General features: G+C 66.4%; 207 protein-coding genes, 1 pseudogene and 2 riboswitches (1 of these 210 cut by a window edge). Of the genes and pseudogenes, 90 read left to right on the top strand and 118 right to left on the bottom strand.

Annotated features, from left to right (window positions below; genetic code table 11):
* From LU699_RS14170 to LU699_RS14155, 4 genes are all read right to left on the bottom strand, one after another.
* Positions 1–291 carry the 5' portion of a DUF2314 domain-containing protein gene (locus LU699_RS14170; RefSeq protein WP_232580218.1) on the bottom strand. It extends 144 nt beyond the left edge of the window, so the window shows 291 of its 435 coding nt (coding positions 1–291); it begins with the start codon at positions 289–291; its stop codon lies beyond the left edge, outside the window.
* Positions 292–350: 59 nt separating this feature from the next.
* Positions 351–1184: a 3-deoxy-8-phosphooctulonate synthase gene (gene kdsA / locus LU699_RS14165; protein ID WP_232136974.1), complete on the bottom strand. Its 834-nt coding sequence runs from the start codon at positions 1182–1184 to the stop codon at positions 351–353.
* The gene (pyrG, locus tag LU699_RS14160) at positions 1181–2845 is read right to left on the bottom strand and encodes a CTP synthase (RefSeq protein WP_232137358.1); all 1665 of its coding nucleotides are present in this window, start codon (positions 2843–2845) and stop codon (positions 1181–1183) included. The genes kdsA and pyrG overlap by 4 nt, the downstream gene beginning before the upstream one ends.
* A gap of 172 nt (positions 2846–3017) precedes the next feature.
* Positions 3018–3317: a hypothetical protein gene (locus tag LU699_RS14155; RefSeq protein ID WP_232136976.1), complete on the bottom strand. Its 300-nt coding sequence runs from the start codon at positions 3315–3317 to the stop codon at positions 3018–3020.
* 300 nt (positions 3318–3617) lie between these two features.
* On the opposite strand from LU699_RS14155, the gene parE reads away from it, so the two are divergent.
* The 3 genes from parE to LU699_RS14140 all read left to right on the top strand — a co-directional run bounded on the left by parE (position 3618) and on the right by LU699_RS14140 (position 7206).
* Positions 3618–5507, top strand: a complete 1890-nt coding sequence (gene parE / locus LU699_RS14150; protein WP_232136977.1) for a DNA topoisomerase IV subunit B — start codon at positions 3618–3620, stop codon at positions 5505–5507.
* A gap of 59 nt (positions 5508–5566) precedes the next feature.
* Positions 5567–6484: an AEC family transporter gene (locus LU699_RS14145; RefSeq protein WP_232136978.1), complete on the top strand. Its 918-nt coding sequence runs from the start codon at positions 5567–5569 to the stop codon at positions 6482–6484.
* Positions 6485–6558: 74 nt separating this feature from the next.
* Complete coding sequence (locus LU699_RS14140; RefSeq protein ID WP_232580217.1) at positions 6559–7206, top strand: class I SAM-dependent methyltransferase; 648 nt, start codon at positions 6559–6561, stop codon at positions 7204–7206.
* Here LU699_RS14140 and mdtD read toward each other — a convergent pair.
* The 6 genes from mdtD to LU699_RS14110 all read right to left on the bottom strand — a co-directional run bounded on the left by mdtD (position 7197) and on the right by LU699_RS14110 (position 14029).
* Positions 7197–8624: a multidrug transporter subunit MdtD gene (gene mdtD / locus LU699_RS14135; protein ID WP_232136980.1), complete on the bottom strand. Its 1428-nt coding sequence runs from the start codon at positions 8622–8624 to the stop codon at positions 7197–7199. The two genes, LU699_RS14140 and mdtD, sit on opposite strands and share 10 nt — an antisense overlap.
* Positions 8621–9430, bottom strand: a complete 810-nt coding sequence (gene hutG, locus LU699_RS14130; RefSeq protein ID WP_232136981.1) for an N-formylglutamate deformylase — start codon at positions 9428–9430, stop codon at positions 8621–8623. The genes mdtD and hutG overlap by 4 nt, the downstream gene beginning before the upstream one ends.
* 36 nt (positions 9431–9466) lie before the next feature.
* Positions 9467–10855 carry a glutathione-disulfide reductase gene (gene gorA / locus LU699_RS14125; RefSeq protein ID WP_232136982.1) on the bottom strand — a complete coding sequence of 463 codons (1389 nt, stop codon included), beginning with the start codon at positions 10853–10855 and terminating at the stop codon, positions 9467–9469.
* Positions 10852–12099, bottom strand: coding sequence for an NAD(P)/FAD-dependent oxidoreductase (locus tag LU699_RS14120; protein WP_232580216.1), 1248 nt, complete (start codon positions 12097–12099; stop codon positions 10852–10854). Before LU699_RS14120 ends, gorA begins: the two co-directional genes overlap by 4 nt.
* A 154-nt stretch (positions 12100–12253) precedes the next feature.
* Positions 12254–13489, bottom strand: a complete 1236-nt coding sequence (locus LU699_RS14115) for a DUF418 domain-containing protein (RefSeq protein ID WP_232136985.1) — start codon at positions 13487–13489, stop codon at positions 12254–12256.
* A gap of 60 nt (positions 13490–13549) precedes the next feature.
* Complete coding sequence (locus LU699_RS14110) at positions 13550–14029, bottom strand: FKBP-type peptidyl-prolyl cis-trans isomerase (RefSeq protein WP_232136986.1); 480 nt, start codon at positions 14027–14029, stop codon at positions 13550–13552.
* An 89-nt stretch (positions 14030–14118) separates the two neighbouring features.
* On the opposite strand from LU699_RS14110, the gene LU699_RS14105 reads away from it, so the two are divergent.
* Both LU699_RS14105 and LU699_RS14100 read left to right on the top strand, forming a co-directional pair.
* Complete coding sequence (locus tag LU699_RS14105) at positions 14119–14688, top strand: C40 family peptidase (RefSeq protein WP_232136987.1); 570 nt, start codon at positions 14119–14121, stop codon at positions 14686–14688.
* Positions 14689–15051: 363 nt separating this feature from the next.
* Positions 15052–15699 (top strand): C40 family peptidase, encoded by a 648-nt coding sequence (locus LU699_RS14100; protein ID WP_232137359.1) that lies wholly within the window; start codon positions 15052–15054, stop codon positions 15697–15699.
* 244 nt (positions 15700–15943) lie between these two features.
* Here LU699_RS14100 and LU699_RS14095 read toward each other — a convergent pair.
* Positions 15944–17343: pseudogene (locus tag LU699_RS14095) on the bottom strand (DEAD/DEAH box helicase).
* A gap of 439 nt (positions 17344–17782) precedes the next feature.
* Between LU699_RS14095 and LU699_RS14090 the strand changes: the two are divergent.
* Positions 17783–18145: a hypothetical protein gene (locus LU699_RS14090; protein ID WP_232136988.1), complete on the top strand. Its 363-nt coding sequence runs from the start codon at positions 17783–17785 to the stop codon at positions 18143–18145.
* Positions 18146–18148: 3 nt separating this feature from the next.
* On the top strand, positions 18149–20005 hold the full coding sequence (locus LU699_RS14085) for a monovalent cation:proton antiporter-2 (CPA2) family protein (protein ID WP_232136989.1): 1857 nt from the start codon (positions 18149–18151) through the stop codon (positions 20003–20005).
* Positions 20006–20053: 48 nt separating this feature from the next.
* Here the strand turns inward: LU699_RS14085 and LU699_RS14080 are convergent, their stop codons facing one another.
* Both LU699_RS14080 and LU699_RS14075 read right to left on the bottom strand, forming a co-directional pair.
* Complete coding sequence (locus tag LU699_RS14080; RefSeq protein WP_232136990.1) at positions 20054–23635, bottom strand: ABC transporter permease/M1 family aminopeptidase; 3582 nt, start codon at positions 23633–23635, stop codon at positions 20054–20056.
* Positions 23636–23647: 12 nt separating this feature from the next.
* On the bottom strand, positions 23648–24559 hold the full coding sequence (locus tag LU699_RS14075; protein ID WP_232136991.1) for an ABC transporter ATP-binding protein: 912 nt from the start codon (positions 24557–24559) through the stop codon (positions 23648–23650).
* A gap of 277 nt (positions 24560–24836) precedes the next feature.
* Here LU699_RS14075 and LU699_RS14070 point away from each other — a divergent pair, with 277 nt between their 5' ends.
* Together LU699_RS14070 and LU699_RS14065 are read left to right on the top strand one after the other, a co-directional pair.
* Positions 24837–26924: a M13 family metallopeptidase gene (locus LU699_RS14070; protein WP_232137360.1), complete on the top strand. Its 2088-nt coding sequence runs from the start codon at positions 24837–24839 to the stop codon at positions 26922–26924.
* 358 nt (positions 26925–27282) lie between these two features.
* Positions 27283–29307, top strand: a complete 2025-nt coding sequence (locus LU699_RS14065; protein ID WP_232136992.1) for a M13 family metallopeptidase — start codon at positions 27283–27285, stop codon at positions 29305–29307.
* Between the two features lie 179 nt (positions 29308–29486).
* Here the strand turns inward: LU699_RS14065 and LU699_RS14060 are convergent, their stop codons facing one another.
* From LU699_RS14060 to LU699_RS14040, 5 genes are all read right to left on the bottom strand, one after another.
* Positions 29487–30140: a rhomboid family intramembrane serine protease gene (locus LU699_RS14060; RefSeq protein WP_232136993.1), complete on the bottom strand. Its 654-nt coding sequence runs from the start codon at positions 30138–30140 to the stop codon at positions 29487–29489.
* A 63-nt stretch (positions 30141–30203) separates the two neighbouring features.
* The gene (locus tag LU699_RS14055) at positions 30204–30569 is read right to left on the bottom strand and encodes an MGMT family protein (protein WP_232136995.1); all 366 of its coding nucleotides are present in this window, start codon (positions 30567–30569) and stop codon (positions 30204–30206) included.
* A 13-nt stretch (positions 30570–30582) separates the two neighbouring features.
* Positions 30583–30804, bottom strand: coding sequence for a hypothetical protein (locus LU699_RS14050; protein WP_232580215.1), 222 nt, complete (start codon positions 30802–30804; stop codon positions 30583–30585).
* A gap of 67 nt (positions 30805–30871) precedes the next feature.
* Positions 30872–31999, bottom strand: a complete 1128-nt coding sequence (locus tag LU699_RS14045) for an inorganic phosphate transporter (RefSeq protein WP_232136998.1) — start codon at positions 31997–31999, stop codon at positions 30872–30874.
* Between the two features lie 13 nt (positions 32000–32012).
* The gene (locus LU699_RS14040; RefSeq protein ID WP_232136999.1) at positions 32013–32639 is read right to left on the bottom strand and encodes a DUF47 domain-containing protein; all 627 of its coding nucleotides are present in this window, start codon (positions 32637–32639) and stop codon (positions 32013–32015) included.
* Between the two features lie 267 nt (positions 32640–32906).
* Here LU699_RS14040 and LU699_RS14035 point away from each other — a divergent pair, with 267 nt between their 5' ends.
* Both LU699_RS14035 and LU699_RS14030 read left to right on the top strand, forming a co-directional pair.
* Positions 32907–34220 carry a hemolysin family protein gene (locus tag LU699_RS14035; RefSeq protein WP_232137000.1) on the top strand — a complete coding sequence of 438 codons (1314 nt, stop codon included), beginning with the start codon at positions 32907–32909 and terminating at the stop codon, positions 34218–34220.
* Positions 34210–34839 carry an exopolysaccharide biosynthesis protein gene (locus tag LU699_RS14030; RefSeq protein ID WP_232137001.1) on the top strand — a complete coding sequence of 210 codons (630 nt, stop codon included), beginning with the start codon at positions 34210–34212 and terminating at the stop codon, positions 34837–34839. Before LU699_RS14035 ends, LU699_RS14030 begins: the two co-directional genes overlap by 11 nt.
* A gap of 22 nt (positions 34840–34861) precedes the next feature.
* Here LU699_RS14030 and LU699_RS14025 read toward each other — a convergent pair whose 3' ends face one another.
* The 4 genes from LU699_RS14025 to LU699_RS14010 all read right to left on the bottom strand — a co-directional run bounded on the left by LU699_RS14025 (position 34862) and on the right by LU699_RS14010 (position 39900).
* Positions 34862–35134, bottom strand: a complete 273-nt coding sequence (locus tag LU699_RS14025; RefSeq protein WP_232137002.1) for a hypothetical protein — start codon at positions 35132–35134, stop codon at positions 34862–34864.
* Between the two features lie 823 nt (positions 35135–35957).
* Complete coding sequence (locus LU699_RS14020) at positions 35958–38090, bottom strand: putative bifunctional diguanylate cyclase/phosphodiesterase (protein WP_232137003.1); 2133 nt, start codon at positions 38088–38090, stop codon at positions 35958–35960.
* Positions 38087–39016 (bottom strand): phosphate/phosphite/phosphonate ABC transporter substrate-binding protein, encoded by a 930-nt coding sequence (locus LU699_RS14015; RefSeq protein WP_425491073.1) that lies wholly within the window; start codon positions 39014–39016, stop codon positions 38087–38089. Before LU699_RS14015 ends, LU699_RS14020 begins: the two co-directional genes overlap by 4 nt.
* Positions 39017–39087: 71 nt before the next feature.
* Positions 39088–39900 (bottom strand): RNA methyltransferase, encoded by an 813-nt coding sequence (locus LU699_RS14010; RefSeq protein WP_232580214.1) that lies wholly within the window; start codon positions 39898–39900, stop codon positions 39088–39090.
* Between the two features lie 86 nt (positions 39901–39986).
* Between LU699_RS14010 and LU699_RS14005 the strand changes: the two genes are divergently transcribed.
* A complete protein-coding gene (locus LU699_RS14005; protein WP_232137004.1) occupies positions 39987–40817 on the top strand; it encodes an inositol monophosphatase family protein in 831 nt (276 codons plus the stop codon).
* 318 nt (positions 40818–41135) lie between these two features.
* Here LU699_RS14005 and secF read toward each other — a convergent pair whose 3' ends face one another.
* The 6 genes from secF to LU699_RS13975 form a co-directional block, all read right to left on the bottom strand.
* The gene (gene secF, locus LU699_RS14000; protein WP_232137005.1) at positions 41136–42101 is read right to left on the bottom strand and encodes a protein translocase subunit SecF; all 966 of its coding nucleotides are present in this window, start codon (positions 42099–42101) and stop codon (positions 41136–41138) included.
* 14 nt (positions 42102–42115) lie between these two features.
* Positions 42116–43999 carry a protein translocase subunit SecD gene (gene secD / locus LU699_RS13995; protein WP_232137006.1) on the bottom strand — a complete coding sequence of 628 codons (1884 nt, stop codon included), beginning with the start codon at positions 43997–43999 and terminating at the stop codon, positions 42116–42118.
* Between the two features lie 77 nt (positions 44000–44076).
* On the bottom strand, positions 44077–44418 hold the full coding sequence (gene yajC, locus LU699_RS13990; RefSeq protein ID WP_232116452.1) for a preprotein translocase subunit YajC: 342 nt from the start codon (positions 44416–44418) through the stop codon (positions 44077–44079).
* A gap of 117 nt (positions 44419–44535) precedes the next feature.
* Positions 44536–45672, bottom strand: coding sequence for a tRNA guanosine(34) transglycosylase Tgt (tgt, locus tag LU699_RS13985; protein WP_232137007.1), 1137 nt, complete (start codon positions 45670–45672; stop codon positions 44536–44538).
* A gap of 25 nt (positions 45673–45697) precedes the next feature.
* Positions 45698–46738, bottom strand: coding sequence for a tRNA preQ1(34) S-adenosylmethionine ribosyltransferase-isomerase QueA (queA, locus tag LU699_RS13980; RefSeq protein WP_232137008.1), 1041 nt, complete (start codon positions 46736–46738; stop codon positions 45698–45700).
* Positions 46739–47149: 411 nt separating this feature from the next.
* Positions 47150–47581 (bottom strand): Lrp/AsnC family transcriptional regulator, encoded by a 432-nt coding sequence (locus LU699_RS13975; protein ID WP_232137009.1) that lies wholly within the window; start codon positions 47579–47581, stop codon positions 47150–47152.
* Between the two features lie 161 nt (positions 47582–47742).
* Between LU699_RS13975 and LU699_RS13970 the strand changes: the two genes are divergently transcribed.
* Together LU699_RS13970 and LU699_RS13965 are read left to right on the top strand one after the other, a co-directional pair.
* Positions 47743–49239 carry an aminotransferase class III-fold pyridoxal phosphate-dependent enzyme gene (locus LU699_RS13970; protein ID WP_232137010.1) on the top strand — a complete coding sequence of 499 codons (1497 nt, stop codon included), beginning with the start codon at positions 47743–47745 and terminating at the stop codon, positions 49237–49239.
* A gap of 104 nt (positions 49240–49343) precedes the next feature.
* A complete protein-coding gene (locus tag LU699_RS13965) occupies positions 49344–49997 on the top strand; it encodes a hypothetical protein (protein WP_232137011.1) in 654 nt (217 codons plus the stop codon).
* 19 nt (positions 49998–50016) lie between these two features.
* On the opposite strand, the gene LU699_RS13960 is transcribed toward LU699_RS13965, so the two are convergent.
* Both LU699_RS13960 and LU699_RS13955 read right to left on the bottom strand, forming a co-directional pair.
* Positions 50017–50607, bottom strand: a complete 591-nt coding sequence (locus tag LU699_RS13960; protein ID WP_232137012.1) for an inorganic diphosphatase — start codon at positions 50605–50607, stop codon at positions 50017–50019.
* A gap of 17 nt (positions 50608–50624) precedes the next feature.
* Positions 50625–52010, bottom strand: coding sequence for a purple acid phosphatase family protein (locus tag LU699_RS13955; RefSeq protein ID WP_425491226.1), 1386 nt, complete (start codon positions 52008–52010; stop codon positions 50625–50627).
* Between the two features lie 402 nt (positions 52011–52412).
* On the opposite strand from LU699_RS13955, the gene LU699_RS13950 reads away from it, so the two are divergent.
* Both LU699_RS13950 and upp read left to right on the top strand, forming a co-directional pair.
* Positions 52413–55229, top strand: a complete 2817-nt coding sequence (locus LU699_RS13950; RefSeq protein WP_232137013.1) for a TonB-dependent receptor — start codon at positions 52413–52415, stop codon at positions 55227–55229.
* A 124-nt stretch (positions 55230–55353) separates the two neighbouring features.
* Positions 55354–55986 carry a uracil phosphoribosyltransferase gene (upp, locus tag LU699_RS13945; protein ID WP_232137014.1) on the top strand — a complete coding sequence of 211 codons (633 nt, stop codon included), beginning with the start codon at positions 55354–55356 and terminating at the stop codon, positions 55984–55986.
* Between the two features lie 45 nt (positions 55987–56031).
* Here the strand turns inward: upp and LU699_RS13940 are convergent, their stop codons facing one another.
* The 7 genes from LU699_RS13940 to rsmD form a co-directional block, all read right to left on the bottom strand.
* The gene (locus LU699_RS13940; protein WP_232137015.1) at positions 56032–56439 is read right to left on the bottom strand and encodes an MAPEG family protein; all 408 of its coding nucleotides are present in this window, start codon (positions 56437–56439) and stop codon (positions 56032–56034) included.
* Positions 56436–57344: an MBL fold metallo-hydrolase gene (locus LU699_RS13935; protein WP_232137016.1), complete on the bottom strand. Its 909-nt coding sequence runs from the start codon at positions 57342–57344 to the stop codon at positions 56436–56438. The genes LU699_RS13940 and LU699_RS13935 overlap by 4 nt, the downstream gene beginning before the upstream one ends.
* Before the next feature lie 46 nt (positions 57345–57390).
* A complete protein-coding gene (ggt, locus tag LU699_RS13930) occupies positions 57391–59175 on the bottom strand; it encodes a gamma-glutamyltransferase (RefSeq protein ID WP_232137017.1) in 1785 nt (594 codons plus the stop codon).
* Positions 59172–59426, bottom strand: coding sequence for a YfhL family 4Fe-4S dicluster ferredoxin (locus LU699_RS13925; protein WP_232115790.1), 255 nt, complete (start codon positions 59424–59426; stop codon positions 59172–59174). The genes ggt and LU699_RS13925 overlap by 4 nt, the downstream gene beginning before the upstream one ends.
* A 158-nt stretch (positions 59427–59584) precedes the next feature.
* Positions 59585–60136, bottom strand: coding sequence for a hypothetical protein (locus tag LU699_RS13920; RefSeq protein WP_232137018.1), 552 nt, complete (start codon positions 60134–60136; stop codon positions 59585–59587).
* Positions 60137–60176: 40 nt separating this feature from the next.
* On the bottom strand, positions 60177–60671 hold the full coding sequence (coaD, locus tag LU699_RS13915) for a pantetheine-phosphate adenylyltransferase (RefSeq protein WP_232137019.1): 495 nt from the start codon (positions 60669–60671) through the stop codon (positions 60177–60179).
* 75 nt (positions 60672–60746) lie between these two features.
* Complete coding sequence (rsmD, locus tag LU699_RS13910; protein WP_232137020.1) at positions 60747–61358, bottom strand: 16S rRNA (guanine(966)-N(2))-methyltransferase RsmD; 612 nt, start codon at positions 61356–61358, stop codon at positions 60747–60749.
* 81 nt (positions 61359–61439) lie between these two features.
* On the opposite strand from rsmD, the gene ftsY reads away from it, so the two are divergent.
* From ftsY to LU699_RS13890, 4 genes are read left to right on the top strand one after another with little or no spacing between them, the layout of a single operon-like run.
* Positions 61440–62744: a signal recognition particle-docking protein FtsY gene (gene ftsY, locus LU699_RS13905; protein WP_232137367.1), complete on the top strand. Its 1305-nt coding sequence runs from the start codon at positions 61440–61442 to the stop codon at positions 62742–62744.
* The gene (locus tag LU699_RS13900; RefSeq protein WP_232580213.1) at positions 62741–64060 is read left to right on the top strand and encodes an AsmA family protein; all 1320 of its coding nucleotides are present in this window, start codon (positions 62741–62743) and stop codon (positions 64058–64060) included. The genes ftsY and LU699_RS13900 overlap by 4 nt, the downstream gene beginning before the upstream one ends.
* The gene (gene mutY, locus LU699_RS13895; RefSeq protein WP_232137022.1) at positions 64057–65136 is read left to right on the top strand and encodes an A/G-specific adenine glycosylase; all 1080 of its coding nucleotides are present in this window, start codon (positions 64057–64059) and stop codon (positions 65134–65136) included. Before LU699_RS13900 ends, mutY begins: the two co-directional genes overlap by 4 nt.
* Positions 65137–65138: 2 nt before the next feature.
* The gene (locus LU699_RS13890; protein ID WP_232137023.1) at positions 65139–65414 is read left to right on the top strand and encodes an oxidative damage protection protein; all 276 of its coding nucleotides are present in this window, start codon (positions 65139–65141) and stop codon (positions 65412–65414) included.
* On the opposite strand, the gene LU699_RS13885 is transcribed toward LU699_RS13890, so the two are convergent.
* On the bottom strand, positions 65390–65863 hold the full coding sequence (locus LU699_RS13885) for a DUF6491 family protein (RefSeq protein WP_232137024.1): 474 nt from the start codon (positions 65861–65863) through the stop codon (positions 65390–65392). The genes LU699_RS13890 and LU699_RS13885 overlap by 25 nt on opposite strands.
* A 159-nt stretch (positions 65864–66022) precedes the next feature.
* Between LU699_RS13885 and murU the strand changes: the two genes are divergently transcribed.
* Positions 66023–66748 carry an N-acetylmuramate alpha-1-phosphate uridylyltransferase MurU gene (gene murU, locus LU699_RS13880; RefSeq protein WP_269781277.1) on the top strand — a complete coding sequence of 242 codons (726 nt, stop codon included), beginning with the start codon at positions 66023–66025 and terminating at the stop codon, positions 66746–66748.
* Between the two features lie 46 nt (positions 66749–66794).
* Here the strand turns inward: murU and hda are convergent, their stop codons facing one another.
* The 3 genes from hda to LU699_RS13865 are packed head-to-tail and all read right to left on the bottom strand — an operon-like array spanning position 66795 to position 69817.
* A complete protein-coding gene (gene hda, locus LU699_RS13875) occupies positions 66795–67496 on the bottom strand; it encodes a DnaA regulatory inactivator Hda (protein ID WP_232137025.1) in 702 nt (233 codons plus the stop codon).
* A gap of 7 nt (positions 67497–67503) precedes the next feature.
* On the bottom strand, positions 67504–68688 hold the full coding sequence (locus tag LU699_RS13870) for an AI-2E family transporter (RefSeq protein ID WP_232137026.1): 1185 nt from the start codon (positions 68686–68688) through the stop codon (positions 67504–67506).
* Positions 68689–68722: 34 nt separating this feature from the next.
* Positions 68723–69817: a DUF2066 domain-containing protein gene (locus LU699_RS13865; RefSeq protein WP_232137027.1), complete on the bottom strand. Its 1095-nt coding sequence runs from the start codon at positions 69815–69817 to the stop codon at positions 68723–68725.
* Positions 69818–69963: 146 nt separating this feature from the next.
* Here LU699_RS13865 and purM point away from each other — a divergent pair, with 146 nt between their 5' ends.
* Genes purM through LU699_RS13840 form a run of 5 tightly spaced genes read left to right on the top strand, consistent with a single transcriptional unit; the run spans position 69964 to position 73584 of the window.
* Positions 69964–71007 (top strand): phosphoribosylformylglycinamidine cyclo-ligase, encoded by a 1044-nt coding sequence (gene purM, locus LU699_RS13860; protein WP_232137029.1) that lies wholly within the window; start codon positions 69964–69966, stop codon positions 71005–71007.
* A 10-nt stretch (positions 71008–71017) separates the two neighbouring features.
* Complete coding sequence (locus LU699_RS13855) at positions 71018–71482, top strand: hypothetical protein (RefSeq protein ID WP_232137031.1); 465 nt, start codon at positions 71018–71020, stop codon at positions 71480–71482.
* Positions 71479–72135: a phosphoribosylglycinamide formyltransferase gene (gene purN / locus LU699_RS13850; protein WP_232137033.1), complete on the top strand. Its 657-nt coding sequence runs from the start codon at positions 71479–71481 to the stop codon at positions 72133–72135. Before LU699_RS13855 ends, purN begins: the two co-directional genes overlap by 4 nt.
* Entirely contained in the window at positions 72059–72871 is an 813-nt protein-coding gene (locus LU699_RS13845) for a DUF3108 domain-containing protein (RefSeq protein ID WP_425491221.1), read from the top strand. The genes purN and LU699_RS13845 overlap by 77 nt, the downstream gene beginning before the upstream one ends.
* A gap of 14 nt (positions 72872–72885) precedes the next feature.
* Positions 72886–73584, top strand: coding sequence for a DUF3108 domain-containing protein (locus LU699_RS13840; protein ID WP_232137037.1), 699 nt, complete (start codon positions 72886–72888; stop codon positions 73582–73584).
* A 69-nt stretch (positions 73585–73653) separates the two neighbouring features.
* Here the strand turns inward: LU699_RS13840 and LU699_RS13835 are convergent, their stop codons facing one another.
* Genes LU699_RS13835 through LU699_RS13825 form a run of 3 tightly spaced genes read right to left on the bottom strand, consistent with a single transcriptional unit; the run spans position 73654 to position 75464 of the window.
* Entirely contained in the window at positions 73654–73950 is a 297-nt protein-coding gene (locus tag LU699_RS13835) for a hypothetical protein (protein WP_232137039.1), read from the bottom strand.
* A 3-nt stretch (positions 73951–73953) separates the two neighbouring features.
* Positions 73954–75213, bottom strand: coding sequence for a UDP-N-acetylglucosamine 1-carboxyvinyltransferase (gene murA / locus LU699_RS13830; RefSeq protein WP_232137041.1), 1260 nt, complete (start codon positions 75211–75213; stop codon positions 73954–73956).
* Positions 75213–75464, bottom strand: a complete 252-nt coding sequence (locus LU699_RS13825; RefSeq protein WP_232137043.1) for a BolA family protein — start codon at positions 75462–75464, stop codon at positions 75213–75215. Before LU699_RS13825 ends, murA begins: the two co-directional genes overlap by 1 nt.
* A gap of 163 nt (positions 75465–75627) precedes the next feature.
* On the opposite strand from LU699_RS13825, the gene LU699_RS13820 reads away from it, so the two are divergent.
* The 16 genes from LU699_RS13820 (at position 75628) to LU699_RS13745 (ending at position 88923) form a co-directional block, all read left to right on the top strand.
* Positions 75628–76629: a KpsF/GutQ family sugar-phosphate isomerase gene (locus tag LU699_RS13820; protein WP_232137045.1), complete on the top strand. Its 1002-nt coding sequence runs from the start codon at positions 75628–75630 to the stop codon at positions 76627–76629.
* 40 nt (positions 76630–76669) lie between these two features.
* Positions 76670–77227, top strand: coding sequence for a KdsC family phosphatase (locus LU699_RS13815; RefSeq protein WP_232137371.1), 558 nt, complete (start codon positions 76670–76672; stop codon positions 77225–77227).
* On the top strand, positions 77224–77790 hold the full coding sequence (gene lptC / locus LU699_RS13810; RefSeq protein ID WP_232137047.1) for an LPS export ABC transporter periplasmic protein LptC: 567 nt from the start codon (positions 77224–77226) through the stop codon (positions 77788–77790). The genes LU699_RS13815 and lptC overlap by 4 nt, the downstream gene beginning before the upstream one ends.
* Positions 77768–78307: a lipopolysaccharide transport periplasmic protein LptA gene (lptA, locus tag LU699_RS13805; RefSeq protein ID WP_232137048.1), complete on the top strand. Its 540-nt coding sequence runs from the start codon at positions 77768–77770 to the stop codon at positions 78305–78307. Before lptC ends, lptA begins: the two co-directional genes overlap by 23 nt.
* Complete coding sequence (lptB, locus tag LU699_RS13800) at positions 78307–79026, top strand: LPS export ABC transporter ATP-binding protein (protein ID WP_232137050.1); 720 nt, start codon at positions 78307–78309, stop codon at positions 79024–79026. Before lptA ends, lptB begins: the two co-directional genes overlap by 1 nt.
* A 36-nt stretch (positions 79027–79062) precedes the next feature.
* Positions 79063–80520 (top strand): RNA polymerase factor sigma-54, encoded by a 1458-nt coding sequence (locus tag LU699_RS13795; RefSeq protein WP_232137052.1) that lies wholly within the window; start codon positions 79063–79065, stop codon positions 80518–80520.
* 135 nt (positions 80521–80655) lie between these two features.
* Positions 80656–80982 carry a ribosome hibernation-promoting factor, HPF/YfiA family gene (gene hpf, locus LU699_RS13790; RefSeq protein WP_232137053.1) on the top strand — a complete coding sequence of 109 codons (327 nt, stop codon included), beginning with the start codon at positions 80656–80658 and terminating at the stop codon, positions 80980–80982.
* 39 nt (positions 80983–81021) lie between these two features.
* A complete protein-coding gene (locus LU699_RS13785) occupies positions 81022–81495 on the top strand; it encodes a PTS sugar transporter subunit IIA (RefSeq protein WP_232137054.1) in 474 nt (157 codons plus the stop codon).
* The gene (gene hprK, locus LU699_RS13780; RefSeq protein ID WP_232137055.1) at positions 81492–82451 is read left to right on the top strand and encodes an HPr(Ser) kinase/phosphatase; all 960 of its coding nucleotides are present in this window, start codon (positions 81492–81494) and stop codon (positions 82449–82451) included. The genes LU699_RS13785 and hprK overlap by 4 nt, the downstream gene beginning before the upstream one ends.
* Positions 82448–83323 carry an RNase adapter RapZ gene (gene rapZ, locus LU699_RS13775; RefSeq protein ID WP_232137056.1) on the top strand — a complete coding sequence of 292 codons (876 nt, stop codon included), beginning with the start codon at positions 82448–82450 and terminating at the stop codon, positions 83321–83323. The genes hprK and rapZ overlap by 4 nt, the downstream gene beginning before the upstream one ends.
* Before the next feature lie 91 nt (positions 83324–83414).
* Positions 83415–83807 (top strand): PTS sugar transporter subunit IIA, encoded by a 393-nt coding sequence (locus LU699_RS13770; RefSeq protein ID WP_232137057.1) that lies wholly within the window; start codon positions 83415–83417, stop codon positions 83805–83807.
* Positions 83808–83858: 51 nt separating this feature from the next.
* Complete coding sequence (locus tag LU699_RS13765; protein ID WP_159679726.1) at positions 83859–84128, top strand: HPr family phosphocarrier protein; 270 nt, start codon at positions 83859–83861, stop codon at positions 84126–84128.
* Positions 84128–85861: a phosphoenolpyruvate--protein phosphotransferase gene (ptsP, locus tag LU699_RS13760; protein WP_232137058.1), complete on the top strand. Its 1734-nt coding sequence runs from the start codon at positions 84128–84130 to the stop codon at positions 85859–85861. Before LU699_RS13765 ends, ptsP begins: the two co-directional genes overlap by 1 nt.
* 198 nt (positions 85862–86059) lie before the next feature.
* Positions 86060–87421: a magnesium transporter gene (mgtE, locus tag LU699_RS13755; RefSeq protein ID WP_232137060.1), complete on the top strand. Its 1362-nt coding sequence runs from the start codon at positions 86060–86062 to the stop codon at positions 87419–87421.
* A 10-nt stretch (positions 87422–87431) separates the two neighbouring features.
* Complete coding sequence (locus tag LU699_RS13750; RefSeq protein ID WP_232137062.1) at positions 87432–88073, top strand: DUF1294 domain-containing protein; 642 nt, start codon at positions 87432–87434, stop codon at positions 88071–88073.
* 19 nt (positions 88074–88092) lie between these two features.
* Positions 88093–88923, top strand: coding sequence for a carboxylesterase family protein (locus LU699_RS13745; protein WP_232137063.1), 831 nt, complete (start codon positions 88093–88095; stop codon positions 88921–88923).
* 37 nt (positions 88924–88960) lie between these two features.
* Here LU699_RS13745 and LU699_RS13740 read toward each other — a convergent pair whose 3' ends face one another.
* From LU699_RS13740 to LU699_RS13720, 5 genes are all read right to left on the bottom strand, one after another.
* The gene (locus LU699_RS13740; RefSeq protein ID WP_232137064.1) at positions 88961–90355 is read right to left on the bottom strand and encodes an amino acid permease; all 1395 of its coding nucleotides are present in this window, start codon (positions 90353–90355) and stop codon (positions 88961–88963) included.
* Positions 90356–90589: 234 nt separating this feature from the next.
* Positions 90590–91534 carry an aspartate carbamoyltransferase catalytic subunit gene (locus LU699_RS13735; RefSeq protein WP_232137065.1) on the bottom strand — a complete coding sequence of 315 codons (945 nt, stop codon included), beginning with the start codon at positions 91532–91534 and terminating at the stop codon, positions 90590–90592.
* 116 nt (positions 91535–91650) lie between these two features.
* The gene (ruvX, locus tag LU699_RS13730; RefSeq protein WP_232137066.1) at positions 91651–92121 is read right to left on the bottom strand and encodes a Holliday junction resolvase RuvX; all 471 of its coding nucleotides are present in this window, start codon (positions 92119–92121) and stop codon (positions 91651–91653) included.
* Positions 92118–92672, bottom strand: a complete 555-nt coding sequence (locus LU699_RS13725) for a YqgE/AlgH family protein (RefSeq protein WP_232137067.1) — start codon at positions 92670–92672, stop codon at positions 92118–92120. Before LU699_RS13725 ends, ruvX begins: the two co-directional genes overlap by 4 nt.
* A 106-nt stretch (positions 92673–92778) precedes the next feature.
* On the bottom strand, positions 92779–93234 hold the full coding sequence (locus LU699_RS13720; RefSeq protein WP_232137068.1) for an FKBP-type peptidyl-prolyl cis-trans isomerase: 456 nt from the start codon (positions 93232–93234) through the stop codon (positions 92779–92781).
* Between the two features lie 108 nt (positions 93235–93342).
* Between LU699_RS13720 and LU699_RS13715 the strand changes: the two genes are divergently transcribed.
* Positions 93343–93909 carry a DNA-3-methyladenine glycosylase I gene (locus tag LU699_RS13715; RefSeq protein ID WP_232137373.1) on the top strand — a complete coding sequence of 189 codons (567 nt, stop codon included), beginning with the start codon at positions 93343–93345 and terminating at the stop codon, positions 93907–93909.
* A gap of 218 nt (positions 93910–94127) precedes the next feature.
* Here LU699_RS13715 and LU699_RS13710 read toward each other — a convergent pair whose 3' ends face one another.
* From LU699_RS13710 to LU699_RS13700, 3 genes are all read right to left on the bottom strand, one after another.
* Entirely contained in the window at positions 94128–94754 is a 627-nt protein-coding gene (locus tag LU699_RS13710; protein WP_232580212.1) for a superoxide dismutase, read from the bottom strand.
* A gap of 190 nt (positions 94755–94944) precedes the next feature.
* The gene (locus LU699_RS13705; protein WP_159679746.1) at positions 94945–96075 is read right to left on the bottom strand and encodes a PilT/PilU family type 4a pilus ATPase; all 1131 of its coding nucleotides are present in this window, start codon (positions 96073–96075) and stop codon (positions 94945–94947) included.
* A gap of 103 nt (positions 96076–96178) precedes the next feature.
* The gene (locus LU699_RS13700; protein ID WP_232137070.1) at positions 96179–97216 is read right to left on the bottom strand and encodes a type IV pilus twitching motility protein PilT; all 1038 of its coding nucleotides are present in this window, start codon (positions 97214–97216) and stop codon (positions 96179–96181) included.
* A gap of 180 nt (positions 97217–97396) precedes the next feature.
* On the opposite strand from LU699_RS13700, the gene LU699_RS13695 reads away from it, so the two are divergent.
* Genes LU699_RS13695 through LU699_RS13685 form a run of 3 tightly spaced genes read left to right on the top strand, consistent with a single transcriptional unit; the run spans position 97397 to position 99412 of the window.
* Positions 97397–98050, top strand: coding sequence for a YggS family pyridoxal phosphate-dependent enzyme (locus LU699_RS13695; protein ID WP_232137374.1), 654 nt, complete (start codon positions 97397–97399; stop codon positions 98048–98050).
* A gap of 56 nt (positions 98051–98106) precedes the next feature.
* The gene (gene proC / locus LU699_RS13690; protein WP_232137071.1) at positions 98107–98946 is read left to right on the top strand and encodes a pyrroline-5-carboxylate reductase; all 840 of its coding nucleotides are present in this window, start codon (positions 98107–98109) and stop codon (positions 98944–98946) included.
* Positions 98939–99412 (top strand): DUF4426 domain-containing protein, encoded by a 474-nt coding sequence (locus LU699_RS13685; protein WP_232137072.1) that lies wholly within the window; start codon positions 98939–98941, stop codon positions 99410–99412. Before proC ends, LU699_RS13685 begins: the two co-directional genes overlap by 8 nt.
* 10 nt (positions 99413–99422) lie before the next feature.
* Here LU699_RS13685 and LU699_RS13680 read toward each other — a convergent pair whose 3' ends face one another.
* From LU699_RS13680 to pdxH, 5 genes are all read right to left on the bottom strand, one after another.
* Positions 99423–99743 (bottom strand): DMT family transporter, encoded by a 321-nt coding sequence (locus LU699_RS13680; RefSeq protein ID WP_232137073.1) that lies wholly within the window; start codon positions 99741–99743, stop codon positions 99423–99425.
* Positions 99740–100108: a DMT family transporter gene (locus LU699_RS13675; RefSeq protein WP_232137074.1), complete on the bottom strand. Its 369-nt coding sequence runs from the start codon at positions 100106–100108 to the stop codon at positions 99740–99742. Before LU699_RS13675 ends, LU699_RS13680 begins: the two co-directional genes overlap by 4 nt.
* On the bottom strand, positions 100108–100725 hold the full coding sequence (locus tag LU699_RS13670) for an NAD(P)-dependent oxidoreductase (protein WP_232137075.1): 618 nt from the start codon (positions 100723–100725) through the stop codon (positions 100108–100110). Before LU699_RS13670 ends, LU699_RS13675 begins: the two co-directional genes overlap by 1 nt.
* Before the next feature lie 100 nt (positions 100726–100825).
* On the bottom strand, positions 100826–101626 hold the full coding sequence (locus LU699_RS13665; protein WP_232137076.1) for a cobalamin-binding protein: 801 nt from the start codon (positions 101624–101626) through the stop codon (positions 100826–100828).
* Positions 101623–102231 (bottom strand): pyridoxamine 5'-phosphate oxidase, encoded by a 609-nt coding sequence (pdxH, locus tag LU699_RS13660; protein WP_232137077.1) that lies wholly within the window; start codon positions 102229–102231, stop codon positions 101623–101625. Before pdxH ends, LU699_RS13665 begins: the two co-directional genes overlap by 4 nt.
* A 76-nt stretch (positions 102232–102307) precedes the next feature.
* Here pdxH and LU699_RS13655 point away from each other — a divergent pair, with 76 nt between their 5' ends.
* The 6 genes from LU699_RS13655 to hemE all read left to right on the top strand — a co-directional run bounded on the left by LU699_RS13655 (position 102308) and on the right by hemE (position 106837).
* Positions 102308–103117: a kinase gene (locus LU699_RS13655; protein WP_232580211.1), complete on the top strand. Its 810-nt coding sequence runs from the start codon at positions 102308–102310 to the stop codon at positions 103115–103117.
* Positions 103118–103186: 69 nt separating this feature from the next.
* Complete coding sequence (locus LU699_RS13650; protein WP_232580210.1) at positions 103187–103504, top strand: hypothetical protein; 318 nt, start codon at positions 103187–103189, stop codon at positions 103502–103504.
* 198 nt (positions 103505–103702) lie between these two features.
* Complete coding sequence (locus LU699_RS13645; RefSeq protein WP_232137081.1) at positions 103703–104296, top strand: shikimate kinase; 594 nt, start codon at positions 103703–103705, stop codon at positions 104294–104296.
* A 52-nt stretch (positions 104297–104348) separates the two neighbouring features.
* Positions 104349–105443: a 3-dehydroquinate synthase gene (gene aroB / locus LU699_RS13640; protein ID WP_232137082.1), complete on the top strand. Its 1095-nt coding sequence runs from the start codon at positions 104349–104351 to the stop codon at positions 105441–105443.
* Between the two features lie 26 nt (positions 105444–105469).
* Positions 105470–105724 carry a WGR domain-containing protein gene (locus tag LU699_RS13635; protein ID WP_232137083.1) on the top strand — a complete coding sequence of 85 codons (255 nt, stop codon included), beginning with the start codon at positions 105470–105472 and terminating at the stop codon, positions 105722–105724.
* Between the two features lie 39 nt (positions 105725–105763).
* Complete coding sequence (gene hemE, locus LU699_RS13630) at positions 105764–106837, top strand: uroporphyrinogen decarboxylase (RefSeq protein ID WP_232137084.1); 1074 nt, start codon at positions 105764–105766, stop codon at positions 106835–106837.
* Between the two features lie 206 nt (positions 106838–107043).
* On the opposite strand, the gene LU699_RS13625 is transcribed toward hemE, so the two are convergent.
* The 11 genes from LU699_RS13625 to LU699_RS13575 form a co-directional block, all read right to left on the bottom strand.
* On the bottom strand, positions 107044–108147 hold the full coding sequence (locus LU699_RS13625) for a toxic anion resistance protein (protein WP_232137085.1): 1104 nt from the start codon (positions 108145–108147) through the stop codon (positions 107044–107046).
* Positions 108144–108887 carry a hypothetical protein gene (locus tag LU699_RS13620; protein WP_232137086.1) on the bottom strand — a complete coding sequence of 248 codons (744 nt, stop codon included), beginning with the start codon at positions 108885–108887 and terminating at the stop codon, positions 108144–108146. Before LU699_RS13620 ends, LU699_RS13625 begins: the two co-directional genes overlap by 4 nt.
* Complete coding sequence (locus tag LU699_RS13615; protein WP_232137087.1) at positions 108887–114220, bottom strand: DNA repair ATPase; 5334 nt, start codon at positions 114218–114220, stop codon at positions 108887–108889. Before LU699_RS13615 ends, LU699_RS13620 begins: the two co-directional genes overlap by 1 nt.
* An 81-nt stretch (positions 114221–114301) precedes the next feature.
* A complete protein-coding gene (locus LU699_RS13610) occupies positions 114302–116305 on the bottom strand; it encodes a flotillin family protein (protein WP_232137088.1) in 2004 nt (667 codons plus the stop codon).
* 43 nt (positions 116306–116348) lie between these two features.
* Positions 116349–116975, bottom strand: a complete 627-nt coding sequence (locus LU699_RS13605) for a hypothetical protein (protein WP_232137090.1) — start codon at positions 116973–116975, stop codon at positions 116349–116351.
* A gap of 97 nt (positions 116976–117072) precedes the next feature.
* The gene (locus tag LU699_RS13600; RefSeq protein WP_232580209.1) at positions 117073–118026 is read right to left on the bottom strand and encodes a hypothetical protein; all 954 of its coding nucleotides are present in this window, start codon (positions 118024–118026) and stop codon (positions 117073–117075) included.
* 99 nt (positions 118027–118125) lie between these two features.
* Positions 118126–118800, bottom strand: a complete 675-nt coding sequence (pdeM, locus tag LU699_RS13595) for a ligase-associated DNA damage response endonuclease PdeM (RefSeq protein ID WP_232137092.1) — start codon at positions 118798–118800, stop codon at positions 118126–118128.
* On the bottom strand, positions 118793–121246 hold the full coding sequence (locus LU699_RS13590; protein WP_232137375.1) for a ligase-associated DNA damage response DEXH box helicase: 2454 nt from the start codon (positions 121244–121246) through the stop codon (positions 118793–118795). Before LU699_RS13590 ends, pdeM begins: the two co-directional genes overlap by 8 nt.
* A 101-nt stretch (positions 121247–121347) precedes the next feature.
* A complete protein-coding gene (locus LU699_RS13585) occupies positions 121348–123054 on the bottom strand; it encodes a cisplatin damage response ATP-dependent DNA ligase (protein ID WP_232137093.1) in 1707 nt (568 codons plus the stop codon).
* Between the two features lie 40 nt (positions 123055–123094).
* Positions 123095–124096 carry a ligase-associated DNA damage response exonuclease gene (locus LU699_RS13580; RefSeq protein WP_232137094.1) on the bottom strand — a complete coding sequence of 334 codons (1002 nt, stop codon included), beginning with the start codon at positions 124094–124096 and terminating at the stop codon, positions 123095–123097.
* A gap of 106 nt (positions 124097–124202) precedes the next feature.
* Positions 124203–127781, bottom strand: a complete 3579-nt coding sequence (locus tag LU699_RS13575) for a hybrid sensor histidine kinase/response regulator (protein ID WP_232580208.1) — start codon at positions 127779–127781, stop codon at positions 124203–124205.
* A 168-nt stretch (positions 127782–127949) separates the two neighbouring features.
* Here LU699_RS13575 and LU699_RS13570 point away from each other — a divergent pair, with 168 nt between their 5' ends.
* From LU699_RS13570 to LU699_RS13560, 3 genes are read left to right on the top strand one after another with little or no spacing between them, the layout of a single operon-like run.
* Entirely contained in the window at positions 127950–128654 is a 705-nt protein-coding gene (locus tag LU699_RS13570; protein ID WP_232137096.1) for a YceI family protein, read from the top strand.
* Complete coding sequence (locus tag LU699_RS13565; RefSeq protein ID WP_232137097.1) at positions 128651–129235, top strand: cytochrome b; 585 nt, start codon at positions 128651–128653, stop codon at positions 129233–129235. The genes LU699_RS13570 and LU699_RS13565 overlap by 4 nt, the downstream gene beginning before the upstream one ends.
* A gap of 4 nt (positions 129236–129239) precedes the next feature.
* The gene (locus LU699_RS13560; RefSeq protein WP_425491070.1) at positions 129240–129797 is read left to right on the top strand and encodes a YceI family protein; all 558 of its coding nucleotides are present in this window, start codon (positions 129240–129242) and stop codon (positions 129795–129797) included.
* Positions 129798–129810: 13 nt separating this feature from the next.
* Here LU699_RS13560 and LU699_RS13555 read toward each other — a convergent pair whose 3' ends face one another.
* On the bottom strand, positions 129811–130047 hold the full coding sequence (locus tag LU699_RS13555) for a glutaredoxin family protein (RefSeq protein ID WP_232137098.1): 237 nt from the start codon (positions 130045–130047) through the stop codon (positions 129811–129813).
* Between the two features lie 49 nt (positions 130048–130096).
* Between LU699_RS13555 and LU699_RS13550 the strand changes: the two genes are divergently transcribed.
* Positions 130097–131479, top strand: a complete 1383-nt coding sequence (locus LU699_RS13550) for an L-serine ammonia-lyase (protein ID WP_232137099.1) — start codon at positions 130097–130099, stop codon at positions 131477–131479.
* A gap of 117 nt (positions 131480–131596) precedes the next feature.
* Here the strand turns inward: LU699_RS13550 and LU699_RS13545 are convergent, their stop codons facing one another.
* The 4 genes from LU699_RS13545 to metX all read right to left on the bottom strand — a co-directional run bounded on the left by LU699_RS13545 (position 131597) and on the right by metX (position 135853).
* The gene (locus tag LU699_RS13545) at positions 131597–132352 is read right to left on the bottom strand and encodes a DUF1521 domain-containing protein (RefSeq protein WP_232137100.1); all 756 of its coding nucleotides are present in this window, start codon (positions 132350–132352) and stop codon (positions 131597–131599) included.
* Positions 132353–132477: 125 nt separating this feature from the next.
* Positions 132478–133566, bottom strand: coding sequence for a homoserine dehydrogenase family protein (locus LU699_RS13540; RefSeq protein ID WP_232137101.1), 1089 nt, complete (start codon positions 133564–133566; stop codon positions 132478–132480).
* Positions 133563–134804 (bottom strand): O-succinylhomoserine (thiol)-lyase, encoded by a 1242-nt coding sequence (locus LU699_RS13535; RefSeq protein WP_232137102.1) that lies wholly within the window; start codon positions 134802–134804, stop codon positions 133563–133565. Before LU699_RS13535 ends, LU699_RS13540 begins: the two co-directional genes overlap by 4 nt.
* Positions 134801–135853: a homoserine O-succinyltransferase MetX gene (gene metX, locus LU699_RS13530; RefSeq protein ID WP_232137103.1), complete on the bottom strand. Its 1053-nt coding sequence runs from the start codon at positions 135851–135853 to the stop codon at positions 134801–134803. Before metX ends, LU699_RS13535 begins: the two co-directional genes overlap by 4 nt.
* Before the next feature lie 100 nt (positions 135854–135953).
* A riboswitch (SAM riboswitch) is annotated at positions 135954–136082 on the bottom strand.
* A 114-nt stretch (positions 136083–136196) separates the two neighbouring features.
* Here metX and LU699_RS13525 point away from each other — a divergent pair.
* The 6 genes from LU699_RS13525 (at position 136197) to LU699_RS13500 (ending at position 143122) form a co-directional block, all read left to right on the top strand.
* The gene (locus tag LU699_RS13525) at positions 136197–137297 is read left to right on the top strand and encodes an NHL repeat-containing protein (RefSeq protein WP_232137104.1); all 1101 of its coding nucleotides are present in this window, start codon (positions 136197–136199) and stop codon (positions 137295–137297) included.
* Positions 137298–137305: 8 nt separating this feature from the next.
* Positions 137306–138220 (top strand): M23 family metallopeptidase, encoded by a 915-nt coding sequence (locus LU699_RS13520; protein ID WP_232580207.1) that lies wholly within the window; start codon positions 137306–137308, stop codon positions 138218–138220.
* A gap of 71 nt (positions 138221–138291) precedes the next feature.
* Positions 138292–139896, top strand: coding sequence for a peptide chain release factor 3 (locus LU699_RS13515; protein ID WP_232137106.1), 1605 nt, complete (start codon positions 138292–138294; stop codon positions 139894–139896).
* A gap of 76 nt (positions 139897–139972) precedes the next feature.
* Positions 139973–140629: a PAQR family membrane homeostasis protein TrhA gene (gene trhA / locus LU699_RS13510; RefSeq protein ID WP_232137108.1), complete on the top strand. Its 657-nt coding sequence runs from the start codon at positions 139973–139975 to the stop codon at positions 140627–140629.
* Positions 140630–140685: 56 nt separating this feature from the next.
* Positions 140686–141078, top strand: a complete 393-nt coding sequence (locus LU699_RS13505; protein ID WP_232137109.1) for a hypothetical protein — start codon at positions 140686–140688, stop codon at positions 141076–141078.
* A 73-nt stretch (positions 141079–141151) separates the two neighbouring features.
* Positions 141152–143122 carry an AsmA family protein gene (locus tag LU699_RS13500; protein ID WP_232137112.1) on the top strand — a complete coding sequence of 657 codons (1971 nt, stop codon included), beginning with the start codon at positions 141152–141154 and terminating at the stop codon, positions 143120–143122.
* Positions 143123–143126: 4 nt separating this feature from the next.
* Here the strand turns inward: LU699_RS13500 and LU699_RS13495 are convergent, their stop codons facing one another.
* Positions 143127–144107, bottom strand: a complete 981-nt coding sequence (locus tag LU699_RS13495) for a glycosyltransferase family 2 protein (RefSeq protein WP_232137113.1) — start codon at positions 144105–144107, stop codon at positions 143127–143129.
* On the bottom strand, positions 144104–144862 hold the full coding sequence (gene mtgA, locus LU699_RS13490) for a monofunctional biosynthetic peptidoglycan transglycosylase (RefSeq protein WP_232137377.1): 759 nt from the start codon (positions 144860–144862) through the stop codon (positions 144104–144106). The genes LU699_RS13495 and mtgA overlap by 4 nt, the downstream gene beginning before the upstream one ends.
* Before the next feature lie 59 nt (positions 144863–144921).
* Here mtgA and hslO point away from each other — a divergent pair, with 59 nt between their 5' ends.
* The 3 genes from hslO (at position 144922) to LU699_RS13475 (ending at position 150131) form a co-directional block, all read left to right on the top strand.
* Positions 144922–145824 carry an Hsp33 family molecular chaperone HslO gene (gene hslO, locus LU699_RS13485; RefSeq protein WP_232137114.1) on the top strand — a complete coding sequence of 301 codons (903 nt, stop codon included), beginning with the start codon at positions 144922–144924 and terminating at the stop codon, positions 145822–145824.
* 105 nt (positions 145825–145929) lie between these two features.
* Positions 145930–146781 carry an XOO1806 family protein gene (locus tag LU699_RS13480; protein ID WP_232137115.1) on the top strand — a complete coding sequence of 284 codons (852 nt, stop codon included), beginning with the start codon at positions 145930–145932 and terminating at the stop codon, positions 146779–146781.
* A gap of 497 nt (positions 146782–147278) precedes the next feature.
* On the top strand, positions 147279–150131 hold the full coding sequence (locus LU699_RS13475) for a TonB-dependent receptor (protein WP_232137116.1): 2853 nt from the start codon (positions 147279–147281) through the stop codon (positions 150129–150131).
* 336 nt (positions 150132–150467) lie between these two features.
* Here LU699_RS13475 and LU699_RS13470 read toward each other — a convergent pair whose 3' ends face one another.
* Positions 150468–151088, bottom strand: a complete 621-nt coding sequence (locus LU699_RS13470) for a TetR/AcrR family transcriptional regulator (protein WP_232137117.1) — start codon at positions 151086–151088, stop codon at positions 150468–150470.
* Positions 151089–151274: 186 nt separating this feature from the next.
* On the opposite strand from LU699_RS13470, the gene LU699_RS13465 reads away from it, so the two are divergent.
* The 3 genes from LU699_RS13465 to LU699_RS13455 all read left to right on the top strand — a co-directional run bounded on the left by LU699_RS13465 (position 151275) and on the right by LU699_RS13455 (position 154719).
* Entirely contained in the window at positions 151275–153752 is a 2478-nt protein-coding gene (locus tag LU699_RS13465) for an acyl-CoA dehydrogenase (protein WP_232137118.1), read from the top strand.
* A 93-nt stretch (positions 153753–153845) separates the two neighbouring features.
* Positions 153846–154325 (top strand): hotdog fold domain-containing protein, encoded by a 480-nt coding sequence (locus LU699_RS13460; RefSeq protein ID WP_232137119.1) that lies wholly within the window; start codon positions 153846–153848, stop codon positions 154323–154325.
* A gap of 10 nt (positions 154326–154335) precedes the next feature.
* On the top strand, positions 154336–154719 hold the full coding sequence (locus LU699_RS13455; protein ID WP_232137121.1) for a hypothetical protein: 384 nt from the start codon (positions 154336–154338) through the stop codon (positions 154717–154719).
* Positions 154720–154775: 56 nt separating this feature from the next.
* Here the strand turns inward: LU699_RS13455 and LU699_RS13450 are convergent, their stop codons facing one another.
* Positions 154776–155912 (bottom strand): NAD-dependent epimerase/dehydratase family protein, encoded by a 1137-nt coding sequence (locus tag LU699_RS13450; RefSeq protein ID WP_232137123.1) that lies wholly within the window; start codon positions 155910–155912, stop codon positions 154776–154778.
* The gene (locus LU699_RS13445; RefSeq protein ID WP_232137124.1) at positions 155896–157263 is read right to left on the bottom strand and encodes an NTP/NDP exchange transporter; all 1368 of its coding nucleotides are present in this window, start codon (positions 157261–157263) and stop codon (positions 155896–155898) included. The genes LU699_RS13450 and LU699_RS13445 overlap by 17 nt, the downstream gene beginning before the upstream one ends.
* A 117-nt stretch (positions 157264–157380) precedes the next feature.
* On the opposite strand from LU699_RS13445, the gene LU699_RS13440 reads away from it, so the two are divergent.
* Positions 157381–158985, top strand: a complete 1605-nt coding sequence (locus LU699_RS13440; RefSeq protein WP_232137125.1) for a GMC family oxidoreductase — start codon at positions 157381–157383, stop codon at positions 158983–158985.
* Between the two features lie 7 nt (positions 158986–158992).
* Here the strand turns inward: LU699_RS13440 and LU699_RS13435 are convergent, their stop codons facing one another.
* Together LU699_RS13435 and LU699_RS13430 are read right to left on the bottom strand one after the other, a co-directional pair.
* Positions 158993–160885: a M48 family metallopeptidase gene (locus tag LU699_RS13435; protein WP_232580206.1), complete on the bottom strand. Its 1893-nt coding sequence runs from the start codon at positions 160883–160885 to the stop codon at positions 158993–158995.
* 34 nt (positions 160886–160919) lie between these two features.
* Entirely contained in the window at positions 160920–161525 is a 606-nt protein-coding gene (locus tag LU699_RS13430) for a LemA family protein (RefSeq protein WP_232137127.1), read from the bottom strand.
* A gap of 82 nt (positions 161526–161607) precedes the next feature.
* On the opposite strand from LU699_RS13430, the gene LU699_RS13425 reads away from it, so the two are divergent.
* Complete coding sequence (locus LU699_RS13425; protein WP_232137128.1) at positions 161608–163032, top strand: serine hydrolase domain-containing protein; 1425 nt, start codon at positions 161608–161610, stop codon at positions 163030–163032.
* Between the two features lie 310 nt (positions 163033–163342).
* Here LU699_RS13425 and LU699_RS13420 read toward each other — a convergent pair whose 3' ends face one another.
* From LU699_RS13420 to LU699_RS13370, 11 genes are all read right to left on the bottom strand, one after another.
* Positions 163343–163903 carry a hypothetical protein gene (locus LU699_RS13420; RefSeq protein WP_232137129.1) on the bottom strand — a complete coding sequence of 187 codons (561 nt, stop codon included), beginning with the start codon at positions 163901–163903 and terminating at the stop codon, positions 163343–163345.
* 336 nt (positions 163904–164239) lie between these two features.
* Positions 164240–164611, bottom strand: coding sequence for a hypothetical protein (locus tag LU699_RS13415; RefSeq protein WP_232137130.1), 372 nt, complete (start codon positions 164609–164611; stop codon positions 164240–164242).
* Positions 164612–164751: 140 nt separating this feature from the next.
* On the bottom strand, positions 164752–165147 hold the full coding sequence (gene gcvH, locus LU699_RS13410) for a glycine cleavage system protein GcvH (protein ID WP_232137132.1): 396 nt from the start codon (positions 165145–165147) through the stop codon (positions 164752–164754).
* A gap of 70 nt (positions 165148–165217) precedes the next feature.
* A complete protein-coding gene (gcvT, locus tag LU699_RS13405; protein WP_232137134.1) occupies positions 165218–166315 on the bottom strand; it encodes a glycine cleavage system aminomethyltransferase GcvT in 1098 nt (365 codons plus the stop codon).
* A gap of 154 nt (positions 166316–166469) precedes the next feature.
* On the bottom strand, positions 166470–166901 hold the full coding sequence (locus tag LU699_RS13400) for an NfeD family protein (RefSeq protein ID WP_232137378.1): 432 nt from the start codon (positions 166899–166901) through the stop codon (positions 166470–166472).
* A gap of 12 nt (positions 166902–166913) precedes the next feature.
* Positions 166914–167879: an SPFH domain-containing protein gene (locus LU699_RS13395; RefSeq protein WP_232137136.1), complete on the bottom strand. Its 966-nt coding sequence runs from the start codon at positions 167877–167879 to the stop codon at positions 166914–166916.
* Between the two features lie 126 nt (positions 167880–168005).
* Positions 168006–168953 (bottom strand): DUF6607 family protein, encoded by a 948-nt coding sequence (locus tag LU699_RS13390; protein ID WP_232137138.1) that lies wholly within the window; start codon positions 168951–168953, stop codon positions 168006–168008.
* 28 nt (positions 168954–168981) lie between these two features.
* Complete coding sequence (locus LU699_RS13385; RefSeq protein WP_232137139.1) at positions 168982–169578, bottom strand: ChuX/HutX family heme-like substrate-binding protein; 597 nt, start codon at positions 169576–169578, stop codon at positions 168982–168984.
* 2 nt (positions 169579–169580) lie between these two features.
* Positions 169581–171812, bottom strand: coding sequence for a TonB-dependent hemoglobin/transferrin/lactoferrin family receptor (locus tag LU699_RS13380; protein ID WP_232137141.1), 2232 nt, complete (start codon positions 171810–171812; stop codon positions 169581–169583).
* Between the two features lie 144 nt (positions 171813–171956).
* A complete protein-coding gene (hemP, locus tag LU699_RS13375; RefSeq protein ID WP_232137142.1) occupies positions 171957–172163 on the bottom strand; it encodes a hemin uptake protein HemP in 207 nt (68 codons plus the stop codon).
* 145 nt (positions 172164–172308) lie between these two features.
* Positions 172309–173280 (bottom strand): aldo/keto reductase, encoded by a 972-nt coding sequence (locus LU699_RS13370; protein WP_232137143.1) that lies wholly within the window; start codon positions 173278–173280, stop codon positions 172309–172311.
* Between the two features lie 97 nt (positions 173281–173377).
* Here LU699_RS13370 and LU699_RS13365 point away from each other — a divergent pair, with 97 nt between their 5' ends.
* The 4 genes from LU699_RS13365 to dusB all read left to right on the top strand — a co-directional run bounded on the left by LU699_RS13365 (position 173378) and on the right by dusB (position 177910).
* On the top strand, positions 173378–174511 hold the full coding sequence (locus tag LU699_RS13365; RefSeq protein ID WP_232137144.1) for a GGDEF domain-containing protein: 1134 nt from the start codon (positions 173378–173380) through the stop codon (positions 174509–174511).
* An 84-nt stretch (positions 174512–174595) separates the two neighbouring features.
* Entirely contained in the window at positions 174596–175897 is a 1302-nt protein-coding gene (locus tag LU699_RS13360) for a NupC/NupG family nucleoside CNT transporter (RefSeq protein WP_232137145.1), read from the top strand.
* 13 nt (positions 175898–175910) lie between these two features.
* Entirely contained in the window at positions 175911–176861 is a 951-nt protein-coding gene (locus tag LU699_RS13355; protein WP_232137146.1) for a ribokinase, read from the top strand.
* 53 nt (positions 176862–176914) lie between these two features.
* Positions 176915–177910 carry a tRNA dihydrouridine synthase DusB gene (gene dusB / locus LU699_RS13350; RefSeq protein WP_232137147.1) on the top strand — a complete coding sequence of 332 codons (996 nt, stop codon included), beginning with the start codon at positions 176915–176917 and terminating at the stop codon, positions 177908–177910.
* Between the two features lie 124 nt (positions 177911–178034).
* Here dusB and LU699_RS13345 read toward each other — a convergent pair whose 3' ends face one another.
* Genes LU699_RS13345 through olsF form a run of 3 tightly spaced genes read right to left on the bottom strand, consistent with a single transcriptional unit; the run spans position 178035 to position 181644 of the window.
* Positions 178035–179084 carry a metal-dependent hydrolase gene (locus LU699_RS13345; RefSeq protein WP_232137149.1) on the bottom strand — a complete coding sequence of 350 codons (1050 nt, stop codon included), beginning with the start codon at positions 179082–179084 and terminating at the stop codon, positions 178035–178037.
* A 38-nt stretch (positions 179085–179122) separates the two neighbouring features.
* Entirely contained in the window at positions 179123–179953 is an 831-nt protein-coding gene (locus LU699_RS13340; RefSeq protein ID WP_232137151.1) for a UDP-2,3-diacylglucosamine diphosphatase, read from the bottom strand.
* Positions 179950–181644, bottom strand: a complete 1695-nt coding sequence (gene olsF / locus LU699_RS13335) for a bifunctional ornithine lipid synthase OlsF (protein ID WP_232137153.1) — start codon at positions 181642–181644, stop codon at positions 179950–179952. The genes LU699_RS13340 and olsF overlap by 4 nt, the downstream gene beginning before the upstream one ends.
* A 205-nt stretch (positions 181645–181849) precedes the next feature.
* Here olsF and metK point away from each other — a divergent pair, with 205 nt between their 5' ends.
* From metK to LU699_RS13315, 4 genes are all read left to right on the top strand, one after another.
* Positions 181850–183061: a methionine adenosyltransferase gene (metK, locus tag LU699_RS13330; RefSeq protein WP_232137155.1), complete on the top strand. Its 1212-nt coding sequence runs from the start codon at positions 181850–181852 to the stop codon at positions 183059–183061.
* A gap of 178 nt (positions 183062–183239) precedes the next feature.
* The gene (locus tag LU699_RS13325; protein ID WP_232137157.1) at positions 183240–184652 is read left to right on the top strand and encodes a circularly permuted type 2 ATP-grasp protein; all 1413 of its coding nucleotides are present in this window, start codon (positions 183240–183242) and stop codon (positions 184650–184652) included.
* Between the two features lie 92 nt (positions 184653–184744).
* The gene (locus LU699_RS13320; protein WP_232137158.1) at positions 184745–185752 is read left to right on the top strand and encodes an alpha-E domain-containing protein; all 1008 of its coding nucleotides are present in this window, start codon (positions 184745–184747) and stop codon (positions 185750–185752) included.
* A 64-nt stretch (positions 185753–185816) separates the two neighbouring features.
* On the top strand, positions 185817–186548 hold the full coding sequence (locus LU699_RS13315) for a proteasome-type protease (RefSeq protein ID WP_232137159.1): 732 nt from the start codon (positions 185817–185819) through the stop codon (positions 186546–186548).
* A 295-nt stretch (positions 186549–186843) separates the two neighbouring features.
* Here the strand turns inward: LU699_RS13315 and LU699_RS13310 are convergent, their stop codons facing one another.
* Together LU699_RS13310 and LU699_RS13305 are read right to left on the bottom strand one after the other, a co-directional pair.
* Complete coding sequence (locus LU699_RS13310; protein WP_232137160.1) at positions 186844–189357, bottom strand: S9 family peptidase; 2514 nt, start codon at positions 189355–189357, stop codon at positions 186844–186846.
* A 472-nt stretch (positions 189358–189829) separates the two neighbouring features.
* A complete protein-coding gene (locus tag LU699_RS13305; protein WP_327058770.1) occupies positions 189830–191557 on the bottom strand; it encodes a LysM peptidoglycan-binding domain-containing protein in 1728 nt (575 codons plus the stop codon).
* Positions 191558–191764: 207 nt separating this feature from the next.
* A riboswitch (S-adenosyl-L-homocysteine riboswitch) is annotated at positions 191765–191840 on the top strand.
* Between the two features lie 36 nt (positions 191841–191876).
* On the opposite strand from LU699_RS13305, the gene ahcY reads away from it, so the two are divergent.
* Positions 191877–193325 (top strand): adenosylhomocysteinase, encoded by a 1449-nt coding sequence (ahcY, locus tag LU699_RS13300; protein ID WP_232137161.1) that lies wholly within the window; start codon positions 191877–191879, stop codon positions 193323–193325.
* A 77-nt stretch (positions 193326–193402) separates the two neighbouring features.
* On the opposite strand, the gene LU699_RS13295 is transcribed toward ahcY, so the two are convergent.
* The 3 genes from LU699_RS13295 to mqo all read right to left on the bottom strand — a co-directional run bounded on the left by LU699_RS13295 (position 193403) and on the right by mqo (position 196944).
* A complete protein-coding gene (locus tag LU699_RS13295; protein WP_232137162.1) occupies positions 193403–193960 on the bottom strand; it encodes a DUF3228 family protein in 558 nt (185 codons plus the stop codon).
* Positions 193961–193991: 31 nt separating this feature from the next.
* Positions 193992–195113 carry a GGDEF domain-containing protein gene (locus LU699_RS13290; protein ID WP_232137163.1) on the bottom strand — a complete coding sequence of 374 codons (1122 nt, stop codon included), beginning with the start codon at positions 195111–195113 and terminating at the stop codon, positions 193992–193994.
* A 127-nt stretch (positions 195114–195240) separates the two neighbouring features.
* Complete coding sequence (gene mqo, locus LU699_RS13285; protein WP_327058769.1) at positions 195241–196944, bottom strand: malate dehydrogenase (quinone); 1704 nt, start codon at positions 196942–196944, stop codon at positions 195241–195243.
* A gap of 209 nt (positions 196945–197153) precedes the next feature.
* Between mqo and metF the strand changes: the two genes are divergently transcribed.
* Together metF and LU699_RS13275 are read left to right on the top strand one after the other, a co-directional pair.
* Positions 197154–197978 (top strand): methylenetetrahydrofolate reductase [NAD(P)H], encoded by an 825-nt coding sequence (metF, locus tag LU699_RS13280; RefSeq protein ID WP_232137164.1) that lies wholly within the window; start codon positions 197154–197156, stop codon positions 197976–197978.
* Between the two features lie 55 nt (positions 197979–198033).
* A complete protein-coding gene (locus LU699_RS13275; RefSeq protein WP_232137165.1) occupies positions 198034–198615 on the top strand; it encodes a hypothetical protein in 582 nt (193 codons plus the stop codon).
* A 39-nt stretch (positions 198616–198654) separates the two neighbouring features.
* Here the strand turns inward: LU699_RS13275 and LU699_RS13270 are convergent, their stop codons facing one another.
* The 6 genes from LU699_RS13270 to LU699_RS13245 form a co-directional block, all read right to left on the bottom strand.
* Positions 198655–200022, bottom strand: a complete 1368-nt coding sequence (locus LU699_RS13270; protein WP_232137167.1) for a sensor histidine kinase — start codon at positions 200020–200022, stop codon at positions 198655–198657.
* Positions 200009–200692 (bottom strand): response regulator transcription factor, encoded by a 684-nt coding sequence (locus tag LU699_RS13265; RefSeq protein WP_232137168.1) that lies wholly within the window; start codon positions 200690–200692, stop codon positions 200009–200011. The genes LU699_RS13270 and LU699_RS13265 overlap by 14 nt, the downstream gene beginning before the upstream one ends.
* A gap of 339 nt (positions 200693–201031) precedes the next feature.
* Positions 201032–201955: a 30S ribosomal protein S6--L-glutamate ligase gene (gene rimK, locus LU699_RS13260; protein WP_232137170.1), complete on the bottom strand. Its 924-nt coding sequence runs from the start codon at positions 201953–201955 to the stop codon at positions 201032–201034.
* A gap of 185 nt (positions 201956–202140) precedes the next feature.
* Complete coding sequence (locus LU699_RS13255; RefSeq protein ID WP_232137172.1) at positions 202141–202494, bottom strand: hypothetical protein; 354 nt, start codon at positions 202492–202494, stop codon at positions 202141–202143.
* 72 nt (positions 202495–202566) lie between these two features.
* On the bottom strand, positions 202567–202914 hold the full coding sequence (locus tag LU699_RS13250) for a hypothetical protein (RefSeq protein WP_232137174.1): 348 nt from the start codon (positions 202912–202914) through the stop codon (positions 202567–202569).
* Positions 202915–203938: 1024 nt separating this feature from the next.
* Positions 203939–205612 carry a MobA/MobL family protein gene (locus LU699_RS13245; RefSeq protein ID WP_232137177.1) on the bottom strand — a complete coding sequence of 558 codons (1674 nt, stop codon included), beginning with the start codon at positions 205610–205612 and terminating at the stop codon, positions 203939–203941.
* Positions 205613–205941: 329 nt separating this feature from the next.
* Here LU699_RS13245 and LU699_RS13240 point away from each other — a divergent pair, with 329 nt between their 5' ends.
* Positions 205942–206271 carry a conjugal transfer protein TraD gene (locus tag LU699_RS13240; protein ID WP_232580205.1) on the top strand — a complete coding sequence of 110 codons (330 nt, stop codon included), beginning with the start codon at positions 205942–205944 and terminating at the stop codon, positions 206269–206271.
* 142 nt (positions 206272–206413) lie between these two features.
* Positions 206414–206836, top strand: coding sequence for a hypothetical protein (locus LU699_RS13235; RefSeq protein ID WP_232137179.1), 423 nt, complete (start codon positions 206414–206416; stop codon positions 206834–206836).
* Between the two features lie 235 nt (positions 206837–207071).
* Here LU699_RS13235 and LU699_RS18455 read toward each other — a convergent pair whose 3' ends face one another.
* A complete protein-coding gene (locus LU699_RS18455) occupies positions 207072–207512 on the bottom strand; it encodes a DUF4189 domain-containing protein (RefSeq protein ID WP_425491638.1) in 441 nt (146 codons plus the stop codon).
* Between the two features lie 502 nt (positions 207513–208014).
* Here LU699_RS18455 and LU699_RS13230 point away from each other — a divergent pair.
* Entirely contained in the window at positions 208015–211113 is a 3099-nt protein-coding gene (locus LU699_RS13230; RefSeq protein ID WP_232137180.1) for a hypothetical protein, read from the top strand.
* Positions 211114–211125: 12 nt separating this feature from the next.
* Positions 211126–212973: a pre-toxin TG domain-containing protein gene (locus LU699_RS13225; protein WP_232580204.1), complete on the top strand. Its 1848-nt coding sequence runs from the start codon at positions 211126–211128 to the stop codon at positions 212971–212973.
* 53 nt (positions 212974–213026) lie between these two features.
* On the opposite strand, the gene LU699_RS13220 is transcribed toward LU699_RS13225, so the two are convergent.
* From LU699_RS13220 to LU699_RS13210, 3 genes are read right to left on the bottom strand one after another with little or no spacing between them, the layout of a single operon-like run.
* Positions 213027–213554, bottom strand: a complete 528-nt coding sequence (locus LU699_RS13220; protein ID WP_232137182.1) for a hypothetical protein — start codon at positions 213552–213554, stop codon at positions 213027–213029.
* A 56-nt stretch (positions 213555–213610) separates the two neighbouring features.
* Complete coding sequence (locus LU699_RS13215; RefSeq protein WP_232137183.1) at positions 213611–213922, bottom strand: hypothetical protein; 312 nt, start codon at positions 213920–213922, stop codon at positions 213611–213613.
* 9 nt (positions 213923–213931) lie between these two features.
* Complete coding sequence (locus tag LU699_RS13210) at positions 213932–214393, bottom strand: hypothetical protein (protein WP_232137386.1); 462 nt, start codon at positions 214391–214393, stop codon at positions 213932–213934.
* Between LU699_RS13210 and LU699_RS13205 the strand changes: the two genes are divergently transcribed.
* Entirely contained in the window at positions 214352–214834 is a 483-nt protein-coding gene (locus tag LU699_RS13205) for a helix-turn-helix domain-containing protein (protein ID WP_336246133.1), read from the top strand. The genes LU699_RS13210 and LU699_RS13205 overlap by 42 nt on opposite strands.
* 152 nt (positions 214835–214986) lie before the next feature.
* Here LU699_RS13205 and LU699_RS13200 read toward each other — a convergent pair whose 3' ends face one another.
* The 9 genes from LU699_RS13200 to LU699_RS18450 form a co-directional block, all read right to left on the bottom strand.
* The gene (locus LU699_RS13200) at positions 214987–215292 is read right to left on the bottom strand and encodes an H-NS histone family protein (RefSeq protein ID WP_425491224.1); all 306 of its coding nucleotides are present in this window, start codon (positions 215290–215292) and stop codon (positions 214987–214989) included.
* Positions 215293–215939: 647 nt separating this feature from the next.
* The gene (locus tag LU699_RS13195) at positions 215940–216116 is read right to left on the bottom strand and encodes a DUF3606 domain-containing protein (RefSeq protein ID WP_232137185.1); all 177 of its coding nucleotides are present in this window, start codon (positions 216114–216116) and stop codon (positions 215940–215942) included.
* Between the two features lie 124 nt (positions 216117–216240).
* Complete coding sequence (locus LU699_RS13190; RefSeq protein WP_232137188.1) at positions 216241–216594, bottom strand: H-NS histone family protein; 354 nt, start codon at positions 216592–216594, stop codon at positions 216241–216243.
* Between the two features lie 1077 nt (positions 216595–217671).
* Entirely contained in the window at positions 217672–222531 is a 4860-nt protein-coding gene (locus LU699_RS13185) for an RHS repeat-associated core domain-containing protein (protein WP_232580203.1), read from the bottom strand.
* 796 nt (positions 222532–223327) lie between these two features.
* Positions 223328–223921 carry a hypothetical protein gene (locus LU699_RS13180; RefSeq protein WP_232137192.1) on the bottom strand — a complete coding sequence of 198 codons (594 nt, stop codon included), beginning with the start codon at positions 223919–223921 and terminating at the stop codon, positions 223328–223330.
* 695 nt (positions 223922–224616) lie between these two features.
* The gene (locus LU699_RS13175) at positions 224617–226014 is read right to left on the bottom strand and encodes a DUF2235 domain-containing protein (protein ID WP_232137194.1); all 1398 of its coding nucleotides are present in this window, start codon (positions 226012–226014) and stop codon (positions 224617–224619) included.
* Between the two features lie 49 nt (positions 226015–226063).
* Positions 226064–226465 carry a hypothetical protein gene (locus tag LU699_RS13170; RefSeq protein WP_232137196.1) on the bottom strand — a complete coding sequence of 134 codons (402 nt, stop codon included), beginning with the start codon at positions 226463–226465 and terminating at the stop codon, positions 226064–226066.
* A gap of 15 nt (positions 226466–226480) precedes the next feature.
* Positions 226481–227257, bottom strand: coding sequence for a hypothetical protein (locus LU699_RS13165; RefSeq protein WP_232580202.1), 777 nt, complete (start codon positions 227255–227257; stop codon positions 226481–226483).
* Between the two features lie 515 nt (positions 227258–227772).
* Positions 227773–227907, bottom strand: coding sequence for a hypothetical protein (locus LU699_RS18450; RefSeq protein WP_425491227.1), 135 nt, complete (start codon positions 227905–227907; stop codon positions 227773–227775).
* On the opposite strand from LU699_RS18450, the gene LU699_RS13160 reads away from it, so the two are divergent.
* From LU699_RS13160 to LU699_RS13145, 4 genes are all read left to right on the top strand, one after another.
* Positions 227851–228417, top strand: a complete 567-nt coding sequence (locus LU699_RS13160; RefSeq protein ID WP_232137198.1) for an aspartyl/asparaginyl beta-hydroxylase domain-containing protein — start codon at positions 227851–227853, stop codon at positions 228415–228417. The two genes, LU699_RS18450 and LU699_RS13160, sit on opposite strands and share 57 nt — an antisense overlap.
* 45 nt (positions 228418–228462) lie before the next feature.
* On the top strand, positions 228463–229335 hold the full coding sequence (locus LU699_RS13155; protein WP_336246132.1) for an ABC transporter six-transmembrane domain-containing protein: 873 nt from the start codon (positions 228463–228465) through the stop codon (positions 229333–229335).
* A gap of 89 nt (positions 229336–229424) precedes the next feature.
* Positions 229425–229856: a site-specific integrase gene (locus tag LU699_RS13150; protein WP_232137200.1), complete on the top strand. Its 432-nt coding sequence runs from the start codon at positions 229425–229427 to the stop codon at positions 229854–229856.
* A gap of 15 nt (positions 229857–229871) precedes the next feature.
* Positions 229872–230402, top strand: coding sequence for a tyrosine-type recombinase/integrase (locus LU699_RS13145; RefSeq protein WP_232137201.1), 531 nt, complete (start codon positions 229872–229874; stop codon positions 230400–230402).
* Positions 230403–230686 lie beyond the last annotated feature (284 nt).

Below are 230686 nucleotides of genomic sequence, written 5' to 3'. Positions count from 1 at the left end.
GTCGGTGACCGCGACGGTCACCGGATCGGACGGCAGGGCGCCATCGACGAAAGGCGTGACGATGCGCAGGGTCATCGATTCGGCGTCGAGCGATTGCGGCGTGCCCCAGACGTGTTCGATCTCGTCGGCCGCGTTGCGCAGCGGGATCTTCACCCCGACCTGCAGCGGCGAACCGACATGCGGACGCAGGTCATCGATCGACGCCTGGGCGCGCGCACGCGCCGCGTGCAGCAACGGCTCGTCGCGCGCGACCGGCACGGCGGACTCCGCGATCTTGCGGGCGCTGCGCACGGCCAAGGCGACCGCTGCCGCGCACGACAGCAATGCGATCAGCCAGGGCCACCAGCCGGTCAGAGGTCGGCTTCCGCGAAGCCGGCACGCTTGGTGACGGCGTCGAGTTCCAGCATCGTTTCCAGCAGCGCGCGCATGCGGCCCAGCGGCCACGCATTCGGGCCGTCGCTGAGCGCTTCTTCCGGCTTGGGGTGCGTTTCCATGAAGACACCGGCCACGCCGACGGCAATTGCCGCGCGCGCCAGCACCGGCACGAACTCGCGCTGGCCGCCGCTGGAATTGCCCTGCCCGCCCGGCAGCTGCACCGAATGGGTCGCGTCGAACACGACCGGACAATGCGTCTCGCGCATCACCGCCAGCGACCGCATGTCGCTGACCAGATTGTTGTAGCCGAAGCTCGCGCCGCGCTCGCAGACCATGATCTGGTCGTTGCCGGTGGACTTCGCCTTCTCGACGACCGGCTTCATGTCCCACGGCGACAGGAACTGGCCCTTCTTGATGTTGACCGGCTTGCCGGCCGCGCAGACCTTCTTGATGAAATCGGTCTGGCGCACGAGGAAGGCCGGCGTCTGCAGCACGTCGACGACCGAAGCAACCTCTTCCATCGGGGTGTATTCGTGCACGTCAGTCAGCACCGGCACGCCGAGCTGGCGCTTCACCTCGGCCAGCACGCGCAGGCCTTCTTCCATGCCCGGGCCACGGAAGCTGGTGCCGGAGGTGCGGTTGGCCTTGTCGAAGCTCGACTTGAAGATGAAGTTGATGCCGAGATCGGACGTGATCTCCTTCAACTGGCCGGCGACGTCGAGCTGCAGCTGCTCGGACTCGATGACGCAGGGACCGGCGATCAGGAAGAACGGCTGGTCGAGACCGACCTCGAATCCACAGAGCTTCATGCGTGTGCCTCCTTGAGCAGCGCGCCGCCGGCTTTATGTTCGCGCGCGGCGCGCACGAAGCCGACGAACAGCGGATGGCCGCCGCGCGGCGTGGACAGAAACTCGGGATGCGCCTGGCAGGCGATGAACCACGGATGCTGCGGCAGTTCCACCATCTCCACCAGCAGGTCGTCCATCGACTTGGCGGCGATCACCAGACCGGCGTCCTCGAGCTGGGTGCGATAGCGGTTGTTGAATTCGTAGCGGTGGCGATGGCGCTCGCCGACGACATCCTGGCCGTAGACCTCGCGCGACTTCGTGCCGGGCTTGAGGCGCTGTTCCTGCAGGCCCAGACGCATCGTGCCGCCCAGATCGCTCTCTTCGCTGCGGCGCTCGACATCGCCCGACTGGGTGCGCCATTCGGTGATCAGGCCGATCACCGGATGCGGCGACTGCTTGTCGTTCTCGGTGCTGTTGGCGCCTTCGAGACCGGCGACGTTGCGTGCCACATCGACGACGGCGGCCTGCATGCCGTAGCAGATGCCGAAATACGGCAGTCCGGTTTCGCGCGAGTACTGCGAGGCCAGCACCTTGCCTTCGAAACCGCGGTCGCCGAAGCCGCCCGGTACCAGCACGCCGTCGACATCACCGAGCCACGCGGCGGCGCCGTCGCGCTCGATGTCCTGCGATTCGATCCACTTCAGGCTGACGCGGGTGCGCTGACGCACGCCGCCGTGCTTGAGCGCTTCGCCGACCGACTTGTAAGCGTCCTTGTGGTCGACGTACTTGCCGACGACGCCGATCACGACCTCGTCGATCGGATGCTCGACCGCATTGACCACGTCGATCCACTCCGACAGATCGGCGGTCGGCTTGACCTTGTCGCCCAGGCGCAGGCGCTCGACGACGATCTCGTCCAGACCCTGCGCGTGCAGCCACATCGGAATCTTGTGGATGTTGTCGAGATCGACGGCCGAGATCACCGCCTTCTCCGACACGTTGGTGAACGAGGCGATCTTGCGGCGCTCGCCATCGGGCAGCGGCTGCTCGCTGCGGCACAGCAGGATGTCGGGCTGGATGCCGATCGAGCGCAGTTCCTTGACCGAATGCTGCGTGGGCTTGGTCTTCAGCTCGCCGGCGGCCGCGATGTACGGCACCAGGGTCAGATGCATGAAGACGGCCTTGTCGCTGCCGCGGTCGGTACGGATCTGGCGGATCGCTTCGAGGAACGGCAACGACTCGATGTCGCCGACTGTGCCGCCGATCTCGACCAGGGCCACGTCGTAGCCCTGCGTGGCTTCGTCGATCGCGCGCTTGATCGCGTCGGTGATGTGCGGGATGACCTGCACGGTCGCGCCGAGGTAATCACCGCGGCGTTCCTTGCGGATCACGCTCTCGTAGATCTTGCCGGTCGTGATCGAGTTCTTGCCCGACAGACGCACGTTGATGAAGCGCTCGTAGTGGCCGAGATCGAGGTCGGTTTCCGCGCCGTCGTCGGTCACGTAGACCTCGCCGTGCTGGAACGGGCTCATCGTGCCGGGGTCGACGTTGATGTAGGGATCGAGCTTCATCATCGTCACCCGCAGGCCGCGGGCTTCGAGAATGGCCGCCAGCGAGGCGGCCGCGATGCCCTTCCCGAGGGAAGAGACCACGCCGCCGGTCACGAACACGAGCGGAGTGATGGAACTGGAAGGAGGCGTCATGGGCACAGCAGGTCGCTGGAAAGCCCCATTCTACAGGCTGTGGCGGAACGGCGCCCGGTCCCGCGCAACAGATCGGTACATCGACGCATGCCCGCACAGCAGAACGCCCCGGCTGACCGGGGCGTTCCGTGGATAAAACCTGGCGCGTGGATCAGGCCGGATCTTCCTCTTCTTCCTCGACCTGCGGCACGGGCTCTTCGGCGGTCTGGACGGCGGCGTCGGCCTGCGCGTCGTAGGCCTCGTTCACCGCGTCGGTCGCGTAGTCTGCTTCCGTGGCGGCGGTTTCGGCAGCCTGCGCCGAAGCCTCGGCGGTCTGGGCCGCCTGCTCGGCCTGCTGCGCGGCGATCTGGGCGTCGCGGGCCTGCTGCTCGACCGAGGCATCCTGGGCGAACGCGGGGGCGGCGAAGGCAGTGGCGACGATAGCGGCGAACAGCACGTTGCGGGTCTTCATTGGACTCTCCGGATTTGAATTCGAAAGTGGAGCAGCGTTGCGTCTTGCAAACCATCCGCGGCGGAGCGGCGGATGAAGGGTGTCGGCTGGATCTGCTCGACGGTTCGAACCTAGCCACCGCGACCCGGCCCGCAACTGAACAACGCCCCGCTTACACCCGGTGCACAAGGCCCTAACTTCGCTGCAACCGCTTACATGCAGCGGTGAAGCGGATTGCGCGATTTCGCGCACGCCGGGGGCTGGAAATCGGCGGATCGGCAATTCCTTTAACATGCGCCGATTCCCGCTGCGCAGCATCGAATGAACACCCGTTACAACGCCGCCGACATCGAAGTCCTCTCCGGCCTGGATCCGGTCAAGCGCCGCCCCGGCATGTACACCGACACCACGCGCCCGAACCATCTGGCGCAGGAGGTCATCGACAACGCCGTCGACGAAGCGCTCGCCGGGCACGCCCGCGAGATCGCCGTCACACTGTTCAAGGACGGCAGCTGCGAGGTGTCCGACGACGGCCGCGGCATGCCGGTCGACATCCATCCGGAAGAAAAGATTCCGGGCGTAGAACTGATCCTCACGCGTCTGCACGCCGGCGGAAAGTTCAACAACAAGAACTACACCTTCAGCGGCGGCCTGCACGGCGTCGGCGTCAGCGTGGTCAATGCGCTGTCGACGCTGGTGGAAGTGCATATCAAGCGTGACGGCAGCGAGCACCGCATCACCTTCCGTGATGGCTACCGCGCGTCGCCGCTGGAAGTGGTCGGCACGGTCGGCAAGAAGAACACCGGCACCCGCGTGCGCTTCTGGGCCGACCCGAAGTATTTCGACAGTCCGAAGTTCAGCGTGCGTGCGCTGCGCCATCTGCTGCGCGCGAAGGCCGTGCTGTGCCCCGGCCTGACCGTGACGCTGCTGGACGAAGCCACTGGCGAACGCGACCAGTGGCTGTTCGAGGACGGTCTGCGCGATTACCTCAAGGGCGAACTGGCCGAGCGCGAGCTGCTGCCGCCGGAGCTGTTCGTCGGCGCGCTGAAGAAGGACACCGAGACCGTCGACTGGGCGGTCGCGTGGGTGGTCGACGGCGAGCTGGTGCAGGAGAGTTACGTCAACCTGATTCCGACCGCGCAGCACGGCACTCACGTCAACGGACTGCGCACCGGCTTCACCGATGCGCTGCGCGAGTTCTGCGACTTCCGCAATCTGTTGCCGCGCGGCGTCAAGCTGGCGCCGGAAGATGTCTGGGACCGCGTCGCCTTCGTGCTGTCGATGAAGATGACCGACCCGCAGTTCTCCGGCCAGACCAAGGAGCGGCTGTCGTCGCGACAGGCCGCGGGCTTCGTCGAAGGCGCCGCGCACGATGCCTTCAGCCTGTGGCTCAACCAGCACACGGATCTGGGCGAGAAGATCGCCCAGCTCGCGATCGACCGCGCCAGCGCGCGGCTCAAGACCGAGAAGCAGATCGTCCGCAAGAAGGTCACCCAGGGTCCGGCACTTCCGGGCAAGCTGGCCGACTGCATCAGCCAGGATCTCTCGCGCACCGAACTGTTCCTCGTCGAGGGTGATTCGGCCGGCGGCAGCGCCAAGCAGGCGCGCGACAAGGATTTCCAGGCGATCCTCCCGCTGCGCGGCAAGATCCTCAACACCTGGGAAGTCGCCAGCACCTCGGTGCTGGCATCGGAGGAAGTGCACAACCTGGCGATCGCGATCGGCTGCGATCCGGGCAAGGAAGACATCTCCGGCCTGCGCTACGGCAAGGTCGTGATCCTGGCCGATGCCGACTCCGACGGCCTGCACATCGCGACGCTGCTGTGCGCGCTGTTCCTGCGCCATTTCCCGGCGCTGGTCGCGGCCGGCAACATCTTCGTCGCGATGCCGCCGCTGTTCCGCGTCGACGTGGGCAAGCAGGTGTTCTACGCGCTGGACGAGGAAGAGAAGCGCCTACTGCTGGAGAAGATCGCGCGCGAGAAGCTCAAGGGCCAGATCAACGTCACCCGCTTCAAGGGTCTGGGCGAGATGAATCCCTCGCAGCTGCGTGAGTCGGCAATCCATCCCGACACGCGTCGCCTTGTGCAGCTGACCGACGACGACAGCCTGCAGACGCATTCGCTGGTCGACATGCTGCTGGCGAAGAAGCGCGCGTCGGACCGCAAGGCCTGGCTGGAAACCAAGGGCGATCTGGCCACACTGGAAGTCTGATGGCGCGCCGTGACGTGGCGACGGATCCCCCCGCCACGTCCGACCGCCACACCTGACCGATGCTCGACTACACCATCCCGGTTCTGCTGATCGTCCTGCTCGGCGTCTGGCTGCGGCGCAGCCGCTGGACGCCCGAGGGTTTCTTTCCGGCGATCGAGTGGTTTTCGTTCTACGTCGCGTTTCCCGCGCTGCTCTTCATCAACACCGCGCGGCTGGAATTCACCGGCGGCGCGCTGCGCGATCTCACGGCGGCGACCCTACTGCCGACGCTGGCAATGGTCGCGCTGCTGGTGATCGCATTGCGTTTCGCACCGCGCCTGCCCGACCCCAGCCGCTCGTCGATCATCCAGGGCGCCGTGCGTCCGAGCACCTACTTCGGCCTCGCGGTCGCATCCCTGCTGTTCGAGGACGCCACGGCTGCGCTGGTGATGCTGGCATTGGCGATCTGCCTGCCAGTGGTCAACGTGGTCGCGGTCGTCGCGCTGGCGTGGTGGGGCGGCACGCGCGTCAGCGCCGCGCGCATCGCCATGATGCTGGCGAAGAATCCGATCATCGTCGGGACGGTCGCCGGCGCGCTGGTGAATGTCCTTGGCCTGCAGGTGCCCGCGCCGCTCGCCAACGGGCTCGACATCGTCGGCAGCGCGTCGCTTGCGCTGGGTCTGATCTGCGTCGGCGGCGGACTCGACTTCAACTGGTCGGCGGCACGCCCGCTGTCGCTCGGTATCACCTCGACATTGAAGCTGCTGGCCCTGCCGCTGCTCGCCGTCGCGACCTGCCGCGTGCTCGGCGCCGACGAAGACGTGACCCGCGCTGCCTGCTTCTACGCCGCGCTGCCGACCGCATCCAACGCCTACATCATGGCGCGGCAGATGGGCGGCGACGCGCCGCTGATGGCGTCGCTGATCACGCTGCAGACGCTGCTCGCGATCGTCACCGTGCCGCTCGCGCTGCAGTTGCTGGTGTGGTGGCCGGCGTGATCGGAAGCGGATCGCACACGCGGGTGTAACGTTTCGATAACGCCTGAATGCGCGTCGGGCGGCAGACTGTCCCCATGCCATTCCCCGACCGCTATCTCGATCTCGGCTGCGGCGACGCCCCGCGAAACCCGTATGGCCGCGCCCGGTTGTGCGGCATCGACATCCGCGCGCCCGACGGCGACGTCGACCACGAGCACCGCACCGCAAACCTCGTCGTCGCGCCGATTCCGTATCCCGATGGCAGCTTCGGTTCCGTATCGGCCTACGATTTCATCGAGCACGTGCCGCGGATCTTTCCCGACGCGAACGGCGGCACGCGGTTTCCCTTCATCGAGCTGATGAACGAGATCTGGCGCGTGCTCGCGCACGACGGCCGGCTGTACGCGCTGACGCCTGCGTTTCCGCATACCGATGCCTTCGTCGACCCGACCCACGTCAACATCATCACCGACGCCAGCCACGCGTATTTCTGCGGGCCTGCGCCCGACGGCCGCATGTACGGCTTCCACGGGCATTTCGAGATCGTGCGGGTGATCCGCACCGAACGCGGCGCGGCCTACAGCGCCCTGCCCGGCTCGCCGCAGAATCACAGCCCGCGCAAACTCGCCGCGCGTGCGCTGCGCCGCTGGCTGCGCTGGATACGCGGTCGCGCGTTCACGCCGCGCGCGCCGTATCTGCTGTGGGAACTGCGCGCGGTCAAACAGGCGTCGCGTCAGGCCTGATCGCTGGTCTCGACGACGCGCCCCGGAATGCGATGGGTGCGACCCAGCTGCGCGAATATCGCCGCCGATGCCAGCGTCAGCGCGCCGATGCAGACGAAGGTCCAACGGAACGCCGCAAGCACCGGCGCATCGCCGACCGGCTCGCCACTGAAGGCGCCGAGCAGCCCGCCCGCGGTCGCGACACCCAGGCTCATCGCCAGCATCATCACCATCGACAGCAGGCTGTTGCCGGCGCTCGCTTCCAGGCCACCGAGACCACGCAGCGCCAGGGTGTTCATCGCGGTGAACTGCAGCGAATTGACCGCGCCGAAGATCGCGAACTGCACGATGTGCACCCACGTCGGCTGGCCCACGTCGACCAGCGCGAAGCTCGCCATCGTCAGACCGGTCAGCACGGTGTTGACCACCAGCACGTTGCGATAGCCGAAGCGCTGTACCAGCGGCACGACGATGCGTTTGGAGAACATGCCGGCGAGCGCGACCGGAATCATCATCAGCCCGGCATGGGTCGGCGGATAGCCGAGCGCGACCTGCAGCAGCAGCGGAATCATGTACGGCATGCCGCTGCTGCCGAGGCGCGCGAACAGATTGCCGAGGAGGCCGACACTGAAGGTGCGCGTACGAAACAGCGTCAGCGGAAACAGCGGCGCGACCGAACGTGCGGCGTGCAGCCAGTACGCGACCAGCGCGGCGAGGCCGGTGACCAGCAGCACGACCAGCGCCGCATGCCGCGCGGCGTTGCCCGACAACGCCTCGACCGACAACGAGATCGCGATCATGCCGAACGCGAGCATCGCGTAGCCGGGCAGATCGAACCGCGAGACCGGTGCGCGCAGATCGGGCATCCACTTCAGTGCCGCGATCGCGCCGAGTACGCCCAGCGGCAGATTGATCAGGAAGATCCAGTGCCAGGACGCGACATCGGCCAGCCAGCCACCGAGCGCGGGACCGATCAGCGGGCCGATCAGGCCGGGCACGGTGACGAAACTCATCGCCGCCAGGAACGCCGTACGCGGTACAGCGCGCAGCACCGCCAGTCGCCCGACCGGCATCATCATCGCGCCGCCGACGCCCTGCAGCACGCGCGAGGCCACCAGCGCATCGAGATTCTGCGACAGCGCGCAGGCCAGCGAACCGGCGGAGAACAGCACGATCGCCGCAACGAACAGACGCCGCGTGCCGAAGCGGTCGGCGAGCCAGCCCGACGCGGGAATCAGCATGGCCACGGTCAGCGCGTAGGCCACGACGACCGACTGCATGCGCAACGGCGACTGGCCCAGATCGACCGCCATCGACGGCAGCGCGGTGTTGACGATCGTGGTGTCCAGCATCTGCATGAACACCGCCGCGGCGACCAGCCACAGCATCGGCTTGAACGGGCGCAGCAGTTCGGCATCGCTGGCGCGTGTGGCGCTCATGCGCGGCGGGAGTCGCCGGTTGCATAGCCGATCGCGTCTTCGATCAGCGTGCGCAGCAGCGGCTGCAGCCGACCGGCGCGCGCCGCGTCCCAGGCGAACGTCTCCTCGTCCATGTAGCAGCGCTGGCTGATTTCCAGCTGCACGGCTTCGACGCCGGTCTCCGGCTGTCCGTAGTGCCGGGTGATATGGCCGCCTTTGAAGCGGCCGTTGGCGACGAAGCCGAACGTCGACTGCGCCCGGAGCTGCGCGGTCATCCGCGCTTCGAGTTCGGGACTGCAGCTCGCGCCGCTGGCGGTGCCGAGATTGAGGTCCGGCAGCGGACCTTCGAACAGGAACGGCAGCGTGCCGCGGATCGAATGCGCTTCCCACAGCACCACCCGGCCATGTGCGGCGCGCAGGCGCGCGATCTCATCCGCGAGCGCGGCATGGTACGGACGCCAATAGGTGTCGACGCGCGCGGTGACCTCGTCGGGCGTCGGCGCTGCATCCGGCAGGTACACCGGACCACCGTCGAAACGCACCACCGGGCACAGGCCCGTCGTGTTCTGGCCGGGATACAGCGAGACGTCGTCCTGGGACCGGTTGAGGTCGACGACATAGCGCGAATGCGTAGGCACCAGCATCGAGGCGCCGAGCTCGCGTGCGAACGCGTAGAGATCGGCGACATGCCAGTCGGTGTCGGGCACGCGACGTGCCTCGTCCGTCAATTGCGAGGCGATCGCATCGGGCACGTGCGTGCCGTTGTGCGGGATGCTGATCAGCAGCGGCGCGTCGCCGCGGTGGAGGTCGAAGAGGTCGGTGCGCATCGGCGCATTGTAGGCGCGGTCCGGTCGCGCCGGCGCTCAGCGCATCAGCACCACTTCCTCGGCGCTGGTGGGATGGATCGCGATCGTGTCGTGCAGATTGTCGAGGGTCGCGCCCATCTTCAATGCGACCGCGAAGCCCTGCAGGATCTCGTCGGCCGCATCGCCGAGCAGGTGGATGCCGCGCACGCGACGCTCGTCGCCGGTGCAGACCAGCTTGAACAGGCTGCGCTGGCTCGATTCGGCCAGCGCCTCGCGCATCGGACGGAAGTTGCTGCGGTAGATGTGCACGTCGTCGCCGTACTGCGCGCGCGCCTGCGCCTCGGTCAGGCCGACCATCGCCAGCGGCGGATGCGAGAACACCACCGACGGTACGTTATCGGCATCGAGCTTCGCGTCGGGTTTGCCGCCGAACAGGCGATCGCACAGACGACGCGCGGCCGCGATCGCGACCGGGGTCAGCGTCGGTCCGCAGCCACAGATATCACCGACCGCGTACACCCCCGGCGCGGGCGTCGCCTGCCACGCATCGACCGGGATGTTGCCGGCGGCGTCTGGCGTAATGCCGACGGTGTCGAGTCCGAGATCGGCGGTGTTCGGACGACGACCGGTCGCGAACATGACCTCGTCGTAGCCACCGCGCGACGTGCCGTCTTCGGCCTCGAGACGCAGGCCGTCGTCGTCGCGATGCAGGGCCTTGAGCCCGTAGCCGAACACCAGATCGATGCCCTGCTGGCAATAATTCTCCTGCAGTTGCGCGACGAGTTCGGCATCGGCCTGTCGCAGCAGCCGCTGCTCACGTACGAACACGTCGACCTGGCTACCGAGCGCCTGCAGCACGCCCGCGAGTTCGATGGCGATGTAGCCGCCACCGATGATCGCCACGCGCGACGGCGCCTCGCACCAGCGGAAGAAGTCGTCGGAAATCGCGCCCAGTGCGGCGCCCGGAATATCGGGGCGCTGCGGATGCGAGCCCGCGGCCAGCACGATGTGCGGCGCGGTCAGACAGGTGCCGTCTTCGCATTCGACGCGATCGCGCCCGGCCAGCCGTCCGCGCGCAGGCAGCACGAGGATGCCGTCGCGATCGAGCCGCGTGCGGTAGCTCTCGTGGATCATGTGGATGTAGCGCTGGCGATCGGTGATGAACGACGGCCAGTCGAACGCGACCTGCGTGTCCATCGGCAGATCGAACCCGAAGCGCGCGGCCTGCCCCATGCGCAGGCGCAGATCGGCGGCGAGCCACATCGCCTTCTTCGGCACGCAGCCGACGTTGACGCAGGTGCCGCCGAGCGGTTGGGGTTCCAGCACCGCGACGCGCTGGCCATGCTCGGCCGCGCGGAATGCCGCGGCGAGACCGCCGGAGCCGCCGCCGATGACGATGAGGTCGAAGTGCAGCAGCGCGGAATCGTCGTATGGCGCAGCGCTCATGCGAACCGCGCCGGCGCGTAGGGCGCGGGGTCGAAGCGCGGCGGGAGCCCGCAGATCAGGTCGCTCATCAGTTGTCCGGTCGCCACACTCATGCTGACCCCGAGCATGCCATGCCCGGTCGCGAGCCAGAGGTGACGATGGCCGGGTGCGCGGCCGAGAATCGGCACGTCGTCGACGCTGACCGGTCGCCAGCCGTACCACTCTTCCTCGCGCACCGGACCGACCGGTTCATGCAGGTATTCGCGCGCGGCGCGCTCCAGCGCATCGAGGCGCACGCGGTTGAGCGAGCGGTCGTAGCCGGAGAATTCCATCGTGCTGCCGAGCCGAAACCCGCTGTCCCACACGGTTACGCAGACGCTGCGTTCGTGCAGCACCATCGGCGTGCGCGGCACGATCGACGGACGCGAGTACGTGATCGAATAGCCCTTGCCCGGTTGCACCGGGACGCGCAGGCGCAGCGACTTCGCGAGCAGCGGCGACCAGGCGCCGGTCGCGAGCAGCAGATCGCGTCCTGCGAACATGCCCTGGCTGGTGTCCACGCGCACGCCATCGCCGGTCTCTTCGATCGCGCGCACCTCGCAGTGCTCGGTCAGTTCGCCGCCCAGCGCGCGGAACGCGCGTGCGAGGCCGGCAACATAGCGATCGGGACGCAGACGTGCATCGCCGGGAAAGCGGATCGCGCCAACCACGCCTTCGCGCAATGCAGGTTCCTGACGTAGATAGTCGGCGCCGTCGATGCGCTCGACCGCGACGCCCAGCGCGCGCAGCTGCGTGGCTTCGTCCTCGAACGCATCGAAATCGGCGCGGTCCCGGTAGATGTAATCGACGCCGGAGGCTTCGAATTCGCAATCGATGCCCAGCGTCTCCAGCCATTCCGGAAACGCATCCCGCGAAGCCTCGAGAATCGTCGAGCGCGCGCGCATCGCGTGCAGCCAGTCGGGCCGGTTGCAATGGCGTGCGAAGCCGATCATCCAGCGCCACAAGGCGGGGTCGATGCGCGGGCTCACCCGGAACGGCGCGTCGGGCATCAGCATCCAGCGCAGCGCCTTCGCCACCGTGCCGGGCGCGGCCAGTGGCGCAGCGTGGCTCGGCGTGATCGTGCCGCAATTGCCGTGCGAACTGCCGCAGCCCGCAGTGCCGGCCTCGAGCACACGCACCCCGCGGCCCGCCTGCAGCAGCGCGATGCCGCTGGCGAGGCCGATCACCCCACCGCCAACGATCAGCACGTCATCCCGCGCGTTCATGCCAGCGCCCTCGGAATCTGTTCAAGATCCGTCGCGAGCGCAGCCGGATGGCGCGTGGCGGAGCGCAGGAGGCGCAGCGTACGTCGGGTACGTGAGCACTCCGAGCACCGCACGCGCGCCTTCCGACAAGCGCAGCAGGATATTGGACAGATTCTCACGGCAGCGCGGGAATGCGCCGCCAACCCGGACGACGTCCGTAGGTCAGCCAGCGCCAGGTCCATTCCATCGGTCCATAGCGGTGATGCGACAGCCACGCATGGCTGATCCCGATCTGCAGCGCGAACACGCCGAGCACGATGCCGGTCTGCGCCGCGCGGCCCAGCTCGCCGAACAGGCCGAAGCCATAGCCATAGAACAGCAGCGAACAGATCAGCGACTGCGCGAGGTAGTGCGTCAGCGCCATGCGTCCGACCGGCGCGAACACGCCGAGCACGCGCGCGCCCGCACTGCTGCTCCACGCGAGCACGATCAGCGCGACATAGGCCAGCGACATCGGCAGCGCGCCGCACAGCATCAACCCCTGCGCCAGGAGTCCGCGTGGATCCATCGCGCCGAGCGGGAACGTCGTGCCGACGGTGACCGCGAGCGCGGTGAACACCAGACCCGTCGGCAACGTGATCGCCAGCAGACGCCACCAGAACCGGCGCTGCGCGGCCGGTGCCTGCAGCCAGCCACCGGACATCAGCCAGCTGCCGATGAGGAACACGCCCAGCACCATCGGCACCATCATCGTCTGGCCCATCAGGCCGATCTGCGCGTAATCGCTGACGCGCTGCACGAGCACCGCGCCGAAGCCGCCATCGGGATAGACACTCGCCGCGCGCTCGGCGCTCGCCGCGATCGGCGCGGACATCTCGGCCAATGCAGCTTCGGGCAGCACGAACATCACCGCCGCGAACAACAGATAGAAAGCCGCGATGCCGGCGTACAGCAGCAGGCCGGTCAGCAGCTGCCATTTCGGCGCGACCGCGCGCAACGCCATCAGGATCGCGCCGGCGATCGCATAGGTATGCAGGATGTCGCCCGGCCATAGCAGCACGATGTGCGCGATGCCGAACAGAAACAGCGCCGCCATCCTGCGCAGATAGACGCGTTCGACCGACAGCCCGGCGGCGGCGATGCGCCCGCTCATCAGCACGAAGCCCATGCCGAACAGCAGCGAGAACATCGTCCAGAACTTGCCGGCCACGAACACGTGCACGACCCACGCGACCGCATGGTCGAGCCCGGTCGCGTCGACCGGAATGCCGGACCCCATCTGCTGCATCGGCCGGTTGAACCATTCGATGTTCATCGCGAACACGCCGAGCAGCGCGATGCCGCGCAACACGTCCATCACTTCGAGACGCTGACCGGTGGGTACCGGTCCAAGCGCGGCCTGCGTCTGCATCCTGCGGTCCTCGCGATGTCAAAGCGCCGCCAGCGTCACTGCCGGCGGCTGCGCCCGATCTCAGTGCTGGTGACCGCCGTCGCCGTGCACATGGCCGTGCTCGACTTCTTCGGTCGAGGCTTCACGCACTTCGACGATCTCGATGTCGAACTGCAGGTCCTTGCCGGCCATCGGGTGGTTGAGGTCCACATCGACCACGCTCATGCCGATCTTCTCGATCGTCACTGCGCGCGGGCCAAAGCTGGTGTTGAGCACGACCTGCATACCCGGGGCGAGCTTCTGGTCGCCGAAGTGCTTCTTGGGCACGCGCTGGGTCATGCCGTCACGGCGCTCGCCGTAGGCATCGGCCGCGGTCACGTCGGCCTTGAAGGTCTCGCCGGCTTCACGACCGTCCATCGCCTTTTCCAGACCCGGGATGATGTTGCCGTGGCCGAACAGGATGGCCAGCGGCTGGCGGTCGCGCGAGGTTTCCACCGGCTCCTGGCCGGCTTCGGCGACGCTGTAATGGAAACGGACGACGCGGTCTTTCTCGATCTTCATTGCTGGAATATCCGGATAGCGCGGCAGCGCCGCTTGAGGAGGATGTGTGGCTGGGGCAGGATGCCGCGATGCAATCCACCGGGCGCCCCATGCAAGCAACCCCACATTATCCGGACTCCGGCACGCCGGCGCCAACCGCTGCGCGCCGCTGGCTGTTTCCGTTGCTGTTGGGGACCCTCGCGCTGGCCGCCTGCGGACGCGACGACGTGCGCCCCACCCCGTCCGCGGCGAAGCCGCAAGCCGCCACCCGCACCTGGACACCGGTCGCCCCGGCCGACCCGGCGGCGGCGAATGCGGTGCTAATGCGGGCGATCAGCCTCGTCGGCACGCCCTACCGCTACGGCGGCAACACGCCCGAGGGCGGCTTCGACTGCAGCGGACTGGTGAACTACGTCTTCCGCGACATGCTCGACCTGCGCCTGCCGCGCACCTCCCGCGAGCTGTTTGCCTACCAGGGCCCGAAGATCGAGCCCACACGCCTCGCGACCGGCGACCTGGTGTTCTTCGGCAGCGGCGGCAGTGTGACCCATGTCGGCATCTATGTCGGCGAGGGCCGCTTCGTGCACGCCCCGAGTACCGGCGGCACCGTGCGTCTGGACCATCTGGACGGCAGCTATTGGGTGCGGAACTACTCCGGGTCCAAGCGCGTCCTGCATTAGAGAGCGTAGCCGTCAGGGCGCAAGCCACGAGTGTCGCGAAGGCATCGCCCGATGCACCGCGGGCAGTCGATGCGTTCCGGATCGGATCGATGACACGCAAATTGGCTCCTCTTTGGCGCCGCCCTGCAATCTGTCGGCACCTCGTTCATCCAGGCCCGCATTCACCTTTTCACATCGTGGCTGCCACGCCGATTGCCCAAGCCTCGGGACTGAAGCGCGACACGCTTTCTCCACACGCTCTTCACCGATTTCTGTTCAAAAACGAGGACTTGTACGCATTCATTAATTTTTGTTTAACAACTTTCACATTCCCGTCCGGTAGCTTCCCCCGCTGGTCCGCGACAATGTGAAACCCACGTGACGATGACAGACGCAACGCCAGGCGCTCGCGCCAAACGCCACAGCCGCCTTCGCACTGCCTTCGTCGCAAGCGTTCTCGCCCTCTCCGCAGCACCCGTTTTCGCAGGCCCAGGCCTCGCCGGCGACTCCGCCGACCAGATCGAAGCGACCACCTCGGTCGCCCGCGCGCTCACCGCGCCGACCGCACAGCTCGCCCAGCCGGAAATGCTGCTGGCCAGCGACATCAACCAACTCATTGCGATGGACGTCGACAAGCCGGTCCAGGCTGACGGTCGCGTCGAAGGCCTGCTCAAGCGCGCCCTGAGCTTCATCGGCACCCCGTACCGCTGGGGTGGCTCCAGCCCGGACAGCGGCTTCGACTGCAGCGGCCTGGTGGGTTACGTGTTCCGCACCGCGCTGGGCATCGACCTGCCGCGCGTCTCCCGCGACATGGCGCAGAACGGCGAGCGCGTCGAGCGCACCGCCCTGACCGCCGGCGATCTGGTGTTCTTCGGCCGCCGCGGCAACCGCATCGATCACGTCGGCATCTATCTGGGCGACGGCCGCTTCGTGCACGCCCCGCGCAGCGGCAAGGACGTGATGGTCTCCGAGCTGGACTCGGGCTACTGGGCCACCCGCTTCAAGTCCGCACGCCGCGTCGCCGGCGTCTGAGGGCTGACGCCCGATGCGAGAAGGCCGCCGAAAGGCGGCCTTTTGCGTTGTGGACGCAGCTCTGGTCGCGGGCACGGCTTCTGGAAGCCCTCCCCCGCCTGCGGGGGAGGGCTTCTGTCCTCCAGCACCTGAAAAGTCAGTGGCGACACAGCCTGACATCAGGCGTTGCGTCGGCGCCGAAACAAAAAAAGGCCGCCCGAAGGCGGCCTTTTCCATCAACGAAGATCGAACACGACCCGGACCGTCAGGCCCGCGCCGCGCCCTGCATCACGCGCGGCTGTCGCGGCGTTCCTGCGGACGGCCGGCACCCGGACGGTGCTGCTTCGGGCCCGCATGCGCGTGCGCGCTGCGGTCCGCCGGCTTGCCGTGGCCGCGGTTGCCGGGCTTGCGCGGAGCGCGCTCGCCACCGGGCTTCTGCTCGCCCATGCGTGCACCCGGACGACCGGCAGACGGCTGACGACGCTGACCGCCACCGTTCTTCGGGATCGGCGTGTCGAGACGCACCGGCTGGCTCGGCTCGAAGCCGGGCACCGCCGTCAGGTCGATCTCGGCCTTGAGCATGCGCTGGATCTGGCGCAGCAGACCGCCCTCTTCCGGCGAGACCAGCGACAGCGCCTCACCCGTCGAACCGTTGCGACCGGTACGGCCGATGCGGTGCACGTAGTCCTCGGCGACCATCGGCAGATCGTGATTGATCACCAGCGGCAGGTTCGGAATATCGAGACCGCGCGCGGCGACGTCGGTGGCGACCAGAATGCGGGCGCGACCGGACTTGAACATGTCCAGTGCCTTCTGGCGCTGCGCCTGGCTCTTGTTGCCGTGGATCGCGACCGCCGGCAGGCCGGACTCGGCCAGCTGTTCGGCCAGACGGTTGCAGCCGTGCTTGGTCTTGCCGAACACCAGCACCTGATCGGTATGGCGCTTGGACAGCAGGTCGACCAGCAGATCGCGCTTGCGGCTGTTGTCGACCGGATGCGCGCGGTGCGCGATGGTCTCGGCGATCGTGCTGTTCTGCGCCACCTGCACCTGCTGCGGATCGCGCATGAACTCCAGCGCCATCGCCTTGATGCGCGGCTCGAACGTGGCCGAGAACAGCAGCGTCTGACGCTGCTTCGGCACGCGGTTCATGATGCGCTTCATCTGCGGCAGGAAGCCCATGTCGAGCATGCGGTCGGCTTCGTCGAGCACCAGCACTTCGACGGCGTCGAGCTTGGCGTGACCGCTGTCCATATGATCGAGCAGACGACCCGGGCACGCGATCAGCACGTCCACGCCGCGGCGCAGATTGTCGATCTGCGGCTGCATGCCGGCGCCACCGAAGATCGTCGTGACGTTCAGACGCAGGTGGCGGCCGTAGGTCTTGAGGTTGTCGGCGACCTGTACCGCGAGCTCGCGGGTCGGCACCAGGATCAGCGCGCGCGGCTTGCGCGGGCCCTTGGGCGGCGTTTCCTTGGCGAGACGCTGCAGCAGCGGCAGACCAAACGCGGCGGTCTTGCCGGTACCGGTCTGGGCGCCGCCCAGGACGTCGTTGCCGCCGAGGATCAGCGGAATGGCCTGCGCCTGGATCGGCGTGGGCGTGTTGTAGTCGTTTTCGGCGAGCGCGCGCAGCAGCGCGGGCGACAGCCCGAGGTCTTCAAACGTCATCTTGGAACTCCTTGCGCTTCCGCACGCCACCGCCTGCGAATCGTGCGGACGCACGACACCGGAACGGAAACGCTGGGAAGTCTTGCTCGGAGCTATCCAGAACCGCGCTGCGAGCAATGATGAAACGGCTGCCGGATGCTCCGGGCCGTGGTCTGCGCGACGAAAGACGTGCGGGATAAGTCCGCGCGGATCAGGAATCGATCAATGCGGTAGGCGTACCAGGATCGTATCTGTCGGCGCGGATCGCGTCGGACAGGGGCAGCCGTGTTGCAGAACGGGGCAGAGTCTACGCCAATTCAGCCTGCCATTCCAGCGGCCGGCCATGCGCCGCGACAGCCGGCGCTCAGGCGCCCGGTCGCGACACGATGCGTGCCACACCGCCGCTGGGCGCTCGTCCGGCGCTGTGTCACCCTTCACGCATCCTCGACAGGATCCACCCATGGCCTTCCGATCCAGCGCGCCGTCTGCTCCGATGCTGCTTGCGCGCGTCCTGATGGCCAGCCTGTTCATCGTGCTCGGCGGCTGGCGGGTCTGGGGCGCACTCAACGGTTTGGTGCTGTCGAACGCCGCGCTGGTGCTCAGCGTCGGCGAACTGCTGCTGGGCCTGCTGCTGCTCGGTGGCTGGCGCCTGCGCTGGGTCGCGCTGGCGGCCGCGGCGCTGCTGGTGGCGGACGCCTTGCTGTCGCATCCCTTCTGGTCGGCGCGCGCCACGGCGCTCGACGGCCAGCTGCTGCATTTCATGAAGAACATCGCGTTGGCCGGCGGCTTCCTGCTGCTGGCCGCGACCGCACCGAGGAAGTGATCCATGGCCACCGAGGCCCACGAAACCACCAGCCAGCTGATCCAGGTGGTCGCATTGCTCGGCGCTGCCGTCGTCGCGGTGCCGCTGTTCCGCAAGCTCCGGCTCGGCTCGGTGCTCGGCTATCTGGCCGCGGGTCTGGCGATCGGCCCGTTCGGCTTCGGCTGGTTCTCCGATCCCGAATCGATCCTCCACGTCGCCGAACTCGGCGTGGTGATGTTCCTGTTCGTCATCGGCCTGGAAATGCGGCCCTCGCATCTGTGGAGCCTGCGCCGGCAGATCTTCGGCCTCGGCGCGCTGCAGATCATCCTCAGCATCACCGCGCTGACCCTGCTCGGCGCCGCGTTCGGGTTTCCATGGCCGATCGCGTTCGTCGGTGCGTCCGGCTTTGTGATGACATCCACCGCGGTGGTGATGCAGCTGCTGTCCGAGCGCGGCGAGATCGCCCTGCCCCACGGCCAGAAGATCGTCTCGGTGCTGCTGTTCGAGGATCTGCTGATCGTGCCGCTGCTGGCGCTGATCGCGTTCCTCGCGCCGACGCCTGAAGCCGCCGTCGATGCGCCGTCGCGCTGGATGTCGATCGCGATCGGCATCGGCTCGCTGGTCGCGTTGATCGTCGCCGGCATCTATCTGCTCAATCCGATGTTCCGCATCCTCGCCGCAGCCAAGGCGCGCGAAGTCATGACCGCGGCCGCGCTGCTGGTGGTGCTGGGCGCGGCGCTGCTGATGCAGCTCGGCGGCCTGTCGATGGCGATGGGCGCGTTCCTCGCCGGCGTGCTGCTGTCGGAATCCTCGTTCCGCCACCAGATCGAAGCCGACATCGAACCCTTCCGCGGCATCCTGCTGGGCCTGTTCTTCCTCGGCGTCGGCATGGCCTTGAACCTGACGGTGGTCGCGGCGAACTGGCCGCTGATCGTCGGCGGCGTGCTGGCTGCGATGGCGACCAAGGCGCTGTGCATCTACATCGTGGCGCGCGTGACCCGCAGTTCGCATCCCGAAGCGCTGGAGCGCGCGGTGCTGATGGCCCAGGGCGGCGAGTTCGCCTTCGTGCTGTTCTCCACCGCCGCCGCGACCGGCCTGATCGATGCCGAGGTCAATGCCAATTTCACCGCGATCGTCGTGCTGTCGATGGCGCTGACACCGCTGGTCGTGCTGATGACCCAGCGCTTCATCGTCAAGGCCAAGGCCGCGCGCCCGGATGACGTGGAAGATGTCGAAGGCCAGAGCGGCAGCGTGCTGATCATCGGCTTCGGCCGCTTCGGCCAGGTCATGAGCCAGTCGCTGCTGGCGCGCGATGTCGACGTCACGATCATCGACACCGACATCGAGATGATCCAGAGCGCGGCCGAGTTCGGTTTCAAGGTCTACTACGGCGACGGCACCCGTCTCGACGTGCTGCACGCCTCGGGCGCCCGCACCGCGCGCGCGATCGCGATCTGCATCGACGACCGCGAGGCCGCCGACCGCATCGTCGAACTCGCCCAGCACGAATTCGCCCAGGCCAAGCTGATGGTGCGTGCATTCGACCGCGCCCACGCGCTCAAGCTGGTCAACGCCGGCGTCGACGTGCAGGTGCGCGAGACCTTCGAGTCGGCGGTGCATTTCGGCGCTGCGGTGTTGCGCGAACTCGATGTGTCCGAAGAAGACGCCGCCGCGATCGCGACCCAGGTCCGTCGTCTCGACGCCGAGCGCTTCGAGCTGGAGACCGCCAGCAACGACACCCGCGCCGGCATCCCGCTGATCATCAAGAACACGAATGCGCCGGGCCCGAAGCCGACGCCGCTGACGCGTCCGCGCCGCGAGAGCAAGCGGCTCAACGATGCCGCGGCGGCAGCGCCCGCACCCGACGCTCCATTGCCCTGAGCGCGGAGTCCGGGGCGATGACCCACATCGCCCCGAAAACCGGTTCCGTTACAGCGTCACCCGCCGCCGGTTGTCCGACGAGACCCGGTCGATCAGCTTGTTGTAGGGATCGAAGCCGGCCTCGAACGGCGCCTCGTCAACCGTCACCGTGATCACCGGATCGGCGGTCGTGATGTGGTGGCGCTCCAGGTACAGCACTTTCTCGTCGCGTTCCTTGCCCGACGGCCCGCGTGCGAACACGCCGACCTCGATCCAGTCGTCGAGCACGCCCGCTGTCTCGCGACCGGTGCCATCGGCGTAGCGCTTGGCCGCATGCAGGTTGAGCGTGACGTCGTAGCGGCCATCGTCGCGACGCGTCGTCGTCGCCGTCACGACCCGGTTGTCGTAGAAGCTGATCGTCTCGAACAGATCGGTGATCAGCGTCTGCTGGTCGGGTCGCGCTTCGGCCCGGATGTAGTCCAGCAGTTCGCGCGACGTGGCGTACGGCGGCTGCTGGTAGGCCTTGTCCTCGAGGAACCGCTTGAGCGCGCGATTGAGCGCGGCCTCGCCCATCTCTTCGCGCAGGCGATAGAACATCAGCGAACCCTTCTGGTAGTGGATGTACTGCTGGTTCTCCACGCGGTAGAGCGGCAGCTCCTCCAGCAGCTCACCGCCGCGACCGCCGAGGTAGCGGTCCAGTTCGTACTTCAGGAACTGGCGCATGCGCGGTCGCCCGTATTCCTGCTCCATCACCATCAGCGCCGAGTACTGCGACAGGGATTCGGACAGCATCGTCGCGCCCTGCACGTTCGCGCCGATCACCTGGTGCGCCCACCACTGGTGTGCGACCTCGTGCGCGGTGACGTAGAACACGTAGTCGAGCTTGTCGGCATCGCGCAGGTCGGCGATGAAGCCGATCGACTCCGAGTACGGCACCGTGTTCGCGAACGCCTGGGCGAAGCTGCCGTAGCCCGGGAACTCGATGATGCGCAACTGGCGATGCTGGTACGGCGTGAAGTTGGCCTCGTAGTAGGCCAGCGACTTCTGCGTCGCCTCGATCATCCGGTCGACATTGAACGGATGCTTGGGGTCGAAATACACCTCGATCGGGATGTCCTTGTACATGCCCTTGCGGACCTCCCAGCGCGCGGAGAGGAATGCGTAGAAGTGCAGCATCGGGCGATCCATCGCATAGCTGAAGCAGCGACGCCCGTCGCGCTCGAACTCGCGTTCGATGTAGCCCGGCGCCAGCGCGATCTGGTCGGGCGCAGTGCAGATCGTCGTGCTGAAATCGATCCAGTCGGCGTCGTCGGTCAGATAGGTGTTCGCGCGGGCGGCTTCGTCCTCCAGTTTCGGCATACGCCGCGGTTCGCCGAGATCGCGCTTGCGCCGTTCGTTGCGGTCGCTGATCTCGACACGCGCGCTGTAGCCGAACTGCGGAAACATCCCGCTGTTGAAGAAGCTGCCGTTCTCGACGAACTGCGTCTGCGCCTGGGTGCTGGTGATGCCGGTCGGATGGAAGTCGACCCTGAAGCGGAACTCGCGCGTCTCGCCCGGCGCCAGCGGTGTGGCGAGCCGGTAGATGCGATAGCCCAGCGGCGCGTCGTGCTTGGCGAGCGTCTGCCCACCGAGATCCACGTCGACCAGCGCACGGTCGTCGCTCATGCCGATGTGCACGTCGGTGATCGGCCCGGCATGCGGATTGCGCACGGTGTAGACCAGCGTGCCGGTCATCGATTGCGTTTCGGGGCGCAGGTCGATGTCAGAGCGGCTCGCGATGATGCGCGGCTGCGGCAACGACTCGTACTGCTTGTAGTCGCGCTCGTAGCGGGCCTGCAGATCGAGCTGGCCATCGGGCGAGACGAAATCGTTGCGGATGTTGGTGTTCCAGAACAGCACACCACCAACCGCCGCGAACGCGAGCACTGCAGCCGCGAATGCCAGGCCCAGGCCGCCCCGCAGCTGCGCACGCATGTCGGCCAGACGCTGGCGCCAGCCACCATCCACGCCGCGCACCCACAACGCCGCCGCGAGCAGCAACAGCGCTGCGACGAACAGACCCCAATAGCCCTGGAATGCCAGCTGGCCGGCGAGGAAGTGCCCGTAGCCGTTCATGTCGGAATACGGCGCGTTCGGCCACGCGCCGATCGTGTAGAGGTTGTGGGTGAAATCGAGCATGCCGAGCACGGCCTGGGCGACGAGCACCAGCACCAGCAGGCCGTAGCCGATGAACTTGTTGTTGGCGAAGACCTGCAACGCCAGCGCCAGCCCGCCCATGATCACGTAGGGAATCGAGTCGAACACCAGCGCCTGCGCGTAGACCAGCGGCTCCAGCTGCACGCTGCCCTTGAACAGCTGGATCGTCATCGCCATCGCCATGCCGATCATCTGGAACAGCGCGATCACCACCAGCAGGGTCAGGAACTTCGCCAGCAGCGGAATGCGATTGGCCACCGGCATCGCATCGACCACCTCGTTGAGCTTCGCGCTGCGTTCCTTCCACACCAGTTCGCCGGCGTAGAACATCACCACGATCATCAGCAGGAAGCTGTAGCTGCTGCGCAGCGCGTCGAGCATCTGCGACGTCACCGGATACACCGACGTGCCGTACAGCGACTGCTGGAACAGCGCCGACGGCACGAAGTTGAGGATGCCGAACAGCAGCATCACCAGGAACGGCACGCTGCGCAGCACGCCTGCGGTGTCGAACCGCACCTGTCGCCAGGTCTGCGTCCAGGCGGTCGCCGCGCCGAACACAGGCTGGACGCGGATCGGTGCGCGCGACGGCACGACCGATGCCACGGTGGCCGGAGCCGTCACGCGTCGACGCCTGAACAGTCCGCGCCCCGTCCCGCTGCGCTCGGTCCGGAAGAGCGAGAAGGCCGCCGCGAACAGCGTCAGCGATACGCCCAGCCACAACGCGCGATTGGCGAGCAGATACTCGGCGAATGCGGGCAGGCCGGCATTGCGTTCCTCGGCCGACCAGTACCGCAGCGTGCGCGACAACGCGCGCACGCCGAGCGGCTCGACCAGCGTCGCCAGCCAGATGTTGTCGATGTCCTTGATCAACGTCGCACTGACGCCGTAAACCACGAAGAACGCCAGCACGCCGATGTAGACCCAGAGGATCGAACGCGTGGTCACCGCGAGAACCGCGAGCAGCGCCGTGACGAACAGCAGGTTCGGCAGCACGAGCACGCCGAGCGACCACAGATACGGCTGCAGCGACACTGGCCCGAGGCGCGCCGGATCGATCCACGGCATGAACTGCGCGACGAACAGGCCGACACCGATGACGACGAAGACCGCCAGGCTCGCCAGCAGCGCCGCGCCGATGCGGCCGAGCAGATAGTCGCGCCGGCGTACCGGCCCCGCGAACAGCAGGTCCGCGGTGCCCTGCTCGAAATCGCGCAGCAGCGCGGTGCTGACGAAGATCGGCACGATCAGCATCGTCAACAGGGTGAAGGCGCCGAACAACTGCGCCACGACGACCGGCGCATTGCGATGCACGTTGCCGATCGCGCCACCGATCTGCACCGCATCACTCGACGCGGCGCCGAACCCGAGCAGCGCGAACAGCACCGCGAGACACCAGAGCAGCGGCGAACGGAGCTGCTGGCGCAGCTCGAAACGGAAGAATTCGAGAATCATGGCGTGCTCCGGTCAGACGACCGGCGCAGGCGTGGCCTGCTGCCGCGCCTGCAGACGCAGGCGCTGGAAGTACACGTCTTCGAGATCCGGATCGATCTGCACGAAGCCGTCCTCCGGACGATCCGCACTGTGCACGTGGATCACCGGCTGGCCGGCGACCAGCCGCGTCGACAGCACCGTGTGCGCAGCCTCGTAACCGGCGAGCGTGTCCTTGGTGACCTGCTTGCGCCAGACCTGCTGCGACAGCGCTTCGATCGCATCGCTCGGGCGCCCGGTCAGGAGCACCTGACCGCGGTTCATGATCGCCATCGTCGGGCAGAGATCGGTGACGTCTTCGACGATATGCGTCGACAGGATCACCACCACGTCTTCGCCGATCGCCGCCAGCAGATTGAGGAACCGGTTGCGCTCTTCTGGATCGAGACCGGCGGTGGGCTCGTCGACGATCACCAGACGCGGATTGCCGAGCAGCGCCTGGGCGATGCCGAAGCGCTGGCGCATGCCGCCGGAGAACGTACCGAGCTTGCGCTTGCGCGCATCCCACAGGTTCACCTGCACGAGCAGGCCGTCGACGACCTCACGCCGTTGCTTGCGATCGGTCAGGCCCTTGAGCACGGCGAAGTGTTCGAGCAGATCCAGCGCGCTCACCTTGGGATACACGCCGAAATCCTGTGGCAGATAACCCAGCTGGCGGCGCACCGCATCCTTGTCGCGCAGCACGTCGATCGGACCGTCGCTGCCATCGAGCGTGACGCTGCCGCCGTCGGCCGATTGCAGTGTCGCCAGCGTGCGCATCAGCGAGGACTTGCCCGCGCCGTTGGGACCCAGCAACCCGAACATGCCGCGCGGGATGTCGAGCGTCACGCCGTCGAGGGCGCGCACGCCATTGGCATAGGTCTTGGTCAGGTCACGGATCGCGAGCATGGGCGTCTCCCTGTGCCATCGGCACGATGGCGCGATCCTCACCTGTCCCGCGCGGCCGCGCATGGGTCGAACGTCACCCGCCGTTGAAAAGCGGATCGCCACGAACCGCAAAACCGCGCACGGCCCGACCTCGCCCGCGCCCCGGTGGCCCGCCCGCACGCATGACCTTCGACACCCCCGGCGCCTCCGGGGCAGGCGTAGAGTGCGCCCACACCGGGCGTCGCCCGGCGGTCCTTCCTTTCGGAGATTCCACGTGATTGCCTTCGTTCCCAAGCGCCTGCTGCTGACCTGTTCGGTGGTGCTGGCGCTGTCCGCCTGTTCGGGCGACCAGGACACCCCGCCGGCCACGGCCGCCGCGCCGGCGACGGATGCCGCCGCACCCAAAAAGCTGACGCTCGACGAGAGCACGCTGCCCGGCGTGAACCGCTTCGAGATCGGCGATCTCGACACCAGCAAGAACGCCTGTACCGATTTCGACGCCTACGCGAACGGCAAGTGGCTCGCGGCCAATGCGATCCCAGGTGATCGCACCTCGTGGGGCGCGTTCGAGATGCTCGACGAGCGTTCGACCGCCATCCAGCGCCAGCTTGCCGAGCAGTCGGCGGCCGATACCGCCGCGACCGGCATCGAGAAGATCGTCGGCGACTTCTGGGCCACCGGCATGGACGAGGCGAAGATCAACGCCCAGGGCGTCGAGCCGCTGAAGGACCGCCTGGCGTCGATCGAAGCGCTGGCCGATGGCCCGGCGGTTGCCGAGTACCTGCGCCAGACCTATGCGCGCGGCGAAGGCGGTCTGTTCGGCTTCGGCCCCGAGGCCGATTTCGACGTGCCAACCATGAACATCGCCTACGCGATGCAGGGCGGCCTGGGTCTGCCCGACACCAGCTACTACACCGATGCCGACAAGGCCCCGGTGCGCGCGCAGTACGTCGCCCACGTGGCGAAGATGCTCGAACTGTCCGGCGTGCCGGCCGCCGATGCGGCGACGCAGGCCAAGTCGGTGCTGGCGTTCGAAACGCGCCTGGCGTCGAAGTCCAAGTCCAGCGTCGAGATGTCGCGTGACGTGAAGCTGTTCTACAACCCGGTCACCCCGGCGGAAGCCGATGCGCTGACCCCGAACTTCCCGTGGACCACGTTCTTCGAATCGCAGGGCGTCGCCGTGCCGGAGAAGTTCTCGCTGGCGATCCCGGACTTCCACAAGGAAGTCAGCGCGATGCTCGGCGACACGCCGGTCGCCGACTGGCAGAGCTATCTGCGCTATCACCTCGTCGACGGCGCCGCGCCGTATCTGGGCGATGCCTTCGTGCAGGAGAACTTCGACTTCTACGGCAACAAGCTGCGTGGTCAGAAGGAACTCAAGGAACGTGGCAAGCGCGTGCTCGACACGCTCAATGACCAGGCCGGCGAAACGCTGGGCCAGTTGTACGTGCAGGTCGCGTTCCCGGCCGAGTCCAAGGCGCGCATGGAAACGCTGGTCAAGAACCTCAGCGAATCGCTGAAGGTGCGCATCGAGAACCTGGCCTGGATGAGCGACGAGACCAAGGCCAAGGCGATGGAGAAGTGGGCCTCGTTCACGCCGAAGATCGGTTACCCCGAGAAGTGGCGCGCATGGGACGGCCTGTCGACCTCGCGCGACAGCTACATCGGCAACGTGCTCGCCGCGACCGAGTTCAACTACAAGTGGATGCTGTCGAAGATCGGCCAGCCGGTCGACAAGACCGAATGGGGCATGACGCCGCAGACGGTCAACGCCTACTACAACCCGCTGCAGAACGAGATCGTGTTCCCGGCTGCGATCCTGCAGCCGCCGTTCTTCGATCCCAGCGCGTCGGACGAGATCAACTACGGCGGCATCGGCGCGGTGATCGGTCACGAGATGACCCACGGCTACGATGATCAGGGCAGCCGCTTCGGCCCGACCGGCAAGTTCGAGAACTGGTGGACCAAGGCCGACTCGACCGGCTTCACCGGCCGCACCGATCTGCTGACCTCGCAGTTCAACGCGTACGAAGCCGCGCCGGGCAAGCACGTCGACGGCAAGCTCACGCTGGGCGAGAACATCGCCGATCTCGGCGGTCTGGCGACGGCCTTTGATGCGATGAAGAAGGCGGCCGGCGACACGCCGGACCCGATGACCGACGGCCTGAGCCGCGACCAGCGCTTCTTCCTCAACTGGGCCACCGTGTGGCGTCGCAACTTCACCCCGCAGGAACTCGACGTGCGGCTGAAGACCGACTCGCACGCCCCGGCGAACTTCCGCGCAGTCGGCGCGCCGTCGAACCTGCCCGCGTTCGCGGCCGCGTTCTCGTGCAAGCCCGGCGATCCGATGGTCCGCACCGGTGACCAGCAGGTCGTGATCTGGTGATCCACGCGGTATCGCGGTAACCAGGAAGCCCGGCAGCGATGCCGGGCTTTTTCTTTGTCTTTTCTTCTTGTGACCTCTCCCTCCGGGAAAGCGCCTGCCCCGGACTTGATCCGGAGTAGATGCGCGCAGCGCATCGGGTGAGGGCTGAGGATCGCGCGCCGCGTTCCGGGCCAACGGCATTCCTCCGAAGGCCCACGTCTTCGAAATGAAAGTGCGAGCGCAGTGCGACCTTTGCATCCCGCAACAGTCGATCTGCCCCACGTCTTTCGCCGCACATCCCTGAACGCGAAATCCCGCACCGTCCCGCCGTCGCGCGGCTTGCTAGACTTGCGCGATTCATGCCCGCACGGACTCCGCAATGCCGATCCAGCACACGCTTGCCCGCCCCGCCCTGCTCGCCGCCTCGATCGCACTGCTGGTCGGCCTGAGTTCCGATGCCGACGCCCAGCGTCGTCGCGCCGCCGCCCCGAAGGGACCGCCGCCGGTCACCGCCTGCACCGACCTCTACAGCTTCACCAACAAGGACTGGCTGGCCGCGAACATGGTCGCCGCCGGTCAGGGCACGCGTTCGGCGCTCGGTGAACTGCAGGCGCTCGCGCTCACGCAGCAGCACGACCTGCTCAACAAGGCGATGACGTCGCCGCAGAACGACGTGCAGCGCCTGCTCGGCGACTTCTGGGCCAGTGGCCTGGACGAGGCCGCGGTCGAGGCCGATGGCGCCAAGCCGATCGCCCCGCTGATCGCCCGCATCGACGGCATCCGCCGCACGCGCGATATCGCGCCGGCACTGGCCGCGCTGCACCAGGTCGGCATTCCGGTGCTGTTCGAGTTCGGCGCCGAAGTCGATCTCGCCGATCTCAACCGCCACGTCGGTTACTTCACCCAGGGCGGCCTCGGCCTGCCCGACCCGGCGTACTACAGCCGTGGCGATGCCGAGACCCAGCAGATCGTCTCGCAGTACACGCAGTACGTGCGCAACATCCTCGCGCTGACCGGCACCGCCGAAGACCGCCTCGACGCCGAGACGGCGCTGGTGATCGATCTGGAGCGCCGCATCGCGGCCGTCTCCAAGCCGCTGGCCGACCTGCGCGATCCGCGCGCGCAGTACGCGCTCGTCGACACCGCCGGTCTCGACAAGCAGTACCGCCGTCTGCAGCTGGGCACGTTCCTGTCCGCGCAGAGCGTGCAGGCACCGCAGGTGTCGCTGGCGAATCCCGAGCTGTTCACCCAGCTCGACACGCTGGTCAATGCGCTCAAGCCGGAACAGTGGAAGGCCTACCTGCGCTTCCATATCGGCAACGCGATGGCGCCGTATCTGTCGAAGAGCTTCCGCGACGCCGAATACGATTTCCACGGCCGCATCCTGCGTGGCGAAACCGCGCAGCCGAGCCGTCAGCAGCTGACGCTGGGCGCGATCAACCGCGCCGCCGGTCCGATGATGTCGCGCGAATACGTCGCCGCGTACCTGCCCGACACCACCCGCGCCCGCGCCGAGACGATCGCAGGCCAGGTGCGCGATGCACTGGGCCGCGGCATCGAGCGCAACACCTGGATGACCTCGACCGCGAAGACCGAGGCCAAGGCCAAGCTGGCCGCGCTGAAGATCGAGATCGGCGCGCCGGTGCAGGACATCGACTACACCGTGCAGCCGATGGGCCGCGCCAGCTTCGGCAGCAACATGCTGATCGCATCCACCTGGCGTCATGCGCAGGAAATGCGCCGCATCGGCCAGGCCAATGCCGGTCGTCGCTGGGACGTGCTGCCGCAGACGCCGGCGCTGGCCTACGACCTCGCGCAGAACCGTCTGATCGTGTCCGCCGCCGTGCTGCAGGCGCCGGTGCTCGACGTCGCTGCCGAGGCCGCCACGCACTACGGCACCTACGGCGCGCTGGTCGGCCACGAGCTGAGCCGCGCGATCGACATCAAGGGCAAGCAGGTCGATTCGACCGGCACCGTGCGCACCTGGTGGAGCACCGACGACGACGCCGGCTGGCTGACCGCCACCGACAAGCTCGTCGCGCAGTACAACGCCTACGGCTACCCGGGCCTGACCGGTTCGCAGGTCAACGGCGCGCTGACGCGTGACGAGAACGCCGCCGACCTGGCCGGCGTTGAACTCGCATGGGACGCGCTGCAGCAGGCGAACCCGGAGCTCGCGCAGCCGGCCAAGGAAGCGTTCTTCCGCGGCTGGGCGCAGCTGTGGCGCCAGCAGTCGGCCATCGACACCGCGACCCGCAATGCCGCGACCAGCGTGCATGCGCCGGGCCAGTGGCGCGCGAACGGTCCGGTGGCGAACCTGCCGGTCTACACCGAGACCTTCAAGTGCGGCGCCACCGATGCGATGACCCGCAAGGCCGAAGACCAGGTGCGCATCTGGCGCTGAGCCGGGGCCAATTCGCGACGCGAAAATGCGCCGGCTTGTCCGGCGCATTTTTTTTGGGCGGCTTGTGATGCGTCAGGCGATGTGTTCGGCTGACGCTCGGCCGTGCGTCGACTGACCAGGCTTTCGCAGGATGGGTAGACCGAAGCGAAACCCATCGAAACCCAATGAAAGTGGGCGCCTCAGACCCTGCGCACGTGCCGCTTGCCGCCACCGCGGTTGAACGGCGGACGCCCGCGCCAGTGCTGCAGCAACAGCCAACCGAACAGCATGCCGCCCAGGTGCGCGAAGTGGGCCACGCCCGAGCGTGTACCGGTGATGCCGAGTACCAGCTCGACCAGGCCGTAGACGATCACCAGCGTGCGCGCACGCATCGGGATCGGCGGAAACAGCAGCACCAGCCGCTGGTTCGGGAACAGCACGCCATACGCCAGCAGCAGGCCGAACACGCCGCCCGATGCCCCGAGGGTGGGATACGGGAATGCGCCCTGCGCCAGCGACCACGTCACCACGCCGAGCTGGCACAGCCCCGCGCCGATCACGCAGACCAGGTAGTAGGTGACGAAGCGCCTGGTGCCCCAGGTGTATTCGAGCTGCGAGCCGAACATCGCCAGTGCCAGCATGTTGAATGCCAGATGCCCGATGTTGCGTGGGTCGTGCATGAAGCCGTAGGTCACCAGCTGCCACGGCTGGAAGCCGAGCCCGCCCGCCTCCGCGCCGCCCAGCGGCCACAGCATGAAATGCGCGAGCGCATTGCCGATCGCCAGCTGCAACACGAACACGACCACGTTGATGGCCAGGATCACTTTGACGGCCAGCGGCAACCTCGGAAACATCCGGACTCCTCGTTTTTTCCGGCGCCATGATACCGGCGACGCTGTGTAGACGATCGTGCCGGATCAGGCGTGTGCGTCGGGTCCCCACAGCGCGGCGTCGAGGGTGTCGTCGGCCGGCATTCGCACGCGGCCACGCGTCACCGTGACGCCCTCGGCGCGCAGCCGCTGCGCCTGTTCTCGGAAGCCCGGCGAGCATTCCGGAAATGCGATGCGGCCGTCACTGCGCACGACCCGATGCCACGGCAGGTCCGGATCGCCGTGATCGCGTAACACCCGCGCGACCAGACGTGCTCGCCCTGGCAGACCGGCGCGGCGTGCGATGTGTCCGTAACCGGCGACGCTGCCGACCGGCACCGCGTGGATCGCGGCGAGAATGCGGGCGCGGGAGATCGCGTAGGCGTCTTCGGCTTCCGGGCTTTTGACCGCCATGCGCCGGCCGAGATCAGGCCCGACGCGACTGGCGCGTGGCGTGCACGACGCGTCCGATGATGTAGAGCACGAGGCCGCTCAGGAATCCACCCTGCGCGCCCCACATCAGCAACTGGAACGACGTGCTGTTCGCCGGCGGCATCACTGCGAACAGCGTGACAGCGCAGACCAGTCCAATGACGATCAGGACCAGTCCGCATTTCAGATAGATATTAGTGAGGCCGAGTCGGGACACGGGCACATCCTCTATGCAGGTGTCCCGAGACTCTAACAAACAGCCGACAGACGCCGGCCGCTGCGGATCACACCCAGCCGAAGTGGTGGAACATCCGGAACAGGCCGTAGGCGATGCCGCCGGACATCGGGATCGTCAGGATCCACGCCCAGATCATCTTGTTGACGACCGTCCACTTGATCGCGTTGAGGCGTTTGGCCGTGCCCACGCCCATGATCGCGGCGGAAATGTTGTGCGTGGTCGACACCGGAATGCCCATCGACGACGCGGCCAGGATCACCGACGCGGCGCTGGTTTCGGCGGCGAAACCGTGGATCGGGTGCAGCTTGACCAGCTTGTGGCCCAGCGTCTTGATGATGCGCCAGCCGCCCGCGGCGGTACCGGCGGCCATGACCACGGCGCAGGTGATCTTGATCCACAGGTCGATGTCGCCTTCGGCCAGCGCGGCTTCCGACGGATGCAGGAACGCGAGCCAGGCCGGCAGGTTGTCGAGCGTGCCGACGCTCTGCGCGCTGACCAGGGTGAGCGCGACGATGCCCATCGTCTTCTGCGCATCGTTCATGCCGTGCGCGAAGCCCATGCCGGCGGCCGACACGATCTGGCTCTTGCCGAAGAACGCATTGACCCAGCGCGGCCGCGCGATGCGCGCGAGCACGCCGCCGCTGCGCGCCATCATCGAGATCGCGAAGAACAGTACGCCCATCATCAGAAAGCCTGCGGCGAATCCCAGCACCGGCGAACTGACCATCGGCACGATGACCTTCCACAGCACACCCGCGCTGTGCCAGACCGGCTGCGCCGGCTCCGACCAGATCACCACATCGAGATTATTGGACGCAGCCGCCAGCGCGGCGCCGATCAGACCACCGATCAACGCGTGCGACGACGATGACGGCAGGCCCCACCACCAGGTAATCAGGTTCCAGACGATGCCGCCCAGCAGCGCGCACAGGATCAGCTGCGAGCCGACATCGACGACGCCGGCGTCGATCAGGCCGGAGGAAATCGTCTTCGCAACCGCGGTGCCCATCAGCGCGCCGATCAGGTTCATCGACGCGGCCAGGCCCACCGCCTGCATCGGCGACAGCACCTTGGTGGCGACGACGGTCGCGATCGAATTGGCGGTGTCGTGGAACCCGTTGATGTATTCGAACACCAGCGCGGTTGCGACCACGATCAGCACGAGGGTCAGCATGATCCGGAATCCGTCAGGAGTTCTTCAGCACGATCTCGTAGGCGACCACGCCCGCCTCGCGGCAGCGGTCGATCGCCTTTTCGAGGATCTCGAAGAACTCCTTGAGCAGGAACATCTGCAGCGGTTCGAGGTTGCCCGAATAGATGTCGCGGTAGAGCTCGAGCATCAGCCGGTCGGCCTCGTTCTCCAGCGCGCGCAGCTCGTCGTTGAGCGCCTTCATCGGCTCGAGCTTCATGCTGCGCAGGCTCTTGACCATCTTCACCACGACCGCCGAAGCCTGCTCGAGCATCGCCGCGCGCGGCGCGAAGTCGATGTGTTCGAGGTGGCGCGTCGCCAGCGAATAGCGGTCGGCGAACTTCTCGACCTGCTTGGGAATCTTGTACAGCGCCGAGCCGAGCGCTTCGATGTCCTCGCGCTCGATCGGGGTGATGAAGCTGTCCACCAGCGCCTGACTGATCTTGTCCGACGCCTCGCGCTCACGCATGCGCGCCAGCTTGAACGCGTCCAGCGCCGGCTGGCGGTCCGACGCCTTGAGCATCGAATGCAGCGCGACGGTGCTGTCGTGCGCGGCCACGGCGGCCTCCTCGAGCAGCGTGTAGAACTGGTTGCCTTGGCCGAAGATCGTTTGCAGGGAGAACATGCCGGGACGCCTTGAAGTCGCGCGCCCGGGACCGGACGCTCTGCGCAAGGCGCGGATTATGACGGTTCGATGACACTCCGGGCCAGCCCGGGCCGCCCCGGGGTGTACGGCGGTCGTCACATCGCAGCCTGTTATAGTCGCCGCCGCGCCCCTTGCGCTGTTCATCTTTCACATGGACGACGACCCTAGACCGCTCCCCGCGACGCACACCGCTGACGCCTCCCCCGATGCTCCGCATCGTCTCCAATCCGGCAGGAGGCCCCGGCAATGCTCGAGCTGATCCTCATCGTCCTGGCCCTGATCGCCTGCAACGCGTTCTTCGCGTTGTCGGAAATGTCGGTGGTCACGTCCCGCAAACCGCGTCTCAAGCAGATGGCCGCCGAGCACCGCAGCGCGCGTGCCGCGCTGGAGCTCGCCGAACATCCCGAGCGCTTCCTGTCGACCGTGCAGGTCGGCATCACGACGATCGGCGTGCTGACCGGCATGCTCGGCGGCGACGCGCTGGGCAGCCTGATCGGCACGTGGCTCGCAACCAGCCTGCCGATCCTGGGCACCTACGCTTCGACCGTCGGCACCGTGCTCGCGGTCAGCCTGATCACGTTCCTGACGATCGTGTTCGGCGAACTGCTGCCCAAGCGCCTGGCATTGCTCGCACCCGAGCGGCTGGCGTCGCTGGTCGCGCTGCCGATGCACTGGCTGTCGCGCGCAGCGACGCCGGCGGTGTGGCTGCTCAGCGCCAGCGTGCGCGGGGTGCTGAAGCTGCTGCGCCTCGACAAGACCGAAGCGGCGCAGGTGTCGGAAGAAGAAATCCGCATGCTGGTGAGCGAAGGCCACGAGCAGGGCGTGATCGACGCCGACGAACGCAACATGGTCAACCGGGTGCTGACGCTCGGCGACCGTGACGCCGAAAGCCTGATGACGCCGCGCACGCGCATCGCCTGGCTCGACATCGCCGCCGGCTTCGAGGAGAACCTCGCTGAGATGCGCGAGACACCCTACTCACGCTATCCGGTGTTCCGCGGCAACGACTCGGACGTGGTGGGCGTGCTCGAGATCAAGTCGCTGATCGACAGGCTCGAGAAGAAAGAATTCGACCTGTTCAAGTATCTGCGCGAGCCGCTGTTCGTGTCGGAATCGACGCCGGCGATGAAGCTGCTGGAAATCCTGCGCGAGAACCAGCAGTCGCTGGCGCTGGTGGTCGACGAGTACGGCGACATCACCGGCATGGTCACGCTCAACGACGTGATGGAAGCGGTGATCGGTCGCACGCAGAGCAGCGGACTCGACGCGACGCCGTTGGTGGTGATGCGCGAGGACGGCTCGATGCTGGTCGACGGCACGCTGCCGACCGGCGCGCTGCGCGAACTGCTGGGCGGTGGACCGTTGCCGGGCGAGAACGAGCACATCTTCCACACCGCGGCCGGCATGACGATCGCGCGCTTCAGCCGTATTCCGAACGTGGCGGAGTATTTCGAATGGCACGGCTGGCGCATCGAGATCGTCGACCTCGACGGCCCGCGCGTCGACAAGCTGCTGTTGCAGCGTCTCCCGGATGCGGACGCGGGCGGCGATGACGCCTGAGATCCCCTCGCGCGAGGAAGCCAGCACGCGGGAACTGCTCGCCGCGATGGCGCTGGGCGATCCCGAGGACCAGCTGCGCTTCGCCGATCTGCTGATCGGCTTGGGCAAGCGCGTGTTCGGCATGATGCTGTTCGTCGCCACCTTGCCCGCCTTCATCCCGATTCCGGGCGTCGGCGGCGCGATCGGCGGCCCGCTGGTCGCACTGGTCGGCGCGCAACTGCTGATCGGCCTGCGCAAACCCTGGCTGCCCCGCTTCATCGCAGAACGCGGCCCGCACCGCAGCGCGGTGCAGCGCTTCGAAACCGTGCTCGAGCCCTGGCTGCGCCGCGTCGAGCGTTTCAGCCGCCCGCGCCTGCCCGGCGTGCTCGACCACCGCGCCGCGGCGATGTTCACCGGCCTGCAGCTGGTGCTGCTCGGCGTGCTGCTGGCGCTGCCGATTCCGTTCACCAACTACGTGTTCGGCCTGCTGCTGCTGGCTTACGCGTTGGCGCTGCTGGAACGCGACGGCGCGCTGATGGTGTGGGCGTGGGTCGGCGGGATCGTTGCGATCGGCTTCTTCGGCGTGCTCAGCGGCACGCTCGCCACCGCCGCGACCGAATGGCTGGCGCGGATCTTCTGAGCGGGCTTCGTGTGTCGTCGTCCTAACGACCGAGACCGACCGCTTCCAGCATCAGATCCCGACGCCGCGCCGCGTGTTCGGCGACACCGATCCGTCCGTTCGCCAACAGCGCATCGAGCGCGGCCAGTAGCGCATGCGTGGGCAGCGTCGGAAACGCGGCGCCGTGCTCGACGACTTCCGGCGGCCACACGCGCCGGTGCGCGAGCACCAGACGCACGCTGACGACACTGGCTACGGCCCAGACGACCAGGCCCGCCAGCAGGCAGAACATCTCGAGCGGAGACCACATACCCATGGCGACATCCGTGACGCTTTCCGGGGGCGTCAGCATACCGGGGCGGGTGATGGGTGGCGTGTAGGTGGGTGACTGTTTCTGTCTCGGCTTTTGGCCTTGGGCTCGGCTTCGGTTTGCCTTTGTTTTTGCCTGTGCTTTGACTGTGACTCTGGCTTTGGCTTTGGCTTTGGCTTTCAGCCTTTGACTTGAATCGAGCCGTAAAGCGAGCCGAGCACCGGAGGCTGGCGTGGCCGAAGAGCAGCCCATGTCTGAGCGCAGCGAGTTTGGGCTGCGTACCACGTCAGGCGAGGAGCGGAGGGGACCGATGCGGCTTCATCGCGTCGGCTCGCGTCCGGCGAAAGGACTTTTTGGTTCCTTTTGGGTCCATCCAAAAGGGACTCGCACGCGCAGCGAGCGAAAGCTCTGCACTTGCTTGCTCCTTCGCTCGTCGCTTTACGACCTTGATATTCGAAGCAAAAGATCAATCGCAGGAGCGAAGATCAAGGACAGGGCTTCCGCGCTGTCGCGCGGCTTACTTTTGTCTTGGCAAAAGTAAGCAAAACCGTCTTCGCCGGACGCGATCCGACACGGCTACGCCGCGCCGGTCCCCTGCGCTTCTCGGTCGACGGGGCACGCAGCCCAAACTCGCTGCGCTCAGACATGGGCTGCTCTCCGACCCCGCCGCCCTGCGATGCTCGGCTCGCTTTACGGCTCGATTGAAGTCAACGGCGGAAGCAAAAGCGGAGCAACGGCAAAGAGCAACAGCAACAGCAACAGCAACAGCAACGGCAACGGCAACGGCAACGCTGGAGCAGAAGCAAAAAAAGCGAAGCAGAACGAAGCCTCACCTCAACAGCGCATCGAACTCCCGCGCCGGCAGCGGGTGCCCGAGCCAGAACCCCTGCCCCAGATCGCAACCGCGATCGCGCAGGACTTCGAACTGGCCTTCCTTCTCCACGCCTTCGGCAACCAACGTGATGCCGATCGAGTGCGCCATCGAGATGATCGCCGTCGTCAACGCCAGGTCGTCGGGATCGCGGAGCACGTCGGCAACGAAGCTGCGATCGATCTTGACCCCGTCGACGGGCACACGGCGCAGGTGGCTCAGGCCGGAGAAGCCGGTGCCGAAATCGTCGAGCCAGATCTTGACGCCGAGTGCGCGCAGCGCGCTCAGCAGCTGGCCGATGCGGGCTTCGTCGCCGATGACCGCGGTCTCGGTGAGTTCGAGATGCAGATGGCGTGGCGACAGACCCGATTCGCGCAGCGCCGCTTCGACTTCCACGGCGAACGCGGCGCCACGCAGCTGGCGCGGCGACACGTTGACCGCGACGAACAGGTCGGCGGCGGACGGATAGCGCTGTTGCCAGGCACGCGCCTCGACGCAGGCGGCGTGCAGCACCTGCGGGCCGATGACGTCGATCAGGCCGCTCTGCTCGGCGACGTCGATGAACACCGGCGGCGCGACGTTGCCGAACTCGGGGTGCTGCCAGCGCAGCAGGGCTTCGACACCGACCAGCGCCTTGTCGCCCATGCGGAACACCGGCTGGTAAGCCAGGCTCAGTTCGCCGCGATCCCAGGCGCCGCGCAGTTCGTGTTCCATGTGCATGCGGCGCTCGACCGCTTGGTCCATCGCCAGGCTGTAGAAGCGGTGGCAGTTCTTGCCGGCCAGCTTGGCCTGGTACATCGCGATGTCGCCGTTCTTGAGCAGCATCGCGGCGCTGGCGGCATCGTCGGGAAACACGGTGATGCCGATCGAGATGCCGAGGAACACGCGCCGGCCTTCGACTTCGATCGGGCGCGCGACTTCTTCCACCAGACGGTTCGCCAGTTCGCCGGCGACGGTGCGCAGATCGGCGGTGCTGGCTTCCGGCAACTGCAGCAGCACGACGAACTCGTCGCCGCCGAATCGTGCCAGCAGTGCGTCGGCGACATCGAATTCGCGCACGGCGGCATCGATGCGCGCGGTGAACTGGATCAGCGCTTCGTCGCCGGCGTCGTGGCCGAGCGTGTCGTTGACGCGCTTGAAGTCGTCGACATCGGCGAACAGCAGCGCGAGGCGTCCGGCAGCGCCCTGCATTTCCAGCAGGCGCTGGTCCAGCGTTTCGCGCAATGCGAGCCGGTTGGCCAGTCCGGTCAGCGAATCCGTGTACGCCATGCGGCGGATGTCGCGATCGTGGCGCGCGATGCTGTCGCGCATGCGATCGAAGGCGCGGACCAGATCACCGATCTCGTCCTGGCGTGCGTCGGCCGGCACCACCACGTCGTAATGCCCGGCCTCGATGCGCTGCGCGGCATCGGCCAGTTCGCGCACCGGGCGCACGAGCCGTCGTTGCAGCATCGCCGCGACGAGTGCGCCGAGCGCCACCAGCACGACCAGCAGCAGGCCGACCGAGACCAGATGACGCCGCGCGATCTCATCCAGCCGCGCCTGCATCGTCGCGACCATTGCGTCCTCGTCCTGCTTCGCCGTCGCCAGCGAATAGCCGATGCGCACGCCGCCGAGACGCTGGTCGCCGATGCGGATCGGCATCGAGACGTCGAGTAGCTTGCCGTCGCTCTGCATGTGCTGGCCGGTCGCGGCGACGACTTCCAGGGCGAACGGATCGTCCATGCGCTGGCCGTAGCGTTCGATATCGCGGCTGCCGTCGTGGACGATGTTGCCGTCGGCGTCGTAGACGATCACGTAGCTGACGTCCGGCTGCCGAAGTACGTTGCCGACTGCCGCGCCGATGGCTTCGAGATCGAAGTAGTACAGCGGATTGACCAGTGCATCGGCGACCTGCGCCGAGACCGCCTCGCCGCGCAGCAGCAGACGCTGCGACGCGAGTGCGTGCATCGAGCGCTGGCTCAGCGCGAGGATCTGCTTCTGCGCCTGGTCCTGCTGCTGCAGCACCAGCGCCACCGCGACGAGGCCGGCCAGCACGGCGGCGCCGGCCAGCGCCAGAAACATGGCCTGCAGGCCTGTGCGCAGTTTCATTCGACGTCCGCCACGACGCGCAGGGCACCGGCGCGCAGGATGTCGAGTTCGGCGCGCGTGGCGGCATCCATCGGCAGGAACGCGGTGGTGCGGAAGAACTCGCGCAAGGCATCGGCGGCGGCGGGATCCTGGCTGGCCTCGATCAGCACCTCGCGCAGTCGCGCAGTCACGCGCGCGTCCAGATCGCCGCGCACGATCTCGATCGCGCGCGGGAACGGCGCGCTCTCGCGGAAGATCACGAAATCGCGCTTGAACGAGGGCGGCACGCGCCGGTCGCTGTCCCAGTCGAGGTTGCTCATCGCACCCGCATCGACAAGGTGCTTGTGCACCCACGAGGACATGTTGAGTTCCGAGCGCGCGAACAGATAGCCGACCGAGTCCGGTTCGGGCTGGTCGCGCGGCGACAGCAGGATTTCCAGTTTCATGCCGCGGGCGAGCAGCTCGGTCGCGGGCACGAAGTAGGCGCTGGTCGACTGCCGGTTCTGGAACACGATGCTGCGACCGCGCAGATCGTCGAGCGACTGGATGCCGCTGTCGCGGCGCGCGAAATAGACGGTGTGGTAGTGGCTGACGCCGTTGCGCTCGGTGAGCAGCAGCGGCGTCGCGCCGGCGCGCGCTTCGAGCAGGGTCGCGCCGCTGGCGGTCTCGGTGACCCAGTCCACGCGGCCGCGCCGCAGATAGCTCTGCATCTGCTGCACGTCGCGCGCCATCAGCACGCGGCCTTCGGTGATGCCGACATCGCCCATGCGCGCGACCACGTAGTCGAGCAGCGGCTTGAGCTGTTCGTAGTGCGCCTTGGGATCGTCGCTGATGCGCCCGAGCACCAGCACGTTGCGCGGCTCGGCCGCCTGCAGCGGCAACGCGACTGCCAGTACCGCCAGCAGCACACCCGACAGGAGCCGTCGAAGGAAGTGACGCGGGTCCAAGGCGGGTCCGGGAGGCGTGAGCGAAGCGGCAAGCCTAGCGGAAGCCATTCCCCGGCGACAGACGCCGCGGCTCAGCCGTCGCCGCGGTCGCGGGCGATCCGGGCCATGCGCTGGGCATCGGCGAGGATGCCGCGCAGCAGCCGGACTTCCTTCTGGTCCAATCCGGTGCGCACGAACAGCCGCCGCAGCTTGCGCATCGCCGACTCGGGCGCGCGGCCCTTGTGGAAATCGATGTCCTCGAGCGTGTCGCCCAGCTGGCCGAAGAAGCCTTCGAGTTCGGCGTGCGGCACCGCGTCCGGATTCACCGGCGCGATGGCCGCGGGCGTGACATCGCCGCCCTCGCCCAGCAGCGCCAGCCGCACTTCGTAGCTCAGCACCTGCACGGCCGCGGCCAGATTCAGCGAGCTGTAGTCGGGATTGGCCGGGATGTGCACGGCGGCGTGGCACAGCTGCAGTTCCTCGTTCTCCAGTCCGGTGCGCTCGCGGCCGAACACCAGCGCGACCTCGCCACCGGCCGCGGCTTCCGCATGCACGGACGCGGCGGCATCGCGCGGCCGCAGCTCGCGCAGCTGCACGCGGCGACTGCGCGCGGTGCAGCCGAGCACCAGTCGGCAGTCGGCCACCGCTTCGGCCAGCGTCGCCACTTCGACCGCGGCATTGAGCACGTCCTCGGCGCCCGCGGCCATCATGTCGGCCTCGTTGTGCGGATATTTCTGCGGCGCGACGAGCACCAGCCGGTGCAGGCCCATCGTCTTGATGGCGCGCGCGGCGGAGCCGATGTTGCCGGGGTGCTGGGTGCCGACGAGCACGATGCGGATACGGGCGGCAGGGCCGTCCGCGGCGACGATGTCCATGCCGGACTCTGGATTCAGGGGCGCTTGCATGGCGCGAATGGTAAACTGCGCGACCGGCCTCGCGCCGGCACTGCTCTTTTCCCCCTCGATCCTGCCCGCGCCCGGAGTCGTCCGCGATGCTTCAACCTGCTGTCAATGTCATGGTCAAGGCGGCGCGCGCCGGCGGTGGCGTCCTGTTGCGCAACATGCACAAGCTCGATGCGCTCAACGTCGTCGAGAAAGCGCGCCACGATTACGCGAGCGAGGTCGACGGCCTCGCCGAGGATGCGATCGTCAAGGAACTGCGTCGCGCCTATCCCGAGTACGCCGTGCTCGGCGAAGAAGGCGGCGCCAAGCCGGGCCGTGGCGGCCCGAGCCGCTACACCTGGGTCATCGATCCGCTCGACGGCACCAGCAACTATCTGCGCGGCCTGCCCCACTGGTGCGTGTCGATCGCGCTGGTCGAGGGCGGCGAGCCGCTGCATGCGGTGATCTTCGACCCGCTGCGCAACGAACTGTTCACCGCCACTCGGGGGGCCGGCGCCCAGCTCAACGAACGTCGCATCCGCGTGTCCGAACGCCGCGAACTGACCGGCGCGATGCTCAGCACCGGCTTCGCCCCGCGCGAGCGCAAGCGCGTCGGCGCCCAGCTGCGCGCGGTCGAGGCGCTGCTCGAATCGGCCGAAGACGTGCGCCGCACCGGTTCGGCCGCGCTGGATCTGGCCTATGTCGCCGCGGCGCGTACCGACGGTTACTTCGAAGCCGGCGTGCATCCCTGGGACATCGCGGCCGGTGTGCTGCTGGTCCGCGAGGCCGGCGGCCGCGTCAGCGATTTCAAGGGCGGCCCGGGTGGTCCCTTGCACGTGGCTTTCGCCGGTGGCCGTCAGGTGATCGCCGGCAACGTGCACATCGTCGCGCCGCTGCAGAAGACCCTGGTCGATTCGGGCTACGCGAAAGAATTCGCGTAAGCCGCCGGATCGGCTGGACCGGAAAGGCCGCGCGCAAGCGCGGCCTTTTTTGTTGTGCGAGAAGCGCGCCTGTCTTTGCAGGATGGGTGGAGCACAGCGAAGCCCATCGATTGCCCCGCTCGGCAACGCGATACGGAGCGCCGCGCGGCGCGACCTGCCGCTCCTCCGGATGCGAAGACACCACGACGCTGGGTGTCCGCCGCGCTCTGCCCATCCGACGATTGCGACCCGCTCCATCCGCCCACGAAAAAGCCGCGCAGTGCGCGGCTTTTTCGTGCAACCGGTCCGGCCCGCGTCGTGCGGACCAGACGTGCCGGATCAGGGACGACGCGACAGCGCCGCCTCGTCCTTGGCCTTCGGCAGCAGGTCCTGCTTGGTGACGCGCAGGACGCCGTAGGTTAGCAGCGGGCACGCGATGAAGATCGACGACAGCGTACCGACCACCGCGCCCATCATCTGCGTCAGCGCCAGGCCTTCGAGCGAACCGCCGCCGTAGAGGAACAGCGCCAGCACCGACAGGAAGAACACCAGCGAGGTGATGATCGTGCGCGACAGGGTCTGGTTGATCGAGCGGTTGAAGATCTCCAGCGGCTCGGCGCGGACGCCGCGGAAATTCTCGCGCACGCGGTCGAAGACCACGATGGTGTCGTTGATCGAGAAGCCCATCACCGACAGCAGGCCGGCCATCACGGTCAGGTCGAACTCGCGACCGGTCAGCGAGAACATCGCCGCGACCACCATGACGTCGAACAGCGTGGTGACACTGGCCACCACCGCGAACTTCCATTCGAAGCGCACGCTGATGTACAGCAGGAAGCCCACCAGCACGAAGATCGCGGCATAGATCGCGTTCTTGCGCAGGTCGCCCGAGACCTGCGCGCCGATCGACTCGGTGCTCAGGATGCGACCCGGATTGGCTTCACTCGACGCCGCGGCGAGCACGTCCTGGGCGAGCTGGGTGTTGCCGTCCACGCTCACCTGCGTCTCGTCGCCGCGCACGCGGATCAGCAGGTCGTTGCCGCTGCCGAAGGTCTGCACCTGGGCATTGGAGATGCCGGCGTTCTCGAGGCGTTCGCGGACGTCGTCCACACCGACGGGCTTGTCGAAGCGGACGTTCACCGCGGTACCGCCGGTGAAGTCGAGCGCGAAGTTGAAGCCCTTCAGACCGACGACGGCGAACGAGCCGACGAACAGCAGCAGGAACATGGCGACCCAGACGTGACGCAGCCGCATGAAGTCGATGCGGGTGCCGCTGGGAACGAGGGTCAACGGAAAAATTTTCATGGGGGTCTCTTCCGTCAGATCGCAAGGGACTTGAGCTTCTTGCGCGGTGCATAGATCAGCGTGACCAGTGCGCGCGAGACGACGATTGCGGTGAACATCGAAGCGGTGATACCGATCACCAGCGTCACCGCGAAGCCCTGCAGCGGGCCGGTGCCGAAGGCGTACAGCGCGACGCCCGCGATGATGCCGGTGAGGTTGGAGTCGAAGATGGTGTCCGACGCCTTCTCGTAGCCGGTCACGATCGCCGCCTTGGGCGGCATGCCGGCCCTGAGCTCTTCGCGTATGCGCTCGTTGATCAGCACATTGGCGTCGACCGACAGACCGATCGACAGCGCCAGACCGGCGAAGCCGGGCAACGACATCGTGGCGCCGAACAGCGACATCACCGCGACCACGATCAGCAGGTTCAGGATCAGCGCCAGACAGGTGACGATGCCGAACATGCGGTAATAGAACATGAAGAAGATCAGGGTGAAGAAGAACGCGTAGAGCACCGCGGTCAGACCGCGCTCGACGTTCTCGGCGCCCAGGCTCGGACCGACGACGCGCTCTTCGACGAAGTCCATCGGCGCGGCCAGTGCACCGGCCTTGAGCTGGCTCGCCAGATCGGTGGATTCCTCGCGGCTCAGACCGGTGGTCTGGAACTCGCGACCGAACACGCCGCGGATGGTCGAGGAGCTGATGACACGCTCGACGCTGCGCGAGGAACGCACTTCTTCGCCGTCGACCATGCGCACGGTCGGAATGCGCTCGACGTACACGATGCCGAGGCGCTGACCGACGTTCTGCAGCGTGTGGTCGAGCATGCGCTTGCCGCCGGCGCTGTTGAGCGTGATGCCCACGGCCGGCGTGCCGGTCTGCGCATCGGTCTGCGGATTCGCGTTGATCAGCTGGTCGCCCGACACCAGGATGCGGCGCGACAGCAGCAACGGCGCGCCGGCGTCGTTGTAGTAGATGCGCGAATCGGCCGGGATGTTGCCCGACGCGACCGCGGCCGCGGCCTGGTTCTCGTCGCCGGTGACGGCGCGGAACTCGAGGGTCGCGGTGGCGCCGATCAGGCGCTTGGCCTCGGCGGTGTCCTGCAAGCCGGGCAGCTGGATGACCAGACGGTCTTCGCCCTGACGCTGCAGCACCGGCTCGGCGACGCCGATCGCATTGATGCGGTTGGAGATCACGGTGCGGTTCTGCTCGACCGCGTCGCTGGCGATGCGCGAGATCTCGCCCGGCGACAGGCGCACGGTGATGCGGTTGCCTTCGGTCGTGATCTGCGGGCCGCTGCCGCCAACCGCCTGGCCGGAGGCGCTGGCGAGACTGGTCGAAATCTGCGTACGCGCGGCGTTGACGTCCGCGCCTTCGGTCAGCACCACACCGATGCTGTTGTCGTTGCGGCGCTCGACGCTGGAATAGCCGATGCGCGCATCACGCAGCACGGTGCGGATGCCGTCGGCGTAGCCCTCGACGCGCTTCTGCAGCGCCGCGGCCTGGTCGACCTGCATCACGAAGTGCACGCCGCCCTGCAGGTCGAGACCCAGCGACATCGGACGCGCGCCCATGTTCGATAGCCAGTCCGGCACGGTCGAGGCAAGATTCAGCGCGACCGAATAGTTCTCGCCCAGTTCCGGACGCAGCGTGTCGGACGCGAGCGTCTGCGCATCAGAATCGTGCAGACGCACCAGCAGGTGGTTCTCGTCGATCTCGGTGCCCACCGACGTCACGCCGGCGGCGGTGAGCAATCCTTCGACCCGCGTCTTCAGCGCCTCGTCGATGCGCGCCTCGCTGGTGCTCGGGGTGATCTGCACCGACGGGTTCTTCTGGTAGGCATTGGGCAGCGCGTACAGCGCAGCCAGCACCAGAACGACCAGGATGAGGGCATATTTCCAACGCGGGAATTCAAGCATTGCCTTGCCTCGGACGCCGCACGCGGGCGGCGCCTGGAGAGATGACGGAACGAAGGATCAACGATCGACGATCGGGATCAGGCGGACTTCAGCGTGCCCTTGGGCAGCACGTTGCCGACCGCACCCTTCTGCACGCGGATTTCCACGCGCTCGGCGATTTCGATCGTCAGGAAGCTATCGCCGATGTTGCGCACGACGCCGGCGATGCCGCCGTTGGTGATGACTTCGTCGCCGACCGACAGCTTCTCGAGCATCGCGCGGTGTTCCTTGGTGCGCTTCATCTGCGGGCGGATCATCAGGAAGTACATGATCGCGATCAGGATGATCGGGAAGGCCAGCGTCGACAGCAGGCTCGGGCCAGCGCCCGGAGCTGCAGCAGCGGCGTGGGCGGGGGCGATCACAAGGTCCAGCAGATTCATCGGGGCATCCATGGGTCGAAAACAGACAGCGGGCGATTATGACACGGCCGGGCGCGGACGCAGGCCGGGCAGCGGGTGAATGGGCGGTGATGGGGCCGAAGACGTCGCCGGGACGGCTCAGGCGCCCGGATTCCCCGCCCGGGCGCTGTAGAAGGACTCCCGGAACGCGGCAAAGGTTCCCGCGGCGATCGCGGCGCGCATGTCGGCCATGAGCTTCTGGTAGTACCAGAGGTTGTGCAGCGTGCCGAGCATCGGGCCGAGCATCTCGCCGCAGCGGTCCAGATGCCGGAGGTAGGCGCGGGTGAAGCCGCCGCTGCAGGCCTCGCAGCCGCAGCCCTCTTCGATCGGCCGCAGGTCCTTCTCGAACTTCGCATTGCGGATGCGGATCACCCCGGTCGAGGTGAAGAAATGCCCGTTGCGCGCGTTGCGGGTGGGCATCACGCAATCGAACATGTCGACGCCGCGCGCGACGGCTTCGACCAGATCTTCCGGCCGGCCCACGCCCATCAGGTAACGCGGACGATCTTCGGGCAGCTGCGGCGCCGTGTGGTCGAGCATCGCGTTGCGCTCGTCCTCGGTCTCGCCGACCGCGAGGCCGCCGATCGCGTAGCCGTCGAAACCGATGTCCTTGAGCCCCTCGGCCGAACGCGTGCGCAGGTCGTGGTGCACGCCGCCCTGCACGATGCCGAACAGTGCGGCGTCGTTGCCTTCATGGGCCCGCTTGGAACGCGCCGCCCAGCGCAGCGACAGTTCCATGGATTTCTCGACCACGCGCGGATGCACCGGCTTGCCGTCGATCTGCACCGGCGGGCACTCGTCGAAGATCATCACGATGTCCGAATCGAGCACCTTCTGGATGCGCATGCTTTCTTCGGGCCCGAGGAACACCTTGGCGCCATCGGTGGGCGCCGCGAAAGTGACGCCTTCCTCTGTGATCTTGCGCTTGTGCGCCAGCGAGAACACCTGGAAACCGCCGGAATCGGTGAGGATCGGCTTGTCCCAGCGTGCGAAGCCGTGCAGGCCGCCGTGCGCCTCGATGACCTCCAGGCCCGGGCGCAGATACAGATGGAAGGTGTTGCCGAGAATGATCTCCGCACCCAGCGCGCGCACCTGTTCGGGCAGCACGCCCTTGACCGTTCCGTAGGTGCCGACCGGCATGAAGGCCGGCGTTTCGATGGTGCCGCGCGGAAACGTCAGGCGCCCGCGACGCGCGACGCCATCGGTGGTGATCAGTTCGAACTGCAATCTGGACATGGAGACTCTTGAACGCGGACGACGGTCAGGCAGCGGGCGCGTCGGCGCCCCACAGCAGCATCGCGTCGCCGTAGGAGAAGAAACGGTATTCCGCCTGCACGGCGTGATCGTAGGCGGCGAACACGCGGTCCTTGCCGGCGAACGCCGAGACCAGCATCAGCAGCGTGGATTCGGACAGATGGAAGTTGGTCACCATCGCGTCGACGCTGCGGATGCGGTAGCCGGGGAAGATGAAGATCTGCGTTTCGCCGGCGAACGGATGCAGCTCGCCGTCGACGCTGGCGCTCTCCAGCGCACGCACGACCGTGGTGCCGACGGCGATCACGCGGCCGCCCGCCTCTCTCGTGCGGCGGATCTGCGCGACGAGTTCGGCGCCGACGTTGAGCCACTCGCTGTGCATGCGGTGCTCGCGGACATCTTCGACCCGCATCGGCAGGAACGTGCCGGCGCCCACGTGCAGGGTGACGTGCCCGAACTCGACGCCGCGCTCGCGCAGTCGCGTCAACAGCGCATCGTCGAAATGCAGACCGGCCGTCGGCGCCGCGACCGCGCCGATTTCCCGCGCGAACACGGTCTGGTAGCGCTCGGCGTCGTCCTGCCCCGGCTCGCGCCGGATATAGGGCGGCAGCGGCATGCGCCCGGCCTTCAGCAGCCAGGATTCCAGCGTGTCGTCGAGCTCGAACCGCAGTTGGTAGAAACCCTCGTCGCGCGACAGCACCTCGGCGCTGCCGCCGCCATCGAGCTGGATCCGCCCGCCCGGCTTCGGCGACTTGCTGGCGCCGATCTGCGCGCGCGCCTCGTTGCCGGGCAGCAGCCGCTCGATCAGGATTTCCACGCGCCCGCCGCTGTCCTTTTGTCCGAACAGGCGCGCCGGAATCACCCGCGTGTCGTTGAAGATCAGCAGATCGCCCGGCTGCAACAGGTCCGGCAGGTCGCGAACGTGCCGATCTTCGAACGCGCCCTGGCCTGGCGGCACGATCAGCAGCCGGCTCGCCGAGCGCTCAGCCAAGGGGGCCTGGGCGATCAGATGTTCGGGCAGGTCGAAGTGGAAGTCGGACTTCTTCAAGAGATCGGCGGGGAATGCGGGGGAGACATTGTAATGAAGGCAGGCAACGAGGTCGGCGGGGCGAAGCTTGAGCCCCTCTCCCTTCGGGGTGAAGAGAGACGTTTGCGAGCCACTGGCTCGCGTGTCGATGAACGCCCTCGCGGCGAAGCGAGGGCTGGGGCGCGGAGCGGGGGTTGGGGTGAGGGTGCTTTCCAGTCCGGGATGACAGGACGGGACGGCGGGAAAGCCCCTGCCCTCATCCGATGCGCTACGCGCATCGACCTCTCCCGGGGGGAGAGGTGTTGGGTTGATCCGCGAGCCCCGCCCTCACCCCACCATCGGCATCCGCCGATGGTCCTCCCCTCTACCCCGGCGGGCACGTAGTCCCCGAGGGCGAGGGGCCAACGCGTCTTCCGCAAGCGGAAGACAGATTCATCTCTCGAACTTCGTCGACAGGATGATCGACGAAGTCGTCCGCTCGACGCCTTCGATGTAGCCGATGCGATCGGTCAGTGCGTCCATGTCGGCTACCGTCGGCACGACGCCCAGCGCGATCAGGTCGTAGGGCCCGCTGACCGAATGCAGCGCCCGCACCGCATCGATCGCCCGCAGGGCCGTGACCACCGGCGTGGTCTGCCGCGGGCGCACGGTGATCATGATCTGCGCGCGGATGTGGCCCTGCTCGAAATCATCGCGCACGCGCACGGTGTAGCCGCTGATCACGCCTTCGCGCTCCAAACGTTCGATGCGGCTCTGCACGGTGGTGCGCGACAGACCCAGCCGGCGCGCGATTTCCGCGGTCGACAGGCGCGCGTTCTCGCGCAGCAGCATCAGCAGGCGGACATCAGCGGATTCAGTGGACATGGGCGAGGCACGGTTCGGCGATCTGACGAAATTCTACGATTCCTTCGGCGTTCCGTCGCTTCCGTTCGACGGAATCGTCCAGATAATGGAGAGAGCGCCGGCGCCGCTCGATCGAAAAGGCGCGCTGCCGGCCCTCCCCGACGTCCCAAGGAGTGATTCGCATGTCCGTGATCCAGATCCTCGCCCCGCTGCGCGCCCATGGCGGCACGCGCCGCACCACCGGTCTGCCGGACGATGTGCTCGAACGCTTCGCCGCGACGCACCCGGAGCTTCTCGAAGCTGCGCAGGCCGCCGCCGACGCGTATGCGCAGCTGAAGCAGGACTTCGCCGATCTGCTCGATCTGGACGAGGATGCGCAGGCGCGCGCCGTGCAGGCCGGCTACATCAATTTCTATCCTGGCGATGCGGTGAACCCGTACGTCGCGCTGACCGCACGCGGCCCGTGGGTCGTCACGCTCAAGGGCGCGGTGCTCCACGATTCGGGCGGCTACGGCATGCTCGGCTTCGGACACACGCCGAAGGACGTGATCGCCGCGATGGCGCAGCCGGTGCCGATGGCCAACATCATGACGCCAAGCGTGTCGCAGCTGAAACTCGACCGCGCCCTGCGTCGCGAGATCGGCCATACCCGCGGCGGTTCTCCGTACAGCCACTTCCTGTGCCTGAACTCCGGTTCCGAATCGGTCGGTCTCGCCGCGCGCATCGCCGACATCAACACGCGCACGCAGACCGATCCGGGTGGCCGCCATGCCGGTCGTACGGTCAAGCGCATCGTGGTCAAGGGCAGCTTCCACGGCCGCACCGAGCGCCCGGCGCTGTATTCCGATTCCTCGCGCGCGACCTACAAGAAGTACCTCGCGAGCTTCCGCGACGAAAACTCGCTGATCGCGATCGCGCCCTACGACGCCGACGCGCTGCGCCAGGCCTTCGCCGATGCGGACGCGAACGGCTGGTTCGTCGAAGCCGTGTTCCTGGAGCCGGTGATGGGCGAAGGCGACCCGGGCCGCGCGTTGCCGCCGGCGTTCTACGCCGCTGCGCGCGAACTTACCCGCGCCCACGGCAGCCTGCTGCTGGTCGACTCGATCCAGGCCGGCCTGCGTGCGCACGGCGTGCTGTCGGTCGTCGACTACCCGGGCTTCGAAGGGCTCGATGCGCCGGACATGGAGACGTACTCGAAGGCGCTCAACGCCGGCCAGTACCCGCTGTCGGTGCTCGCCGTGACCGAGCACGCCGCGAAGCTCTACAAGAGCGGTGTCTACGGCAACACGATGACCGCCAATCCGCGTGCGCTGGATGTGGCCTGCGCTGTGCTCGCGCAGCTCACGCCCGAAGTGCGCGCCAACATCCGCGACGCCGGCCGCAAGTCGGTCGAGGCGCTCGAAGCGTTGAAGGCCGAACTCGGTGGCCTGATCACGAAGGTCCAGGGCACCGGCCTGCTGTTCTCCTGCGAACTCGCGCCGCAGTTCAAGTGCTACGGCGCCGGCTCGACCGAGGAATGGCTGCGCGAACAGGGCCTGGGCGTGATCCACGGCGGCACGAATTCGCTGCGCTTCACTCCGCACTTCAACATCGACGACACCGAGATCGCGCTGTTCGTGTCGATGGTCGGCAAGGCATTGCGCGAAGGTCCGCGACAGTCGAGCGCAGCTGCGGCCTGACAGCCTGGAACGATCGCCTTCTTACGAGGGAGGCCGATCGGGCCCGCGTGCACGCATGCGGGCCCTTCCATTAATCTGCATCGATTCCATGGAAGGAAATCGATGTGGCATACGCCACCAGATCCCGGCGCGGACGTGGCGCGACACGACTGTTCGCGAGCGACACGTTCGCGCGCATCGCCTCTGCCGGTCTCACCGTGCTGTTCGGCATCGCAGTGCTGTACTGGCTGCCCGCGCATGACGCGCGCGTGCCCGACAAGTTTGCCGTCGCAATCGAGGTGGTGTTCCTGACACCGCCACCATTGCCGTCAGCCACCCCTGCTCCACGGCACGCACCTGCGATCGCCGATGCGCGCGCACCGACGCCGCGTCGCGCGACAGCGCCATCCCGCACGGCATCCGAGTCCTCGACGGACACGACGCACACATCACCCGAGACCGCCACGCGTCTCGACTACGGCGCACTGCTGGGTGACGCCGCGCCCGTCGCGTTCGCCGAACGTCTGCCGGGCCAACGCGATGCCTGGCGCACGCCGTTCGAGGCGCGCCCGGAACGTTTCCGGAGGCGCCGCCAGATCACGCCGGAAGACGTCGTGCGCGGCTTCGCGCAACTCGTGGGACTGTGGCCGCCCGGCTACACCGACAGCCCGTGCCCGGCGATCCGCGGGCTCATTGCGACGACACCCGACGTGGCATCACCCCGCGAACTCGCCCTGCTGCAGGACGCCGTGCTGGCGCGCGAGCAGTTCTGCAGTTGAAACGCGACGCGGTCCGCACTCACTTCGCGTCGAAGCCGTCCTTCGCGGCGCGCATCACCGCCTTTGCTTCGTCTATCCCGCCCCAGCCACGCAGTTCCACGCGCTTGCTGCCGGCCGGCAGATCCTTGTAGACGCGGAAGAACGCTTCGATGCGCTCGCGCTCCATCGCCGGCAGATCGTCGATCGAACGGATGCCGGCATACGTGGGATCCACGTCGTCGGCCGGCACGCCGATGATCTTCTCGTCAGCGTCGCCGCCGTCGATCATCCGCAGCACGCCCAGCGGGCGGAAGCGGATCAGCACGCCCGGGTGCAGCGGAGCGCGCGTCAGCACCAGTGCGTCGAGCGGGTCGCCGTCCCCGGCATGGGTGCCGGGCATCGAGCCGTAGTTCGCCGGGTAGGCCATCGGCATCGACAGGAAGCGGTCGACGAAGATCCGGCCTTCGGCATCGCTCTCGTACTTGGTGAAACCGCCCGCCGGAATCTCGACCAGCAGCACCGCCTCGTCCGGCGCGTTCGCCGGCTGGCGATCATGCGCGGGCGGTGTCGCGGCATGCGCCGCGAACGGCGTCGCGCTGGCGAGTGCGGCGGCGAGCAGCGTTGCGGACATTCGATTGCGCACGTGCATCACTCCCAGCACCGGTCGGCGCGGCCCTTGAGCGTTTCGTCGCGTGCGCAATCGCGCGGCGCGATGCGGCCCTCGGTGATCTCGTGCAGCGTGCGCGTCTCCGGCGTCGCGCCGCGGATCTCGAACGCGTCATAGAGACGGCCGGTCGCGGTACGCGATTCGTAATGCAGCGTGTCGCCATCGAGACGGATGACCTGGAACAACTGGGTGTCCTCCGCCGTCGGCGCCATGTCGCGACGTGCACCGTCCGACAGGCGGTACTGCTTCGCGCCGACCACCGACACGAGGTATTGCGGCGTCGCGCGCTTCGCGTCCTCACCGGGACGCCGCCCGTAGACGTGATCGTGGCCCTGCAGCACCAGATCGACGCGGCGTCGCTCCAGCACCGGTAGCACCTGTTCGCGCAGGGCGACGTTGTCGCGATCCTGGCGCGGAGAATACATCGGCTGGTGGATCAGCGCGATCGACCAGGGATGCGGATTGGCGGCCAGCGTGCGATCGAGCCACGCGGCCTGCGCTTCGGCCGTGCCGAGGTCGAGCGCGGACGTGCCGTCGAGCACCACCACGCGCACGCCTTGGTAGTCGAACCAGTAGCTGGTCTGCTCCGCGCCGGGCGCGCCATTGGCCGGCAGCGCGAAGGTGCGCGGCCAGTGGCCGCCGAGCACGCGACGCTCCTGCGGCGTGTCCTCGAATTCTTCCCAGTACTCGTGGTTACCGGGCGCCGGCGCGTTGACGACCATCGTCGCCAGTGGGCCGACCGCGTCGAACCACTCGCCCCACTCGTTGTCGTCTTCGCCGTCGCCGCCGCTGACCAGATCGCCGGCGAACAGCGCGAGCTTGGCGTCGGGCGCTTGCCGATGCGCTTCGCGCAACACGCGCGTGCTCAGGCTGGCGTTCTTGTTCTGGGTGTCGCCGAAATACAGCAGTGTCAGCGGCGCGTCGGCCGCGGCCGCAGTGCGCGTCTGCATCCACGGGCTCCAGGTGCCACCGCCCTGCACACGCCAGGCGTAGAGCGTATCCGGCTGCAGACCGTCGACCTCGGCGCGATGGAACTGCGCCGCGCCGTTCTCGCCTTCGAGCGATGTGCTGCGTGCGGCGATGCGGCGACGCGCGCCCATGTCCGGTGAATCGCCGGCGATCACGAGTTCCACGATCGGTGCTTCGACCGACGCGGCCGTGCGCCAGGACACACCGAAGCCCGTCGATGCGTCCTGCGCCGGCGAGGCGACGATGCGATCGGGAAACACGCTCGGCGCGTAGCGCATGACGCCTTCGGGCACGAGCGTGTTCGGCTCGACGCGTGTTTCGCCAGCCGCCATGGCATGAAGCGGCATCGCGAGCAGTGCGGCGCTCAGCAGCAGAAGACGGGGCAGGCGTGCGGGCAGCGCGTGTGTCATCGGTAATGTGTCCTTGTGTGGAGCCGCATCCGTCATCGGCAAACGCCTCGCAGACAGCGGATGTCGAAAGATTGGGCGGAGAGGGACCCGGCGATCGCCACCTCACCGTCGCATCGATGTCGCGGGACCGTCATGCGTATCGACACAGCGCGTCATGATCGACGCGCGAGGTTGCAGGCACGTTGCATGCGCGCCGCGACATCGCACTGACGCACCGCCACAACAGAACTGTCATCGAAGCGTCGCAAGATGCCGACCCCGGGGGAACGGGTCGTCGCCGACGCGCGACGCACGCCACAACGCAGACCACGCAACGCACGCCGCTTTCCGCGACGTGACGGCTGCGGCTTCGCCATGCCCCCGACACACGCATCCCTCATCGGAGTCCCCATGTCACCCAGTCGTACCGTCCTCGCCGCGGCCATCGCCGCCACGCTCGCCCTGGCCTGCCCGCAGCCCGCCACCGCACAGTCGTCGAGCGTCGACACGATCGCCGCCATGGCGAACACGATCGTCGGCAAGGTCAGCGAAGCTTCGCGCGGCGTGTCGCTAGAAGGCGCGATTGTCACGGTCGACGGCCGCCAGGTCAGCACCGACCGCGAAGGTTTCTTCCGCGTGACCGGCCTCGCGCCGGGCCGCTATCCGCTGCAGGTCGACTATCTGGGTTACACGCGTCACCAGTCCGACGTCGAGGTCGGTGACACCCGCGGGGCGCAGGTGGACGTCACGCTGCGCAGCACGGTTTCCGCGACCGACATGGGCGTGGTCGAAGTGCGCGCCAGCCGCGACGCGCAGGCCATGGCACTCAACCAGCAGCGCGCGTCGACGAACTACGTCAACGTGGTCTCGGCCGATCTGCTGGGCCAGTTCCCGGACAACAACATCGCCGAATCCACGCAGCGCATCCCGGGCGTGTCGATCGAACGCGACCAGGGCGAAGGCCGCTACGTCACCGTGCGCGGCGCGCCCAAGGAATTCACCACCGTCACCATCGACGGTGTGCAGCTGGCCAACCCCGATGCCGCGAGCCGCGGCGTCGAACTCGACACGATTCCCTCCGATGTCATCGCCGCGCTCGAAGTCACCAAGGCGATCACCCCGGACATGGACGGCGACGCGATCGCCGGCAACATCAACATCCGCACGCAGAGCGCGCTGGACCGCGAAGGCCTGACGCTGCGCGCGTCGGCCGCCGGCGGCAAGTACCAGCTCGGCGACGGCGACAACCAGCGCTACAACGCCACCATCGGCAACCGCTTCGGCGCCGAAGGCAACTTCGGTGTGCTGATCTCCGGCTCGATCAGCAAGCAAGGCCGCTTCACCGACAACGTGGAAACGCTGTACAGCCCCGTTGCCGGCGGTTTCGCGCCCAGCGAAATCCAGATCAAGGATTACGAAGGCCTGCGCACGCGCAAGGGCATCACCGGTCGTTTCGATTACCGCATCAACCCCGACAACCTGGTCTACTTCGTCGTGTCGGATTCGAACTTCGTCGACCGCGAGTTCCGCGACAACCTGACGATCACGCTCGACAACTATGCCGCCGGCTCCGACGAGACCACCGGCCGCGCACGCGCGACTTTCGACAAGGAACTGCGCGAGCGCACCTACGACAAGAGCATCCGCACGTACAACCTCGCCGGTGAGCATTTCCTCGGCGAGATGTGGAAGCTTGACTGGCAGGCCTCGCAGAGCCGGGCCACCAAGACCACCAGCCCGCGCATGCAGTACATCTTCCGCTCCAGCGTGCGACCGCAGTTCGCGTACGACTACGCGAACCCGGATTTCCCGACTTGGAACATTCTCGGCCGTCCCGACGCGCCGGCCAGCGGCGTCAATCTGCCGGAGAACTGGTACGCGTTCCGTCGCCTCAATGATCGTTACGAGTACGGCGAAGAAGAAGAGAACGCACTGCGCCTGGATCTGGGGCGCCAGCAGACCTTCCTCGGCGACAGCGGCGACATCAAGTTCGGTGTCCGCGCCCGCCAGCGCGACAAGATGTTCGACGACGAGCGTTACCGCAACGGCAGCGCTTCCGACTTCGCCGCTCTCGGGATCCGCTATTCGGACATGCTGTGCGACAGCGTGTCGAACAACTTCGATTACTTCCTGACCGGTCGGCGCTTCTGCCGCGACATCTTCGACAAGTACGCTGGCCCGCTGCTCGAAAGCGGCAACCACGCGCGTCTGATTCCCGATTCGCTGACCGGCGACTACCAGGCCGAAGAGAACGTCTATGCGGGCTATGCGCGCATCGACGCCAACTGGGACGCGCTGACGATGATCGCCGGCGTGCGCTACGAGCGCACCGAACTCGAAGGCAGCGCGCTGCAGTTCGACGAAGACACCGGCGACGTGTTGCCGCAGACCGCGAGCCGCAGCTACGGCAATGTGCTGCCGAGCCTGCACTTCCGCTACGAGGCCAACCCCGATTCCATCCTGCGCGCCTCCTACTCCACCGCGATCAACCGCCCGGACTTCATGCACACCGCACCCTACCGGGTGATCGGCGAGGCGGACGATCTCAACGTGATCGCCATCAGCGAAGGCAACCCGCTGGTCCGCGAAGCATTCGCGCACAATCTGGACCTGTCGTTCGAGCACTATCTGCGTCCGCTCGGTCTGATGTCGGCCGCGCTGTTCTACAAGCGCATCGACGATCCGCTGTTCGTGGCCTCACGCGACGAGGCCGCCGGACCCGGCCAGATCTTCCAGATCACCCGCGCCGAGAACGGCGAGAAGGGTCGCATCTACGGCGCGGAACTGTCGTGGCAGCAGACCTTCGACATGTTGCCGGGCGCCCTGTCGGGCCTGGGCGTATACGCCAACTACACCTATGCGAAGTCGAAGGCCGAACTGCCGTTCGATCTGGGCGAGACCGAACTGCCGGGCACCTCGCGGACGAACTACAACTTCGCCCTGACCTACGAGAAGTCCGGCCTCAACGCGCGTCTGGCCTACAACTACCGCTCGAAGTTCATCCAGTCCTTCGACATCACCAATCCCGAACTGAACGTCTACTGGAACGATCGCGCCAGCCTGGATTTCTCGACCAGCTATACGCTCGGCGCCGGCTGGAGTGTGTTCGGCGAGATCAACAACATCCAGGACACGAAGCAGATCCGCTTCCAGGGCCAGCGCAACCGCGTGCTGGAAATGGAAGGCTTCGGCCGCTCCTGGCTGGCCGGTGTGCGCTACCAGTTCTGATCCATCGCGACGCCATGTTGTGACGAGGGGCCGGCCTGTCCGGCCCCTCTGCGTTCCAGCACCGGAAGCACGACTGCCGATGACGCGTGCGATCCTATAGGCATCGCTTCCGCCAGGTCACGCCATGAAAACCGTCGAAGTCCGCCACCCGCTGGTGCAGCACAAGCTCGGCCTGATGCGCCGCGCCGACAACAGCACCAAGACCTTCCGGGAACTCTCGGCAGAAGTCGCGACGCTGCTGACCTACGAGGCCACGGCGGATCTGGAAACCGAGGATGCCGAGGTCGAGGGCTGGGCCGGCACCGTGCGCGTGCGGCGCATCAAGGGCCGCAAGATCACCCTGGTGCCGATCCTGCGCGCCGGCATCGGCATGCTGCCGGGCGTGCTCGATCTCATTCCCGCGGCCAAGGTCAGCGTGGTCGGCATCAAGCGCGACGAGGCTTCGCTCGAAGCGGTGCCCTATTACGAGAATCTCGTCGGGGACATGGCCGACCGCACCGCGCTGATCCTCGATCCGATGCTGGCGACTGGCGGCACTCTCATCGCGACGGTGTCGATGCTCAAGGCCGCAGGCGCGAGCCGCATCAAGGGGCTGTTCCTGGTCGCGGCACCTGAGGGCCTGCAGGCACTCGAAGCGGTGCACCCCGATGTCGAGGTCTACACCGCCTCGATCGACGAACGCCTCAACGAGAAGGGTTACATCCTGCCCGGCCTCGGCGATGCCGGCGACAAGATCTTCGGCACGCGGGTCGACTGAAGCCCGAAGACAGGCGCGCGCGAACGCGCGCCTGCGCAAACACCGTCAAGCAACGATCATCGCGCCGATGACGAAACGCCAGATGCCGAATGCGGCCATCGCGAACAGCGTGGCGAAGGTCAGCAACGCGCCGGTGCCGCGTCCGAACGAATAGCCCGCCGAGCCGCCCAGTCCGATCGCATGCAAGACGCGCGCGACCAGCAGCGCGATACCGAACGCCCACAGCAGCGTCGTGTTGACGGCCGCCAGTTCCAGCAGGGCGAGCAGCAGCAGTCCGAGCGGGACATACTCGATGAAATTCGCATGCACCCGGACCTTGCGCGACAGGGTCTCGTCGCCGCCCGTGCCGATCCCGATCTTGTGCACGTTGCGGTGCAGGACCACGCGGACGGTCAGCACGAGGTACAGCAGCACATGCAGCGATGCGATGAGAAGCGAAATGCGAGGCGTCATGGTGTGGTCTCGAAGGGATGCTGCAGGGAACGCGCGGCAAGTGCCGCCGTCGGATGGCGTGCGCTGAAACGGCCGGCATCATCGCGCACGACCTGCACCAGTGCGATGTCCGGATCATGCGTGAGAAACAGGCGCACGCCGCGCGCGGCCATGTCGGAAAGGAACGTCTGTTTCTCGTCGATGATCAGTTCTGGAAACCGGTCGTAGCCCATCGTGATCGGCACGTGCACCCATGGCAGGCCTGGCACGAGATCGGCGCAGAACACCACGCCGCCGTGATGCACGCCGTCGTGCACATCGGGGCCGAGGATCTCGGCCAGCATCATCCCGGGCGTGTGGCCGTCGCTGTAATGGAACTGCACCGCGTCGCCGAGCGAGGGTGCGTGCGCGCCTTCGATGAATTCCAGCCGGCCCGTGGCTTCGAGCAGTTCGCACAGGCCGGGAATGAAGCTCGCACGGTCGCGCGCATGCGGACGTTTCGCGCGCAGCCAGTGCGGCGTGGACAGCACGAAGGTCGCGTTCGGAAACAGCAGTTCTGGCATACCGCCTTCGGACCACGGTGCCAGCAGGCCACCGGCGTGATCGAAATGCAGATGGCTCAGCACCACGACATCGATATCGGTGTGCGCGAAACCCGCGTCGCGCAGCGAGTCGAGCAGCACGTGCCGGTCTTCCTGCACGCCGAAGCGCGCACGCAGCTTCGGTTCGAAGAAAGCGCCGATGCCGGTTTCGAACAACACGGTCTTGCCGTTGAGCGGCGTCGCGAGCAAGCCGCGCGTCGCCAGCGGAATGCGGTTGAGATCGTCGGGCGTGGCCCACTGCGTCCACATCGCGCGCGGCGCGTTGCCGAACATCGACCCGCCGTCGAGCTTCTGGGTGTTGCCCTGGATCGACCACAGCTTCATGACGCCCTCCCGCGTCAGACCGGTGGCCGATTGTAGGCGCAGTCGCTCAGCGCGCGACCGCTTCCACCTTCGCCGAGCCGACCGGATTGCGCGGATCGCTGCCGCCGGTGAGCGTGCCGTTCGCGCGGTTCCATTCGATGGTCTGCAGGTTGCCCCAGACGTGGCTGGAGCCGCGGCCGCCTGCGGCGCGATCGCCGGGCAGATCGACGATGTGGCCCATCGCGCGCAGCTTGGCTGCGGTGTCGGCGGAAAACGCATCGGACTCGGCCGAGATCGTGTCCGGCATCCATTGGTGGTGGTAGCGCGGCAGCGCGGCGACCGACTGCGCGTCGAGGCCGGCGTCGTAGCCGAGGATGCCCAGCAGCACCATCGTGATGATGCGGCTGCCACCGGGCGTGCCGAGCACGGCGACGCGATCGTCGGAGACGAGGAAGGTCGGCGTCATCGAACTCAACGGACGCTTGCCGGGCTTCGGCGCGTTCGCATCGAAGCCCATCACGCCGAACGCGTTCGGCACGCCGGGCTGCAGGGCGAAATCGTCCATCTCGTTGTTGAGCAGCACGCCCGTGCCGGGCGCGACGAGGCCGCTGCCGAACAGCAGGTTGACCGTCTGCGTGACCGCCGCGCGGTTGCCGGCGGCATCGACGATCGAGAAGTGCGTGGTCTCCTCGTCTTCCAGCGGCGTGGGATCGCCCGACAGCAGATCGCTGGGCGTCGCCTTCGCCGGATTGATCGTCGCGCGCAGGCCGGCGGCGTAGTCGCGGCTCAGCAGCGTGCGCTGCGGAATCTTCACGAAATCCGGATCGCCCAGATAGAAGGTGCGATCGCGGAACGCGCGGCGCATCGATTCGACGACCAGATGCGTGCGCGCGGCATCATCGAGTTTGGTTAGATCCCAAGGCTCGAGGATCTGCAGCATCTGCGCCATCGCGATGCCGCCCGACGACGGCGGCGGCGCGGTGACCACGTCCCAGTCGTGGTAGCGGAAACGGATCGGCTCGCGTTCGACGACCTTGTAGGCGGACAGGTCCGCAGCGGTCCATTCGCCGCCTTCTGCATTCACGCCGGCGACGAGCTTGGCGCCGGTCTCGCCACCGTAAAACCCGTCGAAGCCGCGCTCGGCGAGCAGACGCAGGGTGTTCGCGAGATCGGGCTGGCGGAAGGTGTCGCCCTCCTTCGGTGCCTGGCCATCGGCGAGGAACACCGCGCGCGTGCCGGGGTAGCGCTCCATCACCGCGCGACGCGACTGGTAGCCGCGCGCGAAGCGCGCGTAGACCGGGAAGCCTTCCTCGGCGATGCGGATCGCCGGCGCCAGCGATCTCGACAGCGGCAGCGCGCCGTAGGTCTCGGCGATGTGCACGAATGCCGCGGGCAGGCCGGGGATGCCGGCCGACCACGGGCCGTTCTCGGCGCGGTCACGGTCGAAGCTGCCGTCGGCCTTGCGATAGCGGTCCGAATGCGCGGTGGCCGGCGCGGTCTCGCGCGCGTCAACGAAGATGTCGCGGCCGGACTTCGCGTCGTGCAGCAGGAAGAAGCCGCCGCCGCCGAGGCCGGACGAAATCGGTTCGACCACCGACAGCACCGCCGAGGTCGCAATCGCCGCGTCGAATGCGTTGCCGCCCTCGCGCATGACCTGCAGGCCGGCTTCGGTGGCGAGCGTATGCGCCGAGGCGACCGCGTTGCCGGGTGGCGTCGCCGTGTTCTGCACGGCGCTCGCCGCAGGCGCGTCCGGCGCACGGACGTCGCGCGCACAGGACGGCGCGACCGCGAGCAGCAGCATCGACAGCAGCAGCGCCGGCATGCCGGCGAACGCGAAGCGGGAACGGCTCATGACGCCTCCTGCTGCAGGCGCGCCAGCTTGGCGAGCAACTGCACCTGGGTTTCGGGGATATCGGGATCGGGGTCGATGCATTCGACCGGGCAGACGACCACGCACTGCGGCTCGTCGAAGTGGCCCACGCATTCGGTGCAGCGCGCCGGATCGATGACGTAGATCGTTTCGCCCTGCGCGATCGCCTGGTTCGGGCAGGCCGGCTCGCACACGTCGCAGTTGACGCAGAGCTCGTTGATCTTCAAGGACATGTGCGCATTGTAGAGCGTGCGCCGTGGCGCCGGCGTTCCATGGGTGGAACTCGGTCCACCGCGCGCCCTTCAGATACGACAACGCCACCGGGCCTGCGCGCGGTGGCGTTGTCGGGGAGCGGCGGGCTGGACGTGCCGCCCGCCGCCGAAGCGCTGGATCAGCCTGCGTTGTCGATGAACACGTACTGCGAACCGGTCGGCTCGACGACGGCCTTGACGCGCTCGCTGTCCGCTGCGCTGCCGATGAACAGCACGCGCACGCCGTTCATGGTGCCAGCGCCGACCTTGGCGAACGAGGCAACGGTCAGATCGGCGGTGCGCGCCGAATCCAGGCCCGCGAAGATCAGCAGGTTGCCGCGGGTGATGCCGCGGGAAACGTCCTGCTCGGCCTTCTCGAGCAGACGCTCGTACGCGCCGTCGACCGGCGTCGACAGCGTCGGATCACCGTCGGCGGTCGTGGCCTCTGCGGGCGGCGCATCGGCAGCAGGCGCGGGCGCCGGCGGCACCAGATAGACGTAGGGCGAGTTGTTGACGCCTTCCATGTGACGGCCGGCCACATCGTTGAGATAGGCGTTCCACGCCGTCTTGTCCTCGGTGGTGGGCACCGCGACCGGCGCGGCTTCGACCTGCTGCGGCTCTTCCTTCTTGCCACAGGCGATGACCGGCAGGACGAGGCAGGCGATCAGCATTGCGCGGGTGATGGACTTCATGGGATTCCCTCTTCTTTTCTCTGGTGTTTGATGGGCAACGTCAGCGTTGCGAGTGTTTGCGCAATGCGCGATCGACAGCGGCGGGCACGAAGCCCGACACGTCACCGCCGAGACGCGAGATCTCGCGCACCAGCGTGGAGGAGATGAAGCCGTACTGCTCGGCCGGCGTGAGGAACAGCGTTTCGACATCCGGAATCAGATGCCGGTTCATGCTGGCGAGCTGGAATTCGTATTCGAAATCCGACACCGCGCGCAGACCGCGCAGCAGCACACCGGCGCCGACTTCGTGCACGAAATGCGCGAGCAGCGAGTCGAAGCCGATGACCTCGACATTGGTGTGGTGGGCGGTCGCGACGCGGGCCAGTTCGACGCGCTCTTCGAGCGTCATCGCCGGGCGCTTGGCCGGACTTTCGGCGATGCCGACGATCAGTTTCTCGAACAGCGGCGCGGCACGGTCGACGAGGTCGACGTGGCCGTTGGTGATCGGATCGAAGGTCCCGGGATAGACCGCGATGCGGTGGCGGCTCGCACTCATGGCTTGCGTTCGCTGTCGAAGGAATCGGATGGAACGTGGCGCGGGCGGCAAGTGTAGCAGCGGCGCGTGCGGCGATCAGCCGGCGCGCCGGTACAGCGCGCAGTGCGCTTCGCGGGTCGCCAGCTCACGGTGCAGTTGCCAGCCGGGCCCGGGTTGCGCGGGCCGTTCTGCCATCGATTCGACGTACAGCCAGGCGTCCGCCGCCAGCGCCGGTGCGAGCGCGGCGAAGGCCTGCGCCCACAGGTCGGCGGCGAACGGCGGATCGACGAACGCGATGTCGATGCTGCCGGCCGGCAATGCGCCTGCCATCGACACCGCATCGCCGCGCTGGACCGAGACCACGTCGCTGCCGGACAGGCGCGCCGCAGTTGCGGTCAGGGCTGCGGCGAGTCCGAGGTCGCGTTCGACCAGCACCGCGCTGGCCGCGCCGCGCGAGACCGCCTCCAGCCCGAGCGCACCGGTGCCGGCGAACAGATCGAGCACGCGCGCGCCGGGCAGCACCGGCAGCAGCCAGTTGAACAGGGTTTCGCGCACCCGGTCCGGGGTCGGGCGCAGGCCGGCGACGTCGGGCACCTCCAGTCGCGTGCCGCGCCAGCGGCCGCCGACGATGCGCACCCGGCCCGGTCCGGTGTTGCGGTTGACGTTCGGTGACGACCTGCCCGAGCCGCCGCTACGAGGGGTCTTCATGCGTGTTCGCCCGCGCGGGGCCGCTGAAAGTCGGGTGATACCATGCGCGCCATTCTCCCCCATCCAGGCTACGAAGGCCGCATGGTCAGCTGGTTCAAGCGCGACAAACCTTCCGACAAGCCCGAGGCCGACAGCGGCCGACGCCGCCTCAGCGCCGACGAGATCGCTGCTGCGTTCGCGCCGCCCGCTGCGCCCGCGCCGGCGCCTGCGCAGCCGCCTGTGGTTCCGCCGCCTGCGCCGACTGCTGCCCCTGATACGCAGGGCGTCGATCCGATCGCGACACCGCTGCAGACGCTCGATGCCGGGCGGCTGCCCGCCGATGCGGCGTTGCCGGCGACGGAGATCGCACCGGTCGTTCCCGAACCCGTTGCGACGCCCGCACCTGCGCCTCCTCCGCCCGCGTTCGTCGATCCCGCTGCGGCACTGGCCGACTACGTGTTCGCCAGCACCATGCCCGCCGCCGCGCCCGGCAAGTCCGGCTGGCGCGAGCGTCTGGGCGGCAGCACGTTCGCCAAGAGTTTCGGTGGCCTGTTCTCGCGTAATCCAAAGCTCGATGAAGATCTGCTCGACGAGATCGAAACTGCGCTGCTGACCGCCGACGTCGGCGTCGCCGCGAGCACCGAACTGGTCGAGTCCTTGCGCAAACGCATGAAGGCGCGCGCGTTCGTCGATGCCAACGATCTGCTCAAGGCGCTGCGCGGTGACCTCATCGCGATGCTCGAGCCGGTCGCGAAACCGCTGGTCATCGACACGAACGCGAAGCCCTTCGTGATCCTGACCGTCGGCGTCAACGGCGTCGGCAAGACCACGACGATCGGCAAGCTCGCAAAGCGCTACAAGGATGAAGGCCACGCGCTGATGCTCGCGGCCGGCGATACCTTCCGCGCCGCTGCGGTGTCGCAGCTCAAGGCCTGGGGCGAACGCAATGGCGTGCCCGTCGTCGCCCAGGGCCAGGACGCCGATCCGGCCGCGGTCGCCTTCGATGCGCTGCAGGCAGCGAAGTCGCGCGGCACCGGCATCCTGATCGCCGACACTGCCGGCCGCCTGCACACGCAGCAGGGCCTGATGGCCGAGCTCGGCAAGATCCGCCGCGTGCTCGGCAAGATCGACCCGACCGCGCCGCACGAAGTGCTGATGGTCATCGACGGCACCACCGGACAGAACGCGCTGTCGCAGCTGCGCCAGTTCAATGCCGCGGCGCAGGTCACCGGCCTGGTCGTGACCAAGCTCGACGGCACCGCCAAGGGCGGCGTGGTGTTCGCGCTGGCACGCGAGTTCGGCATTCCGATCCGCTTCGCCGGTATCGGCGAGCGCCCCGAAGATCTGCGCGTGTTCGACGCCGAATCCTTCGTCGACGCGATGCTGCCGGAGACGCTGGGGGCGTGAGCAACCCCACTCCGGCGCCCGAGCCATCGGCGCCGCGGCGCCTGCGCTGGCTGCGCCTGCTGCTGATCGCGCTGGTGCTGTCGATCGCCGCCGCGCTGCTGGTGCAGGTGCTGCTACCGCCCGAACGCGCTCTGCGCCTGGTACTGGCACGCCTCGAACCCACGCTCGGCCTGCGCATCACGTTCGAAGGCGATGTCGAGTACCGCCTGCGCGGCACGCCGCAGCTGGTGGTGCGCGATGTCAGCATCGCCGCGACCGGATCGGCCACGTCCGACGTGCCGATGCTGCATGCGGACCGCATGCTGCTGTCGCTGCCGTGGAAGACCATCCGCAGCCGCGGCGCCGATCTCGAAATCAGCCGCGTCGGACTGGATGCACCGCGCCTGCATCTGCCGTCGCTGTTGCGCTGGCTCGATGCGCGTCCGCCGGGCGACGGCAAGGTGCCGACGATCACCAACGGCGTACGCATCGTGCGCGGCCGCCTCGACGGTGATGGCTGGCGCATCGATGGACTCGCGCTGGACCTGCCGTCGCTGCATGCCGACCGGTCGCTCGACGCACTGGTCGGCGGCACCGTGCATCTCGATGCGCTGCAGGCGCCGTTCCGGCTACGCGTGCACGCGGATCGCGCAGTCGATGCACGCGAGTTACAGGCGCGCGGCACGCTCGCGGTGGTGCATACAGCCGGCCGGCTCGACACCACGCTGCAGGCCGATGCCACACGCATCGACGCCGACATGCCCGGCTTCGCGCTGTCGCCGCTGCGCATCGCCGTTGATGCGGGCTGGCAGGGCGCCGATGCCGCCGACGCGTTGCCGTTCGTACTCGGCCTGCACGGTGCGCTGCACGTGGGCGGCGACGGCAACGTGCTGGGATTTGCGCCGATGGGCATCGCCCTACGCGGCGAGGGCGTGGTGCCGGATCTTGTCGCCGGCGGACGCGTCGCACTCGGCGATCGACTCACCCTCGCGCTCGATGGCCGCATCGCACAGTGGCCGGCGGCATGGCCGGCGGCATGGCCGGCGCTGCCGCCGCCGCTGTCGGACTCGACGCAGCCGCTGCCATTCGCGCTGCGCTATGACGGTCCGGCGGATGCATCGGCGCCGATCGCACTACAGCTCGAACACGAACATGCGCGCTTCGATGGCGAGGCGCGGATCGCGGCGATGCTCGGCTGGTTCGATGCGCTCTCCGCTGGCTCACCCCTGCCGCCCCTGCGCGGACAGCTGACCGCCGATCGCGTCGAAGTCTCCGGTGCGGTGCTGGAAGGCGTCGAGATTACCTTCGACGACGGCAGCGGAGAAACGCCGCCGTGATCGCACGCACCGATTACGCGGCGCGTCTGCTGGCGTGGTTCGACGTGCATGGTCGGCACGATCTGCCGTGGCAGCACCCGCGCACGCCGTATCGCGTGTGGCTGTCGGAAATCATGCTGCAGCAGACCCAGGTGCGGGTCGTCATTCCCTACTTCGAGCGTTTCGTCGACGCGTTGTCCGACGTGCGCGCACTTGCCGACGCGCCGCAGGACACCGTCCTCGCGCTGTGGTCGGGCCTCGGCTACTACGCCCGCGCGCGCAATCTGCACGCCGCGGCGCAGCGCTGCGTCGAACTGCACGATGGCGATCTGCCACGCGATCTCGATGCCCTGCTCGCCCTGCCAGGCATCGGCCGCAGCACGGCGGGCGCGATCCTGTCGCAGGCCTGGGGAGATCCGTTTCCGATCCTCGACGGCAACGTCAAACGCGTACTCGCGCGCCGCCACGCGGTCGATGGCTGGCCTGCGCAACCGAAGATCGAAAAACAGTTGTGGGCGATTGCCGAAACGCTGCTGCCGGACACGCGGCTGGCCGACTACACCCAGGCGCAGATGGATTTCGGCGCGACGCTGTGCACGCGCCACAACCCCGCGTGTCTGCTGTGCCCGGTCAACGAAGACTGCGCCGCGTTCGCGCAGGGCCGCGTCGACGAACTGCCGACGCCGCGGCCCACCAAGGCCCTACCCGAGCGCGAAGCCAGCTTGCTGCTGCTCGAAGACGCAAAGGGCCGCGTGCTGCTGGAGAAGCGCCCGCCGACCGGCATCTGGGCGGCGCTGTGGTCGCTGCCGCAGGCTGAAGACGATGCGCGCGCGGTCGACTGGCTGCGCATGCACGCACCCGGCCTCATCGATGCTGTGGATCTCGATACGCCGCAGCGCCTGTTGCCGGTGCAGCACGGTTTCACCCATTTCAAACTGCGCCTGCGACCGCTGCACTGGTCGGGCCTCCCGGCCCGTCACCGCGTGGGCGACAATGACCGACTGCGCTGGGTGGCACGCGACGAACTCGCGACGCTCGGCATTCCCGCCCCGATCCGCACGCTGCTGCTCGCGCCGCGCATCGCCCTGGAGGATTGACCATGAGCCGACGCGTCTTCTGCGTCCACGACCAGACCGAAACCGACGGACTGGATTTCATCCCCTGGCCCGGCGAACTCGGCAAGCAGGTCTTCGCCGAGATCGGCAAGCCGGCCTGGGCGCGCTGGCTGGCGCACCAGACCATGCTGATCAACGAGAACCGACTGTCGCCGCTGGATCCCAAGCACCGCGCCTTCATCGAAGGCGAGATGCGCAAGTACCTGTTCGAACGTCAGACCGGCACCGTGGCCGGTTACGTGCCCGCGTCCGACGCCTGATCCATCGAAGGCGCGCCTTCGGGATTGCGCTTCTCTGCGGCGCGGATCGCCTTGATGTCCAGCGGACGGATCTGCTGGATGTGGCACGGCATGCTGATCGACCCGCGACTGCGCACCAGCACCTTGTCGAATCGCGCATTGACGCGATTCATGCGGCTCGTCAGCCCGATCGCCGGAGTGAACGTGAGATCCTGGCAGGTGCCCGACAGATCCAGCAGCCAGGCCTCGCTCGGCCGCGTCCACACCGCGAGCGCCGAATCGCCGAGCGGCGTCCAGCCGTTGATCGAACCGAAGTAGCGGAAATGATCGACCGCTGCGCCGGCATGCGCGTCGTAGAGCGCGTACTTCTCGGCGTCGGTGGTGCGCGGAAAGGTCCCGCAGGCGGCGAGTGCGAACGCCGCGAGCAGCGCTGCTGCGATGCGAAGACGGCGGCGGACGGTCGAGACCATGATGGGCTCCTGCGAATGCACGATTGCGAAGATGCGCTCGATGATGCGCCAGGCATGCGCCGCACACCTGGCAACGCGCCGCCGACGTTCAGCCGCGGGCCGGCTCGCCGGCACTGCGGCTGACGGTTACGCTGTCGCGCCCGCCCTGCTGGATCCGCCGTGTCGAACGCGCCTGCACCTGCCCGCCACCGCCAGGCCCTGATCTTCGCTGCGGGTCTGGGCGAACGCATGCGGCCGCTGACCGACACCACACCCAAGCCGCTGCTGGCGGCTGGCGGCAAGCCGCTGATCGTCTGGCATCTGGAAAAGCTCGCCGCGCTCTGCGTGCGCGATGTCGTGGTCAACGTGTCCTGGCTCGCCGACCGCTTCGAACCCGCGCTCGGCGACGGCAGCCGCTGGGGACTGCGGCTGCACTATTCGCACGAAGGCGCGCCACCACTCGAAACCGGCGGCGGCATGTTGCACGCGCTGCGCCTGCTGGACGACGCGCCCTTCATCGCGGTCAACGGCGACATCTGGAGCGATTACGACTTCGCGCGGCTGCCGGCCGAGCCGGAGGGCGATGCGCATCTGGTGCTGGTCGACAATCCCGCGCACAACTCCGCAGGCGATTTCGCACTGGACGGCGCGGACGTGCGCAGCGATGGCGCGTCGAAGCTGACGTTCTCGGGGATCGGCGTCTATCGCCCTGCCCTGCTGCACGACTGGCGCGACATCATTGGCAGCGTGCCTGGCGTCCATCTGGAACCGCCGCGATTCAAGCTCGCGCCGTTGCTGCGCGCGGCGATGACGAACGATCGCGTGACCGGCGCGCATCATCCGGGGCGCTGGACAGATGTCGGCACGCCCGAGCGGCTGGCGCAGCTGGATGCAACCTTGGGTTGAGTGTTTTCGCGGGAGCGTCCTGGAGAGGCTTTCGCCAGTCGCGCGCTCAGTCGAGCGCCAGTACCTGCCGCACGAACGGCACGGTCAGCCGTCGCTGTGAGGCGAGTGAGGCGTGATCGAGACGATCCAGCAGCGCGGTGAGCGCCGGGAGATCGCGATCATGGCGGCGCAGCAGCCAGTCGATCGTCGCGGCGTCGACCTGCAGGCCGCGACGTTCGGCGCGCAGACGCAGCAGGTCGTGGCGGCCGGCGTCGTCGAGCACCGGCAGCGGCACGCGGATGCACTGGCCGAGTCGCGAGCGCAGATCCGGCAGGCCGAGTGCCAGCGCGTCCGGAGACGCTGACGCGGTGTAGAACACCGCGCGTCCGGCGTCGTGCAGCCGGTTGTGCAGATCGAACAGCGCGACCTCGTCGTCGCGGTCGCCGGCGATCGCATCGACGTCGTCGATCGCGACCAGATCATGACCATCGAGTGCCTGCGCGGCGTCGCGCAGGCGACCGGCAATGCCGCGCAGCGGCAGGTACACGGCGCGCCGGCCGAGCCGGTCGGCTTCCGCGCACAGCGCGATCGCGAGGTGGGTCTTGCCGGTGCCCGAGGCGCCTTCAACGTAGAGCCCGCGGCGCACGCCGGCCAGCGCGAAGTCGCGCAGCTGCGGCAGCAACGCGGCATCGTCGGCGACGAAGGTTTCGAGCCGCTGGTCCGGCGGATACCGGAGCGCCAGCGGCAGCTGGGGCGATGGACCACTCATGCCGGACTCAACGCTCGCCGTCCAGACCCTTGGTGTCGGTCACGATGATCACCGGACGCTGCGACGTCGCCGCACCTGCGATTTCGATGTCCGGCTTGTCGCCGGCGTACAGGCGGCTGTGCGTGTAGCGCTCGTGCGCGTAGCGCAGCAGCACGTTGACGACCGCGGCCACCGGCAGCGCCAGCAGCATGCCGAGGAAGCCGAACAGCTGGCCGCCCGCGAGCACGGCGAAGATCACCGCGACCGGATGCAGGCCGATGCGATCACCGACCAGACGCGGCGTCAGCACGTAGCTCTCGACCAGCTGGCCGATCGTGAACACCACGCCGATCAGGATCAGCAGCTGCCAGTCGAAGCCCTGCGCCTGCACGATGGCCGCGATCAGCGCGAGCAGGATGCCGACGGTCGCGCCGAGATACGGAATGAAACTGATCAGGCCGGCGACCATGCCGATCAGCAGGCCCAGACGCAGGCCGACGATCGACATGCCGACCGCATAGATCGCGCCCTGTCCCAGCATCACCAGGAACTGGCCGCGCAGGAAGCCACCCAGCGATTCGCTGGTTTCGCGTGCGAGGCGGGTCGCGGTGTCGATATGGTCGCGCGGGATGAGCGCGGCCACGCGCTCGACCAGCAGATCCCAGTCGCGCATGAAGTAGAACGCTAGGATCGGCACCAGCACCAGATTGATGACCAGCGCGAGGATCGCAAAGCCCGAACGCGATGCATAGGCCAGCACCGTCGCCGCGACGCCGCCGGCCTGCTGCCAGTGGCCGCGAATCAGTTCGATCAGGCGGTCGGTGTCCAGCCACGACATCACTTCGTAGCCGGTGCGCTGCTCGATCCAAGGCAGCGCGGTGCCGAGCAGCCAGTCGCGGTACTGCGGCAGGCTGTCGATCAGGGTGACGATCTGCCGCTCGATCATCGGCACCAGGATGATCAGCACCAGCGCCAGCAGCAGCGTCATCAACAGGAACACCAGCGTCACCGCGACCGCACGCGACCGGCCGCGACGCTCGAGGCGATCGACCAGCGGATCGCCGAGCCAGCCGAGCAGCAGCGCCAGCACGAACGGCGTCAGGATCGGGCCGAGCAGCCAGATCACGTAGCCGACGGCGAACGCCACCAGACCCCATTGCAGGCGCTTGAGGAAACGCGCGATGTCGGCGTTCGCGGGGTCGGTCTGGATCATCGGTGGCGGTCCGTGCGGTACAGCGAAGAAGGGATCAACGCAGATGGAACACGGGCGTGACGCCCTCGATGTTGCCGTCGGCTTCCACGAACACGTTCTCGTCGGCCATGCGGCGGAAGCCGGTCAGGCCGGTGAGCAGATCGAGCTGCACTTCCAGCCCCAGCGGCGTCGCCCGGACCGGACGGATGCCGCGCACCACCGACATGCGCTGAAGTTGCGCGGACAGCTTCACGTAGTCGGCGCTGCTGTTGATGCCGGAGAATACGATCGCCTGCGTCGACGGCGCACCGGTCGGGCTGGTACGCGCATAACGCTTGGTCAATGCATCGGCTGCGCCGTCGGCGCCGCTGGCCAGCGTGCGACGGGCATCGGCGCCGGTCTCGCTCCAGCGCGCGAGCACGCGGCCGCTGTCGACGAAAATCCAGTCGGCCTTCCAGCCGGCGCCGTCGCGGTAGAGCTTGCCGATCAGCTGCATCGGCGGGTTGTAGCGCGACGAGATGCGCGCGACGGAAGCGGTGTCACCGCGCCAGATCGCACCCACTGCGGCCTGCTCGGCGGCGTTGCCGGTCGGCAGGCCGAGGCGGTAGCCGCGCTCGATCGCACGCTGCAGCGTCGGGCGGGCCACGTTGTTCTGCTGCAGCGCGACGAGACGCGGGCCGGAGCCGTCGTCGATCGCCAGCCACATCACCGGCTTGGGCCGCGGATCCGGCCACACCGGCAGGCCCAGCGCGCCGGCAACGGCGTCCACATCGTCCTGGCGGAAGCGCACGACCAGCGTGGTGGTGAAGGTCGGCGAGCCGCGCGAGGACACGCCCTCGTCCTGGCGGTAATCATAGCCCTCGACGTACTGGGCCGCGCGGCGGAGTTCCTGCGACACGCCCGGGCGCTGGGCCGCGTTGCGGTCGCCCGACAGCTTGCCGAGCACCTGCGCCAGCGCGCGGGTGAAGCCGGCCTCGCGCTCGGATTCGCTCTGGCTGCGCACCGGAATTTCAGCCGCATACAGGCCGACGGCCGCGGCCCGGTCGCCTTCCACGCGCTGCGCGGAAGCGGTTCCCGACACGGCGAACGTGCCCAGCAGCGCGGCCAGCAGCCACGTCATCATGTTGAACGAGCGCTTCGGGCGGTGCATCCGGCAAGTCCTGGATCGGGGCGTCATCGAGGCGCGATGGTGCCATAAACGATGCGGACGGTCCGTGGCGACGCCGATGCACAGGCCACGACTGCGAGCCGGGCGGCTGCTAAAATCCGCGGTCTTCCCGCCTTGCGACGGCTGCCGTGACTGCTCCCACTCCCCTGACCTACCGCGATGCAGGCGTCGATATCGACGCAGGCAACGCACTCGTCGAACGCATCAAGCCGCTGGTCAAGCGCAGCTTCCGGCCCGAGGTCATGGGTGGCCTGGGCGGTTTCGGCGCGCTGTTCGACCTCTCGGGCAAGTACCGCGAACCGGTGCTGGTCTCCGGCACCGACGGCGTGGGCACCAAGCTCAAGCTGGCCCAGCAGTTCGGCCGCCACGACACGATCGGCATCGATCTGGTCGCGATGTGCGTCAACGACGTGCTGGTGCAGGGCGCCGAGCCGCTGTTCTTCCTCGACTATTTCGCCACCGGCAAGCTCGACATCGACACCACCGCGTCCGTGATCGGCGGTATTGCCCGCGGCTGCGAACTGTCGGGCTGCGCGTTGATCGGCGGCGAAACGGCCGAGATGCCGGACATGTACGGCATCGGCGAGTACGACCTGGCCGGCTTCACCGTCGGCGCGGTCGAGAAATCCGAACTGCGCGACGGCAGCAAGGTGCAGGCCGGCGACGTGCTGGTCGGCATCGCGTCCAGCGGCCCGCACTCCAACGGCTATTCGCTGATCCGCCGCATCTTCGAACGCGCCGGCCGCCCGACCGACATCGAAGTCGGCGGCGTGAATCTGGTCGACGCGCTGATGGCGCCGACCACGCTGTACGTGAAGCCAGTGCTGGAACTGCTGCGCAGCGATCTTGGCCCGCAGCTGCACGCGATGGCCCACGTCACCGGCGGCGGCCTGACCGAAAACATCATCCGCGTGATTCCGGATGGCCTCGGCCTGACTATTGACGCGAAATCGTGGCCGCAGCCGCCGGTGTTCGAGTGGCTGCAGCGAGAAGGCGCGGTCGCCGATCACGAGATGTGGCGCACGTTCAACTGCGGCATCGGCTTCGTGCTGGTGGTGCCGGCAGACAGCGTGGCCGCGTTCGGCACCGCGCTCGATGGTCTGGAGCTCGCCCACTGGACGATCGGCGAAGTGATCGAAGCCCGCGACGGCGATCGCGTCCGCATCAGCTGATTCAGGCGCCGTGTCGGCCGGATCCGAACCCGCGTCTCCATACGCGCCGCCGGCGACTGCATCGCCGGCGTTGCGCGTGCCGGTGTCGCCTGCCGCAGCGTCCAGCCAGCTGCGCACGCTCGGCGTGCTGCATCACATCCTCGGCGCGCTTTCGCTCGCCGGCGCCGTGGTCTTCGGCATCATTCTGGTGTTCGGCTTCACCCAGGAAGCCGCCGAAGGCTTCACCGATCCCGTCGGCAAGGCGACGATCGCGGTCTTCGGGGTGCTGACCATCGGCTCGCTGATCGGCGGCGTGCTGTGCATCTGGTCCGGCCTGCATCTGCTGCGGCATACGCGCACCGGCCTGTGCACGACCGTCGCCGCGCTGCTCTGCCTGCATGTGCCGCTCGGCACCGCGCTGGGCATCGCCACGCTGGTGATCCTGCAGCGCCCCGACACACGTGCTCTGTTCGACGTCGCGGGCGCACGCCGATGACGATGCGACTGGCGGTGCTGGCCTCGGGCCGCGGCAGCAATCTGCAGGCGATCCTCGATGCGATCGCGGCCGGCACGCTGGACGCCGAAGTCATCGGCGCCTGGTCCGACCGCAAGGACGCACAGGCGCTGGTGCGCGCCCGCGACGCCGGCCTGCAGGCGCATGCGATCCGACCGCGCGATTTCGCCGACCGCGCCGCGCACGACGCCGCGCTGTTCGGCGCCCTCGATGCCGCAGGGCCCGACCTGATCGTCTGCGCCGGTTATATGCGTCTGATCGGCGCCGAGGTCATGACCGCGCGCGCCGGCAGGATGATCAACATCCATCCTTCGCTGCTGCCCGACTTCAAGGGCCTGCACACGCACCAGCGCGCGCTCGATGCCGGCGTGCCGGAACACGGCGCCAGCGTGCATTACGTGACCGCCGAGCTCGACGGTGGCCCGGTCATCGCGCAGGCGCGGGTGCCGGTGCTGCCCGGCGACGATGCCGGGACGCTGTCGGCACGCGTCCTGGGCCGCGAACATTCCCTGCTACGGGAGACCTTGCGCTGGATCGCCGCCGGTCGCGTGCGGCTGCATGAAGACGGCGTTCATGTCGACGGCCAACGCGCCGCCGCGCCGCTTCAGCTGGCAGCCACTGATTGCTTCGCATGATGCCCGTCCTATGCGCGCCCTCCTCTCCCTGTTCGCGACCGCCCTGCTGATCGTCGCGTGGCCCACGGCCGCGCGCGGTGCCGGGCTGGAGCCGTTCGTCGCGACCTACGACGCCTGGTACCAGGGCAAGCAGGCCGGCACGGCGACAATGCGCCTGCAACCGCAGGGCGCGCAGTGGCAGGTGGATCTGGGCATCCGTGGCAACCGCGGTTTCGCCGGCATCCTCGGTCTGAATCTGGAACAGGACACGCTGTTCGACGTGGTCGGCACCGTCTACCGCCCGCTGCGCCAGAGCACGACGCGCAAGGCTGCGGTGTTCTTCAACCGCAAGGTCGAGGGCGTCTACGACTGGGCCAACAATGTCGCACGCTGGACCGGCGATCTGAGCAAGCGTCGCCGCGATCCGGTACCGCTGCAACCCGGCGACATGAGCGCGCTGCTGATCAATCTGGCAGTGATGCGCGATGCCGCGCCGAACGCGACACTGCAGTACCGCTTCGTCGACGGCGGCCGCGTGCGCCAGTACGCCTACCAGGCGGCCGCCGAGCCGGAGCTCGTGCAGGTCGGCGACATCAGTTATTCGGCGTTGCGCGTTTCACGAACCAACGGCGGCAACGACGAGATGATCATCTGGGTCGCGGACGGCGTACCGACGCCGGTCCGGATCCTGCAACGCGAAGATGGCGAGGACGCGGTGGACCTGCGCCTGGTCGAATACCAAGGAGCACCACAATGAAGACACGAGCCCCCATGACCCGACTGCTGACCGCTACCGGCGCTGCGCTGTTGGCCTTCGCTGCGCTGCCCGCGATGGCGATCGAGCCGTTCACCGCGACCTACCAGGCCAACTACATGGGCATGCGCGCGCAGGCGAACATGAATCTCGCGCAGGAAGGCGGCAACCGCTGGAAGTACGGCCTGCAGGTCGCGGGCGCTGGCGCGCGTCTGGAGCAGACGACGACCTTCGAAGCGAACGGCGAGCAGTGGCGTCCGGTGTCGAGCAGCGACTCGCAGCGCGGCGAATCCGGCCTTGCGGCGATGCTGATGAAGAACCGCGAACTCAACACCACGTACGACTGGAACGCGGGCGAGGCCCGTTTCGCCGGCGACGTGCGTGACGGACAGGGCGGACCGGTGAAGCTGCAGACCGGCGATCTCGACGGCATGCTGATGAACCTCGTGCTGGTGCGTGACGTGCAGGCCGGCAAGTCGCCGCTGCGCTACCGCCTGGTCGAAGACGGCCGCGCGAAGCGCCAGCTGTTCGAACGCCAGGGCACCGAACAGGTGACCGTCGGCGGTCGTTCGATGGAAGCCACCAAGGTCGTGCGTACTGACGGACGCCGCGAGATCATCGCGTGGATCGTCGACGACATGCCGGTGCCGGCGCGCCTGCTGCAGCGTCGCGACGGCAAGGACCACATCGACATGCGTCTGCAATCGGTCAACTGATCCGCGCATCGCATCAAGCAAAAGGCCCCGCATCGCGGGGCCTTTTTTGTGGGTTCCGGCGACCGCGCCTCAGGGCGCGGTTTCGGTCCTGCACTCCACCCGGATCGATTCGGCCGAGCCGCGCCGGCGGTAGTCGACACAGCTGCGGCTGCCTTCCTGCGTGCGCACCGCAGTGACGGTGAAGAAGCCCTGCAGCACTTCGCCGCGGGTCAGTTCGCCGTCCTCGTTCCAGTCCATCTCCTTGAACGGCATGCCGCTGAGCGCCGCGGCATTGGTGTAGCGCATCCAGCCCAGCGCGAGCAGCACCACCGCGATCGTCGCGAACAGCGCGATGCGGCGGTTTGACAACCGGCCCCTGAACGCCATGGCCTACTTCACCCGCCGGATGCGCGCACCGAGCCCCGAGAGCTTGCGTTCGATGTGCTCGTAACCGCGATCGAGGTGATAGATGCGGTCGATCGTCGTGTCGCCGTCGGCCACCAGGCCGGCGAGGATCAGCGACGCCGATGCGCGCAGATCGGTCGCCATCACCGGCGCGCCACTGAGACGCTCGACGCCGTGCACGCTGGCGCGCGGGCCGTCGATGTCGATCTCCGCGCCCAGGCGCATCAGCTCGCTGACGTGCATGAAACGGTTCTCGAAGATCGTCTCGTCGATCGTGCCGGTGCCTTCGGCGACACAGTTCATCGCCATGAACTGCGCCTGCATGTCGGTCGGAAACCCGGGGTGCGGCGCGGTGACGATGTCGATCGCGCGCGGGCGACGGCCCTGCATGTCGACGGTGATGCGGTCGCAGTCGATCTCGACCGTCGCGCCGGCATGGCGCAGGCGTTCGATCACCGCGCCCAGCGTGTCCGGACGCGCACCCACTGCGGTCACGCGACCGCCGGTCATCGCCGCGGCCACGAGGAAGGTGCCGGTCTCGATGCGGTCGGCGACGACGGCATGCGTGGCGCCATGCAGACGCTCGACGCCGCGCACTTCGATGCGCGAGGTGCCGGCGCCGCGGATGTCGGCGCCCATCGCGATCAGACATTCGGCCAGATCGACGATCTCCGGCTCGCGCGCGGCGTTGTCGATCAGCGTCGTGCCATCGGCGAGCGTCGCCGCCATCAGCACGTTCTCGGTTGCGCCGACGCTGATCGTTTCGAACACCACGTGGCCACCGCGCAGACGCTCGGCCTGCGCGCGGATGAAACCGTGTTCGACGGTGATCGTCGCGCCCAGCGCTTCGAGCGCCTTGATGTGCAGATCCACCGGACGCGCACCGATCGCGCAGCCACCCGGCAGCGAAACTTCCGCCGCGCCGTACTTGGCCAGCAACGGGCCGAGCACGAGGATCGAGGCGCGCATCGTGCGCACGAGTTCGTACGGTGCGACATGGCTGGTCACGCTGCGCGGATCGACGGTGACGCGCCCGTTCTCGACGTCGTGCTCCACGCCCGCGCCCAGACCCGACAGGAGCTTGGTCGTCGTCAGCACGTCGTGCAGATGCGGCACGTTGGTGACTTCGACCGGTGCATCGGCGAGCAGGGTCGCGCACAGGATCGGCAGCACGGCGTTCTTGGCGCCGGAAATGCGCACTTCGCCCTGCAGCGTCGCGCCGCCGGTGACGATGATCTTGTCCATCAGCCCTGCCCTGCGCCGGCAGCCGCGTGTTCGTCGGGCGTCTTCGTGTTGAGTGCGAGCGCGTGGATCTCGCGACCCATCAGCGCGCCGAGCGTCGCATACACCATGCGGTGACGCGCCAGCGGCAGCTTGCCGGCGAATGCGGGCGAGACGACCAGCGCCTCGAAGTGCACGCCGTCGTCGCCCTGCACGTGCACCACGGCGTCGGGCAGACCCTGCTGGATGAGGTCGGTGATGGTCTGGGTGTCCAAGAATCGGGTCCTGTGGCCGCGCTGCCGGGCCGTGAACGTCGCTGCGACCGCTGCGTGAAGCGCGGATGAGCCGTCATCGCCGACGCCGCCTGTCGCGGGGCATTCACGCCGGAAAGCGCATAAAATGAACGGCTTAGCCTAACGGAAAAGCCCTGTGCCGGATATGGTCGACCACCCCCGTGAAGTTGCCGCTGCCGGGTCCGATTTCGCGGCCAGCGGACGACGCGTCTTCGCGGTCGAGGTCGAAGGTCTGCAGACGGTGGCCGCGCGGCTGGACGGCGAATTCTCCGCCGCCTGCGCGCGCATCCTCGAATGCCGCGGCCGCGTGGTCTGCATGGGCATGGGCAAGTCCGGCCATGTCGCCCGCAAGATCGCCGCAACCTTCGCATCGACCGGCACCCCGGCCTTCTACGTGCACCCGGGCGAAGCCGGCCACGGCGACTTGGGCATGATCACCGACGCCGACGTCGTGCTGGCGCTGTCGTATTCGGGCGAGTCCGACGAGATCCTGATGCTGCTGCCGGTGCTCAAGCGCCAAGGCAATGCGCTGATCGCGGTGACCGGACGCTCCACGTCGACGATGGCCATGGCCGCCGACATCCACCTCGACATCAGCGTGCCGGCCGAAGCCTGTCCGCTGGCGCTGGCACCGACCGCGAGCACGACGGCGTCTCTCGCGATGGGCGATGCGCTGGCCGTCGCGCTACTGGAGGCGCGCGGCTTCACCGCCGACGACTTCGCCCGCTCGCACCCGGCCGGCGCCCTCGGCCGCCGCCTGTTGCTGCACATCCGCGACGTCATGCATGGCGGCGGCGAGATTCCGACCGTGGCCGCCGACGCCTCGCTGGCCGACGCGCTGCTGGAAATGAGCCGCAAGCGTCTGGGCATGACCGTGGTCGTCGACGAGGCCCAGCGCCTGATCGGCCTCTACACCGACGGCGACCTGCGCCGCACGCTGACCGATCCCGCCATCGACGTCCGCGACGCGCGGATCGCCGACGTGATGACCCGCGATCCGATCGCGATCGCCGCCGATGCGCTCGCGGTCGAGGCGGCGCGCCTGATGGAAACCCGCAAGATCACCATGCTGCCGGTCGTCGATGGCGAACGCCGGGTGGTCGGGGCGCTGAACATCCAGGACCTGCTGCGCGCCCGCGTGGTCTGAGCCGGCGCCCATTCATTCAATGCCCGATACTTTCGAAACCATGCCCGACGCCCTTGCCCCCTTCGCCGACGTCTCCGACGCAATCCTCGCCCGCGCCGCCCGCGTGCGCCTGGCGTGCTTCGACGTCGACGGCACGCTGACCGACGGCAGCCTGGGCTTCGACAGCGACGGCCGCGAGATCAAGACCTTCCATGTCCATGACGGCCAGGGTCTGGTGCTGCTGCGCAAGGTCGGCATCGCGGTCGCGCTGGTGACCGCGCGCAAGGGTGGCATCGTCGAGCGCCGCGCGGCCGACCTCGGCGTGGAGGCGCATGTCCACGTCGCCGACAAGCGTGAGCGCGTCGAATCACTGTGCGCTTCGCTCGGCATCACGCTGGACGAAGTGGCGTTCATGGGCGACGACCTGGCCGATGTCGGCGTGATGCGCGCCGTGGGTTTCGCCGTGTCGCCCGCCGACGCGCACGCCTGCGCCGGCGACAGCGCGCACTGGCGCACCCGCGCCAACGGTGGCCGCGGCGCCGGACGTGAGCTGTGCGATCTGATCCTGCATGCGCAGGGCCGCCTGGCCGGCATCCACGCCGATGGGCGGGTCTCGTGAACTGGCGCCTGACCCTGACCGTCGTGCTGCTGCTCGGCGCGCTGATCTCGGGCTGGTCGGCCTGGCGGCAGAAGGACACGATCGTCTCGGAAGATCCCGCAGACGGTCGCACCGACTACCTGTTGCGCGACTTCGACATCGTCGCCCTCGACAACGAAGGCCGCGAAGCGTTCTCGCTGCAGGCCCCGCAGCTGCAGCAGACCCCTGGCGCGCGCACGCTCGAACTCGTCACCCCGCTGTTCCATGTCCCGGAAAAAGAAGGCGACGGCCGCTGGGAAATCCGCTCGAAGACCGGCTGGGTGTCCGAGGACAACCAGGAAGTCCGCCTGCGCGGCGAGGTCACCGCCGACAGCCCCGAAGGCAGTCCGCGTCCGACCCGCATGCGCACCGAGGCCATGAACGTCTTTCCGCAACGCAACCAGGCCACGTCCGACGCGCTGGTCGACGTCGAACAGCCCGGTTCTACAATGCAGGGCACCGGCATGCGTGCCGACCTCGATTCGGGACGGATCGAGCTTCTTTCCAAGGTGAAATTCCGCAATGAACCGAATTCCCGCCGCTAGTCTGTTTCTGGTCGCCGCGCTGGCCGTGCCGATGGGCGCGGTTGCGAAGTCGTCCGACCGCAACCAGCCGCTCGACGTCGACGCCGGTGGAAGTGACTGCTCGGTCAGTGACGAACGACTGCCCTGCCTGCTCACCAGCGGCGTGACGATCACCCAGGGCACGCTCGAGATCCAGGCGACGCGCGCCGACCTGCGCCGCAGCAGCGGCGAATTCCAGCGCGTGATCCTCAACGGCGGCCCGGTGAAGATGAAGCAGCAGATGGACGACGGTGGCTGGGTCGACGCGACCGCCGCCCAGGCCGACTACAACATGACGAGCGACACCGTCGTACTGACCGGCAATGCCGTCGTCAACCAGCCGGGCCAGGGCAAGATCGAAGGCCAGCGCATCGTCTACAACATGTCGACCGGCCGGGTGCAGGGCGGCGGCGAAGGCCAGGGCCGCGTGCGCATGCAGTTCCAGCCGCGCAACCAGACGCCAGCGCAGCCGGCGCCCGCAGCGCAGGGCGGCCGCTGATGCTCGTCGCCGAAGGTCTGCGCAAGAGCTACAAGCAGCGCGAGGTCGTCAAGGAATTCGGGCTGACGCTCGAATCGGGCGAGGTCGTCGGCCTGCTCGGCCCCAACGGCGCCGGCAAGACCACCTGTTTCTACATGATCGTCGGCCTGGTGCCGGCCGATGCCGGCCGGATCGTACTGGATGGTCACGACATCACCGCCGAGCCGATGTACACCCGAGCCAAGCGCGGCGTCGGCTACCTGCCGCAGGAACCGTCGGTGTTCCGCAAGCTCAGCGTCGCCGACAACATCATGTTGGTGCTGGAGCTGCGTGAGGATCTCGACAAGGCCGGCCGCCAGAAGACGCTGGCCGACCTGATGGACGAGCTGCAGATCACGCACGTCGCCGACCAGGCCGGTGCCAGCCTGTCGGGTGGCGAGCGACGCCGGGTGGAAATCGCCCGCGCACTGGCCGCGAATCCGCGCATGATGCTGCTCGACGAACCCTTCGCCGGCGTCGACCCGATTTCGGTCGGCGAGATCCAGCGGATCGTCACCCATCTCAAGGAACGCGGGATCGGCGTGCTGATCACCGACCACAACGTCCGCGAGACCTTGGGGATCTGTGACCGGGCGTATATCCTCAGTGACGGCGGCGTGCTCGCGCAGGGGGCTCCGGAAGCACTGCTGGCCAATCCCGACGTGCGTCGTGTCTACCTGGGGGAATCCTTCCGTCTGTAGTCGGCGCACGCATCCGGTCAGGGAGTTCCGGAGTCGATGAAGCCACGTCTGCAGACATCGCTGGGGCAACATCTCGTTCTGACGCCGCAATTGCGTCAGGCGCTGCATTTGCTCCAGTTGTCGACGGTGGAACTCGAAACCGAGATCACCACCGCGGTCGAGAGCAATCCGCTGCTCGACTGGGAAGAACCCGAGTCCATCTCCGCGCAGCCGCTCTCCGAACGCGGCAATACGCAGGATCAGGACAACACCCGCCAGGATCACGACGACAACGGCCGCGACGGCGATGTCGAACCCACCGCTGCGTGGGATGGCGACGACGGCTGGAACGAACGCGGCAGCGGCGGTGGTCAGGGCCATGGCGACAACGACGGCGACGGCGATGCCGCCGACCGCATGATCCAGTCGGAAAGCCTGCAGGACCACCTGTCCTGGCAGCTGCATCTGAGCACGATGTCCACGCGCGACCGCAACATCGGCATTGCGCTGATCGATGCGATCGACGACGACGGCTATCTGCGCGAATCACTCGACGACATCGTCGCGGCGCTGCTGCCGGAAACACGCGCCACCGCGGGCGAAGTCGCCGCAGTGCTGTGCCGCGTGCAGCGTTTCGACCCGGTCGGCGTGGGCGCACGCGACTTAGGCGAATGCCTGCGCCTGCAACTCGAACCGCTGCGCGTGGACACGCCCGGCCGCTCGGTGGCGCTGCTGGCCGCGCGTGATCACATCGAACGTCTGCCGAAACTCGGCGCGCCGGGACTCGCGGATGCGCTCGGCTGTCCGCCCGAGGAAGCCGCGACCGCATTGCAACTCCTGCGCAGTCTCGATCCGCGTCCCGGCGCGCAGATCGGCAACGTGCCGCACGACAATTACGTGACGCCCGATTGCGTGATCGCGCGTCAGAACGGCGTCTGGAAAGTCACGCTCGCCGGCTCGCATTTCCCGCGCGTGACCATCCATCGCGGCTACGAGCAGATGATCCAGCACGCAGGCGCCAGCGATGCCGGTTATCTCAAGGGACGCCTGCAGGAAGCGCGCTGGCTGCTGAAGAACATCGAGGCGCGCGGCGAGACCCTGCTCAAGGTCGTGCGCTGCCTGGTGCGCCAGCAGTCCGGTTTCCTCGAATTCGGCAAGCGCGCACTGCGTCCGCTGACACTGCGCGAAGTTGCAGAGGAAATCGGCATGCATGAATCCACGGTGTCGCGTGCGGTGGCGCGCAAATGGGTGCACACACCGCGCGGCACGCTGTCGCTGAAGGACTTCTTCGATTCCGGCGTCGGCACCGAAGGCGGCGGCGAGGCGTCCAGCACCGCGATCCAGCAGATGATCCGCAGCCTCATCGAGGCCGAGAACCCGCGCAAGCCGCTGTCGGATGCGCGGCTGGCCGATCTGCTCAAGGCCGCCGGTGTGCCGGTCGCACGTCGCACGGTGGCCAAATACCGCGAAGCGCTGCACATCGTCTCGTCGCACGAGCGCGTTCGCATCGCCTGAACTTCCGGTTCCCTAAGTTGGTCCCAGAGACGTGACGGGCGGCGCTTGCACCGGGCCTCCGCCGCGCTACTCTGGACCCGATCGTTCGCGTCGATCGCGGACGGGTCCTTCCCGAACCGTTGAAGGAGGTTGCTGATGCATGTCGAGACCCATGGCCACCAGCTCGAGGTGACGCCCGCACTGCGAGAGCACGTGGACACCAAGTTCCAGAAGCTCGCCAAGCACTTTGATCAGCCACTGCACGTGCGTGTCCAGCTCAGTGTCGAAAAGCTGCTCCACAAGGCCGAGGCGACCGCCATCATCGCCGGCAAGACGTTCCACGCCGATGCGAGTGCGGCCGACATGTACGCCGCGATCGACCAGCTGACCGACAAGGTCGACCGCCTGCTGGTCAAGCATCGCAAGAAGGTCGTCGACCATCACCGCGGCGAGAGCCCTGCACGCGACGGCACTTTCGGCTAGGCTGCTGCTCCCACGAATTGCCTCCGGGCCACGCGCGGCATGTCCTTCTCCGATCTGCTCTCGGCCGACCGCATCGTGATGCTGGTCGCACCCGGTTCCCGCGATGTCGTACTGGACTCCGCCGCGCGATTGCTCGCCGGCAATTCCCCGACGCTGACCCCGTTGCTCGGCCACGCACTGCGTGAGCGCGAGCAACTGGGCAGCACCGGCATCGGTCGCGGCGTCGCGATTCCGCACGCACGCAGCACCGCATTCCGCGAACCGCGCGCCGCGTTTCTGCGGCTCTCGCATCCGATCGATTTCAACGCCACCGACGGCCAGTCGGTCGATCTGGTGTTCGCGATGTGCGTGCCCGATCACCAGGTCGAGCAGCATCTGCAGACGCTGTCGGGACTGGTCGAATATTTCTCCAACGCCGACTTCCGTGACGATCTGCGCGCCGCGCCCGATCTCGCCCGATTGCGCAGTCTGCTGCTCGACGCCGCCCCGCTCGCCGACACGGTTCGCGCGTGAACGCGAGCATCCAGGCGCAGGAGCTGTTCGCGCAGTTGCACGAGCGTCTGGGCCTGCGCTGGCTTGCCGGCCAGCACGGCGGCCGCAAGGTGCTCGAGTCGATCGAAACCGTCGCGCGCCGGCCTTCGCTCGCCGGCTATCTCAACATCATCTATCCCAACAAGGTGCAGATTCTCGGGACCGAGGAGCTGTCGTGGCTCGACGGGCTGGATTCGCGCCTGCGCTGGGAAACCATCGAACGCGTGATCCAGTACCGGCCGCTCGCGCTGGTCATCAGCAAGGACCAGCCCTGCCCCGAAGACCTGCGCGAAGCAGCCGAGGAATCGCAGACGCCGCTGTGGACCTCGCCCAACCGCGGCCATGAACTGCTGAACCTGCTGCAGTACCACCTCGCGCGCCAGCTGGCGCCGCGGATCACCCTGCATGGTGTCTTCATGGAGGTGTATTCGATCGGTGTACTGATCACAGGCGAGTCGGGTTCGGGCAAGAGCGAGCTGGCGCTGGAACTGATCACCCGCGGCCATCGTCTCGTCGCCGACGACGCGCCCGAGTTCACCCAGATCGCGCCCGACGTGCTCGACGGCACCTGCCCCGAACTTCTGCAGGACCTGCTGGAGCTGCGCGGCCTGGGCGTGCTCAACATCCGCGAGATGTTCGGCGACACCGCCGTGAAGCGGAACAAGTACCTGCGCCTGATCATCCATCTCAGCCGGCCCAACGCAGACACGATGGCCGGCGATGGCGACGGCATGTTGCGCCTGACCGGTGATCTGGGCATGCGTCGCGTGCTCGATCTCGACGTGCCGCTGATCACCCTGCCGGTCATGCCCGGTCGCAACCTCGCGGTGCTCGCCGAGGCCGCCACGCGCATCCACATCCTGCGCACCAAGGGTCTCGACCCGGCTGCGGCGTTCCTCGCCCGGCATTCGCAATTCCTCGAGCGGGGTGCGCCGTGAGCGATACGACGCCGCCGCTGTTCTACGTCGTCAGCGGCCTGTCGGGCAGCGGCAAGTCGGTCGCGCTGCGCACGTTCGAGGATCTGGATTTCTACTGCGTCGACAACCTGCCCGCGGGCATGCTCGCCGACTTCGTCGCCAACCTCACCCGCGCCGACGAGCCACCGCGGCGGCTTGCTGTCGGCATCGATGTGCGCAACCGCCACACCGATCTGTCGAAGGTGCCGGGCTGGTTGTCGGATGTCGGCGCGCTGGGTCTCGACCCGCGACTGGTGTTCTTCGAGACCGGCAACGAAGTGCTGCTACGTCGTTTCGCCGACACCCGCCGACGCCATCCGCTGAGCCGGGTCGGCCTGTCGCTGGCCGACGCGATCGCGCTCGAACGCAATCTGCTGCGTCCGCTGCGCAGCCTCGCAGACACGGTCATCGACACCAGCGATCTCAACGTCCACCAGCTGCGCCGACGCATCGTCACCGAACTGGACCTCGCCCAGGACCAGTCGGTCTCGCTGCTGTTCGAATCCTTCGCCTACCGGCGCGGCGTGCCGGCCGATGCGGATTTCGTATTCGACGCACGTGCATTGCCGAACCCGCACTGGGATCCGCGGCTGCGCCCGCTGTCGGGTCGAGATGCCGACGTGCGCACCTGGTTCGAAGCCCAGGAGGACGTGGGCGAATTCATCGCCCAGGTCTCGCAGTTCCTGGGCAACTGGCTGCCGCGACTGCGCAGCGACACGCGCAGCTACGTGACCGTTGCCTTCGGCTGCAGCGGCGGTCGCCATCGCTCGGTGTATCTGGCCGAAACACTGGCGCGGCATGCGCGCGAACAGGGCTGGCGCGACGTCGCGACCTACCATCGCGAACTCGACTGACGCCTGCGGCAACGCAGCATCGACGCGCACGGATGCAGCGTCGCGCGCACGACGCTTCCGGGCGATCCCCCTGCTCTGCTAACGTCCACGGATGGCCGTCGGCGTACTTCTAATGACCCACGAGGGGATCGGTTCCGCGATGCTCGCGGTGGCGACCCGTCTGATGCAGCAGCTTCCGTTGAAGACGGACGTGTTCGAGATGCCGTTCGACGAGGATCCCGATGTCGCGTTGCCCCGCGCGAGCGCGGCGATGCGGCGTGTCGACGGGGGCGACGGCGTGCTGATCCTCACCGATCTCTACGGCGCCAGCCCGAGCAACGTCGCCGCGCAACTGGCGCGTCTGGGCACGCCGGCGCGGCGCGTGTCGGGCTTGAGCCTGCCGATGCTGCTGCGGGTCATGAACTATCCTGAGCAGGCGCTCGGCGATCTGCCGGCCACCGCTGCCGCAGGTGCCCGCAACGGTGTCCTGCTCGATGATGCCTGAGTCGCACCGCTCCACTCTCTTTCCCCCGCGCTGTACCAGGACTGCTTCCCGATGATCGAACGCGAACTGCTCGTCGCCAACAAGCTCGGCCTGCACGCCCGTGCGACCGCCAAGCTGGTGCAGGTGCTGTCGGGCTTCCGCTGCAACGCCACGCTCGTCGCCAAGGGCCGTGAGGTCAACGCCAAGAGCATCATGGGCGTGATGCTGCTGGCCGCCGGTCACGGCACCCAGGTCGTACTGCGACTCGATGGCGAGGACGAAGCCGCCGCGATGGAGGCGGCTGCCGCGTTGTTCGAGCGCAGGTTCGACGAGGAGGGCTGATGCGGCAGGGGCTCCACGGACAGGGTGCCTCCCGCGGCAGCGCGCTCGGTCGCGCACGCGTGCGCGAACCGCATGCGCTTGAAGTCGCCGAGGCGCGCGTCGCGCCCGCCGAGGCCGAAGCGGAATTGGCGCGACTGCATGCCGCGATCGAACAGGTGCGCGGCGAGATCCGCGCGATGCGCGACCAGTTGCACGGCGCGCTGGCGCACGAGGTCGGCGAATTCCTCGACCTGCACACCCTGCTGCTCGAAGACCCGGAGCTGCTGCACGGCCTCGACGAACTCGTGCGCTCGGGCCTGTACGGCGCCGACTACGCATTGCGGCTGCAACGTGACCGGCTCGCGGCCGTGTTCGAAGGCATGGACGATGCCTACTTCCGCAGCCGCATCGAAGACATCGACCACGTCATCGGTCGCGTGCACGCCGCGCTGCACGACCACGAGGCGGAGCTGCAGGGCGTCGCCGGCGAAATCCTGGTTACCGATGCGATCGCGCCGTCAGAGATCGGCCGCCTGCATGCACAAGGCGTGCTCGGCATCGTGACCTCGGGCGGCAGCATGCTGTCGCACACCGCCATCCTCGCCCGCAGCCTGCACCTGCCGCTGATCGTCAACGCGCCGCAGGCACTGGGTGCGATCAACGACGGCGACGTGCTGGTCATCGACGGCAGCACCGGCGAGATCGTCATCGAGCCGGGCCCGAGCGATCTGCGCGTCTACCGCGCACGCTTGCGCGAGGAAAAACGCGAGCGCAAGCAACTGCGCCGCCTGCGCCGCGAGCCCAGCAAGACGCTCGACGGCGTCGACATCCGTCTGTACGCGAACGCCGAATCGCGTGAGGACGTCGCCGAGGCGCATGCGCTGGGCGCGGCGGGCATCGGCCTGTACCGCACGGAATTCCTGTTCCTGCAGGGTCGCGAGGTACCAGACGAGGACGCGCAGTTCCGCGCCTATCGCGATCTCGTGCTCGGCATGACCGGTCGCACGGTCACGATCCGCACGCTCGACATCGGCGCCGACAAGGCCGACAACAGCGGCCTCGCATTGCGCAACGAACCCAACCCTGCGCTCGGCCTGCGCGGCGTGCGGCTGTCGATGGCGCGCACCGGCCTGCTGGAAACCCAGCTGCGTGCGATCGCGCGTGCCTCCGGCTATGGCCCGGTGCGGATCCTGGTGCCGATGGTCAGCGGCCGCGAGGAAGTCATTGCGGTGCGGCAGCTGCTCACGCGCGTGCTGAAGGATCTCGCGCGCGAAGGTCAGGAGACCGCCGCGCAGATCGCGCTCGGCGCGATGATCGAGGTGCCGTCCGCGGCGATCGCGTTGCCGACCTTCGCCCGCGATCTCGATTTCATTTCCATCGGCACCAACGATCTCGTGCAGTACCTGCTCGCGACCGACCGCAACAATGACGCGCTCGGCGATCTGTATTCGCCGCTGCACCCGGCGGTACTGCGACTGGTGCACAGCGTCGTGCGCGTGGCCCGTGCACGTGGGATGCCGGCGTCCATCTGCGGCGAGATCGCCGGCGATGCCCGCTTCACCCCGCTGCTGCTCGCGCTCGGTATCGAAGAACTGAGCCTGCACCCCTCGCCGCTTCTCGAAGTCCGCCGCGCGATCCGCGCCCTCGACCTCGGCCATCTGCGTGCCCGTGCCCCTGCGCTGCTGCGCGCCCGCGACCGCGCCGGCATCGAGCGCTGGCTCGATGCGGTGCAGCCGGTGCACGCCGCGGACTGAGTCCGCGCACCCGCCGCAGACGGCTGCAGCCGCTGTTTCACCGGTACGCGCGTCCGTCGCAGACACCGGCCGCGTGAAGCCCACCTGCTCTTCGACGCACGGACGATGGCGTAAGACGTGCGCTATCCCGGATAATGGCGGGATGCACATCTGACCCCTGTCGCGCCGAGACTGTCGCGACGCGCAACGGAGCTTTACATGGCCGAAGCCGTCCGCCCCGACAAGACCGCGCGCCAGCTGCGTCTGCTGTCCGATGCACTCGACAGCGGTCGACTCGGACCGGTCCGCCGGCTGGTCAATACGCTGGCGCCGGCCGAGATCGGCAACCTCCTCGAATCGCTGCCGCACGACAAGCGCATGGTCGTGTGGGGTCTGGTCGATCCCGAAGACGACGGCGAGGTGCTGGTCCACGTCGGCGACGAGGTGCGCGAAAGCCTGATCGCGGACATGGATGCCGACGAGCTGGTCGCCGCGGTCGAGGATCTCGACATCGACGATCTGGCGGACCTCGTCGAGGACCTGCCAGACGCGGTGATCGACGAAGTGCTGCGGGCGATGGACCGCGAGAACCGCGAGCGTCTGGAGCAGGTGCTCTCGTATCCCGAAGACACCGCCGGCCGACTGATGAATCCCGACGTGGTGACGGTGCGCGCCGACACGACCGTCGACGTGGTGCTGCGGTTCCTGCGCCTGCGCGGCGAACTGCCCGAGCACACCGATCACCTTTATGTCGTCAACCGCCGCCACCAGCTGGCGGGCTGGGTCGCGTTGCAGGATCTGGTGACGCGCGAGCCCGGCACGCCGATCAACAAACTGATCGACGACGAGCTCGATTCGATCCACGTCGCAGAATCCGCCGAACAGGTCGCGCGCCAGTTCTCCGACAACGACTGGGTCTCGGCGCCGGTCGTCGACGACGGCAACATCCTGCTCGGCCGCATCACGGTCGATGACGTGATCGACATCATCCGCGAGCAGGCCGAGCACCAGGCGCTGTCCGCGGCCGGTCTCGACGAGGACGAGGATCTGTTCTCGCCGATCAGGCGCGCCGTGCGTGGCCGCGTCGTGTGGCTGGGCATCAACCTGTGCACCGCGTTCCTCGCGGCGTTCGTGATCGGCCGCTTCGAAGCGACCATCGAGCAGATCGTCGCGCTCGCCGTGCTGATGCCGATCGTCGCCGGCATCGGCGGCAATGCCGCGGTGCAGGTACTCACGCTGATGGTGCGCGGCATCGCGCTGGGCCAGGTCGGCGCCAGCAATGCGCGCATCCTGCTGTGGAAGGAATTGCGCGTCGCGCTGATCAACGGCCTGCTGATCGGCAGTCTGGTCGGCCTTGTGGCGCTGGTGTGGTTCCACGACTGGGTGCTGTCGCTGGTGATCTTCGCTGCGCTGGTGATCAACTTCTGCTCGGCCGCGCTGGCGGGCACGCTGCTGCCACTGCTGCTCAAGCGCATGGGTGTCGATCCCGCCGTCGCCGGCACCGTCGTCGTGACCGCGGTGACCGACATCGTCGGCTTCTTCAGCTTCCTCGGCCTTGCCACCGCGATCATGCTGCGCTGAGGCCACGACCATGCGCGCACGTGCCGGATTCGGACGGATCGAACGCTGGGACGACGCGCGCGGCTTCGGTTTCATCACGCCCGAAGACGCTGCTGCCGATGGACCGGATCGTCTGTTCTTCCACGTTCGCGATTTCGATCGCAGCGGCGCACGCCCGGGCGCGGGAGCACGTGTGCGCTACACGCCGGAGCGGCAGGCCGACGGACGCTGGCGCGCGGTCCACGTCGCCGCAGTCGGCACCGCGCAATCACCGCGCACGGCACGCGCCACGTCGAAGCGCCGCGATGGACGTGCATCGTCCGCACCGGCGGGCGGCATGCGCGGACTGCTGATCGCGATCGCCGCCTGGTGTGCGTTGCTCGGATACGGGGTCGTGTCCGGACGCCTGCCGCACCTCGCACTCGCCGCGCTCGCCGGCCTCAATGTGCTGACTGCAGCCGCCTACGCACTCGACAAACACGCCGCACGCCAAGGACGCTGGCGCACGCCCGAGGCGCATCTGCATCTGCTCGAACTGCTCGGCGGCTGGCCCGCCGCAGGGTTCGCGCAGCAGCTGCTGCGTCACAAACGCGCCAAACCAGCCTACCGTCAGGTGTTCGTCGCGATGGTCGTCCTGCACCTGCTGGCGCTGGGTCTGTGGACCTTCGCCTGATCCATTCCGGAGTGATCGCATGTCCAACGTCTCCCATTCCAGTGCACGCCGCCGCCTGCTGCGCGGCCTCGCCCTCGCCGGCGGTGCCGCTGTGCTGTCGGGCTGCGTGAGCGCATTGCCTGCGTCTGGCCCGGCGCCGGGCCGCTTCGTGCGCCGCGAGCTCACCTCCAACGGCCGCCGCTACGCCTACCAGGTCTTCGTGCCGTCGGCGCAGCTGCCGCGTCCGCTGCCGGCGGTGCTGTTCCTGCACGGCTCGGGCGAGCGCGGCGATGACGGCGAGAAGCAGATCCACGCCGGACTCGGGCCCTACGTGCGCGCGCACGCGGCGGATTTCCCGGCGCTGGTGGTGTTCCCGCAATCACCCGAAGGCGAATCCTGGGAAGGCGACACCGCCATGATGGCGCTGGCGACGCTCGATGCGGCGACCGCGGAATTCGACGGCGACCGCAGCCGCACCTCGCTGACCGGCATGTCGCGCGGCGGCTATGGCACCTGGTCGCTGGCACTGCGCGAGCCGACACGCTTCGCTGCGCTGGTGCCGGTCTGCGGCGGCATCACCCCGCCCGGCTCGCGGCCCGATCTCGAGGATCTGTTCGTCGAATCCACGCGCGCGGCCGGCGATCCGTTCGCCGAGGCCGCGCGTCGCCTGCGCGATATTCCGGTCTGGATCTTCCACGGCGCACTCGACGACGTGGTGCTGCCGGAACAGTCGCGGCGCATGCACGTCGCGCTGCGCGATGTCGGCGCCGACGTGCGCTACACCGAGTTTCCCGACGCCAATCACAACAGCTGGGATGCGACCTACCGCACCGAGGCGCTATGGCCGTGGCTGTTCGCGCAGAAGCGCTGACACGCAGGCGCGGTCGACCTCGACCGGGTTTCGCGTGTCAGCCTGCCGACGGTGTCCGCCGTAGACGTTGCGCCAGCGCATTGAGGCCGGCGATGGCCAGCGTGAGCGCGGCCATCGACAGGAACTGCGCGCGTGTGTCCGGCGAGGCGATCAGCATCGCGAAGATCACCGCGAGCACCGACAGCGCGGCGAGCGTGGGCACCGGGAATGCGCGCATGCGGAACGGCAGCGGTGAATTCGCGCGATCGGCGCGGCGACGCAAGATGTACTGCGAGACCAGCGCCAGCGTCCACACCAGCAGGCAGGTCGCGCCGACGATATTGAGCAGCACCGGCAGTACCCGCTGCGGGAATGCGAGTTCCAGCGCGGCGGCGGCGAACCCGAAGGTCACGCTGGCGACGACGGCGGCGATCGGCACGTTGCGACGGTCGCTGCGACCGAGCACCGCCGGCGCATCGCCGCGACGACCCAGCGACCAGATCATCCGCGAGGCGCCATAGAGATTGGCGTTGAGCGCCGAGAGCAGCGCGATCACCGCAACAAGGGTGATCGCGGTCGCCGCGCCCGGAATGCGCGCGACCTGCAGCACGGCCGCGAACGGCGACGACAGCGCCGGGCTGTCCCACGGCACCACGGCGACGATCACTGCGATCGAGCCGAGATAGAACACGAGAATCCGCCATGCGACGGTACGGATCGCACGCGCGAGGCTCTTCGCCGGATCGTTGGTTTCCGCCGCCGCGATCGCGACGATCTCGGTGCCGCCAAACGCGAACACCACGACCAGCAATGCTGCGCCGATGCCAGCCCAGCCGCGCGGCGCGAAGCCATCGGGGCCCAGCAGATTCGACAGGCCCGGAGATGCCACCGCTGGCAACCAGCCGGCGATCAGGGCGATGCCGATCGCGATGAAGGCGAGGATCGCGATGACCTTGAGGATCGCGAACCAGAATTCGAACTCGCCGAAGTTGCGCACGCCCAGCAGATTGATCGCGGTGAACACCACCATGAAACACACCGCGAGACCGGGTACCGACAGCGACGTCCAGATCGAGGCGAGCAACCCCGCCGCGCCGACCGCTTCGGCGGCGATCACGATCACCACCTGCAACCACCACAGCCAGCCCACGGTCGCGCCGGCGACCGGGCCCATCGCATCGGCCGCGTACACCGAGAATGCGCCGCTGGCGGGCTTGGCCGCGGCCATCTCGCCCAGCGCATGCATCACCACGATCACCAGCGCGCCGGCGATCAGATACGACACGAGCACGGCGGGACCGGCGGTCTGGATGCCGACGCCGGAGCCGAGGAACAGGCCGGCGCCGATCGCACTGCCCAGACCCATCATCACCAGCTGACGCGGGGTCAGTGCGTGCGCGGGCGCGGCGGCGGCCTGCGCCGGCAGGGAAGCATCGGGATCGTTCGAAGACATCGTGTGGGCGCGGCCTGGGGACGCCGCACCATACCGGATTCGCGCCGGCGGAGCCCCAGAGGCTGGGAAGCAATCGAACGCCGTCGCGAGGGCGTCGCCAAGTGTCCATGGCAAGGCGCACAGTGCGAAAACCAGGGAGTCTGGTGAACCAGATGACCGCAGTTTTCGCGCTGTGCGCTGCCGTCATGGGCGTTTGGAGGCGGCCGCAGCAGGCGGGCGATGTTTTTCAGCCTCTCAGCCGAGCAGCGTTTCCAGCACTGCCATGCGTGCGGCGACGCCATTGGCGACCTGACGCAGGATCAGCGACTGCGGACCGTCGGCGACGTCGTCGTCGATTTCGACGCCACGGTTCATCGGCCCGGGATGCAGCACCACAGCGTCACCCGCGGCGCGGCGCAGGCGACGCGCGTCGAGACCGTAATCGCGGTGGTAGTCCTCGAGCGAATCGACCAGTCCCTCGGCCATGCGCTCGCGCTGCAGCCGCAGCATCATCACCGCGTCGACGCCTTCGAGCGCGGCGTCGAGATCGTGCGACACCGTGCAACCCGACAGCAGCGCGGCATCGGGCAGCAGCGAGGCCGGTCCGCAGACACGGATCTCGCCCGCACCCAGCGTACGCAGCGCATGCAGATCACTGCGCGCGACGCGCGAATGCCGCACGTCACCGACGATGACCACCTTCAGGCCCGAGAAATCGGTGCCCTTGGCCTGGCGCAGGGTGAGCATGTCGAGCAGGCCCTGGGTGGGATGCGCGCTGCGGCCGTCGCCGGCATTGATGAGCGCGGTGTCCGGCGCGGCGGCGGATGCGAGCGCGGCGACCGCGCCATCGTCGGAATGCCGCACGACGAAACCGCGCACACCCATCGCCTCGATGTTGCGGAAGGTATCGAGCGCGGTCTCGCCCTTGGTCGTCGACGAGGTCGACGCATCGAAGCCGAGCACGTTCGCGCCGAGGCGCTGGGTGGCGCGCTGGAAGCTCAGCCGCGTGCGCGTGGAGGGTTCGAAGAACAGCGTACAGACCGCGATGCCGGCCAGCCGCGCGTTGACTTCGCCGGCGTCGGCCATCGCCTGCGCCCGGTCGAGCAGCGCTTCGAGCGTCGCGCGCGGCAGGCCGTCGAGCGTCAGCAGATGGCGCAGACGGCCGGTCGCGTCGATCTGGGCATCGGGAGCAGAAGTCATCGCGGGGCACGTGCGGCGTCGGGGGTGCCATTGTCCCGCAGCGGCGCGGATGCGGCGAGTGCCGTGTGACGCTTCATGGGATGAGGTGCGGCGTCAGCAGCTTGCAGCGCGAAGCCTCAGACCGGGACGCCGTCATCCGGTGACGCCAGCCAGCGCTCGACGATTACAGCGGCCGCGACCGCATCGAGCGCCGCGGCGTCGCGACGCTTGCGTCGGCCTTCGGCGCGATCGATCGCGAAGCGTTGCGCAGCTTCGATCGAGCTGGCGCGTTCGTCTACCAACACCACAGGCAATCGATACCGCGCGACCAGTTCCCGCGCGAATGCGTGGGCACGTGCACGGGCCGGCTGATCGCCGCCTTCGAGCGTCATCGGATCGCCGACGATCATGCCGTCAGGCCGCCATTCCTTCTGCAGGCGGTCGACGCCCTGCCAGTCGATCTGCTCGCCATGCACATCGATCACCGCAAGCGCACGCGCGCCGTGACCAAAAGCACTGCCGACAGCCACACCGATACGGCGCGAGCCGACGTCGAAGCCGAGCACCGTGCCATCGCGGCGGATCGCCGGCGTGGGCGTGTCGCTCATGCGCGGCCGCTGTGGCTGGCGATGTGCATCATGTCGACGCCGATGCGGCCGGCGGCCGCCTGCCAGCGCGCGTCGAGAGGCGTCTCGAAAATCAGCTGTGCATCCGACGGCACGGTCAGCCAGCTGTGCTGGGTGAGCTCGCGTTCCAGCTGGCCCTTGCCCCAACCGGCGCAACCGAGCGCGACGGTCGCGTGTTCCGGACCGTCGCCAGCCGCCATCGCTTCGAGTACGTCGCGCGACGTGGTCACGTGCAGACCCTCGCTGATCGCCAGGCTCGAATCCCAGCCGCCCTCACCGTCATGCAGCACGAAGCCGCGTTCCGGATGCACCGGGCCACCTGCCAGCACGCGATGGTCCCGCAGGCGCTCGTCGCGCAGCAGGATATTCATCTGGTCGAGCAGGTCGCCGAAGGTGTATTCGGAGGGCCGGTTGATAACCACACCCATCGCCCCGTCGCCGTCGTGCTGACAGATCAGCGCGACGGTCCGCGAGAAATTGGGATCCTGGAGCGCGGGCAGCGCGACCAGCATCTGGTTGGCGAAGAACGACATGCGCCCATTCTAGCCAACCGGCTGTGGGGGAACCGGGCGGGCGCCTTCGCATGCCCCCACCGGGACTGAACGGCGGAACGAATGTGGCGAATGCCGCCGCCTTGGTTCAGAGCCCGAACTGGAGCTCGTCGGGCGTCGCCACCCGCACCCCGACGACTTCCACGTCCGCGCGCAGCACGCGCCCGGCCAGCGGATTGTTGCCGTCGACGGTGATCTGGCTGTCGTCGAGCGCGGTCACGACCACGTCCAGCGGCCCTTTTTCGGTCTGCGCGCGCAACTTTTCGCCGATCGCAGGCGTGGCGCTGCCGTTGAACATCGTGCGCGGCAGGGTCTGCACGAGGCTGTCGTGGCGCGGACCGAATCCGCGCTCGGGCGGGATGTCGACGGTGAAGCTTTCGCCGGCCTTCCTGCCTTCTAGGGCTTCTTCCAACCCGACGATGATCGAGCCGTTGCCGTGCATGTAGACCAGCGGATCGTGGCCGCGGGTGGTGGTGATGCGCTGGCCGCTGTCATCGGACAGGGTGAAGTGCACGGTGGCAACGCGGCGGTGGGCGATTTCCATCGACGGATCCGGCAAGGGCGACGGCGCATGGTGCCGTGCGGTGCGTGAAAGCCGCAACCGGGGTCGCACCGGATGGCGGCCCCCGTCCGTGCGCCCTATGCTGCGTGGATGAGCGGCTATTGCGACATCGCCCCGGGCCATGCGGTCCACGGCCCCTATCACGACACCGAGTACGGATTTCCGCAACGCGAGGAGGCGGTGCTGTTCGAGCGTCTGCTGCTGGAAATCAACCAGGCCGGACTGAGCTGGGAAACCATCCTGCGCAAGCGCGACGGATTCCGCGCGGCCTATGACGGCTTCGATGTCGACAAAGTCGCCGCCTACGGCGAGACGGATCGTGCGCGCCTGCTCGGCGACGCCGCGATCATCCGCAACCGGCTCAAGGTCGACGCCGCGATCCACAACGCACAGGTGATCCAAGGCCTCCGCGACAGCGACGGCGGCTTTGTCGAATGGCTGGACGCACATACGACCGAAGACGGCGCGCCGCGCGACAAGGCCTCATGGGTCAAGCTGTTCAAGAAGACCTTCCGCTTCACCGGCGGCGAGATCACCGGCGAGTTCCTGATGAGCCTGGGCTACCTGCCGGGCGCGCATCGACCGGATTGCCCGGTGATGCGGGATATCGCGAAGGCGAAGCGCGCGGCTTCGGGTGCATCGCGCCCGACAAGCTGAGCTGTCGCGATGCAGGATCACCGCCATCCCAACGGCGTTCAACAGACGGATGTCTGGTCAAGCTGGGATCCATTTCCGCGACCAGATGGAAGATCAAGATGGACCCCAGCGTTCGCTGGGGCGACGCGCGGTTTCCTGCACGTGATTCGAAACCCAGCTCCCCACAGCATTCCGGCCGCTTGCGCGGCCGGAACGGGATTGCATCAAGGCGCGAAATCTCAGCCCTTGATCGCTTCCTGGTAGCGACGCTCGACTTCGTTCCAGTCGACGACGTTGTAGAACGCGGCGATGTAGTCGGGGCGACGGTTCTGGTAGTTCAGGTAGTACGCGTGCTCCCAGACGTCGAGGCCGAGGATCGGGGTGTTGCCCGAGCCGAAGCCTTTCATCAGGGGGTTGTCCTGGTTGGCGCTGCTTTCGACCTTCAGCACGCCGGACTTGTCGACCGACAGCCAGGCCCAGCCGCTGCCGAAGCGCGTTAGGGCTGCCTTGGTGAAGGCTTCCTTGAACGCATCGAAGCCGCCGAGGTCGCTGTCGATGTGCTTGGCGACGTCGCCGACCGGGTTGCCGCCGCCCTTGGGCGACATCACCGTCCAGAACAGCGAGTGGTTGGCGTGGCCGCCGGCGTTGTTGCGCAGCGGGCCGCGTTTGTCTTCCGGCAACGCGTCGAGATCGGCGATGAGCTCTTCAGCCGATTTGTCCGCCCACTGCGTGCCTTCCAGCGCGGCGTTGGCGTTGTTGATGTAGGTCTGGTGATGCTTGGTGTGATGGATTTCCATCGTCTTGGCATCGATATACGGCTCGAGCGCGTCGTACGCGTAACCCAGCTCGGGGAGGGTGTAGGCCATCAGCGATCTCCTTCGTGAATGAATGCGCTCCATTGTCCCCCGGACGGGGTCAAGTTGGCGACAAGACAGCGTCACGATAGCGCTGCGGCGTGACGGTCTGTGGCAACACAGCGTTGCGGGCACCCGTAAAAAGCAGAACGCCCCGCGAATGCGGGGCGTCTGTCGAGGCGTTCGCGATGGATGCGGACGGTCAGCGGACCTCGGCCACCTCGACGCCATCGAGACCCTGCGACAGCGTGCGCGCGTCGCCGCCCTGGGCGAGCTTGATGCGCAGACGCACCTCGTTCGCGGAGTCGGCGTAACGCAGCGCGTCCTCGTAGGAAATCTCGCCGGCCTGGTAGAGCTCGAACAGCGCCTGGTCGAAGGTCTTCATGCCCAGGTTGGTCGATTCCTTCATGACCTCCTTGAGCTTGTGGATCTCGCCTTCGCGGATGTAGTCCTGCACCAGCGGCGTGCCGAGCATGATCTCCATCGCCACGCGCCGGCCCTTGCCATCCGGCGTCGGAATCAGCTGCTGCGCGACCACGCCCTTGAGGTTCAACGACAGATCCATCAGCAGCTGGTTGCGGCGGTCTTCGGGGAAGAAGTTGATGATGCGATCCATCGCCTGGTTGGCGTTGTTCGCATGCAGCGTGCACAGCACCAGATGGCCGGTTTCGGCGAAGGCGATCGCGTGGTCCATGCCTTCGCGCGTGCGCACCTCGCCGATCATGATCACGTCCGGCGCCTGGCGCAGCGTGTTCTTCAGCGCGGCGTCCCAGCTGTCGGTGTCGATGCCGACTTCGCGCTGGGTGATGATGCAGCCCGCATGCTTGTGCACGAATTCGATCGGGTCCTCGATCGTGATGATGTGGCCGGTCGAGTTCTGGTTGCGGTAGCCGATCATCGCCGCCAGCGACGTCGATTTACCCGTACCGGTTGCGCCGACGAAGATCACGATGCCGCGCTTGGTCATCGCCAGCGTCTTGATGATCGGCGGCAGGTTGAGCTCTTCCACGCTCGGGATGTGCGTCTCGATGCGACGCAGCACCATGCCGACCTGGTTGCGCTGGTAGAAGCACGAGATGCGGAACCGGCCGACGCCGGAGACGCCGATCGCGAAGTTGCACTCGTGGGTCTTCTCGAATTCCTCGCGCTGCGGCGGGGTCATCACGTTGAGTACCAGATCGCGCGCCTGCTGCGGCGTCAGCGGGTTCTGGGTGATCGGCGAGATTTTGCCGTGCACCTTGATCGACGGCGGCATGCCGGCAGTGATGAACAGATCCGAGGCCTTCTGATGGGCCATCAGCTTGAGGAACGAGGTGAAGTCGATGCTGCTCATGTCGAAACTCCGTAAGACGTGAGGCGTAAGGCGTGAAACGTCAGGGCGGCGCGGGGAATGCAGGAGGCGACGACTGACGTCTTACCTCCTCACTTCTCACGCCTCACTCGAACAGACGCTTGTCCTTGGCGTATTCCTTCGCGGCCGGGCGCGTGATCAGGCCGCGCTTGACCAGATCCTGCAGGTGCTGGTCGAGCGTCTGCATGCCGTACTGCTGGCCGGTCTGGATGGCCGAATACATCTGCGCGACCTTGTCCTCGCGGATCAAATTCCGGATCGCCGGGATGCCGGTCATGATTTCCCAGGCCGCAGTACGACCACCGCCGACCTTCTTCAGCAGCGACTGCGAGATCACCGCGCGCAGGGATTCCGACAGCATCGAACGCACCATCGGCTTCTCGCCAGAGGGGAACACGTCGATGATGCGGTCGATGGTCTTGGCCGCGCTGGAGGTGTGCAGGGTGCCGAACACCAGATGGCCGGTTTCCGCGGCGGTCAACGCCAGACGGATGGTTTCCAGATCGCGCAACTCGCCGACCAGGATGTAGTCGGGGTCTTCGCGCAGCGCCGAGCGCAGCGCCTCGTTGAAGCCGTGCGTGTCGCGGTGCACTTCGCGCTGGTTGATCAGGCACTTCTGCGAGGTGTGCACGAATTCGATCGGATCCTCGACCGAGAGGATGTGCGCGTATTCGTTCTTGTTGATGTGGTCGATCATCGCCGCGAGCGTGGTCGACTTGCCCGAGCCGGTCGGGCCGGTCACCAGGATCAGACCCTGCGGCTGGTCGATCAGCTGGCGGAAGATCGGCGGACAGTTCAGGTCTTCGAGGGTCAGCACTTCCGAAGGAATCGTACGGAACACCGCACCGGCGCCGCGGTTCTGGTTGAACGCGTTGACGCGGAAGCGGGCCAGGCCCGGAATCTCGAACGAGAAGTCGACCTCGAGGAATTCTTCGAAGTCGCGACGCTGCTTGTCCGACATGATGTCGTAGATCAGCGCGTGCACCTGCTTGTGCTCGAGCGCGGGGATGTTGATGCGGCGCACGTCGCCGTCGACGCGGATCATCGGCGGCAATCCCGCGGACAGATGCAGGTCCGACGCCTTGTTCTTGACCGAGAACGCCAACAGTTCGGCGATATCCATGCAACACCCCTTGATGATGATCCGCACAGGGCGCGCAACGAGCCTTCCCGGCTGGCGCCTCCCTGTCCCCGGCGGCAGTATAGACCGGTAAACCCCGCACAAAACCAGCCCGTTCACACCTGCCCGGACACCCGATTACCCGTGACTTCGTCCCCCGCCAGCGCCGCGCTCGATGCCGTGATGTCGCGTCTCCACAACGCGGCCACCGCCGCCGTGCGGCCAGTACCGCCGCGTCTGCTGGCGGTCGGCAAACTGCATCCCGCCGATGCCATCGCCACGCTCGCCGCTGCGGGCCAGCGCGCGTTCGGCGAAAACTACGTGCAGGAGGCTGCGGGCAAGATCGAAGCGCTGGCCGGACTCGGGCTGGAATGGCATCTGATCGGCCACCTGCAGTCGAACAAGGCGAAGCAGGCCGCCGAGCTGTTCGACTGGGTGCAGACCGTCGACCGGATGAAACTGGTCCAGGCCCTGGCCACGCACCGCCCGGCCGCACGCGGTGCGCTGAACGTGCTGGTGCAGGTCAACATCGACGACGAGTCGAGCAAGCACGGCTGCGTACCGTCCGAAGTGCCGGCGCTGGTCGCCGCGATCCGCGCGGCGCCGTCGCTGCGATTGCGCGGGCTGATGGCGATTCCCGCGCCGCATGCTGAACCCGAACGGCGCCGCGATGCCTTCGCGCGCATGCGCCGGCTGTTCGACACCGCGGCCGGGCAGGACCCGGGCATCGACACGCTGTCGATGGGCATGAGCGACGACCTGGAACTCGCGATCAGCGAGGGCGCGACGATGGTGCGCGTCGGCTCGGCCCTGTTCGGCGCACGCCCCGCGCACTGACCGGAGCGGCGCGGGCGGTCGGCTACCATCGACACGTTCCCGACTGCGAAGCCGCCATGACCGACCGACACGACACTCCCGCCGCGCCCATCGTCTTCATCGGCGGCGGCAACATGGCACGCAGCCTGATCGGCGGCCTGGTTGCACGCGGCGGCGATGCCGCTTCGGTCCGCGTTGTCGATCCCAATGCCGACAGCCGCGACGCGCTGGCCAGCGACTTCGGCGTGCGCACATTCGAAAACGCGGCGGACGCCGTCGACGGCGCCGCGACCTGGGTGCTGGCGACCAAGCCGCAGGTACTGCGCGGGGTCTGCGAATCACTGGCCGACGTGGCGCAGGCCACGCAGCCGCTGGTGCTGTCGATCGCCGCCGGCATCACCGCGACCCAGCTCGATCGCTGGCTCGGCGGCGATGTGCCCGTGGTGCGCACGATGCCCAATACCCCTGCCCTGCTCGGCGCCGGCGTGACCGGCCTGTTCGCGAACGCACGTGTGGACGCGGCCGGACGCGACCGCGCGCAGGCGCTGCTGGAAAGCGCGGGCGAGACCGTGTGGATCGAAGACGAGGCGCGGATGGACGCGGTGACCGCGGTGTCGGGCAGCGGCCCGGCCTATATCTTCCTGCTCGCCGAGGCGATGGAAGAGGCCGCGATCGCGCAGGGCCTGCCGGCAAAAGACGCCCGCACCTTGGTGCTGCAGACCGTGCTGGGCGCGGCGCGCATGCTGGTCGAATCCGACGAGGCGCCGGCCGAACTGCGTCGTCGCGTCACGTCGCCCGGCGGTACCACCCAGGCGGCAATCGAGACTTTCGAAGCCGGCGGCCTGCGTACGCTGGTGGCGGACGCCATCGCCAATGCCGCACGGCGCGGCGGCGAACTGTCGGCCGCCAATGACTGAGATCGCGCGCGCGCTGTGCCTCGCCGGGCTCGCGTTGCTCGCGACCGCGTGCGGGCAGGCGCCGTCCGACGATGCGGGCGCGCCGACCGGCGCGCAGAACGCCGCGATGCCTGCGCAGACACTGCTCGGCGATGCCGAAGTGATGGCCAGCGTGGTGCCGGCCGCGCACATGGGCGCTGCGGTTGCGCGGCGCTATGCGATCGAGCCGGCGCGCGATCGGGCCCTGGTGCTGGTCAGCGTGCAGCGCGGCGATGTGTCGGTGCCGGTGCAGATCACCGGCGATGCGCGCGATCTGCGCGGCGTACGTCAGACGCTGGCGTTCGATTCGGTGGATCTCGACGGGCTGGTCGAACACGTGGCCGTCGCGCGCGTCAGCGGCCCGGACACGTTGCGTCTCGATCTGCAGATCACCGCCGAGGATGGCGCGCGCACCACACTGCGCTTCAACCGCGACATCCCGCGCTGATGGCGCGGGCTCAGCCGATCAGCTTGAGCCCGACCACCGCAGCCAACACCAGCGCGACGAAGAACAGCCGCAGCGGCCGCGCCGATTCGCCGTAGCGCAGGATGCCGACGACCACCGCGCCGACCGTGCCGATGCCGACCCACACAGCGTAGGCGATCGCGATCGACATGCCGCTCTTGAGACCCAGCGACAGCAGGCCGAAGCTCACGCCGAAACACAGGGCCAGTCGTGCATAGGCGAGCGCGCTCGGCCGTTGCTTGATCGCGTTCATCGCGACCACGCCAGCCACTTCCGCCAAGCCCGCCGCGAACACGAACAGCCAGCCGCTCATGGCGTTTTCTCCACTTCGGGCGCCGGCGCCAGCGGCGTCACCAGCTTCAGGCCGGCGACGCCGACGATCAGCAAGGCGATCAGGGCGATCTTCGCCGGCTGCACCGGCTCACCGAACCACACGGTCTCGGCGATCACCGACGCCGCCGCGCCGAGGCCGCAGAACACGGCATAGACCGAGCCAACCGGCAGGAAGCGGATCGCGCGCATCAGCAACGCGAAGTTCACTGCAATCGCGCCGATCGTCAGCGCCCAGCCGAGAGGCGTGGTCGCGGCCTTGAGCCCGACCACCCAGACCGTCTCGATCAGACCGCCGGCGAATACCAGCGCCCAGTAGCGGCCGGTACCGCGTCCCGCCGTCGCCATCAGTACGCCACGCTGAAACGCTCGCGCACGTGGGCAGGATGTTCGATCTCGTCGGCGAAGGCGATGGCGTAATCCTCCATCGAGACCGCGCTGTTGCCGTCCGCGTCGACCAGCAATGCATCGCCGCCGGTTCGGAATGTGCCGGTGCGCGTGCCGGGCTCGAACACCGCGCCGGGCGAGACGAACGTCCAGTCGATGTCGTCGGCGCCGCGCAGGGTGTCGAGGAAGCTGCGGCCCGCTCCGGCTTCGGCCTCGTAGATCTCCGGGAATTCCGGCGTGTCGATCAGCGCCACGCCCGGCGCGACTTCCAGACTGCCGGCGCCGCCGACGACCAGCAGGCGACGTACACCGGCCTGGCGCACGGCATCGAGCAGCACGTCGGCGGTCGGGCCGCCATCGAAGCGCGTCGCGCTGACCACGCCATCGTGGCCTTGGAGCAGCGGCGCGATGGCATCGGCGCGCGAGGCGTCGGCCGATTGCAGGGTCAGGCCGGCCTGGGCCTGGGTGTCCGAAGTGTTGCGGGCGATGCCGGTGACGCGATGGCCGCGCGCCAGCAGTTCGCTGGCGATACGCGAGCCCGCGCGTCCGGTGATGCCGAGAAGGGCGATGCGCTGCATGGGACTGCACCTGCGGTGTGGGGAGGCGCCATGCTAGGCGCGTCGCCCGGTGCGCGGGGCGACGATGGTGCAACCCACCGTTCCGGGAACCCGGCCGAGCTCAGCGCCGCGCGTGCGCCCAGGCTTGCACGATCTGCGCGATCGCAGCCACGCCGTCGGTCAGGGCCGCGGGGCCTGGCTGCAGGATCATTGGCGACTTGATCTCGTGCAGTTCGCCATCGCGCACCGCCGGAATCGCATCCCAGCCGGGCCGCGCGGCGACGCGCTCGGGGCGGAATTTCTTGCCGCACCAGGAACCGAGAATGATGTCCGGCGCGCGTTCGATCACCGGATCGCCGTTGGCGAGGATGCGCGCCTTGGCCAGCGGCTCGATCGACAGTTCCGGGAACACGTCGTCGCCGCCGGCGATGCGCACCAGTTCGGCGACCCAGCGGATGCCGGTGATGATCGGCTCGTCCCATTCCTCGAAATAGACGCGCGGACGCTGGGACAGACGCGCGCTTTCCGCCTCGATCGCGTCGAGTCCGCGTCGCAATCCGTCGGCATAGGCGTCGGCGCGCGCCGCGCAGCCGACCAGCGCGCCCAGCCGGCGCACGTAATCGACGATGCCGTCGACGCTGCGGTGATTGCTGATCCAGACCTCGACCCCGCGGCGCACCAGCTCGGCGGCAATGTCGGCCTGGATGTCGGAGAAGCCGACGACGAAATCCGGTTCGAGCTTGAGGATCTCGTCGATCTTCGCGCTGGTAAACGCACTGACCTTGGGCTTCTCCTTGCGTGCCCGCGGCGGACGCACGGTGAAGCCGCTGATGCCGACGATGCGGTCCTGCTCACCGAGCGCGTAGAGGACTTCGGTCGGCTCCTCGGTCAGGCAGACGATGCGGCGCGGGCCGCTCGTCACGGATACAGCATCCGCTTGCGGCAATCACCGGCGCAGTCGCATTCGTAGAGCCAGCGCTCGTGCAGGCGGTACTGCGCGCCGTACCAGAACTCGACGCGATCCGGACGCACGCGCAGACCCGACCAGCGCTGCGGACGCGGCACGTCGCGGCCTTCGAACTCTCGTTCGAGATCGGCCAGGCGTTGCTCGAAGGTCCCGCGCGTATCGAGCACCTCGGACTGCTTCGACGCCCATGCGCCCAGCTGGCTGCCGCGCGGGCGCGAGGCGAAATACGCATCGGCCTCGTCGTCGGCGACGATCACCACCGGCCCTTCGATCCGCACCTGCACGCCCTTGCGCACACGCGGCCAGTGGAACAGCAGCGCGGCGTGCGGGTTCTCCTGCAACTCGCGGCCCTTGCGGCCATCGAGATGCGTGTAGAACACGAAGCCTCGTTCGTCCCATGCCTTCAGCAGCACGGTGCGCGCCGAGGGCCGGCCGTCGAGCGCGGCGGTGGCGACGGTCATCGCGGTGCGATCGGGTTCGCCCGCGGCCTGCGCCTCGTCGAACAAGGTGGCGAAGGTGTCGAGGGCTTCGGACAGCAGGGTTGTGGTGGCAGTGCTCATGCCTTGATGATCGCCGCTGGAGCACTGCGATGTCGAACCGCGGCGCAGCACGCGCGGGCCGCGCTATCGTGCCCCGATGCACGCCACATCGCCCTCGCCCTGGCCCGACAGCCTCGTCGACACCCTGCTCACCGGCCTGCAGCCATACAGCGCCCCGCGCGTGCTGGGCATCAGCGGCCTGCAGGGCACCGGCAAATCCACCCTCGCCACGCAGGTCGTCCGCGCCGCCGACGCACGTGGCCTGCGCGCCGCCGTGCTCTCGCTCGACGACCTCTATCTGGATCGCGACGCCCGCCAAGCGCTTGCCCGCGACGTGCACCCGCTGCTCGCGACCCGCGGCCCGCCCGGCACCCACGAAGTCGCGCTGGGACTTGCCGCATTCGACGCCGTGCGCGCCGGCACACCGATCCGCCTGCCGCGCTTCGACAAACTCGGCGACCGCCGCCTGCCGGAAGCCGCCTGGCCGACGGTCCACGGTCTCGACCTGCTGCTGTTTGAAGGCTGGTGCGTCGGCACCCCGGCCGAACCCGCAGCGGTGCTGGTCGAGCCGGTGAATGCTCTGGAACGCGACGAAGACCCCGCCGGCACCTGGCGCCGCTGGTGCAACGCCGCCCTCGCCCGCGACTACCCCGCGCTGTGGGCCGGCCTCGACCGCCTGCTGTTCCTGCAACCGCCCGGCTTCGACGTGGTCTTCGACTGGCGCCTGCAGCAGGAGCAGACGCTGCAGGCGGCCGAGCCGGGGCGTGGTGGCATGGACGCGGCCGGCGTTGCCCGGTTCGTGCAGCACTACGAGCGGGTGAGCCGGCAGGCGTTGCGGACGTTGCCGGACCTGGCGGATGTGGTGGTGACGCTCGATGCCGAGCGGGAAATTGTTGCGGCGGTGTGAGCCTGCGACTGGCTCGCGTTCTGGCACGGACACTGTCTCCGCAACTGCGGATGTGCCGTTGCGCCTGCTGTGGCTGTGACTGCGGCTGTTTCGGCCGTTGCCGTTGCCGATGCCGATGCCGATGCCGATGACGTTGCCGTTGCCGTTGCCGTTGCCGTTGCCGTTTCCAGTTCTAAAACGTCGTCGTGCTCTCGCAAACCCGAAGGGCGCCGCCCATGGATGGGCGGCGTTTTCCGACCGAGGCAGGATGCCGAGTCGGAAAATCCCTGTGCACGACAAGCCGCGGGCTTCGGACGTGTCGGGGAGACGTTTTTCTTTGGTTCCGTTTCTTTTGGCGTCAACCAAAAAGAAATGAACTCGGCCGCGTCAGCGGACGAAAGCAGTTGATCTTGGTCTTACGCCTGCCGCGAGAAGCAACCTCAAACGCTTCCACTCATCTTGCGGGAGCGGGTTGATTTCTTCTGCTGGCCCCACGCACGCAGTGCGAACGGCAAAGCCGGCTCCGCAGGGGCGAGCATCGATGCGTACACAACGCTTGCGCCTGCAACGTTCGGCGCCTCCCGCCCCCACTGCTAGCATGCAGCCATGCACCCCGCCCCCAACCTCGTGCTCGTCGGTCCGATGGGCGCCGGCAAGTCCTCGATCGGCCGTCGCCTCGCGGCGCGGTTCGGCGTGGTCTTCGTCGATGTCGACCACGAGATCGAAGTGCGCACGGGTGCGCGGATCGCGACGATCTTCGAGTGCGAAGGCGAAGCCGGCTTCCGCGCGCGCGAGCGGGCGACGCTGGTCGAGATCCTCGCCGGAAGTGGCCAGGTGATCGCCACCGGCGGCGGCGCGGTGCTTGATCCCCATAACCGCGCCCTGCTGAGGTCGCGCGGCTTCGTCGTGCACATGCATGCCGACGTCGACGCCCAGCTTGCACGGCTGGCGCGCGATCGGACGCGGCCACTGCTCGCGGGCGACGACCGCACGGAGGTCCTGCAGCGCCTCGCCGTCGAACGCGCGCCGCTGTACGCCGACGCCGCGCACCTGCGCTTCGACACCGGGCCGCACGCCTGCAACGAGGCCGCCGCCCAGCTCGGCCATCTGGTCGAAGCGCACTGGCGTCCACCGGCGGGCAGCATCGAAACGACCATTTCCGACGCCGCCGCCGACGTGGCGTCGACACACGCATCATGAGCCGCGTCGCACACGTCGCACCGGCTCTGGCCACCACCTGTATCCGGATCGCATGACCACCAGTGCCCGAGAGGTCGCCGTCGCCGGCGACACGCCCTACACCATCCACATCGGCCCATCCCTGCTCGACGACGGCGCGCTGCTGGCGCGCAGCGTGCGCGGACGCGACGCGATGCTGGTCAGCGATGCGCACGTCGCGCCGCTGTATGCCGATCGCGTGACCGCCGCGCTGCAGGCCGCGCGACCGGACCTGCGGATCCACCGGCACGTGCTGCCGCCGGGCGAAGCTGCAAAGACGCTCGCGCATTTCGCCGAAGTCACCACCGCACTCGCCGATGCGCGCATGCGCCGTGACGCGACGCTGTTCGCGCTCGGTGGCGGCGTGATCGGCGATCTCGCCGGTTTCGCCGCGGCCTGCTGGATGCGCGGCATCGATTGCGTGCAGCTGCCGACCACGCTGCTGGCGATGGTGGATTCGTCGGTCGGTGGCAAGACCGCGGTCGATCTGCCGCAGGGCAAGAATCTCGTTGGCGCCTTCCACCCGCCGCGCGCGGTGATCGCCGACACCGGCGCGCTGCGCACGCTGCCGGCCCGCGAACTGCGCGCCGGTCTGGCCGAGGTAGTGAAGTACGGCGCGCTCGGCGATGCGGACTTCCTCGACTGGCTCGACGACCACGCCGATGCGCTGCTCGCGATGGACGACGCGGCGCTGGCCGAAGCCATCGCACGCAGTTGCGCGCACAAGGCGGCGATCGTTGCGCGCGATCCCTTCGAACATGGCGAGCGCGCCCTGCTCAATCTGGGCCACACCTTCGGTCATGCGATCGAGACCGAGCAGGGCTATGGCGGCCTCAACCACGGCGAGGCAGTCGCGGTCGGGATGGTGCTCGCAGCGCGCTTGTCGGAAGCGCTGGGCCTGGCGCCGGCAGCGGACACGCAGCGCCTGCGCGATCTGCTGGTGCGCCTGCAGTTGCCGGTCTCCGTGCCCGCCGGACTGGATCCGGAGCGCCTGCTCGCGCACATGCGCCTGGACAAGAAGGCAGTGGCTGGCGGCCTGCGCTTCATCGTCTGGCGTGGCGCCGGGCGCGCGGAAGTATTGAGCGACGTGCCGGAATCGTCCGTTCTATCGGTCCTGCAAGAGGCCTGAACACGGCACGCCGTACAATCGGCGCCATGCGCCTGTTCCTGCAGCAGCACCCCGACGGCCACGAATCTCCACGATTCGTGCAGCTGACCCTGCAGCCCGATCTGCTGGGCGGCTGGGTGCTGTTGCGCGAGACCGGCCACGTCGGCGGCCGCAGCACCTTGCGGCGCGACCAGTTCCTCGACCAGCCCAGCGCGATCAAGGCGCTCGAAGCCGCGCGCGATGCGCAGCTCAAGCGCGGCTTCCAGTTGATGTTCGCGCGCGGCAGCGACGCGCCGGCCTGACCGCGCGACCACCGCCTCCACCAGGAAATTCCAGTCCCGATGTCTGCCGTCCTGAAGAACGACCGCTTCCTCCGCGCCCTCCGCCGTGAACCCGTCGACCGTACGCCAGTCTGGCTGATGCGCCAGGCGGGTCGCTATCTGCCGGAGTACCGCGCATCGCGCAAGGCCGCCGGCAGTTTCCTGGCGATGGCAAAGAATCCCGATCTCGCCTGCGAGGTCACGCTGCAGCCGCTGGCACGCTTCGATCTCGATGCGGCGATCCTGTTCTCCGACATTCTGACCATTCCCGATGCGATGGGGCTGGACCTGTACTTCGTCGAAGGCGAAGGCCCCAAGTTCCGCCACCCGGTGCGTGACGCGGCCAGCATCGCGAAGCTCGGCGTGCCGGACATGGAAACCGACCTGCGCTACGTCATGGACGCGGTGCGCGTGATCCGCCGCGAACTCGACGGCCGCGTGCCGCTGATCGGTTTTTCCGGCAGCCCGTGGACCCTGGCCTGCTACATGGTCGAAGGCGGCGGCAGCAAGGATTTCGCCCGCATCAAGGCGATGGCGCTCAACGATCCCAAGGCGCTGCACGCGCTGCTGTCGGTCAACACCGATGCGGTGATCGCCTATCTCGCTGCGCAGCGCGCGGCCGGCGCGCAGGCGCTGCAGGTGTTCGACACCTGGGGCGGCGTGCTGTCACCGGCGATGTACCGCGAATTCTCGCTGCCGTACCTGACCCGCATCGCGCAGGAACTGCAGCGCGGCGACGGCGCCGAGCGCACCCCGCTGATCCTGTTCGGCAAGGGCAACGCCGCGTATCTCGACGAGCTTTCTCGCTCGGGCGCCGAAGGTGTCGGCGTCGACTGGCTGATCGAACTCGGCGACGCCGCGCGTCGCACGGAAGGCCGCGTCGCCTTGCAGGGCAACCTCGACCCGACGACGCTGTACGGCGCGCCCGATGCGATCCGCGCCCAGGTCCGCCACGCACTCGACAGCTACCGCGACGGCAACAACGGCTCGCGCGACGGCCACATCTTCAACCTCGGCCACGGCATGTCGCCGGACATGAATCCCGACCACGTCGGCGTGCTGGTCGACGAAGTGCACGCGTACAGCGCGCGCTGAATATTGAAGCCCTCCCCCCTCGCGGGGGAGGGTTTCGTGGGGACAAACCTTCAGCCGCCCCAGTCTTCGAACCCAGCAGTAGTCACCGCCAAGATTCAAGGCAACCCGAGATCGGAATGCTGCCCCCATCCCGGCCTTCCCCCCGCCGAGCGGGTGAAGGTGCAGATCTCGGATGCTTCCGGTTTCCGCTTCACCCGGCCGACGCCTCAGACCCCTTCCGTCGGTGCCGCCAACCGCTTCTGCACGTCGTCGCGCAGGCGCGCGAGTTCGCCTTCGGCTTCGCGGCGCTGCTGCATGCCGTCGCGATGGATGCTGCGCACTTCCTCGACCGTCTGGATCAGCTGCTCGTGCACGTGGCGCAGCGTGCCGATGTCGATGACGGCACGCTGGTTGGCCTTCGCGGTCTCGACCGAGGTCTGACGCAGCAGGTCGGCATTGCTGCGCATCAGCTCGTTGGTCGCGTCGTCGATCGCATTCGACAGCTCCACCGCGTTCTTCTGCTCGCCCAGCGAGAGCTGGATCGCGAACTGCCGCTTCCACGACGGAATGGTGATGTTGCGGACGGTGTTGAACTTCTCGACCAGCTGGATCGCATTGGCCTGGATCAGGCGGATCATCGGCAGCGACTGGTCGGCAGCGTGCTGCATCACCAGCAGGTCGCCGACGCGCTTGTCGAGCAGACGCACAGCATTCTCGATCTCCGCACGGCGTGTGCGCGACTGCGGATCCTCCGCGCCAGCCAGCGTCGCCTGTTCGGCGGCCAGGCTCGCCAGCCGCTCGCGGCCTGCGATCACGTGCACGCCCAGCGCGCGGCGCTCGTCGAGCACCACGCCGTGCATGCGGTCGAAGTCGGTGATGCGGCGCGTCAGCAGATCCTGCTGGCGGCCGACATCGCCCATCAGCCGTTCGATCTGCTGGTTGGTGTTGCTGAATTTCTGCACCAGCTCGTCGCGGCCGGACCGCATCTTGTCGATCAGGCGTCCGAGCACCGGCACCTTGGAGCGGCCGGCGAAGCTGCCGAGATCGAGCGAGCGCGCGATCCGCACGACTTCGCCCAGCTTGTCACCGGTCGCGTCGAGATCGCTGTTGCGCACCTGGTCGAGCAGCTGACTGGAGAACGCGGCGGTCTTGCTCGCGGCGTCACGACCGAACACGTGCAGGTTGCCGGGGGTGATGTCCGCGAGGCTGCGGCCGACGACCTCGATGTCGGCGCGGTCGGCGGGCACCAGGCCCAGCGACTGCAGCGCGGCATCGTCGGTCACCGGCGTCGCCGACGGCACGTGCGTGGGATAGGCGGTGTCCTGGGTCATGCGTCGGTCTCCTTGGGCCTGTCGGCGCGATCGGGCGCGCGTCGGGCGAGTGTAGCGGTCATGGCGTCGAGTTCATGGGCGACATCGGCCTCGATGTCGGCGGCGGTCACTGCATGTGCGGCGCCCTGCGCGGTGCGTTCGCCGACGGCGCGTTGCCGCCACAGCGGCAGCAGCACATCGCGGACGTTGCGGTAGTGCGCGAGCACGGCTTCGTGCTGCTCGGCGATCAGCTGCAGTTGCTGCGCAGACAACGCATGCGTGGCGCGCACGGTGTCGAGGTGCTGCGCGCGGCGCAGCCGCAGATCCTGATGGACCTCGTCCTCGGCACTGCCGGCGCGCAGTGCAGCCGCGGCCCGGTCCAGCCGGTCGAGTGCAGGTGCAGATGCCGCGAGACGCGCGCGATGCGCCGCGATGTCGGCGCGCAGCGCGGCGGCGGCGCGATCGGCGTCGATCAGCAGCACGCCCATGCGCGCACCGAGTGCTTCCGCATCGTGTTGCTCGATGACATCGCGACCGGTCAGGCACGCGAACAGACCGGCACGCGGCCGGCCACGCGACGGAAGCGCGGCGCGCATGGCGATGTGCAGATCACGCAACCGCGCGACGAGCGCGGCTGCAGGCGCGGCGTCGAGGGTGTCCGCGACATCGATGGCGGCCAGTTCGGCAATGGCTGCATCGCCATAGGCCGTGATGCCGGGCGCATCGGCGGGCACCGCGTCGATGTCGTCGCCGGTCGCCATCAGGTCTGCGCGTCCGGGTCGGAGTCGGCCGCGCCCAGACGATCGAGCGCGGCATCGAGACGCCGCTCGGCAGGGGTGCGTTCGCGGCGGCGCGCGGGCGTGCTGCTGTCGAGCGTCGTGCCGCGTGTGCGCAGCCACTGCGCCAGTTCCGCGAGCGCGGCATTGAGCGCGGCCTGGCCGGCGACCGACTGGCCGAGCTGCGCGAGCAGCGGACCCGCCGTTTCGCGCAGCACCGTCTGCAGCTCGCCTGCAACCGCCTTGGCGGTGTCGTCGGGCTCAACCGCCGGCGCCGCCTCGACAGGCGTCGGTGCAGCCGGTGCGCGCAGCTCGTGCAGCGCGGCCAGCAACTGGTCCCACGGCGCAGGCGCGACTGGCGCCTCGCTGCCCTGCCCCATGACCTGCAGGCCTGCGGCGATGTCGGCCAGCTGCGCGACGACACGTGCGCCGGTGTCGGCATCCTCGCCGCCCATCGCCTTGTCGCGCATGAAGTCGCGCTTGATCTGGGTCCAACGCGCGGCGGCTGTCTCGTCGAGCTTGCCGCGCAACTCGGCCAGCTTGAGCAGGTTCTCTTCGGCGCCGGTGGTCAGCAGTTGCGACTCGCCCATGTAATGGTCGTCGAGCAGCTGTTCGAGCTCCGCGGCATTCATCACCGGCGAGATCTTCTCGGCCAGCTTGTTCATGTTGCGGTAGCTGCCCTGCAGCCGGAACGCCGGCTCCGTGCGGTAGCGGTCGGCCTGCGCGGCGCTGGCGATGTACTGCTGGTTGACGCGATAGACGATCTCGCTGACCTGCAGCAGACGCTGCAGCGTCGCGGTGAGTTCGTTGACCTCGGCGCCGCTGTAGGCGTGCGACAGGTCGTTGGTCGAGACGTCCTTGCCGGTGGCGCGCTCGGCCAGCAGATAGAGATCCGCCATGTCGCGCGTCGCCAGCGGTGCGAGCACCGGATTGGAGGTCAGGCTGTTCTCGATGTAGCTGAGCTTGAATGAGTCCTCCATGCCGCCGAGCACGTCACCGAGGTTGTAGATGTCGGCACGGTTGGCGAGCATGTCCGGAATCTTGAACACCTCGCCGGACTCGGTATACGGGTTGCCGGCCATGACCACGCAGAATTTCCTGCCGCGCATGTCGTAGGTCTTGGTGCGGCCTTTCCACACACCTTCGATGCGGCGCGTGCCGTCGCACAGCGAGATGAACTTCTGCAGGAACTCGGGATGCGTATGCTGGATGTCGTCGACATACAGCATCGTGTTGCTGCCCATCTCCAGCGCGAGGTTGAGCTTCTCCAGCTCCTGGCGCGATGTCGCGTCGGGTGCCTGCGCCGGATCGATCGAGCGCACCTCGTGTCCCAGCGCCGGGCCGTTGATCTTCATGAAGACCAGGCCGAGCCGGCTGGCGACGTATTCCATCAGTGTCGTCTTGCCGTAGCCGGGCGGCGAAATCAGCATCAGCAGGCCCATCAGGTCGCTGCGCTTGTTCTCGCCGACCGTGCCCATCTGCTTGGCGAGGTTGTCGCCGATCAGCGGCAGGTAGACCTCGTTGATCAGCTTGTTGCGGACGAACGAGGTCAGCGGCCGCGCCTTGAACTCCGACAGGCGCAATGCGTCGCGCTCGCGCGCCGCGATGCGCTGGCGCACCGTCTGATAGCGGTGGAACGCCGGCACGAATGCCAGCCGATGCGCGTCGAAACGCTGCAGGAAGCCGTCGAGCGACAGCCGTAGACGGCCTTCGTGCACGCGCGGGTGCTCGCCGAGCAGACCGTCGACATCGGTGATCAGCGTGACCTCGCGCACTGCGTGCGGCAGCGTGTCGGCGGCGAGCAGCAGCACGATGGCTTCGGGCACGTATCCGGCGAGCGCGGCGTGCGTTTCGCTGGCACCGAGCGCGCCCAGCCACTGCGCGGCCAGCGACCAGCGCTGCGCAAGCGGTGCCGCCGTATCGGAGAGCGCGCGATCGACATCGGCAGTGAGACCGGCGCTGTCGAGCGCCTTGCGCAGCGCCTCGCGCAGATCACGCGCGTAATGGCTGATGCCGAACGTCGGCGCGCCCTCGCGCAGTTCCTCGAACAGGTAATCAGCCGCGACCGGCGCAAGCGTGATGTCGAACGGCAATGCCTCCGCTTCGACAAACGCCCGGAGCGCATCGGCGATCTCGACGCGCAACGCATCGACGCCGGCATCCGACGCGAAGAGCTGGCGGATCGCACGCGCCCCGGCGCTGCGCTCGGGCCAATGGTCGGCGGCGGTCCCGTCGCGGCCGAAGGCCCAGAACGCCATCGCCAGTGCACGCGCGGCCGGCTGCTTGGCCAGTGGGCCCGCCTGCCCATGCAGCGGCAGCAATGCGCGCAGGATCAGCGCGGCGTCGTGGTCGTGGATGCCTTTCTCGTAGCCTTCGCGATATCGCGGCGCAGCGAATGCGCGCACGCTGCGCTCCAGTGCATCGGGCTCGGGCAGTTCGCGCTGCAGCCGGTCGAGATCGAGACCCTCTCGACCTTCGATCGCGGCCTGCAGGACCAGACCGGCGAGGTATTCGGCGCGGGCGATGTCCGGCGATTCGGAATCGAGTGTCACCTGCCAGTACGCGCGCAGTGCTTCGAGTTCCGGATCTTCGATCGGCGCGTAGAAATCGGTGCCGGTCAGGTGAATCGACAGGCCGTCGCCGCGCGGCAGGATCGTCAGGTCCAGCGGCTGCGTGTTCACGCTGAAACGATGCCGCGGCCCGAGACGGATCACCTGGCCGCCGCCCTCGAACAGATCGCTGCGGTCGCGCAGGCTGCGCACCGACTGGTCGCGTACGGCCTTCAGGCGCGCTTCGACGTCGTCTGCCTTGACCGTATCGCGATAGTCGCGCAGACGCGTGGCGAGCTCGCGCAGCTTGAGGATCAGTGGATCGCCAGCGAAGAAGGCATTGAGTTCGTCGGCTGTTTCGAAGCGCTCGGTGCGCCGCGGCAGGCCGTCAAGGATGCGCGCGGCGGCGTCGAACACGGCCTGCGCCTTGCGCTGGCGCGCATCGAGCAGCGACTGCTTGTGTGATTCGAAGGTCTCCAGCAGTTCCTCACGCTTGGCGAGGATGTCGCCGAGAAACTGTTCGTGCTCGCCGAACTGGCTCTCCAGTTCCTCGAGCTGGACCATCAGCCGCGACAGTTGCTCGTCGGCACGTTCGGGATCGGTGGCCAGCGACAGCGCGCCGGCAATCGCCTGGCCGAACAGTGCGAACTGCGCACCGAACTGGGCGACGGCCTCGGCCGAGCCAAGCGTGCGGCGGCGCTGGTCGGCGCGTGTGCGGGCTTGGTTGAGCCGCGCGTACAGGCCGGAGATCGCATCGACGACCCGCGTACGCTCGGTCGCGTCATCGACCTTCAGCGTCGCCATCAGTTCCGACAGCATGTCGAGATCGCCGGACAGCGCCTGCATCTCGCCGATCGAGGTGGCCAACACCTTTGCGGTGGTCGCGGCCTGCGCTTCGGTATCCAGCACCTTCAGACGTTCGGACACCGGCTGCAGCGCACGTTCGCCTGCGAGGAAGGTACCGGTCGCCGCGCCCACGGTGTCCTGCGCGGCCTGCAGCGCCTCGCCCATTGCGTCGATGGCGGCGGTGTCGACGTAGCGAAGCTCGCGGATCGTCAGCAGATGACCGCGCTGCTTCGAAATCTCGTTCAGTGCCTCGACGAACTCTTCGATGCGGTTCCAGCTCTCCGGCTGCAGCCTGCCCAGCAAGGCGCGATGCGCGGTTTCGGCCTCGCGCATCGCTGCATCGGACTGGCGGCGGATGCCTTCGACCTTCTCGTATTCGTCGAGCACCGATTCGCCGGTCGCGGCGATCTCGTGCAGCAGTGCGCCCGCGCCTTCACTGTCGGTATCTTCCAGCCAGTGATGGGCGTCGAACATGCGGCGGGTGTCATGCACCAGCAACTGGTAACGCTGCAAGGACACATCGCGGCCATCGATCGTGCGCGCGAGATCGAGCAGGTTGGAAATGCCGCGCACCAGCTCCGGATTGCCGATCCGCCCCATGAAACTGTTGCCCATCGGCACATGCGCGGCGAACTCGTCGCTGGTGAACGGCGTCTGCCAGACCTGCATCGGATGCACGCGCGTGGGCGCATCACCCTCGGCATGGAACAGCACCATGCGGCCGTCGTGCAGCAGCGCATAGCCGTGTCCGAACACCGGATTCTGCAGTGCGCGCTGGATGGTGTTGTAGACGAACAGGGCCGACCGTCCCGCCGCACGGTCGTAGAAGATGTACATCACGTCTTCGCCGTTCGGCGAGCGGATCGCGCGCTTGAACTGCATGCCGTCCATCTGCGCATCGAATGCGCGATGGTCGCCGTTCTGCAGGTAATAGCCGCCGGGAAAGATGATGCCGTGATCTTCGGGCAGCTGGACGCAGGCCTGCACGATGGCGTCGTTGCGGACGATCTTCCCGGTGAAGGTGTTGTAGATCAGCCCGCGCCACTGCTGCTCGCGGTAAGGCAGCACCTTCAGCAGGATCAGCGTGCCGACCCTCGCGAAATCGAAGGTCGCATCGTCGATCGACTGGGTGCGATCGTCGACCGGCTCGCTGTAGATGCCGGCGCCGGTCTCGGTGTTGTTCTCGACCTTGACGGTCAGATCGCCGCCAGTGGTCTCGACGAACAGCGTGTCGAGGATGTCCAGATGCGGATGGCGGCCATCGACCGCGAGTTCGCGAGTGGCGCGGGTCCATTCGAAATCGAACGGCGGCGGCAGCGCGATGTCGCGCTCGCCGCGGGAATCGAGATAGGTGAGTTCGCCGGTGTTGGTGATCGACCAGCGGAACACGCGCACGTCGGTGCTGCGCTCGCCGATCTGGAACGCGGCCAGCAGCCGGCCCTCGCGGACGATGAGCTGCAGCAGGCGCGCGTGCTTGTAGTAGGCGTAGAGCTCGGTGAAATCGTGTACGAAACCGGGCTGCGCCAGGAACGTGCCTGCATGGTCGACCGGCACCACGTCGTAGCCGCCGTCGGCCTCGACCAGGCGATAGAGCCCGAACACATCTTCGATGCGGGTCTTGCTCTTGAGCCCGATGTAGACGTTGTAGCCGAACAGCACCTGGTCGCCGGGAATCTGCACGATGTCGCGGCCGACGCAGTTGTTCTCGCTGCGGATGCGGAAGCGTCCGATCACCTCCATGCGGCTGTCGCCGAACTCGGCGAGGCGACGCGTGTTGAGCGATTCGGCGAGCGTGCGCAGGCGTGTGCCCTGCTCGACCAGACGCCGGCGCAGCACCTCGTAGGCACCGCCGCGGGCGACGGCCTGGTCGATATGGGCGTCTTCTGGGGACGCCATGGTGGCGTCCTGGGTCTGTTCGGTCATCGGCTCACGATCCGGGCTGGCGCGGCCACGTGATCAACACGCGCGCCGCGTTCGAGATGGCGACCTGGGCCGCATGCGGGTTCAGGCGGGATCACCCTCGACGACGCGAGGCGCCGGTGTGCCGCCACCGCGCGCCGCAGGCAGCGCCGCGCTGGACACACCGAGATAGCGCTGCAGCAGATCCTGCAGGATCGGGCTCTTCTCGGTCAGGCCTTCGATCGAGCGGCCCAGCGAAACCGCCTTGATCACGTTCTCGAACATGCCGCCGTCGCCGCCGATCAGATCGATATCGGCATTGCGCAACGCAGTCGCGATGACCTCTGCATTCTCCTTCGACACTTCCTTGCCGGCCTCGAACGCCGCCAGCGCCTGCTTCAGGCTGGTGTCCAGGGTCATGCGGAATTCCTCATGCCCGCGCGCGGTGTCGCTGAGCGCGTCGATCGCGCCGAACTTCTTCGTCAGGCCTTCGGCCTCGGCGAAGAGTTTCTTGCCGATCACGGTGGCCTCGGCCAGGCCCAGCGACTCGGTCGCCGTCGCCTTGGCGCGGCCCATCTGCTCTTCGCCTTGCGCACGCGCGGCCAGCTGCTCGGCCAGCACCTTGGCTTCGGCGGCGCCCTGCTTGAGGTTGGCATCGGCCATTGCGTCGACCACGCGTGCTTCCGCGATGCCGACCTTCTCGATCGCCGACGCACCCGCTTCCTTGACCTGCGCCTCGGCAAGACCGGGCGCAGCGCGCTCGGCCTGCACGCCTTCGGCGAGCAGCTTCTTGGCCTCGGCCTGCTTCCCGGACGCATCGAATTCGGCCTGTGCCAGCGTGGTGATCTCGACCGCGCGGTGACGGGCCGCGGTCTCGCGCGCCTCGGCTTCCTTGACCTGGCGCACCAGCGATTCCTGCGCCTTGGCCTCGGCGTCCAGGATGGTGACCTGCTTCAGGCGATCGGCTGCGGACACCTCACGCAGTTCCTTGATGCGCTCTTCCTCGGCCGCGACGGTGCGGTCGATGGTGATGCGCTCACGGGTGATGTTGGCCACATCCATCAGGCCCTGCTCGACCACCTTGTCGCGTTCCACGCCCTGCAGCTGCACTTCACGATCGGTCGTGACCTGCTCGAGCTTGCGCGCGCGCTCGACGCGCTCGGCCTCGATGGCGACGGCGCGCTGGCGGTTCTGGGTGGCGACTTCGACTTCGCGGAGCCGGTTTTCCTCACGGATGTCGATCAGCTGCTGCGCTTCGATGCGCGCGTTCTCCGACATCTGGCGCTGCTCTTCCTGCACCTTCTGGGTTTCGGCGGTCTCGCGCGCCTGGATGGTGTCGATCTCGCGCTTCTGCCGCGCCTCGGCCTCGGCCTGCTGGCGTTCGAGGGCGAGCGTCGCTTCGCGGGTCTCGACATTCTTCTTGGTGATCGCCAGGCGCTCGTTCTGCTCGAGCTCGTTGGTGACCACGTTCTGCGAGGCGGTCAGCTCGGTGATCTTGCGGATGCCCTCGGCGTCGAGAATGTTGTGCGGGTCGAGCACGTTCTTCGGCGTCTGCTCGAGATAGTCGATCGCGACGTCCTCGAGCACGTAGCCGTTGAGGTCGTTGCCGATCACCGCGATGATCTCGTCGCGGAATTCCTGGCGCTTCTCGAACAGATCCGTGAAGTCGAACTTTTTGCCGACCGTCTTCAGCGCCTCGGAGAACTTGGCGTTGAACAGCTCGTCGACCGCGTGCTTGTCCGACGCCCGATCGGCGCCGAGCGCCTTGGCCACGCGCAGTACGTCGGCCTGGGTCTCGTTGACGCGCAGGTAGAAGGCGACCGCGATGTCGGCGCGCATGTTGTCGCGGCAGATCAGGCCTTCCTTGCCGCGGCGGTCGATCTGCAGAGTGATCAGGCTGATCTTCATGTGCTCGGCGCGGTACAGCACCGGAATGATCAGCGCGCCGGTGAAGTGCACCTTCGGCTGCGCGCTCATGTCGTTGACGATCAGCGCGGTGCCCTGGTCGACCTTCTTGTAGAAGGCCTTGAACAGGCCCGCGATGCCCAGCAGGGCGACCAGCAGCACACCCAAGCCGATCAGGAAGGGGGCGATCGTGGCAACGCTCATTGCAGCTCCTTGCACATGAGACCCGCGGACGCGGGCCGAGGGATCAAAGGGTTCGGTATTGGGTTTCGGGCAGCACGCGCCAGGCGTGCGTGGCGGCGTCGAAGTCGACGAGCACCACGCGGTCGCCGCGACGCAGATCGGCGCCCGCATCGGCGCGCACCTGCAGGATCAGGCCAGCACCGCCGTCGTCGACATCGGCCATGCCGACGTGCTCGGACACCAGCGGTGTCCGCACCACCGCGACCTGTCCGAGCAGCGACTGCTGCGCCGGCGTGCGCCGTGCCAGCAGCCACAGGCGCACCGGGCGCAACACTGCAGACGCGATGAACACCGACGCGACGAACGCGACCAGCGCGACGCCACTGCCGACCAGCCAGCGCAGCCAGCCGGCGAACTGTCCGAGGACGAACAGATGCACGAAATAGGTCAGGAACCAGGCGATGAATGCGACCAAGGTGACGACCAGCATCAACGGCAACCGGTCCAGACCGATACGGCCGAGCATGCCGGCCAGACCATTGGTTTCACCGAGTTCGACGGCATCGAGGCCGTCCAGATCGAGGTCCACGAGACCGGTGGCCGCGAGCAGCCAGTAGATCGTGCAGAACGCCAGCACGATGCTGTACACGAGCGTGGGATAGCCCAGCGCCGTACTCACGAATTCCGCCATCCCCGGTTCCCGCTCCCTGTTGCGGGCCGCTTCTGCGGCCCCTCCCCATCCATCGTTCCTATCATGCCAGCGCAGCAGGGCGCGGCGCCATCGCAGATCAGTCAACGGATACGAGCGCGTGCGTCGCAGGCGGCGCGCGGTACTCGATACGGATCTCGCGATGGTCATCGGGCACCTCCGGCTCCACGGGTGATTCGCCCACGCAGCCGGGAAACCGTGCATCGCGCATCATCCTGCCCGACCCTTGCAGCAGCGAGACGGCGGGATCGTCCTGTGTATGCGTGAATACGCGATAGTCGCCCGTCAACACCGCAAGCGGGCGGTCGTCGTGGGTGACTTCGAGCAACCCGCTTTCAGGCAGTGCTGCGTGCGGTTTGATGACGACGACCGGGAGCGGTGCACCGCAGCCACCGGTGCTGGATATCCGGACGCGCTGGACGAACTGTTCGAGGAACCCGGCCAGAGCCGCGAGCGCGGCGTCGGGGGACATCGTTGCTTCCCCGACGCTGTAGCGACCCTTGATGAAGTAGTACTGCCGCAACGCGACCGCCAGCGCGGTATGAAAGATCGTATCTCCGCTGTCCATGCGACCGCCAGCGGAACGCAATCCGCCATCCGCACTGTCGCCATCCACTGCGTCGAGCGGAATGCGATGGGCCTGTACCGGGCCGAACCGTATCTCCCGACCATGCGCCCGCCCCGCGATTCCCTCGAGTTCACCGCCCGTCTGCACCATGTGGGCGTCGAGCAGCTCAATGCCGACCTCGCCGATGGGATAGACGTACACGTCCAGCCATGCATCGTGGCCGTCGCTACTTGCATAGCGCACGGAAACGCCAGCCTCGGGCTGCTCGTAGCGGTGTTCCCCCTGCGCGTGCCAGTCCTGCACCGTGAGCGGATACACGATCCGGGATTCGCGCATGTAGCCGCCGAGCAGCGGCGCCGCTGCGTCCGCGGCGAAAGCGGCGTGCGGCAACGGCCACGCGAGCAGTAACGCAAGCCAAGTCACGCGGGCTGCGCGCCATCGGTTCCGGTTCGGTGTCGGTGCCATACAGACCTCCCATGTCCTGCGCCGATGCTAACCGCAACGCCGCGGCGCGGTTCATGCGCTTCCGTATCCGCCGGCGTCACTTCGCCGCGCGCGCTGAGTTCAGCCCGACACGTCCACCACGATGTCCGGCGCGCAGGCGAACAGGCGCGTGCTGGGCTCGCGGTCGACGCGCCAGCCGCCGGCGAAGGCGGTGAAGGCCGGCAGCACGCCGGCGGATTCGCCGAACAGGAACGCCGGCAGGCGCGGCACCCCGGGCAGGCGGACGACGGGATGCAGATGGCCGCCGAGCCGGTAGCCGGCGGCTTCCGCGCCATGCGCCGGGTCGTGGACGAACAGGAATGGCGCGAACGACAGCGCGGCGCCATGCAGATGGATGCCCAGCGCATCGGCGGCAGCCGGACGCGCGGTGAGTGCACGATCGTGATTGCCACCGACCAGTTCCACCGACAGCGCCTGCCGGCCCGCGCGCCATTGCATCCACGCGTCGCGCCAGTGCACATCGTTGACGGCTGCGTGCAGCAGATCGCCCAGCACCAGCAGCCGCGTGGCGCGGGTCTGCGTCATCAAGGTGTCCAGCCGATCGAGGTCGTGCGCAGTGCCACCCTTCGGCAATGCAATGCCGGCGCGGCGGAAATGATCGCCCTTGCCCAGATGCAGATCGGCGATCGCGAGCAGCGACATCCGCGGCCACCACAGCGCGCGATCGGGCATCAGCACCACTGATTCGCCGGCCAGCGTGATGCCGAGACTGCCGGGCACCGACAACTCAACCACGATTGCGTTTCTCCAGCTGCGCCGCAGCGCGCTGCACGCGCGTGCGCCAGTCCTCGGTGCTGAGCTGGCCGCGCAGCGACTCGGCCCACAACGGAAACGACATCGGCGTGAATGTCTTGAGCGGATGCAGTGCGAGCGTGCGCGCGCTGCAGTCTTCCAGCGTCTCGCGCAGTCGCACGACTTCGAGCTGCGCGGCGAAGACTTCGCGCTCGGCCAGCGCCAGCAGCATGTGGTCGGGATCGTGGCGGCGCAGCACATCGAACAGCAGACCGCTCGACGCCTGCACCTGGCGCATCGAACGCGGCGCGCGGCCCGGCAGCGACGGCGGCAGCAGACCGGCGACGCGGGCGATGTCGCGGAACTGGCGACGCGCGAGTTCGGCCAGATTGAGGCTCTCGCGCAGATCCTCGAGTAGAGATTCGGGCGTCAGCAGCGCGGCGATGTCGTCGACATCGAGCTCGACATCCTGTGCAGGCGACAGCACCAGGCCGTAGTCGTTGGCCGAGAAAGAGAAGCTGTTGGGATGGCACCGTCCCCAGCGCAGCGACCACAGCGCCGCGAGGCCTTCATGCACCTGGCGGCCGGCAAAGGGATACAGGAACAGATGCCGGCCGCCGCGCACGTGGATCCATTCCACAAGCAGGCGACCCGGCGCCGGCAATGCAGACAGGCGCTGTTGCAGATCGAGCAGGCGTCCGATCGCGCGCAGTTCCGGCACATCGCGTGGCGCTTCGAACAGGCGCTCGACTTCGTGCGCCAAGGTGCCCGACAGCGCCATGCGCCCGCCCGACCATTTCGGCACGGTGCCGCTGCCGGACTTCGCCACGCGTACATAGGCGGTCATGTCTTCCAGCCGCACGAGTTCCAGCGTGCGTCCGGCGAACTGGAATTTGTCGCGCGGTCGCAGCCGGCCGATGAAACTCTCTTCCACCGAACCCAGACCCCCGCCGCGCATCAGCTTCACCCGCACCGAGCCGTCGCTGGCGATGGTGCCGATCGACAGGCGATGGCGCAGTGCGATGCGCCGGTCGTCGACGCGATAGACGCCGGCCTCGTCGCGCACGACGCGGCGGAACTCGGGATAGTGCGCGAGCGCGGTACCGCCCTGCACGATGAAATCGAGCACCGCGCGCCACGCGGTGTCGTCGAGTGCGCGGAAGGCGTGTGTGTCGCGCACTTCCGCGAGCAGCGCGTCGGCATCGAAGCCGCCGCCGAGCGCCAGCGTGACGCAATGCTGGGCCAGCACGTCGAGGCTGAGCACCGGCGGCGGTCGCGATTCGATGGTGCCGGCGGCAACGGCAGCGCGCGCGGCGGCGTATTCGACGAGCTCCAGCGCATGCGTCGGCACGCAGACCACGTGCCCCGCTTCGCCGGGACGATGCCGCGCGCGGCCGGCGCGCTGCAGCAGGCGCGAGACGCCCTTCGGACTGCCGATCTGCAGTACCTGATCGACGGCAGGGAAATCGACGCCCAGATCAAGACTGGACGTCGCGACCACGCAACGGATGCTGCCGTCGCGCAGGCCGTCTTCTGCTGCCGCGCGCAGCTTGGGATCGAGCGAACCGTGGTGCAGCGCCAGGGTTTCGGGCGCTTCGGGCCACACCGCGTTCAAGGCGCGATGCCACAGCTCGGCCTGCGATCGCGTATTGGCGAACAGCAGACTGGTGCGCTCGGCCATCAATCGTTCGAGCACACGCGGCAATTGCGCCAGACCGAGATGACCGCCCCACGGGAAGCGTTCGTCCTCGCCGGGCAGCAAGGTATGGAGCGTGAACCGCTTCGGCGCGACGCCGGCGACCAGTGGCGCGTCCGGCAGATGCGGCAACAAGGCGTCGCGTGCTTCGTCCAGATTGCCGAGCGTCGCCGACACGCCCCAGATCCGCAGCGCAGGATTCAGGCGACGCAGGCGCGCGAGCGCCAGCTGCAGCAGCACGCCACGTTTGTTGCCGAGCAGTTCGTGCCATTCGTCGACGACGACGCACTGCAGCTGCGACAGCTGTGGCGCCATGTCGGCATAGGACTGCAGCAACGACAACGACTCGGGCGTGGTCACGAGCACATCGGCCTGGCCGCTGCGTGCGAGACGCCGGTCGCGCGCGCTCGCATCGCCTGTGCGCATCGCGACCACCCAGTCCAGCCCGAGCGCTTCGATCGGCGCCCGCAGTGCGCGCGTGGTGTCGACGGCGAGCGCGCGCAGCGGCGTGATCCACAGCACCTTGAGGCTGCCGGGCGGCCGGATTGCGGGTCGCTTGCGCGGCTTCGATCGTGCTTCGGCACGCGGCATGGACGCGACCGCTTCGAGCAGCGGACCGCCGATCGCGGCCAGCGTCTTGCCGCTGCCGGTCGGCGTCTGCAGCAGGCCGGACTCGCCAGCGAGATAGCGCTTCCAGACCTCGCGCTGGAACGGCGCAGCGGTCCAGCCCTGCGCTTCGAACCATTCGCGCATCGGCGCATCGGGGCCACGCAGACGCCTGGTCGCAGGCTCCGCAATTTCATTCTGCAGGGCGGCCGCGGTCTCAGATGCACGCGTGCGGGTGGCGCGTGGCGTCATCGCGCCAGTGCCTTCAAGGTATCCAGCCGGTCGGCCTCGGCCATCGGCTTGTCGTGGCGCCAGCGCAGGATGCGCGGGAACCGCACTGCGATGCCGGACTTGTGCCGCTTAGACACGTTGACCGCTTCGAAGCCGAGTTCGAACACATGATGCGCGCGCACCGAGCGCACCGGTCCGAAGCGTTCCAGCGTGTGGGCGCGGATCCACTTGTCGAGCGCGAGGATTTCGCTGTCGTCAAGGCCGGAATACGCCTTCGCCACCGGTACCAGGGTGTCGCCGTCCCACAGGCCGAAGGTGTAGTCGGTGTAGAGCGTGCTGCGGCGACCGTGCCCGGCCTGCGCATAGAGCAGCACCGCATCGATGGTCAGCGGATCGATCTTCCACTTCCACCAGTCGCCGCGACGCCGACCGGTCTGGTACTGCGCGCTGGCACGCTTGAGCATCAGGCCTTCGACGCCGCGATCGCGCGCTTCCTCGCGCAACTGCGCCGCCGACGACCAGTCGGCGACGTCGACACGTGGCGACACCACGATGCGCGGATCGCCGTGCGCTGTGATCAGGGTCTCTAGTGCCGCGCGGCGCTCAAACTGCGGCCGCGCGCGCCAGTCTTCGCCGTCGCGTTCGAGCAGGTCGTAGACCTGCAGGCGCACCGGCGTGTCCGCCAGCGTCTTTGGTCCGGGCTTGAGCCGCTGGATGCGCGTCTGCAGTGCGGTGAATGGAAGCGGCGCATCGTCGTCCGCGCGCCAGGCCAGGAGTTCGCCGTCGAGCACCACGCCGTCGGGCAGTGACATCGCCGACGCTTCGATCTCGGGAAAACGTCCATCCAGACGCTCCTCGCCGCGCGACCACAGTGCGACCTCGCCATCGCGACGCAGCAGCTGCAGCCGGATGCCGTCCCACTTCCATTCGAGCAGCCAGTCCTCGATAGGACCGAGCGCACGCGCGACGGCATCGGGATCGTTGGCGAGCGCAACGATGTCGGGCGCGACGGTCGGCTCGCCCTCTTCGACAGGCTCCGCTTCGGGCAGGCCCGCTTCTGCGCGCAATGCCGACTCCAGCGGCGAGGCGAGAAAGAACGGATACGGCTGCTGGCGATCGCCGGGCAGTTCCTCGGGCGACAGCAGATCGCGCAGGAAATCCGGCGTCGGCGCCCAGCTGCCGAGCATGCGTTGCGCGAGCCGTGCAATGTCGATGCCGGTCAGCTCGGCCAGCGCCTGCTGCACCAGTCGCTGCGATACGCCGACGCGCAAGGCGCCAGTCAACAGCTTGTTGAACAGCAAGCGCTCATCGAAACGCAGCGTGCGCCAGGCGTCGACGATGACGGCGCGGCGGATCTCGACGTCCTTGTTGGCGACTGGCAGCAGTTTTGTCTCGATCCAGTCCGCAAGCGCGACGTCCGGCGATGCTTCGGCCGGATCGCCCAGCAGCAGCGCCAGCGTCTCACCCAGATCGCCGACCTGGTCGTAGCTGTCGTCGACCAGCCAGTCGGGTGTGCCCGACTCGACCGCGATCCACTCGCGCAGTTCGCGGGTATTGGCGATCTTCTTGCGCGCACTGGCAACCTTGCCGCCCGAGAGCAGATACAAGGCCCATGCCGCATCGCGCGGCGGCGCCTCACGGAAATAGCGGATCAGCGCCGCGCGCTTGTCCAGCGTGGCGGTGCTCTGGTCGAGCTCGCGATAGAGCTGTGCGAAGCGCTTCATATCGACCGCCCGGAAGCAGCGGGCGCACTGCGAAGCACCATCATTCTTCGCCCCCGAAATCCGTGCGGAACGCCTCGGCCGCAATCCCGTCCTCGCGCAGCGCGCGGATGATCGCGTCGGTGTTGCCATGCGTTGCGATCACGCGCGAAGCGCCGGTTTCGCGCACGGTGCGCATCAGGTCAGGCCAGTCGGCATGATCGGACACCACGAAGCCGCGGTCGTAGTTGCGGCGGCGCCGGTTGCCGCGGATCTGCATCCAGCCAGATGCAAAACCCTGCTGGGCGCGGCGGAAGCGGCGGATCCAGGAACTACCCGCAGCGGACGGCGGCGCGAGGACGAGTTTGCCAGCGAAGTCGGCGGCCTTGTCGGTGTCGGCCACCGGCAATGTGTCGATCAGTGACACGCCGGCGCGGCGATACACCTCGACGCCGGTCGCGACGGCGCCATGTAGCAGCACGGGTTCGTCGGTATGCACTGCGAGTTCGGCCAGTACGCGCTGCGCCTTGCCCAGCGCGTAGCAGTAGAGAATCGCCGCCTCGCCGCGTTCGGCGCAGCGGTCGCGCCAGGCGACGATGTCGCGTGCGACCTCGGACGTGTCCGGCCAGCGGTAGACCGGCAGCCCGAACGTCGCCTCCGTGATGAAGGTGTCGCAGCGCACGACCTCGAACGGGTCGCAGGTCGGGTCGTGCTGGCGCTTGTAGTCGCCCGACGCCACCCAGACTTCGCCGTCCACCTCGACGCGCACCTGCGCCGAGCCCAGCACGTGGCCGGCCGGATGCAGCGACACCGTGGCACTGCCCATCTCGAACGGCACGCCGTATTCGTGCGCCGCGTAGATCTGCTCGCCGAGCCGCCATTCGAGGATCGGCAGACCGATCCGGGTCGTGTGATACGCGCCCATGCCCGTGCGGGCGTGGTCGCCGTGCCCATGCGTGATCACCGCGCGCGGCACCGGGCGCCACGGGTCGATATGGAAATCGCCCGCGGGGCAGTACAGCCCTTCCGGGCGCAGCTGGATCAGATCATTGGACGCGGCGGCCATGGGCGCAGTGTGGGTAGCGGCTTGTGCACGAGGCGGCAAGCCTGCAACCGCGCTGTCGCGGGATATGAGACGCCGGCGCGCGCCCGCTGCCGCGGTTCAGCGTGCGTCAGCGCTCGTCATAGCCGGAGAGCTCGGCATCCGGCTCATCGTCGTCGCGCGTCGGTCGCCAGGTCCACGCCAGGGTGTCGGACAGCATCTCGCCGGTCAGCGGCTTGCGCAGAAAACCGTCGAAACCGGCGACGCGCGCGGCGGCTTCGGCATCGGCATCCGCGCGCGCGGTGACCGCGACCATCGGCTGGACGAAACCGTGCGCGCGCATCATGCCGGCGAGGGTCAGACCATCAATGCCTGGCAGATCGAGATCGAGCAACGCCAGATCGAAGCTGCGCGTGGCGATCTCCGACAAGGCACCGAGGCCGTGCATCACGTGCACGACTTCGTGGCCCTGCGACTGCAGCAATCCGGCAATCACTTCGGACACCGTCTGGTCGTCCTCGACCAGCAGGATTTCCAGCCCGACCGCGGACGTGATGCGCTCGACGCCGGACTCGATCTGCGGATGCTGCGGATCGGTCACCACCGGCAGCGGCAGGACCACGCGGAAGCGCGTGCCTTCCCCGGGCGTGCTGTCGACTTCGATATGCCCGCCCATCGTCGCCGACAGCTCCTGGCTGATGGCGAGCCCGAGACCGCTGCCGCCATAGCGTGATGCGGTGCGCGCGCCTTCGGCCTGTTCGAACCGGCGGAACAGGCGCTCGCGCTGCTCCTTGCTCAGGCCCGGCCCGGTGTCGGTGACGACGAAACACAGCGCGCCCGCCGCGTCGACATCCACCCGCAGACCGACACTGCCGCTCTCTGTGAACTTGACCGCGTTGCCCAGCAGGTTGAGCAGGATCTGGCGCACACGCCCCGGATCACCGAGCACCCATGCTTGCACGGACGGATCGATGGCGACGTCGAAGCCCAGCGACTTCTGCCGCGCCATCGGCGCGCACATCGCGACTACATCCTGCACCAGCCGCGCGACTTCAAAGGGCTGCGGATCGAGCTCGAGCCTGCCGGCTTCGATGCGTGCGAGATCGAGTGCGTCGTTGACCAGCCGCATCAGATGATCGCCCGCGCGGCGGATCGATTCGGCATAGCCGCGCTGACGCGGATCCAGTGTCGTGTGGAGCAACAGTTCGCTCATGCCAAGCACGCCGGTCATCGGTGTGCGGACTTCATGGCCCAGCGTGGCGAGGAAGCGTGTTTTCGCGAGGGAGGCCTGCTCGGCGAGCTTGCGCTTGTCCTCGGCGAGCTGCCAGGCATGGCGACGCTTGAGACGTGCGCGATAGGCGCGGGCCACCCACCACAGCACGAAGCCCACGAGCAGCAGCAGCCCCAGCAGCGCCCAGACCGTGCGCCACCACGGTGGCGCCTGGTGGATGGCCAATGGCGCCAATGCGGTCCATTCGCCGTCCTCGGTCCGAGCCTCCACGTGCAGGGTGTACCGCCCGGGCTCGAGCCGCGGGAATACACGTTCTGCCGTGACGTCTGCATCCACCCACTCCGACTCGTACCCCTCCAGGCGGAACCGGTAGTGGTGGGCATGCGCATCGGTGAATGACAGCAGGCGTGCGCCCACGCGCAGGTCACGGTCTCCGTGGCGCAGCTCGATCGGGCCCTGCGTCGGAAGGTCGACCTGGTCGTCGTCGCGACGCAGATCGATCGACTCGATCACCAGCGGAGGCGTTTCGTCGCGTCGATGCACGTCACTTGGATGGAACAGCAGCAGCCCTTCGCCGGTGCCGACCGCGAAGTGGCCGTCGCGCGACACGCCGATGTGCTGTTCACTGAATTCCTGGCTCGGCAATCCGTCGCGCACGCCATAGACACGGATGCGCGATGTCGTTGGATCCAGACGCACCAGCCCTCGCACGGTAGTGATCCAGACCGTACCGCTGGCGTCGACGGCGATCCCGCCGGGCATCACCTGCGGCAGTCCGTTCGCACGTCCGAAGGCGAGTTGCCGCGTCAGCAGCGCGCCATTCCAGTGATAGGCCTCCAGCGTCCCCGGCCCCGCCAGCCAGACGGTGTCCGTTCCCTGTTGCGCGATCGCGCTGATCGTGCGCTGTGGCGCGCCGGGCAGCGGCTCGAAGGTGCGGCTCTCGCTCTTCCACGCGTAGATGCCACGCGTGGTCGCGAGCCAGATTCCACCTTCAGGCGCCTGCGCAATCGTCATCGGCCGGACCAGCGACGGAATGCCTCGGCCATCGCCTGCTCGAATTGACTCGATCAGACGCCCGTCAGGCGCACGCGCTTGCAGCTCCAGATCACTGGCGAACCAGACGGTGCCGTCATTTTGCTCGACGATGGTGTCGATGTGCTGACCATCAGGTGCAGGCGCGTCTTCATCATCCTGGTACCAGCGCCGCACATCGCCGGTGACCGGATCGAAGCGCACCAGTTGCCGGAAGCAACCGATCCAGACAATACCGTCGCTGGTTTCGTGGACACTACGGTTGGCCTGGTGGCCGCAGACCTGAGACAGGCGGTGCTGGATGACACCCGTACCAGGATCGAGATGATCGAGGACGCCGCCGTTGCCGACAAGCCAGAAACCGCCATCGGCAGCCGGTGCCACACCGTGCACGAACGCATTCGCCGCTGTGGTTGGATCCGTCACGCGCCGCTGCAGCACGGTAAAGTTGCGCCAATTCGCAGGCAGATACCAGAGTCCCGCATCCATGCTCGCGAACCAAAGCCCGCCTTCGCGATCCTGAAATGCGGACGACCACGACGGTCGCACGGGTCCCCGACTGGCGAAGCTGTAAAGCGGCACATCATCGAGACGGCCATCCACCTCACGCGCGAGGCCGCTGCGCGTGTCGAACCAGCGCGCGCCCTGGCGATCCTGGACGAGCATATGCAAGACGGGCGCACGCATCACCGGATCGACCTCCGGCATCATTTCGGCGCGGCCGTCTACGCGTCGCACCACGCCGCCGCCTGGCATACCGACCCACAGATCACCCACTGCATCGAAAGTAAGACCGTTGACCATTCCAGAAGCGATTGCCGGAATCGCAACACGTTCGAAATTGCGCCCTGTCCATCGCGCGACACCGTGCTTTGTGCCCACCCACAGCGCGCCATCGGCAGCAGGCACGACGTAGCTGACGCCATCCGCCGGCAAGCTGCGTGGGTCGTCCGGATCCGAACGGAAACGCCGCAGCCCGCCATCCGGCGCGAGCCGGTAGAGACCCGACTCCGCAGTCCCGAACCAGATCGCCCCATCCGGCGTCGACATCACCGCCCAGACATCGTCGACACCGATCTCGGGGTGGGTGTCGTGGTTGTAACGCGTGAACGTGGTGCGCTCCGCATCCAGCATCGACAGGCCACCACGCCGCGTCCCGACCCAGACACGGTCCTGCGCATCGACGTGCACCGCCCAGACGTAGTTGTCGCCGAGCCCGTCCTCGACGCGCCAGACACGGAAGCCCACGCCGTCGTAGCGCGCCAGTCCGTCGCGCGTGGCGATCCACAGATAGCCTTGCCTGTCTTCGGCGATGGCGTTCACGCGATTCGACGGCAGCCCATCCAGCACGCCGATCTGCCGCGGCTGCGGAATGCTGGCGGTGACTGCGCCGTTCTGCGCCCACGCGCCGCCGGCCCACAGGCAGCACCACAGCCACACCAGCATCATCCCTGCAACACGCATCCCGCTCCCCGTACAGCACTGCCGCGCGTCGAACGCGCGTCCCGATGGGCATCCTCGCAACGCTGCGTTGCCACCGCAAGTTGCGCCGTGCCGACAGCTCGCGCCTAGAATCGGCACGATCGCCCGCTCCGCTGCCATCCGGACTCTCCGATGCGACTGCCGTGCCAGCTCTTCCTGCCATCCGTTCTGTTGCTGGGCCTCGGCGCGCCCGCGTGGGCCGCGCCGGCGCAATACGCATTGGACCCGGTGCATACCCGCGTGCAGTTCGCGATCGACCATGCCGGTTTTTCGAAGGCGATCGGCACGGTGTCGGGCAGTACCGGCACGATCGTGTTCGATCCCGACGACTGGAGCACCGCGCGGGTGGAGGTGTCGATTCCGATCGCACGCGTCGATCTGGGCGATGCGAAATGGAACCAGGCGACGCTCGCGCGCAATCTGCTCGACGGCGAGCGTCATCCGGTCGCGACGTTTGTCTCGACCCGCATCGAGCCGATCGACGCGCAGCGCGCGATCGTGCACGGCAATCTGACCCTGCGCGGCGAGACTCGCGAAGTCGCGTTGCAGGTCGTGCTCAACGCACTCAAGCGCTATCCGCTGCCGCCGTTCCGTCGCACCGTGGGCTTCTCGGCCACCGCTTTGCTGTCGCGCGCCGAGTTCGGCATCGATGCGTGGAAGTCGGTGATCGGCGACGCCGTCGAGCTTCGACTCGAAGTGGAAGCCTCTCGCAGTCGCGGCGGCGCGGATGCGGGCGATGCGGCGGAGGCGGATGAAGCGGCCGGTCCCAACCTTCCTGCCCCAGAGACGCCTGTCGAAACCACGCCGGCAGCCCCGCCGACGGAGCCGAATCCGTGACGCTCCGCAATCCACCCGACCGCTGGGGCGGCGTCAGCCAGCTGCTGCACTGGCTGGTCGTGGCGTTGATTCTGACGACCGGCATCCTCGGGCTGGTCATGGGCGACATGCGCAACAGCCCGACCAAGATCGAGATCTACGCGCTGCACAAGTCGCTTGGCCTGACGATCCTCGCGCTGGCGACGCTGCGTCTGTTGTGGCGCCTGTACGCCGGCGCGCCGCGTGCGGTGCCCGGTACCCCGCGCTGGCAGGACCGGGTCGCGTCGGTCACCCACTGGCTGCTCTACGGCCTGCTGTTCGCGATTCCGCTCAGCGGCTGGACCTTCAATTCCGCCGCTGGCTATCCGTTGCAGTGGTTCAAGCTGGTCAATCTGCCGTCACTGGTGACGCGCGATGCGGACCTGCGCCAGCTCGCCGGCAACGTGCACGAACTGCTGTTCTGGACACTGGTCGGCCTTGCACTGCTGCACGCATCAGCCGCCCTGTATCACCACATCTTCCAGCGCGATGACACGCTGGCGCGCATGCTGCCGCGTGGCTGGCTGCGCCCCCGCACTCCGACGCTCCCCCTTCAGGACTGATGACATGCGCATGATCCGCTCCCTTGCTTTCGGCGTACTGACCGCCGCACTCGCCCTGCCCGCCTTCGCTGCCGACTACGTGCAGGCACCCGGCTCTTCACTGGCGTTCGCCGGGAAGTACCAGGGCGAGACGTTCTCCGGCACCTTCCCGGGCTTCCGTACGACGGTCAGCTTCGATCCGGCCGATCTGGCGGCCGGCAAGCTCGCGGTGACCATTCCCGTCGCTACCGCGACCACGCAGAACGCCGACTACGACACCGAGATGCGCGGCAACGCATTCTTCGACGCATCGAAGTTCGCGCAGGCGACCTACACCGCGACCGGCTTCCGCGATCTCGGCAATGGCCAATACGCCGCTGACGGCACGCTGGAACTGCGCGGTGTGCGCAAGCCGGTGACCCTGACCTTCACCTGGACCGACGGCGCGCGCCCGCTGCTGTCGGGCCGCGCGACCGTGCGCCGTCTCGATTTTGGCGTGGGTGGTGGCGACTGGGCGGACACCGGCACGATCCCGAACGAGATCGCGGTCAGCACCCGGGTCTATCTGCAGCCGGCCAGGTAACTCCGCAACGCGGTCAGCGGCGCAGCCAGCGCCGCGCCGCATCCGCATCGAAGGGCCAGTCGAGTTCGCGCCCGTCGCGATCGTCGCGCAGTACCGGCACACGGACGCCGTAGCGGTCCTCGAGCGCCGGATCATCGTCGATGAAGACACTCTCGAACGCCGGCACGCCGGCGCTGGCGAGCACATCCAGCGCCAGATCGCAGAGATGGCAGTCGTCGCGCTGGTACAGGATCAGGGTCGGAGCGGTCATGTCGCGTTGCGGCAGGCCTGGATGCAGGCGCGAGCCGTAGAATAGCCACATGGCAGTCAGCACGTTCGACCTCTACAAGATCGGCATCGGGCCGAGTTCCTCGCACACCGTCGGGCCGATGCGCGCGGGCGCGCGTTTCGTACGCCGTTGGCTCGAAGTACCGGGGCGACTGGACGATGTCGTCCGCGTGCGCGCCGAGGTCTTCGGTTCGCTCGCGTTGACCGGTCGCGGCCACGGCACCGACAAGGCCGTGATGATGGGCCTCGAAGGCCACATGCCGAACCTGATCGACCCGGACATCATTCCCGATGCCTTGATCCGCATCCGCGGCGAGAAGCGCATCCGTCTCGGCGGCACGCACGAGATCGCCTTCGACGAGAAGTCGGATCTGGTGATGAACAAGCGGCAGAAGCTGCCCTTCCACACCAACGGCATGCGCTTCACCGCGTACGACGCCGACGGCGCGGTCATCGCGACGCGCGACTACTACTCGGTGGGCGGCGGCTTCGTCGTCAACGAGGATGAGGCGGCCGAAGACCGTATCGTCGCCGACACCACCGACGTGCCCTACCCATTCTCGAGCGGCGACGAGCTGATCGCGCAGGCGAACACGCACGGCCTGAGCATCGCGAAGCTGATGCTGGAGAACGAGAAGGTCTGGCGCAGCGAGGAAGAGATCCGCGAAGGCCTGCGCGAACTGTGGGCGGCGATGCAGTCCTGCGTTGCGCGCGGCATCCGCCAGACCGGCACGCTGCCTGGCGGGCTGCATGTCACCCGCCGCGCGCCGGCGTTGCATGCCGAACTGTCGTCGAAGCCCGAAGCCGGCATGCGCGATCCGCTGACGGTGCTCGACTGGGTGAACCTCTACGCGCTCGCCGTGAACGAAGAGAACGCCGCTGGTGGCCGTGTCGTCACCGCGCCGACCAATGGCGCGGCCGGCATTCTGCCGTCGGTGCTGCATTACTACGACCGCTTCTGCCCGAACTCCACCGAGCAGGGCATCTTCGATTTCCTGCTCACCGCGTCCGCCGTTGGCATCCTCTACAAAGAAAACGCAAGCATTTCCGGCGCGGAAGTCGGCTGCCAGGGCGAAGTGGGCGTGGCCTGTTCGATGGCCGCCGCCGGCCTCACCGCCGCACTCGGCGGCACCCCGAGCCAGATCGAGAATGCGGCCGAAATCGGCATGGAACACAACCTTGGCCTGACCTGCGACCCGATCGGCGGCCTGGTGCAGATCCCGTGCATCGAGCGCAATGCGATGGGCGCGGTCAAGGCGATCAACGCCTCGCGCATGGCCTTCCGCGGCGACGGCAAGCACAAGGTCAGCCTCGACAAGGTGATCCGCACGATGCGCGATACCGGCCGCGACATGCGCGACAAGTACAAGGAAACCTCGCGCGGCGGCCTGGCGGTCAACGTCATCGAGTGCTGACCGCTTGAAGGCGCACGCGACACCGCCGGCGTCGCGAGTGTTCTGACAGCAGCGACGGCAGGCACACAAAAACGGCGCATCGCATCCGCGACGCGCCGTTCTGCCAATCGCGCGAAATCAGGCGCTGATCGACAGCGTCAGGCTGAACTGCCACGGCGCGGCCGGCTGTGCGGTCGGTTCGGGATCGCGCTGGGGGTTGTCGCTGCCGAGCGCGAGGCCACCGTTGAAGCTGATCGCCATCAGGCCGGTGAAGAACGAGAAGATCTCGGCGAAGTGAGCGAGGAAATCCGGGCCGCCGTTCTTGAGTTCGTCGGTCGCCAGAATGAAAGCCTGATCGACGTTCTGGATGTTGCCGTTCTGGTCGACTGCGATGAAACCGCTGCCGTTCTCGTTCTCCAGCAGCACGTTGCCGTCGCGCACCGCGGCATCGAGCACCCGGCCGCCGCCGGCGAATTCCTGGAACGACAGATCGCCATGGGTGTTGCTGTCCACGCCGCTGATCTGCACGCCGTAGTCGCCATCGGTGATCGTCACTACGGATGCCACGGTCGCGCCGTCGCCGCCCTGCGCCCACGGCGTGGTCTCGATCGTGACCTTGGTGCCGTCGTCGAGCTGGAACGTGGTCTGGCCCCAGAAATCGAAGGCGTGCTTGCCGTCGATCTCGACGTGCGGGTCGCCCCAGATCCGGTAGTTCTCGCCGGTGCCCTTGTTGAAGACGATGACTTCGTCGTTGTCGCCGGCGGTGATGCGGTAATTCTCGTTTTCGAACTGCACGCGGCCGTCGGCGTTGCGCTGCGTACTGGCGGCGCTCTGCACGGCTGGCAGCTGACCGCTGATGCTGAGCGAGACGGAGATGCTGAGGTTGTCGGTCACGGTGGGCCCCTGGCTGGATGGAATCTGAATGACGCCATTCCAGCGCGCGCGCAGCGCCCACGACACCGGGGCGCACCCGATCTAGGGTTCGCCCCAGTCAGGGACTTCCGAAACTTGCGCCGCCGTCAGACCACCTGCGCGTGGGTGATGGCCAGCACGTCATCGAGCAATGCCGCCGCGGTGACCTCCGCGCCCGCGCCCGGGCCCTGGATCACCAGCGGCTGCGCGCTGTAGCGATCGCTGTGGATCGCGACACGGTTGTCGGTGCCGTTGCCTGCACACAGTGGATGGCCGACCGGCAATGCACGCAGACCCACGCGTGCACCGTCGGCGTCGAAGCGGCCGACGAAACACAGCCGATCACCGTTCGCGGCCGCCTCCGCGCGACGCGCTTCGAGTGTGTCGTCGAGTGCGGCCAGCGCCTGATCGACGTCCGCACCCGCGGCGCGCGCGAGCACATCCGGCACCAGCGATTCGACGACGACTTCATGCGCCGGCAATGCGATGCCCGCGGCGCGCGCGAGGATCAGCAGCTTGCGGCGCACATCCTCGCCGGACAGATCGACGCGTGGATCCGGCTCGGTGTAGCCCGCCGCGCTCGCCTGCCGCACCAGCGCCGAGAACGGTTGGCTGCCGTCGTGATGCGAGAACAGCCAGGCCAGCGAGCCCGACAGCACGCCCTCGATCGCGTGGATGCGATCGCCGCCGTCGATCAGCGCGCGCAGGCTGCGCAACAGCGGCAGGCCGGCGCCCACCGTCGCACTGTCGCCATAGCGGCCGCCGATCGCGCGCGCATCGCCGATCGACAGCGCGCGCCCGAGATCGCCGCCGGTGCCGAGCTTGTTCGCAGTCACCACGTGCACGCCGCGGGTCAGCCATTCGGGATGCCAGTCGGCGACGGTTTCGCTCGCGGTCGCGTCGACGATGATGTCGCCCGGCTTCGGGCTTTCGCCTTCGGCCCACGGCGGGAATCCGGCGCGCCGACGCGCCGCGGCGCGGGCCTGCGCGAGCGCGGCATGCAGATCATCGCCACCGCCGACCTGGGTCCGCGAATTGCAAAGCCACGCGACCTCGGGCAGCGCCACGCCCTGCTCGGCGAGTCGCGCATAACGTTCGACGAACGCCGAGCCGACCGTGCCGGTACCCAGCAACGCCAGACGCGCGGGCCGCGGTTGCGCGCGGCGCCCCTGCCGCAGTTGCACGACGGTACTCATGCTTCGACGCCTGCGCGGGACGGACGCGTGGCCGCGGCCAGCACGGTCGCGGCGCGAGCGAGGCCGGCCTCGATGTCGATCAGCAGATCGTCCAGCGCTTCGATGCCGACCGACAGGCGCAGCAGACCGTCGGAGATGCCGGCCGCAGCGCGCGCCGCCGGCGTCATCGCCGCGTGCGTCATCGTCGCCGGATGCGCGATCAGGCTCTCCACACCGCCCAGCGATTCGGCCAGGGTGAACTGCTGGAGGCCAGCGACGAATGCGCGCACCACGTCTTCCTGCGCAACGCCGGGCGCGCCGGCGAGTTCGAAGGACAGCATCGCGCCGAAGCCCGACTGCTGACGCGCGGCGATCGCGTGACCCGGATGGTCGATCAGACCCGGATAGTGGACGCGCGCGACCGCCGGATGCGCGTCGAGCAGCGCGACCACGCCGGCGGTGTTTTCCTGGTGCACGCGCAGGCGTGCATCCAGCGTGCGCAGGCCGCGCAGGGTCAGGAAGCTGTCGAACGGCGAGCCGGTGATGCCCAGCGCATTCGCCCACCACGCGAGCTGCATATGCAGTTCCGCGTCGCGCGCGATTACCGCGCCACCGACCACATCGCTGTGGCCGTTGATGTACTTGGTCGTCGAATGCAGCACGACATCGGCGCCGAATTCGATCGGGCGCTGCAGCGCCGGTGACAGGAAGGTGTTGTCGACCACCGCCAGCGCGCCGGCGCGGTGCGCGGCCTCGATGACGAAGCGCAGATCGGTGATGCGCAGCAGCGGATTCGACGGGGTCTCCACCAGCACCAGCTTCGGCTGCGTGGCCAGCGCGTCGGCGAGGCTGCGCGGATCGGTGAGATCGGCGGTGACGAGTTCGAAGTGCCCCTTGCGTGCCAGCGCATCGAACAGACGCCAGCTGCCGCCGTAGGCATCGTGCGGCACGACCAGACGATCGCCCGGCTCGAGCAGCGCATTGAGCACCAAGGTGATCGCGGCCATGCCGGTCGGCGTGATCACACCGCCCGCGCCGCCTTCGAGTTCGGCCAGCGCTTCGCCGAGCAGATCACGCGTGGGATTGCCGCTGCGGGTGTAGTCGTACTGTCGCTTCTCGCCGAAGCCGGCGAAGCTGAAGTTGCTCGACAGCACGATCGGTGGCGTCACCGCGCCATAGGCCGGATCGCGGTCGATGCCGGCGCGCACGGCGCGGGTCGCGGGCTGACAGGCGGCGTCGGTCGGGGCGTGGATGCTCATGCGGGGTCTCCGGAAGTGGGGGCACGCAGCGCGGTCGCGAGCAGTGCATCGATGCGGTCGGTTTCTTTGAGGAAGGCGTCGTGGCCGTAAGGCGAGCGCAGCACGCGCAGTTGTCCGTTCGGGCCCAGGCCTTCGAGCAGCGTCACCGCATCGGCCAGCGGGACGAGGCGGTCGCCTTCGACGGCGACGACGGTCGTCGGCACGCGGATGTCGCGCGGATCGACGCGGTGCAGATCGATGGATTCCGACAACCGCAGCCACGCGGTGACCGGTGTGCGCGAGACGTAGCGCGCACCCGCTGCGTCGAGATAGTCCTCTGCGGCGACGCGCACGCGGCCGTTGACGACTTCGGGCGGGGCGTCGAAACGCTCGGCGAATTCTTCTGGTGTGCGGTAGCTCAGCATCGCGAACTGGCGCGCCAGCGACAGGCCCTGCGCATCGGCGCACTGCAGCTGGCCCAGCGCGACGGCTTGCCTTTGCAGCGCGCGCCATGCGGCCGCATAGGGATGCGCGCGATGCGCACCGCTGACCGCGACCAGCCGCTGCACGCGCGTCGCGTGGCGCGCCGCGAACTGCAGGCCGACCAGCGCACCGTAGGAGTAGCCGACGAAGGCATGCAGGCGCGCGATGCCCAGCGCGTCGAGCAGCACGGCGATCGCATCGGCCTGGTCGGTCGTGTCGATCGGCGCATCGAGCGCGCCATCGGCGCCGACGAAATCGAAGGCCAGCAGGCGCAGCTGCGCCGGATCGAGTGTGCGGCCGGGCGCGACCAGCTCTTCCAACCAGCCGGCTTCTGCATGCGCGGCGTTCGCAGCCAGATGCCGGTGCGCGGAGATGCCGCCGGCGACGAACACCACCGGCGCCGTTGCCGGGCCCTGCAGCTGATACCGCAGCGTGACCTGACGCATGCCGGCATGCCGGGTGGCGAGTCGCACGTCGAGGCTGCCGCGCGTGACGTCGTGCGCGATCGGCGCATCGGCAGCGAGCGCGTGCACGTAAGCCGCGTCGGGCGTGGGTTCGGGGCGGTAGGCGGTGTCGACGAGACTCATGGCACGGGATTCCGGATGGACTGGGCCATCGCGTCTCGCGGGAATCACCGGAAGTCGCCTGTCGGCGGAATACAACATCGGCGCGAACGCCGATACGGCATCACCATCTTCCGGTGGACACACAGGTCCCCGCAGGACTTGGCACCGCGATGGACGCCGCGCGAAGCGCGGATCCCATCAGGTTGCCCCGGCATCAAAGGGCCTGCCCCTCCGCCGGTCTCGATGGAGCGTGCAGGTTGCCAGCGCGATTCCGGAAAGTCAATCGCTTCATCCGGATGCAGAGATGGATCATTTCGGATGCAACCGGTGACGCAGATGACGCGGCGCTCGGCATAATCCGATGATGCGCATCGCCCTCCTGTTCGCGGCCGTCCTGCTGGCCGGTTGCACCACCAGTTCGCCCCTTCCCACCGCGCCCGAAGCCCACGCTGGGACGGGCGTGGAAGCGGGCGGCCGACCGGTGATCGTCGAAGCCTGGCGCTCGTCCGCGCACGCGGGCGACGAACTGGATTCGCTCGCCACCTGGCCCACGCCCGAGGGCGGCACCTGGCTGATCGCCACGGCCAAGCGCACGCACCAGCTGCGCGTATTCGATGCCGACACCGGCGCGATGCTGCGCACCGTCGGCGCCCGCGGGGCCATGCCCGGTCAGTTCGACCGGCCCAACGGCGTCGCCGTGCACGGCGATCTGGTGTTCGTCGCCGAGCGCGACAATCACCGCGTGCAGGTGTTCTCGCTTCCCGGTTTCACGCCGCTCGCCGCGTTCGGCGCCGACGACCTCCGCAGTCCCTATGGCCTGTGGGTCCACGAGACCGCGCCGGACGTGTTCGAGGTCTACGTCACCGACAGCTTCATGGACGGCGCCGACCACAAGCAGGTGCCGGACTTCGCGCGTCTCGACCAGCGCGTGCGCCGCTACCGCTTCGAATCGCACGACGGCGCCGCACCCAGGGTCACCGCGCTCGGCAGCTTCGGCGCCACCGATACGCAGACCGCGCTGCGCATCGTCGAGTCGATCGCCGGTGACGCCGCTCACGACCAGCTGCTGATCGCCGACGAAGACCTGCGCCACAACGCGACGGTCCACGTCTACACGCTCGAAGGCGCGTACACCGGTCGCGCATTGCCGGCCGGCACGTTCGATGCCGAGCCCGAAGGCATCGCGCTGTGGTCGTGCAGTGTCGACGGCGGTTACTGGATCGTCGCCGACCAGCTGCGACCACGCACCGTGTTCCGGGTGTTCGATCGCGCGCAGCTGACGCCGGCCGGCAGCTTCACCGGCGCCCACGTCGCTGCGACCGACGGCATCGCACTGCATCCCTCGCCCACGGCGCGCTTCCCCGCTGGCGCACTGTTCGCGGTCGATGACGATGCCTCGGTGGTCGCATTCGATCTGCGCGAGGTCGGGGCCGCGCTGCAGCTCGATCCCGACTGCAGCCGCTGAGCGCGCTGATGCCGATGCGGCGATGGCAGTCGGCGCTCGCGCTGCTGGCGCTGTGCGTATCCGGCGCCGCGCTCGCGCAGACGCCGTCGAGCGGTACGTGGCCCGGTGCGACGACGCCGCCACCCGCGCCGTCGGTCGAAGCCGTCACGTCTCCGACCCGCGTGTCGAGCGTCGAACTCGAACTGCGCCCGCGCTTCGGTGGCACCGAGGCGACCGCGATCAACCATCTCGCCGGGCCGGTGGAAGTGACGCTACTGGCCGACGGTCCGCCGCCGATCGCCACGCCGGCCCTGCCGGCACGCGTCGCGGTGCCGGGCGACAGCCGCCTCGTGATCGCGCAGTTGCAGGATGGCGCCGCCGGCACGCGCCTGCGGCTCGTCGCCATCCCCGGTCTGCCGGGCGCCCGTGCGCGCAACGTCGAATATCTGTATCCACTGCGCGACGCGCCCGTACGGATCGCCCAGGGCTTCGGCGGCGGCTTCAGTCACGCTGATGACGAAAACCGGCACGCGGTCGATTTTGCGGTGCCCGCCGGCACGCCGGTCCTCGCGGCGCGCGACGGGTTGGTGATGCAGGTCGAGTCCCGCGCGACCGCGCGCCTCGATCCGCAAGCGATAGTGGATGCGGGCGACGACCGCGTGCGCGGCAACTTCATCCGCGTCCTCCACGACGACGGCACGATGGCGCTCTACGCGCACCTGCAGCAGGCCGGCGTGGTCGTCGCACCCGGCGCACGCGTGCTGCGCGGCACGATCATCGGCTTCTCGGGCAACACCGGCCTGAGCGCCGCGCCGCATCTGCATTTCGTCGTCCAGGCCAACCGCGGCATGCGGCTCGAATCACTGCCGTTCCGGATGGCCGGGCCAAACGGCCCGCTGCGCTTCGGACAGGTGCAGGCCGGGGCGGAGCCGGCCAGGCCCTGAGCCCGCCGCACGGCGTCGTATAATCGGCGGCTTCCCGATTCCCGCCTGCGCGCACCCGCGCGGCCGCCCGCATGTCCGATATCGCCTCCGAAAGTTCCCGCCGCCGCACGTTCGCGATCATTTCGCATCCCGACGCCGGCAAGACCACGCTGACCGAAAAGCTGCTGCTGTTCGGCGGTGCGATCCAGATGGCCGGCTCGGTCAAGGGCCGCAAGGCCGCGCGCCACGCGACGTCCGACTGGATGGCGCTGGAGAAGGAGCGCGGCATCTCGGTGACCAGTTCGGTGATGCAGTTCCCCTACGAGGGCCGCGTCGTCAATCTGCTCGACACGCCCGGCCACGCCGACTTCGGCGAGGACACCTATCGCGTGCTGACCGCGGTCGACTCGGCGCTGATGGTGATCGACGTCGCCAAGGGCGTCGAGGAACGCACGATCAAGCTGATGGAAGTCTGCCGGCTGCGCGACACGCCGATCATGACCTTCATCAACAAGCTCGACCGCGAGGGCAAGGACCCGATCGACCTGCTCGATGAAGTCGAAACCGTGCTCGGCATCCAGTGCGCGCCGGTGACCTGGCCGATCGGCATGGGCCAGCGCCTCAAGGGCGTGGTGCATCTGGTGACCGGCGAAGTGCATCTCTATGAGCCGGGCCGCAACTTCACCCGCCAGGATTCGACGATCTTCCCGTCGATCGATGCGCCGGGCCTGAGCGAAAAAATCGGCGAGAAGATGCTGGCCGACCTGCGCGACGAACTGGAACTGGTGCAGGGCGCCAGCCATCCCTTCGATCTCGAGGCCTACCGCGCCGGCAAGCAGACGCCGGTGTTCTTCGGCTCGGGCGTCAACAACTTCGGCGTGCAGCCGCTGCTGGATTTCTTCGTCGACCACGCCCCGCCGCCGCAGGTCCGCGAAACGACCACACGCGAAGTCGCGCCGCAGGAAGACAAGCTCACCGGCTTCGTGTTCAAGATCCAGGCGAACATGGACCCGATGCACCGCGACCGCGTGGCGTTCATGCGCGTGTGTTCGGGTCGCTTCGAAGCCGGCATGAAGGTCTTCCAGCCGCGCACCGGCAAGCCGCTCAAGCTCGCCAACGCGCTGACCTTCATGGCCAGTGACCGCGAGATCGCCGCCGAGGCGTTTCCGGGCGACGTCATCGGCATCCACAACCACGGCACGATCTCGATCGGCGACACCTTCACCGAGGGCGAGAACATTGCCTTCACCGGCATCCCGAACTTCGCCCCGGAACTGTTCCGCCGCGCGCGCCTGCGCGACCCGCTGAAGCTCAAGCAGTTGCAGAAGGGACTGGCCCAGTTGTCGGAAGAAGGCGCGACGCAGTTCTTCAAGCCGCTGATGAGCAACGATCTGATCCTCGGCGCGGTCGGCGTGCTGCAGTTCGACGTCGTCGCGTACCGCTTGAAGGACGAATACGGCGTCGATGCGAGCTTCGAAGCGGTGCAGGTCAATACCGCCCGCTGGATCCGCTGCAAGGACGCGAAGACGCTCGAGGCATTCCGCGACAAGCACGCGATGAATCTGGCCTATGACGCCGCCGATCAGCTGGTCTATCTCGCGCCGACCCGGGTGAACCTGCAGCTGGCCCAGGAGCGCGCGGAGGGTGTCGAATTCCTCGCCACGCGCGAGCACGCGCATGCGGTGTCGGTGGACTGATCCGCGCCGCGATCTCTGACAGGACACGGGCTCGCGGTCATACTTCGCGGCAGTCCAATCCCCCAGCCGGACGTCGATGACCACCGCCCCGCCCCGTTCGCTCCGCGCGAAGCGTGAAGAGTTTGCCAGCGCCCTGACCCACGGTCTCGGCGCGACCGCCGCGCTCGCCGGCGGTGCGGTCCTGATCACCCTGGCCGCGCTCTACGGCAACGGCTGGCAACTCGGCGCATCGATCGTGTTCGGCGTCTCGCTGCTGCTGCTGTATCTGGCGTCCACGCTGTACCACGCGGTCGAACACCCGGTGGCCAAGGGCCGCCTGAAAGTATTCGACCACTGCGCGATCTATCTGCTGATCGCCGGCACCTATACGCCCTTCACGCTGATCGGATTGCGCGGCACGCTGGGCTGGTGGCTGTTCGGCATCATCTGGACGCTCGCGCTGGCGGGCGTGGTGTTCAAGCTGTTCTACACCGGCCGCTTCCGCGGTCTGTCGACCGCGATCTATGTGGCGATGGGCTGGCTGGTAGTGATCGCGATCGGCCCGGTCGCGGCCGCGCTCGATACCTGGACGCTGAGCTGGATCATCGCAGGCGGCGTGTTCTACACGGCCGGCACCTTCTTCTACATGCGCGATTCGATTCCCTACGCGCATGCGATCTGGCACCTGTTCTGCATCGGCGGCAGCGTCTGCCATTACGTGGCCGTGCTGGCCCAGGTCGTGCCGGCGCGTTGATCGCCAGCGCGCGCGTCGCGACAATCAAGCGGTCGTCGCCCACGCCGGAGTTCCGCATGCGATCCGTCCCGCTGTTGTCCGCCCTCGCCGTCGTCATGCTGGCGGCCTGTTCCGCCGAACCACCGGCGCCGCCTGCACCCGTGGCCGCGCCCGCGCCGCCGCCCGCGACGCCTGCGCCCGCGCCGGAAACCGTCACCGCGGCCTACGACTGCCCGACGGCCGCCATCGTCGAGATCATCCGCGAAGGTCGCTTCGCCCGACTGCGCATGACCGATGGCCGCATCGTCAATCTCGGCGTGATCCGCGGCAGCCAGCCGCCGGTGTGGTCGGAGGTCGGCCTGCGTTTCGTCACCACCGATGCCGGCGCCGAACTGTCACAGGACAACGGCCGCACTGTGCGCTGCACCGAAACCGCACTGCCGGACTCGGGGCCCGCGGACGCGTCGTGATGCCGAACCGCAACGGAACATTCACCCGCAGTTGACCGCGGCGCGTCGATGGTGGGGCTGAACAAGGCCCCCCATGACGACCACGCCCCCATCTCCCGCATCGCCCCGTCCGCGTTTCCGTCGATTCGCATCGTCTCGACCGCTGCGCGTCGTTGCGCTCGTGCTTCTGGTGGCGATCGTGCTGCTGGTTCTCCTTTGGGACTGGAACTGGTTCAAAGGTCCGGTCGAACGCATCGTCGAAGCCCGCACCGGCCGCGCACTGGTCATCGGCGGCGATCTCGATGTCGATCTGGGCCGCACGACCACCGTCCGCGCCGACGCCTTGCGGTTTGCGAATGCGGACTGGTCCGAGTCACAGACGATGGCCTCGGTCGAGCGGCTGGAGATCAAAATCGAGGTCTTCCCGCTGCTGTTCAAGCGCGAAGTGCGGCTGCCCGAAATCCGGCTGGTGAAACCGATCCTGCGCCTGGAAACCAATTCCGATGGCGGCACCGGTAACTGGGACATCGCGTTTGGTGGCGGCGGCGATGGCCCGCCGCCGCAGATCCGTCGGCTGTGGGTCGAAGACGGCCGCCTGCGCTATCTCGATGTGCCGGGCCAGACCGACATCGACGTGCGCCTGGCCAGCCGTGAATCGCGCGGCGGCGAAGATGCCGCGCCGGCGATCGGCATCGAAGGCGGCGGCAGCTGGACCAACAACCGGTTCACGCTGGAGGGCGTGGCCGAGTCGCCGCTCGCGCTGCAGGACACCGACAAGCCGTACCGCATCGATCTGCGTGCCCGCGCCGGCGCCACGCGCGCCCATGTGCGCGGTTCGCTGGTTGCGCCTTTCCAGTTGCGCGACTTCGATCTGCAGTTCGCACTGTCGGGTCGCAATCTCGCCGATCTGTTTCCGCTCGTCGGCGTCGCCCTGCCCGACACGCCGCCCTACGCGCTCGACGGTCGTCTGACCCGCGACGCGGCCACGTGGCACTACGACGGCTTCACCGGCAAGGTCGGCCAGAGCGATCTCGGCGGTTCCGCCGCGATCACGCTCGGCGGCGAACGTCCGTTCCTGAAGGCCGATCTGGTCTCCAAGCGCCTCGACTTCGATGATCTCGCCGGTTTCATCGGCGGCACGCCGGATACCGAAGGCGACGCGCTCGACCCCGAACTCGTCGAACGCGAACGCGCGCTCGCGGCCAAGGGCCGCGTTCTGCCCGATACGCCCTACGACCTCGCGAAACTGCGGGCTATGGACGCCGACGTGCGCCTGCGCGCGCAGCGCATCAATGCGCCGAAGCTGCCGATCGACGACATGGACGCGCATCTCAAGCTCGATGCCGGTCTGCTGCAGCTCGAACCGCTGAACTTCGGCGTGGCCGGCGGCAACATCCGTTCCAACATCCGGCTCGACGCGCGTCAGGACGTCATCCAGACCCGTTTGCAGGCCTCGGTGCGTCGCATCAGCCTCGGCGGGCTGTTCCCGCCCGATACGCTTGCCGGCGAGGCGGTTGGCCGGATCGGTGGCGATTTCAATCTCGCCGGCACCGGCAACTCGGTCGCCGCAATGCTGGGCAGCGCGAACGGCGACGTCGCGGTCGGCATGGGCGCCGGACGGGTCAGCAACCTGCTGGTCGAACTGGCCGGCATCGATGTCTACGAGACGCTGAAATATCTAATCGGCAACGACAAGCAGATTCCGGTGCGCTGCGCGTTCGCGGACTTCGGCGTACAGCGAGGCGTGATGGAAAGTCGCGCGTTCGCGTTCGACACCACCGACACCATCATCCTCGGCGAAGGCACGATCAATCTGCGCGAGGAACAACTGGATCTGCTGCTGCGTCCGCGCCCCAAGGACCGCAGCATTCTTGCGCTGCGTACGCCTTTGACGATCGGCGGCACCTTCGCATCGCCGAGCTTCCGACCCGATCTCGCGCGTCTGGGCCTGCGCGGCGCCATCGCGCTCGCGCTCGGCTCGATCGCGCCGCCGGCCGCACTGCTCGCGACGCTGGAACTGGGCGGCGGCGAAGACAGCGGTTGCGGCGGCCCGTATGCCAAGTAGACGATCAGACGTTGGACAGCCGGTTCAACGCGCCCGGTCCGGGCGCCGGGTGCCAGGCGCTCACCAGATAGAGCGGGCGCTGCTTGGATTCCTCGTACAGGCGTCCCAGGTACTCGCCGATCACGCCCAGCGCGACCAGCTGCACGGCGCCGAGGAACAGGATCACCGCCATCATCGTCGGCCAACCCGCGACGCGATCGCCGTACATCAGGGCCTTGCCGATCACGTACAGCGCGAACGCGAACGCGCCGCAGGCGGTGAACACGCCGACATAGGTGGCCAGTCGCAAGGGTGCGGTCGAAAAACTCGTCACGCCATCGAGCGCGAAATTCCACAGGCGCCAGAAGCCGAACTTGGTGTGTCCGGCGATGCGCTGCTCGCGCGCGTACGGCACGGCGATGCGGTTGAATCCGATCCAACCGAACAGCCCTTTCATGAAGCGATGCCGCTCGCGCAACTGGCGTAGCCCATCCAGCGCGCGGGGAGACAGCAGCCGGTAATCGCCGGTGTCGGCCGGCACCGGCGTCTTCGCGAGGCGTTGGATGACGCGATAGAACACATGTGCGGTCGAGCGCTTGAGCCAGCTCTCACCCTCGCGGCTCAGCCGCGTGCCGTGCACGTCGTCGTAGCCGTTGCGCCAGTGCGCGACGAACTGCGGAATCAGTTCCGGCGGATCCTGGCCATCGGCATCGAGGATCATCGCCGCGCCCTCGGTCACCATATCGAGGCCTGCGGTCAGCGCGACTTCCTTGCCGAAATTGCGCGACAGCCGCAGCAGCGCCACGCGTGCGTCGCCGGCCGCGATGCCCTGCAGGACCTGCCAGGTCGCGTCGCCACTGCCGTCGTCGACGTACAGAACACGCGTGTCGATGCCATCCGCGGCGAGCGTCTCCATCACCGCGGCGATGCGCGGATGCAGGACCGGCAACGCATGCGCCTCGTCGAACGCGGCGATGACGATGGTCAGCCGATCATGGGCACTCACTTGAGCGCCTCCAGATAGGACTCGCCGCCGATCTGGCGCGCATTGCGCTGGATCCATTGCGCGCGTCGCTGCACATACGGTCCGGGGCGCGACGCGTTATAGCGCTGCGGACTCGGCAGCACCGCCGCCAGCCGCGCGCTTTCCCCAGCGCTCAGTTGTGCTGCGTCTTTACCGAAGTGCCGCTTCGCCGCGGCCTGCGCGCCGTAGATCCCGTCGCCGAACTCGGCCACGTTGACGTAGACCTCGAGGATCCGCGTCTTCGGCCACAGCGTTTCGATCAGCAGCGTGTAGTACCCCTCCAGCCCTTTGCGCACCCAGCTGCGTCCGCCCCAAAGGAACAGGTTCTTCGCCGTCTGCTGGCTGATCGTGCTAGCGCCGCGCATGCGTCCGCCGCTCGCGTTGTGCGCGCGCGCCTTTTCGATCGCGTCCAGATCGAAGCCGCGGTGGCTGGCGAAATTCTGGTCTTCGGCTGCGATCATAGAGACCGGCAGCGACGACGCGATACGGTCGAAATCGCGCCATTGGTAATAGAGGTTGAAATCGCGCTCCCCGCCGGTCCAGGCCTCGACCTGCCGGATCGCCATGAAGGTCGAAAACGGCGGATCGATGAAGCGCAGCGCCAGCACCTGCAACACAGGCAGCACGGCGATCAGGACGCCCAACCACAGCAGCCGCCGCAGCCAGCGGCGGGCGAACGAGGGGCGTGCTTGCGGGACGGCAGTGCCGTCCCCATGTCGGAGAGCCGGTTGTTCCATGGCGGCCACTCTATCGGTCACCCTTGACGCCGCCAATCGAAATCCCTTCGCGAGCCGACATGACCGACATCGCCCAGCCCGACAGCGACCGCCTGTCACGCTTTCTTCTGCAGACCGCCGGCGTGCGCGGCGTCCGCGTCCATCTGCGCGACGCCTGGCAAGCCGTGCGCGCGAATGGCCCCTACCCGCCGGCGATCGAAGAGATGCTGGGCGAAGCCTGCGTGGCGTCGGCGCTATTCACCGGTCACGCCAAGGTCGACGGTCGCCTCTCGGTGCAACTGCGCGCGCCGGGCCCGATGCGCACGCTGTTCGCAGAGTGCACGGCCGCCGGCACGATCCGCGGCATCGCCCGCTTCGACGGCGATGGCGCGGACGTTTCGCGTGACTTGCGCGCGCTCGGTGATGACGCACTGCTGGCGATCACGATCGAAAACCCCTCGCCGCATCGCGAGCCCAACCGCTATCAGGGCCTGGTCGCACTGACGGCCGAGTCGCTGTCCGGCGCGTTCGAGGACTATTTCCGCCAGTCGGAGCAACTGCCCACGCGCGTCCTGCTGGCGGTCGACGGCGACGAGGCCGCGGGCCTCATGCTGCAGAAGTTGCCGGGTGACGAAGGCGACGACGATGGCTGGAACCGCGCCAGCGCTCTGTTTGACACGCTGTCGACGGCGGAACTGCTTCGATGGCCCACCGAGACGCTGCTGTCACGTTTGTTCCCGGAAGACGCTCCGCAGTTGCTCGGGGAACGAGCGTTGACCTTCGGTTGCTCCTGTTCGCGGGGACGCGTCGAAGAGATGCTGGTATCGCTCGGGGCAGAAGAAGCCCGCGCCGCGGTCGTCGATGGGGAAGCCAAGGTGATCTGCGAGTTCTGTGGACAGTCCTACGGATTCAGTGCCGAACAGATCGAACAGCTGCTCGAAACGCCCGAAGTCGACGTGGAAGTGTCGGAGCGGTTGCAGTAACGCCATCCGGTTGCCCGGCGCAGATTGTTAAAGAAATATAAATGTTCTAGAGTCCCGGAACGAACGATAGGGGAACTTCCGGGCCGAGCCCGGGTCACAACGGCCATGCGATTGCCTGTCACGCGCCTCGTACTTGCCCTCGGTCTCGCCCTCGCGGCGGCCTCGGGCGCGGCCGCGCAGGAAAAACGCAACCAGACCGTCCTGCCCGTACTCGACACCTCCGGCAAGGTCGAGGCCTTCCTGGTCCTCGAACCCGCGACCGCCAACCAGTCGAGCCGCCGCTGGCGCTTCGGCGAAAGCCAGTTCGACGCCGCGTTCGGCCTTGAATCGGGCAGCTCGCTGGCCCTGCTATGCAGCCCCGGCAGCAGCTTCAACGGCGCCGTCAGCAGCCTGGCGCGCAACTGCCAGCTGGCTTCTGTCGGTGACAACACGCCTGGCGCCCGTCGTGCCAGTGCGACGGCGAGCCTGAGCCGTCCCGGCGGCGGCGTGGGCCTGACGCTCGGCGAAGGCCGCGACACCCTGCCCGGCTTCCTCAGCCCGTCGCGGGTCGCCTCGGCTGGCCAGGTCGATCTCCACGACCTAACCGTTTTTGCCAAGAAAGACATCGGCGACGACGCTTACGTCTCGCTCGCCGGCACCCTGGCCAAGGCCACGCTGATCCCGACATCGGCCGCGCCTGCCACACTCAGTGACCACTGGACCAGCCGAAGCCTCAGCGTCGGCGGCGGCATCGGCCGCTTCAGCGCCAACATCGTCGGCCAGGTCGTCGACACCCCCGGCCTCCCGAAATGGGAAGGCGTCGGCCTCGGCGTCAGCTGGCGCACCCCGTGGAGCGGCCAGCTCACAGTCGGCGCAGACAACGTGATCACCCGGGGCAAGAACCCGTTCTCGAAGATGACCGAGAACGCGGACGACGAGGGCGCGGTGCCGTATATCCGGTACCAGCAGGATCTCTGACGGTCTTGGATAGCAGCCCCGTCCTGGGGCGTCATAGCTAAGTCACCGCTTGCACCACGTGGCAGGCAATATTTCAGTAACGACCAGCGCCCGTCGCCAAAAGTAGGCCGCAGACTGATGGGGTCAGGCGGCTGCGATGCGTTTGCGCCAAGTGAGCCAGTGCGCGCACTCCCTTCACCGCTCGTCAACTCTTGTCCGACGCGCGCGCGTCCGAGATCTCGACTCTTCAAATGACGAACGCGAAGAGGTTTAGGCGTGTAGCGCAGCCTACTCGCCTCCTCTTAGTCGCGTCCATTGATTGTGTTCCATCCAGATGGACACTTCGGTCCGTAACCGCTCACTGAATGCGGGTTCGGAAATTCATAACTTAACGACACTTTAATTTATTCCAAGACCGGTCTAGTATCGGGCCGACCTTGCCGAGTTTGGCGATCAATTTGATCCACTCGGTCGGTTACTTTGGGGAAATCCCGAGACTCACTTGGAGAGAGAGACAGATGAAGTTCAAGACCACCCAACTGCGCGATGCGATTACGTTCGCGCTCGTCGCAGGCGCCACCAGTGCGGCGGGCACCGGTATCGCACTTGCGCAGAGTGAGCAGGAAGCCACCACTCTCGACCGCATCGAAGTGACCGGTTCGCGCATTCGTTCGGTCGATGCCGAATCCTCACAGCCGGTGCTGGTTCTGGACCGCGCGGCGATCGAAAAGCAGGGCCTGACCTCCGTTGCCGAGGTCCTGCAGCGCATTTCGGCCAACGGCTCCAATATCAACCGCACCTTCAACAACGGCGGTGACGGTTCGGCCACCGTGTCGCTGCGCAACCTCGGCGCATCGCGCACGCTGGTGCTCGTTGATGGCCGCCGCTGGGTTCAGGGGCTGGGCGGCTCGGTCGACCTCAACACCATTCCTTCCGCCATGATTGAGCGCATCGAAGTCCTGAAGGATGGTGCGTCTTCGATCTATGGTTCTGACGCGATTGCCGGTGTCGTAAACATCATCACGCGTCGTGATTACGAGGGCGCTGAAGCCCGCGTCTATTACGGCCAGTTCAGCCAGGGTGACGGTGAGCGCGCTGCGGTCGAAGCGACGCTCGGTGCAGGCAACGATCGCAGCAATGTCGTGATCAGCCTGTCGCGCGTCGATGAAAAGGAAGTGAGCGCCGGTGACCGTGCGATTTCGCGCGTCCCGTCGTTCAGGCGCGACCCGGCCGGCTTCAGCGGTTTCAGCAGCAACGGCCGCATCTGGAACAACGGCGTCGATCCGGACAACGTCGGAGGCCCGGGCAGCAATTCGATCGTCGTTCGCCCCGGCGCGACCGGCACCGGCCCGAGCGACGATCCGCGTTACGCGATCGGTCAGTTCCAGCCTTTTGCTGCAGGCCAGGATGCCTACAATTTCGCTGCCGACAACTATTTGCTGACCCCGCAGACCCGTACCTCTCTGTACATGAAAGGCCGGCACGAGGTCACTGACAACCTGACTTTTGTCGCGGATGCTCTGTACAACGAACGTCGTTCGGAGCAGCAGCTGGCGGGCTTCCCTCTCAATGGCGGCGTGAGCAACAACGACTTCATGAGTGGCGACAGCTACTACAATCCGTACAACACCCTGTACGGTGGCGACGGTCGTGATGTGGCGTGGAGCCACCGCCTGACCGAGCAGGACCGCGTCTATCAGCAGAACGTCAAGACCTTCCACGTCTACGCGGGTATCGAAGGAAACTTCGAGTTCGCTGACCGGCTGTTCAACTGGGATGTGGGCTACAACTTCAACCGGTCGGACCAGGAAGATGCGCAGATCGGTGACGTGAACGTGCTGAACGTGCGCGCTGGTGTGGGTCCGTCCGAACTCCGTGACGGCCGTGTGGTCTGCGTCGACGCGCCCGGCGGCAACATCATCGACGGTTGCGTACCCTTCAATCCGCTTTCCCCGGCCGGCGGCGTGACTCAGGAGATGCTCGACTACCTCCTGTTCACTGCGCAGGACGCGTTCCAGGGCCGCAGCGAATCCTTCACCGCCAACATCAGCGGCGAGATCGTTGAATTGCCGGGCGGCATGATGGGCTTCGCGGCAGGCGTGGAATCCCGCAAGGAAAGTGGCTTCGATCGTCCGGACGCATTTGTCGCTGCCGGCTTTACCTCGGGCAACTCCCGTCAGCCGACCTCGGGCGCTTACGATCTCGACGAAATCTACGCCGAGCTGCTGATCCCGGTGCTCGCGGATGTGCCGCTCGCAGACCTTCTCGAGTTCAGCGTGGCCTCGCGTTACTCGGATTACAGCAACTTCGGCGATACCACCAACAGCAAGGCCGGCTTCAAGTGGAAGCCGGTGGAATCGCTGCTGGTACGTGGCAACTGGGCGCAGGGATTCCGGGCCCCGCCGATCTCGACCCTCTTCGGCGGCCAGAGTGATTCGTTCATCAGCTTTGGTGACATCTGTTCGGAAGACTTCTCGGGCCGTAACGCAGCCATCGCTGCCAATTGCGCGGCAGCCGGTGCACCTGCCGGCTTCATCCAGCAGACCAACGCCGGTCCGGGCTTCAACGGGCAGACGCTGTATCCGTTCCAGGTCGGCGGCAACCCGGACGTGGGTCCCGAAGAATCGGTCAGCAAGACGCTGGGGCTGGTCTTCAGCCCCTCGTTCGTCGACGGCCTGAATCTGTCGCTGGACTGGTGGAGCATCAAGATCGACAACGCGATCACTACGCTCTCGACCGCATTCATCGTGGAGCAGTGCTACAGCGCAGGTGACCAGGCGCTCTGCGGTCTGATCACACGTCGCCCGGAAGACTTCCAGATCGGCAACATCAGCCTGACCCCGCAGAATCTCAGCGTCGTCGACGTCGAAGGCTACGACTTCAATGTCAGCTACCGCATGCCTGAAACGCAGTACGGCAGCTTCGGCTTCACCTTGGATACGTCCTACGTGTCCAAGTACGACCAGCAGATCACTGCGGCGTCGGAAGCTGAGAAGTTCAGCGGCCGCTACCTCGATCGCGATCCGTACTGGCGCCTGCGTGGCAATGTGTCGCTCGATTGGCAGCTCGGTGACTTCGGCGCAACCTTCAGCAGCCGATACTTCTCCGGCCTTTACGAAGACTGCGCGTTCGTCGCATTCTGCACAGCGCCAGATCGCGGCGATTTCGGACGCAATAAGCTGGGCGCGACGACGTATCACGACGTGCAGGCCCGCTACAACCTGCCTTGGGACGCCACGATCAAGGCGGGTGTGACCAACCTCTTCGACAAGGAACCGCCGGTCAGCTACACCACGTTCGCGAACTCGTTCGATCCGCAGTACGACGTTCCGGGCCGTTTCATGTACATGGAATACATCCAGCGCTTCTGATATCGCTGAAGACGTGAGACAACACTACGGCCCCGCAAGGGGCCGTAGTTATTTGCGGCGTTGCATTTTGCGTTTCCAGCGTCCGACACGGCGCACGCCCCCTGTTCCATGTACAGCCTGCCCGAACATCCAGATCCATCGACGCTTATACGCGCCGATGCAGATCTACGCCGTGCTCCGATACGCTCCAAACAGGATTGATCGCGCCGTCCTGCCGCGCCGCCGGAGTGCGGCGTCGAGACGCAGCAAGAGAGCCCCCCCTGCTCCCGGCTTGCGTCAGCAAGTCGAATCCGGAACCTGCAAATGCGGAAGGCTGTCTGTAGCCAGTCCCTTGCGTCAGGCAGGCACCAGTGTCTGCGCCAGATGTTCGACATACGCGTCGAACTCGTCCTGCTGCATGCGCGCCTGGTGCAGTTGCAGGTTGAGCTGCAGGAAGCCGACGTAGGCGGCGTAGGTCAGACGCGAGCGGTGCTGCGCGTCTTCGCGGCCGAGGCCGGCTTGGCGGAACGAGGCGGTCAGATAGTCGAGGCGACGCTTGGAGACGCGTTCGATCACCGGGTGCACGGTGGGATGGTCCTGTGCCTTGAGCAGCGCGCTGTAGATCACGTGCGACTTGTACTCGCGCGCCACCATATGGAACAGCGCGCGCAAACGCTCGCGGGCATCCGGCACTTTTTCGAGCGCGCCGAACAGCGCTTCCTGCTCGACGTTCTCCCAGCGCTCGAGCGCGGCCTGCAGCAGCGCATCGCGCGACGGGAAATGCCAGTAGAAGCTGCCCTTGGTCACGCCGAGACGGCGCGCCAACGGCTCGACCGCGACGGCCTGCACGCCGGTTTCGGCGATCAGGTCGAGCGCGGCCTGGGCCCAGTCATCGGCGCTCAGGCGGCTTGGACGTTCGGCGGGCGAAGCGTCGCCCGACTGGGCGGTCACCGCGGATTTCGGGGCAGGTCTGCTCATCGCGACAGTCTATCCATACGCATCCATCCGCAACAGTATCGACATGCCGGACACAGGCCGACTGGCAGCATTGACACCACCGGAAACCGTCACCATACTCGACCGTACGGTCAGCATCGGGATCCGCCCGTGCAGCCGGCCCAGCGCCGGCCCCGTTCTCTGTAATGCCGTTTGCCGGAGTTGATGATGAGCGTCGCGATCCCCTTTCTCGCCTTCCTGCTGGTGGGTGCTTTCGCCGCCTACCACCGTCTTCGTCTCGTCTACTGGGCGGCGATCACGGTCACTGTGCTGCTCGCCTGTTGGCTGCTTGGCGCCAATGGCGTCGCCACGGTCATCGCCGCGCTGCTGGTGGCTGCGATCGCGGTACCGCTGCTGATCCCGTCGGTGCGCAAGTCGCTGATCACCACGCCGCTGCTGAAGTTCTTCCGCAAGGTGCTGCCGCCGCTGTCGCAGACCGAGCGCATTGCGCTGGAAACCGGCTCGGTCGGTTTCGAGGGCGAGCTGTTCACCGGCGATCCCGACTGGCAGAAACTCCTCGACTATCCCAAGCCGCAGCTCACTGCCGAAGAGCAGGCGTTCCTCGACGGGCCGGTCGAAGAACTCTGCAGCATGATCAACGACTGGGAGATCACCCACGTCCACGCCGATCTGCCGCCGGAGCTGTGGGACTACATCAAGGCCAACAAGTTCTTCGGCATGATCATTCCGAAGGAATACGGCGGCCTTGGATTCTCGGCGCTGGCGCACCACAAGGTGATCCAGAAGCTGGCGTCGATGTCGAGCGTGGTCAGCTCGACGGTCGGCGTGCCGAACTCGCTCGGCCCGGGCGAACTGCTCAACCACTACGGCACCAAGGAGCAGAAGGACCACTACCTGCCGCGTCTCGCGATCGGCCAGGAAGTCCCGTGCTTCGGTCTGACCGGTCCGTTCGCAGGTTCCGATGCGACCTCGATTCCCGACTACGGCATCGTTTGCAAGGGCGAGTGGGCCGGCGCGAACGTGCTCGGCGTGCGCCTGACGTTCGACAAGCGCTACATCACGCTGGCGCCGGTGGCGACGCTGGTCGGTCTCGCGTTCCGCATGTACGACCCGGACGGCTTGATCGGCGACACCAATGACATCGGCATTACCCTGGCGCTGCTGCCGCGCGAAACGCCGGGCGTCGAAATCGGCCGTCGTCATTTCCCGCTCAACTCGCCGTTCCAGAACGGCCCGATCCACGGCAAGGATGTCTTCATTCCGCTGAGCCAGCTGATCGGCGGCGCCGAGATGGCGGGCAAGGGCTGGAACATGCTCAACGAATGCCTCGCCGTGGGCCGTTCGATCACCCTGCCCTCCACTGCCTCGGGCGGCGCGAAGGCCGGTGCGGTCGTGACCGGTGCGTATGCGCGCATCCGCAAGCAGTTCGGCTTGTCGGTCGGTCGCTTCGAGGGCGTCGAAGAGGCGCTCGCGCGTATCGGCGGCAAGGCCTACATGATCAGTGCGCTGTCGCAGGCGACCGCGGCGGCCGTCGACCGCGGCGACGTGCCGTCGGTGCCGTCGGCGATTGCCAAGTACCACTGCACTTCGATGAGCCGCGAAGTCATCAGCGACGTCATGGACGTCGTCGGCGGCAAGGGCATCATTCTCGGCCCGAAGAACTTCGCCGGCCGCAGCTGGCAGGCGGCGCCGATCGCGATCACCGTCGAAGGCGCGAACATCATGACGCGCAGCCTGCTGATCTTCGGCCAGGGCGCGATCCTGTGCCATCCGTGGGTCATGAAGGAAATGAAGGCGGCGCAGGATCCGGACGCGCAGCGCGGGCTCGAGGAATTCGACCGCAACCTGTTCGGCCACATCGGCTTCGCGATATCCAACGCCGTACGTTCGTTCTGGTTCGGCCTGACCGGCGCGAAGATCGGCGCGGCCCCCGGCGACGATTACACGCGCCGCTACTTCCGCAAGCTGGATCGCTACTCCGCGAATCTCGCACTGATGGCTGACGTGTCGATGCTGACGCTCGGCGGCAAGCTGAAGTTCAAGGAGTCGTTGTCGGGTCGCCTCGGCGACGTGCTGAGCCATGTCTACATGACCAGCGCGATGCTCAAGCGCTATCACGACGAAGGCGCGCCGCAGGCCGACCAGCCGCTGCTGGCGTGGGCATTCCACGACAGCGTGCACAAGATCGAACTCGCACTGTCGGCTGCGCTGCGCAACTTCCCGATCCGTCCGGTCGGCTGGCTGATGTGGCTGCTGATCTTCCCGTGGGGCCGTCGTGCCGAAGCGCCGGGCGATCGTCTCTCGCGTCGCGTCGCCGCGCTGCTGATGGCGCCGAACGAAGCGCGTTCGCGTCTGGCCGAGGGTGTGTTCATGACGCCCTGCGAGAACAATCCGGGCGGCCGCATCGACAGCTATCTGGCCAAGGCGATCGCGGCCGAGCCGGTCGAGCGCAAGTTCCTCAAGGCCATGAAGAGCAAGGGCATCGAGGCGCTGGACTACGGCGCGCAGCTGGACGAAGCGGTGCGCGAAGGTCACATCACAGTCGAAGAGCGCGCGTTGCTGGTCGAGTTGCGTGAGCTCACGCTGGATGCGATCACCGTCGATGATTTCGACACCGAGGAACTGCGTTCGGCGGGCTATCGCGCGCCGACGCAGCCGTCGAGCGAGTCGCGCGAAGCGGCCTGAGCGACACGCGTGAGGTAACACCGACAACGGCGGGCCAGTCCCGCCGTTGTCGTATCCGCCATTCCGGTTTCCACCCCAGACTCGGAGCATGCGATGACCGCCCCACTGCTGACGTTGCGCAATCGCCTCATCCGCTGGCCGGGCGGTACCTGGCTGTTCGGCTTCCTCGTGTGCCGCAAGGCGCCCTACTTCGCCAGCATCGCGCCACGCATCACTGCACTACGCATCGGCCAGGGCGAGGCGACGATGCGCCACCGTCGTGCGGTCACCAACCACATCGGCACGGTGCATGCGATCGCGCTGTGCAACCTCGCCGAACTGATCGGCGGCCTGACGACCGACGTCAGCATTCCTGCGTCGATGCGCTGGATTCCCAAGGGCATGACCGTCGAATATCTGAAGAAGGCCGTCGGCACGATGCACGCTACGGCGACGCCTGCGATCCAGCCTGTCGAGTCCGACGCCGGCTATGCCTTGCCGGTCGACGTGGTGATCCGCGATCCGGCCGGTGACGCCGTGTTCCGCGCGCAGATCGCGATGTGGGTTTCACCGCGAGGCGCGCGCAGCGGTTGAGCACGCGCAGATGCGGGCCGCACCCGATTGGTTGATTCTCTTTTGCGGTCTGCACAGCGCAGCCTTCGCGTTGTTCCACCTCGGATTCTGGCGGCTGTTCGACTGGCCGCGCACGCTGCACACGACGACGCCCCCCAATCGCGCGATCGTGCAGATCGCGAACGCACAACTGGTGTGGGTGTTCGGCGCTATTGCCCTGCTCTGCTTCGTGATGCCCGGCGACCTGGACAATACCCCGCTCGGGCGGGCGGTGCTCGCCGGCATGGCCGGCTTCTGGTGGCTGCGGCTGGTGCTGCAGTTCGTCTGGCTGCGCCTGCAGCACCCGCTGGTGCATGCGTTGAGCGCGGCATTCCTGATCGGCGCGCTGCTGTTCACGGTGGCCGCGCTGCGCTGAGCGCGCAAGGAGGACTCGCTGCCGGTATCCATCACACGCAGGTGGGAGGCGCCGGGTCAGCCGCTGCGCGCGTGCCACGCCGCCAGCACCTCGGCCTCGCGTTGCGGCGTCAGTCCCGACTTGAGTACGGCGCGGCGTTCGGCCGGCTGCGCGCGCCACCAGACCAGCGTGTCGCGAACGGTGTCATCGATCGGGCGATGGGTCAGCCCGGCCGCGATCGCACGATCGACGCGTGTCCGGCCGAAGCCGGCGTACTCGCCCACCGGCGCGATCCAGACCGGCATGTCGGACCACGCCTTCACGCCCTGCGCGTCGAGAAATTCCGCGGGCAGCCATGTCAGCCGCGCATCCGGCGCACCGCCGGCCGCCTTCGCCTGCCGCAGGCAACTGTCGAGCAGACGTCTCATATCGAGTGTGCCGGGCGCCGCGTCGGCGTTGAACACGCCGGTCGTGTCCTGTTCGATCAGCTGCAGCAGAAATGCCGCGAGGTCTCGCACGTCGATGCACTGGGTCGGATTGTCGGGCCCACCGGGCGCTGCGATCTCGCCGCCGCGATCGGCGCGCGTGGGCCAGTACGTGAAACGATCGGTCGGATCGCCGGGGCCGACGATCAGCCCGGGCCGCACCACTGATGTGCGGCCGGGCAACGCGCTTTGTGCGGCACGCTCGCAGGCCGCCTTGAGCCCGCCGTAGGTCTCGCCGGTGATCGTGCGGGTGGACGGATCGTCCAGCGTCGCCAGCGCGCTGTCCTCGTCATTGGCGATGTCGTTGCGGGCGTAGACCGAGATCGACGAAATGATCTGGTAGTGATCGACGCGCCCGGCCAACAACGCCGCGCTGCGCGCGACGTCGTCGGGGAAGTACGCCGAAGTGTCGAGCACCGCGTCCCAGCGGCGGTCGCCATCGAGCGCGACGAGATCGTCCTTGCGATCGCCGCGCAGCTGTTCGATACCGGCGAGCGGCGTACCGTCGAAGCGCGTCGGATTGCTGCGGCCGCGGTTGAACAGGGTCAGCGTGTGCCCGCGTGCATGCGCGCGTTCGACGAAGTGCGGGCCGAGGAAACCGGTGCCGCCCAGGATCAGGAGTTTCAGCGGACGCGTCGCGCGCCCGGTCGATGCGAAAACGGCGGCCGGTAATGCGGCGAACGTCGCGGCGGTCAGGCTGTGGGCGAGAAACTCACGACGGCTTGCCATGGGTGTGCTCCGGAGGCCGGGCAGGTGCCGGCTGTTCGGGCAGCCTGCGCTCGGCGCGGATAACCCGCCATGCGCCGAAGGTCATGCCCAGCGCGATGCCGATGCCGGCCACGAACACCAGCTGCGACCCCAGCACCGACAGCGCCTTGTGCACCCAGACGAAGGTCACGTCGCCGCCGCGATACACGGCCGTATCGATGACCGCCTTGGCCTTGTAGCGCGATTCGCGGCTCACCCGGGTGTAGAGCGTCTCGCGCGCCGGCTTGGCCAGCGAGAACTCGCTGGCGCGGGTCATCACCTGCACCGTCGCGATCAGCAGCGGCAGCGGCGAAGCCGACAGCAGCGCGAATCCGATCAGGATCGCCACGGCCGGCAACAGCAGCAACGGTGCCACGCCGTAGCGGCGCAGCAGCCAGCGCGTCAGCAGCAGCTGCACCAGGATCGTCAGGCTGGCGACCGCCCAGTCGATGATCGAGTAGTAACGCGTCGCCGCCTCGGCAGTGGGATACAGGCGTCGCACGATCGCGGCTTGTTCGTTGTAGAGCAGCGTGCCCACGCCGACGCCGAAGAACATCAGCAAGGCGAGGCCGCGCAGCAGCGGATCGGCGGCAATGAGCTTGAGGCCAGCCCAGATCGAACCGCCGATCGCCTGCTCGCCGTGCTCGGCGCGCGTCGCCTCGTTGCGCCGCGCCCAGCTGCGCAGCTTGAGGATGCACAGCAGGCACACACACAAGAAACCGACCGACACCAGCGTCAGATTCGCCACACCGATCCGGCCGACCAGCATCGTCGTGATGAACGGACCGACGAAGGCGCCGATCGTGCCGCCCGCACCGATGTAACCGTAGTAGCGCTTGGCGTGTTCGTTGTCGAACACGTCGGCCATGAAGCTCCAGAACACGGTGACCGCGAACAGGTTGAAGACCGCGATCCAGATGAAGAACAGCGCGCCGCGACCCTGGAGATCGGTATCGAACGCCCAGCGGAAACAGAGCAGGCAGACGATGAAGATCAGGTACACCACCGGCAGGAACACCCGGCGCGGGAAGCGTGACACCAGCGCGCCGTAGAGCGGTTGCAGCAGCAGCATCACCACGAACGTGCCGCTGAAGAGCGCCTGCAACGTGAAGTCGCCCAGCGCAATGCCGCGCGCCGCGGCCCAGTCCAGCAGGAAAGACGGAAACACCGCGGAGGCATCGGACGACGCACCCATCGCGTCGCGCACCGGGCGCAGCACGTAGTAGCCGCACAGCAGGCAGAAGAAATACAGCAGCGCCCACCACAGCGGCGGCGACTCCGCCAGCGCGGCGCGCAGCCGCGGGCGTGGCGGCGTCATGACGGGGGGGCGCATGGCGGGCTCCTGGCGGACGCGGCACGTTAACGCAACACCATGACGGCGACCAGCACATCGCCGGCACGGTCCGGTGCGCGGAGCATATGCTCTAGCCCCCTTGCCTACCGTGCCGCGATGCCTCCCCGTCCCGCTCCCGTCTACGACTACATCATCGTCGGCGCCGGTTCCGCCGGCTGTGTGCTCGCCCATCGGCTCAGCGCCGATCCGCACGTGCGCGTGCTGCTGCTCGAAGCGGGCCCGAATGACACGCACCCTTTCATCCACATGCCCGCAGGCCTGGCGAAGCTGGTCAACCGCAAGGGTGTGAACTGGGACTACGACACCGCGCCCGAGCCGCAGCTCGACAACCGGGCCTTGTGGTGGCCGCGCGGCAAGGTGCTCGGCGGTTCGAGCTCGATCAATGCGATGTGCTACATCCGCGGCGTGCCGGCGGATTACGACGACTGGGCCGCGCAGGGCGCGCAGGGCTGGTCGTGGGACGACGTGCTGCCCTGGTTCCGCAGCAGCGAAGGCAACGCGCGTGGCGGCGATGCACTGCATGGCGGCGATGGGCCGCTGACGGTGTCCGATCTGCGCTACGTCAATCCGGTCTCGCGGATGTTCATCGACGCCGCGCAGCAGGCGGGGCTGCCGGCGAACGCCGATTTCAACGGGCCGCGGCAACAGGGCGTCGGCCTGTACCAGGTGACCCAGCGCGATGGTGCACGGTGTTCGGCGGCGACGGCGTACCTCGATCGCGCCACGCGCGCGCGCCCGAACCTGACGATCCAGACCGGCGCGGTCGCCAGCCGCGTGACGTTCGAGGATGGACGCGCGACCGGCGTGGTGTATTCGACCGCGCGCGGCGCGTTCCATCAGCCTGCGACGCGCGAGGTGCTGCTGTGCGGCGGCGCGATCAACACGCCGCAGCTGCTGATGCTGTCCGGTATCGGCCCGGCACACGATCTGCGCCGGCACGGCCTCAAAGTCGTGCACGACGCGCCCGGTGTCGGCGGCAATCTGCAGGACCATCTCGACATCTGCACGCTGTTCCATGCCACGCAGCGCATCACCTACGACCGCGCCAGCGACGTCGCGATCGCGTGGGACTACTTCGTGCGTGGCCGTCGCGGCCCGGGCACCAGCAACATCGCCGAAGCCGGCGGCTTCTACCGCTCGCCGCTCGCGCCTGACGACCGCGCCGACATCCAGTTCCATTTCGTGCCGGCGATGCTCGACGACCACGGCCGCAACCGTCTGGCCGGCGACGGCTACACCCTGCACGCCTGCTTCCTGCGGCCACGCAGCCGGGGCCGCGTCACGCTGGTCAGCAACCGCGTCAGCGACAAGGCACGCATCGAGGCGAACTATCTCAGCGATGCGGACGGCTTCGATCTGAAGATGATGGTCGAGTGCGCGCACATCTCGCGGACGATCCTGTCGCAGGCCGCGTTCGACGGTATCCGCGGCACGCCGATCTTTCCCGCGCGCAACGATCTGAGCGATGCCGAACTGGCGGCGTTCGTCCGCGCGAAAGCGGAATCGGTCTATCACCCGGTCGGCACCTGCCGCATGGGCATCGACGATGACGCGGTGGTCGATCCGCAGCTGCGCGTGCGCGGCGTCGACGGACTGCGTGTCGTCGATGCGTCGGTGATGCCGAGCCTGCCGGGTGGCAACACCAATGCGCCGGTAATCATGATCGCCGAGCGCGCGGCGGAGATGATCCGCGCCGAGTGAGAGCTGCCTAGTGCGGCAGCTGTTCCAGCGTCGGCGGCAACGGGCAATGCAGCACGCCGCAGATCGTGCGCAGCAGTTCGGACTCGGCCACGCTGACCTGTCCGTCGTGACTGACGGCCGCGGTGATCGCTTCGACCATCACCTGCTTGGCCAGCGGGTCGAGTGCGTCGAGCGGCTCCCACACATCGTCCAGCGCCTGCACGCCGCCCGCAGGCGGTGCGTACGGCACGTGGTCGCGTGGTAGCACGCGCTGCATGCCAGCGAGATACGCACGCTGCGCGGCGGCCTTGTCGCCGGGATTTCCGGCCTGCGCGACGACGGCGAGTAGCGTCGCGAATTCCTGCTTCACATTACCGGGCTTGCGTCGGCCGAAGCGGATATACCGTCCGGGGTCAAGCGTCTCGCGCAACTGCACTTCCAGCAACCGGCCGAGGCAATACTCGAACAGCGACACCTGCTGGTCGGCGTGCACCACCGCGTGCACGGTGTCGAGGAACGTCGCCAGTTCCGGGCGCGGGCGCCGACGCAACACCGGGAACGCCAATGCCGCCAGCGGCATGCGCAGCATGGGGTGCAGCTCCAGCAAATGCGTTTCGCGCAGATGCGCCGCTTCGGTCGCCACCGACGCCCCCATGCGCGCGACGATCTCGGTGTGCTGTCGACCGCGCACGACATCGCTGTCGTCGAACAGCAGGGCGAGCACCAGCGGCATCGCCGCCTCGCGATGCGTGGCGACATCGTGCAGCGGATCGCTGATGGCCGTGACCAGCGCATGTGCGCGGGCGTAGTCGTCGTCGTGCGGATGCGCGACCTGCGCGGCCACCATCGGCGGCGTCACCGCCAGTGCGCGGTCCTTGTGCGGCAGCGCCTCGCCCGGCGCGACCAGACCCAGCGCGACGTCTTCCTGCAGGCCATCGGGTGGATTCATCATCCACTGCTGCTGCAGACGCGACAGCTGCTCGGGACGGAAGCCGGGCTCCAGCGCCTGGATGCGCTTGATCAGTGGCGGGTGCGTGGCGAACAGACCGCTCAGGCCCACGCCGTCGCCGAACAGCATGTGGCTGACTTCCTCGGCGTCCTCGCGGTGCGCGAGGCGCGAGCCGCTGTCGAGGCCACCGATCTTCTTCAACGCACCGGCGATACCCGCCGTCTGCCGGGTGAACTGCACCGCCGATGCATCGGCCAGCACTTCGCGCGAACGGCTGACACCGGCCTTGATCATGCGGCCGAAGAACATGCCGAGGCTGCCGACCGCCATCGCCGCGAGCGCGCCGACGATCACCACGATCGTCGCGCTGTTCCGGAAGCCGCGGCCATGGATCAGGATCTTTCTACCGATGATGCCGATCATCAGGATGCCGAACAGCACACCGATCAGGCGGATGTTGAGCCGCATGTCGCCGTTGAGGATGTGGCTGTATTCGTGCGCGACCACACCCTGCAGCTCGTCGCGGTTGAGCCGGTCGAGCGCGCCGCGGGTCACTGCGACGACGGCATCTGATGTCGAATAGCCCGCCGCAAACGCATTGATCGCGGCTTCCTGCTCGAGCACGTAGATCTTCGGCACCGGCACGCCGGACGCGATTGACATTTCCTCGACCACATTGCGCAGCCGCCGCAGTTGCGGATCGCGCGTGTCCTCCGCCACCGGCACGCCGCCGAGCTGCTGGGCCACCGTCTCGCCGCCGCTGCGCAAGGACGAAATGCGGAACAGCGAACCCAGCCCGATCACCGCGAGCGTCGCCACCGCGGCCGCCAGCAACGGTCCGGGACGCGGCCCGACGACGAGCAGCACCAGCACGCCGACCATCAGCACGATGCCCAGCACCGCCAGCGAGAACAGCGCGATCAGGCGTGTGCTGTTGCGCCGCGCCTGGGCCTGGCGTTCGAAGAAATTCATCGCGATGCGACCGGTGCCGGCAGGTGCGTCGACCTCAGAACATCACCTTCGGCACTTCGCGCACTTCGGCGCGATCGGCCGGAATGTCGAGCAGCGCCGCTTCCTTGAAATTGAACATGCCGGCGAGAACACTCGAGGGGAACACTTCTCGCTTGTTGTTGTAGGCCATCACCGAGTCGTTGTAGGCCTGACGTGCGAACGCGACCTTGTTCTCGGTGCTGGTCAGCTCCTCGGTGAGCTGCATCATGTTCTGGCTGGCCTTGAGATCCGGATAGGCCTCCGACACGGCGAGCAGGCGACCGAGCGCGCCATTGAGCATGCCCTGCGATTGCGCGAGCTGCGCCATCGCTGCCGGATCGCCAGGATCGGCCTTGGCCGCCGACAGGCCGGCCTGCGCCAGATTGCGCGCCTGGGTGACCGCTTCGAGCGTCTCGCGCTCGTGGCTCATATAGCCTTTGACGGTCTCGACGAGGTTCGGGATCAGGTCGAAGCGACGCTGCAACTGCACGTCGATCTGGGCGAACGCATTCTTGTATGCGTTGCGAGCGGTGATCAGCCCGTTGTAGATACCGACGCCCCACAGCGCCAGACCCGCGGCAATCACCACGAGCAATACCAGCAGGATCAATGCGCTAGCCATCAAACTTCCCCTTGTTCATGCAATCCATTACACAGGCGCTATCATCGCCGCAGCACCAGAGCATACGCAGGGGACAGGCGCGATGAAAAGCCGACATCCATCCCACCGGCCGCTCGTCCGGCTGGGCCTCATCGGCCTGCTGCTGCCTGCCGCATTGGGCTCCGCCGCGCAGGCGCCGACATCCGCCGATGTCGTCGAGAACGAAAGCGAAGACGAGATCACCGCGATCGTGCCGCTCGACGAGCAGGCCAACCGCTCGGCCATCGTCAGTCGCGAGGACGCCGTCAAACCACAGCCGCGCGTGCCCGGCCAGGACAAGCCGCTGGCGTCGACGTTCGACGTCACTCTCCTTGAAGCGATGGCGCAGGATCTCGTCGCCAACCAGCGCGTGCCGGGCCTGGCGATGGCGATCGTGCACAAGGGCCAGATCCTCAGCGCACGCGGTTACGGCATCACCGACGTCAAGGCGGCCGAACCGGTCGATGCGCACACCGTGTTCCGGCTGGCATCGCTGTCCAAGTCGTTCGCCGGCACCGTGACCGGCATGCTCGTGTCCGAAGGCGCATTGCGCTGGGACAGCCACATCGTCGATTACCTGCCGTCGCTGCGCTTCTCCGATCCGCTGGCCGCGCAGCAGCTCACCGTCGCCGACGTGTTGAGCCATCGCGTCGGCCTGGGCCGCAACACCTACGACCGCGACATCGAACGCAACGCCGACTACCACGATCTCGTGCAGCGCCTCGCCGCCGCGCCGATGAGCTGCCAGCCGGGCAACTGCTACGCCTACCAGAACGTCGCTTTCAGCCTGGTTGGCGACGTGGTGTTCGCGACCTCCGGCCAGTTCTTCAGCGAAGCGGTGTCGCGCCGGATCTTCAAACCGCTCGGCATGAACGATGCGAGCTACGGCCTCGACGGCATCCAGGCGAGCACGCGCTGGGCCAAGCCGCACGTGCGCGCCGGTGGCGGCTGGACGTCGCTGATGCCCAAGCCGACCTACTACCGGCTCGCGCCGGCTGCCGGCGTCAACGCCAGCATCAGCGACATGGCGCAGTGGCTGGTCGCGCAGACCGGCCATCGTCCCGATGTGCTGCCTGCGCCGCTGCTGGCAACGCTGCAGGCGCCGATCGTCGGCACGCCGCCGGAGATGCGTAATTCGTCGTGGCGTCGCGATCGTCTCGACGCCGCAGGCTACGGTCTGGGCTGGCGCGTCTACGACTACGCCGGCCAGCGCGTGGTCTTCCACGGTGGTGCGGTGCAGGGCTATCGCGGTCTGATGGCGATGATTCCTGACCGAGACTTCGGCATGGTCGTGTTGTGGAACAGCGAGAGCAGTCTGCCCTCGGGCCTGCTGCCGACGATCCTCGATCGCGCGATCGGCCTGCCACCACAGCGCTGGCTGGACGTCGATCCGAACCTCGAAACGCTGCACGCCCAGCGCACGCATGCACCGGCCTCGACGCCGTCGGCCGGCAGCACGACCCATCGTGCGGCGGCGACGCCGGAGTAGATTTTTCCGGGATTCGAAAGCGAACGGGGCCGCCTTTGGGCGGCCTTGTCCATTTCTGCGTCGGCACTTTTCCGTGCCTGTGCTGCGTCTTCGACGCTGAGCGGGAGTTCTCGCCCTCGTCCTCGGGACCCGGGACTGCCTGAGGTGGGTGCGGTTCGAACGAAGACGATCGGTTTCGCTTCGCTCTACCCATCCTGCGTCGCGGCGGCGATCCGTCTGCGTGCGCGGCTGACGACGGGCAAAAAAAACGCCTCCTCCGCCTGGGCACGCGGAGGAAGCGCTTTCGATGACGAAGTGCAGCTACGTCAGATCAGATCAGCGGCGTCGGCATCTGCGGAATCACGACCGGCGCGGACTTCTTGGTGCGCTTGGCAGGCGCGCGCTTCTTCGTCGCGGCCTTCTTGGTTGCAGACTTCTTGGTTGCAGACTTTTTGGTCGCTGCCTTCTTGGTGGCGGCCTTCTTCGTGGCCTTCTTGGCAGTCGACTTCTTCGCAGTCTTCTTGGTCGCGGACTTCTTGGTCGCCTTCTTCGCAGTCTTCTTTGCAGTCGACTTCTTGGCGGCCTTCTTGGTGGCCTTCTTCGCGACGGACTTCTTCGCGACCTTCTTCTTGGCGGCCTTCTTGGTGGTCTTCTTCGCAGCCTTCTTCACCGCCTTCTTCGCGGTCTTCTTGGCAGCAACCTTCTTCTTCGCGACCTTCTTGGTGGTCTTCTTCGCCGCCGGCTTCTTCTTGGCGACCTTGGCAACCTTCTTCGCGACCTTCTTCACAGCCTTCTTGACCTTGCTCACCACTTTCTTGGCGGTGGACTTCTTCGCGGTCTTCTTGGCCGCCTTCTTGGCAGGCGCTTTCTTTACGGCTTTCTTCGTGGCCATGGAATGGCTCTCCTCGTCAGTGGACTTGCATGTACAGCGGCCCAGTTCTCAAACGGCACGCGGGAGTTGGACCCGCGCACAACCGCCGACGCGCACCGCGCATCGGACCGGATTCGAAGGGTGGGTCGTCGACTGCACGACGTCGCCCCGGTGAAGCGGAAACCTGCACGCGCCAGATCTGTCGCGTAGGTCGGAAAAAGGGGTTGGGAAATTTCGCAGCGGAGACGATGCCCGCATCCACCGTGTGATGTTCCTGGCAGAGGTTCGAGTTGTGCTGCGCGCTGGTGTCGTGGTTCGACTCACTCGTTTCGTTGCGGACGTGTGTTGCCGCGAAACCTAATCACGGTTTTTTCTACTGTCAACAGGTCGTTGCAATTTTTCTTCAGACCCGCCGGCACGCATGTCGGGCGATGCTGCGCCGCGATGCCATGCACGCGGTGCGATCCAATGTGCAGCCGCGTGCATCGCGCAAGAAACGCTTTCGCAAAACATCATAAAAAAAGGCATCAATGCATCGGCGCGTTTGTGTTGCATGCATTTCGACGTTGCGTGGGCCGGCATTTCCGGCATGGTGAAAAAAGGATCACCCACCCGACCGCAACGTAAATCCGGCTGCACCGCGCGCGACGCGTTTGCGCGGTTGCGGGATCGGTTTGCGCAGAAAATGCGCGGCCTTCGAACGCGTCGATCGATGTTCGCGTCGTGCATCGGGGGACGTCGACTGTCGCGGCGCGACGACTTCGCACGACGCCGCCGTCACGTCATCGGATCGGAAGGCCGGAAACGAAAACCGGCGCATTCCTCTCGGAACGCACCGGTCGATGTGCACGACGGTTCGAACGAAGACGTCAGTCTTCTTCGCCCTCGATCTGTTCGGCGTACTCGTCGGGCGCCAGCAGTTCGTTGAGCTGGTCGGGCTCGCTCAGTTCGACGACGAACAACCAGCCTTCGCCGTAGGCGTCTTCGTTGATCGTCTCCGGCTTGTCGGCCAGCGCTTCGTTGACGGCGGTGATCGTGCCCGAGACCGGGGCATAGACATCGGACGCGGCCTTGACCGACTCGACCACGGCCACGCCGGTGCCGGCCTGGATGTCGTCACCGACGGCGGGCAGTTCGACGTACACCAGGTCGCCGAGCAGGCCTTGGGCGTGGTCGGAGATGCCGATGGTGACCTTGCCGTCACCTTCGATACGGACCCACTCGTGGGACTTCAGGAATTTCAGGTCGCCAGGGATTTCGCTCATGGTCGGCTCCGGGGAAAACGTTCGATCGGGAAGGTGGGGCTAGTGTAACGACGATGCCGAGCGGCGCGCATCAGACGCCGTCGGCGGGTTGGCCATTCTTGACGAACGGGAACTTGACCACGCGCACCGGGACCTGACGGCCGCGGATGTCGACGGTGACCTCGCCCGGCTCGCCGGCCGGCACGCGTGCGAACGCGATCGCCTTGCCGATCGTCGGCGAGAACGTGCCCGACAGGATCTCGCCGGCGCCGTTCGCGGTCGCGACCGTCTGGCCGTGACGCAGGACGCCCTTGTCGTCCATCACCAGGCCGATCATCTGCCGCGGCGCGCCATCGGCCTGCGACTCCAACAGTGCGCGGCCGTTGAACGCGCGGCCTTCGTCGAGCGCGACGGTCCAGCCGAGCGCGGCTTCGAACGGCGACACGGTTTCGTCCATGTCCTGTCCGTAAAGCGCGAGGCCGGCTTCGAGGCGCAGTGTGTCGCGCGCGCCGAGGCCGGCCGGTGCGACGCCTGCTTCATGCAGCGCCATCCACAGGGCGACCGCATGCGACTCGCCGACGACGATCTCGAAACCGTCTTCGCCGGTGTACCCGGTACGGGCGACGAACAGATCGCCGAACGCGGTGCCTTCGAGCGCGGCGGCGGCAAAGCGGCCGAGCTTGGCGACGGTCTTTCCGTTGCCGTCACCGAGCAGCGTGGCAACCGTGTCGCGCGCCTGCGGGCCCTGCACGGCGATCATCGCCAGCTCCGGGCGCTCGGTCACGGCGACATCGAAGTCGGCAGCCTGCTCGGCGATCCACGCCAGGACCTTCTCGCGCGTTGCCGCATTGACGACGAGACGGAACCAGTCGTCGGCCATGAAGTAGACGATCAGGTCGTCGACGATGCCGCCGTCCAGCGTGAGCATGCAGGTGTAGAGCGCCTTGCCCGGCACCTTTAGTTTGTCGACCGAGTTGGCGACGAGGCGGCGCAGGAAATCGCGCGTGCCCGCACCGCGCAGGTCGACGACGGTCATGTGGCTGACGTCGAACATGCCGGCGTCGCGGCGGACGTGGTGGTGTTCCTCGATCTGCGAGCCGTAGTTGAGCGGCATATCCCAGCCGCCGAAATCGACCATGCGTGCGCCGAGCGCACGGTGGGCATCGTTGAGGATCGTCTTCTGCGTCATCTGGCCGGCTCGCAAGCGGAAAGCCGGAATTATCGCAGGTCGGGCCGGCGCGCTGCGGCGCCTGGCGGTGACCGGGGTGGCGAAATCCAATACCCGGCGCAGCCTGCGATGGGTTTCGCTGCGCTCTGCCCATCCTACGAAGGCAGCGGAATCCTCAGGCCGCTTCGACGTGCAGGTTCACGCCGTCGGTGCCGACGATGCGGACGTGCGTACCGGTGGCGAGGTCCGGACCTTCGACGACCCAGAACGCGTCACCGATCTTGATCCGGCCGCGGCCGTCGACGATGCCCTGCTCCAGCGGCAACACGCGACCAACGTGCTGCTGCGCACGGCGGTTGAGCAGCGGCTGGTCGCTCTGACGGGCGCGCTTGCGGAAGAACCTCTGGTAGACCAGCACCGACAGGAAACTCAGCACGACGAACAGCGCGACCTGGGTCAGCAGCGTCAGCCCGGGGGCGAACAGCGCGACCAGAAACACCGCTGCGGCGGCGAAGCCCATCCACAACAGGAACGCGCCGGGCGCCAGCGTCTCGGCCGCCATCAGCAGCAAGGCCAGCGCGCCCCAACCCGCGACATCCCAGCGCATCCAGTCCATGGCTCAGGCTCCGGCGCGCGGACGCTGGACCGGCGGCGGCGTGGGCGACGCCGGCTTGCCCGACAACGCTTCGCGCGCGAGTTCGCCGATGCCGGCGATCGAACCGATCAGGCCGCTGGTCTCCATCGGCATCAGCACGAACTTCTGGTTCGGCGCCATCGCCAGTTCCTTGAACGCCTCGACGTACTTCTGCGCGACGAAGTAGTTGATCGCCTGCACGTCGCCGTTCGCAATCGCGTTGGACACCATTTCGGTCGCCTTGGCTTCCGCCTCGGCCAGACGCTCGCGCGCCTCGGCCTCGCGGAACGCGGCTTCCTTCTTGCCTTCGGCCTGCAGGATCGACGACTGCTTGTCGCCCTCGGCGCGCAGAATTTCCGACTGCCTGTGGCCTTCGGCCTCGAGGATCACCGCGCGGCGTTCGCGCTCGGCTTTCATCTGCCGGGCCATCGAATCGATGAGGTCGCGCGGCGGCTGGATGTCGCGGATCTCGATGCGCGTGACCTTGATGCCCCAGGGATTGGTGGCGTGGTCGACGACATTGAGCAGCTGCGCGTTGATGCGCTCGCGGTTGCTCAGCGATTCGTCGAGATCCATCGAACCGATCACGGTGCGGATGTTGGTCTGCACCAGCGCGATCGATGCGATCTCCAGGTTCGAGACTTCATACGCCGCCTTGGCCGCGTCCAGCACCTGGAAGAAGACGACGCCGTCGACGCGCACGACCGCATTGTCGCGGGTGATGACTTCCTGGCTCGGCACGTCCAGCACCTGTTCCATCATGTTGATCTTGCGGCCGACGCCGTAGACCACGGGAATCAGGAAATGCAGGCCCGGCGCCATCGAATGCGTGTACTTGCCGAAGCGCTCGACGGTCCACTCGAATCCCTGCGGCACCATGCGCACGGTCTTGAACAGCACGATGACGCCGGCGAGTGCCAGTACCACGGCGAGAAACAGTCCGGTTCCCATTGATCGATCCTTGTATGCGGGCGGCCGATGCCGCTGGCTTCGAGTATAGGCGCAGCCCTGTAACGCCCCCGCCAGACACGCGAAAGGCGGGCATCGCCCGCCTTCCGGTTCTCGTCAGCGCTGCGCTCAGTCGCGCGGCGTGTCCACCCATTCGGCGAATACGGCGTCGATCTGCGCGTCGCTGACGCTGCCGCCGTCCTGCACGGTCTGCGCCTGTTCGAAGAACGGGACGATCAGCGCCATGCCGTCGACCTTGGTCTTCAGATGCACGCCATCCGGTGCGGACAGGCGCACATCCCAGCGCGCGCGCACGCGCGCCCAGTAGTCCTGCGTCGCTTTCCAGTAGTCGTAGGCCGGGGTGAAATCGATCGCATCGGTCTTCACGTAATCGTTGAAGCCGGTCTCGCGGACGATGCTGGCGGTGACGGCGCCGGATGCATCACGGACGTCCTTGTGGTTGTCCTGCTCGTGGGTCCAGCCGCCGGGCACGATGGTGTGGCGGTTGACCGCGGCGAGCGCGTTGTAGTCCTCGCGTGTGGTGTATTCGCGGCGCGGCAGCGGACGCCAGCCGGCATCCGACGTCCACGTCGATGCACCGTTCCCGTGGACCCAGCGACCGCTGCCGCAGTAGCGCGGCGCATCGCTGACTTCGAACACGCACTGGGTCCAGCCGCCCTGCACCAGTTCGGCGGGCACGTTGCGCTGGCGCCAGGTCTGATCGGATGCGAACTCCCAGCGCGTCGGCGCTTCGAACGTCCAGTCCTGGCGCCAGTGCTTGATCACGTGACCGCTTTTGACGTCGAGCAGCAGATGCTGCAGCACGATCTTCGTCGGCGTGTCCTCGACGACGATGACGACTTCGTCGCCGCCGCTGCGCTTGGGTTCCTTGCGCGTGTAGCCGGGCGCGAGCACGACTGTCTCGTCGAACAGGAAACGCACGCTGTATTCACCCTGCATGCCGAGGATCGCGCTGCGGTCGGCCTCAGGCGGGGTGGCGGGCGTGCGGGTGGCAGCCGGCGCGGCGGTGGAGGCCAGCAGGGCGGCGAGTGCCAGCGCGGTCGCTTGCGGTGTCATGTCGGTGGAACCTCGTGGTCGGGAAACGTCAGGAGAGAGGGATCGGATGGCGGTACGCGTCTGGCGACGCGGACCTGGCGGCCGCGGCTGCGCGTCGGCAGCAGCAGTCGTCGAGCGAAGACGACGGGGTGATGCCGTTGCCGCGCGCGATGCGACGCGCGCAGTCGATGCCGAGCGGCGACAGCGTGCCGAGACTGGCGACCAGCATCGGGCCGCCCTCCTCCGGCACCGCCGGTACCGACTGGAAGCGCAGCACGCTGGCTTCCCAGGCGCCGCCGCGGATGCGCTGCGCGAGGCCGCGCCACAGACGCCCGCCGATGCCGCCGGGCGCCACATCGCTGCAACGCGGGAGATTGCCGGCGAGACGCTCCCAGGCGAGAAAGTCGCTGTCGGGCAGCAGATGCAGTTGCCAGCAACAGACATCGTCGGCATCGAAGAAACGCAGGCTTTCGTGCATGCCGTCGAGGTCGAGGCCGGCATGCGCTTGCGCGCGGCGCGCCGACGACCAGCCGCCGAGTTCGCGCGCGGCACCCGGACGGTGCAGACACAACACCGTGCCCAGCGCCGCCAGTTGCGACGGCGTGGGGACGACGCATGCAGTGGGCGGCGACAGGGCGGTGACCATGGTCAGAAGTCGACCGACAGGCTGACCGCGACGTTGCGGCCCGGTGCGGTGTAGCGGTCGAGCGTGGCGCTGCTCGCAGCGATCAACGGCACCAGTCCCGCCTGCCAGACCTTGCGATCGGCGAGATTGAACACGCCGGCGTTGAGCCGCGTGCCCGGCGCGAAATTCCAGTGTGCATAGAGATCGAGCACGGCATGGCCGGGGCTTTCGAAATAGATGCTGCCGGCCGGCGCCGTTGGGAGCCTGTCGCGACGGCCGACGAAGCGACCCGCGAGCTCGGCGCCCCATGCCGCCTGGTCGAATGCGACGCCGAGTGTCGCGGTCAGCGGGTCCACGCTCGTCAGCGCCTCGCCGGTGATGCGGTCCTCGCCACGCGACCACGCCGCTGCGCCGCGCAGCGACCATCCAGCCAGCGCCGGTGCGAAGCTGTCGAAGTACACGCCGCCCTTGAACTCGACGCCGCGGATACGCGCGTCGGCGATGTTCTGCGACTGGTAGACCATCAGCCTGGACACGGGATCGATGCCGGTGTAACGCGTCGACTCGATGAAGTCGTCGTACTGCGTGTAGTACGTGCTGAGGCTGGCGTAGGCGGCGTCGCCCGAGTAACGCACGCCCAGTTCCAGACCGTCGCTGGTTTCCGATTTCAGATCCGGATTCGGGATCGCCGTATAGCCGAACTGGAAATTGGTGAAGCCGATATTGACGTCGTTGTAGGGCGGCGCGCGGAAGCCGCGGGCGTAGCCGCCGTACAGCGACCAGGCATCGGCGAACGTCCACACGAAGCCGAGCTTCGGCGACACGCTGGTCTCGTGGAGGTCGGCGACCTGCGTGGCCGGGTTGTCCTCGCGGAAGATCGAATCGACTTCGGGTTCCAGCCGGTAATGGTCGACGCGCACCGCCGGCACGAGGCGGAACGCACCACCGGCGAATGCAATCTCGTCCTGCACGTACAGCGACGCCTTGGTGGTGTCGCTGATCGGGAAGTCGCGCACCGGGAAGGTGTCGGGCGACATCGCGTTGGTGACCACGCCGGTGTCGAGGAAGATGCGGCGGCCGTCGCGCTTCTGTTTCGTCTCGGTGCGCTCGATATCGATGCCGTAGGCCAGCGCGTGTTCGACGCTGCCGGTCTCGAAGGTCTTGCGCGCATTCGCCTGCAGGCCATAGCTGCGCTGGTCGAAGTAAAACTCGCGTTCGCGTCGGTCGCGGATCGTCGCGGCGCCCGACGGCACGCGACGCACTTCCACGCTGTCCTGACGGGTGCGGCTGTCCTGGCGGTAGACCTGCCAGTCGACGCCGTCGGCGAGCGCCGACGACAGGCCGTCGAGTTCGTGACCGAAGGTGATGCGTGCGCGCGACTGGTGGTCGTTACCGAGCACCTGGGTGTTGGTCGCGCGGGTCAGGCTCTGGAAGCCGTAGGAGCTGAGCACGTCGGTCTCGACGTCGTCCTCGTTGCCTTCGACCGTCAGCTTGAAGCGCTGCGTGTCGCTGGGGGCGAAGACCAATTTGCCGAGTACGCTGCGGCCGTTCGACGACTGCGGGTTGGCCTGCGTGCGCGCAGCACCTTCGCCGCCGATCCCACCCATGCTCTCGGTTTCCTTGCCCTGGCGATGGCTCACCGCCGCCAGGCCCGACCAGCGCTCGCCGCCGAAGGCAGCGGTCGCACCGGCGAACAGACCTTCGTTCGCGCCTTCGAACCCGATCTTGGTACCGACGTGCGCGGTGTCGCCGTCGCGCAGATAGTCGGACGGATCCTTGGTCACGAACGACACCACGCCGCCCAGCGCGTCGGAGCCGTACAACGAACTCGTGGGCCCGCGCACCACTTCGACGCGCTTGAGCGTTTCCAGATCGACGAAGTTGCGGTTGGCGCTGGAGAAACTGCCGATCGCGAATGCATCCGGCACCGCGATGCCATCAGTCTGGATGCGCACGCGGTTGCCGCCGAGGCCGCGGATGCGGATGTCGTTGAGGCCGAAGCGGCCGAAGCTGCTGCCGACGGTGATGCCCGGCTCGTAGCGGAACAGATCGGCGATGTCGCGTACCAGCAGCGTGTCCATGCGCGCGCGGTCGATCACGTCGACGGTATTGGGCACGTCGCTGATCGCACGCTCGGTGCGGGTGGCGGTGACGACGATCTGGTCGAAGTCGCGCGGTTCGCCGTCGGGTGCGGCGACGGCGGCGGTGGACGACAGGCACAGGGCCAAGGAAACGGACAGCAGGCTGGGACGCATGGGCGCTCGCGAAAAGTGGAGATCAGCGAGCTGGCGAGCGCGGAGGAGGATCGCGCGGGCGGGCAGCCTCTGGAGAGAGGGGGGGCAACACGGCGTGTCGCCCGCACGATCCATCGGGACCGGGCGGCGACGCGCAAAAGCGGTTTACTTGGTCAGGATCAGCTTGTCGTTGCGGGTGTGGCGCAGACGGTAGATCTCGTTGCCGTGGCGGATGCGCAGTTCGCGCTGGCCGCGCAGCAACTGCACGCTGTCGAGCTCGATGACATCGGGAGCACGCGTCAACGGATGGACGTTGCCGGCGTCGTGGGCGTCGCGGGGAGCGGATGCATCCTGGAACTGGGACACGCGCATGTCGGGATCCTCCGGTAGGGGATTCCGATGATAGTGATTCTCATTCACTAGTCAAGCATGGTGCGGTCAACCCTCTTGCGCGTGGCCATGCCCTGTTCCGGGCGTTGCCTCGCCGTCGGGCACGGACCCTTCGCCGCGATACCCGTCAGCCGGTCACCGCCTCCACCCGCCGCCAGACGTTGTCGTCGAAACGATCGAGCAGCGTCAGCGCCTCCAGGTTCTCGAGCAGTTGCGACACCCGGCTAGCGCCCAGCAGCACGGTGGAGACATGCGGATTGGTCAGGCACCACGCGATCGCCAGTGGCGCAGGCGCCACGCCGAGTTCGGCGGCCAATGCAGTGAAGCGCCCTGCCCGTCCGACGCGGTTCGCGTTCGCATCGCCGAGCACGCTGCCCTGGAGCCATTCGAGTTGCGGTTGCGCGAGGCGGCTGTCGGCCGGCACGCCGTCGGTGTACTTGCCGGTCAGCAGGCCGGACGCCAGCGGCGACCAGATCGTCGTGCCGAGTCCGAGCTCTGCATACAAAGGTGCGTACTCCAGCTCCACGCGCTCACGGCGCAGCAGGTTGTATTCGGGCTGCTCCATCGTCGGACCTTGCAGATGGTGGGTGCGTGCGATCTGGGCGGCCTCGCGGATCAGCGCCGCCGGCCATTCGGACGTGCCCCAGTACAGCACCTTGCCCTGGCGGATCAGCGCATCCATCGCCCACACGGTTTCGGCGACCGGGGTGTCGGGATCGGGCCGATGGCAGAAGTACAGATCGAGGTGCTCGACGCGCAGGCGCTTGAGCGCCGCGTCGCAGGCATCGCGCACATGCTTGCGTGACAGGCCGCGTTGCGTGGGGCGCGGATCGGCGGCCGCGCCGAAGAACACCTTGCTCGACACGCAGTAGCCGTCGCGCGGCAGGCGCAGATCGGCGATGACGTCGCCCATGACCTGTTCGGCCGCGCCGTTGGCATAGCCCTCGGCGTTGTCGAAGAAATTGACGCCGTGGTCCCACGCGGCCGCGACCAGGTTGCGCGCTTCGCTGCGGCCGATCTGGCTGCCGAAGGTGACCCAGGCCCCGAACGACAACGCGGACAGCTGCAGGCCGGATGAGCCGAGGCGGCGGTACTGCATGGGAACTCCTGGAACGGTCGGAATGCGCAAAGTATGCCCGCCGTCCACCGGCGAGCGCCCGCGCTATGCTGCGGCAGCTGCCACAGGGACCGTCTTGATGCGCGCACCGCAACGCACCCGGCAGGGCGTCGTCGCCACATTGTTCGGCCGTGCCGACGAGGTGATGCTCGAACTCGGCGCCGGCGGCGAACTGATGGTCGCGCGCGTCCGCGCTGCGCTCTCCCTGTTGATCCTGCTGTTGCCGCTGATCGCCGCAAGTGGCGGCCACGGCACCCGCACCGTCGTGGTCGGACTCGCGCTGGCGGTATTCGCCAATCTGATGGCCCAGGTCTGGCTGGCGCTCGCGCGGCGCCAGCGTCGACACCCCTGGCTGCCCTACGCCACCGCCAGCTACGACATCAGCATGACCACGCTGGTGCTGGTGCTGCTGGCGACCCGCGAGCCGGCGGCCGCGCTCAACAGCGTGGTGGTGTGGAACTTCTACATGCTGGCGATCGCGCTCACCGCGCTGCGCAACGACGGACGCCTGGCGTTGTATGTCGGCGGGCTGGCGGTCGTGCAGTACGCGGTGCTGGCGATCGCGCTGATGGCCGGCACCGGCGAAGCGCGGCCGGCGTCACTCGGTTACGGCGTGGCCTCGGTCGCCGGACAGGTCGAGCGTCTGTTGCTGCTGGCGATGATGACGGTGGTCGCCTGCGCGGTCGTCTATCGCATGCAGCGGCTGGTGGATCTGTCCGGACGCGACGGCCTGACCGGCCTGCCCAACCGCGCCTGGCTGCTGCAGCACGCGCCTCGGCAACTCGCGGACTCGCGCCGCGAAGGCCGCTCGCTGACGCTGGGCCTGCTCGATCTCGACGGCTTCCGCCGGATCAACGCCGATGCCGGCCCGCGCGCCGGCGACCGCGCGATCCGCGGCATCGCGCTGCGGCTGCAGACGATGCTGGAAGACGACGAATCGCTGTCGCGGATCGGCGGGCAGGAATTCGTGCTGCTGCTGCGCTGTCCGGCCGGCAGCGCGTGGGAACGGCTGGACCGGTTGCGACGCGACATGTGCAACGAGTCTCTGGTGGTCGATCGCGACGGGCGCCCGCTGCCGCTGAGCTTCAGCGCCGGACTCGCCGCGTTTCCGCCCGATGGCGGCGACGTGTCGGCCCTGCTCGGCGTCGCCGACCGTCGTCTGCAGCAGGCCAAGCGCGCCGGCCGCAACCGCGTGGAAGCGCGTGACGCCTGAACGACGGCGTTTTCACAGGTGCTGTGGTTGCCCGGGCCGGCCCGCTGCACTAGGCTGCGCGACTTGGCGAAGGGCCCGGGGGCCATGATGGATGACTTGACGCGGATCGGCTTCGGCCTGTTCGGACTGGCCGTGCTGCTCGCGATCACGTGGCTGTTCTCCAACAACAAGCGCAAGGTCGACTGGAAACTGGTCGTCACCGGCGTGACGCTGCAGATCGCGTTCGCCGCCGTCGTGCTGCGCGTGCCCGGTGGCCGCGAGGTGTTCGACGCGCTCGGCCACGGCTTCGTCAGGATTCTCTCGTTCGTCAACGCCGGCTCGGAGTTCATCTTCGGCAGCCTGATGAACATCGAGACCTACGGCTTCATCTTCGCCTTCCAGGTGCTGCCGACGATCATCTTCTTCGCCGCGCTGATGGGCGTGATGTACCACCTGGGCATCATGCAGTTCGTCGTGCGGATCATGGCCTCGGCGATCACCAAGGTGATGCGCGTATCCGGCGCCGAGACCACCAGCGTCTGCGCCAGCGTCTTCATCGGCCAGACCGAAGCGCCGCTGACCGTGCGCCCCTACATCTCGCGGATGACCCAGTCCGAACTCATCACGATGATGATCGGCGGCATGGCGCACATCGCCGGCGGCGTGCTGGCCGCGTACGTCGGCATGCTCGGCGGCGGCAATCCGGAAGAGCAGGCGTTCTACGCCAAGCATCTGCTGGCCGCGTCGATCATGGCCGCGCCGGCGACGCTGGTGATCGCCAAGATCCTGATTCCCGAAACCGGTGAGCCGCTGACCCGCGGCACGGTGAAGATGGAGGTCGAGAAGACCACCAGCAACATCATCGACGCCGCGGCCGCAGGCGCCGGAGACGGCCTGCGTCTGGCGCTGAACATCGGCGCGATGCTGCTGGCCTTCATCGCGCTGATCGCGATGGTGAACTACCCGCTGGAGTGGATCGGCGAAGTCACCGGTCTGGCGGAAGCGATCGGCAAGCCGACCAACCTGGCGACGATCTTCGGTTTCGTGCTGGCGCCGATCGCGTGGCTGATCGGCGTGCCGTGGCAGGACGCCTCGGTGGTCGGTTCGCTGATCGGCCAGAAGATCGTCATCAACGAATTCGTCGCGTACCTGCAGCTGGCCGACATCGTCAACGGCCGCGTCGACGGCGTGGTGCTCAGCGAGCAGGGCCGTCTGATCGCGACCTACGCGCTGTGCGGCTTCGCCAACTTCAGCTCGATCGCGATCCAGATCGGCGGCATCGGCGGGCTTGCCCCCGACCGTCGCCAGGACCTGGCGCGCTTCGGCCTGCGCGCGGTGCTGGGCGGCACGATCGCCACGCTGATGACGGCCACCATCGCCGGCGTGCTGACTTACGTCGGCGCCTGATCGGACTATTCGCGTGAGTCATGTCGTCGTCGTCGGGTCGTTCAATGTCGACCATGTCTGGAACTGCGCCACGCTGCCGCGCCTGGGCGAGACCCTGAGCGGTCGTTACCACACCGGTCCGGGCGGCAAGGGTTTCAACCAGGCCATCGCGGCCGCGCGCGCGGGCGCCGCCACGGGCTTCCTGTGCGCGCTGGGCAATGACGATGGCGGCCGCCAGGCGCGCGCACTCGCCGAAGCCGACGGCATCGACCTGCGCGTGCACGACAGCAGCCAGCCCACCGGCACCGCCGGCATCTACGTCGACGAGGCCGGTCACAACACCATCGTCATCGGCGCTGGCGCGAATGCCGATCTCAGCGTCGCGTGGCTGGGCCGCCAGGCTGCTGCGCTCGCCGGTGCGCGCGTGCTGCTGTCGCAGCTCGAATCACCGCTCGACAGCGTGCTCGAAGCGATGCGCCTGGCGCGCGCGGCCGGCACGATCACCATGCTCAACCCGGCGCCGGCAAACGCGCAGTGCCTGCGCGAACTGCTGGCCGCAGCCGACATCCTCACGCCGAACGAAACCGAGTTCGCCGCGCTGCTGGAACGCCATACCAGCCACCGCATCGACAGCGACGCGATCGCCGGCACGCCCGATGCGCAGCTGCATCGCCTGTGTCGAACCCTGCTGCCGCGCGGCACCGTGGTGATCACGCTCGGCGCCGCCGGCGCATTCGTCTCGCACCGCGAAGACCTGCTGCGCGGCGACGACGTACCGTTCTATCGCGTGGCCGCCGGCAAGGTGGAGCCCGTCGACACCACCGGCGCCGGCGATGCATTCAATGGCGCCCTTGCTGCGGCTTATGCAGCCGCGCACGCGCATCCGTTCGCCGAACACGTGCGCTTCGCCAACCGCTACGCCGGTCTGTCGACCGAACACGTCGGCGCTGCACTCGCGATGCCGCGGCTCGCCGTCGGCGGCTGAACACCCCGTGCGGCCGCGAGCGCCGCGCTCCGCCGATACGCGACAATAGCGGCATGCAGATCGGCCCCTACCGCATCGAACCGAACGTGGTCCTGGCCCCGATGGCCGGGGTCACGGACAAGCCGTTCCGCCAGCTGTGCAAGCGGCTGGGCGCGGGCCTGGCGATGTCGGAGATGACGATCAGCGATCCGCGCTTCTGGCAGACCGAAAAGTCGCTGCGGCGTATGGATCACGACGGCGAACCCGCGCCGGTCGGCGTGCAGATCGCCGGCACCGAGCCGGCGATGCTGGCGGATGCGGCGCGCTACAACGTCGACCATGGCGCGCAGATCATCGACATCAACATGGGCTGCCCCGCGAAGAAGGTCTGCAACGCCTGGGCCGGTTCGGCGCTGATGCAGGACGAGGCGCTGGTCGCGCGCATCCTCGACGCCGTGGTGCGCGCGGTCGACGTGCCGGTGACGCTGAAGATCCGCACCGGCTGGTGCGCCGAGCATCGCAACGCCCCGACCATCGCGCGCATCGCGCAGGACGCCGGCATCGCCGCGCTCGCGGTGCACGGCCGCACCCGCGACCAGCACTACACCGGCACCGCCGAGTACGACACGATCGCCGCGATCAAGGCCGCGCTGTCGATTCCGGTGCTCGCCAACGGCGACATCGATTCGCCGGAGAAGGCGCTGGCGGTGCTGCGACACACCGGCGTCGACGCGGTGATGGTCGGCCGCGCCGCGCAGGGCCGGCCGTGGATCTTCCGCGAGATCGCGCATTTTCTCGCTACCGGCACGCATCTGGCGCCACCGACGCTGACCGAGATCCGCGACATCCTGCTCGGCCATCTCGAAGCGCTGCACGCGTTCTACGGCGAGACCTCCGGCGTGCGCATCGCGCGCAAGCATCTGGGCTGGTATGCCAAGGATCGGCCCGAGAACGCGGCGTTCCGCAGCGTGGTCAATCGCGCCGAAAGCGCGGACGCGCAACTCGCGCTGACCTGCGATTATTTCGATGCGCTGGTCGCCGGTGACCTCCGGCCGACGCTCGCGGCCTGACCGCGACCGTCCGTAGGATGGGTTGAGCGCAGCGAAACCCATCCCCGCAGTTGCGCCGGAATACTCCGCAGCGCTGAGGCGCCGATCGATGGGTTTCGCTGCGCTCAACCCATCCTACGAAGCGTCAATGGGTCCCGACCGCTTCGCCGATATCGAGGCCAGGCGATGCCGGCTCACGCCAGATGCGCGCCCAGGTGGCGTTCCACGTCGACGCGATGTCGCGTGCCATCGGCGCCTGCGTCGGCGGGATCGAGGTCCAGCCGTCACCGGTGCGCTGCGCCACATCGAAGCGGAAGAAATAGTCAGGCTCGTTGCCCATGCGCAAATCGCTGAGCTGCAGGGTGCCGTCGACGACCGTTGCGCCCATGAAGCCGTGGTTGAACCACGCGAGACGTTGCACAGCAGGCAGGCCCGCGTTCTCGCGCAGTGCGGCGACATCGGAGGGATACGCGGTGAACTGCATCGGGCCACGATCGGCCACCAGCGAGCGGAAACCTTCTACATACCCGTCGTCGGTCATCGCGACGACGCGCCACAACACCGTGTTGGCCGGCATCGGCACCGAAAACCGCGGTGCATCGCCGAGGCCCATCGCGACCAGCGCGCGATCCGCCTCGCGATCGACCAGGGTCTTGGCCACCAGCGACCAGCCCAGATACGCCGTGCTCAATACGAGCCCGACCGTGATCAGGCGACCGGCGATCAGACGCGGACCGGCGAACGCGGCGACGAGCACGCCGATCAGCAGCCACACCGTGTACAGCGGATCGATGATGAAAACGCTGGACCACATCGCCGGCGGTGGCGTGAGCGGCCACCACAGCTGCGTGCCGTAGACGGTGAACGCATCGAGCAGCGGATGCGTGATCAGCGCCAGCGCGATCGCCCAGAACCAGCGCACCGGCGATGCGGCCACGCGACCCTTGCCGAAGCGCTTGAACAGCCACCAGATGGCAGCGGCGATCAGCGGCAGCACCAGCAGGGAATGTGTGAGCCCACGATGCAGGGTCATCCGCAGCACCGGGTCGTCGGTCATCAGCGCGATCGGAAAGCCGTCGAGGTCCGGCAGGGTGCCGAGCACGGCGCCGGCCGCGAGCGCGGCACGACGATGGGCGGCAGGCACGATGGCAGCGGCGACCGATGCGCCGAGCACGATCTGGGTCAGGGAATCCATCCGCCGATGCTAGCAGTCGGCCACGCGACGGCGATGCCTCAGGCTGCGCGCGGCACGAGTGCCGCCGGCACTTTCGCGTCCCGCGCAGGCAGGGCCGCGAGCACCTCGCCCTGGTGCGACAGCAGGCGCAGGCTGCCGTCCTGCGCTTCGGCCAGTGCGGTCAGACTTTCGACCCAGTCGCCGTCGTTGGCGTAGACCAGACCATCGCGCTCGACCAGAGACGCGCGATGGATGTGGCCGCAGACGATGCCGTCGAGGCCACGCCGGCGCGCGTCGTCGAGACCGGCCTGCACGAAGCGTTCGATGTAGCGCTCGGCCGCGCCGCTGCGTTGCTTGAGGAATTCAGACAGCGACCAGTAGCGCATGCCCAGCTGCCGGCGCGCGCGGTTGAGCCACTGGTTGCCGGTGAGGATGCGGTAGTAGAGCCAGTCACCGAACCGTTCCTGCAGGCCGCCGAAGTGGGTGATCGCGTCGTAGTCGTCACCGTGCGTGACCAGCAGGCGGCGGCCATCGGCGGTTTCGTGCACGGTGCGCCGGCGCACCTGCATGGCAGGCAGCGCGAGGCCGCAGACACGCCGCAGCGCGCGGTCGTGGTTGCCGGGCACGTAGACGATCTTGGTACCGGCGCGGCGCAGTGCATGCAGCGCTTCGACCACGCGGATCTGCGGTGCACCCCAGCGCGCGCGGCGCTGCGCCATCCACCACAGATCGACGATGTCGCCGACCAGATACAGCCGGTCACAGCGCAGGCCATCGAGAAACGTGGCCAGTTCCGCCGCATGGCAGTGCTTGGCGCCGAGATGCACATCGGAGACGAACACCGCGCGGTGATGCGGGCGCGGTGGTGGCAGTCGGGTCGGCAGGCTCATGCGTCGGTCTTCCCCAGGTAGCGGCGCCGCTTGTGCGGACGCAGGCGGTGCAGGTCCAGTTCGACGAGGCCGTCGACGGAATTGCAGAAGTCGGGATCGACGCCGAATGCGAGAAAGCGCGCGCCGCCCGGCTCGCACAGCTCGACGTACTGGCGGTACAGCGTGGGCACGCCGGCACCGAACGCAGCGAGTCCGGCCTTCAGTCGCGTCAGCGCGGATGCGGCGTCGAGATCGCCGAACGACGGCGCGTCGCCTGCGAATGCGAATGGCCGACGCGCGACCGCGAGTCCATCGCCGGCGTGATAGCGCTGGAAATAGGCGACGAGTTGCTCGCGCGCGTCACGCGGCAGCGCCGCGCTGATCGACGCCGGTCCGTACAGCCAGCGCACCTGCGGATGACGTTGCAGATACACGCCGATGCCCTGCCAGAGCGCATCGAGCCCGCGCCCGCCCCAGCACTCGGGCACCACGAAACTGCGGCCCAGTTCCATACCGGCCCGCAGGCGCGGCAGCGCATCTTCGGCGTAGCGGAACAGCGATGCCGAGTAGAGACCTTCGAGCCCGCGCCGCGCGAGGACGTCCGCGCCGCAGGCCACGCGGTACGCACCGACCACGCGCGCCGTGCTGTCGTCCCACAGCACGATGTGGTCGTAGTGCGCATCGAAGGCGTCGAGATCGCAGGCGCGTCCGGTGCCCTCCCCGACGCGGCGGAACGTCAGCTCACGCAGGCGGCCGATCTCGCGCAGCAGCGGGTTGCGCAGATCGCCGCGCAACAACCGCACCTGCTGACCGGCGCCGAGTTCGCACAGACATTCCGTCACTGCGACCGCCGCGCGCAGACGTGCCGGCGATTCCGGACGCGCCAGCGGCGCCTGGCCGTCGGCGCAGGCCTCGCGGCGGGTGCCGATCGCATAGAGCTGACGGCGCAGCGAACGCAATACCGCGTCGCCATCTTCATCGGCAGGCAGGGCCAGCGGCGTGCCGATGCGCAGGCGCAACGGCCGCGCGCGCCGCGCGTACATTTCGCGCGCCAGCAGCGCCGTGCCCGCAGGCCGATACAGCGCGGAGACGCCATAGAACAGCGGCGAATTACGCGCCTCGATACGGACCGGCAACACCGGCGCGCCAGTAGTACGGACGAAGCGCAGCACGCCGCGACGCCAGCGCGAATCGCGTACCCCACCCGGGCCGAGCCGCGAGACTTCACCGGCCGGGAAGATCACCACGCAGGCGTCTTCGCGCAAGGCAGCCTCCACTGCGGCGATGCTGGCTTCAGTCGGACGGCCGCCAAGAATCCGCACGCCCAGCATGAGCGGCGCCAGCGGCTGGACCGTCGACAGCAGATCGTTGGCGACGATGCGCACGTCGCGTCGCACCCGGCCGATGCAGGCCAGCAGCGCCAGCGCATCGAGTGCGCCGGAGGGATGGTTGGCAACCACCAGCAACCGGCCGCGCGCCGGGATGCGAGCGACGTCGGCGTCGCTCACCTCGAAGCGCAGGCCCAGGTGCTCGCCGCAGGCGGCGACGAAGTCGAATCCGGAGAGATGGGCGCTGCCGGCGAGAAACGCGTCGATGTCGTCGAAGCGCGACCAGTGGCCGATGCCACGCAGCAGCGGCTGCGTGATGCGGGCGCGGCGACCGCGGAACCAGTCGGGCCAGCGTTGCCGGAGACGATCCTCGATCCGGAGCATGGGAAACCAGTGCGGACGGGATGCGCGCAGCCTGTGCCTGCGCCGCGTCGCGCGCGTTGCAGCGCGCTTTCAGGCCTGTGACAGTCGGGACGCCGGCGGCGCGCTTAACCGCAGCGCAATCTTCTGCAGGGCAGAATGCATTTCCGGGGCGGTCGCTGTATCATTTCGTCCCATCTTTTCATCCGAATATAGGGATATAGGCCTGATGTCCAGCTATCTCTTCACCTCCGAGTCGGTCTCCGAAGGCCACCCGGACAAGATCGCCGACCAGATTTCCGATGCCGTCCTCGACGCGATCCTCGCGCAGGACAAGCGCGCCCGCGTGGCGTGCGAAACGATGGTCAAGACGGGCGTGGCGATCGTCGCCGGCGAAGTCACGACCAGCGCGTGGATCGATCTGGAAGCGCTGACCCGCAAGGTGATCCTCGACATCGGCTACAACAGCTCCGACGTCGGCTTCGACGGCGAGACCTGTGGCGTGCTGAACCTGATCGGCAAGCAGTCGCCCGACATCAACCAGGGCGTGGACCGCAAGAACCCCGAGCAGCAGGGTGCCGGCGACCAGGGCCTGATGTTCGGCTATGCGACCAACGAGACCGACAGCTACATGCCGGCCGCGATCCACTTGTCGCATCGCCTTGTCGAGCGCCAGGCGCAGATCCGCAAGAAGAAGAATTCGAATCTCTCGTGGCTGCGTCCCGACGCGAAGTCGCAGGTCACACTGCGCTACGAAGACGGCAAGGCGACCGCGATCGATGCGGTGGTGCTGTCGACCCAGCACGATCCGGGCGTCAAGCAGAAGGACCTCATCGAGGCCGTCCGCGAAGAGATCATCAAGCCCGTGCTGCCGGCGAAGTGGCTGCACAAGGGCACCAAGTTCCACATCAATCCGACCGGCAAGTTCATCATCGGCGGCCCCGTGGGCGACTGCGGCCTGACCGGCCGCAAGATCATCGTCGACACCTACGGCGGCTGGGCGCGCCACGGTGGCGGTGCGTTCTCGGGCAAGGATCCTTCGAAGGTCGACCGCTCGGCTGCGTACGCCGCGCGTTATGTCGCCAAGAACGTCGTCGCGGCCGGCCTCGCCGACCGTTGCGAAGTGCAGGTGTCGTATGCCATCGGTGTCGCCGAGCCGACCTCGATCTCGGTGACGACCTTCGGCACCGGCAAGATTCCGGACGAGAAAATCGAGAAGCTGATCCGCAAGCACTTCGACCTGCGTCCGTACGGCATTATCCAGATGCTCGACCTGATCCACCCGATGTACCAGCAGACGGCGGCCTACGGCCACTTCGGCCGCAAGCCGAAGGATTTCAGCTACACCGACGGTGCCGGCAAGTCGCAGAACGCGACGTCGTTCTCGTGGGAGAAGACCGATCGCGCCGATGCGCTGCGCGCGGACGCGAAGCTGAAGTAAGCAATCCGGCTGCGGCGTCTGCCGCGACGGCATCACTTCCGGGAACGGGCCGCACATGCGGCCCGTTTTTCGTGGGGCGTTCCGGTGCCGTCACCCGTTGTGCATCGCGGAGTTCGCATGCTATCTGTGCAGTGCAGCACAGATCCGCCCGCGCGCTGCCCACGGAGCCTGTCACCCGATGCCGCCCAGCTTTGACGAGATGCACGATGCCGACGGGCATGTCCGCCCGCACTATCGCGGCTTCGACGACTGGCTGCAGGCCACGCCTGACGAACAGGTGGCGCACAAGCGGCGCGAGGCGGAGATCTCCTTCCACCGTGTCGGCATCACGTTCTCCGTCTATGGCGAAGAGTCGGGCAACGAACGCCTGATTCCCTTCGACATCGTGCCGCGCGTCCTGCCGGCACACGAATGGAAGATGCTCGAGGCCGGCCTGCGCCAGCGCGTGCATGCGCTGAACCTGTTCCTGGGCGACATCTACGGCGACCAGCGCATCCTGCGTGACGGCCGTATTCCGACCGAGCTGGTGCTCGACAACAGCGAGTACCGCAAGGAAATGCAGGGCCTCAAGGTCGCCTGCAACACGTATTCCCATGTCTCGGGCATCGACCTGGTGCGCGCCGGCGACGGCGAGTACTACGTGCTCGAAGACAACCTGCGAGTGGCGTCCGGCGTGTCCTACATGCTGGAGAACCGCCGGATGATGGCGCGGCTCACGCCCGAGTTGTTTGCGCGCCAGCAAATCGCGCCGGTCGAGCGGTATCCCGATGCCCTGTTCGAGGTGCTGCGCCAGTGCGCGCCTGCGAACGTGGACAATCCGGTGGTGGCGGTATTGACCCCGGGTGCGGCGAACTCCGCCTATTTCGAACACGCGTTCCTCGCCCAGCAGATGGGCGTGGAACTGGTCGAAGGCGCGGATCTGTTCGTGCAGGGCGACATGGTCTACGCGCAGACCACGCGCGGCGCCCAGCGCGTGCACGTGATCTACCGCCGCATCAACGACGACTACCTCGACCCGACCGTCTTCAGACCCGAATCGATGCTCGGCGTGCCCGGCCTGTTCGGCGCCTACCGCGCCGGCAACGTCACGCTGGCGAATGCGCCGGGTACCGGCGTCGGCGACGACAAGTCGGTGTATCCGTATGTGCCGGAGATGATCCGCTACTACCTCAGCGAAGAGCCGATCCTGCACAACGTGCCGACCTGGCAACTGCGCAACAAGGACGATCTCAAGTACACGCTCGAGCATCTGCCCGAACTCGTGGTCAAGGAAGTCCATGGCGCCGGCGGCTACGGCATGCTGGTCGGGCCCGCGTCGACGAAGGCGGAGATCGAAGAATTCCGCGCGCGCATCCTTGCCGATCCGGGCAACTACATCGCCCAGCCGACGCTGTCGCTGTCGACCTGCCCGACCTACGTCGAGAGCGGCCTCGCGCCGCGCCACATCGATCTGCGCCCCTACATCCTGAGCGGACGCCGCATCCACGTGGTGCCCGGTGGCCTGACGCGCGTCGCGTTGCGTGAGGGCTCGCTGGTGGTGAACTCGTCGCAGGGCGGCGGCACCAAGGACACCTGGGTGATGGAGGCATGAGCCGCGCGATGTCCGATCGCCTCGACGCCCGCGCCCGCACACACACGTCCATCGGCGCGTTGCGTGCCGGCCATCCGAACAGGCGCTGACCCATGCTCTGCCGCACCGCGAACGATCTCTACTGGGTGGCCCGCAACATGGAGCGCGCCGAGAACACCGCACGCCTGCTCGACATGGCGCAGCGCATCGCGCTGCTGCCCGAGCGTCTGGACCGCGGCAAGGCACAGGCCGCACCGTGGCGTCGCGCGCTCGATTCGCTGGGCTCGGCCCAGGAATTCCAGCAGACGCACGGCCGCATCGATGCAGAAAGCGTCGTGCAGCATCTCTTGCTGTCGCCCGACAATCCCGGCTCGATCTACAGCTGCCTGCGCGCCGCGCGCGAGAACGCACGTGCGCAGCGCGTCGCGATCACCGCGGAAATGTACGAAGACCTCAACAGTTCGTGGCTGGAGATCCGCCGCTTCGACAGCGCGCGCCTGCGCCAGGATGGCTTGAGCGGCGCGCTGGAATGGGTCAAGACCCGCTCGGCCGCGTTCCGCGGCATCACCATCGGCACGCTCGGCCGCGGCGAGGGTTACCAGTTTCTGCAGATGGGCGCCTTCATCGAACGCGCCGACTGGTCGATCCGGCTGCTGGACATGATCAGCAGCGACGAGGAACTGCCCGAGACCGGCGAAGCGCGCGATGCCACGCAGTACTTCCAGTGGAGTGCACTGTTGCAGGCGTTGTCGGCATTCGAAACCTACCGCCGCCTGTATCGCGAATCGGTCAGCCCGGCCGGCGTCGCCGCGCTGATGCTGCTCAACGACGATAACCCGCGCTCGCTGCAGACCTGCGTCGGCGCGATCCACCAGATTCTCCAGCAACTGTCGGGCGGCGAATCGCTGGAAGTCGCGCGGCAGGCCGGCGCACTGGCCGCGCAGGCGCGCTACGCGCACATCGACGAGATCATCGCCGGCGGTCTGGAACCGTGGCTGCAGGACACGATGTCGCGGCTGTCGAAGCTCGGCGACGAGATCCACCGGCAGTTCATGACCACCGGCGCGGCGCCCGTCGCACCGCCGGTCATGCGCCAATCGCAATGGCAGCGCACGTCCTGAGCTGTCACTGCCCGTCATCGCGGGGCACAATGGCGCCTGCAATTGCGCTGTACCGCGACATGACATGACCTACTGCATCGGACTCAACCTCGACGAGGGCCTCGTGCTGGCCTCCGACTCGCGCACCAACGCCGGCGTGGACCACATCCGCCGAGCGGGCAAGATGCGAGTCTTCGCCCAGGAAGGCGAACGCGTGGTGGTGACGCTGTCGTCGGGCAATCTCTCGCTGACGCAGAACGTGCTCAATCTGCTCGAGCATCGCGCCCGCCACGAACCCGAACGCATCGGCATCCTCAACGCGCAATCGATGTTCCAGGTGGCGCAGGTGGTCGGCGATGCGATGCGCGAGATCCGCGGCCGCGACGAAGCCTATCTCCGCGACGGCGGCATTGACCCCAGCGGCTCCTTCATCGTCGGCGGACAGATCGCCGGCGAAGCGCCGCGGCTGTTCCTGGTGTACTCGGAAGGCAACTTCATCGAGAGCGCCGCTGAGACACCGTTCTTCCAGACCGGCGAAATCAAGTTCGGCAAGCCGATTCTCGATCGCGTGATCAACAAGCACACCGATCTGGTCACCGCGACCAAGTGCGCACTGGTGTCGTTCGATTCGACGATCCGCTCCAACCTCTCGGTCGGCCCGCCGATCGATCTGCTGGTCTACAAGCGCGACAGCTTCAAGGTCGAGATCCAGCAGCGCTTCGAAGACGGCGACGCGTATCTGCAGTCGATCCGCAATCACTGGAACGACAGCATGCGGCGCGCGGTGGCGGAGTTGCCTTCGCCGGAGTGGGCTTGATCTGAGCGGTCTACTCGCGCTGATACGTGTCGTGTTTCAACTCGGGCCGAACCCGAGATCGAGACCAGTGTCTTCCCTTCCCCCCTCGAGGGAAGGTGCCCGGAGGGCGGATTAGGGTGCTTTAGACGGCTTCCATGTAGAGCCCCGCCCCTCACCCGACGCGCTTTGCGCGTCGACCTCTCCCGGAGGGAGAGGTGTCCGGCTGCTGCAGACTATTACTTTACGCGCGGAAAGGCCCAAGTCCGCTCGAAAGAAGTCGTCAAGCGTGAGACGTGAAGCTCCAACGTTTGGATGCTCAGCGCGCCGCGTCTTCCGCCGGCCGATTCTTCACGTACGTGTCGAGCCAGGCATTGGTCTCGTAGAGCATGTGCAGGATCGATTCGCGCGCGCGGTAACCGTGCGATTCCTTGGGCAGCATCACCAGACGCGCATTGCCGCCGAGGCCCTTGATCGCAGCGAACATGCGTTCGCTCTGCATCGGGAACGTTCCGGAGTTGTTGTCCTCTTCGCCGTGGATCAACAGGATCGGATCCTTGATGTCACCGGCGTAGTTGAACGGCGACATTTGCAAGTAAGTGTCCTGCGCCTGCCAGTAGTTGCGTTCCTCGGCCTGGAAACCGAACGGAGTGAGCGTGCGGTTGTAGGCGCCGCTGCGGGCGATGCCGGCGGCGAACAGGCGCGAATGCGCGAGCAGGTTTCCGGTCATGAAGGCGCCGTAGGAATGCCCGCCGATCGCGACGCGTCGACGGTCGGCGACGCCGCGGCGCACCGCTTCGTCGATCGCGGCTTCGGCGCTCGCCACCAGCTGTTCGATGTAGGTGTCGTTGGGTTCCGCGTCGCCCTCGCCGATGATCGGCATCGACACGTCGGCGAACACCGCGTAGCCCATCGCGAGAAACGCCTGCGGACCCCAGTAGCCGATCGCGTTGAAGCGGTACGGCGAGTCGGTGACCTGGCTGGCGGCATCGGCGGATTTGAACTCGCCCGGATACGCCCACATCAGCATCGGCAGCGGGCCGTCGCGCTTGGCGTCGTAGCCGGCGGGCAGATACAGCGTGCCGGTGAGATCCACGCCGTCCTTGCGCTTGAAGCGCACGAGTTCCTTCTGCACGTCGCGCAGCTGCGGCGTCGGATGTTCGAACGCGGTGAGTGGCACCGGCGCCGCGTCGTCGGCGGTGGCCTGCAGGTTGCGCACGACGTAGTTCGCCGGCTCGGTCTGGGTCTCGCGCGAGGTCAGCAGGCGCGTCGCGTCGGCGTCGAGCACCGCGCTCGGCGATTCGTAGTACGGCGCCTGCGAATGGAACAGCCGCGTGGTGCTGCCGTCGGCGAGATTCTGGCGATCGAGGAACGGACGATCGCCCTCCTCCGAGGCGCCATCGCCGATGCGGTAGATGCTGTTGCCATCCGACGCGATCAGCAGGCGGCTGTTGCCGGTCGCATCAGGCATCGTCACCGCCATGCCCGGATCGGCGTAGCGATCCTCGTAGGACCCGTCGCGCACCAGCACCGCGTCGCCGCCATCAGGCTGCAGGCGCCATTCGCGGATGCGCCGCGTCTTCCACCAGTATTCGGTCAGCAGCGCGAGATCGCCGCTGCCCCACTGCGTGCCGGCGTAGCGCATCGAGAGTTCGGCCAGCACCTGCGGCTGCCCGCGGAACGGCGCGGCCTGCATGTAGACGATGTCGCGCACGGCGACCTCGCGCGCCGGATCGCCGCCGTCCTGCGCTTCCACCCACGCGAGCGTGGCGGGTGCATCACTGCGCCAGGCCACCGAACGCTTGCCGGTCGGCACCGCGTCGTTGCCGACCGGAAGACCTTCGACCAGCGGCAGCGTCGCGACGGTGTGCTGGACCTTGCCGTCCAGGCCGACGACTTCGATGCGCCGCGGAAAACGCGTGTACGGCACCAGATACGAGAACGGACGATCGATCTGCTGACGCAGGATGTGGCGGCCATCGGGCGACATGGTCGCGCTGGTAGTCAGGCCCGGCGCGCCGATCGGCGACACGGTGCCGTCAAGCGCCACGCGCGCGAGCTGGCTGGTCATGTAGTGCGCGAACACGCGCGCGTCCTGCTCGCTGCGCAGCAGATCCTGATAGGTGCGCAGCTGCTGGACCGTGCCGCCAGCGCCGGTTTCCTGCACGTTCGGGCCAGCGGGAATGCCGGCGTCCTGCGGCAGGTCGCCCGGCTGCCGCAGGCGCACCAGCAGGCCGGCGCTGTCGGGCATCCATTCGAAGCCGTTGCCGACCACCGCATTGAGCGGCTGCGCGAGCAGACGGCGCGCCTGGCGCGTGGCGACATCGACGATCCACAACTGCACCTCGCCGGCGCGCACGTCGACCTGGCTGAAGGCGATGTGGCGCTGGTCCGGCGACCACAGCAGCGAGGCCAGCGACAGCGGTTCCGGCAGACCGGCGATGCGCTGTTCGTCTCCGCCGTCGACCGGCTTGAGCCACAGGTCGGTGACGAACGAGGCGCGACTGGTCGAATAGGTCTTCGGGTTGATGCGGATGCCGCCAAGCTTGAGCTCGGGCTGCGAGACCTCGGCGATCGACGGCAGCGCAGGTGTCTGCAGGAACGCGACCAGATCGCGCTGCGGGCTCAGCAGCAGCCGCGGCGGACGCGGCGCATCGACGATCGCCTGCAGCGCTTCGGGCGGCAGCTGGTAGCCGCCATCGGCGGACGCGTTCGCGCTCTGCCCATCACTCGCGCCTTGTGCGAACACGGGCGCGCCCCAGGACAGGCTCGCAGCGAGCAGCGTGGCGGAGACGACGACGGAGAGACGGCAGCGGGCGATCTTGGAAGACATCGGCAGGCGATCCGGAAGCACACGGGTCGTCGAGCATAACCGCCGATTCGGGCCGGGCTGCCGCATGCGGGACGGGACCGACGGGACTTGCGCCGCGGCGCGGCTTCCGTCAAGCGATGCGCGTGTCCACGACGCTCAAAAAACGGGGCCGCCCGAAGGCGGCCCCCAAACCTGACATCCAGTCGATGCCAAACCTTGCAGCGGATGAGGGCGTGTCACCCTTCCCCAAGCAGGTCGCGTTGGGTCTGGAAAGCCGTCAGCCGGTGTTGCGTGGCGCAGTGCCTGACTGGCCGTCAGGTCAAGCCGCGCGGCGCCGGCTGGCGGCTTTCCAGACCCAACCCGGAGGGCCGTGTCTACGCGCGCCCGGGTCTGCGTCATCACTCGGTCGTGGACGGACGTCCACTTCCTCCCTCTTCCTTGTCCCCATCGCGCGTAGGCACGGCGCGGCCTGCTCGGGGATGGGTGACACGCCCTAGTGCGACTGCACATCCGCATCGATACGTGCGTAGCTGTCGTTGGCGACGTTGCCGTCGGCGCCTGCGGAGATGGTCTGCAGACGTGCGGCGAAGCCGTAGGGATCGCCGCCCAGATTGCGGGCCAGAGACACGGCGAAGTCCATCGTGTCGTTGACCGGATTGCCGCTGTAGTCCTCGACGAGCACGCGCAGATCGCTGTGCGCGCCGCCGATGCCCTGCCCGCCTTCGACCGTCGCGCGGGTCTGGCCGATCAGCGCTTCGAGCTGCGATTCGCTAAAGGTCAGCGTGACCGTTTCGCCCGCACTGACCGGACCACCGCCGTCGAATCCGCCAGTCAGTGCCCAGTTCAATAGATCGGCATTGGCCTGCTCTTCGCTGCCTTCGTTCTGGCCGAGGATGTTGCGCTCGAACCAGTTGTAGGACGGTCGATCGGTGCTGAGTTCGAACGCATAGCTGCGCTCGCCCGGCAGTTCGTTGCCGGCGGCGTCGAAGCGCTGCTCGATCGTCAGCGGCACATTGCTGCCGTAGCTCAGGTCGGTGGTCAGTGCGCGCGAGCCGTCGGCGTATTCCACCTGCACGGTGCTGCCGAGATTGGCCTGGCCGCCGAGCGCGATGTTGATCTGGTCGAAGCCGGCGCGCAGCTGGGTCTGCGACGAGTAATCGATGCGCGAGATCGTCGCGACGTTGTCGACGCCCGGCGTCTCGTGCGCGACCTGACCGGTCGCATTGAAATGCGCATACGCCGCCTGGCCTTCGACGCTGGCGATGTCGAACTCGGCCGTCTGCAGCGTCGCGCCGTGCAGCTGGTCTTCGCGACCCGCCATCACCGACAGATCGCCCACGCGCAGGCCGACGCCGTTGAATGCATTGATCGTCTCGGTCGGACCGGTGGTCACGCGCACGGTGTCCGCGTCCACGCGTTCGACGGTGTAGCTCACGCCGTCGGAGTCCTTGATGTTGGTCTCGGTGCCCATCATGCGGAACGAGCCAGCGAGCGCGGTTTCGGTGAACGCGCTGCTGTCGAGGGTGACGCTGCCACCGACCGGGATCGTCGTCGGATCGAATGGATTCACTGCGGCCGCCGCCTCGACGGTCTGCTCTTCGCCGGGCAGCGTGACCTTGTAGGTGGACTCGAAACCGGTTGCCGCGCTGGCCTCGACCTCGGCGCCACCGCGGCCGCCTGCGTTCGCTTCACCCGATACGCTGATCTGCGAACCGGTGGTCACCGAGAACGAAGTGTTGCCGTCGCCGCGGCTTTCCTGCAACTCGACAGACGCTTCATTGGCCATGCTGATCGAGGCACCACGGCTGCTCGCCGGCGCGCCCTCGGCGCGGTTGTTGCCGAGTTCGACTTCCTGCTCCGTGGTCAGCTTCACCGCCGTGCTGTCGGGCTGCCAGGTGATGCTGCCGTCGCCGGCCTCGGCCGACACCTTGATGTCGGTGGTGGAATGATTCGCGCTGCCGCCTTCGATGTCGCCACTGGCGCTCATCGGCGAGGCGGGAATCTCGATCACGTCGCCGGGCTGGATCGTATTGCCGCCCTGCGAGGTCGGCGAAATCAGCTGCGGATTGGCCGCGTGGATCGCTTCGGGGCTCACCATGTAGCGCTCGGCGAGCGTCGCAACGGTCTCGCCGGCCACCACGTTGTGGCGCGTGGGATCGAGCGTCGGAGTGGGCAGTGTCTGTGCGATCGAGCCGCCGCCATCGTGTACGTGCATGTTCACGCGCTTCGCCTTGTGCTGTTCATGGGGGCCACGCTTCCCGCGCGGTCCAGACATGGTCTTGCATGCAGCCAACGACGACCTACTGGGGTAAACCCGAGGTCAGCGCCACAGTCTGAATTGCCATTCATTCCAAGACACACGATCCGCGCGGTGACCGCTTCGGCCAGCCGGTCGACAGTCACACGCCTGCGATAGAATGGGGGTCGCCTCGCCGAGGGGCGCTGCGACCGTGGAATGCACGGCCAGGCTCGGCGCGGTGTCCTGTAAACGGCGCCCGTAATCGCGAATGCGCGTGGCGCATTCCACTACGGAGCCTGCTATGAACGCACAGCTGAAGACCTTCTCGACCGAAGGTGATTACAAGGTCGCCGACATCACGCTCGCCGACTGGGGTCGCAAGGAACTCGACATCGCCGAGCACGAGATGCCGGGCCTGATGTCGATCCGCAAGAAGCACGCCGCCACCCTGCCGCTCAAGGGCGTGCGCGTGACCGGTTCGCTGCACATGACGATCCAGACCGCGGTGCTGATCGAAACCCTCAAGGACATCGGCGCTGACGTGCGCTGGGCGTCGTGCAACATCTTCTCGACCCAGGACCACGCCGCCGCCGCGATCGCCAAGACCGGCACGCCGGTGTTCGCGTGGAAGGGCGAGTCGCTCGAGGAATACTGGGACTGCACGCTCGACGCGCTGAGCTTTCCCGACGGCAAGGGCGGCCTGATCGGTCCCGAGCTGGTCGTCGACGACGGCGGCGACGTGACCCTGCTGATCCACAAGGGCTTTGAACTCGAAAAGGGCGACGAGAGCTGGGTCAACAGCACCGGCGGCAGCCACGAAGAGCAGGTCATCAAAGCACTGCTCAAGCGTGTGCGCAGCGAGCGCCCTGACTTCTGGACCCGCACCGTTGCCGAGTGGAAGGGCGTCTCCGAAGAGACCACCACCGGCGTGCACCGCCTGTACCAGCTGGCCCAGGCCGGCACGCTGCTGGTGCCCGCGATCAACGTCAACGACTCGGTCACCAAGTCGAAGTTCGACAACCTCTATGGCTGCCGCGAATCGCTGGCCGACGGCCTGAAGCGCGCGATGGACGTGATGCTGGCCGGCAAGGTCGCCGTGGTCTGCGGCTACGGTGACGTGGGCAAGGGCTGCGCCGCGTCGCTGCGTGCCTACGGCGCGCGCGTCGTCGTCACCGAGATCGATCCGATCTGCGCTCTGCAGGCGGCGATGGAAGGTTTCGAGGTCAACACGATCGAGTCCACGATGGGCCGCGGCGACATCTACGTCACCACGACCGGCAACAAGGACATCATCACCGTCGAGCACATGCAGGGCATGAAGGACCAGGCGATCGTCTGCAACATCGGCCACTTCGACAACGAGATCCAGGTCGACGCGCTCAACGCACTGAAGGGCGTCGAGAAGATCAACATCAAGCCGCAGGTCGACAAGTACATCTTCGGCAACGGCAACGCGATCTTCCTGCTGGCCGACGGCCGTCTGGTGAACCTGGGCTGCGCCACCGGCCACCCGAGCTTCGTGATGTCGAACTCGTTCGCCAACCAGACGCTCGCGCAGATCGACCTGTGGGCGAACAAGGACAGCTACGAGAACAAGGTGTATCTGCTGCCCAAGCAGCTCGACGAAGAAGTCGCGCGTCTGCACCTCGAGAAGATCGGCGTGAAGCTGACCACGCTGTCGAAGGAACAGGCCGACTACATCGGCGTGCCGGTCGAAGGCCCGTTCAAGCCGGACCACTACCGCTACTGATTGATCCGCTTGGCGGATGCGACACGGAACGGGCGCCGAGAGGCGCCCGTTTTTCGTTTGGCGACTGCCAGACCGAGTTACGGCCGCCAGTTCGCGTTCCGATCCCAGAACTCGACACTGCGCCGGTAGGCTTCGCGATCGAGCGGCACGCCGGAACCGCCCTCCTCCACGCCGAGCGCGTTGCGCAGCATCGTGATCGGGGCCATCGGAATCTCTTCCGGCTCGCCGGTGTAGATGCAGCCGACGATGCCCCAGTCCGCATCGATCGGCGAACCCTCCTTCGCCAACTGTTCGGCGCTGTAGAGGATCACCACGAGGTACTCGGCACGCGGCGACTCCACGCCTTCGAACCAGCGCACGAGCACCGGCAATTCGGCACTGTTGCGCGCCTCGTAACCCGAGCGCAGCAGGTGCCGGTTGGCGTCGGTGATCGGCACCGTCAGGCAGCGCGTCGAGGTCCAGTTGCGATGCACGTGCAGCTTGCAGAACGGCGCGTAGCCGTCGAGCACGGCGTGCGGCGTTTCGCTGTTGAGGTGCGCCTCGAACTGCGCGGGCGTGATGTCCTGGATGGTGTTGCCACGCGGCGTGCGCGGGAACAGACGCGGGCGGGCGAACGGCGTGAGAACGATGGACATGCTGGCTCTAGGATCAGAAAAAAAGGACGCGTTACAGCGTGCGTTCGGTGCGGTTGCGGCCGCCCATCTTGGCGCGATACAGCGCGGCATCGGCTTCGCGGTACAGCGCCCCGGCATCGGCGTGGCGGGATGCGTCGAAGCTGCTGCAGCCCACGCTCGTCGTCACGACGTCCTGCACGCCATCGAAGGCCAATGGACTTTGCGCGAGCGTCTCGCGGAAGCGTTCGGCGCGCGCATGGGCCACGATGCAGTCGGCAGGCAGCAGCACGCCGAACTCCTCGCCGCCCAGACGCGCGCACAGCTCGCCCGGGCCGTCGAAAGACGCGCGCAACCGGTGCGAAAATTCGACCAGGCAGGCGTCGCCGGCCACATGGCCGAAGCTGTCGTTGATGCGCTTGAAGTGGTCGATGTCGAGGATCAGCAGCGACAGTGCACGGCCGTCGCCGGCCAGCACGATCGCCTGTTCCAGCGACTCGGAAAACTCGCGGCGGTTGGGCAGCAGGGTCAGACCATCGACGCGGCTCTGGGTCGCGAACAGATCGCGCTGCTGGCGCAGGTCTTCTTCGAGTTCCAGCCGCGCGCGGTATTCGCGATGGCTACGCCGCATGACCAGCAGCATGTAGGCCATGTAGACGATCCACATGGCGCCGACACCGATCGCGACCTCGCGCCACAGCACGACCAGCGTGGGCACCATGACCCCGAGAATCGCCAGCGCTGATGGCAGCTGACGCATGCACAGCGTATGTGCGAGCGCCATGCCGAACGCACCGGAGAACAACAGCGCGATCAACGGCGCAGGCTCGGGCAGCGCGGACTGGTTCCATGCGCTGAAGCTGCCCCAGACGATCGTCGTCGCGAGCACGACGCCCCACAGCGTGCGTAGATACCGGCGTGCCTCGCGTTCGTCCGGCGCGGCCGGAACGGGAATGAGCACGCGCACGATGGCGAGTGCCAGCAGCGTGCCGATGACCAGCAACGCCGACATCCGGTAGCCGGTCGAAAATCCGGTGACCGCGAACGCAAGCGCCGCGGCGACGCCGTAGAACCAGCCGCCGAGCCGGGCGCGCTGGCGTGTTTCCACCACTTCCTGGATCAACAGATTGCGGGCGCTCTGGGCGCTGCGGTCGTGGCTGGCTGGCGTGGTCGGCATCGGCGGAGAGTACGGCGAACCGGATCGCGAAGACACCGCGCCGTGCGCGTGCGATGGCGCGACGGGGTCACGCGCCTGCATCGCGCAAGAAAAAAGGCGAGCCTCGCGGCCCGCCTTTTCGTGTCGATCACAGCGCCTGGGTGCGCCGGTCGAGATCGGCCTCGTCCGGGCCTTCGTCGGGACCGTGCAGTTCGTCGTTCGCCGCCGGCGGCTGGCCGTCGCCGACCGCAGCGCCCGGCACTTCGTGATACGGCAGCTGCAGCACGCGGCTGGTCATGCCGCGGATGCGGTTGGTCAGCGCGACATCGGTGTTGAGCGTCTGACCGAACGACGGCACGATCTGCGCGATGCGTTCGCGCCAGGGGCCGTCCATCTGCGCCGGATAGGCCTTGCGCATCACGTCGAGCATGATCTTCGGCGAGGTCGACGCACCCGGCGACGCGCCCAGCAGCGCGGCGATGCTGCCGTCGGCATCGGTGACGATCTCGGTGCCGAACTGCAGGATCGCGCCCTTCTCGGGATCGCGCTTGATCACCTGCACGCGCTGGCCGGCAGTCACCAGGCGCCAGTCGGCGGGCTGCGCATCCGGGTAGTACTTCTGCAGCTCGGCCATGCGATCCGCGTCCGACAGGAGTGCCTGACTGACGAGGTAGCCGACCAGATCCCGGTTCTCGGCGCCAACGCGCATCATGCCGGCGACGTTGTGGTTGTTGACCGAGGAGAACAGGTCGAACCACGAACCGTGCTTGAGGAAGCGCGTGCTCTGCAAGGCGAACGGGCCGAACAGCAGCACCGGCTTGCCGTCGAGCATGCGCGCGTCGAGATGCGGCACCGACATCGGCGGCGAGCCTTCTTCCGCCTTGCCGTAAGCCTTCACGTCGTGGCGTCCAGTGACGGCCGGGTTGTCGGCGGCGAGGAACTGGCCACCCACCGGGAACCCACCGTAGTTCGCGGCTTCCGGAATGCCCGAGTGCTGCAGCATCGTCAGCGCGGCGCCGCCGGCGCCGACGAATACGAACTTCGTGCGGATCGAACGGGTCGTGTTGGTGGCGAGGTCGTGCACGGCGACGGTCCAGGTGCCGTCGTCCTCGCGCTGCAGCTTGCGTACTTCGTGACGCAGATGCAGGCCGAAGTTCGGGCTGCGCTCGAGCGCCTGGGTGAGCTGGCGGGTGATCACGCCGAAGTTCACGTCGGTGCCGAGCGGCATCCAGGTCGCGGCGATCTTCTGCGCGGGATCGCGTCCCTGCATCATCAGCGGCGCCCACGCGGCGATCTGCTTCGGATCTTCCGAATACGCCATGCCGTTGAACAGCGGCTCCTTCGACAGCGCGGCGTGGCGACGGCGCAGGTAATCGATGTTCGCATCGCCCCAGACGAAGCTCATGTGCGGGGTGGCGTTGATGAAATCGGTCGGCGTGCCGAGACGGCCGGCTTCGACCTGGTGCGACCAGAACTGGCGCGAGATCTCGAACTGCTCGGCGATGTCGACCGCACGCGAGGTCTCGATGCTGCCGTCCTCGCGCTCGGGCGTGTAGTTGAGTTCGGCGAAACCCGAATGTCCGGTGCCGGCGTTGTTCCAGCCGTCCGAACTTTCGAGCGACACGCCATCAAGGCGCTCGTACATCTCGATGCGCCAGTCGGGCTCAAGTTCCTGCAGGTAAGTGGCCAGCGTGACGCTCATGACGCCGGCGCCGATCAGCACCACGTCGACGGGTTCAGCGTTCTCAGGCTCGGGCGGCGCGCGTTCGAACAGCGGCCAGTAGAGGAACAGACCGGCGGCGATCGCCACCAGCACGACGAGGCCGACGAGGGCCTTGAGGAATTTTTTCATGACGGGATCCTTGGGGGAGGACGCCGGTCGGCGGCCAGGACCGTCGAGGGGCACGGCCCGGCACAGGGCCGGGCGACCGGCCAATTATAGGTCCGGCGCGCGTGGAGCCGGCGGGAAGGCGTGTTCCATGCAGCGGGGTGGTGCCCGGGTCTTCGCTTTCATCGCGATCGAGCGATACAATCGAGGCACTCCGTCGTCGCAGGCCGCGCATGCTCCCGCTCAGCTTCGAGTTCTATCCGCCCAAGACCGACGACCAGCGCAGCCAGCTGGACCGCACCGCGAAGAAACTCGCCGTGCATGCGCCCGAATACGTGTCGTGCACCTTTGGTGCCGGCGGATCGACGCTGAGCCACACGCCCGAGACCGTGCGCCGGCTCAAGCAGCAGCACGGCCTGGACGCGGCACCGCATCTGTCCTGCGTGGGCGGCAGCCGCGAGGAAATTCGCGAACTGCTGAAGCTCTACCGCGCGATCGGCTGCAACCGCATCGTCGCGCTGCGCGGCGATCTGCCGTCCGGCATGGGCCAGCCGGGCGATCTGCGGTACGCGGCTGATCTCGTCGCCTTCATCCGCAGCGAGTTCGGCGACCGGTTCCGCATCGAAGTCGGCTGCTATCCGGAAATCCACCCGCAGGCCGACGATGCGCGCGCGGACCTGCGCCACTTCAAGGCGAAAGTGGATGCCGGCGCGGACGCCGCGATCACCCAGTACTTCTACAACGCCGACGCTTACTTCCACTTCGTCGACAGCGTGCGCCGCGCGGGCGTCGAGATTCCGATCATTCCCGGCATCATGCCGATCTCGAACTTCAGCCAGCTGCGCCGGTTCTCGGAAGCCTGCGGCGCCGAGATTCCGCGCTGGATGCAGCGGCAGATGACCGCGCACGGCGACGACGCCGATGCGATCCGCGAGCTGGCCGCGGACGTGGTCACGAGTCTGTGCGAACGCCTGATCGCCGGTGGCGCGCCGGCGCTGCATTTCTACACGCTCAATCTGTCCAAGCCGACCCAGGCCGTCCTCGCGCGCCTGTCCTGAAGCGCCGCGCCCGGCGCCACTGTCGTCATCACCGGCCAGCCGCTAGGCTGCGCCGATGCCCCGTCGCCCCTACCCCGCCCTGCTGCTGACCGCCTCGGCGATCGCGGCCGTGTGCGTGCCGGCTGGCGCGTCGGCGCAGGTGCGCCGCTGCACCGCGCCCGACGGCGGCACGATCTACACCGATCGCGCCTGTTCGGCAGTGGGTGCCACCACGAGCACGCCGCGACGTGGCCCGGCGCCGTCCGCCCTGCCGCGCATCGGCTGCCAGCGCCAGTTGCGCGGGCTGATCCAGGAACTCAGTTTCGCGATCGACCAGCGCGACACCAATCGCGTGGCCGGCCTCTATCACTGGCAGGGCCTGAGCCACAGCGGTGGCTATCAGATCCTCGAGCGGCTCGATGCGATCGCGCAGCGACCGCTGGTCAACATCACCGCACAACGCCCGGCGCAGACGGTGGTCGCGCAGGAACGCACGGGATTCTCGGGCTGGGTCAGCGCGCGTGACATCCCGACCGCGGCACCGGAGCGTCCACCCACCTCGCTGCGGATCGACCAGACCGGCGCAAGCGGCGGCGGCACGGTGACCACCGTATTCGGCCTGCGCCGGCATCTCGGCTGCTGGTGGGTGAGTCTGTAAGGCATCGAGGAACGGCGCGCGCGTTCCCCGCCGCCTGTATCAGTCCGCCGGCATCGACGGCCGCTCTGGCCGGAACGACAGCGTCGCCACGACGCCGCGCACAGCGCCCGGCACCACGCGTACCTGCCAGCTGTACAACGCGCACAGTCGCCGCACGATCGACAGGCCGATGCCACCGCCCTGCGAATGTTCGGCGTGCGTGCCGCGGTAGCCGCGCTCGAACAGGCGCGCGGCATCTTCTGCGCTGAGGCCCGGGCCGGAATCGGCGACTTCGACGGTGTGCTCACCCAGCCTCACCACCACTTCGCCTTCGAGCGTGTACTTGATCGCGTTGCCGACGAGATTGCCGAGTGCGACAGTCACCGCCGCCTCGGGCGCATCGACGATCAGCGGCTGCGTGCCGGCTTCGAGTCGCAACGTCAGCGGCTTGCCGGCCAGTTGACCGCGATGCGCATCGAAGAGTTGTTCGACCACGCGGCCGACATCGGTCGCGCCGTGTCCGCGCTCGTTGCGCGACAGCAGCAGCAGCGCGCTGATCAGGTCCGTGCACTGCTGCTCGGCGCGCTGGATGCGTGCAAGGCGCGTGCGGGTCTTGTCGTCGAGTTCCGGGCGCGACAGCAGCAGTTCCACCGCGCCCTTGATCACTGCAAGCGGCGTGCGCAGTTCGTGGCTGACGTCCGCGTTGAACTCGCGGTCGCGCTGCACGACTTCGGTCAGACGGAATGCGTAGTCGTCGAGCGCGCTCGCGAGTTGGCCAACCTCGTCGTCCGGGAAATGCGGTGCCAAGGCCTCGGGCGTCGACGAGTCGCCGGAACTGCGCAACCGGTTGGCCAGCGCGGAGACCGGACTCATGACCCGCGCCGCCGACCACCAGCCGATCAACAGCGACAGCAGCGACACCAGGACGACCGAACCGAAGATCGCGCGCTGGAACTGCGTCGAGCCGCGCATCGTCTCGCTCATGTCGTAGGCGAGAAAAAACCACTCGTCGGGCGTCTTGCGCACCGCGAGCTTGTACATGAAAGGTGTGCCGTCTTCGTCGACGCCACTGAGGTTGTGGATGCCGTCGCCGAGTTCGTACCAGTCCGGCTGTTCGCGGCGCAGCTCCTGAAAGCGGTCACGCTTGATCACGCGCGCCCGGATCTGTTCCAGCGGCACCGCGGGGTTGCGCGCCGGATCGACGTAGTAGCGCCGCGCGTACTCGTCGATGTTGCGGTTCATCAGGTCTTCGACCAGCGTGTTCTCGACGCGGTCGCGCGCTTCCTGGGTCAGGAACGCAAACAGCGTCGTGAGCCCGAGACCGAGCAGTACGAACGACAGGATGATGCGACTGCGCAGACGTCGCCGGTAGCGGCGGCGCCCGCGCGTGCGGGCCGGTCGGCCCGGGGTGGCGTCAGGTGACCGCATCGGGAACCGCGATGCGGTAGCCGATGCCGTGACGGGTCTGGATGTACGGAATATCGAACGGCTTGTCGATCACCGCACGCAGGCCATGGATGTGCACGCGCAACGAATCCGAATCCGGCAGTTCCTCGCCCCAGACGCGGGTTTCCAGTTCCTGCCGCGTGACCACCGCCGGCGAGGCCTCCATCAGCGACTGCAGGATCTTCAGCGCAGTCGGGTTGAGCTGCAGCAGCTTGCTGCCGCGGCGGACTTCCAGCGTGTCGAGGTTGTATTCGACATCGCCGACATCGAGCACGCGCGTGTGCGTGCCCTTGCCACGACGCGAGAGCGCATTGAGGCGAACCTCCACTTCCTGCAGCGCGAAGGGCTTGACGAGATAGTCGTCGGCGCCCGAATCGAAACCGGCGAGCTTGTTGTCGAGGCTGTCGCGCGCGGTGAGCATCAGCACCGGCGTCTGCTTGCGCGCATCGTTGCGCAGCTTGCGGCAGACCTCGAGACCGTCCATGCCCGGCAGGTTGAGATCGAGCACGATCGCGTCGAAATCGTGGACCACCGCCAGATGCAGGCCGGTGACGCCATCGGCGGCGAAGTCGACGGTATGCCCGCGGTCTTCAAGATAGTCGCCGAGGTTGGCGGCGATGTCCTGGTTGTCTTCGATGACGAGGATGTGCATTGGGTGTCCTTGGCGTCGCGCCCGCTCGGGCGCATACGGTGAATACGGGTCTGCGCCGGATGATGGCACAGCACTGCGATGCTTCCACGACGACCGTCGTCGTCGCGCATACAAACCGGTCCCGGCGCGACAGCTCACGACACGCGAGCCTGTGCGGCCTGGCAGCGTCACGCAGGGCGGGACACAAAAAGACCCGGGCGGAAACCGCCCGGGTCGAAGGAGTGTTGCCCCGATTGCCGTCATCCGCTGCGGCCCCGGTTGCCCGGGACGGAGAGAGCGCAAGCGCATTCCGGACGTGCAGATTAGGGAGGCCGCCGTCGAAATCCGGAAAAAAAACGTTCAAGTTCCGTTCGGAATCGTACGCCGTGCGCGCCGGGTGGGTGGCTTCGCCGCGACATGGGCCGACAGGTACTCGATGATGCCGCCCGCGATGTCGTCGCTGGTCGCCTCCTCGATGCCTTCCAGACCCGGTGACGCGTTGACCTCCAGCACAAGCGGACCGCGCGCGGAGCGGATCAGATCGACACCCGCGATGCCGAGGCCGATGACCTGCGCGGCGTGGACGGCGGCCGCGCGTTCTTCCGGCGTCGTCTCGACAGGGCTGGCCGTGCCACCCCGGTGCAGGTTGGATCGGAAATCACCCGGCGGCGCCTGACGCTGCATCGCGCCGATCACCCGGTCGCCGACGACGAAACAACGCAGGTCCGCGCCCTGCGCTTCGGCGATGAATTCCTGCATCACGAAACTCGCGTACAGACCGCGCAGCGCCTCGACGACACCGCGCGATGCCGACGGCTTTTCGGTGAGCATCACGCCCGCGCCCTGGCTGCCTTCGTTGAGCTTGATGACGTGCGGCGGCGGACCGAGCATCGCCAGCAGATCATCCGTGTCGTCCGGGTTGTCGCCGAACACCGTGACCGGCAAGCCGAGCCCTTCGGCGGCGAGCAGCTGCTGACACAGCAGCTTGTCGCGTGCACGCGCGAACGCGGCCGACGGATTCGGCGCGAACGTGCCCATCAGTTCGAACTGGCGCAGCACCGCGTTGCCGTAACGCGTGACCGACGCCGCGAAACGCGGAATCACCGCGTCGTAGCCGACGACCGGTTTGCCCTTGTAGCGCATCGAGAACCCTTCGCTGCTGATGCGCATGTAGCAGCGCAGCGGATCGAGCACGCGCACGGTATGCCCGCGCACGCGCGCGGCCTCGACCAGACGACGGGTGGAGTAGAGCTTGGTGTTGCGGGAGAGGATCGCGAGCTTCATCGAATCACCGGACAGGCACACAGCGAAGAGAGACGGGCCACCAACGAAAACGGCGACACCAGTTCGATGGTGTCGCCGCACGGATGTCACACACACCGGTTGGAGCGGGTGAAGGGAATCGACTCCCACTCCATTTAACCTTACCAATCAATGGCTTATCAATCGATTGGCCCGAAATCACGATATCAAGATCGATACCCTGAAATCGGCGAAGAACGTATCGCATCTCGGATGCGAAGGGCAAGACGCTTTGTCAAACGAAGCAGGATCGACTCATCTTCCTTGGTCGTTTCGCTCCTAGACAAGCCTGCCCCAAGCGCGGAGCCAACCTGGTGTCCTAGTAAAGAACATGTCTGGACATCTGAGCAGGAAAGCGCTTGGCCTCCGAACATAGCCTTCAACAAACCCAGTGACTGACCGCATCCAGCGATCTCGATGGTCTCGAAGTGGCCCCCAGGAAACGACTTCTCTTCCGCGTAGCCTGCGCCGCCGCGATCAACCAATTCCTTCGGCGCGTTCTGGACCAGTTCGTGCTCCATCGGGATCGAACCGCGCCAGGAGCGGGAGGAGGGGCCGCACTTTGTCGAACGGCTGCGCGGCCCCCTAGAAGCTTATCGTGAGCAGATCGGCTGATTGTCTTGAGCCACCAGCGGATGGCGGGCTCGCTCACCATTCGGGGCAACGCCCTCGTAAACGGCACAGTTGTTCTCATCCCACTCAATGCGTGCGTCGGTGTATCCATGCTGCTTATCCGCGCTCTCGAAGGCGATAACCTCTGCGCTGGGCAGCATGTCATTGCCATAACTCTGAGGAGTGCCATCTGCCGGAGCTGCTACCGGCGAAGCGGGTGCGACCGGCGCAGCGGCGGTCGGGGTTTCGGTGGGCGGTGAGCTCGCCGGTTCCTCCCCATTACACGCAACAAGCGCGATTGCGCACAGGGGGATCAAAAACATTTTCATTGCGTTGTCCTAATTGATGGAATTTAGGGGAAAGCACCGGAGAAATTCTCACAGCGCTTGGGAGCTTGGGTATCGCGGCCACCTCCGGACACGAGTTCTCACGGTCCTACTCGGCAACCCCGCATCACGCTTTGGGCTACTACCGCCTGGCTATCTCGGCGAGGGTTGTTGGGCGTGGATTTTTTCGGATGCGTTCGTCCTGTTCAAGCTCCAATGTTAGCGGGGGCAAGGGCATCATCGGCTCGCGTTGGTATCAAGTTACCACCCACTCTGTCATTGCTAGATCATGTAGCTGTGTCTACATACGATTTTACTGAACTCTGATTCAGCGAAAGCTGAGAGAGATTCGACCCGCCAGGCTATGCAAGGCTAGGTGCGCCGAGCAAGGCGCCGCTTCTGGCAGAGGATCTTTGTAGTGGAGGGAAGCCGTAACGCTATTGATGGGTTGAACTCCAGTCGCGAGAAAATTGTTCGTTCCGCGCAATGTCACCGATAGACATTCTGCTTTGGATACAAAATTCGCCCGTTTTGTGATGATCATCTACTTGCGTTAAACGCAAATACCAGTCCTATGGAGGCACCCCACCAGCGCGAGGAGCGCTCCATGCCAGAGATCAAGTTAAAAATTGCCGGCCAGATACTTAGTGTCCTAGTTGGCCAAAGCGAGAGCCGCAAACTCGCCGACCGTTCGCATGACATCGCCCACTCGTTAGCACTTGCAGAGGAGCTGATCCGGCGGGGAACCGCGAGCGCAGCTCCGTCTGCGACTGCTCTACCCACGACTCCATCGCTGAAAACGAAAACTGTTGATGCTGCGGATCGCGATCCGCCAGCTCGCGCGGATGATCGAACGCTTCATTGAGGTCAGCAAAGCGCTCGGGGGGCAGCGATCTGATAGGGCTTGCTGACCAAGCCCTTCTCGATGCGCAGACCAGACCACCGATGCTCGATGGTCCTGTAAGGCTGACTACGGTCGAAGGCGATTTCCTGAACTGAGCTTGTCAGGGGGACAAGGCGACCGCACTTAGATGCGCGCGCGTGGCCCCGTGCCCGGAATGAACTTGGCAGGCGGCGGCACTTGCACGCCCGGCTTCTGTGAGACACGACGACGCCCTTTCTTCTTCGCACCACTGAGCTCTTCGTCCAGTTCGTCGCTTGCTGTCTCTTCGGGAAGGGAGAGCGAGGAAGACAGCTGCATGAGGTAGTTGGACGCAAACTGCTTTCCAGCCCATGCGAGCGCATGCAAGCTCTCATCCGCTTTTCGCTTGTAGCGGACTTGCGCTGCTGGATTGGTTGCGGCTGTCGCCTCCGCGCATGCCTGAGACAAGTCGGCAACGCGTTCTGCCTTCCGGCGCCGGCGCTCAGCCCACTCTCGTCTCGTCCAAAGCCCCGCCTTCGGCTGATCAGTGTCGAACTGATCAAGCTCAAGCTTCGCGGAGCTCAGATCGTGTTCCGCTCGATCTTGGATCGCCATGCGGCGGCGAAACCGCGAGGTATCCCGCTCCGCCCGCACCATGGCGCCATGAAGGTCTTTGACATCGGAAAGTAGTCGTCGCGACGATCCATGGAACTGCGAGATAGCCTTGGGCTCAAGGAGGATGGACGCCATACCTCGAAGGACAGCGCGCAACGATGCGTTGAGGTTGTCCAGGTAGATACGCGCGCATTCAAGCATGAGGCGCTCTATCTCCGCCTCGCGTTCGCGCTGCTCCATCGCAAGTGTGTCCGCAACCTTGTCGCCGGTACGGTAGCTGACCTTCCGGACCGATGCCGCGAACCTGACGGTGCTCGCGAGATCAGAGATCGGAGCCTGCGGCCTAGTGGTGGGTAACGCCACTTGCGCACGGCGCTCCGAAACAGCGGCCGCGTGTGAGTGGCCCGCAGGGGTGCTCATTAGCCTGCCCTCCCGCCTGAGCTGCGCGAGCCTGTCTTCCAATCGATCTGCATTGGCTCGCTTAATCGAATCGTTGACCTCGCGTCGCTCGGTGATTACCCCTCGCTTGCGCGCTGCCGTAGCAGCCTTCCCTTCGTGCAGAGTTGGCCGACGAGAGAGACGCGCTGCGGCCTCCAAGTCACCTCGACTCAATGCGTCCAGCGCTTGCACATCCAGTCTCCTGTGGTCCACTCGCTCGGTCTGTCCCGCGCGTTCCAGGTGGTCGTTGATCTTCTCGGCTACGAGCGCCCTCACCCATTCGACCTGCCGACGACCTTCGGCGCCTCCATCGAGTTCTCTCGTTTTCTCGCCCAAGCCCGATTCACCCATTCGGCGTGTCGTCGCAAGGAAGTGGCAGTGGTGATTCAATCCGTCCGGCGGGTCCGGGGCATGGATGCTTGCTTGGATTGCAAAGCCATAGCGATCGATCAATGCCTGCCCGATCGCCTCGACAAGCTTCAGCCGTTGGGCGTCATCGAGCTCATGCGGTAACGAGATCTCAAATTCACGGGCCAGCGCGGCATCCTTGCGTCGCTCGGCATCCTGCGCGGCGCCCCAAACTCGGGTTGGATCTACCGCCCATTCCGGTGCGCCTTTCGGGGCCAAGCACAAGTTCGCCACGACACCGCCTCGTCTTGTGTAGTCGTGGCGGACCCCGGTCATTTTGTCGAGCAGCGCAAGGCCTGCTCGATATGCAGCTGCCGCAACGGCGCTGTGCCCCTTCGAGCGACTGAAGACTTTGACACGCGTGTGATAGATCGCCATAGATGCCTCCGCAATGAGTGCAAGCAGTCATAGCGCAAGGCGCGCTCTACGCAATCGCGAAGGCCCAGGGGCCTAGCATCGGGGCGGGCGCAAAGCGCCCGGGGTCAGGGGCGAAGCCCCTGCGCACGCTTGGCCCGCAGGGTCATGCATATGTGCGCACTTGCTCTGGATCTCAGCAGCCATGTCTCAAAAGGCGATGACGACTTCGATCTTCCTGCTCGCGCGCACGCGTTATGCATTGACCTCGCCCCTCCAACCCGTGCCGTTGAAGATTGACGCGAGCGATCTTTGAGCTTCGATAAGAGCTCTACATCAGCAGGAGTTCGACAATGAGTAGCAGCAATCTTCTTCGAGATCAGATTGAGCGATCGGCACAGCGGTTGGCACAACTCAAGGCCCGTGAAATTGTAAGCGCGCAGCGCGATGCCGCGCGCACAAAAGAGGCAGTCCGGCGCACGCGCGCTTCTCAACGCGATGCGATAGGAACATTGCTCGTCAATGCGGGATTCGGCGCGCTGAGCCTGGAAGAGGTTCTTGGCGCAATGCTTTCCTACCGCGAGAGCGTCATTAGCCCCGATATGCGTGAGCGCTACAAGCAGAAAGGCGGTGATTGGCTTGCATCGAACGCCCGTAGTCGTGGGCGAGCACATACTCACTGAGATCCATGAATCCACACGCGCACTCTCAACCCGCCAAACTCCGCACACCCTCCTGCTCCGCATCTGGATAGGGGTCACGATGTTGTGCCTGCGCAAGGTGCACGATCATCGACGCGGCATGAGGCCGCGGGAGCGATACACGATGAAGACTTGGATGTTGGCAGCTGTTCTCGCTGGAGGTGCGAGCCTCAGCTTTGTAGCGCAGGCGCAGACTTCGCAACCGGTGATGACCGAGGTCACGACTGTTGAGACCTACAAGGCGAGCTCTGAAGGTGCTCTAGGTGTAGCCCAATGGCTTCGGGCGCAGGAAGCGTATGTCGACGGCGAGTTGGGTGACATCGTTGTCACTCGATCGCGTTCGCACAGCGGGCTGTATCAAGCCCAGAGTCCGGGAGACGATCCCCCCGTCGGGTTGCCTGCGTTCGGCTCGCCTGGTGAAGAGATCTCGATTGGTTCAGTCCGGGGCGCTGTGACGCAGAGCTGGACTTATCGCTGGGTTGGAACAAGTGTTCGCGGAAATTGGGTTCTGATCGACTACAAGTATTCCAACACCCTTCCGAAGTAGGAAACACGCCGCCGGCGGCTTAAGCACCGGGCCGCCGGTGGCGTATATCGGAACTGCGTGGACTTCGCTGATTCCCGCTCAGCCACGCTCATCATCCTCCGCGTCAAGACAAGAGCGAAAGAACGATCGTCGGGGCCTGCTCTTTGTAGCGCGCTTGATGCGTCGCATCCCAAATAATGCGCTTCTGATTCATCGGCAGCACAGGCAAGACAAACGCTGTGCGCCAGAAGCAGCGTTACCTAGCTGGGAAAGAACAGTCTTCGTAGAATATTTCGCAGCTCGCTCCGCAGGCGGACAGCGCTTTTGATCTCACATCCCCGGCAGTCTTGCCTCTTGACCACGCATGGTTGGTAGAGGTTGCGGCGACTGCGACGCACTGGTTCGCATAGGTAAATTCAACCGCGCATGCAGTGCCGCCGCGCTTTCTGCAATCTGCAATCGCGCTCTCGGATGCCTCACTTTCCGAAGCAAAGCCAGTGGCAGACCCACTCCACTGGTCAGCGGGGCTGATCGAGAAGGCTCCCCATGCCAACCTCGCCTGTCGCGTATCCCCTACTCCATGCCCAGGCAGGAGAACCTGGTTGTAGGCGCTGGATCCAGGCTGCTGGGCAGTGCCGATGGTCGGCCACAGAAAAAATGAGGCGATGACCACACAGAACTTTGAAATCGTCTTCATGTCCTTCTCCCTATGTCCTCCGAAGACCACCCTGCTTTCCGCAGTGGTAGTCTCAGGAGACAGATTGCCACGACCCAAATAGTCTTGCTTGAAGTCCGACACCTGGCCCGTGCTGTTGCGGCGGCCAAGCATGCTCAGATCGCGTTGTCACAGATCCATCTGGAGCAATCGCAGCAACAGCAGTGCGGCTTTAAGAGAGGCTGAGAAGTTCGCTCATCGGCCAGGTCTTCAGGCTCAACGCGGTGGATCTCATCTGACCGCTTGAAGGCCTGTTGTGGTCATGCAGATCACATACCACGGGCTTTCTGGTCCTTCGCGTCTGGCAACTCGCAAGCGCAATTTTCTGTTGGAGACAGAACGCCCACCACTGCTTGGCAGCCGCGTTCAATGCGACGCAGTGCTCATTTCTCAGCTTCAGCTGTCCGTTCTCGATGGATGGTTGCGTTGACCTGTGTATCCCCGGCAGTCGCTCTCAGCACTGCGATCACAGGAGTGTTGCCCAATGGAGCCGCTATTTCGTTTTGTTCTCGCGCGCCCGCCCGTTGCCCAAGACCCGGCAAACCCCAGCATCCGTTTAACCCAGGACAGTCCTTACCAAGCTGGGTTACGCAGGCTAGAGGGAGCGAAGAACCGCGATGGTCTCGGAAAGCTCGCAATCAGCTTCATTTCAAGTGACCAATTTCTTTCAAGCCCTGCCGCTACCCCGGCGCACGACAGCCTCGCGCGTTTGTTCGAGCTGCTTGATCGACTGGAAGGCAGCGGAAGCCTGACGCCCCAGGATCTGCATGACGCCATCAAGGACGCTTTCGACGCAAGTCCTGCCGACGCATTGGCGTCCCAGAGCGTGCAGTCCTCCGCCACAAGACTGCGCGACAGCATCACGGCCATCAAACAGGTGCCTGCGGAGCACAAGCGTCCCATCGAGGCCCTTGTTGGGCAGATGCGCACGATCGAAGTGATGCAAAAGGCTGTCGATGACCGGGAGTTTCCGCAATCCGCCGCCGCATTGCGCCGTTACCGCAGGCGCTCACTCGAACTGCCTTCCAAAGACCGCCTGCCCTCTGCGCTTCGCCCTTCCAAGGAAGATGCCGGCAAGGTGCAAAAGGAGCGCGAGAAGCGCGAGGGCGCGCAGCGCAAGGAGCTGGAGGAACTCGTCCGCAAGGAACGCGAGCTCTCCAGCGCGATTTCCGAGCTCACTCGGTTGGGGCCAGACGCAATGCAGTCGTCCGACCCTGAGTCATCGGACCTCAAAGAACCCGTGGATGGTCTGCAGCTCGAAACCATGCTGCGCCGGTCTGCCAGCCAATCCGAGAAGCTATCCGATATCGAACTGCGGATCGCCGAGAAGCTGTTGGACCAGCCCCGCGAGCGAGGCGGGCCTCCGACCGGCGCGGCGACAATCCAGAGTCTATCGGTCAGCCCACGCATCCGTGCCTCCGCCGGCGCACCCGCCATCAGCGCGTCGCAGTTCCGCACTGAAGGCCTTCGACTGAGTAAGGAAGCAGCGTCGGAGCTATCTGCTGCCACTCGCAAAATCCTGGGCACAAAAGGCGCAGGTGTCGAGCGGACAGGCATCCAGAGCATGCTTGAGGGCCTCACGCATGCGCGCGAGGAAGTCCGACGCGACCTTGCCGACAAGACCGCCCCTGTGGTGGAGCGCAGCTTTCGAAAAGTGGGCGGGACCCTTGTTGCCACCAAGATGACCCGTAGCGCCACGATGCTGGAGCTCGCGGATTTTACGGGCGGCTTTTTCCCTTGGCCCGCTTCGAGCGTTCCCAAGTCGATCGGTGATGTAAAGCCTGCGGGCATTGCCGACCTATTGATGGTGCGCCAGCAGCTCATTGGCTATGAGCGCGCCGATGTGGCACACATTGAAAATGTTCTGCGTGGGGAGAAGAAAGAACGCGAACACACCACCCGTCGCGAAACCGAGGAGCTGACCTTCCGCGAGACCGAAGTCTCCACCTCCGAAGAGCGAGAACTGGAAACCACTGACCGGTTCGAAATGACACGCGAGAGCTCCGAGACCATCAAGGAGGATGCGTCCTTGAAGGCTGGCCTAACCGTCTCTGGCAAATACGGGCCCACGGTCGAATTCACCGCAAGCGCTGAAGGCTCAATGTCCCGCTCCAAGGAGGAGGCGACAAAGTCCGCATCGAGCTTCTCGCAGGATGTTACGCAGCGAAGTGCTAACAAGATCACCGAGCGCGTGCTGGAGCGGTCATCGCTTCGCGTGACGAACGAAGTGATCGAGAAGAACACCCACACCCTAGACAATGTGGGTGGCGCAGGACACATCTCCGGCGTGTATCAATGGGTCAACAAGATCTACCGCGCCCAGATGTTCAACTATGGGCTGCGCACCATGTTCGACTTCATGGTCCCGGAGCCTGCGGCGTTCTTGATCAAGGCGATGCAGAAGTCGCACGACAGCATCGTGGAGCTGGATAAGCCCGAGCCGTTCACGCTCACGCCAGCACAGGTCGATGAGAGCAATTACGGCACCTGGGTGAAGGCTTACGGTGCCACCGACATCCTCCCACCTCCCGAGCTGTATCGCTTCAAGTCGGCCGACTTCAAAGCCAACGACGAAGACCCGCCCACGATGCTCAACCACTCCGGGCAGATCGCCATCGATGAGGGCTATAAGGCGATTGCAGCGTATGTGGGCACACTGGTGCTGTTTTGGCAGGAGAACTTTTCTCTGTTCTTCGTCGTGGGCGACAAGTTCCGCCAAGTGGGGTTGAGCCCGGCGAAGACCTATCCCACGACTCACACGCTCACACTGGGCAATGAAACCAGCAGCCTGCCTTTCGCATTGATCACCAATCGCGTGGCCAATGTGGGTTTCACGATCGAGGTGAAGTGTCAGCGCACAGATGCGGCACTGGACAAGTGGCGCGCGGAAACGCACGCCAAGCTCACCACGGCATATCGGGCCCGCTTAAGCGAATATGAAGAGAAGCTTGCATCGATTGAGATGCAGGCCGGTATCGCTATCCGCGGCGCCAACCCGGCGCTGAACTTGGAACGGATGAAGGACGAGCTAAAGAAGGACTGCATCAGCATCCTCACCGAACAGCATTTCGACCTGTTCAACTCAATTGGCACTGCACCCAGCACGGGCTTACCGCAGATCCGCGTGGCAGAAGCGGCCTTGGAAGGCGCTTATGTGCGCTTCTTCGAGCAGGCTTTTGAGTGGGAGCACATCACCTGGGTGACCTATCCCTACTTCTGGGGCCGGAAGAGCGAGTGGGAAGATCGTATTGCATTCGACGATCCCGACCCACTTTTCACCCAGTTCCTCAAGGCCGGTTTTTGCCGCGTAACCGTGCCTGCCCGGCCCGGCTTCGAAGGCGCGGTCGATCACTTCATGACCTACGGAGAGCTTTGGGAAGGTGGACCACTCCCTCCGATCAGCAGTGATCTTTATCTGCCTATTGCCGATGAGTTGGCAGAGCGTCTGGATCGGCCGGGGGATGAGGTGCCCCAAGGCGAGCCGTGGACGGTGAAAATTCCCACTTCGCTGGTTCATCTCAGGCCAGACGACAAGCTTCCGAAATGGGACCAAAACCCCGAAGGCGAGTGGGTCGAAGTCTGACGGAGCAGTGCCATGGCTGGCGATATCCGTCCTTATGAGGCTGCCTTGGTTCGCGCCAAGGCTCGCCTGACACAACTGCTTGCGAGCGGGCACGCTAGCGCCCCAACCATTGCCGTCGTCCGGCGATCCATTGAGCTCATGATCGAGGGGCTGAAGAGCCCGCCGCAGGTATTAGCGTTCGACAAGATGCCCGCAGACGCCAGAGGGTTTCGCGGTCCGGATCGTTGGCAGGTCGCTTGCGAGGGGCTGGCAGACCAGGAGATCAATCCGCAGTTCCTTGACCCTGCCGCACGGGCAGCCAAATTCTCCGAATACCTAAATTTGTCCCAGCAGCTGCCCAAGGACGCGCAGGTGCGCGCCTACGGGTTCCTCGATAAAAAGAACGGCAAGAGCTACATGGTCTATGGCGAGCAGGCCGATGTCGTGCCGACCATGCGCATGATCGGCTCTGAGCTGTTGGCTTGGTTTCATACCCAACCCAATTCCAAGCTCATGGCCACGATGAGCGCCAAGGCGGGTCTGGCGACCATGCTTAGTGAGCGGCCCGATCTCGTTGTTCTGATCCGTCTGGCACAAACAGGGCCGTTGGACGGGGAAGTCAGGGCTGTGCCTATCGACCGGCCAGCGGCAGTCGAAGTCGCAGAACTTGCAATTGGCTTGGTGCCGTATGTCGGCAACATGGTGGCGGCTTACGAGGTCTACGAAGGCCGCGACCTGTTTGGCTATGCGCTGACCGATGTCGAGCGCGGGATCCTGGGGGCCACCGTGCTCCTTCCCGCCGCCGGGAGGCTGGTCAAGGGCGGGCGAGCGCTCTACACCGAAGCGCGCCTGGTCAAGCTGTATGGGCGTGATGCGGCCGCGTGGTCCAAAGTGGTCCAAGCAAGCGGTCGAGCTGAAAGCGCCACGGGCGGGAAGGCCTTGGTCGAGGTAGAAAAAGCCGGCATTGAGCTGCGCGCGCAAAGGCGCATCGCTGGCCAAGTCGCCAAGGACGCAGCGCCGGCGATCCCCGCTCTGGTTCGCGGCGCGACCAATGCGGCGCCGGTCGCTGATGCACGCGTGATCAAGCTCCTTGGCGAGCTGCAAACTGTTAGCAGGGAGATGGGCTCATTGGATGCACCCGCTCTTCTGCGCATTCTGGAAAAAGGCCCCAATGTCGATCACTTGAAGGGGCAGCTTCTGGAGGAATTGATCGAAAGCAAGATCGTTCCGTGGCTTCGCACACGCGTAGGAGAATTTGCACTCGGACTGAAAGTGCCAGCGGGAAAGAAGTTGGAGTTCATTCCAGGGCACCTGATCCGCGACGCCAATGGCAGGCAGATTACGGATGGGATGATGGCGTATCGCAGCGGTGGTGAGCTCTATATCGCTGCCGTCTTCGAAGCCAAGGCCGGCAAGAGCGCAGCGCGCGAGCTGAGCGTTGCCAAAGGCTCTTGGTCGAAGATGTCCGAAGACGCCAAGGGAGAGTTGCTGGCCAATGCTCGCGACATCTGGCGCACGCGTGCGGCGCGCGCTAAGCGCCAAGGTCAACCGTTCACACAAACCATTGATGACATCACCGAGGAATACAAGCTTGCCGAACTCGGCGGTCAGGTGCGACGGGATATCGAGCGCCTTTCTGCCGCGGGCGGCAAGAACACGCTGCAAGTGGGATCTGAGACCCTGGTGGTCAACATGAGGCCGCAGCAGACCAAGTTCTTCGGCATCACCCCGAGCAATGTAGCTACCAACACGATCGAAGCGCAGTTGAAAGCCGAGAAGGTGAGCTACGAAATGCTTGCGGTGGACATGAAGGACACAGAACTCAAGTCCTTGGCTGAGAAGATGAAGGCATTGGCGTTGGATCTGTCCAAGACCCCCTGACATCCTGGCGCGTCCCAAGAGCTCGACCCGAAGCACGCTTGCCTCGAAAGAACTTAGCGCACGGTCGACAGACCCGTCCAAGCCTTCAAGCGCGCGAACCACTCGTCACGCTCTGCGCCGTTTCGCTCCATGCCCTTATGTCGGCGATCCGAGTGGCGCACGAACGGCACCTGCCACAGCGGATGTTCAACATCGCGAACCTGCAGCTCCAGCCGCTGGTTCGTCACCGACCCGCGAACATCGAACGCTGTTCGGATCGACAGGATGTCGTTTCGATCCAAATAGCGCTCACCGCGCGCAGGGTCGCGGATCCAGAGCTTGTCGCGCTCTTGATCCAACGCGATGTGATCGTGCGAAATACCTGCGCTGAAGACGGAAAGATCATGTTTCTTCGCCTTCGGCGGACGGTGGCGGAAGATCGCCGGGACGATCCACAGCACCAACAGCGGCCAGAAGACGAACTGCCCGTAGACCATTGTCATCAGCAGCGTGCCCTGCGATGTAATCCCTTCGCCAGTGACCCTGTTCCACAGCCACAGCAAGGCGGCCGCGGTGATGATCCACCGGGCGAGCTTGAACATGCTCCACATATGAGCTCCTCGTCTGAAGGGATTGGTCGCCGAGCGGCGAGTCATGACTATTGGGCAGCAACGACTTTCCACGCGCCGCCGACTTCATCGAACACGAAGGTGGCTGTGAGCGCTTCTCGCTGCGCCCTGCCGCCAACATCAATCACGGCCTGACCGTCTACCGCGCAGGCGTGCCCCGGACCGCCTTCGACCTTCTCGCAGCCGCCCACATCCAGCCTCTCGAAAGTTGTGCGCATCCCTCCGGAGGCTTGCTCGAAGTGCTGGATCAGCGCCGCTTCCACCTGGGACTTGCTAGGACCACCGTTACCGCATCCGGCGAGCATCACGCCCGCTGCAATCGTAAACAGAAATTTCTTCATGGCTTCCCCTCAGTTGATTAGACGGCACTGCCCGGGCGCCGGATCGGCGTTGCCCGGGATCAGATCGGTGGAGGTCACTTGGCCGGAGTTGTCGAGGGTCAGCGCAACTTGGCTAGGACTCGCGGAGCTGTCTTCTGGGCGTTCAACCAGATATGCCAAAGCGATTTGGTCAACTCGGTCATAGATCTGTCCAAATCGGATCAGTCCCGCGAGCTCCATGGGAAGCGCAACGGGCACACCGTTGAGGAGGATGGAAGTTGAACTGCCCTCCCCCGGCTCAATCACCCCTAGACGGGTGCGGATCGCACCGTCAGGCCTAACCTCCCCGTGCGCTGTGCTCCACAAAAACTCTTGAACTGATGTGGTGGCTGCTTCTTGCTGCTTAGCCAGCGCACACGACAGTCCATCCGCAGCGACAACATCGCCGACATGAAGGCAGACGGCTGCCAGAAGAACGAGACAACGACACATAGCCCTGCTCCTATCTCTCAAGCCACCCGGCCTATTTGCGATTATCGCAAATGCTTTGCTAGGATGGAATCGGCAGAATCGGATGCAGTTAGCTCACGTTGCCGCCGGATGCCTGCCGCACTACCTACACCGACCGTGGTTGGAAAGCGCTTGCGGATGGCCCGACTTGCTCGGGAACTTACGCAGGCGCAGCTAGGCGAGCGCTTGGGCCTGGATGACCCCAACACGGCCGCGCCGCGGATCTCACGCTACGAGCGAGGCATGCACGAGCCTGACTTGATCACTTTGGAGAAGCTTGCCGAAGCACTTGAGCTTCCGGTCGCCTACTTCTACACATCTTCGGATCTGTTGGCCGAGGTGATCCTGGTGATCTCCAGGCTTCCGCGTAAGCGCCAAGCGGAAGCGCTGGCAATGCTCAAGGCTTTTGCTGACAAGCTCTAATCGTCGCGATCGCGATGAGCGAATTGAGGCAGAACTAGCTTGACAGCGCTGGACCGACAAAGGAGGCGTCGCCGGTTCGAGATGCGTTCGGCATGGGTGAACGCTCTACAAGCTGACTTCTAGCCCGCGTCCCAGAACGCTTGAGTGTCGCGTCAACCGCTTTCAGCGACCGGCTTGAACACCGTCTTTTGTCCGAGCCGAAGTCCCTTTTTTTCGGTCGGCCGAGCGAGTCCAGGGATCAGAAAATCAGCAGCACTGATGCCACGCTTCACCTTCGCGGCCAGCCAACGCGGCATCGATCCCCGTCCGGTCCACGAGTTGCGCCGGTTCTCCGGGTCTCGATACTTCACTGCCGCCTTGCCAAGCTTGCGCCGCTTCGGACGCGCGCTCGCGGCAACCACTGGCGACTGTCGCCCAAGAACCTCATCGACTGTATAGCCTTCAGATGCCACAAGCATCGTCAACTCAGCCCTGACAGTCGCGACAGGCCTGCGCCTTAAGAGAACCGTCTTGCGCTTCTCAGCGGTCGCAATAAGCAGATCGAGCTCCCGCGAGCTCAACTTCTCTAGATCAAATCGCACAAGTCGCTCCCCGAGCAGTCAAAGCGATCCTTGCAGATAGTTATAGAACAGCCCTTGGGTCATCCGTCCCAATCGAAATTATATGCAAGAAGATCTCTGCAAGACCTCTCGAAGTATCCAAAAGCGGTTCGACGGCGCCTATTGTGCCCTCGAACTGGCGCTCTCTCGCAAGAAAAAAAAGCGCCCCACTGGGGCGCTTCCGTTGTCGGTGTAGATATACCGCTTCTAAGCTGCCGAGGTGGCAGTCAACTTTTGGAACACCCCCCCGCAACGCGGGGAACACCGACGGAATACCTATAGGCCGCAAACCCCGAACCGTCAAGCATTGTGGTGCGGGTAACAACAAGCTTGCGAGACGATCGTAGACGAGCGATTCGCAACTGATGCGGGCGCATTAGACCAGCACCGGCCGAAAACCTTCCGCCTGCTGGTCTTGGAGATAGACAGAACTCGCTCTCGCGGACACTAGGCGCTCCAGCACAGGCCGGGCGCTGGCAGCCATTGGCTGCCAGCGGTTTTCGAGCTTACTTGCCCAAGTGCCGTTTCACATCCTTCGACATCACACCGACCGCTTTGACGGCAGCCTTCAAGGCGTCTGGCGTAACTCCGAAATGCTTGGACCAGTCCCGAAGCTCCCAAGCCTCGTTGACGTTGATACGGATGCCATCGGGCGGCCCACGCTTGGTCAGATCATCTGCCATGTTTGACTCCCTGATTTTGGAGGAAACGCGTCCGATTGCCTCTCGACGCAAGCTCCTTCTACGCCCGCGAAGAGCCTAAAGCCAGTGCCATAGGGCAAGAGCTGGAACTCCCGGGAGCCTTGATTCAGATCAAGAAGTCTTCGAGCTTTGCACCGCATTGCGCCATCGCGTCCCGTAGCCAGATAGGTTTCAGACCACGGCCTGACCAAGTCTGATCGGGCGCGGCAGGGTTTCGATACTTGGCAGCCACCTTCGCCCCAGCCTGCGAACCGCTCTTCTTTGGCGGTGACGATGCAGGCCGCGCACCGGCGCCAAACAGCTCGGCTACGCTGTATCCGCTTTCCGCAGCAGCAGCCTCAAGCTTGCGACGGACTACAGCGATCGGCTTCCGCTTCTTCAGAAGCTTACGCCGCTCAGTGGCCTGATCGATGAGCGAGGTGAGCTGATCTGCGGTGAGATCTGTCAATAGAACTGCCATGAGAGGTTCCGTCATCTGGGGGGGGGGGGGCAGGATAGCCATCGCAGTATTCAGCGTCTAACTATTTGCGCGCAACCTGTGATCCGAAAATCGCTGACATGGGATGTGCGGGAACTTGGCATACCTTGCCATCCACTTATGCAGTGTAGTCGGCAACGAACTGCTCTCGCGGAGACATCACCCCTGCTATTGGCTGAGGTGCTCAGTCACGCTCATCGGGAGCACGACGGTCCACCTAAAATATCGAGCCCAATGGCTGGAAAGGTTTCGCCTTCAGCACGAGAGGGGCAGTCCATCAAGCAGATCAGACGGCGGAATCATGGCCTGACCAGTTACGAGACGGTCGATCGGGTCGATGCGACGAAAGGGACCTCCCCTGGCACCGGGGCACCTCCGCCAAAGTGCGCGAGATCATTAACTCGCTCAACGCATAGGGCGTGCGTCTCTACGAATGGAAGGCGTGGAATGCTGTGCTCTCAAGCTGCAGCGACGAAGAGGACAGCTGGAAGGTGCACCAACACCCCCCGGAACCGGCCACCTTCTACTGCATACTCCAGCCCAACAGCTTCGCGGATCGCTTGGCGCTGATTGCGGAGGCCTACTCCATCGAGAAAGCGGATCTCGCAAGACTAACCAGATCAACTCATTCAAAATTATCGTCTTTGCAAGCCATTACAGAGCCACACTGCAGGCTGCGCTATTCCCTCATCCGGCGTCGATGCCATGGGTAGTAATAGATCAACGCAGCCACCACCGCGGTGGTAGCACATAGAATACTAAAACCGTAAAAAACTGACTGATTGGTTAGGGGATTGTATAGAGTTCGAGCCAGCACATACCCGAACAGCCCTCCGACGACAGGGGGAACATATACCCCACCCCACCTCAGCTTTTGAGAAATGAAGAGAGTCGGGAAGCCGAAGATAGTTACGATTGAAAGATATAGAAAGTAGAAAAATAATAAAAGAAGCACACTCGATAGGTCAGTCGGAACATATCCATTCTCGATGACGGCGACAATGCAGGGGACTAACGACGCGACCGTGAATGCAGCTGCGGCTCTTTTAAAATTAATCATTATCTGCACTCGCAGTTATCGATAAATTTTCTCATCTGCTGACCCCAGATTAATTCGTTGGCAGCCCTGTTAAATCCCGCAACCCATATAAGCCTGTCGGTCTGATACGGACTTAATCCTTCGCCATAGGTGTATGCCACCCCGTCAGTAACCGTTCGAGCCACATATCCAGGATCGAAGGCGCTTCCAGCCGATGTCATGTTGACTACTAGAGGGTTGCCGTTTCGCAGATCAGTGGTCAGATACGAGGACACAAAGTTCGTCCCGCGAAAAGGGCCTATGCTGGCGTCGTTTCTAATTGTCCCGTCCAGTGTTGCGGGCCTCGCATTTCCGCTGGGAGTTGGGTTTGCAATCATCTGCGCCATGACTTCGCTCGGATCCGCGCATCCGATCTTTCGGTCAACCTCATACTTGTGATAGAGGAGCTCGCTTCCATTGAAATCCCGCCAACCAGGCTGCATGGGCACTTGGAACACTGGGCCGCCGGGGTATGCGCAGTATGTGGTCCCATTGGCCGACTGACACGCCAGCCCGGTGGGGTCGATCTGAGCCAAGGGGTTAGAACCCGAATATGCGTAGGTGCTGATCCCACCGTTGAGGCCAATCGGATCGCTTTGTGTGTAGCGGCCGGTGGCAGGCTCATAATCTCGAAAATAGTTGTAGGCCAGACCACTTGCCAAGTCGTAACGCTGACCTGGGAAGCGCATGTTGAAAACAATCGAAGCTCCATCATTGTCTGGATCTTCGTTGGGCACGCTGTTGCCGAAAGCTTCTCCGGAGAGGTCCCACTTCCACACCGCCAGGTCACGACTTGGTTCGATCAATGTCCTAGGTGTGCCGAGGTGGTCCGACTGCACATAATGCAAACGATCAAGCGACGAGCCTGAGCCTACTAGGACGCCTACTGGGCTATCTCCCAGCCAGATCGCCTGCTGGACAGGCACTCCTGCCGTATCAAAGTCAGCGAGCCACCTGCCGTCGCTCTCGTAGACCGTCGTAATGCTGACCGGGCCGATCTGAGTTCCGACACGCTCGCCCACTCCGTTGTATTGATAGGAGCCAACGACTGATCCGCCCGCAGCGACGCTTTCGAGCCTGTTGGCGGCGGCGTAGGAGTAGGTGCTACCTACGCCATCCGAGAGCGTGTTTCCCACCGCGTCATAGGTCCGGGCAGCGCCATCAACTGTTATTAGACGGTGGCTGCCAGCTTCATAGGTGTAAGCCGCCATGCCGGAAGATGTCGAAATGCTGGTTCGATTTCCAGTCTGGTCGTAAGTGTATTCTTCAATCGGCACTTGCGTGGCGTGATCGCGGAACGCGGTCAGACGCCCCAGCCCGTCGTAAGAAAAGCTCGCGATACCATTTTGCGCGGCAGTCGCCCTGCCCAGTTCTGACACGCGACCATTCGCGTCGTAGTCCAGTCGGATGTCGAGACCACCTGGCGAGGCATCAATAACGGATTTAATCCGATAGTCCAGATCCTGCGTCCGCGACATAACGCGACCATTTCCGTATGCCCATCGCACCGCGGGGCCGAAGGGCGCATACGCGATATCTGAAATGACGATCTGGCGCGCGCCTCCAGGCGACTTAGCTCCGATCTCGACCACCTCGCCGCCAATGTCGCGGACATAGTCGACAACACTGCCGTCGGGATAGGTGATTTCGTGCAGGTCACCTGCCTGTGTGTGAGCAAAAGCGACCTGAAGCACTCGCGCGCCCGTTGTCTGGGTCTTGCGCACGAGCGCTCCGAACGCTCCAAAGCAATACTCGGCGGCGCCGCTGCCATCTTCCATTTTGGTGAGCCGACCGACCGCATTGGTCTCACCCGGCGCGCAACTGGGCTGCACCACATCGTAGACATACCTTTGGTCCAGAGCCGGTGCACCGCTGTGGCTGACATTTGTAAGCCGGTTCAATGCGTCATAGCTGAAGCTACTGACCTGCCCTCGCGCATCCACACTGCTGGACTTGTTCCCAGCCTCATCAAAAGAAGAGTTGCTTATTCCTGTGTCAGGACTATCCAGCTGAGTGACTTCTCCGAAACCATTTCTCTCGTAAAGTGTTGCCAGCCCTTTCGGATCCTCAACTCGCCTGATCTGGTCGAGGGCGTCGTAGAGGATTTGCGTCTGGGCCGAGACGCCGCCTGCATCGGCTACCGTCGCCTTCAGCCGCCCAAGCGCGTCGTAACTTGCGGTGTTGACTTGCCCTAACGCATTCGTGATCGCCTGGAGACGGCCCATCTGGTCGTAATCGAAGTCAGTGGGGTTGTCGCTAGCGTCCGCAACTGCAGTCAGCTGACCGAGCGCGTTGAAGGTTCGCGATAGCGTGCGCTTGAGCGCTCCTCCGGCGTCACGAATCTCCTCGGACACGCGATTTCCTGCATCGTCGAGGAGGTAGCGAACCGAGTTTCCTTTCGCGTCCGTCATCCTCACAAGGCGCTGGGCGCCGTCATACAGGTAGTCGGTGCGAGCGCCGTTAGGCAGAGTGACACTTGCCAGCGACCCGCCAGACGAATATTCCAACTGCGTTACCCTCGACGCGGATGACCCTGCGCTGATGGATGGGCGCTGTTCGACTCGCGTCAGCCAGCCGCGGGCGTTATATCCATAAATCGAAATTTGGCCATCAGGCATCACAACGCGTAGCGGCCGACCAGCCCCATCGTATTCAAGGACTTCGGACACATGCCCAAGGGCATTGGTGGACTTCCAGAAGTCACCCTTGCGATAAGGGCACGGAGCAAGGGCGGTGGCGCAGCTCGGGTGGTTGGCCAGATAGTATTCGATGCTGGTTGTGTCGCTGATATCGGTGCGCGGACCGTTGATCCAGAGCAGCTGGCCCAATATCGCGCAACTCCCAAGTGCCAGTCCCGCCGTGTCGCAGTAGCGCATCTCGGTTTGACGAACGCCTTGGGGCCCATTCGACAAAGAGCCGCACTCGTATCCTATTGCGCCCGCAACTGCCGGATCTACCTCACAACTAAAGGCGATCTGGTTCGCGCTCGTGTAGACGAACTTGGTTGCCGAAGCCAACCCTGTGCTTCCGGATCCTGACTGGTAAACGCTTTTTGTCAACAGACGGTTGCCCGGATTACGCAAGATGGTGGTTCTTCTCTCCTCGGAAGTTCCAACGGCTTCTCGGATCTCGTTCACATAGAGATCGTGATACCCGAACTGCTTGATGCCCCCGTCTCTTGCCGTCTGCGATACGACGCGACCCGCGCTGTCGTAGGTAGAGTGTTGTGAGCCACCACCGTCACTTGTGTGCGTGATCCGGCGATAGAGGCTCGTGTCTACCTCGAATGATCGAACATCTCCATTAGCGGTGGTCAGGGTCGAGGTAGTCGGCGATGTGTAGGCAACACTTACTGCATCGGTAATCGTGCTGCCGGCGTGCAATTGACTGGAGGACACCCGACCAAACGCGTCGTATCCAAAACTGGCATAGCGTGAGCCGTCCTCGGATGTGATTCCTGTCAGGTGATTCTTGAAGGCGCCATCGACCCAAGCGGGCTCGGCGTAATGGAATTGTCGGATGGCGCCCGCACCATAGTCGACGGACACCAAGTTCGAGTTGAGGTCATAGCCATATCGGACGGGCATACCTTCTGGTTTGACGACTTCTACGAGCCTGCCGCTGTCGTAGCTGAACCTGATAGCCCTTCCTCGGGCGTCGACAATACTAGCGATCCGGTCTTGCGTGTAGTTGACGGTGACATCATCCTCAGGTCTTTGAGGATTGGTGACTGAAATCAGCCTGCCATTGCTATCAAAGTTCTTAATATCGCCATCAGGTTGCGTGAGTCGAAATCGCACTGCTCCAGTGAAAAATCGTTGCATGATCGTGTCGCGGGAGTTGCGGCCGAACATGTATCCCGAGCTGGTAAACGAGTCGGAGAACGACTCAAATGTGCCCTCACTGCTCCATAGGTATGCGCCCCAAGTGGCGGCTTCTACGCGGTCCAGGTAGGTGTGCGACCAGCCAGTCGCGAACTTGGTGCCCTGCTGGATTTGATTGAGCGAATGGTAATGCCGAGTAAAAGGACGACCCGCGAACACGAAATCCACTTCATCCCGTGACTTGTCCCCTGTGGTGGGATGGCACGGGTTAGGGCTCGCCTTGCAACTTGCGACCTGCTGAAGTGGCCCGGTGATCACGGCTGTGCCGGAGTTGTTGGGCACACACATCCGTGCTGTCGTCAGGGCAGCCTGCGTTACTACTACGCTCATTGGCTTGAAGCCGACAGCGCAGGTCGCGAGGTAGCGCACTCTTACATAGAATCCGAATTTGTTCGGCGGCTTGTTCTGACATGTGTAATGTGACTGATACCCTCGCTCTCCGAAGGTGATGACGGCGGGGCTTGAGACCGTGATGATGGAGCCATTTTGAAAATAGTCGTAAGTGACAGCGTTGTTGTTGACCGTGCAGATATCGCCATTTGAGGAGAAGTGAGTTGCAACTCTCTCCGCTACACCATTGACGACCCCCGCCTCAGACGCGCACCACCTTGTTTGACCTGGCGCGAGGGCACAACCGAATGGGCCATTGCCTAAGACCCCGGCGGCCCCATCGAACTGCGCCGCACTCACTGTCTGCGCGGGCTGTGCCTCGACTTGATAGCGAAACTCTACGAGGCCTGTCGTTGCATTCCTGATCCGCTGGGAAGTTTGGCGCAGAAACTGCCCCTGCCCGGCGAAGTTCGGATCCTGCCGCATGGCAGTCTCGGCAGCGGTTTTTGTAGGAAAGCAGGCGGTTCCGTAACAGAAATTGTTCGCGGGCGCCGATTGCGCGAAAGCTGGGAGGCAACAGACCACGAGCAGCCCCATGAGCAAGGTCTTTCCAGACGAAATCTTCATGACTCTTCCTGAGTGATATCGCGGTTTCCGTCGCTACATCAAGGCATGGCTGGTGAGCCTGCCCATCGGTGCTCGCCCCTCCGCCAAGCTGATCCGGGAAGTTGAAGTTGTGATGACACGGGCTAGCGATGGGTCTACACCTAAGTGCGTCAACACCCATTAATCCACAAGGTTCCCTTCGGCCACCAGACTGATCCGTTGCCCTGGCCTCCTTGCAGCTTGACTTCTAATATGCCGGCATCACGGTCGTCAACAGGCCATGCGCAAAAACGGCTTGCTATTTGATCGGACAGGCTATTCGGGCAAGAAAAACACTCGTCTTCGGAAGCGTCGACCGCTCCGATTTCATCCGGGTAAGAATTTCCCTACGCACGGAACCCCATTTCTCGGACAAAGCTCACATTTCCATCGAGGCTTCAGCTGATCCCGGCGCACATGTCTGCGTGGAGAGATGGGGCTCAATCAAGTCACAAGATGTCGCGAATAGCGATCTCGCATGGCGACGACCGCAGCCATCGTGCCAATGACGAAAGCGCCATCGCTGGTAGCCACGACCCTGAAGAGCGGCCTCGGAAGCTCCTCTTCGTGAACCCAGGCCGCGCTTGGCGCGGACAACTCTTAGTCAAAGTGCGTGCTGGCGCTCAACGAGACTGCTCACACTTCAGCGGGACCTTTTCGGAGGAAACGAAACGAGAGCAGGTCGGCGATCACTTGTTCCTTTTTGAAAGCCCCCGCGTCTATCGCCTCGCAGGCAGACTGGATCGAAAGAGATAGCGGAGCAGCCAAGAGTCCGCGATCACTCTTCGATCGATGCCTTTCGATGCGAGATCGTCGCCTCTAGTAGCTTCTCCACCAACTCTTCAAGCCTCCGAGAAGCTGCCCGAGCTTCCGAACTGCTGAACACCGATACCGGTCGCACGAAGACGTCCGAAACCCGGGCCTTGGCCTCCAAAAATTTCCTTTGCACAGCGACAACGCAGATATGTCGCCCTTCCTCGCCAGGCCAGGTCACTACCTCGTAAGACCAAGGCATCGGATCAGGCGCCCCCAAGCGCGTCCTCAAGGCACCCAGTCCGCCGCGCGCGAACAGCCCCGCATGCGCTTGGCTTGGCAAACCGAAATCAGGCATCAGGCCGCTTGCCCAGAGTGATAGGTCGGTCAGCTGACCCACCGATAGGTCTGAGTTCAAACTCTCGCACTTTTCCAGCCACTCTGACTCTGAAGGCGGACCACATGCCGCGACATCAACGACCAGCTCAAGCGCTTCCAAGGGCAGATCAGGAAGCACAGTAAGGCCAACCTGCTGCTCGCCAGAAAAGTCATCGAGCCAGAATGCGTCGGACCCCAAGTTCCCGATCGGCACATCCACATCCGCAGCTCTGATCAGCATTCGTATCTCTCTTCTGAGGCCACCACCCTAGTTGGGAAGAGTGGTTCGTCAAGCCAGCGCGGGCTAACATCAGCGCCACATCTGAGACGCGTGGGACACCTCGTTAAGTCACTTAGCGAACGCATAAGTGCTCTTTGCTATTGGTATACGTAATCCAATACGTGATCTACGTTGCAAATATAAGAATTCATTTGATGCAAGAAACGTCTCTTATGCGTCAGAACAATGCCTAATGCGAAATACCTTGATTCTAATTTCTGTGTATACAGAATCTACTTCTGAGGACCCATATGCAGCGATAAACAGTGGAATTTCTCGCTGCAAACATGATTCATGGAAGCATTCTAAAAACCGAATTTCGACAAGGCATCACCTGACGCATAAGACGCGTGTCTCTTGACAGTTTTAAAGCTTGACGAGATGAATTCGACATGCCCAATAAAAAAGCAGCCCGAAGGCTGCTCATTGACCCGCTGAGGGGGTCACATCCCCATATCAATTTCACGATACATGACTGACTTCCTTGCGGTCGGCGAAATTTATTTCCTTAATTAATAGCGCAGATTGCCCCACCAGTCAACACCACTTGTTCAGGTTTTTGCGCACGGCGGGTTACATGTTTCGAACGCTTAGATCGCAATCAACCTCGGGTCAGGCCGTCGCGGGTCTTGAACGCCGTTAACGAATTCAAGCATCTAATAGAACTCCGGCAACTTTTTGTGCCCGCGCAATGACTCGGGCCGATACGCTCCTTTCCGATCGCACATAAGAACGCTTTCTGCCTTGAAGCGTTCGTATACAGTCGGATCAAGAACTGCGTCTGTCTTAATCTGTCGCGGCGCGCTCGGCCACGGCACCAGTCGGGCCCACCAAGCTTTCTGCTTCTGCGCAAAAATCTCGCAGTGCTGCGGTCCCGAGGCGTCGGGATAGAGCTGTAGCTTGCTTGGATCGATCAGCAGCGGGTGTGGCAGCATGCGAGCTTCTCCAACCATCCACGCGAGCGCGATATCGGACAGGCGTGACTCCTCTTCGGGGTAGCTGCCTCCGATATCGGAATGATTGCCAGCAAACCAACGCTGCTGGAAACGAAGCTCGTCAGCCTGCTGTCGGTTCGCGTTTCCGCCCCAAATCACTCTGCCGAATTGCGTGCGCGTCTCGTCGATGGCGAGCGCGTGGCGCGCATGCGAGATCCGCGGGTCAAGGAGACTGTCGTAGTGATCAGACTTCCAAAGAGCGACATGCCACTTTGGCGCCTCACGCTTGAGCTCGTCTGACACCCAGCGAAGTGTAGATCGCAGATAGGCCGCTATAGCGCCAGCTACTCCCCCGATCACTGCGATGCCGAATGCCCCCCATCCATTCCAGCCAAACCAAGCGCTGGCTGCCCATGCCACCGCGCCGGCAAGCAACGCTAGCCCACCCAAGCCAATAACCGTCAGCGCCAGTCGGATCTGCCAACGCAGGCCCAGTGCGGCCACGGAGTCGAAAACTCCAACGAACTCCGGATAGACCTCACCACGGTGCTCACCCTCACCGGCGCCATACTTTCGCCTGAAGACGCGTGCTAGCGCTTCTCGCTGGCCCTCGAACTTCTTTCGCGGATGCCCAGCACCGTGCTCATAGACGCGGACAACGGCCTCCCGTGCGATCGCACGCAGCCGCTTACCCTTCCGAGGCAACGGTCCTCCCTCGCCATCGGTCGTCGGCACGCCACATAGATTCAAGACATTGGCCACGGAACGAACCGTGTAGCCGCCACGACTGAAGCCGAAGAGAAAAATTCGATCCCCCGGCTCATACCGCTCTAGAATCGCCTCGTAACAATCGATAACATTGTGGCTAAATCCAAGCCCCACCGCCAGGCCGGCGAGGTCCTTGAAAGCCTGCCGAATACTCAAGCGCACATGGCCATCTTGGACCCGAGTTCCGAGCCCCGGATCGTAGAAGGCTACCTGCTCTCTCGGATCAATCGGACTATCAGGACCAATACGCGTTGCGCGGAAGAGCTTGTAGATGTTGCTGAGCTGCTGATCCGGACGCACTCCACCAGCTTGGCCAGTGCCGTCAGCAAAAATCAGAATGTTCTTGGGCATGAATTCCGTGCTCGAACAGTGGATCGCCTGAAGGTTGGAACGCGGATCGTCAGGTCAAGCCCGCAACAGCCTTACCTGCCTTCGCAATGGCTTTAATGTCACCAAGCGCTAGCGCAGCTGCGAGGGTCACCAAAGCCGCAACGATTGCCAGGCCATCTTTCACGGATTTGATGGTCTCGATTCTCTGGCGCGCATCCGCAATAGACTGCTCAATGCTTTTCTCAGCCTCCGCGGTGTGCGCCAAGGCTTCGCTGAGGTCTGTTGCCACAACTACCTGGAGCTCGGATCTGAGTTCGAGTTCTTGAGCGCGAGCTTCCATGTAAGCGTCAAGACTCATCTGCCCAGCGGCATATGCCTGTTTGGAACGGTCTCGAATCGCGTCCGCCGCGTCGTCGAGCAAGTTGGCGATCTCGAAGGCCGACCTCTCGTTTCCTGCAAGTTCGTTCTTCATGTGCGCTCCTGCGACTTAAAGGGTTGAGAGGCTTTGGCGGATGGATTTCAGATCTGAAGTCGCTTGCCGTAGAGAACGCTGAATATCTTTCGACCGGAGCCGATCTGCGTTCTCCATCATGAGCTGATGGGACTTGCGGACACGCTCAAGCCCAGCGGCGGCGGCTTGCTGCTCTCGCAGCGCTTGCTGCTGATCAGCAAGGTCGACGCGAGCGGAGCGGCGAAGTAGCGCATCAATCACTTCGCGGCGCTCCGGCGTCAATGCGCTATCACCGGGCAGCCTTGCGGACCATTGCGCCGCGCGATAGTCAGAAATCAGCTCGTAAGAAGCGACCTCCTGGTCAAGCACCGCCCCGTAAGCCGTGGTCGCCCGCTGCATCGCTTCTAGGAGCTTGTCGATATCTGCGCCATTGCGCTCGACCATTGCCTTGACGCTCCTGGCCTGCACTGCCTCAAGCGCCCAGTCGGACACCCGCTGCGCGATGTTGCCGTAGGCACTGACTTGCGTAGCGTCGATTCCTAAAGCGCTCGATGCCTGAATCGCACCAGACACCTTCTGAATGTCGGGCGCCAGCGAGTAGGCATCTTCGCCGGCGAGCTGAGCCAAGGCGGACATGTAACCCGTCGTCGTTGCATGCAACTTCAGAAGGGTCTCCCGATCTTGCGCGGTGATGGACCTCAGAGAACCCAGATTCTGACGGGTTGCATCGAAGCGCCGATCCGCGGGCAGATCTGTGAGCTGTCGTTCCGCGCTGCCCACATAGCGCGCAGTTGCAGCCTGATAGTTCGTCATGCTCGCCGAAGTGGCCGCAAATTCGCGCACCGCTCCGAGGTTCGTGCATCCCGAAAGAAGAAGAAGCGCGAGCGCGGCTAGCGCCAAAGCCCCTACATGCCTCGTTGCCTGACGCATAAAGCTCTCCTATCCCTAAAGTTCCAAACGCCGGACCAGACCCGCACGCAGTTTACGAGCGCCTCAAGCGAGCTCGTTACAAGACCGGTTCTTGCGGCCGTTTCCCCGCGGCCCCTGCGCGCCACCCCGGACGCATTGCCGCATTGTTCGCATACCGGCCTGTCCAGCGCAACACGCCTGAACCGCGTCTCTATCCGCCAAATAATTGGCGGCATGTCACCCTCTACCAGCGTAACGGCGCTCAAGTAAAAATTGAACGGGTCAGCCCTTCACGCTCAAATCGGCAGCCTTGACTATGCGTAAGCGCCCGCGTCTCCTCAATGGCTCTCACTCGGCGGCGTAACCGCTTCAAGCCTTGAAAGCTCTGCGGCAGCGCGCCGACGACCGACAGTTGCGAACTAATTCAAGCCAAGCACCTGTCTGGCGACCGATGCGCCAACTTGACCGATCACCTCCAGGCTGGCGGATCCACCAGCTTGAGCCAACCGTTCTTTTACTCTGGCCCAGATTGTGTCATCTCGTATATCAGCGATGAAGTCGTGACCCTTTGGCGAAAGACGGTTGACGACAACCGCCAGGGAAATTGTGATCTGACCGCGCTAGGCGGCAAATGGGCCTGCAGCTACCTCAAAAGAAGTTTTTCGTGGGTCGAGGCGGCATGCAATCAGTTCGAAACAACGAATGCTTTCTTGAGGTCACAGCGAGTTGCGAAAGAAGCGATGTTCTCGCGGCTTGATCCAGGAACTCATATTGAGCTGCACTCCGACTACGCCAACTATGTGACTACGGTTCACCTGCCTCTCGTTTCCGCCGATGCGCTGATCGAGGTGGGAGGTGAGGGTCGTGAATACGAAGATGGCGTTCCGATTTGCCTCGACTCCACTTTCATGCATCAGGTTCGCTGCCCCGGCACGATCCCGCGGGATGTGCTTCTCTACAATGTGTGGCATCCGGACCTCAGCGATGACGAGATCTGGGCGATCGAGTTCATTCGAGCTTCTTGGTGGCCTGGCGTCTCGTTTGACCCGGATCTGGGGCCATAATTTGGCGACATGCGTATGTCGCGGGCGGTGTGAACCAACTTCGATTTGGGACGGGTAGGCAGCTTGATCATTCCATTTGTCCGCCGTCATCGGATCAGGCTGGTGGTGGCCTATGCCACCTCGACGGCCGGCAGTGTCGCAGGTCAGCTCTATCCCATCGCAACTGCGCTTGCGATCAATGGTGTGCTCGAAGGGCGTTACTGGGCCGTCCTATGGCTTCTGGTCTGCCACTTCAGCGCGCTTGTTCTCGAAGTCGCTGCCAAGATGCTGGACACGCGGGTGTTCACTCGGCTCTATGCTGACATGGCGTCTGACCTTGTCATTAGGTCGCATGAAGAAGGTGTAGACCCATCTCTGATCGCCGCCCGGACCTCGCTGTCTCGGGAGTATGTGACCTTCCTTGAGCGCGATGTTCCTGCGGTCATCTTGGCGATCGTTAGCCTCGGCGTGTCGCTTTCCGCGCTCTTCTGGCTCGACCCCGTCCTCGCGAGCTCCTGCTTGCTGCTGTTCTTGCCTCTCTACGTCATCAATCGGTGGCTGGCGGTGCGCTCCCTTTCGCTGAACGCAGGTCTCAACGACAGGCTTGAACATGAGGTCCGGCTCGTGCGCGCTGGCGGCGCACGACAGGTGCGACGCCATTTCACTGCCTTGAGTGGGTGGAGGGTCAGGATTTCGGATGCGGAAGCAAAAGCTTTTGGCGCGATGGAATTGACGGTCATTATCCTGTTCGCCGTTGCGCTTTGGCGGCTGTCTGAAACAGGGAACGAAAGACCTGGCGATATCTACGCGATCTTCGCTTACCTGTGGAAGTTTGTGCTCGCACTGGATCAAGTGCCCCAGCTTGTGCAGCAGCTGGCGAAGCTCAAGGATCTCAACGGACGCCTGGCTCGAAAGATCGCGGTTGGCGAAGCCCGTTAGCTCTCAGCGGGTGACGGCCGCTTCTGCTGATCGAAACAAAGCCTACGCACGAAGAGTTCTGGAGCTATTGGGTCGAGCGCGAAGAAGCGGTGGAGAAGATCGCACTCCCAGGCGCCGCCCTTCCTGACCACTTCCGCAGAGTTCGTCGGCTGACAGCCGAGGCGATCATCACGCGGGGCAAGGCCGACCTGGTCACCGCGCCGTCCGACAAGAGCATGGAGACCTATGGCAACCTGCTTCGAACATTCTTCAATCGATTGAAGAAGCACCATGCCATACCACAGTCACCGATGGCGGCCTTCCCCAGAGCCAAGGCTGCCTTGATGTCACAGCGTGCCTCCGATCGCCTACTGAGCAGTGATGACCTGCTCAAGATTTTCGATCCAATCACCTTCATGCCTTGGGCAGCGAAGTATCCGCACCTATGGTGGGGCACCATGATCGGCCTCTACACCGGGGCCCGCATCAATGGGGTCTCGGAGCTCAAGCTTGCCGACATCGTGTGTGAGGACGGCACCTAGTGCTTAGACTTCCGTTTGACCGAAGAGGAGGACCTGGACGGTAAGAGCCGGCAGCGCTTCAAGGGCGCCTCGTCCATCCGCAAGGTTCCGATCGCCCAGCCTTTGCTGGATGCGGGCTTCCTAGACTTCATCGAGGACATCCGGGAGTGCGGTCACCCCCGCCTCTTTCCGAACTTGTCGGCCGGTATCAACCGCACGACAGGTGTGAGCAACGATTGCTACAGCATGAGCTTTATCGGCCAGTATTCGCGCTATCTGAAGACGCTGGGCTTTGCGAAGGGCGTGGCCTTCCACGCTTTCCGACACACGCTTGCGACCCGGCTAGTGGAACGCGGCGCCACACTTCCCGATGTCGCCTTGATTTCAGGGCACAGCGAGGGGAGCGGATATAAGCAACTCAAGCAGTATGTGCATGTCCGCCCGGTTGTCCTGCGCGAGAAGCAGGCGGCGACGCTCGACCTGTTCAATCCGCGGGTCGTTTTTCCCAGGTATGAGCGCGGGCAGTTCAAGCATCGGCTGGGTGTGGGGGCGAAGAAGTATCCGTGACACTCGTGGCCGCGATCTGCGGCCGGCGTTGTCGTTCGGCCGTCCAGTCATCCCCAGACTTAAGTCTGTAAGCTAGAACCTGTTGAGCAGCGGAGGCTGACCGTAATGTCCAATAGATACAAATCGAACCGCTATCGAGTGAGCTCGAAGATGGTGGACAACTCCAGTCCGCCACCGAAGCAATCTCTGAAGCATGTGATCTTTGATAGAGAAAAGATGGTCGAACTCAAAACGCTCTTCGACACCGAGACCGCGGCCGACGACGAATGCAAGAGGCTAAATGC

Source organism: Luteimonas fraxinea, from assembly GCF_021233355.1.
GTDB classification, from domain to species: Bacteria; Pseudomonadota; Gammaproteobacteria; order Xanthomonadales; family Xanthomonadaceae; genus Luteimonas; species Luteimonas fraxinea.
The sequence above is the reverse complement of the archived record's forward strand: the minus strand, read 5'-3'. Positions and strand labels throughout refer to the sequence as shown.

Coding starts and splice junctions, on each gene's coding strand:
- LU699_RS13200 (WP_425491224.1), bottom strand. CDS start 215,292: ATGCTTGTGGCATCTGAAGGCTATACAGTCGATGAGGTTCTTGGGCGA.
- LU699_RS13840 (WP_232137037.1), top strand. CDS start 72,886: ATGACCCGACTGCTGACCGCTACCGGCGCTGCGCTGTTGGCCTTCGCT.
- LU699_RS13225 (WP_232580204.1), top strand. CDS start 211,126: ATGGCTGGCGATATCCGTCCTTATGAGGCTGCCTTGGTTCGCGCCAAG.
- LU699_RS14060 (WP_232136993.1), bottom strand. CDS start 30,140: ATGTTTCCGAGGTTGCCGCTGGCCGTCAAAGTGATCCTGGCCATCAAC.
- mqo (WP_327058769.1), bottom strand. CDS start 196,944: ATGAAAAAATTCCTCAAGGCCCTCGTCGGCCTCGTCGTGCTGGTGGCG.
- LU699_RS13725 (WP_232137067.1), bottom strand. CDS start 92,672: ATGTCGTTCTTCGCCAACCAGATGCTGGTCGCGCTGCCCGCGCTCCAG.
- LU699_RS13445 (WP_232137124.1), bottom strand. CDS start 157,263: ATGCGCCCCCCCGTCATGACGCCGCCACGCCCGCGGCTGCGCGCCGCG.
- LU699_RS13685 (WP_232137072.1), top strand. CDS start 98,939: ATGACTGAGATCGCGCGCGCGCTGTGCCTCGCCGGGCTCGCGTTGCTC.
- dusB (WP_232137147.1), top strand. CDS start 176,915: ATGCAGATCGGCCCCTACCGCATCGAACCGAACGTGGTCCTGGCCCCG.
- LU699_RS13195 (WP_232137185.1), bottom strand. CDS start 216,116: ATGGCAGATGATCTGACCAAGCGTGGGCCGCCCGATGGCATCCGTATC.
- LU699_RS13340 (WP_232137151.1), bottom strand. CDS start 179,953: ATGAGCCTGCCGACCCGACTGCCACCACCGCGCCCGCATCACCGCGCG.
- LU699_RS13475 (WP_232137116.1), top strand. CDS start 147,279: ATGAAGTTCAAGACCACCCAACTGCGCGATGCGATTACGTTCGCGCTC.
- hda (WP_232137025.1), bottom strand. CDS start 67,496: ATGAGTGGTCCATCGCCCCAGCTGCCGCTGGCGCTCCGGTATCCGCCG.
- LU699_RS13960 (WP_232137012.1), bottom strand. CDS start 50,607: ATGTCCGCAACGCTGCTCGCCGCCGCACTCGCCAGCGCGACGCCGTTC.
- LU699_RS13415 (WP_232137130.1), bottom strand. CDS start 164,611: ATGCACGACGCGAACATCGATCGACGCGTTCGAAGGCCGCGCATTTTC.
- LU699_RS13450 (WP_232137123.1), bottom strand. CDS start 155,912: ATGGCAAGCCGTCGTGAGTTTCTCGCCCACAGCCTGACCGCCGCGACG.
- LU699_RS13560 (WP_425491070.1), top strand. CDS start 129,240: ATGCGCATGATCCGCTCCCTTGCTTTCGGCGTACTGACCGCCGCACTC.
- LU699_RS13670 (WP_232137075.1), bottom strand. CDS start 100,725: ATGCAGCGCATCGCCCTTCTCGGCATCACCGGACGCGCGGGCTCGCGT.
- LU699_RS14080 (WP_232136990.1), bottom strand. CDS start 23,635: ATGATTCTCGAATTCTTCCGTTTCGAGCTGCGCCAGCAGCTCCGTTCG.
- LU699_RS13420 (WP_232137129.1), bottom strand. CDS start 163,903: ATGGCCACGAAGAAAGCCGTAAAGAAAGCGCCTGCCAAGAAGGCGGCC.
- yajC (WP_232116452.1), bottom strand. CDS start 44,418: ATGAATCTGCTGGACCTTGTGATCGCCCCCGCCCACGCCGCTGCTGCA.
- LU699_RS18455 (WP_425491638.1), bottom strand. CDS start 207,512: ATGAAGACGATTTCAAAGTTCTGTGTGGTCATCGCCTCATTTTTTCTG.
- LU699_RS14010 (WP_232580214.1), bottom strand. CDS start 39,900: ATGCAAGCGCCCCTGAATCCAGAGTCCGGCATGGACATCGTCGCCGCG.
- LU699_RS13210 (WP_232137386.1), bottom strand. CDS start 214,393: ATGTGTCGTTGTCTCGTTCTTCTGGCAGCCGTCTGCCTTCATGTCGGC.
- LU699_RS13165 (WP_232580202.1), bottom strand. CDS start 227,257: ATGACGAACTATCAGGCTGCAACTGCGCGCTATGTGGGCAGCGCGGAA.
- parE (WP_232136977.1), top strand. CDS start 3,618: ATGAACACCCGTTACAACGCCGCCGACATCGAAGTCCTCTCCGGCCTG.
- LU699_RS13740 (WP_232137064.1), bottom strand. CDS start 90,355: ATGTCTTCGAACGATCCCGATGCTTCCCTGCCGGCGCAGGCCGCCGCC.
- LU699_RS13655 (WP_232580211.1), top strand. CDS start 102,308: ATGCACGCCACATCGCCCTCGCCCTGGCCCGACAGCCTCGTCGACACC.
- gcvT (WP_232137134.1), bottom strand. CDS start 166,315: ATGACGCAGAAGACGATCCTCAACGATGCCCACCGTGCGCTCGGCGCA.
- LU699_RS13675 (WP_232137074.1), bottom strand. CDS start 100,108: ATGGCGACGGCGGGACGCGGTACCGGCCGCTACTGGGCGCTGGTATTC.
- LU699_RS13395 (WP_232137136.1), bottom strand. CDS start 167,879: ATGGGAACCGGACTGTTTCTCGCCGTGGTACTGGCACTCGCCGGCGTC.
- LU699_RS13245 (WP_232137177.1), bottom strand. CDS start 205,612: ATGGCGATCTATCACACGCGTGTCAAAGTCTTCAGTCGCTCGAAGGGG.
- purN (WP_232137033.1), top strand. CDS start 71,479: ATGACGATGCGACTGGCGGTGCTGGCCTCGGGCCGCGGCAGCAATCTG.
- LU699_RS13770 (WP_232137057.1), top strand. CDS start 83,415: ATGGCCGTCGGCGTACTTCTAATGACCCACGAGGGGATCGGTTCCGCG.
- LU699_RS13715 (WP_232137373.1), top strand. CDS start 93,343: ATGAGCGGCTATTGCGACATCGCCCCGGGCCATGCGGTCCACGGCCCC.
- LU699_RS13635 (WP_232137083.1), top strand. CDS start 105,470: ATGCGCCTGTTCCTGCAGCAGCACCCCGACGGCCACGAATCTCCACGA.
- LU699_RS14030 (WP_232137001.1), top strand. CDS start 34,210: ATGACGCCTGAGATCCCCTCGCGCGAGGAAGCCAGCACGCGGGAACTG.
- LU699_RS13615 (WP_232137087.1), bottom strand. CDS start 114,220: ATGACCGAACAGACCCAGGACGCCACCATGGCGTCCCCAGAAGACGCC.
- trhA (WP_232137108.1), top strand. CDS start 139,973: ATGACCACCGCCCCGCCCCGTTCGCTCCGCGCGAAGCGTGAAGAGTTT.
- lptA (WP_232137048.1), top strand. CDS start 77,768: ATGAACCGAATTCCCGCCGCTAGTCTGTTTCTGGTCGCCGCGCTGGCC.
- LU699_RS14075 (WP_232136991.1), bottom strand. CDS start 24,559: ATGCTCGCGATCCGTGACCTGACCAAGACCTATGCCAATGGCGTGCGC.
- LU699_RS13785 (WP_232137054.1), top strand. CDS start 81,022: ATGTCCTTCTCCGATCTGCTCTCGGCCGACCGCATCGTGATGCTGGTC.
- metK (WP_232137155.1), top strand. CDS start 181,850: ATGTCCAGCTATCTCTTCACCTCCGAGTCGGTCTCCGAAGGCCACCCG.
- LU699_RS13590 (WP_232137375.1), bottom strand. CDS start 121,246: ATGCGCGAATGGTTCGAAGCGCAGGGCTGGACCGCTGCGCCGTTCCAG.
- LU699_RS14025 (WP_232137002.1), bottom strand. CDS start 35,134: ATGGGTATGTGGTCTCCGCTCGAGATGTTCTGCCTGCTGGCGGGCCTG.
- ggt (WP_232137017.1), bottom strand. CDS start 59,175: ATGAGCCGTTCCCGCTTCGCGTTCGCCGGCATGCCGGCGCTGCTGCTG.
- LU699_RS13215 (WP_232137183.1), bottom strand. CDS start 213,922: ATGAAGAAATTTCTGTTTACGATTGCAGCGGGCGTGATGCTCGCCGGA.
- LU699_RS13610 (WP_232137088.1), bottom strand. CDS start 116,305: ATGAGCGTTGCCACGATCGCCCCCTTCCTGATCGGCTTGGGTGTGCTG.
- LU699_RS13940 (WP_232137015.1), bottom strand. CDS start 56,439: ATGACGCCTCGCATTTCGCTTCTCATCGCATCGCTGCATGTGCTGCTG.
- LU699_RS13795 (WP_232137052.1), top strand. CDS start 79,063: ATGAAGCCACGTCTGCAGACATCGCTGGGGCAACATCTCGTTCTGACG.
- LU699_RS13265 (WP_232137168.1), bottom strand. CDS start 200,692: ATGCACATCCTCGTCATCGAAGACAACCAGGACATCGCCGCCAACCTC.
- LU699_RS13400 (WP_232137378.1), bottom strand. CDS start 166,901: ATGCGCTGGGATGTCGCGGGTTGGGGCGCGCTGGCCTTGCTGCTGATG.
- LU699_RS13600 (WP_232580209.1), bottom strand. CDS start 118,026: ATGGCACCGACACCGAACCGGAACCGATGGCGCGCAGCCCGCGTGACT.
- pdxH (WP_232137077.1), bottom strand. CDS start 102,231: ATGAGCACTGCCACCACAACCCTGCTGTCCGAAGCCCTCGACACCTTC.
- hpf (WP_232137053.1), top strand. CDS start 80,656: ATGCATGTCGAGACCCATGGCCACCAGCTCGAGGTGACGCCCGCACTG.
- LU699_RS14105 (WP_232136987.1), top strand. CDS start 14,119: ATGCAAGCAACCCCACATTATCCGGACTCCGGCACGCCGGCGCCAACC.
- LU699_RS13270 (WP_232137167.1), bottom strand. CDS start 200,022: ATGCGGTCACCTGACGCCACCCCGGGCCGACCGGCCCGCACGCGCGGG.
- aroB (WP_232137082.1), top strand. CDS start 104,349: ATGACCACCAGTGCCCGAGAGGTCGCCGTCGCCGGCGACACGCCCTAC.
- hslO (WP_232137114.1), top strand. CDS start 144,922: ATGACCGACATCGCCCAGCCCGACAGCGACCGCCTGTCACGCTTTCTT.
- LU699_RS13620 (WP_232137086.1), bottom strand. CDS start 108,887: ATGGCGACCGGCGACGACATCGACGCGGTGCCCGCCGATGCGCCCGGC.
- LU699_RS13680 (WP_232137073.1), bottom strand. CDS start 99,743: ATGAGCGGCTGGCTGTTCGTGTTCGCGGCGGGCTTGGCGGAAGTGGCT.
- proC (WP_232137071.1), top strand. CDS start 98,107: ATGACCGACCGACACGACACTCCCGCCGCGCCCATCGTCTTCATCGGC.
- LU699_RS13700 (WP_232137070.1), bottom strand. CDS start 97,216: ATGGATATCGCCGAACTGTTGGCGTTCTCGGTCAAGAACAAGGCGTCG.
- LU699_RS13890 (WP_232137023.1), top strand. CDS start 65,139: ATGAGCCGACGCGTCTTCTGCGTCCACGACCAGACCGAAACCGACGGA.
- LU699_RS13500 (WP_232137112.1), top strand. CDS start 141,152: ATGACGACCACGCCCCCATCTCCCGCATCGCCCCGTCCGCGTTTCCGT.
- metF (WP_232137164.1), top strand. CDS start 197,154: ATGCTCCCGCTCAGCTTCGAGTTCTATCCGCCCAAGACCGACGACCAG.
- LU699_RS13920 (WP_232137018.1), bottom strand. CDS start 60,136: ATGAAGTCCATCACCCGCGCAATGCTGATCGCCTGCCTCGTCCTGCCG.
- rsmD (WP_232137020.1), bottom strand. CDS start 61,358: ATGAAGACCCCTCGTAGCGGCGGCTCGGGCAGGTCGTCACCGAACGTC.
- LU699_RS13390 (WP_232137138.1), bottom strand. CDS start 168,953: ATGACACCGCAAGCGACCGCGCTGGCACTCGCCGCCCTGCTGGCCTCC.
- LU699_RS13585 (WP_232137093.1), bottom strand. CDS start 123,054: ATGAAGCGCTTCGCACAGCTCTATCGCGAGCTCGACCAGAGCACCGCC.
- LU699_RS13370 (WP_232137143.1), bottom strand. CDS start 173,280: ATGCAGTACCGCCGCCTCGGCTCATCCGGCCTGCAGCTGTCCGCGTTG.
- LU699_RS13870 (WP_232137026.1), bottom strand. CDS start 68,688: ATGATCCAGACCGACCCCGCGAACGCCGACATCGCGCGTTTCCTCAAG.
- olsF (WP_232137153.1), bottom strand. CDS start 181,644: ATGCTCCGGATCGAGGATCGTCTCCGGCAACGCTGGCCCGACTGGTTC.
- LU699_RS13325 (WP_232137157.1), top strand. CDS start 183,240: ATGCCGCCCAGCTTTGACGAGATGCACGATGCCGACGGGCATGTCCGC.
- LU699_RS13440 (WP_232137125.1), top strand. CDS start 157,381: ATGCCTCCCCGTCCCGCTCCCGTCTACGACTACATCATCGTCGGCGCC.
- LU699_RS13885 (WP_232137024.1), bottom strand. CDS start 65,863: ATGGTCTCGACCGTCCGCCGCCGTCTTCGCATCGCAGCAGCGCTGCTC.
- murA (WP_232137041.1), bottom strand. CDS start 75,213: ATGGACAAGATCATCGTCACCGGCGGCGCGACGCTGCAGGGCGAAGTG.
- LU699_RS14005 (WP_232137004.1), top strand. CDS start 39,987: ATGCTTCAACCTGCTGTCAATGTCATGGTCAAGGCGGCGCGCGCCGGC.
- LU699_RS13290 (WP_232137163.1), bottom strand. CDS start 195,113: ATGCCGACCACGCCAGCCAGCCACGACCGCAGCGCCCAGAGCGCCCGC.
- LU699_RS13750 (WP_232137062.1), top strand. CDS start 87,432: ATGCGCGCACGTGCCGGATTCGGACGGATCGAACGCTGGGACGACGCG.
- LU699_RS13385 (WP_232137139.1), bottom strand. CDS start 169,578: ATGGTCACCGCCCTGTCGCCGCCCACTGCATGCGTCGTCCCCACGCCG.
- gcvH (WP_232137132.1), bottom strand. CDS start 165,147: ATGAGCGAAATCCCTGGCGACCTGAAATTCCTGAAGTCCCACGAGTGG.
- LU699_RS13310 (WP_232137160.1), bottom strand. CDS start 189,357: ATGTCTTCCAAGATCGCCCGCTGCCGTCTCTCCGTCGTCGTCTCCGCC.
- LU699_RS13320 (WP_232137158.1), top strand. CDS start 184,745: ATGCTCTGCCGCACCGCGAACGATCTCTACTGGGTGGCCCGCAACATG.
- secF (WP_232137005.1), bottom strand. CDS start 42,101: ATGAAAATTTTTCCGTTGACCCTCGTTCCCAGCGGCACCCGCATCGAC.
- LU699_RS13185 (WP_232580203.1), bottom strand. CDS start 222,531: ATGAAGATTTCGTCTGGAAAGACCTTGCTCATGGGGCTGCTCGTGGTC.
- LU699_RS13220 (WP_232137182.1), bottom strand. CDS start 213,554: ATGTTCAAGCTCGCCCGGTGGATCATCACCGCGGCCGCCTTGCTGTGG.
- LU699_RS13190 (WP_232137188.1), bottom strand. CDS start 216,594: ATGGCAGTTCTATTGACAGATCTCACCGCAGATCAGCTCACCTCGCTC.
- hutG (WP_232136981.1), bottom strand. CDS start 9,430: ATGCGCACCGACCTCTTCGACCTCCACCGCGGCGACGCGCCGCTGCTG.
- mdtD (WP_232136980.1), bottom strand. CDS start 8,624: ATGAGCGCCACACGCGCCAGCGATGCCGAACTGCTGCGCCCGTTCAAG.
- LU699_RS13605 (WP_232137090.1), bottom strand. CDS start 116,975: ATGGCGGAATTCGTGAGTACGGCGCTGGGCTATCCCACGCTCGTGTAC.
- LU699_RS13645 (WP_232137081.1), top strand. CDS start 103,703: ATGCACCCCGCCCCCAACCTCGTGCTCGTCGGTCCGATGGGCGCCGGC.
- LU699_RS13515 (WP_232137106.1), top strand. CDS start 138,292: ATGTCCGATATCGCCTCCGAAAGTTCCCGCCGCCGCACGTTCGCGATC.
- LU699_RS13815 (WP_232137371.1), top strand. CDS start 76,670: ATGCCCGACGCCCTTGCCCCCTTCGCCGACGTCTCCGACGCAATCCTC.
- LU699_RS13745 (WP_232137063.1), top strand. CDS start 88,093: ATGTCCAACGTCTCCCATTCCAGTGCACGCCGCCGCCTGCTGCGCGGC.
- coaD (WP_232137019.1), bottom strand. CDS start 60,671: ATGAGTGCGAGCCGCCACCGCATCGCGGTCTATCCCGGGACCTTCGAT.
- hemE (WP_232137084.1), top strand. CDS start 105,764: ATGTCTGCCGTCCTGAAGAACGACCGCTTCCTCCGCGCCCTCCGCCGT.
- mgtE (WP_232137060.1), top strand. CDS start 86,060: ATGGCCGAAGCCGTCCGCCCCGACAAGACCGCGCGCCAGCTGCGTCTG.
- LU699_RS13380 (WP_232137141.1), bottom strand. CDS start 171,812: ATGCGTCCCAGCCTGCTGTCCGTTTCCTTGGCCCTGTGCCTGTCGTCC.
- LU699_RS13235 (WP_232137179.1), top strand. CDS start 206,414: ATGAAGACTTGGATGTTGGCAGCTGTTCTCGCTGGAGGTGCGAGCCTC.
- LU699_RS13295 (WP_232137162.1), bottom strand. CDS start 193,960: ATGTCCATCGTTCTCACGCCGTTCGCCCGCCCGCGTCTGTTCCCGCGC.
- LU699_RS13925 (WP_232115790.1), bottom strand. CDS start 59,426: ATGTCCTTGAAGATCAACGAGCTCTGCGTCAACTGCGACGTGTGCGAG.
- LU699_RS13365 (WP_232137144.1), top strand. CDS start 173,378: ATGCGCGCACCGCAACGCACCCGGCAGGGCGTCGTCGCCACATTGTTC.
- LU699_RS13625 (WP_232137085.1), bottom strand. CDS start 108,147: ATGACCCAGGACACCGCCTATCCCACGCACGTGCCGTCGGCGACGCCG.
- metX (WP_232137103.1), bottom strand. CDS start 135,853: ATGAGTCTCGTCGACACCGCCTACCGCCCCGAACCCACGCCCGACGCG.
- kdsA (WP_232136974.1), bottom strand. CDS start 1,184: ATGAAGCTCTGTGGATTCGAGGTCGGTCTCGACCAGCCGTTCTTCCTG.
- LU699_RS13465 (WP_232137118.1), top strand. CDS start 151,275: ATGAGCGTCGCGATCCCCTTTCTCGCCTTCCTGCTGGTGGGTGCTTTC.
- LU699_RS14110 (WP_232136986.1), bottom strand. CDS start 14,029: ATGAAGATCGAGAAAGACCGCGTCGTCCGTTTCCATTACAGCGTCGCC.
- LU699_RS13255 (WP_232137172.1), bottom strand. CDS start 202,494: ATGGAGCACGAACTGGTCCAGAACGCGCCGAAGGAATTGGTTGATCGC.
- LU699_RS13170 (WP_232137196.1), bottom strand. CDS start 226,465: ATGAAGAACGAACTTGCAGGAAACGAGAGGTCGGCCTTCGAGATCGCC.
- LU699_RS13230 (WP_232137180.1), top strand. CDS start 208,015: ATGGAGCCGCTATTTCGTTTTGTTCTCGCGCGCCCGCCCGTTGCCCAA.
- LU699_RS13970 (WP_232137010.1), top strand. CDS start 47,743: ATGTCCGTGATCCAGATCCTCGCCCCGCTGCGCGCCCATGGCGGCACG.
- secD (WP_232137006.1), bottom strand. CDS start 43,999: ATGCTTGAATTCCCGCGTTGGAAATATGCCCTCATCCTGGTCGTTCTG.
- LU699_RS13570 (WP_232137096.1), top strand. CDS start 127,950: ATGCGACTGCCGTGCCAGCTCTTCCTGCCATCCGTTCTGTTGCTGGGC.
- hemP (WP_232137142.1), bottom strand. CDS start 172,163: ATGCGCGTGTCCCAGTTCCAGGATGCATCCGCTCCCCGCGACGCCCAC.
- ruvX (WP_232137066.1), bottom strand. CDS start 92,121: ATGAGCGACACGCCCACGCCGGCGATCCGCCGCGATGGCACGGTGCTC.
- LU699_RS13315 (WP_232137159.1), top strand. CDS start 185,817: ATGACCTACTGCATCGGACTCAACCTCGACGAGGGCCTCGTGCTGGCC.
- LU699_RS13275 (WP_232137165.1), top strand. CDS start 198,034: ATGCCCCGTCGCCCCTACCCCGCCCTGCTGCTGACCGCCTCGGCGATC.
- LU699_RS13865 (WP_232137027.1), bottom strand. CDS start 69,817: ATGCACCGCCCGAAGCGCTCGTTCAACATGATGACGTGGCTGCTGGCC.
- LU699_RS13460 (WP_232137119.1), top strand. CDS start 153,846: ATGACCGCCCCACTGCTGACGTTGCGCAATCGCCTCATCCGCTGGCCG.
- LU699_RS13205 (WP_336246133.1), top strand. CDS start 214,352: ATGAAGGCAGACGGCTGCCAGAAGAACGAGACAACGACACATAGCCCT.
- LU699_RS13520 (WP_232580207.1), top strand. CDS start 137,306: ATGCCGATGCGGCGATGGCAGTCGGCGCTCGCGCTGCTGGCGCTGTGC.
- LU699_RS13240 (WP_232580205.1), top strand. CDS start 205,942: ATGAGTAGCAGCAATCTTCTTCGAGATCAGATTGAGCGATCGGCACAG.
- LU699_RS13820 (WP_232137045.1), top strand. CDS start 75,628: ATGGTCGACCACCCCCGTGAAGTTGCCGCTGCCGGGTCCGATTTCGCG.
- LU699_RS14090 (WP_232136988.1), top strand. CDS start 17,783: ATGGCCTTCCGATCCAGCGCGCCGTCTGCTCCGATGCTGCTTGCGCGC.
- LU699_RS14065 (WP_232136992.1), top strand. CDS start 27,283: ATGCCGATCCAGCACACGCTTGCCCGCCCCGCCCTGCTCGCCGCCTCG.
- LU699_RS13695 (WP_232137374.1), top strand. CDS start 97,397: ATGTCGCGTCTCCACAACGCGGCCACCGCCGCCGTGCGGCCAGTACCG.
- LU699_RS13360 (WP_232137145.1), top strand. CDS start 174,596: ATGATGGATGACTTGACGCGGATCGGCTTCGGCCTGTTCGGACTGGCC.
- LU699_RS13845 (WP_425491221.1), top strand. CDS start 72,059: ATGAAGACGGCGTTCATGTCGACGGCCAACGCGCCGCCGCGCCGCTTC.
- ahcY (WP_232137161.1), top strand. CDS start 191,877: ATGAACGCACAGCTGAAGACCTTCTCGACCGAAGGTGATTACAAGGTC.
- LU699_RS14155 (WP_232136976.1), bottom strand. CDS start 3,317: ATGAAGACCCGCAACGTGCTGTTCGCCGCTATCGTCGCCACTGCCTTC.
- LU699_RS13765 (WP_159679726.1), top strand. CDS start 83,859: ATGATCGAACGCGAACTGCTCGTCGCCAACAAGCTCGGCCTGCACGCC.
- LU699_RS13735 (WP_232137065.1), bottom strand. CDS start 91,534: ATGACTTCTGCTCCCGATGCCCAGATCGACGCGACCGGCCGTCTGCGC.
- LU699_RS13345 (WP_232137149.1), bottom strand. CDS start 179,084: ATGGATTCCCTGACCCAGATCGTGCTCGGCGCATCGGTCGCCGCTGCC.
- LU699_RS13720 (WP_232137068.1), bottom strand. CDS start 93,234: ATGGAAATCGCCCACCGCCGCGTTGCCACCGTGCACTTCACCCTGTCC.
- ftsY (WP_232137367.1), top strand. CDS start 61,440: ATGGTCAGCTGGTTCAAGCGCGACAAACCTTCCGACAAGCCCGAGGCC.
- LU699_RS14045 (WP_232136998.1), bottom strand. CDS start 31,999: ATGCTGACCCTCGTGCTGATCGTGGTCGCAACCGCGCTGGTGTTCGAA.
- LU699_RS14040 (WP_232136999.1), bottom strand. CDS start 32,639: ATGTTCTCCCTGCAAACGATCTTCGGCCAAGGCAACCAGTTCTACACG.
- LU699_RS13425 (WP_232137128.1), top strand. CDS start 161,608: ATGAAAAGCCGACATCCATCCCACCGGCCGCTCGTCCGGCTGGGCCTC.
- LU699_RS13580 (WP_232137094.1), bottom strand. CDS start 124,096: ATGGCCGCCGCGTCCAATGATCTGATCCAGCTGCGCCCGGAAGGGCTG.
- LU699_RS13180 (WP_232137192.1), bottom strand. CDS start 223,921: ATGCTGATCAGAGCTGCGGATGTGGATGTGCCGATCGGGAACTTGGGG.
- LU699_RS13540 (WP_232137101.1), bottom strand. CDS start 133,566: ATGAGTACCGTCGTGCAACTGCGGCAGGGGCGCCGCGCGCAACCGCGG.
- LU699_RS13555 (WP_232137098.1), bottom strand. CDS start 130,047: ATGACCGCTCCGACCCTGATCCTGTACCAGCGCGACGACTGCCATCTC.
- LU699_RS13575 (WP_232580208.1), bottom strand. CDS start 127,781: ATGCTGGTGTGGCTGTGGTGCTGCCTGTGGGCCGGCGGCGCGTGGGCG.
- LU699_RS13535 (WP_232137102.1), bottom strand. CDS start 134,804: ATGAGCATCCACGCCCCGACCGACGCCGCCTGTCAGCCCGCGACCCGC.
- LU699_RS13550 (WP_232137099.1), top strand. CDS start 130,097: ATGGCAGTCAGCACGTTCGACCTCTACAAGATCGGCATCGGGCCGAGT.
- LU699_RS13935 (WP_232137016.1), bottom strand. CDS start 57,344: ATGAAGCTGTGGTCGATCCAGGGCAACACCCAGAAGCTCGACGGCGGG.
- LU699_RS13250 (WP_232137174.1), bottom strand. CDS start 202,914: ATGAAAATGTTTTTGATCCCCCTGTGCGCAATCGCGCTTGTTGCGTGT.
- tgt (WP_232137007.1), bottom strand. CDS start 45,672: ATGTCCAGATTGCAGTTCGAACTGATCACCACCGATGGCGTCGCGCGT.
- LU699_RS13835 (WP_232137039.1), bottom strand. CDS start 73,950: ATGGCGTTCAGGGGCCGGTTGTCAAACCGCCGCATCGCGCTGTTCGCG.
- LU699_RS14100 (WP_232137359.1), top strand. CDS start 15,052: ATGACAGACGCAACGCCAGGCGCTCGCGCCAAACGCCACAGCCGCCTT.
- LU699_RS13435 (WP_232580206.1), bottom strand. CDS start 160,885: ATGAATTTCTTCGAACGCCAGGCCCAGGCGCGGCGCAACAGCACACGC.
- LU699_RS14120 (WP_232580216.1), bottom strand. CDS start 12,099: ATGAACGCGCGGGATGACGTGCTGATCGTTGGCGGTGGGGTGATCGGC.
- rimK (WP_232137170.1), bottom strand. CDS start 201,955: ATGAAGCTCGCGATCCTCTCCCGCAACACCAAGCTCTACTCCACCCGT.
- LU699_RS14115 (WP_232136985.1), bottom strand. CDS start 13,489: ATGCAGACGCAGGCCGCGCTTGGACCGGTACCCACCGGTCAGCGTCTC.
- LU699_RS14085 (WP_232136989.1), top strand. CDS start 18,149: ATGGCCACCGAGGCCCACGAAACCACCAGCCAGCTGATCCAGGTGGTC.
- LU699_RS14055 (WP_232136995.1), bottom strand. CDS start 30,569: ATGGCGGTCAAAAGCCCGGAAGCCGAAGACGCCTACGCGATCTCCCGC.
- LU699_RS14020 (WP_232137003.1), bottom strand. CDS start 38,090: ATGAAACTGCGCACAGGCCTGCAGGCCATGTTTCTGGCGCTGGCCGGC.
- ptsP (WP_232137058.1), top strand. CDS start 84,128: ATGCGGCAGGGGCTCCACGGACAGGGTGCCTCCCGCGGCAGCGCGCTC.
- LU699_RS13950 (WP_232137013.1), top strand. CDS start 52,413: ATGTCACCCAGTCGTACCGTCCTCGCCGCGGCCATCGCCGCCACGCTC.
- LU699_RS14035 (WP_232137000.1), top strand. CDS start 32,907: ATGCTCGAGCTGATCCTCATCGTCCTGGCCCTGATCGCCTGCAACGCG.
- LU699_RS13705 (WP_159679746.1), bottom strand. CDS start 96,075: ATGAGCAGCATCGACTTCACCTCGTTCCTCAAGCTGATGGCCCATCAG.
- LU699_RS13505 (WP_232137109.1), top strand. CDS start 140,686: ATGCGATCCGTCCCGCTGTTGTCCGCCCTCGCCGTCGTCATGCTGGCG.
- gorA (WP_232136982.1), bottom strand. CDS start 10,855: ATGAGCGCTGCGCCATACGACGATTCCGCGCTGCTGCACTTCGACCTC.
- LU699_RS13470 (WP_232137117.1), bottom strand. CDS start 151,088: ATGAGCAGACCTGCCCCGAAATCCGCGGTGACCGCCCAGTCGGGCGAC.
- upp (WP_232137014.1), top strand. CDS start 55,354: ATGAAAACCGTCGAAGTCCGCCACCCGCTGGTGCAGCACAAGCTCGGC.
- LU699_RS13710 (WP_232580212.1), bottom strand. CDS start 94,754: ATGGCCTACACCCTCCCCGAGCTGGGTTACGCGTACGACGCGCTCGAG.
- lptB (WP_232137050.1), top strand. CDS start 78,307: ATGCTCGTCGCCGAAGGTCTGCGCAAGAGCTACAAGCAGCGCGAGGTC.
- LU699_RS13525 (WP_232137104.1), top strand. CDS start 136,197: ATGCGCATCGCCCTCCTGTTCGCGGCCGTCCTGCTGGCCGGTTGCACC.
- mtgA (WP_232137377.1), bottom strand. CDS start 144,862: ATGGAACAACCGGCTCTCCGACATGGGGACGGCACTGCCGTCCCGCAA.
- LU699_RS13175 (WP_232137194.1), bottom strand. CDS start 226,014: ATGCCCAAGAACATTCTGATTTTTGCTGACGGCACTGGCCAAGCTGGT.
- LU699_RS14140 (WP_232580217.1), top strand. CDS start 6,559: ATGCCATTCCCCGACCGCTATCTCGATCTCGGCTGCGGCGACGCCCCG.
- LU699_RS14145 (WP_232136978.1), top strand. CDS start 5,567: ATGCTCGACTACACCATCCCGGTTCTGCTGATCGTCCTGCTCGGCGTC.
- LU699_RS13480 (WP_232137115.1), top strand. CDS start 145,930: ATGCGATTGCCTGTCACGCGCCTCGTACTTGCCCTCGGTCTCGCCCTC.
- LU699_RS13430 (WP_232137127.1), bottom strand. CDS start 161,525: ATGGCTAGCGCATTGATCCTGCTGGTATTGCTCGTGGTGATTGCCGCG.
- LU699_RS13975 (WP_232137009.1), bottom strand. CDS start 47,581: ATGTCCACTGAATCCGCTGATGTCCGCCTGCTGATGCTGCTGCGCGAG.
- LU699_RS13455 (WP_232137121.1), top strand. CDS start 154,336: ATGCGGGCCGCACCCGATTGGTTGATTCTCTTTTGCGGTCTGCACAGC.